The organism is Actinocorallia sp. API 0066, from assembly GCF_020991275.1.
In the GTDB taxonomy this organism is placed as follows: Bacteria; Actinomycetota; Actinomycetes; order Streptosporangiales; family Streptosporangiaceae; genus Actinocorallia.
The window spans coordinates 227941-443948 of the sequence record NZ_JAJLQY010000007.1; the positions used below are offsets into that span (position 1 = coordinate 227941).

The 216008-nt window shown below is 72.1% G+C and carries 195 protein-coding genes, 2 tRNA genes and 1 pseudogene; 104 read left to right on the top strand and 94 right to left on the bottom strand.

Translation table 11 applies throughout. The features are described 5' to 3' along the window. Positions 1-74 precede the first annotated feature (74 nt). Positions 75-461, top strand: a complete 387-nt coding sequence (locus LO762_RS19420) for an SCO5389 family protein (protein ID WP_230617049.1) — start codon at positions 75-77, stop codon at positions 459-461. On the opposite strand, the gene LO762_RS19425 is transcribed toward LO762_RS19420, so the two are convergent. Next, positions 430-1455: an LLM class flavin-dependent oxidoreductase gene (locus LO762_RS19425; protein WP_230617051.1), complete on the bottom strand. Its 1026-nt coding sequence runs from the start codon at positions 1453-1455 to the stop codon at positions 430-432. The genes LO762_RS19420 and LO762_RS19425 overlap by 32 nt on opposite strands. 71 nt (positions 1456-1526) lie before the next feature. On the opposite strand from LO762_RS19425, the gene LO762_RS19430 reads away from it, so the two are divergent. The 4 genes from LO762_RS19430 to LO762_RS19445 all read left to right on the top strand — a co-directional run bounded on the left by LO762_RS19430 (position 1527) and on the right by LO762_RS19445 (position 4509). Continuing rightward, positions 1527-2585, top strand: coding sequence for a 3-hydroxyacyl-CoA dehydrogenase (locus tag LO762_RS19430; RefSeq protein ID WP_230617053.1), 1059 nt, complete (start codon positions 1527-1529; stop codon positions 2583-2585). Between the two features lie 24 nt (positions 2586-2609). After that, positions 2610-2888: an ATP/GTP-binding protein gene (locus LO762_RS19435; protein ID WP_230617055.1), complete on the top strand. Its 279-nt coding sequence runs from the start codon at positions 2610-2612 to the stop codon at positions 2886-2888. Between the two features lies 1 nt (position 2889). Next, a complete protein-coding gene (locus LO762_RS19440) occupies positions 2890-3600 on the top strand; it encodes an alpha/beta hydrolase (RefSeq protein WP_230617056.1) in 711 nt (236 codons plus the stop codon). Between the two features lie 117 nt (positions 3601-3717). Next, positions 3718-4509 (top strand): alpha/beta fold hydrolase, encoded by a 792-nt coding sequence (locus LO762_RS19445; protein ID WP_230617059.1) that lies wholly within the window; start codon positions 3718-3720, stop codon positions 4507-4509. 41 nt (positions 4510-4550) lie between these two features. On the opposite strand, the gene LO762_RS19450 is transcribed toward LO762_RS19445, so the two are convergent. The 3 genes from LO762_RS19450 to mce all read right to left on the bottom strand — a co-directional run bounded on the left by LO762_RS19450 (position 4551) and on the right by mce (position 8048). Further along, positions 4551-5828, bottom strand: coding sequence for an AI-2E family transporter (locus tag LO762_RS19450; protein ID WP_230617061.1), 1278 nt, complete (start codon positions 5826-5828; stop codon positions 4551-4553). Positions 5829-5955: 127 nt separating this feature from the next. After that, on the bottom strand, positions 5956-7242 hold the full coding sequence (locus LO762_RS19455) for a DivIVA domain-containing protein (RefSeq protein WP_230617063.1): 1287 nt from the start codon (positions 7240-7242) through the stop codon (positions 5956-5958). A gap of 344 nt (positions 7243-7586) precedes the next feature. Beyond that, positions 7587-8048 (bottom strand): methylmalonyl-CoA epimerase, encoded by a 462-nt coding sequence (gene mce, locus LO762_RS19460; protein ID WP_230617065.1) that lies wholly within the window; start codon positions 8046-8048, stop codon positions 7587-7589. Between the two features lie 85 nt (positions 8049-8133). Here mce and LO762_RS19465 point away from each other — a divergent pair, with 85 nt between their 5' ends. Then, entirely contained in the window at positions 8134-9309 is a 1176-nt protein-coding gene (locus LO762_RS19465) for an acetyl-CoA C-acetyltransferase (protein WP_230617067.1), read from the top strand. Positions 9310-9391: 82 nt separating this feature from the next. Here the strand turns inward: LO762_RS19465 and LO762_RS19470 are convergent, their stop codons facing one another. The 5 genes from LO762_RS19470 to LO762_RS19490 are packed head-to-tail and all read right to left on the bottom strand — an operon-like array spanning position 9392 to position 15979. After that, positions 9392-10501, bottom strand: a complete 1110-nt coding sequence (locus LO762_RS19470; protein ID WP_230617070.1) for a hypothetical protein — start codon at positions 10499-10501, stop codon at positions 9392-9394. A gap of 15 nt (positions 10502-10516) precedes the next feature. Further along, a complete protein-coding gene (gene fxlM / locus LO762_RS19475) occupies positions 10517-12565 on the bottom strand; it encodes a methyltransferase, FxLD system (protein WP_230617072.1) in 2049 nt (682 codons plus the stop codon). A gap of 39 nt (positions 12566-12604) precedes the next feature. Continuing rightward, a complete protein-coding gene (locus tag LO762_RS19480) occupies positions 12605-13672 on the bottom strand; it encodes a lanthionine synthetase C family protein (protein ID WP_230617074.1) in 1068 nt (355 codons plus the stop codon). Next, a complete protein-coding gene (locus LO762_RS19485; protein WP_230617077.1) occupies positions 13669-15732 on the bottom strand; it encodes a lantibiotic dehydratase family protein in 2064 nt (687 codons plus the stop codon). Before LO762_RS19485 ends, LO762_RS19480 begins: the two co-directional genes overlap by 4 nt. A gap of 58 nt (positions 15733-15790) precedes the next feature. Next, a complete protein-coding gene (locus tag LO762_RS19490; protein WP_230617079.1) occupies positions 15791-15979 on the bottom strand; it encodes an FxLD family lanthipeptide in 189 nt (62 codons plus the stop codon). A gap of 239 nt (positions 15980-16218) precedes the next feature. Between LO762_RS19490 and LO762_RS19495 the strand changes: the two genes are divergently transcribed. Both LO762_RS19495 and LO762_RS19500 read left to right on the top strand, forming a co-directional pair. After that, positions 16219-17499 (top strand): tetratricopeptide repeat protein, encoded by a 1281-nt coding sequence (locus LO762_RS19495; protein WP_230617082.1) that lies wholly within the window; start codon positions 16219-16221, stop codon positions 17497-17499. A gap of 13 nt (positions 17500-17512) precedes the next feature. Then, positions 17513-17989 (top strand): NUDIX domain-containing protein, encoded by a 477-nt coding sequence (locus LO762_RS19500; protein WP_230617085.1) that lies wholly within the window; start codon positions 17513-17515, stop codon positions 17987-17989. 27 nt (positions 17990-18016) lie between these two features. On the opposite strand, the gene LO762_RS19505 is transcribed toward LO762_RS19500, so the two are convergent. Next, complete coding sequence (locus LO762_RS19505; protein ID WP_230617089.1) at positions 18017-18667, bottom strand: DUF4230 domain-containing protein; 651 nt, start codon at positions 18665-18667, stop codon at positions 18017-18019. 82 nt (positions 18668-18749) lie between these two features. On the opposite strand from LO762_RS19505, the gene LO762_RS19510 reads away from it, so the two are divergent. Beyond that, positions 18750-19052, top strand: a complete 303-nt coding sequence (locus tag LO762_RS19510; RefSeq protein ID WP_230617091.1) for a DUF3817 domain-containing protein — start codon at positions 18750-18752, stop codon at positions 19050-19052. A gap of 14 nt (positions 19053-19066) precedes the next feature. Here LO762_RS19510 and LO762_RS19515 read toward each other — a convergent pair whose 3' ends face one another. Both LO762_RS19515 and LO762_RS19520 read right to left on the bottom strand, forming a co-directional pair. Further along, entirely contained in the window at positions 19067-20314 is a 1248-nt protein-coding gene (locus LO762_RS19515; RefSeq protein ID WP_230617093.1) for a hypothetical protein, read from the bottom strand. A 6-nt stretch (positions 20315-20320) separates the two neighbouring features. Further along, positions 20321-21070 (bottom strand): ATP-binding cassette domain-containing protein, encoded by a 750-nt coding sequence (locus LO762_RS19520; protein ID WP_230617095.1) that lies wholly within the window; start codon positions 21068-21070, stop codon positions 20321-20323. Positions 21071-21299: 229 nt separating this feature from the next. Here LO762_RS19520 and LO762_RS19525 point away from each other — a divergent pair, with 229 nt between their 5' ends. Further along, on the top strand, positions 21300-22193 hold the full coding sequence (locus tag LO762_RS19525; RefSeq protein WP_230617097.1) for a tetratricopeptide repeat protein: 894 nt from the start codon (positions 21300-21302) through the stop codon (positions 22191-22193). A gap of 122 nt (positions 22194-22315) precedes the next feature. Further along, positions 22316-23728, top strand: coding sequence for an NAD-dependent malic enzyme (locus tag LO762_RS19530; protein ID WP_230617099.1), 1413 nt, complete (start codon positions 22316-22318; stop codon positions 23726-23728). A gap of 10 nt (positions 23729-23738) precedes the next feature. Here LO762_RS19530 and LO762_RS19535 read toward each other — a convergent pair whose 3' ends face one another. From LO762_RS19535 to LO762_RS19550, 4 genes are all read right to left on the bottom strand, one after another. Next, on the bottom strand, positions 23739-24695 hold the full coding sequence (locus tag LO762_RS19535; RefSeq protein ID WP_230617101.1) for a zinc metalloprotease: 957 nt from the start codon (positions 24693-24695) through the stop codon (positions 23739-23741). Positions 24696-24765: 70 nt separating this feature from the next. Then, positions 24766-25002: a DUF3039 domain-containing protein gene (locus LO762_RS19540; RefSeq protein ID WP_374201580.1), complete on the bottom strand. Its 237-nt coding sequence runs from the start codon at positions 25000-25002 to the stop codon at positions 24766-24768. Between the two features lie 49 nt (positions 25003-25051). Then, positions 25052-25627: a YqgE/AlgH family protein gene (locus LO762_RS19545; protein WP_230617105.1), complete on the bottom strand. Its 576-nt coding sequence runs from the start codon at positions 25625-25627 to the stop codon at positions 25052-25054. A gap of 113 nt (positions 25628-25740) precedes the next feature. After that, entirely contained in the window at positions 25741-26169 is a 429-nt protein-coding gene (locus LO762_RS19550) for a hypothetical protein (protein WP_230617107.1), read from the bottom strand. Here LO762_RS19550 and LO762_RS19555 point away from each other — a divergent pair. The 3 genes from LO762_RS19555 to LO762_RS19565 all read left to right on the top strand — a co-directional run bounded on the left by LO762_RS19555 (position 26138) and on the right by LO762_RS19565 (position 29143). Then, complete coding sequence (locus tag LO762_RS19555; protein WP_230617109.1) at positions 26138-26563, top strand: hypothetical protein; 426 nt, start codon at positions 26138-26140, stop codon at positions 26561-26563. The two genes, LO762_RS19550 and LO762_RS19555, sit on opposite strands and share 32 nt — an antisense overlap. 43 nt (positions 26564-26606) lie before the next feature. Continuing rightward, the gene (locus tag LO762_RS19560) at positions 26607-27287 is read left to right on the top strand and encodes a hypothetical protein (RefSeq protein WP_230617111.1); all 681 of its coding nucleotides are present in this window, start codon (positions 26607-26609) and stop codon (positions 27285-27287) included. 128 nt (positions 27288-27415) lie between these two features. Then, on the top strand, positions 27416-29143 hold the full coding sequence (locus LO762_RS19565) for a DEAD/DEAH box helicase (protein ID WP_230617402.1): 1728 nt from the start codon (positions 27416-27418) through the stop codon (positions 29141-29143). A 19-nt stretch (positions 29144-29162) separates the two neighbouring features. On the opposite strand, the gene LO762_RS19570 is transcribed toward LO762_RS19565, so the two are convergent. Next, positions 29163-29738: an isochorismatase family protein gene (locus tag LO762_RS19570; RefSeq protein ID WP_230617113.1), complete on the bottom strand. Its 576-nt coding sequence runs from the start codon at positions 29736-29738 to the stop codon at positions 29163-29165. Positions 29739-29746: 8 nt separating this feature from the next. Continuing rightward, on the bottom strand, positions 29747-31042 hold the full coding sequence (locus tag LO762_RS19575; protein ID WP_308104199.1) for a nicotinate phosphoribosyltransferase: 1296 nt from the start codon (positions 31040-31042) through the stop codon (positions 29747-29749). 72 nt (positions 31043-31114) lie between these two features. On the opposite strand from LO762_RS19575, the gene clpS reads away from it, so the two are divergent. From clpS to LO762_RS19600, 5 genes are all read left to right on the top strand, one after another. Continuing rightward, complete coding sequence (gene clpS / locus LO762_RS19580; RefSeq protein ID WP_230617115.1) at positions 31115-31405, top strand: ATP-dependent Clp protease adapter ClpS; 291 nt, start codon at positions 31115-31117, stop codon at positions 31403-31405. Beyond that, a complete protein-coding gene (locus LO762_RS19585; RefSeq protein WP_230617117.1) occupies positions 31406-31942 on the top strand; it encodes a DUF2017 domain-containing protein in 537 nt (178 codons plus the stop codon). A gap of 28 nt (positions 31943-31970) precedes the next feature. Beyond that, complete coding sequence (locus LO762_RS19590) at positions 31971-32393, top strand: Mov34/MPN/PAD-1 family protein (protein WP_230617118.1); 423 nt, start codon at positions 31971-31973, stop codon at positions 32391-32393. 126 nt (positions 32394-32519) lie between these two features. Next, positions 32520-32792 carry a MoaD/ThiS family protein gene (locus tag LO762_RS19595; protein ID WP_230617406.1) on the top strand — a complete coding sequence of 91 codons (273 nt, stop codon included), beginning with the start codon at positions 32520-32522 and terminating at the stop codon, positions 32790-32792. A gap of 3 nt (positions 32793-32795) precedes the next feature. Continuing rightward, on the top strand, positions 32796-33743 hold the full coding sequence (locus tag LO762_RS19600; protein WP_230617120.1) for a PLP-dependent cysteine synthase family protein: 948 nt from the start codon (positions 32796-32798) through the stop codon (positions 33741-33743). Between the two features lie 58 nt (positions 33744-33801). On the opposite strand, the gene LO762_RS33110 is transcribed toward LO762_RS19600, so the two are convergent. Then, the gene (locus tag LO762_RS33110; protein WP_308104201.1) at positions 33802-36063 is read right to left on the bottom strand and encodes a DUF3825 domain-containing protein; all 2262 of its coding nucleotides are present in this window, start codon (positions 36061-36063) and stop codon (positions 33802-33804) included. Between the two features lie 61 nt (positions 36064-36124). Between LO762_RS33110 and LO762_RS19610 the strand changes: the two genes are divergently transcribed. From LO762_RS19610 to rdgB, 5 genes are all read left to right on the top strand, one after another. Beyond that, on the top strand, positions 36125-36910 hold the full coding sequence (locus tag LO762_RS19610; RefSeq protein ID WP_230617122.1) for a thioesterase family protein: 786 nt from the start codon (positions 36125-36127) through the stop codon (positions 36908-36910). 72 nt (positions 36911-36982) lie between these two features. Continuing rightward, complete coding sequence (gene murI / locus LO762_RS19615; protein WP_230617124.1) at positions 36983-37807, top strand: glutamate racemase; 825 nt, start codon at positions 36983-36985, stop codon at positions 37805-37807. A gap of 25 nt (positions 37808-37832) precedes the next feature. Then, positions 37833-38576, top strand: coding sequence for an MBL fold metallo-hydrolase (locus LO762_RS19620; protein ID WP_230617126.1), 744 nt, complete (start codon positions 37833-37835; stop codon positions 38574-38576). A 22-nt stretch (positions 38577-38598) separates the two neighbouring features. Further along, positions 38599-39318 (top strand): ribonuclease PH, encoded by a 720-nt coding sequence (rph, locus tag LO762_RS19625; protein ID WP_230617128.1) that lies wholly within the window; start codon positions 38599-38601, stop codon positions 39316-39318. Beyond that, a complete protein-coding gene (gene rdgB, locus LO762_RS19630; protein WP_230617130.1) occupies positions 39315-39911 on the top strand; it encodes an RdgB/HAM1 family non-canonical purine NTP pyrophosphatase in 597 nt (198 codons plus the stop codon). The genes rph and rdgB overlap by 4 nt, the downstream gene beginning before the upstream one ends. A gap of 29 nt (positions 39912-39940) precedes the next feature. On the opposite strand, the gene LO762_RS19635 is transcribed toward rdgB, so the two are convergent. The 6 genes from LO762_RS19635 to bcp all read right to left on the bottom strand — a co-directional run bounded on the left by LO762_RS19635 (position 39941) and on the right by bcp (position 44541). Next, entirely contained in the window at positions 39941-40879 is a 939-nt protein-coding gene (locus LO762_RS19635; protein ID WP_230617132.1) for a sensor histidine kinase, read from the bottom strand. Further along, on the bottom strand, positions 40876-41802 hold the full coding sequence (locus LO762_RS19640; RefSeq protein WP_230617134.1) for an MEDS domain-containing protein: 927 nt from the start codon (positions 41800-41802) through the stop codon (positions 40876-40878). The genes LO762_RS19635 and LO762_RS19640 overlap by 4 nt, the downstream gene beginning before the upstream one ends. A gap of 206 nt (positions 41803-42008) precedes the next feature. Next, positions 42009-42956, bottom strand: a complete 948-nt coding sequence (locus LO762_RS19645; RefSeq protein ID WP_230617135.1) for a sensor histidine kinase — start codon at positions 42954-42956, stop codon at positions 42009-42011. Beyond that, a complete protein-coding gene (locus tag LO762_RS19650; RefSeq protein ID WP_230617136.1) occupies positions 42956-43810 on the bottom strand; it encodes an MEDS domain-containing protein in 855 nt (284 codons plus the stop codon). The genes LO762_RS19645 and LO762_RS19650 overlap by 1 nt, the downstream gene beginning before the upstream one ends. Before the next feature lie 144 nt (positions 43811-43954). Next, a tRNA-Leu gene (locus LO762_RS19655) sits at positions 43955-44028 on the bottom strand. 45 nt (positions 44029-44073) lie between these two features. Further along, positions 44074-44541 carry a thioredoxin-dependent thiol peroxidase gene (gene bcp / locus LO762_RS19660; protein WP_230617138.1) on the bottom strand — a complete coding sequence of 156 codons (468 nt, stop codon included), beginning with the start codon at positions 44539-44541 and terminating at the stop codon, positions 44074-44076. A gap of 118 nt (positions 44542-44659) precedes the next feature. Here bcp and LO762_RS19665 point away from each other — a divergent pair, with 118 nt between their 5' ends. After that, on the top strand, positions 44660-44995 hold the full coding sequence (locus tag LO762_RS19665) for a DUF3618 domain-containing protein (RefSeq protein WP_230617140.1): 336 nt from the start codon (positions 44660-44662) through the stop codon (positions 44993-44995). A 42-nt stretch (positions 44996-45037) separates the two neighbouring features. On the opposite strand, the gene LO762_RS33565 is transcribed toward LO762_RS19665, so the two are convergent. From LO762_RS33565 to LO762_RS19685, 4 genes are all read right to left on the bottom strand, one after another. Continuing rightward, positions 45038-46300: a glycoside hydrolase family 4 gene (locus tag LO762_RS33565; protein ID WP_230617142.1), complete on the bottom strand. Its 1263-nt coding sequence runs from the start codon at positions 46298-46300 to the stop codon at positions 45038-45040. Further along, positions 46297-47349, bottom strand: a complete 1053-nt coding sequence (locus LO762_RS19675) for a carbohydrate kinase family protein (protein WP_230617143.1) — start codon at positions 47347-47349, stop codon at positions 46297-46299. The genes LO762_RS33565 and LO762_RS19675 overlap by 4 nt, the downstream gene beginning before the upstream one ends. Before the next feature lie 51 nt (positions 47350-47400). Further along, on the bottom strand, positions 47401-48588 hold the full coding sequence (locus tag LO762_RS19680) for an amino acid deaminase/aldolase (protein ID WP_230617144.1): 1188 nt from the start codon (positions 48586-48588) through the stop codon (positions 47401-47403). A 71-nt stretch (positions 48589-48659) separates the two neighbouring features. After that, positions 48660-49517 carry a PHB depolymerase family esterase gene (locus tag LO762_RS19685; protein WP_230617145.1) on the bottom strand — a complete coding sequence of 286 codons (858 nt, stop codon included), beginning with the start codon at positions 49515-49517 and terminating at the stop codon, positions 48660-48662. Positions 49518-49616: 99 nt separating this feature from the next. On the opposite strand from LO762_RS19685, the gene purU reads away from it, so the two are divergent. The 7 genes from purU (at position 49617) to glyA (ending at position 55532) form a co-directional block, all read left to right on the top strand. After that, positions 49617-50453, top strand: coding sequence for a formyltetrahydrofolate deformylase (purU, locus tag LO762_RS19690; protein WP_230617146.1), 837 nt, complete (start codon positions 49617-49619; stop codon positions 50451-50453). Between the two features lie 81 nt (positions 50454-50534). Continuing rightward, complete coding sequence (locus LO762_RS19695; protein WP_230617148.1) at positions 50535-51167, top strand: YdeI family protein; 633 nt, start codon at positions 50535-50537, stop codon at positions 51165-51167. A gap of 92 nt (positions 51168-51259) precedes the next feature. Next, positions 51260-51862 carry a DUF6286 domain-containing protein gene (locus LO762_RS19700; protein ID WP_230617150.1) on the top strand — a complete coding sequence of 201 codons (603 nt, stop codon included), beginning with the start codon at positions 51260-51262 and terminating at the stop codon, positions 51860-51862. After that, positions 51862-52383 (top strand): hypothetical protein, encoded by a 522-nt coding sequence (locus LO762_RS19705; protein ID WP_230617152.1) that lies wholly within the window; start codon positions 51862-51864, stop codon positions 52381-52383. The genes LO762_RS19700 and LO762_RS19705 overlap by 1 nt, the downstream gene beginning before the upstream one ends. 331 nt (positions 52384-52714) lie before the next feature. Beyond that, positions 52715-53893 (top strand): glycine cleavage system aminomethyltransferase GcvT, encoded by a 1179-nt coding sequence (gene gcvT, locus LO762_RS19710; RefSeq protein ID WP_230617154.1) that lies wholly within the window; start codon positions 52715-52717, stop codon positions 53891-53893. Then, positions 53890-54276, top strand: coding sequence for a glycine cleavage system protein GcvH (gene gcvH, locus LO762_RS19715; protein WP_230617156.1), 387 nt, complete (start codon positions 53890-53892; stop codon positions 54274-54276). Before gcvT ends, gcvH begins: the two co-directional genes overlap by 4 nt. After that, positions 54273-55532: a serine hydroxymethyltransferase gene (gene glyA, locus LO762_RS19720; RefSeq protein WP_230617158.1), complete on the top strand. Its 1260-nt coding sequence runs from the start codon at positions 54273-54275 to the stop codon at positions 55530-55532. The genes gcvH and glyA overlap by 4 nt, the downstream gene beginning before the upstream one ends. Before the next feature lie 472 nt (positions 55533-56004). Here the strand turns inward: glyA and LO762_RS19725 are convergent, their stop codons facing one another. Next, positions 56005-56829 (bottom strand): helix-turn-helix domain-containing protein, encoded by an 825-nt coding sequence (locus LO762_RS19725; protein ID WP_230617160.1) that lies wholly within the window; start codon positions 56827-56829, stop codon positions 56005-56007. Positions 56830-56894: 65 nt separating this feature from the next. Here LO762_RS19725 and LO762_RS19730 point away from each other — a divergent pair, with 65 nt between their 5' ends. Further along, positions 56895-57476, top strand: coding sequence for a TIGR03086 family metal-binding protein (locus LO762_RS19730; RefSeq protein WP_230617162.1), 582 nt, complete (start codon positions 56895-56897; stop codon positions 57474-57476). Between the two features lie 644 nt (positions 57477-58120). On the opposite strand, the gene LO762_RS19735 is transcribed toward LO762_RS19730, so the two are convergent. From LO762_RS19735 to LO762_RS19775, 8 genes are all read right to left on the bottom strand, one after another. Further along, a complete protein-coding gene (locus tag LO762_RS19735; protein ID WP_304523671.1) occupies positions 58121-59128 on the bottom strand; it encodes a polyprenyl synthetase family protein in 1008 nt (335 codons plus the stop codon). Positions 59129-59141: 13 nt separating this feature from the next. Beyond that, positions 59142-61631 carry a germacradienol/geosmin synthase gene (locus tag LO762_RS19745; protein WP_304523672.1) on the bottom strand — a complete coding sequence of 830 codons (2490 nt, stop codon included), beginning with the start codon at positions 61629-61631 and terminating at the stop codon, positions 59142-59144. Positions 61632-61727: 96 nt separating this feature from the next. Then, positions 61728-63116 carry a family 2B encapsulin nanocompartment shell protein gene (locus LO762_RS19750; RefSeq protein ID WP_230617164.1) on the bottom strand — a complete coding sequence of 463 codons (1389 nt, stop codon included), beginning with the start codon at positions 63114-63116 and terminating at the stop codon, positions 61728-61730. Positions 63117-63229: 113 nt separating this feature from the next. Beyond that, entirely contained in the window at positions 63230-64057 is an 828-nt protein-coding gene (locus LO762_RS19755) for a hypothetical protein (RefSeq protein WP_230617165.1), read from the bottom strand. Beyond that, positions 64054-64812 carry a DUF4239 domain-containing protein gene (locus LO762_RS19760; RefSeq protein ID WP_230617166.1) on the bottom strand — a complete coding sequence of 253 codons (759 nt, stop codon included), beginning with the start codon at positions 64810-64812 and terminating at the stop codon, positions 64054-64056. Before LO762_RS19760 ends, LO762_RS19755 begins: the two co-directional genes overlap by 4 nt. Before the next feature lie 118 nt (positions 64813-64930). Next, entirely contained in the window at positions 64931-66253 is a 1323-nt protein-coding gene (locus LO762_RS19765) for an RIP metalloprotease (RefSeq protein WP_230617168.1), read from the bottom strand. Between the two features lie 79 nt (positions 66254-66332). Continuing rightward, complete coding sequence (locus LO762_RS19770) at positions 66333-66905, bottom strand: hypothetical protein (protein WP_230617169.1); 573 nt, start codon at positions 66903-66905, stop codon at positions 66333-66335. Further along, positions 66893-67660 carry a DUF4239 domain-containing protein gene (locus LO762_RS19775; protein WP_230617171.1) on the bottom strand — a complete coding sequence of 256 codons (768 nt, stop codon included), beginning with the start codon at positions 67658-67660 and terminating at the stop codon, positions 66893-66895. The genes LO762_RS19770 and LO762_RS19775 overlap by 13 nt, the downstream gene beginning before the upstream one ends. Positions 67661-67836: 176 nt before the next feature. Here LO762_RS19775 and LO762_RS19780 point away from each other — a divergent pair, with 176 nt between their 5' ends. Together LO762_RS19780 and LO762_RS19785 are read left to right on the top strand one after the other, a co-directional pair. Beyond that, positions 67837-68907, top strand: a complete 1071-nt coding sequence (locus tag LO762_RS19780; RefSeq protein WP_230617173.1) for a PLP-dependent cysteine synthase family protein — start codon at positions 67837-67839, stop codon at positions 68905-68907. Between the two features lie 160 nt (positions 68908-69067). Beyond that, the gene (locus tag LO762_RS19785) at positions 69068-70318 is read left to right on the top strand and encodes an RIP metalloprotease (RefSeq protein ID WP_230617410.1); all 1251 of its coding nucleotides are present in this window, start codon (positions 69068-69070) and stop codon (positions 70316-70318) included. Positions 70319-70336: 18 nt separating this feature from the next. On the opposite strand, the pseudogene LO762_RS19790 reads toward LO762_RS19785, so the two are convergent. Further along, a pseudogene (locus LO762_RS19790) lies at positions 70337-71803 on the bottom strand (ATP-dependent DNA ligase); the annotation flags it as partial. A gap of 110 nt (positions 71804-71913) precedes the next feature. On the opposite strand from LO762_RS19790, the gene LO762_RS19795 reads away from it, so the two are divergent. Next, positions 71914-72735 carry a hypothetical protein gene (locus LO762_RS19795; protein WP_230617175.1) on the top strand — a complete coding sequence of 274 codons (822 nt, stop codon included), beginning with the start codon at positions 71914-71916 and terminating at the stop codon, positions 72733-72735. A 341-nt stretch (positions 72736-73076) separates the two neighbouring features. On the opposite strand, the gene LO762_RS19800 is transcribed toward LO762_RS19795, so the two are convergent. Genes LO762_RS19800 through LO762_RS33115 form a run of 3 tightly spaced genes read right to left on the bottom strand, consistent with a single transcriptional unit; the run spans position 73077 to position 77603 of the window. Next, positions 73077-74258, bottom strand: a complete 1182-nt coding sequence (locus tag LO762_RS19800) for a sorbosone dehydrogenase family protein (RefSeq protein WP_230617177.1) — start codon at positions 74256-74258, stop codon at positions 73077-73079. Positions 74259-74277: 19 nt separating this feature from the next. After that, on the bottom strand, positions 74278-75705 hold the full coding sequence (locus tag LO762_RS19805; RefSeq protein ID WP_230617179.1) for a VCBS repeat-containing protein: 1428 nt from the start codon (positions 75703-75705) through the stop codon (positions 74278-74280). Further along, positions 75702-77603, bottom strand: coding sequence for a protein kinase (locus LO762_RS33115; RefSeq protein WP_308104212.1), 1902 nt, complete (start codon positions 77601-77603; stop codon positions 75702-75704). The genes LO762_RS19805 and LO762_RS33115 overlap by 4 nt, the downstream gene beginning before the upstream one ends. A 53-nt stretch (positions 77604-77656) precedes the next feature. Between LO762_RS33115 and LO762_RS19820 the strand changes: the two genes are divergently transcribed. Next, complete coding sequence (locus LO762_RS19820; protein ID WP_230617183.1) at positions 77657-78274, top strand: 4'-phosphopantetheinyl transferase superfamily protein; 618 nt, start codon at positions 77657-77659, stop codon at positions 78272-78274. Here the strand turns inward: LO762_RS19820 and LO762_RS19825 are convergent. Beyond that, positions 78264-78902 (bottom strand): TetR/AcrR family transcriptional regulator, encoded by a 639-nt coding sequence (locus tag LO762_RS19825; protein ID WP_230617185.1) that lies wholly within the window; start codon positions 78900-78902, stop codon positions 78264-78266. The two genes, LO762_RS19820 and LO762_RS19825, sit on opposite strands and share 11 nt — an antisense overlap. 81 nt (positions 78903-78983) lie before the next feature. Between LO762_RS19825 and LO762_RS19830 the strand changes: the two genes are divergently transcribed. From LO762_RS19830 to LO762_RS19840, 3 genes are all read left to right on the top strand, one after another. Further along, positions 78984-80417, top strand: coding sequence for an NAD(P)/FAD-dependent oxidoreductase (locus tag LO762_RS19830; RefSeq protein ID WP_230617187.1), 1434 nt, complete (start codon positions 78984-78986; stop codon positions 80415-80417). A 124-nt stretch (positions 80418-80541) separates the two neighbouring features. Then, entirely contained in the window at positions 80542-80904 is a 363-nt protein-coding gene (locus tag LO762_RS19835; protein WP_230617189.1) for a type II toxin-antitoxin system RelE/ParE family toxin, read from the top strand. Continuing rightward, positions 80904-81254 carry a helix-turn-helix domain-containing protein gene (locus LO762_RS19840; protein ID WP_230617191.1) on the top strand — a complete coding sequence of 117 codons (351 nt, stop codon included), beginning with the start codon at positions 80904-80906 and terminating at the stop codon, positions 81252-81254. Before LO762_RS19835 ends, LO762_RS19840 begins: the two co-directional genes overlap by 1 nt. A gap of 18 nt (positions 81255-81272) precedes the next feature. Here the strand turns inward: LO762_RS19840 and LO762_RS19845 are convergent, their stop codons facing one another. Then, positions 81273-81860, bottom strand: a complete 588-nt coding sequence (locus LO762_RS19845) for a TetR/AcrR family transcriptional regulator (protein WP_230617193.1) — start codon at positions 81858-81860, stop codon at positions 81273-81275. Positions 81861-82027: 167 nt separating this feature from the next. Here LO762_RS19845 and LO762_RS19850 point away from each other — a divergent pair, with 167 nt between their 5' ends. Then, positions 82028-82627, top strand: coding sequence for a TetR/AcrR family transcriptional regulator (locus LO762_RS19850; protein WP_230617195.1), 600 nt, complete (start codon positions 82028-82030; stop codon positions 82625-82627). A 12-nt stretch (positions 82628-82639) separates the two neighbouring features. On the opposite strand, the gene LO762_RS19855 is transcribed toward LO762_RS19850, so the two are convergent. Together LO762_RS19855 and LO762_RS19860 are read right to left on the bottom strand one after the other, a co-directional pair. Beyond that, positions 82640-82972: a hypothetical protein gene (locus LO762_RS19855; RefSeq protein WP_230617197.1), complete on the bottom strand. Its 333-nt coding sequence runs from the start codon at positions 82970-82972 to the stop codon at positions 82640-82642. Then, a complete protein-coding gene (locus tag LO762_RS19860; RefSeq protein ID WP_230617199.1) occupies positions 82969-83970 on the bottom strand; it encodes a nitroreductase family deazaflavin-dependent oxidoreductase in 1002 nt (333 codons plus the stop codon). The genes LO762_RS19855 and LO762_RS19860 overlap by 4 nt, the downstream gene beginning before the upstream one ends. Positions 83971-84047: 77 nt before the next feature. Here LO762_RS19860 and LO762_RS19865 point away from each other — a divergent pair, with 77 nt between their 5' ends. Then, the gene (locus LO762_RS19865) at positions 84048-84647 is read left to right on the top strand and encodes a TetR/AcrR family transcriptional regulator (protein ID WP_230617201.1); all 600 of its coding nucleotides are present in this window, start codon (positions 84048-84050) and stop codon (positions 84645-84647) included. On the opposite strand, the gene LO762_RS19870 is transcribed toward LO762_RS19865, so the two are convergent. Both LO762_RS19870 and LO762_RS19875 read right to left on the bottom strand, forming a co-directional pair. Continuing rightward, the gene (locus LO762_RS19870; protein ID WP_230617203.1) at positions 84644-85045 is read right to left on the bottom strand and encodes an SCP2 sterol-binding domain-containing protein; all 402 of its coding nucleotides are present in this window, start codon (positions 85043-85045) and stop codon (positions 84644-84646) included. The two genes, LO762_RS19865 and LO762_RS19870, sit on opposite strands and share 4 nt — an antisense overlap. A 15-nt stretch (positions 85046-85060) precedes the next feature. Next, positions 85061-86416 carry an AarF/UbiB family protein gene (locus LO762_RS19875; RefSeq protein ID WP_230617205.1) on the bottom strand — a complete coding sequence of 452 codons (1356 nt, stop codon included), beginning with the start codon at positions 86414-86416 and terminating at the stop codon, positions 85061-85063. A gap of 100 nt (positions 86417-86516) precedes the next feature. On the opposite strand from LO762_RS19875, the gene LO762_RS19880 reads away from it, so the two are divergent. Continuing rightward, positions 86517-87890: an AarF/ABC1/UbiB kinase family protein gene (locus tag LO762_RS19880; protein WP_230617207.1), complete on the top strand. Its 1374-nt coding sequence runs from the start codon at positions 86517-86519 to the stop codon at positions 87888-87890. A 19-nt stretch (positions 87891-87909) separates the two neighbouring features. On the opposite strand, the gene LO762_RS19885 is transcribed toward LO762_RS19880, so the two are convergent. Next, positions 87910-88560, bottom strand: a complete 651-nt coding sequence (locus LO762_RS19885; RefSeq protein WP_230617209.1) for a lytic transglycosylase domain-containing protein — start codon at positions 88558-88560, stop codon at positions 87910-87912. A gap of 56 nt (positions 88561-88616) precedes the next feature. Next, entirely contained in the window at positions 88617-89807 is a 1191-nt protein-coding gene (locus tag LO762_RS19890) for a M20 family metallopeptidase (protein ID WP_308104215.1), read from the bottom strand. A 216-nt stretch (positions 89808-90023) separates the two neighbouring features. On the opposite strand from LO762_RS19890, the gene LO762_RS19895 reads away from it, so the two are divergent. From LO762_RS19895 to LO762_RS19940, 10 genes are all read left to right on the top strand, one after another. Further along, on the top strand, positions 90024-90827 hold the full coding sequence (locus tag LO762_RS19895) for an ABC transporter permease (protein ID WP_230617211.1): 804 nt from the start codon (positions 90024-90026) through the stop codon (positions 90825-90827). A 12-nt stretch (positions 90828-90839) separates the two neighbouring features. Next, complete coding sequence (locus LO762_RS19900) at positions 90840-91694, top strand: ABC transporter permease (protein WP_230617213.1); 855 nt, start codon at positions 90840-90842, stop codon at positions 91692-91694. Further along, complete coding sequence (locus LO762_RS19905; RefSeq protein ID WP_230617215.1) at positions 91691-92728, top strand: MCE family protein; 1038 nt, start codon at positions 91691-91693, stop codon at positions 92726-92728. Before LO762_RS19900 ends, LO762_RS19905 begins: the two co-directional genes overlap by 4 nt. Next, on the top strand, positions 92725-93804 hold the full coding sequence (locus LO762_RS19910; RefSeq protein WP_230617217.1) for an MCE family protein: 1080 nt from the start codon (positions 92725-92727) through the stop codon (positions 93802-93804). The genes LO762_RS19905 and LO762_RS19910 overlap by 4 nt, the downstream gene beginning before the upstream one ends. Continuing rightward, a complete protein-coding gene (locus LO762_RS19915; RefSeq protein ID WP_230617219.1) occupies positions 93804-94880 on the top strand; it encodes an MlaD family protein in 1077 nt (358 codons plus the stop codon). The genes LO762_RS19910 and LO762_RS19915 overlap by 1 nt, the downstream gene beginning before the upstream one ends. Beyond that, on the top strand, positions 94877-95890 hold the full coding sequence (locus LO762_RS19920; RefSeq protein ID WP_230617221.1) for an MCE family protein: 1014 nt from the start codon (positions 94877-94879) through the stop codon (positions 95888-95890). Before LO762_RS19915 ends, LO762_RS19920 begins: the two co-directional genes overlap by 4 nt. Continuing rightward, positions 95887-96888, top strand: a complete 1002-nt coding sequence (locus LO762_RS19925) for an MCE family protein (RefSeq protein ID WP_230617223.1) — start codon at positions 95887-95889, stop codon at positions 96886-96888. The genes LO762_RS19920 and LO762_RS19925 overlap by 4 nt, the downstream gene beginning before the upstream one ends. Next, positions 96885-98183: an MlaD family protein gene (locus LO762_RS19930; RefSeq protein ID WP_230617225.1), complete on the top strand. Its 1299-nt coding sequence runs from the start codon at positions 96885-96887 to the stop codon at positions 98181-98183. The genes LO762_RS19925 and LO762_RS19930 overlap by 4 nt, the downstream gene beginning before the upstream one ends. A 16-nt stretch (positions 98184-98199) precedes the next feature. Then, the gene (locus LO762_RS19935; RefSeq protein WP_230617227.1) at positions 98200-99144 is read left to right on the top strand and encodes a hypothetical protein; all 945 of its coding nucleotides are present in this window, start codon (positions 98200-98202) and stop codon (positions 99142-99144) included. 83 nt (positions 99145-99227) lie between these two features. Further along, entirely contained in the window at positions 99228-99683 is a 456-nt protein-coding gene (locus LO762_RS19940; RefSeq protein ID WP_230617229.1) for a MarR family winged helix-turn-helix transcriptional regulator, read from the top strand. A 62-nt stretch (positions 99684-99745) separates the two neighbouring features. Here the strand turns inward: LO762_RS19940 and LO762_RS19945 are convergent, their stop codons facing one another. Both LO762_RS19945 and rpsD read right to left on the bottom strand, forming a co-directional pair. Then, complete coding sequence (locus LO762_RS19945) at positions 99746-100633, bottom strand: TauD/TfdA family dioxygenase (RefSeq protein WP_230617231.1); 888 nt, start codon at positions 100631-100633, stop codon at positions 99746-99748. A gap of 166 nt (positions 100634-100799) precedes the next feature. Further along, positions 100800-101411, bottom strand: coding sequence for a 30S ribosomal protein S4 (gene rpsD, locus LO762_RS19950; protein WP_230617414.1), 612 nt, complete (start codon positions 101409-101411; stop codon positions 100800-100802). A 58-nt stretch (positions 101412-101469) separates the two neighbouring features. On the opposite strand from rpsD, the gene LO762_RS19955 reads away from it, so the two are divergent. Further along, positions 101470-102246: a DUF2470 domain-containing protein gene (locus LO762_RS19955; protein WP_230617233.1), complete on the top strand. Its 777-nt coding sequence runs from the start codon at positions 101470-101472 to the stop codon at positions 102244-102246. A 103-nt stretch (positions 102247-102349) separates the two neighbouring features. Here the strand turns inward: LO762_RS19955 and LO762_RS19960 are convergent, their stop codons facing one another. From LO762_RS19960 to LO762_RS19985, 6 genes are all read right to left on the bottom strand, one after another. Beyond that, positions 102350-102934 carry a hypothetical protein gene (locus LO762_RS19960; protein WP_230617235.1) on the bottom strand — a complete coding sequence of 195 codons (585 nt, stop codon included), beginning with the start codon at positions 102932-102934 and terminating at the stop codon, positions 102350-102352. Positions 102935-103216: 282 nt separating this feature from the next. Then, positions 103217-103507, bottom strand: a complete 291-nt coding sequence (locus tag LO762_RS19965; protein WP_230617237.1) for a helix-turn-helix domain-containing protein — start codon at positions 103505-103507, stop codon at positions 103217-103219. Further along, positions 103500-103904, bottom strand: coding sequence for a DUF6247 family protein (locus LO762_RS19970; protein ID WP_230617239.1), 405 nt, complete (start codon positions 103902-103904; stop codon positions 103500-103502). The genes LO762_RS19965 and LO762_RS19970 overlap by 8 nt, the downstream gene beginning before the upstream one ends. Before the next feature lie 69 nt (positions 103905-103973). After that, the gene (locus LO762_RS19975) at positions 103974-105152 is read right to left on the bottom strand and encodes a PLP-dependent aspartate aminotransferase family protein (protein ID WP_230617241.1); all 1179 of its coding nucleotides are present in this window, start codon (positions 105150-105152) and stop codon (positions 103974-103976) included. Between the two features lie 58 nt (positions 105153-105210). Then, entirely contained in the window at positions 105211-105987 is a 777-nt protein-coding gene (locus tag LO762_RS19980; protein ID WP_230617243.1) for a 1-acyl-sn-glycerol-3-phosphate acyltransferase, read from the bottom strand. Positions 105988-106066: 79 nt separating this feature from the next. After that, positions 106067-107485 carry an NAD(P)/FAD-dependent oxidoreductase gene (locus LO762_RS19985; protein ID WP_230617245.1) on the bottom strand — a complete coding sequence of 473 codons (1419 nt, stop codon included), beginning with the start codon at positions 107483-107485 and terminating at the stop codon, positions 106067-106069. Between the two features lie 166 nt (positions 107486-107651). Here LO762_RS19985 and LO762_RS19990 point away from each other — a divergent pair, with 166 nt between their 5' ends. Both LO762_RS19990 and LO762_RS19995 read left to right on the top strand, forming a co-directional pair. Further along, positions 107652-108413 (top strand): TenA family transcriptional regulator, encoded by a 762-nt coding sequence (locus LO762_RS19990; RefSeq protein ID WP_230617247.1) that lies wholly within the window; start codon positions 107652-107654, stop codon positions 108411-108413. Positions 108414-108608: 195 nt separating this feature from the next. Continuing rightward, entirely contained in the window at positions 108609-110054 is a 1446-nt protein-coding gene (locus tag LO762_RS19995; protein WP_230617250.1) for a wax ester/triacylglycerol synthase family O-acyltransferase, read from the top strand. 12 nt (positions 110055-110066) lie between these two features. On the opposite strand, the gene LO762_RS20000 is transcribed toward LO762_RS19995, so the two are convergent. Both LO762_RS20000 and LO762_RS20005 read right to left on the bottom strand, forming a co-directional pair. After that, the gene (locus LO762_RS20000; RefSeq protein ID WP_230617252.1) at positions 110067-110741 is read right to left on the bottom strand and encodes a uracil-DNA glycosylase; all 675 of its coding nucleotides are present in this window, start codon (positions 110739-110741) and stop codon (positions 110067-110069) included. 47 nt (positions 110742-110788) lie between these two features. Continuing rightward, entirely contained in the window at positions 110789-112324 is a 1536-nt protein-coding gene (locus LO762_RS20005) for an amidohydrolase family protein (RefSeq protein WP_230617254.1), read from the bottom strand. 159 nt (positions 112325-112483) lie between these two features. On the opposite strand from LO762_RS20005, the gene LO762_RS20010 reads away from it, so the two are divergent. The 4 genes from LO762_RS20010 (at position 112484) to menC (ending at position 116868) form a co-directional block, all read left to right on the top strand. After that, complete coding sequence (locus tag LO762_RS20010) at positions 112484-113809, top strand: serine hydrolase (protein ID WP_230617256.1); 1326 nt, start codon at positions 112484-112486, stop codon at positions 113807-113809. Continuing rightward, complete coding sequence (locus tag LO762_RS20015; RefSeq protein ID WP_230617258.1) at positions 113799-114881, top strand: M20 family metallopeptidase; 1083 nt, start codon at positions 113799-113801, stop codon at positions 114879-114881. The genes LO762_RS20010 and LO762_RS20015 overlap by 11 nt, the downstream gene beginning before the upstream one ends. 113 nt (positions 114882-114994) lie before the next feature. Next, positions 114995-115750: a GNAT family N-acetyltransferase gene (locus LO762_RS20020; RefSeq protein ID WP_230617260.1), complete on the top strand. Its 756-nt coding sequence runs from the start codon at positions 114995-114997 to the stop codon at positions 115748-115750. Then, positions 115747-116868, top strand: coding sequence for an o-succinylbenzoate synthase (gene menC, locus LO762_RS20025; RefSeq protein WP_230617262.1), 1122 nt, complete (start codon positions 115747-115749; stop codon positions 116866-116868). The genes LO762_RS20020 and menC overlap by 4 nt, the downstream gene beginning before the upstream one ends. A gap of 55 nt (positions 116869-116923) precedes the next feature. Here the strand turns inward: menC and LO762_RS20030 are convergent, their stop codons facing one another. The 3 genes from LO762_RS20030 to LO762_RS20040 form a co-directional block, all read right to left on the bottom strand. Continuing rightward, positions 116924-117406, bottom strand: a complete 483-nt coding sequence (locus tag LO762_RS20030) for a hypothetical protein (protein ID WP_230617423.1) — start codon at positions 117404-117406, stop codon at positions 116924-116926. A 194-nt stretch (positions 117407-117600) separates the two neighbouring features. Next, positions 117601-118185 (bottom strand): GNAT family N-acetyltransferase, encoded by a 585-nt coding sequence (locus LO762_RS20035; protein WP_230617264.1) that lies wholly within the window; start codon positions 118183-118185, stop codon positions 117601-117603. Positions 118186-118196: 11 nt separating this feature from the next. Continuing rightward, positions 118197-119639 (bottom strand): helix-turn-helix domain-containing protein, encoded by a 1443-nt coding sequence (locus LO762_RS20040; protein WP_230617266.1) that lies wholly within the window; start codon positions 119637-119639, stop codon positions 118197-118199. A gap of 206 nt (positions 119640-119845) precedes the next feature. Between LO762_RS20040 and LO762_RS20045 the strand changes: the two genes are divergently transcribed. The 16 genes from LO762_RS20045 (at position 119846) to LO762_RS20125 (ending at position 137770) form a co-directional block, all read left to right on the top strand. Continuing rightward, on the top strand, positions 119846-120847 hold the full coding sequence (locus tag LO762_RS20045; protein WP_230617269.1) for a glycosyltransferase family 2 protein: 1002 nt from the start codon (positions 119846-119848) through the stop codon (positions 120845-120847). Then, positions 120844-122073: a methionine adenosyltransferase gene (locus LO762_RS20050; protein ID WP_230617270.1), complete on the top strand. Its 1230-nt coding sequence runs from the start codon at positions 120844-120846 to the stop codon at positions 122071-122073. The genes LO762_RS20045 and LO762_RS20050 overlap by 4 nt, the downstream gene beginning before the upstream one ends. Continuing rightward, positions 122070-122918 carry a sugar phosphate isomerase/epimerase gene (locus tag LO762_RS20055; RefSeq protein WP_230617272.1) on the top strand — a complete coding sequence of 283 codons (849 nt, stop codon included), beginning with the start codon at positions 122070-122072 and terminating at the stop codon, positions 122916-122918. Before LO762_RS20050 ends, LO762_RS20055 begins: the two co-directional genes overlap by 4 nt. Further along, entirely contained in the window at positions 122915-123871 is a 957-nt protein-coding gene (locus tag LO762_RS20060; protein WP_230617274.1) for a Gfo/Idh/MocA family protein, read from the top strand. Before LO762_RS20055 ends, LO762_RS20060 begins: the two co-directional genes overlap by 4 nt. Continuing rightward, a complete protein-coding gene (locus LO762_RS20065; RefSeq protein WP_230617276.1) occupies positions 123864-124706 on the top strand; it encodes an AAA family ATPase in 843 nt (280 codons plus the stop codon). The genes LO762_RS20060 and LO762_RS20065 overlap by 8 nt, the downstream gene beginning before the upstream one ends. After that, on the top strand, positions 124703-126307 hold the full coding sequence (locus tag LO762_RS20070) for a carbamoyltransferase C-terminal domain-containing protein (RefSeq protein WP_230617278.1): 1605 nt from the start codon (positions 124703-124705) through the stop codon (positions 126305-126307). Before LO762_RS20065 ends, LO762_RS20070 begins: the two co-directional genes overlap by 4 nt. 5 nt (positions 126308-126312) lie before the next feature. Continuing rightward, positions 126313-126774 (top strand): NUDIX hydrolase, encoded by a 462-nt coding sequence (locus LO762_RS20075; RefSeq protein ID WP_230617280.1) that lies wholly within the window; start codon positions 126313-126315, stop codon positions 126772-126774. A gap of 356 nt (positions 126775-127130) precedes the next feature. Continuing rightward, a complete protein-coding gene (locus tag LO762_RS20080; protein ID WP_230617282.1) occupies positions 127131-128459 on the top strand; it encodes a CdaR family transcriptional regulator in 1329 nt (442 codons plus the stop codon). A 55-nt stretch (positions 128460-128514) separates the two neighbouring features. After that, complete coding sequence (locus tag LO762_RS20085; protein ID WP_230617283.1) at positions 128515-130092, top strand: ABC transporter substrate-binding protein; 1578 nt, start codon at positions 128515-128517, stop codon at positions 130090-130092. Beyond that, a complete protein-coding gene (locus LO762_RS20090; RefSeq protein WP_230617285.1) occupies positions 130089-131024 on the top strand; it encodes an ABC transporter permease in 936 nt (311 codons plus the stop codon). The genes LO762_RS20085 and LO762_RS20090 overlap by 4 nt, the downstream gene beginning before the upstream one ends. Continuing rightward, on the top strand, positions 131021-132829 hold the full coding sequence (locus LO762_RS20095) for a dipeptide/oligopeptide/nickel ABC transporter permease/ATP-binding protein (RefSeq protein WP_230617287.1): 1809 nt from the start codon (positions 131021-131023) through the stop codon (positions 132827-132829). The genes LO762_RS20090 and LO762_RS20095 overlap by 4 nt, the downstream gene beginning before the upstream one ends. Then, the gene (locus tag LO762_RS20100) at positions 132826-133530 is read left to right on the top strand and encodes an ABC transporter ATP-binding protein (protein ID WP_230617289.1); all 705 of its coding nucleotides are present in this window, start codon (positions 132826-132828) and stop codon (positions 133528-133530) included. The genes LO762_RS20095 and LO762_RS20100 overlap by 4 nt, the downstream gene beginning before the upstream one ends. A gap of 26 nt (positions 133531-133556) precedes the next feature. After that, positions 133557-134051, top strand: a complete 495-nt coding sequence (locus LO762_RS20105) for a WYL domain-containing protein (protein ID WP_308104226.1) — start codon at positions 133557-133559, stop codon at positions 134049-134051. A 133-nt stretch (positions 134052-134184) separates the two neighbouring features. Continuing rightward, positions 134185-135909 (top strand): protein kinase, encoded by a 1725-nt coding sequence (locus LO762_RS33120; RefSeq protein ID WP_308104228.1) that lies wholly within the window; start codon positions 134185-134187, stop codon positions 135907-135909. 138 nt (positions 135910-136047) lie between these two features. Next, positions 136048-136728 (top strand): polyphenol oxidase family protein, encoded by a 681-nt coding sequence (locus LO762_RS20120; RefSeq protein WP_230617290.1) that lies wholly within the window; start codon positions 136048-136050, stop codon positions 136726-136728. Positions 136729-136921: 193 nt separating this feature from the next. After that, a complete protein-coding gene (locus LO762_RS20125; RefSeq protein WP_230617292.1) occupies positions 136922-137770 on the top strand; it encodes a spermidine synthase in 849 nt (282 codons plus the stop codon). A gap of 75 nt (positions 137771-137845) precedes the next feature. Here the strand turns inward: LO762_RS20125 and LO762_RS20130 are convergent, their stop codons facing one another. Continuing rightward, positions 137846-139747, bottom strand: coding sequence for a PhoX family phosphatase (locus LO762_RS20130; protein WP_230617294.1), 1902 nt, complete (start codon positions 139745-139747; stop codon positions 137846-137848). Between the two features lie 168 nt (positions 139748-139915). Between LO762_RS20130 and LO762_RS20135 the strand changes: the two genes are divergently transcribed. From LO762_RS20135 to glnII, 12 genes are all read left to right on the top strand, one after another. Further along, a complete protein-coding gene (locus LO762_RS20135; protein ID WP_230617295.1) occupies positions 139916-141130 on the top strand; it encodes a serpin family protein in 1215 nt (404 codons plus the stop codon). Positions 141131-141177: 47 nt separating this feature from the next. Beyond that, the gene (locus LO762_RS20140) at positions 141178-141711 is read left to right on the top strand and encodes a DUF4184 family protein (RefSeq protein ID WP_304523677.1); all 534 of its coding nucleotides are present in this window, start codon (positions 141178-141180) and stop codon (positions 141709-141711) included. Beyond that, a complete protein-coding gene (locus LO762_RS20145) occupies positions 141683-142357 on the top strand; it encodes a cyclase family protein (protein WP_230617296.1) in 675 nt (224 codons plus the stop codon). Before LO762_RS20140 ends, LO762_RS20145 begins: the two co-directional genes overlap by 29 nt. Positions 142358-142397: 40 nt before the next feature. Then, entirely contained in the window at positions 142398-143135 is a 738-nt protein-coding gene (locus LO762_RS20150; protein ID WP_230617297.1) for a hypothetical protein, read from the top strand. A 287-nt stretch (positions 143136-143422) separates the two neighbouring features. Then, on the top strand, positions 143423-143923 hold the full coding sequence (locus tag LO762_RS20155; protein ID WP_230617300.1) for a hypothetical protein: 501 nt from the start codon (positions 143423-143425) through the stop codon (positions 143921-143923). Positions 143924-144111: 188 nt separating this feature from the next. Beyond that, positions 144112-145383, top strand: a complete 1272-nt coding sequence (locus tag LO762_RS20160; RefSeq protein WP_230617302.1) for a citrate synthase — start codon at positions 144112-144114, stop codon at positions 145381-145383. A gap of 426 nt (positions 145384-145809) precedes the next feature. Further along, positions 145810-146820: an ABC transporter substrate-binding protein gene (locus LO762_RS20165; protein WP_230617304.1), complete on the top strand. Its 1011-nt coding sequence runs from the start codon at positions 145810-145812 to the stop codon at positions 146818-146820. Next, positions 146817-147641: an ABC transporter ATP-binding protein gene (locus LO762_RS20170; RefSeq protein WP_230617306.1), complete on the top strand. Its 825-nt coding sequence runs from the start codon at positions 146817-146819 to the stop codon at positions 147639-147641. The genes LO762_RS20165 and LO762_RS20170 overlap by 4 nt, the downstream gene beginning before the upstream one ends. A gap of 1 nt (position 147642) precedes the next feature. Then, a complete protein-coding gene (locus LO762_RS20175; protein ID WP_230617420.1) occupies positions 147643-148527 on the top strand; it encodes an ABC transporter permease in 885 nt (294 codons plus the stop codon). Continuing rightward, on the top strand, positions 148524-149876 hold the full coding sequence (locus LO762_RS20180; protein WP_230617308.1) for an LLM class flavin-dependent oxidoreductase: 1353 nt from the start codon (positions 148524-148526) through the stop codon (positions 149874-149876). Before LO762_RS20175 ends, LO762_RS20180 begins: the two co-directional genes overlap by 4 nt. Then, entirely contained in the window at positions 149873-150388 is a 516-nt protein-coding gene (locus LO762_RS20185; RefSeq protein ID WP_230617310.1) for a flavin reductase family protein, read from the top strand. The genes LO762_RS20180 and LO762_RS20185 overlap by 4 nt, the downstream gene beginning before the upstream one ends. Before the next feature lie 219 nt (positions 150389-150607). Next, the gene (gene glnII / locus LO762_RS20190) at positions 150608-151642 is read left to right on the top strand and encodes a glutamine synthetase GlnII (protein ID WP_230617312.1); all 1035 of its coding nucleotides are present in this window, start codon (positions 150608-150610) and stop codon (positions 151640-151642) included. Between the two features lie 113 nt (positions 151643-151755). Here the strand turns inward: glnII and LO762_RS20195 are convergent, their stop codons facing one another. Next, positions 151756-152439: a hypothetical protein gene (locus LO762_RS20195; RefSeq protein WP_230617314.1), complete on the bottom strand. Its 684-nt coding sequence runs from the start codon at positions 152437-152439 to the stop codon at positions 151756-151758. 149 nt (positions 152440-152588) lie between these two features. After that, complete coding sequence (locus tag LO762_RS33125; RefSeq protein ID WP_304523673.1) at positions 152589-154256, bottom strand: serine/threonine-protein kinase; 1668 nt, start codon at positions 154254-154256, stop codon at positions 152589-152591. A 79-nt stretch (positions 154257-154335) separates the two neighbouring features. Here LO762_RS33125 and LO762_RS20205 point away from each other — a divergent pair, with 79 nt between their 5' ends. After that, positions 154336-154959, top strand: coding sequence for a pyridoxamine 5'-phosphate oxidase family protein (locus tag LO762_RS20205; protein WP_230617316.1), 624 nt, complete (start codon positions 154336-154338; stop codon positions 154957-154959). A gap of 29 nt (positions 154960-154988) precedes the next feature. Here LO762_RS20205 and LO762_RS20210 read toward each other — a convergent pair whose 3' ends face one another. Beyond that, positions 154989-155636, bottom strand: a complete 648-nt coding sequence (locus tag LO762_RS20210; protein ID WP_230617318.1) for a GNAT family N-acetyltransferase — start codon at positions 155634-155636, stop codon at positions 154989-154991. A 22-nt stretch (positions 155637-155658) separates the two neighbouring features. Continuing rightward, positions 155659-156720: a hypothetical protein gene (locus LO762_RS20215; protein ID WP_230617321.1), complete on the bottom strand. Its 1062-nt coding sequence runs from the start codon at positions 156718-156720 to the stop codon at positions 155659-155661. Positions 156721-156877: 157 nt separating this feature from the next. On the opposite strand from LO762_RS20215, the gene LO762_RS20220 reads away from it, so the two are divergent. Then, positions 156878-157522 (top strand): SDR family oxidoreductase, encoded by a 645-nt coding sequence (locus tag LO762_RS20220; RefSeq protein ID WP_230617323.1) that lies wholly within the window; start codon positions 156878-156880, stop codon positions 157520-157522. Positions 157523-157587: 65 nt separating this feature from the next. On the opposite strand, the gene LO762_RS20225 is transcribed toward LO762_RS20220, so the two are convergent. The 12 genes from LO762_RS20225 to uraD all read right to left on the bottom strand — a co-directional run bounded on the left by LO762_RS20225 (position 157588) and on the right by uraD (position 169374). Beyond that, positions 157588-158721 (bottom strand): XdhC/CoxI family protein, encoded by a 1134-nt coding sequence (locus LO762_RS20225; RefSeq protein ID WP_230617325.1) that lies wholly within the window; start codon positions 158719-158721, stop codon positions 157588-157590. Next, on the bottom strand, positions 158714-159262 hold the full coding sequence (locus LO762_RS20230) for an NTP transferase domain-containing protein (protein WP_230617327.1): 549 nt from the start codon (positions 159260-159262) through the stop codon (positions 158714-158716). Before LO762_RS20230 ends, LO762_RS20225 begins: the two co-directional genes overlap by 8 nt. A 12-nt stretch (positions 159263-159274) precedes the next feature. Continuing rightward, the gene (alc, locus tag LO762_RS20235) at positions 159275-160252 is read right to left on the bottom strand and encodes an allantoicase (protein WP_230617329.1); all 978 of its coding nucleotides are present in this window, start codon (positions 160250-160252) and stop codon (positions 159275-159277) included. After that, positions 160242-161558: an allantoinase AllB gene (gene allB / locus LO762_RS20240; protein ID WP_230617330.1), complete on the bottom strand. Its 1317-nt coding sequence runs from the start codon at positions 161556-161558 to the stop codon at positions 160242-160244. The genes alc and allB overlap by 11 nt, the downstream gene beginning before the upstream one ends. Next, positions 161555-162691, bottom strand: coding sequence for an aldolase (locus LO762_RS20245; protein WP_230617332.1), 1137 nt, complete (start codon positions 162689-162691; stop codon positions 161555-161557). The genes allB and LO762_RS20245 overlap by 4 nt, the downstream gene beginning before the upstream one ends. After that, positions 162688-164946, bottom strand: coding sequence for a xanthine dehydrogenase subunit D (pucD, locus tag LO762_RS20250; protein ID WP_230617334.1), 2259 nt, complete (start codon positions 164944-164946; stop codon positions 162688-162690). The genes LO762_RS20245 and pucD overlap by 4 nt, the downstream gene beginning before the upstream one ends. A gap of 127 nt (positions 164947-165073) precedes the next feature. After that, positions 165074-166423, bottom strand: a complete 1350-nt coding sequence (locus LO762_RS20255; RefSeq protein ID WP_230617336.1) for an 8-oxoguanine deaminase — start codon at positions 166421-166423, stop codon at positions 165074-165076. Next, positions 166420-166896 (bottom strand): (2Fe-2S)-binding protein, encoded by a 477-nt coding sequence (locus LO762_RS20260; protein WP_230617338.1) that lies wholly within the window; start codon positions 166894-166896, stop codon positions 166420-166422. The genes LO762_RS20255 and LO762_RS20260 overlap by 4 nt, the downstream gene beginning before the upstream one ends. After that, positions 166887-167735, bottom strand: a complete 849-nt coding sequence (locus tag LO762_RS20265; RefSeq protein WP_230617340.1) for a xanthine dehydrogenase family protein subunit M — start codon at positions 167733-167735, stop codon at positions 166887-166889. The genes LO762_RS20260 and LO762_RS20265 overlap by 10 nt, the downstream gene beginning before the upstream one ends. Continuing rightward, positions 167723-168583, bottom strand: coding sequence for a factor-independent urate hydroxylase (gene pucL, locus LO762_RS20270; RefSeq protein ID WP_230617343.1), 861 nt, complete (start codon positions 168581-168583; stop codon positions 167723-167725). Before pucL ends, LO762_RS20265 begins: the two co-directional genes overlap by 13 nt. Then, positions 168584-168880, bottom strand: a complete 297-nt coding sequence (uraH, locus tag LO762_RS20275) for a hydroxyisourate hydrolase (protein ID WP_230617344.1) — start codon at positions 168878-168880, stop codon at positions 168584-168586. After that, the gene (gene uraD / locus LO762_RS20280; protein ID WP_230617347.1) at positions 168877-169374 is read right to left on the bottom strand and encodes a 2-oxo-4-hydroxy-4-carboxy-5-ureidoimidazoline decarboxylase; all 498 of its coding nucleotides are present in this window, start codon (positions 169372-169374) and stop codon (positions 168877-168879) included. Before uraD ends, uraH begins: the two co-directional genes overlap by 4 nt. A gap of 104 nt (positions 169375-169478) precedes the next feature. Here uraD and LO762_RS20285 point away from each other — a divergent pair, with 104 nt between their 5' ends. Next, on the top strand, positions 169479-170906 hold the full coding sequence (locus tag LO762_RS20285; protein ID WP_230617349.1) for a PucR family transcriptional regulator: 1428 nt from the start codon (positions 169479-169481) through the stop codon (positions 170904-170906). Positions 170907-171022: 116 nt separating this feature from the next. On the opposite strand, the gene LO762_RS20290 is transcribed toward LO762_RS20285, so the two are convergent. The 7 genes from LO762_RS20290 to LO762_RS20320 all read right to left on the bottom strand — a co-directional run bounded on the left by LO762_RS20290 (position 171023) and on the right by LO762_RS20320 (position 179472). Next, complete coding sequence (locus LO762_RS20290; RefSeq protein ID WP_230617351.1) at positions 171023-171685, bottom strand: GrpB family protein; 663 nt, start codon at positions 171683-171685, stop codon at positions 171023-171025. Positions 171686-171717: 32 nt separating this feature from the next. Further along, positions 171718-172500 carry an ABC transporter permease gene (locus LO762_RS20295; RefSeq protein ID WP_230617353.1) on the bottom strand — a complete coding sequence of 261 codons (783 nt, stop codon included), beginning with the start codon at positions 172498-172500 and terminating at the stop codon, positions 171718-171720. Then, the gene (locus LO762_RS20300) at positions 172497-173267 is read right to left on the bottom strand and encodes an ABC transporter permease (protein WP_230617355.1); all 771 of its coding nucleotides are present in this window, start codon (positions 173265-173267) and stop codon (positions 172497-172499) included. Before LO762_RS20300 ends, LO762_RS20295 begins: the two co-directional genes overlap by 4 nt. Next, entirely contained in the window at positions 173264-174034 is a 771-nt protein-coding gene (locus LO762_RS20305) for an ABC transporter ATP-binding protein (protein WP_230617357.1), read from the bottom strand. The genes LO762_RS20300 and LO762_RS20305 overlap by 4 nt, the downstream gene beginning before the upstream one ends. Then, on the bottom strand, positions 174027-175088 hold the full coding sequence (locus LO762_RS20310; protein WP_230617359.1) for an ABC transporter substrate-binding protein: 1062 nt from the start codon (positions 175086-175088) through the stop codon (positions 174027-174029). Before LO762_RS20310 ends, LO762_RS20305 begins: the two co-directional genes overlap by 8 nt. 250 nt (positions 175089-175338) lie before the next feature. Then, positions 175339-176502, bottom strand: coding sequence for an esterase-like activity of phytase family protein (locus tag LO762_RS20315; RefSeq protein ID WP_230617361.1), 1164 nt, complete (start codon positions 176500-176502; stop codon positions 175339-175341). Between the two features lie 594 nt (positions 176503-177096). Continuing rightward, the gene (locus LO762_RS20320) at positions 177097-179472 is read right to left on the bottom strand and encodes a serine/threonine-protein kinase (protein WP_230617363.1); all 2376 of its coding nucleotides are present in this window, start codon (positions 179470-179472) and stop codon (positions 177097-177099) included. Between the two features lie 367 nt (positions 179473-179839). On the opposite strand from LO762_RS20320, the gene LO762_RS20325 reads away from it, so the two are divergent. Further along, positions 179840-180454, top strand: coding sequence for a hypothetical protein (locus tag LO762_RS20325; RefSeq protein ID WP_230617365.1), 615 nt, complete (start codon positions 179840-179842; stop codon positions 180452-180454). Here the strand turns inward: LO762_RS20325 and LO762_RS20330 are convergent. Both LO762_RS20330 and LO762_RS20335 read right to left on the bottom strand, forming a co-directional pair. Beyond that, positions 180393-181334 (bottom strand): exonuclease domain-containing protein, encoded by a 942-nt coding sequence (locus tag LO762_RS20330; protein WP_230617367.1) that lies wholly within the window; start codon positions 181332-181334, stop codon positions 180393-180395. The two genes, LO762_RS20325 and LO762_RS20330, sit on opposite strands and share 62 nt — an antisense overlap. Positions 181335-181595: 261 nt before the next feature. Continuing rightward, positions 181596-182834, bottom strand: coding sequence for a benzoate/H(+) symporter BenE family transporter (locus tag LO762_RS20335; protein ID WP_230617368.1), 1239 nt, complete (start codon positions 182832-182834; stop codon positions 181596-181598). A 79-nt stretch (positions 182835-182913) separates the two neighbouring features. Here LO762_RS20335 and LO762_RS20340 point away from each other — a divergent pair, with 79 nt between their 5' ends. The 8 genes from LO762_RS20340 (at position 182914) to LO762_RS20375 (ending at position 197942) form a co-directional block, all read left to right on the top strand. Continuing rightward, positions 182914-183474, top strand: coding sequence for a helix-turn-helix domain-containing protein (locus LO762_RS20340; protein WP_230617370.1), 561 nt, complete (start codon positions 182914-182916; stop codon positions 183472-183474). A gap of 150 nt (positions 183475-183624) precedes the next feature. Next, the gene (locus LO762_RS20345) at positions 183625-184398 is read left to right on the top strand and encodes a class I SAM-dependent methyltransferase (protein ID WP_230617372.1); all 774 of its coding nucleotides are present in this window, start codon (positions 183625-183627) and stop codon (positions 184396-184398) included. A gap of 14 nt (positions 184399-184412) precedes the next feature. Next, positions 184413-185315, top strand: coding sequence for a DUF5996 family protein (locus LO762_RS20350; protein ID WP_230617374.1), 903 nt, complete (start codon positions 184413-184415; stop codon positions 185313-185315). Positions 185316-185559: 244 nt separating this feature from the next. After that, positions 185560-186420, top strand: coding sequence for a DUF4132 domain-containing protein (locus LO762_RS20355; protein WP_230617376.1), 861 nt, complete (start codon positions 185560-185562; stop codon positions 186418-186420). Beyond that, on the top strand, positions 186417-191246 hold the full coding sequence (locus tag LO762_RS20360; RefSeq protein ID WP_230617377.1) for a DNA-binding protein: 4830 nt from the start codon (positions 186417-186419) through the stop codon (positions 191244-191246). The genes LO762_RS20355 and LO762_RS20360 overlap by 4 nt, the downstream gene beginning before the upstream one ends. A 44-nt stretch (positions 191247-191290) precedes the next feature. Next, the gene (locus LO762_RS20365; RefSeq protein WP_230617379.1) at positions 191291-192436 is read left to right on the top strand and encodes an AAA family ATPase; all 1146 of its coding nucleotides are present in this window, start codon (positions 191291-191293) and stop codon (positions 192434-192436) included. Then, the gene (locus LO762_RS20370; RefSeq protein ID WP_230617381.1) at positions 192433-195906 is read left to right on the top strand and encodes a DUF5682 family protein; all 3474 of its coding nucleotides are present in this window, start codon (positions 192433-192435) and stop codon (positions 195904-195906) included. Before LO762_RS20365 ends, LO762_RS20370 begins: the two co-directional genes overlap by 4 nt. Further along, positions 195903-197942: a hypothetical protein gene (locus LO762_RS20375; RefSeq protein WP_230617382.1), complete on the top strand. Its 2040-nt coding sequence runs from the start codon at positions 195903-195905 to the stop codon at positions 197940-197942. The genes LO762_RS20370 and LO762_RS20375 overlap by 4 nt, the downstream gene beginning before the upstream one ends. Positions 197943-199308: 1366 nt before the next feature. Here LO762_RS20375 and LO762_RS20380 read toward each other — a convergent pair. Continuing rightward, positions 199309-200340 (bottom strand): YafY family protein, encoded by a 1032-nt coding sequence (locus tag LO762_RS20380; RefSeq protein ID WP_230617383.1) that lies wholly within the window; start codon positions 200338-200340, stop codon positions 199309-199311. Between the two features lie 75 nt (positions 200341-200415). Here LO762_RS20380 and LO762_RS20385 point away from each other — a divergent pair, with 75 nt between their 5' ends. Both LO762_RS20385 and LO762_RS20390 read left to right on the top strand, forming a co-directional pair. After that, a complete protein-coding gene (locus LO762_RS20385; protein WP_230617422.1) occupies positions 200416-201405 on the top strand; it encodes an ABC transporter ATP-binding protein in 990 nt (329 codons plus the stop codon). Positions 201406-201483: 78 nt separating this feature from the next. Continuing rightward, positions 201484-202287, top strand: coding sequence for an ABC transporter permease (locus LO762_RS20390; RefSeq protein ID WP_230617384.1), 804 nt, complete (start codon positions 201484-201486; stop codon positions 202285-202287). Between the two features lie 48 nt (positions 202288-202335). On the opposite strand, the gene LO762_RS20395 is transcribed toward LO762_RS20390, so the two are convergent. Next, positions 202336-203349, bottom strand: coding sequence for an LLM class flavin-dependent oxidoreductase (locus LO762_RS20395; protein ID WP_230617385.1), 1014 nt, complete (start codon positions 203347-203349; stop codon positions 202336-202338). 334 nt (positions 203350-203683) lie between these two features. On the opposite strand from LO762_RS20395, the gene LO762_RS20400 reads away from it, so the two are divergent. Both LO762_RS20400 and LO762_RS20405 read left to right on the top strand, forming a co-directional pair. Next, on the top strand, positions 203684-205432 hold the full coding sequence (locus LO762_RS20400) for a tannase/feruloyl esterase family alpha/beta hydrolase (protein ID WP_230617387.1): 1749 nt from the start codon (positions 203684-203686) through the stop codon (positions 205430-205432). Between the two features lie 313 nt (positions 205433-205745). Further along, positions 205746-206840, top strand: coding sequence for an acyltransferase family protein (locus LO762_RS20405; RefSeq protein WP_230617388.1), 1095 nt, complete (start codon positions 205746-205748; stop codon positions 206838-206840). 126 nt (positions 206841-206966) lie between these two features. Here the strand turns inward: LO762_RS20405 and LO762_RS20410 are convergent. From LO762_RS20410 to LO762_RS20420, 3 genes are all read right to left on the bottom strand, one after another. Beyond that, positions 206967-207043 (bottom strand) — tRNA-Lys (locus LO762_RS20410). A 94-nt stretch (positions 207044-207137) separates the two neighbouring features. After that, a complete protein-coding gene (locus LO762_RS20415) occupies positions 207138-207941 on the bottom strand; it encodes an enoyl-CoA hydratase (RefSeq protein WP_230617390.1) in 804 nt (267 codons plus the stop codon). A 22-nt stretch (positions 207942-207963) separates the two neighbouring features. Next, the gene (locus LO762_RS20420) at positions 207964-215877 is read right to left on the bottom strand and encodes a non-ribosomal peptide synthetase (RefSeq protein WP_230617391.1); all 7914 of its coding nucleotides are present in this window, start codon (positions 215875-215877) and stop codon (positions 207964-207966) included. Between the last annotated feature and the right edge of the window lie 131 nt (positions 215878-216008).

Here is a 216008-nt window from a genome sequence, read left to right on the forward strand (position 1 = left end):
CCGGCGCACTGGACGTCTCCCAAAAAGGTGATTAGCGTCACCTGTGGACACTCCGGCGGAAGGAAGCCACACGCATGTCCCTTGACGTCTCCCCCCAGTTGCTCGAAAGGGCACAGCAAGGTGAGATCGACGACGCAACGTTCGTCGAGTGCATCAGGACCTCCCTCCCGTACGCGTGGGATCTGATCAGCGGGCTGGTCGCCGACCTCGAGGTCGCCGGAGGCGACTTCGCCGACAACCAGACCCCGCCACCGGACGAGCAGGCGCGCGGGCAGCTCCTGCGAGTCCTGGCGAGCGACGCCATGCGCGGCAGCATCGAGCGCTACTTCGGCGTGAAGCTCGCCTTCCAGAACTGCCACCGGGTGGCGGTCTTCCCCAAGGGGGAGGGCACCGCCTACCGGCAGTTCGTCACCGCACGGGAGCAGATCCTCAACCAGCAGCCGCACCTGCGCGACTGCTGACCGTTTCGCGGAGCCTCGGCAGCACTTCCCCGCCGAGGCTCCGCACCGTTTCGGCGACCCGCCCGGCGTCCGCCGAGCACTCCACGAGCAGCACCACCCGTCCCACGTCGGGCAGGGCGCAGGCCCGCGCCAACGCCTCCGCGCAGTCCTCCGCCGTGCCGACGGCGTGCATCCCGGCGAGCTCCGCCGCGTACTCGGCGGCGTCCCTGACGTGCCGGGGCCGCCCGTCCACCGGCACGTAGCCCGCGAGGCCGGGCCCCATCCAGCGCGGCAACTCCTCGGTGACGGTCCGCCGCGCCTCCTCCCGCGTCCGGCCCACCCACGCGACGCCCGTCGTGACGTGCCCGGCGCGCGGCGGCCCGCCGAACTCCCGGTACCTGCCGACGGCAGCCGCCTTCTCCGCGTCGCCGACGTGCATGCCGAGCAGCATCGGCAGGCCACGTTCGGCCGCGAGCCGCTCGGACGCCGGGCTCGTCGCGGCGAGGAACACCGGGGGCGGCGTCTCGGGCCGTGGCAGCAACGGCACCTCGCGGAACCGGAAGAACGCCCCGTCGGCCGCCACAGAGCCCCCGCCGTCCAGGGAGGCGAGCAGGAGGTCCAGGGACTCCGGAAAACCCGTCTCGTAGCGGCTCAGGCCCGTCCCGAGCACCTCCAGCTCGCGCCACGGCCCGCCCCTGCCCACCCCGAGCAGGAACCGGCCGGGCGCCAGCGACGCCAGGAGCCGCGCCTCCTCGGCCAGCGCGACCGGATGCCGCGACGGCAGCACCGCGACGGCGGTGCCCACCGCGATCCGTGACGTCGCCGCCAGCAGGTGCCCGGCCAGCACCGTCGCGGACGGGCACACGCCGTAGGTCATGAAGTGGTGCTCGGCGAGCCACACCTCGTCAAAACCGGCGTCCTCGGCGGCGCGGGCGAGCGCGACGGTGCGGGCGAGGGCGGTGGTGGAGGACTGGCCGGGCCACTGCCCGGCGGGGAGGAAGAGTCCGAAGCGCATGGTCCCTTGCCTTCCCCGGGAAGGGCGTCTGGGAGACTTTCTCCCAGGCGCTGTCGAGAAGAGGAACGGTTATGGCTTTCGGCAAGGTGGGCGTGGTAGGGCTCGGCACCATGGGCGCGGGCATCGCCGAGGTGCTGGCGCGCGGCGGGATCGACACCGTCGGCATCGAGGTGAACGAGGCGGCGCTGGAACGCGGCCGGACCACCGTGGAGAACTCGACGGCGCGCGCGGTGACCCGGGGCAGGCTCACCGAGGAGGCGCGTGAGCAGATCCTCGGCCGGTTGACGTTCAGCACCGACTTCACCGACCTGGGCGACCGCGACCTGGTGATCGAGGCGGTGCCGGAGCTGATCGACCTCAAGGCGAAGGTCTTCGCCCAGTTGGACAAGGTGTGCCGTCCCGACGCGGTGCTGGCGACCAACACCTCGTCCCTCTCGGTGACGGAGATCGCGGGCGCCACGACCCGGCCCGAGTCCCTCGTGGGTGTGCACTTCTTCAACCCGGCCGTGGTGATGAAGCTTGTGGAGATCATCTACAGCGAGCGGTCGCGGCCCGAGCACGTCGAGGCCGTGACGTCGTTCGTGCGCGACCTCGGCAAGGTGCCCGTGACGATCGGCGACCGGGCCGGGTTCGTCGCGAACCGGCTGCTGTTCGGGCTGCTCGGCCCGGCCGCCCAGCTCGCCGAGACGGGCGTCGCCAAGGAGGACATCGACGCCTCCCTCAAGGAACTCGGCCTGCCCATGGGCCCGCTCACGCTGATGGACCTCATCGGCCTGGACACCTGCCTTGAGGTGTTGGAGTCCATCCACGCCGACTCCGGGTCGCCCCGCCACGAGCCCGCCGGGCTGCTGCGCAAGCTGGTGAGCGAGGGGTCGCTCGGCCGCAAGTCCGGTGGCGGCTTCTACACCTACGACCGGGCGGGCTCCGGCACCGTCGTCGCGCCCGTCGAGGGCACCGCGTCGGCGGAGGTCGCCGAGCAGCTCTACGGCCCGTACCTCCAGGACGCCGCCGAGATGGTGAAGAGCGGCTACTGCACCGCCGACGACGCCGACGCCGCGATGACGCTCGGCTGCGGCTTCCCCGTCGGCCCGATCGCCGCCCTGCGCGAACGCGGCACGTGGCAGGACTGACGACCGACGCTTAGGCTCGAACCCATGGCCCGCAAGAACAGGCGGGACGACGGCGGCGCCCGTCCCCTGTCGTCCTTCGGCGTGCAGGAGACCCGGAGCGAACCGGACGGCGAGTGGCACGTGCGCACCGTCTCGGCGGCTGCGGCGGTCAAGAGCTACCGGTGTCCCGGGTGTGAGCAGCTCATCCCGCCCGGGACCCCGCACCTCGTCACCTGGCCCGCCGACCGTGGCGGCCCCGACGACCGCCGCCACTGGCACCGGCCCTGCTGGGCGTCCCGCCTGCACAGAAGACCCAGAAGGTGACATGACCACGGAGATCAGGGCGGCCACGGTGTTGGCGGCGCGGCGGCAGGACGTCGTGCTGCACACGTCGGACGGGCTGGAGTTGGTGGGGGAACTGGCGCTCCCGGCGGACCGGGAGCCGGTGGCCACGCTCGTCTGCCTGCATCCGCTGCCCACGCACGGCGGGATGATGGACAGCCACGTGCTGCGCAAGGCGTCCTACCGGCTGCCCGCGCTGGCGGGGCTCGCCGTGCTGCGGTTCAACACACGCGGCACGACGTCGGAGCGCGGGACGTCACAGGGCGCGTTCGAGGAGGGCGAGGGGGAGCGGTTCGACGTCGCGGCGGCGCTGGAGTTCGCCGAGTACCACGACCTGCCCCGGGTGTGGCTCGTCGGCTGGTCGTTCGGCACCGAACTCGCGCTCAAGTGGGGGCTCGACCCCTCGGTGGAGGGCGCGATCCTGCTGTCGCCGCCGCTGCACCGCGCCACCGACACCGACCTGGACGCCTGGGCCGCCGACGGCCGCCCGCTCGTCGCCCTCGTGCCGGAGCTGGACGACTACCTGCGCCCGGCCGAGGCCGTCCAACGGTTCGCGCGGGTGCCGCGAGCCGAGGTCGTCGGGGTGCCGGGGGCCAAGCACCTGTGGGTGGGCGAGCCGTCCGTGCGGATCGTGCTCAACGAGATCGTCCAGCGGGTCGTGCCGGAGGCGTGGCCGCTGCCCGTCTCCGTCTGACGGCTCCGCTTCCGGGCGTCCCCGGTGACCGTAGACGGCCACGCCGTGGTGGGTGTGTGGTCTTGAGGGTACGGAAGGGGGGATTGAACCGTTTCAAGGAGACCTAAGGGGAAACTGATGCAGTTGTACGCACGGGACGTCGGCCGCGGCACTCCGCTCGTACTGCTGCACGCGTTCCCGCTGTCGTCGTCGATGTGGCTGCCGCAGCGCGAGGCGCTCGCCGGCCGGTTCCGGGTGATCACCCCCGATCTGCGCGGGTTCGGCGGCTCGGTGCTGGGCGACGTCGAACCGTCCGTGGAGACGATGGCGGACGACGTCGCGGCGCTGCTGAAGTCCAAGAACATCCCGCGCGCCGTCATCGGCGGGCTCTCGATGGGCGGGTATGTCGCGATGGCGCTGTGCCGCCGCCACCCCGACCGGGTGCGCGGCCTCGTCCTCGCCGACACCAAGATGACCGCCGACACCGACGCCGCCCGCGCCAACCGGCTGCGGATGGCCGACCGGCTCGGCCGCGACCGCGACGTCCGCCCGCTGCTCACCGACGTGCTGCCGCACCTCGTCGGGCCGACGACGATGCGCCAGCGGGCCCTCGTCTACGGCAGGATCCGGGGCCTCGTCCAGGCCACGCCGCCCGCCGCCGCCGCGTGGGCGCAACGCGCGATGGCGGCCCGGCCCGACAGCACCGACACGCTGAAGGCGGTGAAGGCGCCGACCCTCGTCATCGTCGGCGACGAGGACGGCGTCACGACCGAAGCCGACGCCCGCGCCATGACCGAGGTGCTACCGAACGCCGAACTACACGTCATCCCGCGCGCGGGCCACCTCACGTCGATCGAGCAGCCCGACCTGTTCAACCAGTCCGTCGCGGACTTCGTGTCGGCCGTCGCGCGGGCCACCCCCGCCGCCTGAACCCCCGGCGGCCCGCCGGCGCGCGGCGGGCCGCCGGGCCCCTAACGGGCGTCCTGCCGTGGGTGCACGACCTCGCGGATGATGAGCGAGATGGCCGCGGCCACCGGGATGGCCAGCAGCGCGCCCGTGATGCCCATGAGGCTGCCGCCGATGAGCGCGGCGATGACCGTGACGACGGGCTGCACGTTCACCGACCGCTGCATGATCCGCGGGTAGATGAAGTAGTTCTCCACCTGCTGGTACAGCACAAAGAAGATGCCGCAGGCGATGCCCTCGGGCACCCCGGTGAGGAACCCGACGAGCGTGACGATGGTGCCGCCGATCGTCGCGCCGACCATCGGGATCAGGCCGGTCAGCCCCACGATGAGCGCGAGCACCGCCGCGTAGGGCACCCCGACGATGCTGAGGAAGATGTAGGTGGTGACGCTGGCGATGAGCGTGATGGTCGCCGCGCCGGAGACGTAGCCGCCGATCTGGTCGAGGATCTCGTCGCCGAGCAGGGCGACGCGGGCGCGGCGGGTGCGCGGCGTGAACCGGTAGAAGAAGTTCTTCATCTGCGGCAGCGCGGCCAGGAAGTACAGGGTGAGGATCAGCACCGTGAAGGTGTTGAAGATCGCCGACAGCGCGCCCTTGCCGAGGTTCAGCGCCCAGTCCGCGACGCTGGCCTGGAAGTTGGACTCCAGCAGCTTCTGCCGCGCCGTCTCCAGCAGGTTGTAGCGCTGGTCGAACTCGGCGATCCGCTGGTTCTGCTGGAGTTGGACGATGTACTCGGGCACGTGCTCGGCGAACTTGCTGATCTCGTTGACGACGGGCGGCACGACGGCCCAACCGACCCCGGTGAAGAACAGCACGACCGCCAGGAACACCACGGTGACCGCTTTGCCGCGCGACAGCCCGACCTGCACGAGCCGCTCGACGGCCGGGTTCAGCCCGACCGCGAGGAACAGCGAGACCGTCAGCAGGATCAGCACCTGCACGACGTCGAGGACCGCCTGGACGAGCAGCCACGCGCAGATGCCGCCGAGCACCGCGGTGAACCCGAAGACGAACGGGGAGCGGGTCAGCGGACGGCCTGGCGTGCCGAACGGGAGCAGGTCGGTGACGCCCGCCTCGCGGTGCCGCTGGCTCAGGTCGGTGAGCGGGTCGGGGGAGATCCGCGGCGTGGGGTCGGCGCCGCGCGGCAGCGGCACCGGGTGCGCCGCCTCCGGTTCCGGGCCTACGACGGACGCGGGCGGGTCCACCACGGTGCCCTTGTCGCCGATGTCACCCGGGTCCGGCGCCGCACCTTCGGGCGGGGGGGTCGGGGTCGAGTCCTGCATGCCCACTCCTCACAGCCTGACGACGAACTGACGTCCCATAGATAGACGACGAAGGACCCGAGGTCGTTTGCCGACCCCGGGCCCTGTGTCAGACCACTCAGCCTCCGGCCCCCTCAACGGGAGCGGGTTACTCCTGCCACCAGTCGTCGTCGTCGCCGGACTGGGCGGCCGGCTTCTTGGCGGCGGCGGACTTGGCGGCCGGGGCCGCCTTGGGCTCGGGCGCGGAGACGGCGGGCGCGGGCTCGGGAGCCGCGACCTCCGGCGCCGACATCACCGGGGCGACACCGCCGATGAGCTGGCGGAGCTGGTTCAGGTGGCTGGTGATGGAGTCGCGCTGGCGCGTGAGCTCGTCCACCTGGCGCTGCGCCGCAGTGCGGATGCGCTCGGCCTCGGCCTTGGTCTCGGCGAGCAACTGCTCGGCCTGCGACTTGGCCTCGGCGATGACGTTGTCGGAGTTCTTGCGCGCGTTGGCCATCAGCTGCTTGGCGTGCGAGTCCGCCTCGCGGCGGGTCTGCTCGGCCTGCTGGGTGGCCTTGGCGGCGCGCTGCTCGGCGGAGGCGGCGCGCTGCTCGGCCTCGGCGACGAGCTTCTGGGTGGCGGCCTGGGCGGCGGCGTGCCGCTCGGCGTCCTGCCGGTCGGCCTCCTCGCGGCGGGCCGCGAGCTGGATCTCGAACTCGGCCTCGGCCTGGGCGCGCTGCGCCTCGGACTCCTCAAGGATGCGCTGGGCCTGCGCCCGCATCTCGTCGGCCTGGCGCTTGGCCGTGGTGAGGATCTCGTCGCGCTCACGCTTGGTGGAGGCGCGCAGCTGGGCGACCTCACGCTCCGTGGTGGTGCGCAGCTTGGCGATCTCACGCTCGGCGCTGGCGCGCTTCTCGGCGACCTCGTGGTCGGCGGTGGCGCGCAGCTTGGCGACCTCCCGCTCGGTGGTGGAGGTCAGCTCGTCGGCCTCGCGGCGGGCGCTGGTGCGCACCTCCTCGGCCTCACGCTCGGCGGTGTTGCGCATGTCGTCGCCCTCGCGCTGCGCGGTGGCGCGCAGCTCGGAGGCGTCGTTCTCGGCGGTGGCGCGCAGTTCGGCGGCGTCGACCTTGGCGGCGGCCTTGATCTCGTTGGCCTCGGACCGTGCGGCACCGACGAGTTCGGTCGCCTGCTCCTCGGCGAGGCGCAGCAGCTGCTCGATGCGGGCGCCGAGACCGGAGTAGGTCGGGCGCTCCTGCTCCTGCAGCTGGCGGTGGGCGTCGGACAGCTCCCGCTGAAGCGCGCCCGCCTGTTCGCTGGACTTGCGCACCTCGTTGTCGAGCTGCTTGATGTGCTCGTCAACCTGGTGTCGGTCGTAGCCGCGGAGGACTACGTCGAACTCCTTGGCGGGGGTGTCTTCGAAGAAGTTGCTGAGCTGGGCGTCGATGTCGGACTGCATGGAGGCTCAATCCTGGTGTGACGAGTGGGCCGGGGTCATCTGTGATCTCACAACCGGTTGATGGCCTGGCGGTGCGCAGAGCTTCTTCCGGCGAGAGCAGCGTACTCCCGCCGCTGCCGTGTTGGGGGCTCATCTGAACGCACTGCGTAGATTGTCGGATTTGTTACCTTTTCTGAATGTGGTCGACCCGCCTCTCCGCGACGGAGAGTGACCTGGTGAATCGGACATGAAGGCCGAGACGCCAACGGAAAACCCGCTGCGTGACCAGGTGGTTTCGATCACGTCACGAAACAGGCAACGCCGGACGACAACCATCGAGACGGTGACTTTCCGGCCTTCCCGACTCATTCGGAGGTGCCGGACTCCTCAGACGCTGTCGCGGGCGCCTTCTGGACGAGTTCCGTCAGCACGCCGTGGCAGTCCTTCGGGTGCAGGAACGTGATCCGCGACCCCAGCGAACCCCGGCGCGGCTGCTCGTAGAGCACCCGGACGCCCTTCGCCGCGATCCCGTCCGCCTCCTCCTGGACGTCCGAGCCGTCCGTGCCGAACGCGATGTGGTGGACGCCCTCCCCGTTCTTCTCCAGCCACTTGCCGACGGGCGAGTCCGACCGGGTCGGGGTGATCAACTGGATGTAGGACGCCGCCCCGTCACCGGTGTCGTTGATCTTGAGCATGCACTCGCGCACACCCTGCTCCTCGTTCACCTCGAAGTGCGCGTCGGTGAAGCCGTACGTCGCCCTGTAGAACTCGACGGTCGCGTCCAGGTCGAAGCACGCGATACCGATGTGGTCGATGCGGGAAAGCATGGGGCGAACCCTCCAGTAACTCGGGATGGCGCTGCTGGGTATCGTGGCAAACGTCGTGAGCCGCGGTTTGGGAGGCCCCCTAGTTATGTCTTCAGTGATCGTCGCGGGTGCCAGGACGCCCATCGGGCGCCTCCAGGGCTCCCTGAAGGACTTTAGCGCCACCGACCTGGGCGGACTGGCGATCAAGGCGGCCCTGGAGCGGGCCGGAGTGGCGCCCGACGCCGTCCAGTACGTGATCATGGGGCAGGTGCTCCAGGCGGGCACCGGGCAGATCCCGGCGCGGCAGGCCGCCGTCAAGGCGGGCGTGCCGATGACCGTCCCGGCGCTGACCGTCAACAAGGTGTGCCTGTCCGGCCTGGACGCGATCGCGCTCGCCGACCAGCTCATCCGCGCGGGCGAGTTCGACATCGTCGTCGCGGGCGGCATGGAGTCGATGACGAACGCGCCGCACCTGCTGCCGAAGTCGCGCGCGGGCTACAAGTACGGCTCCGTCGAGGTCCTCGACCACATGGCCCACGACGGCCTCACCGACGCGTTCGACGCGATCCCGATGGGCGAGTCCACCGAGCGCGTCAACGCCCGGCTGGGGCTCACCCGGGAGGCGCAGGACGAGTTCTCGGCGCGCTCCCACCAGCGCGCGGCCGCCGCGATCAAGAACGGGCTGCTCGCGGACGAGATCGTGCCCGTCGAGATCCCCGTCCGCCGGGGCGAGCCCGTCGTCTTCAGGGACGACGAGGGCGTGCGCGCCGACACCACCGCCGAGTCGCTGGCCCGGCTGCGCCCCGCGTTCGCCAAGGACGGCACGATCACCGCCGGTTCGTCCTCGCAGATCTCCGACGGGGCAGCGGCGGTCGTCGTCATGTCCAGGGCCAAGGCGGAGGAGCTGGGGCTGACCTGGCTCGCCGAGATCGTCGCGCACGGGAACGTCGCGGGGCCGGACAACTCGCTGCACTCCCAGCCGTCCCGGGCGATCGAGCACGCGCTCGGCAAGGCGGGCCTTTCGGTCGGCGACCTCGACCTCGTCGAGATCAACGAGGCGTTCGCCGCGGTCGGCGTCCAGTCCTCGGCCGACCTCGGGCTCGACGGCGACATCGTCAACGTCAACGGCGGCGCCATCGCGCTCGGCCACCCGATCGGCATGTCCGGCGCCCGGATCGTGCTCGCCCTCGCGCACGAGCTGAAGCGGCGCGGCGGCGGCACCGGCGCGGCCGCCCTGTGCGGCGGCGGCGGCCAGGGCGACGCCCTGATCGTCAAGGTCTGAGGACGGCAGGAGGGCGCGGCCCGTCAGCGGGCCGCGCCCTCGCGCGTCGTCTGGCGGCGCTAGCCGGCTGACATCGTCTACCTCACGCTCGTGATGGCTTTCGTCCGAACAGCACGCGAAGCCGATGTTCTGCCGTGCGGACAGACGCGTCGAGGGTGTCCCTGTGGCTGGCTGGCAGGGTCTTTACGCCGAGGAATGCGGTGGCAACCACTGCGGCGAGGTGTTCTTCCTGCCAGATCCTCATCTGGCTGCGCAGATGGGGTTGGTCCAAGACGTCGCGGGCGGCGTAGGCGTCGGTGGCGGCCACGTCGAAGAGGGCGTCACGCAGGTTCATGGTGTGGCCTGTGCTGGATGGCAGGTCGAGCGCGGTCTGGGCCAAGCGGACCCGGAACACTGCGGTCATCGGGTCGGGCTGCTTCACCAGCGTGAGGGTCTCCTGCATTGTGCGGTCCACAGCCTTCTGTGAGGAGGAGGCTTCTGGCCGAATCGTCTGGAGGAGGAGCGCAGCGACGGTGCTCTCCCAAGGCTCGGTGGGGATGGTGGACTCGATGGTCGCAATGGCCTCGTCGGTCTGGCTCTTTTCCAGGAGGGACATGATCTTGATTTGGCGGCCGTCGAGGAGCCGGTTGCCGATGCCGCGGTGTGCCGCCATCGCTTGGGCGGCTTCGGTCCAGCGGCCTTGCCGGGTGAGGGCTCGGGCGCCGTCGATGAGCAGGGTGATCCACAGTTCGGTGCAGATCTTCTTGTGGTGGTCGGTGGTTGGTGTCCAGGGGGCGAGGTCAACGGTGTGGCCGCGGATGCTGGTAGTGCCGCGTGCTTGGGCGGCGCGATAGAGCCTTTGGAGGACGTCGTAGGCGGCGTCGCCATCGCCTTCGCGGATGAGGAGTCGTGCGATGTTCACGATCGGCATGAGCCCCATGACGGCGATGTCAGGCTCCAGGTGTTCGGCTTCGGCGAAGATGGCGTGTTGTCTCCAGCAGAGGTCGGTGGCCAGGTCGGGCAGGCCGGTGTCGGAGGCGATGAGGGCGGCGAAGTTGAGGGTTCCGCAGGCGCGGGCCACCTGGTCGTGGTGGCTCGCGCCCGGGATTTGAGTGGTGAGCGCGGTGAGGTCGGCGATGCGGGTGCCGAGTGGAGTCCCGGGCGGTTTGGTGCGGCAGACCAGCGGGATGCGGGCTGCGATCGCGGGGTCCATCGCGCTCACCGTCTTCTACCGCCAGTCGATGACGAGGCGGCTGAGGGGCTTGTCGATGATGAACCGCGGGTCGGTGGCGGTGAGCAGGTCGCGGTGGGCGGCTGTGGCCATCCGGAAGCCGGGTTCGGGGGCGTCGTTGCCGTAGTCGCGGTCCCATTCGCTGATCGCTGCGCTGACCTGGTCGGCGAGGACAGCGGCGCCGGGGCCGTGGCCGATGATGCCGATCTCCCAGTACCGGCCGTCGTGGTCTTCGCCTTCGCGGATGGTCAGGTAGGCCAGGCTGTCGCCGTCCAGGGCGGCTATGGAGCCCCAGCCGAAATGCGGGGTGAATCCGGGCCGCCGGCCCGGCATCCGGGACAGGCCGTTGGGCAGGACGCACGCGAGCCACAGGTAGACCCACTGCCAGGGGGAGCCCTGACGGAACTTCACGCCGGTGTAGACCTTGTGGGAGGGCTGGTCGAGGATGGTGCGCATCGCCTCGCGGTCCACCTGCTGCTCAGTGAAGGTCTCCAGGCGGACGTCGCCTTCACCGTCGTGGTGGATGAGGGTGGAGACGTCGTCGCAGATGCCCTTGCGCAGTGGCACGAACGATGCCATCTCGCAGGAGACGACCTTCCACGTCTGGCCGTCGGCGCGTTCGAAGGCGAAGCTGCGGGAGATGCTGCCGCGGATGCGCATCGGGATGACCAGCCGCCCTCCCGGGGCGAGTTGCTCCAAGACGGCGGGCGGGATGTCCGCGGCGCTCACGGTGAACTGGATGCGGTCGTAGGGCCCGTGCTCGGGGAGTCCGGTCGCGCCGTCGGCCAGCAGTACGGAGATGTTGCCGGCGCCGGAGGCCGCCACGCGGGCGGCGGCGTGGCCGACGAGGTCGTCGTCGACGTCGACCGTCCACACGTGTCCGCCGGGAGCGACCACGCGGCCGAGGAGCGCGGCGTTGTAGCCGGTGGCGGCACCGGCCTCCAGGACGTTGTGGCCGGGCCTGGCGCCGAGCTGCTCCAGCTGGGTGGCCACGATGGACGGGGCGGAGATGCAGGAGATCATCTCGCCGTGGTCGTCGTGCTTGATCGGGACCGCGTCATCGGCGTAGGCGGCCTCGATGCCGGCGTCGGGGATGAACGTGTGCCGCTCGACGGTGCGGAACGCTTCGATGATCTCGGGCGTGCGCAGGTGACCCGAGGAGGTCAGCGTGGTCGCCAGAGCGTCGCGGAGCTCGGCGGGGTCGGTGGTCGAGGTGATGGTGGACTCCATGTGGTCGAGGTTATGGGCGGGGGGTGTGGCGGGGCCGGTGAACACGGCGGTGCCTGGCTCGTCGTCGAAAGACGCATGGCGGCCGAGCCACGCGAGTGCCGCCTGCTCGTTCGGCGGGACGCCTGCCCGGTTCAGCGCGAAGATCGCATGGTGGGTGAGAACCGCACGCGACCCCCGCGTCAGGACGCCGCTCGCAGCGAGCCGGGCCACGTCGCGCCCGGTCGTGTGGAACGCTTCGACGCGCTCAGCCCAGCCGGGCTCTGCGTTCTCGCGCTGGGCGGCATCGGCGTGCATCAGGCGCCGCATCCCGGCGATGGCCGCGGCGCGGGACGCCGGGTCGTGGGGCGCGTCGATCCGAGGGCGGAGCGCGGCCAGGCGCGCCCACACATCGCCGATCTCGAAGGGGTCGAGGCCGGCGGCCCGGTGCATGGTCGACAGCAGCAGGACAGTCCGCTCCCGCGCTCGGGGGTCGCCGGTCTCGGCTAGGGCGGCCGGGCTGTCGGCGCAGAACAGGTCGTGTGCCAGCGCCATGCCGTCCGGGCCGCCGAAGGCGTCGGTCTCGGGTTCGTACACTCCGCTGACCCAGTGGGCGGCGAGCCCGGTGGTGACGAGGTCGTCGAGGATCTCGCCTACGGGATGTTCGGTGCGCAGCCGGACCTTTCCCTCCTTGCGCAGGAAGTGCCAGCGCTGCCCTTCCAGCTTCTCCCTCAGCACGGTCGCGGTCTTCGCCTCCACTCCCTGGTCGCCGAAGGAGATGGTGGCCTGGTTCCACTGCGGGGTTTCGGAGGCCGGAAGGTTCTCGTCGTTCCAGTCCATCGTGTCGGGTCGCTCCTGCTCGGCTCGGAGGTGAACGGGTCAGGTGATCAGCAGGGCGCGGGTCCAGCCGGTGACGTCGGTCCCCTCCAGCGCCAACCGTGCGCCCGCGCGGCCTTCGAGGAAGCCCGGTCTAGGGAGGCTGTCGATCCCCGCGCCGACATGCTCGGCGAGCTGGTCCAGGTGGCCGGTGTAGCGGTCGCCGTCTGCGCTGTCGGCGGCGATGGCCCGGGTGAGGGCCAGGAGTCCGGCCCACCCGTGGCACAGCGACGCATCGGTGATCAAACCCATTCGGGTCTGGTCGTCCAGTACGGCTGCCGCGGCATCCTCAGCCGATCGGGCGCGTGCTGGATCATCGGTAGCGAGCGCTGCCAGTTGCAGGGTGCGGGCGATCCCGAGGTCTCCGTAGCACCACGACGGGCGCCTCGCCGGGTTCGGCCACGCAGTGGTGGAGCCGAGTTGCTCTCGGGTGGTCCAGTAGCCGCCGCGGCACTCCAGCCAATCGGCGAACGTACCGATCGCGTCCCGTTGGCCGGGAACCTCGATGTCGTGGCGTGTAGCCAGAGCGAGCAGGGCGAGCGGTCCGGCGATGCCGTGCGCCATCCCGTTATTGGCGTGCCCACCGGGCATCTCTTCATGCCCCGGGCCTGCTGGGCACCACCATCCCGGCACGGAAGGATCTGTGGCCGGCGGGGCGGCCAGGTGCGTCAGCTCGGTCAGCACGCCGTGGAGCTGAGGGGCGCCGGGGCGGGACAGGAGCACCGTCCCCAGGCCGGTCAGCCCTTGGATGAGGTCGAACTCCGCCAGGTGCGGTAGCCGTCCCTGTTCTCTGCGGCGGGCGGCAGCCGCGATGCGGGCGGCCACGATCCGGTCAACGGCGGCGGTGACCGCTCGCCCTGCGCGGCTCCTGCGGCCGAGGACGAACTCTAGCGCGGGGGCTCCGTGGAACAGGCCCGCGTTCGCGCCGGCGCTGACGCCACCTGCGACCGCCTCAGCCAGCAGAGGCCGAGCTGCGGCGAGGTCGCCGCGTTCCAGGTGCAGCAGCGCCACGCCGAGACCCTGCTCAGCCAGCGCCTGCGTCTTCGGTGGCTTCGTTGACGTGGTGGTCATGGCAGGGCCTCCACCGCTTGGACGATGCTGTGCGCCCGTCCGCCGATCCAGCCGTTCGCGTCCGGCGGCGGCGCCTCGTGGAGCACAGCGACGGGATACCTTCCCAGGTGGGTGCGAAGCAGGTCCATGCCCAGGTCTTGGGAGAGGTCGAGGAGAAGGTGCTGGTCGTCCAGCGCGAGGAGGACGCGCTCAGGCACCCTGGCCCTTCTCCGCCAGGCGTGCAGATGCGCAGCCCACTCCGACAGCGGTGTCCGCCGACCGATCCGGCTGCTTGAACTCGCCAGGGTTCGCTCACGCAGCTGCCAGCGGGCGGCGACCAGGACAGATCGCCGGTAGCGCACCGCCGGGGTGAACGGCAGCGTCCACGCTGCTCCCCAGTCGAACCACGTCATCTGCGGCACCGAGGCACGGCTGAGCTCGGCGAGGAACCGGACCAGCGGCGGCGTGAAGTTGTTCCACACGAAGTTGATCGCCGTCGGGACCAGGAGTTCCAGCCGGACGCCCGTCTCGGCCACCACGAGGTACAGGTGGCCGTTCTCCATGCCGACGGCGAGATCGGCGGGACGCAGCACCTTCTCGTCGCTTCCTCGGAACTCACCCACGCTCACCACATCACCCAGCACCTGCGGCGCGCGGGTGAGCAGATCGGCCGCCAGCCGACTGGAGTGGAACGACAGCTGTGCCGGCCTAGCCCCGGCGGTCACAGTGGGCAAGCTGGTGTGCCCGTCGGCGGCACCGGGGAACAGGTGCCAGAACCGGCCCGTCATCGTCCCGGCGGCCCGAGAGACCGTGTGCACGCGCAGCCGGAAATCACCACGATCCAAGGCGGGAATCGACGGCGCATCGACCTGCGCGCACACTTCGAAATGCGGCGCCCGAGCAGTCGGCGGGCCACCCGCAGCCGCCTCCAGCTCCTCGATCACCGCCTCGGACAGCACCACCTCCCGACGGCCCTCCAACGCCGCGCCTCCCGCCAGATCCAGCAGCAACCGGTCGCGGCGTGACATCGGCCGAGGCGGCTCAGACGCCGCGCCGAAGCCGTCCGGCATCCCCAAGCCCGTGTCCGGATCGGTCAACTGAAGCAAGGAGACCTCGACGCCCTCACCGAACCGGTCCGCGAACGCCTCCAGATAACGGCGCCACGGCCCCGTTCCCTGCGGGCACGTCGACAGCCGGGCCAGCACCGTTGCGGCCGTCTCCACCTCGACAGCCACCGATTCAGGCAACCGCACCAGGGCGTCCAGCCGCACGTCCGTGAACCTCCGGTCCGCACCGCCCAGCACGTCGGCATCCGCCACCACAGCGGCTGGCAGAACGGATGCCGGGTCAACGACCGTCGCCGGGGCGCGCAGACCCGAACGCAGCAAACCGACACGCAGCAGCTCAGCCACCAGACCGGCCCTGTCCGCTTCGCTGGTAGTGGGGAAATCGGCGGCGAGCTTTCCCAGCAAGGCTGGGTAAGAGATCGGCGAGGAAGCTACCTCCACGACCAACCCAACAGCGGCCGTCAGCGGCATCGAGAACTCCGCGGTTCCCTCAGCCGGAATGCGCACCCGGCCACCGTCGATCCGCGCCAGGGTGTTCACGCACACCTCGACGTCGGCCAGCACCGCCGGGTCCGCCTCACCTGCTCTGACCAGGGAGTCCAACCACGCCGGGTCATGTCGATCGACGATCTCGTGCGCCTGCCCGAAACGCACCTTTGCCCGTTCTCCGAACTCGGCGAGTGCGACGCCGGCGAACAGCCCGAAAGGGGTGGAACGGTGGGCGTAGCGGATGGCGTACCGGGCGACGGCAAGCGCCGCCCGGCGCGCCCGACGGGTTTCCATCTGCCGACCGGACAGGATCGCATCGACTTGGCGCGCCAGGTCAGGGCTCGCGGAAGAGATCGTCCGCTGGAACTCCTCATCCCCCCAGACCGGACCCAGCCAGAGGCGCCACTGGTCCGTCGTGGCACCTGGAGCAGGCCAAGCCGGGACTTCGAGGCCGCGGCAATTCACCGTGGCCCGCAGCATCGGTGGACCGGTGCGCCGGTACTGTCTGCGCCGCGAGCGGGTCATCTGGCACTCCGATCCATGAGGCGGGCCTGGGACGATCAGCGGTATGCCGCAGCGCCGTCTAGGACGTCGTGCAGGCGCTCGGGCAGGAGCTTCCGCACGTGTCGTTCGTGCTGCACATCAGGATCGTGTCGGCGGCCGGGGTGTCCTCGATGAAGGTGATGTCGAGGCCGAACGGGTCGAAGTCCACCGCGGCGCCGTCCGCAGCGGTGTCGGCGGCGGACTGCTGGTCGATCGTCGGGGTGCTCATAGTGCTCTGCTCCTTCGCTGAGCCCTGCGCGGGGCTAGTGCTCCGCACACGTGTCGTTACGGTCCGGGTCAGCACAAGTGAACGACGGCTCAGTCTCCGGCCGCTATGGTCGGAGGCGTCCCGAAGGGTTTATTCGGTTTAAACCGGGTGGGAATCTGATGCCACGGGCACCTGGCGAGCGCGTCCCCAATCTTCGACTCCGCGAAGCGATAGCAGAGGCCGGCCTGAGCTACGACGGTGTGGCACGCGCCGTGGTCCGCGTCGCGGCCGAACACGGCGAGGTACTCCGAACCAACAAATCGACCATCGCGCACTGGGTCTCGGGCACCGCCCCCGTCGAACGCACAGCCCACTACCTGGCCGAAGCCCTGTCACGCCGAACCCGGCGTCCGATCACCCTCGCGCAGCTCGGCCTCACCACAGACAGCAGCCCGCAGCGGACCGGAACGCACCCCGTCGAAACGGCCACCCTCCTCGGCCGCGCCGACGTCGAGCACCGCGGGTATCTGGCCGCGGCGGTCTACACCGCCTCCGACGTCGCTATGCCGCTGGACTACGACCCCGAGCCGGTCTCACGACTCCTGCGGGCCCGCACCGGGAGTTCACGCGTCGGCCCCGAGGAGATCACCGTTGTCCGCCACATCACCCGAGCGTTCGGCGCCGCCGACGAACTCCTCGGCGGTGGGCACGGCCTGTCCACCGTCGCGACCTATCTCGCAGACACCGCAGCACCACTTCTGACCGGCCGGTTCGCCAATGGCGACACCCGCAGCGACGCCTACGCCGCCGTATCCGAACTGGCGTGGCTACTGGGCTGGAAACACCACGATCTCGGCCAAGAAGGCGCAGCCCAGAAGTACTACCTGCTCGGGTACCAACTCGCGGTCGAAGCCGACCCGAACGCACACGCCGCCTGGATGATGCGCGCCATCGCGCACCAAGCCCTCAGCCTGAAAGAGCACGGGCACAGCCGTGACCTCATCCAAGCCGCGCTCAAACGGGCGAAAGGCCACGCCGACGGCGCCACCGAAGCGCTCCTCCACATCACCCACGCCCGAGCCCACGCCGCACTCGGCAACCGGTCCTCCGCCGCAGAGGCGCTTTTGGACGCCGAAGACGCCCTCACCCGCGACGACGAACCGCAACCGAGTTACTCCCTGCTGATGGGGCCGGCCGCCGGAACCGTCGACTCCCACACCGCCCGGACCCTCACCGAACTCGGTGACCACCTCGGCACAGAGCAGCGGCACCGGGCTGCCTTCTCCTCCTGGGACCTGGAGGCGTTCCCGCGAGTCCATCTCCTCACCCACATGGATCTCGGCGACTGCCTGGCCGCCCAGGCCCGCGCCGACGAAGCCATCGCAGCGTGGAGCAGCGCCCTGGACCTGGCCGAAGGCATGGCCTCAGCCCGCACCCGGTCGGCATTCACCTCCATCCGCCACACCCTCGCCCTCTACCAGCGCCGCAAGGTCCCAGGTGCCGCGCTTCTCGCGCAGCGAATCCGGCAAACCGCCTTCTGATTAGGATCGAGCCGTGAACGACAACGCTCTACCACCGGCGCTGGACTCCCACACGCTCCTCGTCGCCGCCGTCATCGTCCACGACAAGACAACCGACCAAGTCCTGCTCCTCCAAAGAGCGCCCGGGGCCAAGTTCGCGGCGGGGCACTGGGACCTGCCCGTCGGCAAAGCCGACAGAGGCGAACTCATCACCGCAACCGCGGCCCGGGAGCTGAAAGAGGAAACCGGCCTGATCGTCGAGCCGGCCGACCTCACCATCGCGGGCATCATCCACGGCGCCTGGGGTGTCGAAGCCCCCAACGGGTTCCTCACCGTCGTCTTCGCCACCCACGCCTGGACCGGCGAAGCAACCAACAACGAACCCCACAAGCATTCTCGCGTCGCCTGGACCGCGACAGACCACATCCCAACCGAGTTCGTGTCCACGACCCACACCGCTCTGACCCACTACCTCAGGAACGGACCGATGGTCTTCAGCGACGGCTTCTGAGCCCCACCTGAGGAGTCCGAGGTTAGTCTAGGTTGCCGGGCCGTTGATGGTGACTTCGGTGAAGCCGAGTGCCTTCATCAGGTTCTCCAGCATCTGGCGGGTGTTGGCGTCCGCCCGTTCCTTCAGGCCGCTGGCCTCGGCGGCGTCCTCGATCTTGGTCTCGGCGAGCTGGTAGAGCTGCTGCTGGTCGTTCGGGTTGCTGGAGAAGAAGTCGCCGATCCGGTCGAACAGGCCGCGCTCGGTGGCGAACACGTAGGACTTGTCGTTGTCCAGCGCGGCGTCCTCAAGGGCGGCGGGCGGGAGGGTGATCGTCACCTTCGTGCGGTCCTCGCTGACCTCGAGCTGGTCGATCTTGGAGAAGTCGACGTAGGCGTCCACCGAGCCGATCGCGACGAACAGCGTCCGCTGGCCCCGGATCGCGCCCGGCAGGAACTTGGCGTCCTTCTCCAGGTCGACGACGATCTGGAACTGGCCGGTCGCCGCCTCGTAGCGCGACAGGTCCTTGATCGACTTCAGCACGGCGGGGCCGGACCGGTCCCGGTCGGTCGTGCCGAAGGGGTTGGCCCAGTCGGGCAGCCAGTTCATGCCCGAGGCGATGCCGTAGAGCACGGCGAGCACCAGAACGACGGCCCCCGTCTGGAGGAGTCGACCGGATCGCCCCGATTCTTTGGTGTTCATAGCGGAAAGACTTCCCCACCGGAGCCCGCTCATGCAGGGGGTCGGATGACCTTCTTGTGATCATGGCCTTACCTTGGATGACGTGATCCGAGCCTTCCGTTACGTCTCGCTCGCCGAGGCCACGTCGTTCCTGCTGCTTCTGCTCGTGGCGATGCCGCTCAAGTACCTCGCCGACCAGCCGCTCGCGGTGTCGGTCGTCGGCGCCGCGCACGGCGGGCTGTTCCTCGCCTACGTCGCGCTCGTCGCGCTGACCTTCCGCGACCTGGGCTGGAGCCTCGGCCGCGCGTTCCTCGCGCTGGTCGCCGCGGTGCTGCCCGTCGCGCCCTTCTTCGTCGAGAAGCACTGGATCAAGGAGCCCGCCGCACCGGCCGCCGCGCAGGGCTGAGCCCGCGCTCCCGCTCACATGAAGTGGGCGCGGCTCAGCTCGCACGCCCGGAAGAACCGGTAGTTCCGGGCGAACCACTCGCGGCGCTGGCTTTCGGCCCAGTGTGCGAACGGGGTGATGGGACGGGCCGGCATCGGCTCGTCCAGCAGCCAGGACACGACCTGCTCCTGGTAGCCCGTGCTCGCGCCCGCCGCGCAGCCGCCCAGCGCCGCGCCGATCTCCCGGACGGCCCGCCGCTCGTACCCCGGCGTCAGGTCGGCCAGGTGGAACCCGACGACGCCCCGGCCGACCCGCATCGGCTCCCGGCCCGGGATCTGCTCGATCCGGCGGATCGCGCCCGGCGTCCCGGCCAGCCGGGTGGCCAGCGGCGCGACCGCCGCGCCGAGCGTCGGCAGCGCGTCGCGCAGCGCCGGATGGACGCACACGCTCACCGGCCACTCACGGCACACGTACTCCGGCGTGGACGGCGCCGTCACCGTGCCGCCCGCCGCCTCCAGCCACGCCGTGCAGCCCAGCACGCCGCCCAGCGCCAGGCCCACCGGCACGAGCAGCCGGGGCCGCCGGGTGATCCACGCGGTGTAGCCCAGGACCAGCGCGACCGCCAGGCCCGCCGCCCAGCCCGCCTGCGCGGCGGGCACCCCCGGCAGCAGGTCCTCGAACGGGTCGACGGGCGCGAGCCGGGCGGGCGGCAGCAGCGCCCACGCGTCCGACGGGCGGAACGCGCCCCACGCCCACGCGGCCGCCGCCGCGGCCGCCACAACCAGGGTGTGCGGCCAGATCCGACCCGCCAGATACCCGGCCACCACCACCAGCGCCGTCGCGGTCGACCCGGCCGCGACGCCCGCCGCCTGCGCCGCGCCGAAGCCGCCCTCGCGCAGCACCGGCCCGGCCAGCAGCGCCCAACCCGCCAGATGGGCGAGCAGCGCCACCGCGACGAGCAGGGCGAGATCGTGCAGCGGCGCGGCGGCAGGAGAGCGGGCGGCCAGCGCGCGCAGGTAGTCCAGGCGCCTACCGCGCACGCCCGTCCACGCGGCCAGCGCGGCGGCGGCGGGCCCCGCCCACCGGACCGACGCCTCGGCCGCGCGCACCGTGCCGTCCCAGTCGTGGAAGCCGACCGGCAGCGCCCGCCAGCCCGCGACCGCGCCGAGCCCCGCGAGCACCGGCAGCGCCACCAACAGCGACCAGCGCCGCGCGTCCACCCGCATGACCCGGGCGACGCGCGCTATCCGTGCGGGCCGTACCGCCCGCGCCAGGTCACTCACGCCGCGTCAGCCGCAGGGGAGCGGGGTCTGGCCGCGCGCGGCCCCGGACGGGACGGCGCGGCGCTCGGCCGCGAGCGCCGCGGGCCCCGGCGGCGGGCACGGCACCGGAGCCCGGTCGGCGGGGGTCAGGCTGCAGTGGTGCAGCACGAGCACGCTGTCGCACCACGAGGTCAGCGGGCCCGTCTCGGCCGAGGTGACGACGACCGTCGGCGCGGCCGCCGCGATCAGGGCGCCGAGTTCGGCGGCCGCCGTGTCCGACAGGCCGGTGAGCGGATGGTCGAGGAAGGCGATGTCCGGTTCGTGCACACACGCGGCGGCGAGCCCGGCGCGCACCCGCAGATCGGGCGGCAGGCTGCTGAGCGGCCAGCCCGCGACGTCGTCGAGGTCGAGCATGCCGAGCACCCGCGCGACGGACGTGGGCGGACGGCGCTGGTAGTAGGCGGCGTAGGAGACGAAGTCGCGCACCGAGGAACTCGCCGCCCAGGGCGAGGAGGCGGGCAGGAACCCGATGCGGGAGCGCAGCAGCCGCAGCCCGGCGCGGGCCCCGGCGTCGTGGCCCAGCACCTCTAGCCGGCCGGTGTGCGGCCTGCGCAGTGTCGCGAGCGTGGCGAGCAGGTCCGACGTGCCGGAGCCGGCCGGGCCCACGATCCCGACCGCGCCCTGTGGCAGGCCGAACGAGACCGGCCGCAGCACCCACCGTCCCCCACGGCGGACGCCCAGTCCCTTCGCCACGATCGCGGATGTCTCCACGATCACTTTGTGTATCCCCCTGAGTCGTCGGCGACACGTGTGCCTTCAGGCCCATTCCGGCGCTCTCCCCAGGCGGCCGGGCCTTTTGCCGTGGCATCACGCATCGACAGCGGAACTATAACGGCCCTTTGGTATCGCTGTCAGCAGTCTTTTGGTCACTCGCCGCGATGTCCACTGTGCGCCGTGCCCGCGCCGCCGCGTTCGGTATCCCCCGCGGATGAGGCAGGATGGACCCATGCAGAAGCGTGATTTCTCCCTGCACGGCGCCGTCGATCTGGGTGCCCGCGCGGCCGCGGCCAAGAGGCAGCAGGAGCGCGCCGAGCGGCCCGCGGGAGCGGGCGGCCAGTACGTGTTCGACGTGACGGACGCGACGTTCGGCTCCGACGTCGTCGAGCGTTCCATGCGCGTCCCGGTGATGGTCGCCTTCATCGTGGACAAGGAACCCTCGTGCGACGCGCTGGTGGGCGACCTGGAGAAGCTGGTGGCCGAGGGCGCCGGCAGTTGGCTGCTGGCCCGGGTGGACATCGAGGTCAACCAGCAGCTCCAGGGCTACCTCCAGCAGATGCGGGTGCAGCGGCTCCCGTTCGTCGGCGTCGTCGTCCAGGGCCAGATGATGCCCTTCCTGAACAGCGTGCCGCCCGAGGCCGAGCTGCGCGCCGCCGTCGGCGAGCTGTTCGCCGCGCTCAAGGAGCAGGGCCTGATGGGCGACCTGCCGCCGGAGGAGGCCGAGGGCGGGCAGCCTCCGCTGGACCCGGCGCACGCCGCCGCCGAGGAGGCGCTCGGGCGCGGCGACTTCGAGATCGCCGCCGAGGCGTTCCGCGAGGTGCTCGCCGCCGACCCGCGCGACGAGGTGGCCAAGCGACGGCTCGCTCTTACCGAGTTGACGATCCGAGTCAAGGGCTACGACCAGGAGCGGGTGGGCACCGATCCGCTCGCGGCCGCCGACGTCCAACTGCTCCAGGGCGACGTGGAGGGCGCGTTCGACAGGCTGATCGCCCAGGTGCGCGCGACCTCGGGCGACGACCGCAACGCGGTACGGCTGCACCTGCTCCTGCTCTTCGAGACGCTCCCCGCGGACGACCCGCGCGTAGCAAAGGCGCGCAGGGCGCTGCAAGCGGCACTGTTCTGAAATTTTCGCAATTTTTGCGAGCGCTGACATCGCTTGGCTCGGACGGCGTATCCTCAGATGAGCCCTGATGTGTCAGAAGGCGTGTCAGGGCACGTTCTTTTCTCTGGCATGAGGAGTTCCAAGTGGGCGCGCCCAGCGTGTCGTATTCGATCACGGTCCGGTTGGAGGTCCCCGCGGGCGGCAGGGCCGTCAGCGGGATCACCCACCACGTGGAGCACGCGGGCGGCGTCGTCACCGCGCTCGACGTGAACACCGCGGCCACCGACATGCTCGGCATCGACGTGACCATCGCCACCCGGGACACCGAACACGCCGAGGCGATCGTCGGGGTGATCGAGAGCATCGAGGGCGTCCGGGTGCACAAGGTCTCCGACCGCACCTTCCTCATGCACCTCGGCGGCAAGATCGAGATGAAGTCCAAGGTGCCGCTGCGCAACCGCGAGGAACTCTCGATGGCGTACACGCCGGGCGTGGCGCGGGTCTCGCTGGCGATCGCCCGCAACAAGGAGGACGCCCGCCGCCTGACGATCAAGCGCAACAGCGTCGCCGTCGTCACCGACGGGTCGGCGGTGCTCGGCCTCGGCAACCTCGGTCCCGAGGCCGCGATGCCCGTCATGGAGGGCAAGGCGGCGCTGTTCAAGCGGTTCGCCGGGATCGACGCCTGGCCGATCTGCCTGGACACCCAGGACCCGGACGAGATCGTCAGGATCGTCCAGTGCATCGCGCCCGGCTTCGGCGGCATCAACCTCGAGGACATCTCCGCGCCGCGCTGCTTCGAGATCGAGGCGCGGCTGCGTGAGCTGCTCGACATCCCCGTCTTCCACGACGACCAGCACGGCACCGCGATCTGCGTGCTCGCGGCCCTCACCAACGCGCTGCGGGTCGTGCGCAAGGACCTCGGACAGGTCCGGATCGCGATGGCGGGCGCGGGCGCCGCGGGCAGCGCGATCCTCAAGCTGCTGATGCACGCGGGCGCGCGCGACGTCATCGTCTGCGACATGCACGGAGCGGTCCACCGGGGCCGTGCCGACCTCGACGAGTCGCTGCGCTGGATCGCCGAGCACACCAACGAGGACGGCTACGACGGCGACCTCAGGGGCGCGGTGAAGGGCGCCGACGTGTTCGTCGGCGTGTCGGCCCCCGGCATCCTCACCGGCGACGACATCGCCGCGATGGCCTCGGACGCCATCGTGTTCGCGCTCGCCAACCCCGAGCCCGAGGTCAGCCCGGACGCGGCGCGCGAGCACGCCGCCGTCGTCGCCACCGGCCGCAGCGACTACCCGAACCAGATCAACAACGTGCTGGCCTTCCCCGGCGTGTTCCGCGGCCTGCTGGACGCGGGCGCCACCGGCGTCACCCCGGACATGCTGGTGGCCGCCGCCCGCGCGCTGGCCACCGTCGTCACCGACGCGGAACTCGGCCCGAACTACATCGTGCCGAGCGTGTTCCACCCGGACGTGACGACGGCCGTCGCCGCCGCCGTGCGGGACGCGGCGGGCGGGCACCTCCACCCCGTCGAGGAACCCCTGGGTTAGCGGGCCGAGGCTAGCGGGCCGAGGCGGCGCCGCCACCGGCGCGGTAGGCCGTCCAGGAGCGGCGGACGCGGTCGGCCTGGCCACGCGTGAACTCCGTCATGCACGAGTCGTGGCTGTAGTCCATGTAGTTGTGGATCGCGTCCACGCCCGGCGTGACGCAGGTGTCCTTGCCCGTCGGGCAGCCGTCCGAGGGCGTCGCCTGGTCGGGGGTGTCGGCGACGCCGTCGCCCGGCGCGGTGCAGCCGTTCTCGAACGTGTGGAACAGGCCGAGCCAGTGCCCGACCTCGTGCACCGCGGTGAACCCGAGGTCGTAGTTGGTGTAGGTGCCGTGCGGCATGCTGCGGTGGTCGATCACCACACCGTCGAGCTGCGGCCTGTCCTTCACGTGCTGCGGGAACGTGGCGTAGCCGAGGACGGCCTGGCCGACGTCCGCGCTGTACAGGTTGAGGGTGCCGGGGCCGCCGTCGCGCAACTGCGGCTTGTAGGAGTTCTCGTGGCCGATCGGGTCGCGGAACCACGCGGCGTTCACCGTCGTGTCGACCGACGCGAGGCGGAACCGGAACCCGGTGTCGGCGCCGCCGCGCACCCCGCCGTAGGCGTCGTTCAGGACCCGGATCTGCGCGTTGATCATGGCGGTGCTGGGGCGGCCCGTCCCGGTGCCGTCGGGGGCCAGGACGTGGAACGCCACGGGCACCGTCACCCGTGTGGCGTTCGGCCGGTTCGGCCGCGCGAAGGGCGTGCGGAACAGCAGGTCCGTCAGCATCGCGCGGACCTGCTCGGGCGCGTGGTCGTGGAGGTCGCGGGCCCGGCGCGTGCCGGACGGCCCCCCGGCGGGCGCGGGCGCGGCGCGCACGCAGTCTTCGGGCGACGCGGCGGGGGGAGCCCCGCCGACCGCATGGGCGGCCGTGGGGCCCGCGCCCCCGGCCAGCGCCGTCACCGTGAGCATGGCCGCAAAGCGCCGCCGCATCCGTCCCCCGCACGTGTCTCGACTTGGCCGTCCAGACTATCGGGATCGGTGACGCGGCGTGAAACTCCCGCTACTCTTCGGGCTTGCCCGGCGACATGCCCTCGTAGATCTCCTTGCATTCCGGACAGACCGGGAACTTCTTCGGGTCGCGGTTGGGCACCCAGACCTTGCCGCACAGCGCGATGACCGGGGTGCCGGTCAACGCGCTCTCGGTGATCTTGGCCTTCTTCACGTAGTGCGCGAAGCGCTCGTGGTCGCCGTCACCGTGGGACAGGTCGGGCCGGACGTCGGCATCCGGCTTGATCATGGTCCCGGTGCCGCCCTGGCCCGGAGTGAAAGTCGGCTCGCTCATGGCCTCAGTTTAGGGTCGGATCGTCGGGGAAGGTCGCGAGGAAGGCGAGCTCGCCGCCCTGTCGCCGCAGCACCGCGCGCCACAGGTCCTCCGGCGCCGTGGAGAAGACGTCGCCCGGCTCGGCCGAGACGACGAACCAGGAGTCCTCGTCGATCTCCGACCGCAACTGGCCGCGCCCCCACCCCGCGTACCCCGCGAACACCCGGAACTGGGCGGCGCTGGCCTCCAGCAGCGCGGGCGGGCTGTCCAGATCGACGAGGCCGACCCGGGCGACGGCCGGGATGCCGTCCAGCGGGCGCCAGCCGAGCGGCTCGCCGGTGCCCGGCACGTGCGCGAGGGCGAGCGCGCTGTCGAGCGCGACCGGCCCGCCCTGGAACACCACGCCCGGACCGCTGGCCAGGTTCGCCCAGGGCGGCAGGATCCGCCCCACCTCCACCTCGGTCGGCCGGTTGAGGACGACGCCGAGCGTGCCCTCCTCCTGACCGTGGTCGACCACCAGGACCACGCTGCGGCGGAAGTTCGGGTCCTCCAGCATCGGGGTGGCCACCAGCAGCCGTCCTGGCCGGATGTCGTCGTGCATGGCCGCCATCATCTCGTGTCCCACAAGTCCGGGACACGCCGGTCCAACAGTGGGCGTGCCAAGGGGCACTCCTATTCCGGGCGTAAGCCTCACAATGGGGGGTAAACAAACGATCAAGTGATGCCTACGGGAGGCGCGGGGATGCAGCCGGTCAGGGTGATCATTGCGGCGATCTTCTTTGTGATCGGGGTCCTGATCGTCATCCCGGCTTTCACCGGCGACAACAGTTCCTCGAACGCGTCGGGCACGCCGGCGCCGACGGCCACCGAGGAGGCACCGACGGACGCGCCCACCGGTGACCCGACGGGGGAGCCCACCAAGACGGCCACGCCGACGCCCACCAAGTCCTCGGCTTCGCCGCCGCCGGAGTCGCCGAGCGCCACGGCGACGCCCACGGCCACCGAGACGCCGACGAAGAACCCGCCGCCTCCGCCGCCCGCGACGCCCACGCCCACGGCCACTCCCACGCCGACGAAGACGACGGCGCCGCCGCCTCCGGCGGGGCTCACCGTGGCGTTCGGCAGGACGGACTGCCCGGCCAAGGACGTCACGGTCAAGGTGACCAACGAGGGCGCGGCCAGCCAGGGGTACTCGATCACCCGCAACGGCGAACTCGTGCTGGCCGACCGGCTCGGCGCCAACGCGTCGCGGACGAGCGAGGTCACCCTCGCCGAGGACAAGACGGTCATCGTGCGGGTCACCCAGGACGGCGAGACCGTCAAGAGCCGCAGCTACAAGCTCAACTGCGTGAAGGGCGCGGCGACGCCCACCGCCAGGCCCGAGCGGCTGCCCGAGACCGGCTCGGACACCGGCACCCTCATCGCCCGTCTCGCGACCGGCGCCGCCTCGATCGTCACCGGCGCGATCATCCTGTGGTGGGGCGGGCTGTGGCCGCGCCGCCGGGAGGGGATGTTCGGTTCCGCCGATCGCGGGTAGGCGACCCCTTGTGATCGGATGATCACGATCTGGGGGAGGCCGGGTGCTCGGGGAACTACTGGCCGCCGTGGTCATGGATGGCCCGGCCGGCTCGCTGCATGCCGAATTCGGCGAGGTGCGCTGCCCTGGCCGGGTCGTCGACGTCACCGTCACCAACACCGGCGGGGCCGACGCGTTCTACGAGCTGCGCGCCGACGACAGGGTGTTGCGCACCGAGTTCATCAGCGTCGGCATGCGGCTGGACAACCGTGTTGTGCTGACCGCCGACGGGGTGCCGGTGCGCGTCTCCGTCCGCGACGCGCAGGGCGCCGAGGTCGCCGCCGCCACCAGGACCGCCGACTGCGCCTCCGCCGCGCAGAGCCCCGAACAGAGCCCCGCCGAGGGCGCGGGGCCGCAACGGCCCGCCGAGGGCGCCACGCCCGACGAGAGCCCCGGCGCGCCTGGCAAGGAAGGCGGCCCAGGCACTCCGGGCAAGGAAGCGGGTCCGTCCGACTCGGGCGCGCCCAAGGGCGGGGCTGAGGACGCGCCGGGGAAGGGCGGGCCGTCCAAGGCGGACGGTGCGGGGCCGCTGAGCGAGCTGCCGCGCACCGGGGCCGAGACGGGCGCGCTGGGGCGTACCGGGGCCGCCGCCCTCCTCACCGGCGGCCTCCTCCTCTGGTACGGCCGCCTCTGGCCGCGCCGCCTGCCCCGGCCCTGCGCGCCCGCCTCCCCCCGCCGCTCCTGACGGCCCGGGACGTCCGTTCGCGGGGGTGCGGGTGGGTGGGGTGAGATCCGGCACTCCCGAAGTCGGCGCGGTTTGTCGGTGGGGGTCGGTAGCCTCTCTGGATCGTGAGTACCTTTGCCGCCTCGAACATGCCGCCCGCCTACCCCGAACGGGCCGCGTGGGGTACCGCGGGGTCGCTGCGCGCCTGGCAGCAGCAGGCGCTGGAGCTCTACTTCCAGGACGGCCCGCGCGACTTCCTCGCCGTCGCGACACCCGGCGCGGGCAAGACGACGTTCGCGCTGCGCCTCGCCCGCGAACTCCTCGACCGCCGGGTCATCCAGGGCATCACCGTGGTCTGCCCGACCGAGCACCTGAAGCGCCAGTGGGCCGAGTCGGCGGCCCGCGTCGGCATCAAGATCGACCCCGAGTTCACCAACGCGCAGGGCAAGACCGCCAAGGACTTCCAGGGCGTCGCCGTCACCTACGCGACGGTCGCGGCCCGGCCCGCGCTGCACCGCAACCGCACCGAGGCGCGCAAGACCCTCATCGTCATGGACGAGGTGCACCACGCGGGCGACGGCCTGTCGTGGGGCGACGCGGTGCGCGAGGCGTTCGAGCCCGCCACCCGCAGGCTCGCGCTTTCGGGCACCCCGTTCCGCACCGACATCAACCCGATCCCGTTCGTCGAGTACGAGGAGGGGCCTGACGGCGTCCGGCGCAGCCGCGCCGACTACACCTACGGGTACGGGCCCGCGCTCGCCGACGGCGTCGTCAGGCCCGTCATCTTCATGGCGTACGCGGGCGAGATGCGCTGGCGCACCCGGGCGGGCGACGAGATCGCCGCGTCGCTCGGCCAGCCGATGACGCAGGACCAGACGTCGCAGGCGTGGCGGGCCGCGCTCGACCCGAAGGGCGACTGGATCCGGCAGGTCATCGCGGCCGCCGACAAGCGGCTCACCGAGATCCGCAAGGTCATGCCGGACGCGGGCGCGATGGTCATCGCCTCCGACCACGAGGCCGCGCGCGCCTACGCGAAGATGATCCGGGGCATCACCGGGCAGGGCGCGACCATCGTGCTGTCGGACGACCCGAACGCGAGCAAGAAGATCAAGCAGTTCGCCGATTCGGAGGACCGGTGGCTGTGCGCGGTCCGGATGGTCTCCGAGGGTGTGGACATTCCGCGTCTCGCGGTCGGGGTCTACGCGACGTCCACGGCGACGCCGCTGTTCTTCGCCCAGGCGGTCGGGCGTTTTGTCCGGGCGCGCAAGCGCGGCGAGACGGCGTCGGTGTTCCTGCCGAGCGTGCCGACCCTGATGGGGCACGCCGCCGAGATGGAGACCGAGCGCGACCACGTCCTGGACCGTAGGACGCGCGAGCAGGACGGGCTGGACGACGAGGCGCTGGAGCGGGCGAACCGCAAGAACGACGGCGCCGACCTGTCGGAGGAGATCCCGTTCGAGACGATGGAGGCGAGCGCCACCTTTGACCGTGTGTTGTTCGACGGCGGCGAGTTCGGCCTCGGCGCGGAGATCGGCTCCGAGGAGGAACAGGACTTCCTGGGCATTCCCGGCCTTCTGGAGCCCGAGCAGGTGACGGCACTGCTCCGGCAACGCCAGAACGAGCAGCTCGCCGCGCAGCGCAAACGGGGCGAACCGGCCGTCCCGAAGCAGACCACGGCGGCGGAGGACCTGCACGCGCTGCGCACCGAGCTGAACAGCCTCGTCGGCGCCTGGAGCCACCGCACCGGCAAACCGCACGGCGTCGTGCACACCGAACTCCGCCAGTCCTGCGGCGGCCCCGCCATCCCCCAGGCCACCGCCGCCGAAGTCAAGGCCCGCATCAACAAGATCCGAGAATGGGCCTCCCGCCGCCCCTGACGGGCGGCCCGGGCGGCGGTTAGCGGACGACGGGGGTGCCGGTGAGGGTGATGCCCTCGGTGCGCATGAGGGTGAGGGCGCGGTCGGTGGTGTCGGGGGCGACGCCTGCGGTGAGGTTGAGGAGGACGGTGGTGGCGAGGCCCGCGTGGGCGGCGTCGACGGCGGTGGCACGGACGCAGTGGTCGGTGGCGATGCCTACGACGTCCACCGAGGTGACGCCGCGTGCGGTCAGCCACGGGCCCAGCGGGGTGCCGTCGTCGGTGGCGCCCTCGAAGCCGCTGTAGGCGGCCGACGTGCGGCCCTTGGAGAAGACCGCCTCGACGGGGCCGAGGGCGAGCGCCGGGTGGAAGTCGGCGCCGGCGGTGCCGATGACGCAGTGCGGCGGCCACGTCGCGGCGTAGTCGGGCTCCTCGGCGAAGTGGTCGCCGGGGTCGAGGTGGAAGTCGCGGGTCGCCACGATGTGCGCGTAGTCGCCCGCGTGACCGGCGACGTGCGCGGAGATCGCGGCGGCGACCCCCGCCCCGCCGTCCACCGCGAGGGACCCGCCCTCGCAGAAGTCGTTCTGGACGTCGACGATGATCAGCGCGCGGGACATGGTGCCTCCTAGCCGAAGAGCGTGGGCAGGGCGGGATCGCCCTTGGACAGGTGCAGGGCGTGCGGCGGCAGCTCCGCCAGCGCCTCGCGGTGGCGCTCGCGCGCCGTGGTGAGCGGTTCCCGGCCGACGATCTCGCCGCCGCGCACGAGCGGCACCTGGAGCGGCCGGTCGGCGGGCCCGAGCCCCTCGGCCGAGAGGGTGACGAGCTCGGCCGTCGCCACACCGCCCTCAACGCGTCTGTGCGCCTGTTTGCGGCCGCCCCTGCTGGGTTTGCCCGGGGACGCCTTCGCGACCGGCTGGAGCGTTCCTGAGGCGTCCTCGCGGGCCACCAGCTTGTAGACCATGGACGCGGTCGGCGCGCCCGAGCCCGTCACGAGGGACGTGCCGACGCCGTACCCGTCGACGGGCGCGGCGGCCAGGGCGGCGATCGCGTACTCGTCGAGGTCGCCGGTGACGACGATCCGGGTGCCCGTCGCGCCCAGTTCGTCCAGTTGGGCGCGCGCGGCCTCCGCGACCACCCGGAGGTCGCCGCTGTCGATCCGGATCGCGCCGAGTTCCGGCCCGGCCAGCTCCACCGCGAGGCGGACGGCGCCAGGCACGTCGTAGGTGTCCACGAGCAGCGTGGTGCCCTTCCCGGCGGCGGCGAGCTGGGAGGCGAACGCCGCCCTCTCGTCGTCGTGGACCAGGGTGAAGGCGTGCGCCGCCGTCCCGGCCGTGGGGACGCCGTAGGTACGCCCCGCCTCCAGGTTGGACGTCGTAGCGAACCCGCACAGGTAGGCGGCCCGCGCGGCGGCGACAGCGGCGGCCTCGTGGGTGCGCCGGGAACCCATCTCGATCAAGGGCCGATCGCCCGCCGCCCGCGCCATCCGGGACGCGGCCGCCGCGATCGCGCAGTCGTGGTTGTAGATCGACAGGGCGAGAGTCTCCAGCACGACCGCCTCACCGAAGGACCCCTCCACCCGCAGGATCGGCGAGTCGGGGAAGTAGCAGTCGCCCTCGGCGTAGCCCCAGACGTCGCCGGAGAACCGGAAGTCGGCGAGCCAGGCGGCGGTGTCCTCCCCGACCACCCCCGAGGACGTGAGGAACTCCAGCTCGGCGGGGCCGAAGGCGAACCGCTCCACCGCGTCGAGGAAGCGCCCGACGCCCGCGACGACGCCGTAGCGCCGCCCCCGGGGCAGCCTGCGCGCGAACACCTCAAACACCGACCGCCGCGCCGCCGTGCCGTCGCGCAGCGCGGCCTGCAGCATGGTCAGTTCATAATGATCGGTGAGCAGCGCCGTGCCCACGCCCGGTCCGACGTTCACACCGGCAGCGTAACGGGCGGGGACGCGCCGACCTCGCGCCCGGTAGGTTCGTAGGAGGGGAGGGGATATCCGATGAGCACCGCGCCCGCCGCACTCGACAGATCCGACGCGGACGAGGACGTCCGGCCCGATCTGCCCTGGCTGACGATTGTCTGGAATGATCCGATCAATCTGATGTCCTATGTGACCTATGTCTTCCAGACGGTCTTCGGGTACGCCCGGGAGAAGGCCGAGAAGCTGATGATGGACGTTCACCACAAGGGCCGGGCCGTCGTGGACTCCGGTACCCGTGAGGAGATGGAGCGCAACGTGGAGGTGCTGCACTCCTACGGGCTGTGGGCGACAGTGCGGCGGGACGACTAGATGGCCGGCGGATTCGGGCGGCGGCCCGGCGGCGGCGTCTCCCTGCGGCTGGAGCAGGTCGAGGCACAGGTGATCGAGAACCTGCTGGGCCAGCTCTCCCAGCTGTTCGACGAGCTGCCCAAGGGTGATCCCGGCCTCGCCGAACTGGGGATCTCCGAAAGCACGACGCCCCCCAGCGACCCCGTCCTGGCCCGGCTGTTCCCCGACGGCTACAGCGAGGACGACAAGGCGTCCGGGGAGTTCCGCAGGTACACCGAGGCGTCCCTGCGCGACGGCAAGGAGAAGGACGCGGCCACCGTGCTGAAGTCCCTCACCCAGGCCCCCGACATCAGGCTCGACCAGGAACAGGCGCACTCCTGGCTGCGCGCCCTCAACGACCTGCGGCTCGCGCTCGGCACCCGGCTGGAGATCACCGAGGACGGCCACGACAGGTTCGCCGGACTCGACTGGGACGACCCCGCCTACGCGATGTACGTCACCTACGACTGGCTCACCCAACTCCAGGACAGCCTCGTGCACACCCTCTTCGGCGACTGATGGAGCACCCCCGGATACGATGCCGGTCATGCTGACCGTTTCCCGCGAGATCGTCGACCAGATCGTCGCGCACGCGCGCGCCGACCACCCCGACGAGGCGTGCGGTGTGGTGGCGGGCCCGATCGGCTCTGATCGCCCCGCGCGGTTCGTGGCCATGGAGAACGCCGAACGGTCGCCGACGTTCTACCGGTTCGACTCGATCGAGCAGCTCAAGGTGTGGCGGGAGATGGACGACAGGGACGAGGAGCCCGTCGTGATCTACCACTCGCACACCGCGACCGAGGCGTACCCGTCCAGGACCGACATCTCGTACGCGTCCGAGCCGAACGCCCACTACGTCCTGGTGTCCACCCGGGAAGAAGACGACACGGAGTTCCGTTCCTACCGGATCGTGGACGGCGTCGTCACCGAGGAGGAGGTCAGGATCGTTGATGTTTATGAAGCTGGGTAAACTCGGCGTCATGGTGCAGACCTTCCTGTTCTCCCACTCGCGTGCCGAGGTCGTGTACGACTGTCGGTGAGCCCGCCCCCGACGGAACAACGACTTTTGTGTGAAATGTGAATGGAGATCACAGAGATGGCGATCGAGGTCCGGATCCCGACGATCCTGCGGAACCTCACCGGCGGCGCCAAGGCCGTCGAAGGCAAGGGCTCCACGCTGGACGAGCTCTTCACCGACCTGGACGGCGCGCACCCCGGTCTGCGCGCCCGGCTGGTCGACGAGAAGGGTCTGCGCCGATTCGTCAACGTCTACCTGAACGACGAGGACGTGCGCTTCCTGGGTGGCCTGGGCACCGAGGTGTCCGACGGCGACACGGTCACCGTGCTGCCCGCCGTCGCCGGTGGCTGACCCGTGCGTTACGACTCGCTGATCGACGCGCTGGGCCACACCCCGCTCGTCGGCCTGCCCCGGCTCTCGCCCTCGGCCGACGTCCGGCTGTGGGCGAAGCTGGAGGACCGCAACCCGACCGGCTCCATCAAGGACCGGCCGGCGCTGTGGATGGTCCAGCAGGCCGAGAAGGACGGGCTGCTCACCCCCGGTTGCACGATCCTTGAGCCGACCTCGGGCAACACCGGCATCGCGCTCGCGATGGCGGCGAAACTCAAGGGTTACAAGATCATCTGTGTGATGCCGGAGAACACCTCCGAGGAGCGCCGCCAGCTCCTGCGCATGTGGGGCGCGGAGATCATCTCCTCGTCGGCGGCGGGCGGCTCCAACGAGGCGGTCCGGGTCGCGAAGGGCCTCGCCGTCGAGCACCCCGACTGGGTCATGCTCTACCAGTACGGCAACGAGGCCAACGCCCGCGCCCACTACGAGTCGACAGGCCCCGAGCTGCTCGCGGACCTCCCGACGATCACGCACTTCGTCGCGGGCCTGGGCACCACCGGCACCCTCATGGGCGTCGGCAGGTACCTGCGCGAACAGGTACCGGACGTCAGGATCGTCGCCGCCGAGCCCCGGTACGGCGAGTTGGTCTACGGGCTGCGCAACGTGGACGAGGGTTTTGTCCCGGAACTGTATGACCCGACCGTCCTCACCACCCGGTTCTCCGTCGGTTCGCACGACGCGCTGCGCCGCACCCGCGAACTGCTGGAGACCGAGGGGATCTTCGCCGGGATCTCCACCGGCGCCGTCGTGCACGCGGCGCTCGGCATGGCGGCCAAGGCCGTCAAGGCGGGCGAGCGCGCCGACATCGCGTTTGTCGTGGCCGACGGCGGGTGGAAGTACCTCTCGACGGGCGCTTACGAGGGCACCCTCGAAGAGGCGGAAGCACGTATCGACGGGCAGCTCTGGGCCTGACCCTTGTGCCGCTCGTGAAGGCCCGTCGCCCTGGGGCGGCGGGCCTTTGTGCTCGTCGTCAGGCGGTGATCCAGGCGGACAGGCCGGAGACGACCCTTGCCCGCGCCCGCGCGACGTCCAGGGCGAGGATGCCCACGCCCCGATAGGCGGAGTCCTCCCGGGCGACGACAAGGGCGACGTCCACGGATTCGGGAGAGCTGAGCGACAGGGGCAGCAGCAGCCGCACCCGTTCGGCCGCCGGATCCCAGGCCGGGACGGCGGCACGCGGGTCGCGCCGGACCCGCGCCTCGGCCCTGCGCACCGCGCCCTCCATGACGAGGCCCGCCAGGTACGGGTTGGCGCGCAGTTCCGCCGGGAGGGCGGCGGCCGACTCCGGGCTCTCCAGCAGGGCACGCGGATTGACGGCGAGGGGATGCCGCCAGTCGTAGACGAGATCGGCCGGGTCGGCGGTGTAGACGGCGCGTCCCGGGGGCGCGGCGAACCGGTCGGCCAGCCGCGCGTCGCCCTCGGCGATCCAGCCCTGGAGCGCCCACGGCGGCCCGTCCGCGTCACCGGCCGGAAGGCACAGCCCGTAGACGGCGGCGTCCTCCGCCGTGGTCAGCCCGGTGTCGAACAGGCACCGCGACCCGTCCGCCGCGACCGCCACAAACCGCAGCGCGTGCAGCCGCTCGAACGTCAGCTCGACATACTCCCGCAAAAGCCACGTCTCATCCCTGCCCGGCACCCCCCAAACCTCAGGCGCGACGACCCGAGCCAACCTGTCAAAGCAGTCCTCCCCACCACCGTCCCGCCACCGCAGCGGCCCCACCTCAACCTGCTCATAGAACACCCGCCCAACCCGCCCCCGCCTTTCCCCAACCCCCAGAAGCCCTTCCAACCCCTGGGCCCCCGCCACTTCACCCGGTTCCGCCGCCCCACCGTCCGACGCCGCCGCCCCGACCCCCCGCCCAGCCCGCTCCACCGCCTCAAAGAACCCGGCCGACAACACCCCAGCCCCAGCCGCCTCACCATCCCCTGCCCGCCCAACACCCTCGTGATACTCACCCAGAGGTGACAACCCAGTACCCCCCTCCTGCCGCACCGCCCCATCCGCAACGACGCCGGAGTCCGCCTGCCCCGCGCCCTCAACGCCCCCGGCATCCGCCTGCCCAGCGGCCCCGTAGTACTCGGACGGCAACGAGAACGCCCCGGCCCCTCGCGGGGACTCCGCCCCGACCCCCTCGGCGACGCCGGGATCCGCCTGCCCAACGCCCTCGTAATACTCGGGCGGCAGCGAGACCCCAGCGCCCCCCGGCTGCTGCGCCGCCACCTCACTACCCGTGGCGACGCCGGAGTCCGGCTGCCCCGCGCTCTCGCCGTTCCTGGGGTCGGCCTGCCCGGTCGCGTCGTAGTACTCCGGCGGAAGCGGGGTCGCGCCCTGCCCGTGCCGCGCTGCGGGACCGTGCTGCCCGGCCGTGTCGGTGGTCTCGTAGTAGTCCAGTGGCAGCGAGAACCCGGGACCCGTCTGGGCCGCGCCCTCGCCGTTCCTGGGGTCGGCCTGCCCGGTGGCGTCGTAGTACTCGGGCGGAAGCGGGGTCGCGCCCTGGCTGTGTCGCGCCGTGGGGCCGGGCTGCCCGGTGGGGTCGGTGGTGTCGTAGTAGTCCAGCGGCAGCGAGAATCCGGGACCCGTCTGGGCCGCGCCCTCGGTGTTCCTGGGGTCGGCTTGGCCGGTGGCGTCGTAGTACTCCGGCGGAAGCGGGGTCGCGCCCTGGCTGTGTCGTGCTGTGGGGCTGGGCTGCGCGGTGGGGTCGTAGTAGTCCAGTGGCAGCGCGAATGCGGTGGGGCCTTGTTGGGGTGTGGTGTCGGGGACTGGCTGGGTTGGGGTCTCGGTGGGTCGAGGGGCGGGCTCGTAGTACTCGGGGGGGAGTGTGGGCGGGCTTGGGGGAGGGGATGGGGTGGTGGTGGGGTGGGCGGTGGGGTCGGTGGTCTCGTAGTAGTCCGGGGGTAGGGAGAACGTGCGGCGTTGTTGGGGGTCCGCTGAGGGGGGCTGGGTGTGGCGGGGGTCGGGTTGGCCGGTGGCCTCGTAGTAGGCGGGGGGGAGCGGGGCGCCCGGCTGGTACTGGGGTGGGGTGGGGGCGGGGTCGGTGGTCTCGTAGTACTCGGGGGGAAGGGGGAAGGTTCGGGGAGGTTGGGGGGAGGACTGGGGGAGGGTGGCGGTGGGGTCGCCGGCGGGGGGAAAGTCCTGGAAGCCGGGGAAAGGGAAAGGAGCGGGCTCCGGGGTGGCGTCGGCGGGGCCCGGGAAGACGGGGTACGACGAGGGCTTCGACTCGTGCAGCGTCACCGGGCCAGGCTAACGGATCTCGCTTCTGCCCGGGATTCGGCGGGTATGTAGGCTTGCCGCCATGACGACTTACGGCGCCGCCACCGCGGTCACCCCCCTCGCCGCGGGTCGGTACGGCGTGCGGCTGGCCGAGGAGTACAGCTTCGGTGAGGCCGTCAACGGCGGCTACCTCCTGGGGGTGCTGCTGCGCGCCGCCGTCGCCGAGTCGTCGCACGCGCACCCGCTGACGACGGCCGCGAGCTTCCTGCGCCCCGCCCAGCCGGGCCCGGCCGAGGTGCTCGTCGAGCAGCGCAAGACGGGGCGGACGGCGGCCACCGCGCGTGTCTCGCTCGTCCAGGACGGCCGCCCGGTCGTGGACGCGATGGTCACCACCGGCACGCTCGACCCCGACCGTGAGCCCGCCTACCAGGGCGAACCCCCGGCGATGCCGCCCCTCGAGGTGTGCCGCCCGTCCGGCGCGGACCAGAGCGGGTTCGTCGCCCAGGTGGACATGCGCTTCGACCCCGCCGTCATGGGCTGGCTGGACGGCGAGCCGAGCGGCAAGCCCGAGATGCGGGCCTATTTCCGGTTGGCGAGCGGTGAGGACCCCGACCCGTTTGTGCTGGCGCTCGCGCTCGACGCGCTGATCCCCGTCGTCGCCAACACCGGGAACGTCGGCTGGTCGCCGACCGTGGACCTCACCTGGCACCTGCGCGCGCTGCCCGCGCCCGGCTGGCTCACCGTGGTGGGCGCGGGACGCCTGCTGCGGGACGGCTGGCATGATGAGGACGTCGAGGTGTGGGACAGCGCGGGAAACCTCGTCGCGCAGAGCCGACAACTGGCCCGAACCGCACGTACCCGCAAGTAACAAGCAGATGTCGGGCTCATGTATTGAGCGTCACACAATGTGCTCCGGCCTCTTCGCATAGCCTAAGGCGTCATGTCAGACGCGCCGATCGGGATCTTCGACAGCGGCTTCGGCGGGCTCACCGTCGCGCGGGCCGTCATTGACCAGTTGCCGGGGGAGCCGATCCTCTATCTCGGCGACTCGGCGCGTCAGCCCTACGGCCCCCGACCCATCGCCGAGGTCCGCGAGTACGCCCTGGAGATGCTCGACAAGCTCGTCGCCGAGGGCGTCAAGATGCTGGTGATCGCGTGCAACAGCGCGAGCTCGGCGATGCTGCGGGACGCCCGCGAGCGGTACGGCTCGATCCCGGTCGTCGAGGTGATCTTCCCGGCGGCCCGGCGCGCCGTCGCGGCCACCCGCAACGGCAGGGTCGGGCTCATCGCCACGCACGCGACGGTGACGAGCCGCGCGTACGACGACGCGTTCGCCATCGCGCCGCACATCGACCTCACCAGTGTCGCCTGCCCCCGCTTTGTGGAGTTCGTCGAGCGCGGGGTGACGATGAGCCCCGAACTGCTCGACGTCGCCCACGCTTATCTGGCTCCCATCATCGAGGCGGGGTGTGACACTCTGATTCTGGGATGCACCCACTACCCGCTGCTGACCGGCGTGATCTCCTACGTGGTCGGCGACGGCGTGACCCTCGTCTCCAGCGCCGACGAGACAGCCAAAGACGTCTACCGACTGCTGCACGATCAGGGCATGGCCCGCGCGGAGGCCGCCGCCCCACCCGTCCACCGGTTCCGCGCGACCGGGGATCCCGAGGTGTTCGCCGCGATCGGACGCCGCTTCCTCGGGCCCGTGATCGGCTACGTGGAGTCACCGTCCGACACGAGCGTCTTCCGTCTCACCCCATGACCCACAGCCAGTAGAGGAGCTCCCCGTGCGGGTGACCGTGATCGGCTGCTCTGGCAGCTTCCCGGGGCCGGACAGCCCCGCCTCCTGTTATCTCTTCGAGGACGAGGGCTTCTCGCTGCTCCTCGACTTCGGCAACGGCGCGCTGGGCGCGTTGCAGCGGCACCACGACCTGTACGGGGTCGACGCGATCGCGATCTCGCACCTGCACGCGGACCACTGCATGGACCTGTGCGGCTACTACGTGGCCCGCAAGTACTGCCCGTCCGGCACCAAGCCGAAGATCCCGGTGTACGGCCCGCCGAACTCGGCGATGCGGATGGCCGAAGCCTACGATCTCGAACTCGATCCCGGGATGACCGACACGTTCGACTTCGTACCGCTCGCCCCGACGATCACCGCCGGACCGTTCGAGATCAGCGTGCGGCCCGTGAACCACGTGATCGAGTCCTACGGCTTCCGGGTGACGTCCCGTGGCAAGACCGTCGCCTACTCGGGCGACACCGGCCGCACCGACGTGCTCGTCGACCTGGCCCGCGACGCCGACCTGTTCCTGTGCGAGGCGTCCTTCCTCGACGGCGACAACCCGCCCGACCTGCACCTGAGCGCCCGTGAGGCGGCCGAGTACGCCGACCGCGCCGGTGTCGGAAGGCTCGTCCTCACCCATCTGGTGCCGTGGAACGACGCGGAGCGGTCGATGGTCGAGGCCAAGGACGGCAAGTACTCGGGGCCGATCGACCTCGCCCGCAGCGGAGCCGTCTACCGCCTCTGATCGCGGCGGTAGGCTGGGCGGTATGCCTCGCCCTGACGGTCGTGTGAACGACCAGCTCCGACATGTCCGTATCCAGCGCGGCTGGCTCGACCACGCCGAGGGGTCGGTGCTCGTCGAGTTCGGCGGCACCAGGGTCCTGTGCGCCGCCTCGGTCCAGGACTCGGTGCCGCGCTGGCGGCGGGACAGCGGCCTGGGCTGGGTGACCGCCGAGTACGCGATGCTGCCGCGCGCGACGAACACCCGCAACGACCGCGAGTCGGTCAAGGGCCGGCTCGGTGGCCGCACCCAGGAGATCTCCCGGCTGATCGGCCGTTCCCTGCGCGCCTGCGTCGACTTCAAGGCGCTCGGCCAGAACACGGTGACGATCGACTGCGACGTCCTGCAGGCCGACGGCGGCACCCGCACCGCGGCGATCACCGGCGCCTACGTGGCGCTCGCCGACGCCGTCACCTGGATGCGCGACCGCAAGCTGACCAAGGGCGACCCGCTGCTGACGTCGGTGTGCGCGGTGAGCGTCGGCGTGGTGGAGGGCGAGTCGCGGCTCGACCTCTGCTACGAGGAGGACGTGCGCGCCGACACCGACATGAACGTGGTGTGCACCGGCGACAGCCGCCTCATCGAGGTGCAGGGCACCGCCGAGGGCGTCCCGTTCTCGCGGGAGCAGCTGAACGAGCTGCTCGACCTCGCGCAGCTCGGCTGCACCGACCTCACCATGATGCAGAAGGAAGCGCTGGCCCGATGACGACGCTGGTGCTGGCCACCCGCAACCAGGGCAAGATCGCCGAACTGCGCGATCTGCTCACCGCGTTCGACGTGGTCGGCCTCGCGGAGTTCCCCGACGCGCCCGAGGTTCCCGAGACGGAGCTGTCGTTCGCCGGGAACGCGCTGCTCAAGGCGCGCGCGATCGCCGCGCACACCGGCCTCACCGCCGTCTCCGACGACTCGGGCCTGTGTGTGGACGCCCTCAACGGCATGCCGGGCGTGCTGTCGGCCCGCTGGTCGGGCCGGTTCGGCGAGGCGGCCGCGCGGGGCAGGGACACGGCCAACCTGGAACTCGTCCTCGACCAGCTCGCCGACGTCGCCGACTTCGAGCGCGGCGCGCACTTCGTGTGCGCCGCCGCCGTGGTGCGCCCCGACGGCCGCGAGGAGGTCTTCGAGGGGCGGATGGAAGGCCGGATCATCCGGGAGCCGCGCGGCGAGGGCGGCTTCGGCTACGACCCGATCTTCGAGGTGGCCAAGGACGGCCGTACCGTCGCCGAACTCGCCCCGTACGAGAAGGCGGCGATCAGCCACCGCGGGCACGCCTTCCGGGCGTTGGCCGCCGCGCTCGGCTGAACCGTAAGCCCGTCGGCGTAGGGCCTGGCTCAGTCTTCCTTGCGGGCCAGCAGCCGTACCCGGGTGCCGTGGTAGCCCGCCCGGATCTCGATCAGGTCGACGAGCATCCGGGCGCTCCACAGCCCGAACGACGGCGAGTTGGCGTTCTCCGGCGGCAGGTACCCGGCCAGCTCGTCCGGATGCCACAGGCCGATGTCGGCGACCTCGCAGAGCACGTCGTCGGCGCCCGCCCACAGCGCCACCTCGACCGGCGGCGTGCCGTGCCGCACCGCGTTCGTCGCGACCTCGTTGACCGCGGTGACGAACCGCGCGATCACCGCCGCGCTCATGCCGCGCCGCGTCGCGTGGTCCTTGACGAACGCGCGCAGCCCCGCGAGGTCGAGCGAGCCGACGCTCATCCGGACCGCCTCGGCCGGCACCGGCGGCAGCGGCGTCTTGTCGCACCGCGCGTTGTACAGCTCGGTGTGCTCGAACGCGTTGTTGTAGGCCGGGAACATCCCGCCCTCCAACAGCTCCGGGTGGGTGCGCCGGGCGTGGTCCACGACCTCGTCGCCGACGACGCGCCGGTCGTAGGAGCAGATCACGCTGACGCCCCGGTTCTCGAACACCGTGTTCACCAGCGACTCGTAGCGGCCCCACTCGCGCGTCTGCCAGCTCGCGCCGCCCCACTGCACCTCGGCCAGCGCCCGCACCGGACGGCCCTCGGCCTGCGCGCCCCGCACGATGTCGAGGTACTGGGCGATGGTCCGCACCGGGTGCCGGTAGAAGTCCTCGGCGGGCGCGTACATGTCCATGACGTCGCCCATCACGTCGCGCACGGCGGTGTAGCAGCGGTTCGGGATCGCCGCGATGATCATCGCGTCGGCGGCGAGCCCCTCGCGCAGATAGGGGACGGCGGTGGCCAGGTACTCCTCGTCCTTGCCGTACAGCAGCGCCTGGTGCAGGAGGTCCTGCGTCTGCCCGGTCACATCGACCTCCAGCCCTCGCCACGGGTGATGCCGGGGAACAGATGGAAGCCGACCATCCGGATCACGCCCTCCAGATCGGGGGTCGGGTTGTCCAGGACAAGGCCGTTGCCCCGGGTGAGCTCCATCGCGTGCGCGCCCAGCATCTTCAGCGCGCCGAGGTCGATGAACTTCAGGTTGCCCAGCTCCAGGTGCACCTCGGCGCGCGGCCTGCTCACCGTCGTGAGCGCGTCCGTCAGCACCGGGTGGCGGGCACCGTCGATCTCGCCTTCGAGACGCAGGCCGTGCGGCGCGTACGTCCGGGTCATCCGGAGGACGCCGTCGTCATACTCGGGATTCACTTCGACGAGCACCTCGTGGTGGTTCCGCAACGCGTTGAGCGCGTCGGCCGAGCGGACCGCGCGCAGGTCGACCTGGCAGAGGGCGATGGCCCGGGTGCTCGGCCCGATGAGGCGCTCCATCGCGCCGTCACAGGCCAGCATGAACTCGACGCCGCCGGGCACGTCCGCCGCCCAGGTCATGTCGGCGAGGATCCGCGCCGCCCTGAACCGCTCGCTGAAGGCGCGGTCGAGCTCGCGCTCCAGCGTCCGGCCGAGCTGTTCGGGGTCGGCCCTGCCCTGCCGGCCGCAGGCGAGCCGCCACGGGATGACCCGGAGGTGGTCGGCTTCGGTGAACGGCCTTACGTCGATGTGGTGCCGCGCGTACATGCCGGGGAGGCGATGCGGCTCGACGTCGGTCAGGCACACGACGCGCTGCGCGGTGTTCAGCCCGTCGAAGACGAAGTCGCCGACGACGCGCTCCTTCTCCTCCGGGTGGTGGGAGGCCAGCCAGGCGTGATCACCCGGCCGCAGCTCGCCGACCGGGCGCACCGTGCTCCAGCCGTGCGCGCCGAACTCCCCGATCGTCCCGTGCTCAGTTGCGTCCATGCTGCTCCGCGGGTGTCCGCGCTGGGGTGGATGGGCCGTGCGAGTGCGCCCCGACCGTCCTGGACGGCGGCCGGTGGCTCCCTGTGGTGACGTCAACACTACGCCTGTGTGACGGGTTCGGTGGGCTGAGTGGCCGGTTCGGTGGAATTGTTCCTCCCGGTATCTGGAAACGCCCCCCGACGGTGCAGGATCCTTCGCGCGCCGCGTCAGGTCGGCGACGCGGCGATCGCGCGCGGCACCGGCGTGTGGATGCGCACCCGGGTGCCGTGCGGACCCGTCCGCACCTGCACCGGCCCCGAAAGCATCCGCACCGCCCACAGGCCGAGCCGGATCTCGTGCGCGCGCGGCGGAACGTTCCCTGTCTCCGCCGGGCCCGGCGGAGACCAGTCGCCCTCGTCGGCGACCTCGCACACGAGCCTGTCCGGCTCGGGCCACAGCCGCAGCGTCACCGGCGGCGTGCCGTGGTGCAGCGCGTTCGTCGCGACCTCGGTGACCGCGACGAGTAGCTGGTGCAGCAGCGGCCCGCCCAGCCCGTGCCGGCGCGCGTGCACCGCGACGAGCGCGCGCAGGTCCCGCAGGTCGGGGGAGTGCACCGGGACGAGCGCGGAGTCGGCGGGGGCGGGGTCGAGCGGCCGCCCGTCGGTGGTGGACAGGTAGTCGCGCGGATCCTGGTAGGCGGGGTTCGGCATCCGCGTCGCGCCCTGCGCCATCTGCGGATGGGTGAGAGCGGCGGCGCGTAGGACGTCCGGTGGAAGCCCGAGGTCGTAAGCGCACAGGATGTGCGCGCCGGTGCCGGCGAACACCACGTTCACCAGCGCCTCGACCCGCTGCCACTCCTGCGTCTCCAGCGGGTCGCGCTCGCGCCAGCACTGCTCGCCGAGCAGCCGGACCGCGCCGCCCGTCGCCGCCTCGCGTTCCGCCAGCGCCAGCACCCGCGCGACGATCCGCGCCGGATGCAGGTAGAAGTCCGCGGAGTCCACGTAGGTGATGGCGCCGTCATAGGCGGCGAGCTCGCGGCGCAGCAGCTCCGTCTTCCCCGCGGTGACGGCGAGGACGGGGTCACCGCGCTCGGCGCCCTCCCGCAGGAACGGCACAGCGGTTTCCAGGAACGCGTCATGGTCCTCGTAGGACAGTGCCGCGTGTGTCAGGGGCATCAGCCGTCACCCAGTTCGATTCCCGGCAGCCTGTGCAGGCCGACGACGTCGATGATGGACCGCACGGCGGGATCCACGTGGCGGAGCAGAACCCTGCACCGTGGGCCGCGCTTGCGGGTGAAGTCGGTGATGACGCCGAAGGCGTCGAGACTGACGAACGTCACCTCGGCGAGGTCGAGGCAGACGGTCTCAGTGGTGGGTGGGAGCGAGCCCAGCGCCTCGGCGAACCGGAGGCGGCGGGTCACGTCGATCTCGCCGCGCAGGTGCAGCCCGAGCGGCTGGTACGTGCGCGTGATGGTGAGTTGCGGGTCGTCGAAGTCGGGGTTGGGGAGCACCCTGACCTCGTGGTGGGAGTCCAGCAGGGAGAACCGGCCGCCTCCGCAGCGCCGGACGTCGGTCTGGCAGATCGCGGTGACCGAGACGCTGGGCGCGACGGCCGCGTCGAGGCGCTGTTCGCAGAAGTCGACGCGGGAGTCGCCGAAGGGCTGGTCGAAGATCCAGGAGTTCTCCGCGGTGAGCCGGATGCCGCGGAACTCCTGCTCCTGTGCCTTGGCTATCTCGTCGTTGAGGGTGGCGAGGTACTTCTGCGGGTCGAACATGCCCTGGGTGAGGCACGCCTCGCCGAGCGGGATCAGCGACAGCAGCCCCTGCCGGACGGCGAACCCCAGGTCACGCCCGTACAGGCCGGGCAGCTCCCACGGTTCGGCGTCCGTGATGTAGATGACCTTGTCGCGGATCTCCAGCCCGTGCTCGATCCACGGCCCGATGACGTGCCCCTGCTCCTCCTCGGACGCGAACGGGAACCACGCATGGTCGCCGGGCAGAAGGTCCCTGACCGGTCTGCAGACCTGCATGGTGTACCGCGTCCTCCCGCACCGGGCATCGGCTTCGCTCATCCAGCGTACGCCGCACACCCCCACCAAGGAGGACTCTTTTTTCACATATCGACGCCACGCCACTCCAGGGAGTGGACAAGGGGGGCGAGGGAAGACAACTCGTGGGGCCGGTGGGACTCGAACCCACAACACGACGGACCTAAACCGCCGGCCTCTGCCAATTGGGCTACGGCCCCGTTTTCCGGGGGTCCCGACGATATCAGCGGGAGCCCCGGTGGCGCTCAGAGCGCGAGTTCCCGGCGGACGCGGGCGACGTGTCCGGTGGCCTTCACGTTGTAGTACGCCTTCTCGATCCTGCCTGCGGCGTCGATGACGAAGGTGGAGCGGATGACGCCGACGGTCACCTTGCCGTACAGCTTCTTCTCGCCGTAGGCGCCGTACGCCTGGAGGGTCTGCCTGTCGGGGTCGGACAGGAGCGGGAACGTGAGCCCGTCGCGCTCCTTGAACTTGGCGAGTTTGGCCGGGGCGTCGGGGGAGACGCCGACGACGGCGACGCCGGATTCCGCGAGGTCGGGGAGTGCCCCTTCGAAGTCGACGGACTCCTTGGTGCAGCCGGGGGTCATGGCGGCGGGGTAGAAGTAGAGGATCACCCGCTGTCCGCGCAGTGACGACAACGTGAAGGGCTTGCCGTCGGCGTCGTCGAGGGTGAAATCGGGGGCCTCATCGCCTGGTTCGAGACGATTTGTCACCTTTGGTCCTTTCGCCATGAGTGCCTCGCGCCCAACTTACCGGGCCTCGCGGCGCGAGCCGGTGACACGACCTGCGAGACTGATCGCCAGCATCGACACTACGCCGGAGGAACCGCCGATGGCCGACAGGGATCCGGATCGGATCAAGCAGGAGATCGAAGGGGAACTGGAGGACCTCGCGCGCAACATCGACGCGCTCGCCCAGAAGGTCAACCCGTCGACGATCGTGCACCGCACGGGCGAACGCGCGCGGGCGGAGATCACCCAGGTCGCCCATGTGCTCGGCTCCGTCGTCGCGCCCCGGGACGCCGCGTCGTCACCGCTGTCGGAGCAGCAGCGCAGGCGCCTGCTCATCGCGGGCGGCGTCGCGCTGGCCGGCGTCGCGGCGCTCGTCGTCCTCGGCGCCCGCCGCTCCGCCAACAAGACACGCCTGCAACTCACCCTCGGCGCCTGACCCCCGGCGACGGCACAGGCCGGGCCGCGCAGGACGGGCGGGCTAGCCGAACTGCGGGAGGTGCGCCCGGTGGGCGGCGAGGCCCTCGGTGAGGATCGCGTCGGCTCTGGCCTTGCCGAGAGCGAACGGGTGCGCCATGAGGGCTCGCAGGGCGAGGGCCCGGTCTCCCGTGGTGGCCGCCTGGGAAGCCAGACGTTCGTAGCAGGCCGCCGCTTGGGTGAGGCCGCGCACCGGGAGCGGAAGGTCGCCGACCGGTAGCGGGCGGGCGCCTTGCGCGTCCACCAGGCAGGGCGCCTCCACGATCGTGTCCTCCGGCAGTGAGGGGATCGCCCGGCCCGCGTTCGGCACGTTGAGGACCATCCGGCGGCCCTCGTCCCGCGCGATCGCGCAGATGACGTCCACCGCGAACTCCCCGTGCTCGCCGCCTCCGCGCTCCCGCGACGGGTCGGGGTCGGCCTTGTAGGACTCCTCGGCCACCTGCGCGTAGAACCTTGGCAGCGTCGCGATGATGTCCTGGGCGCGGGTCGTGCCTTTCGCGCGCAGCTCGGCGACCACCTCGTCGTGGAAGAAGTAGTACTTGGCGTAGGAGTTGGGCAGGAAGCCCAGGGCGCGGCCGAGATCCGCCATCCGCGACGGGTCGCGCCACGGCGTCGCGCCGCCGTCCGGAGGCGCCAGGGCCGCCAGCAGGGGCGGCAGGTCGAGTGGGACGCCGCGCCGCCTTACGGTGTCGGCCCAGGTGAGGTGGTTGAGGCCGATCCAGTCGGCCTCCAGGCCGTCGAGGCCGAGCAGGTCCTCCCACATCTCGGTGTCGCCGACGTGCTGGTCGCACAGGCCGAGGAAACGGCGGCCGGGGAAGCGCTGGAGGACGGCGTCCGTGACGACGCTCGTCGGGTTCGTGTAGTTCACGATCCAGGCGTCCTCGGGAGCCTTCTCCACAAGGTCCAGCAGAACGGGCACCGAGCGGCAGGCCATGAGGAAGCCGCCGGGCCCCGCCGTCTCCTGGCCGACGACGCCGTGTCCGAGCGGGATCGCCTCGTCCAGGTGCCTGGCCTCCATGCCGCCCGGCCGGAACGTCGTGAAGACGAAGTCAGCGCCGTCCAGCGCCGTCTTCAGGTCGGGGTGGACGGTGACGTCGCACAGGCCCTTGAGCATGCCGCGCGCGAGCCTGGCCATCAGCTCCATCGCGGGCACGTCGGGGTCGTGGAAGGCGAGTTCGGCGCCGCGCAGGTCGTCCGCGCGGTGCAGCACGCCGCGCACGACCCCCGGCAGGTAGCCGCTGCCCGCACCCACGATCGCGATCCTCACTGGCGCCCCCTCAGCGTCGGCTGGGCCCGCGCGACGGCGTCGGCGCCCCTGTCGAGTTCGGTCTCCGGGATGTGCTCGACGACAAAGGCGTACCGCGCCAGGACGTCGCCCGGCACCTCGCCCGTCTCGCCGAACGAGGCGATCTCGCTCCAGCAGGGCGCGCCGAGCGAGCCGCTGTAGTGCCGCACGGACAGCCCGGCGCACAGGTTGGCGAACCTGAGCCGCTGCGGCAGGCCCCAGCCCGCGAGCGTGCCGTACACGAACGCGGCGGCGAACACGTCGCCCGCGCCGGTCGGGTCGAGCGCCTCGACCGGCAGCGCGGGTTCGGCGGCCCGCTCGGCGCCGCGCGCGGCGAGCGCCCCGGCCGCGCCGCACTTGACCACGACCGTCGGCACGAGTTCCGCGAGCCGTTCCAGGGCGGCCTCCGCGCTTGAGGTGCGCGTGTAGGCCATCGCCTCGACGGCGTTGGGGAGGAACACGTCGACGTGCCTGAGCCGCTCCAGGACGTCCATGGACCACGTCTCGGTGGGGTCCCATCCGAGGTCGGCGACCACGATCGCGCCCTGCGCGCGCAGTTCCAGCGCCCAGGACGGCACCGGTTGGGCGATGTCGACCACGCACGTCCTGGCCGGGGGCGGGGAGGAGACGGGAGCGGGCGGCGGTAGCGGGTTGACGTAGGTGACCATGCTCCGGTCAGCGTCGTAGGCGAGCGACACGGTGACGGGGCTCGACCAGCCGGGCATCCGACGCGACCACGTCAGGTCGACGCTCTCCTGGTCGGCCAGCGTGTCCCAGAGGTAGGTGCCGAAGAGGTCGTCACCGAAGGCGGCGGCAAGGCCGACCCGCAGGCCCAGCCTGCTCATCGCGACCGCCATGTTGGCGACGCCGCCCGGCGCCGAGCCGAGGCCGTCGGTGATCACCTCGCCGCCGGGCGGGGGCGGCCCGGGCAGCCCGGTGAAGATCATGTCCATGTAGACCTGGCCGGACAGGAACACGTCGAGCCCTGGGGAGGCGGGCTCGGGGCGCCCGGAGCACGGATCGGCGCTCATGGCCCACCTCCTGGGACTACAGGACGTGACTGATGGGCCGCGGCGCGAAGGCTAGAGGAAGGTGCGCCCCTCGCCGCGGTAGGTGGGGACGGTGCGCAGGACGCGGTCACCCGAGACCAAATGTACGGCCTCGAAGCGCTCGCACAGTTCGCCGGCCTTGGTGTGCCGGAACCACACGCGGTCGCCGATCTCCAGCCAGGCGGCGGCCTCCCCGGTCAGCGGAGACTGCACCTCTCCGGCGCCCTCCAAGGAGGTGAACTTCAGGCCGGGCGGTAGGAACGGCTGCGGTAGGCGGAGCGTGTCAGCGGGGCCGGAGGCCAGGTAGCCGCCGCCCAGGCACGTCGCGACGTGCGGTCCGGGCCGCCGCACGACGGGCAGCGCGAACAGCGCGGCGGGGGTGCCGCGGAAGGACGTGTAGTGGTCGAACAGGTGCGGCTGGAAGAGCCCGGAGCCCGCCGCCACCTCGGTGATGGCGCGTTCGGCGACCGTCCACTCGACGCTGCCCGTTCCGCCGCCGTTCACGAACTCGATGTCCGCGATCTCCCGGACCGTCTTCACGATCGAGCCTCGGCGGGCCGCCAGTTCCAGCCGGGAGCGCTGCTGCATGGCGCGGATCAGCCGTGCGCGCGCGGGTTGCCCGGCGGGGGCGTCGCCGACCCCTGCGATCTGCGACTCGTAGCCCATGATCCCGACGAGCCGCAGGTTCGGGCGCTTGACGATCTCCTCGGCGAGCGCGCGGGCCTGGCCGGGCGTGACGATCGGGGAGCGCTGCGCGCCGACCTTGATCCGGCCGCCGAGCACCCGGTACCCGGCGTCGATGTCCATGCAGACCCGGATCGGGTTGCCGTCGGACGGAAGCAGCTCCAGGTGCTCCACGCAGTCGACCATGACGGTGACCACGGACGCGGCGTGTTCGTCGTCGGCGAGACGGCGCAGGGCGGCGCGGTCGGCCGTCGGGTAGGCGACGAGGATGTCGTCGGACGTCCGGTGCCCGGCCAGCCACAGCGCCTCGGGGAGGGTGAAGGCCATGACCCCGGCGAAGCCCTCGGTCTTGAGCGCCTCCTCGATGAGGGCGCGCACCCTGACGGACTTGCTGGCGACCCGCACGGGCTTGCCTCCGGCGCGGCGCGCGAGGTCTGCCGCGTTGGCACGGAAGGCGTCCATGTCCACGATCGCGAAGGGGGGGTCGAACGCCGCGGTGGCCGTGTCGTAACGCGCCTTCAGCTGGGAGGGGTCCATGCCTCCCAAGAGTGTCATAGAAGGTTAAACATGAAAAGAGTTCACGTCTAATCGCCTTGGATCAGTCCGCTCTAGAGCGCCGCGAAGAAGCCCCACAGGCGCGCCGCCATGCCGTCGGGCCACACGTGGCCGCCCCCGTGCGGACAGAAGCGCACGACCGTGCCGTCGTTCTCGCCCTGACGGCAAACGCCGTCCCGCACGAGTTCGGGGATGCCCGCCTCACGACGGAAGAAGGAGACCGCCTCAGACACCGGGGTGAAGGGACGCGGATCGTTGAAGTCGCGCCTACCGCCGCCCGCGAACGGGACGGACGTGTCCGCCCTGCCGTGCACGATCATCGCCGAGACCGGGCGGTCCGGCTCGCAGTCGATGATCAGCGACGCGGAGACGACACCGATGCCCTTGACGCGGCCCGGACCCTCGCAGGCCAAGCGGTACGCCATTCCACCGCCGTTGGAGAACCCGGCGACGAAGACCCTCTGACGATCAGCCACTCCGGCATCGACCAGGGTGTCGACCAACTGACGGAGAAAGCCCGCGTCGTCAGTCTTCGCGGCCTTCGCGGGGCCGCAGCAGCCGCCCGCGTTCCAGCTCAGGAGGAAGCCGTCCGGGTAGGCGACGAGGATCTTCTCCCTGTCGGCCACCTCGTTCCAGCCGGACTGGCCGACGAACCTCTCGGCGTTGGAGGCACCGCCATGGACGGCGAGGACAAGCGGGGCGGGCTCCTTGAAACCTTTCGGGACGCGCAATAGGTACTCGCGCATGCCGGGGCCGTCCACGTCGATCGTGAGCCGGTGCGTTCCGGGCGTCACGGGGATGCCGGCGCGGGCCGTCGGGGTGCCTGAGGGCGGCGCGGGGCCGTCCCCGCCGTCCGCCGTACAGGCGCCGACGGCGGCAAGAAGCAGGACGAGAACCAGCAGACGCCGCATACCGGCGAATCTAGCCGCTTCCGGGCGGCGCCCGTCCGCCGCCGCCCTGGTCGGCGCATAGACTCGTGTCCTCCGAGCGCGCGCTGTGAGGGTGAAGGCTTGAGTTACGTCCTGTCGCTGTCCTGCCCCGACCGTCCGGGCATCGTGTTCGCCGTCTCAGGGCTCCTCGCCTCGCGCGAGTGCAACATCCTGGAGAGCCAGCAGTACGGCGACCCGTCCACCGGGCGGTTCTTCCTGCGCGTCCAGTTCACCTCGGACCTGCCGCTGGAGGAGCTCCAGACGCTCTTCGCGCCGATAGCCACCGACTTCGCCTTCGACTGGCACCTGAGCGACGCCGCCACCCGGATGAAGGTCCTCATGATGGTGTCCCGCGAGGGGCACTGCCTGAACGACCTGCTCTTCCGGGTCCGCTCCGGGCTGCTGGACATCGACGTCGTCGCCGTCGTCTCCAACCACCCCGACATGCGGCCCCTCACCCAGTCCTACGGGATCGACTACCACCACCTGCCCATGTCGATGGGCAAGGCCGCGCAGGAGGCGGAGGTCGTCACCCTGGTCCAGCACTACCGGGCCGACCTCGTGGTCCTCGCCCGCTACATGCAGATCCTCAGCGACGACCTGTGCGCCAAGCTCCAGGGCCGGGTGATCAACATCCACCACTCGTTCCTGCCGTCGTTCAAGGGCGCCAAGCCCTACCACCAGGCGCACGCGCGCGGCGTCAAGCTCATCGGCGCGACCGCCCACTACGTCACACCCGACCTGGACGAGGGGCCGATCATCGAGCAGGAGGTCGCGCGGGTGGACCACACCCACTCGCCCGAGGACCTGCGCCGGGTCGGCCGCGACATGGAGTGCCTGGCGCTCGCGCGGGCCGTCCGCTGGCACGCCGAGCACCGTGTGGTGCTCAACGGGGACAAGACCGTCGTCTTCCGCTGATACCCGGAGGGTTCCGGATGCTCCGGGCGTGCATCCGGCGCGCGGCGGAGAATGTCAGACCCGGCGGTTAGCGTCGGGGGCATGGGTACTTCGGGAGTGCGGAGCGGGGCGGTGGTCACGGTGGACGAGCGGGCGGAGACGGGTCCGGACGGGCTGCCGGTGCTGGCGTTCGCCTCGGCGGCGGAGTTCGAGGCATGGCTGGAGGCCGAGCACGCCACGTCGCCGGGGCTGTGGCTCAAGATCGCCAAGAAGGCGTCCGGCATCCCCACCGTCACCTACGTCGAGGCGCTGGACCACGCGCTGTGCTTCGGCTGGATCGACGGGCAGAAGCGCGGCCACGGCGAGGCGTACTTCCTCCAGCGGTTCACCCCGCGCCGACCACGCAGCCGCTGGTCGCGGGTGAACACCGGGAAGGTCGCCGCGCTGATCGAGCAGGGGCGGATCCGTCCGGCGGGCCAGGCCCAGATCGACGCCGCCAAGGCCGACGGCCGGTGGGACGTGGCCTACGCCTCCCCGGCCAACGCCGTCGTCCCGGCCGATCTCCGGGCCGCGCTGGACGCCGCGCCCGAGGCGGCCGCCCTGTTCGCCACGCTGACGTCGCGGAACCGGTTCGCGATCCTCTTCCAGGTCGAGGAGGCCAAGCGCGCCACCACCCGTGCTGCCCGGATCGAGAAGTTCGTCCAGATGCTGAAGGAGGGCAGGACGCTCTATTGAAGGAAGGAGCCCGAGGTTCCGGGCTCGGCTTTTCTTGATCATGGAGCTGTCGGGCAGGGCTCTGTACGGCAACACCGTTACTGTTCGTGTTCATGGGTGAGACGCTGGTCACAGAGCTGTTCGGGGACACCGCCCTGCGCAGGCAGACCCGGCTGCGGTCGGAGGAGGAGTTCCAGCCGCGGCGCACCGTCGCCGCGCTCGTCGCCGCCGCCGTCGTCACCGCGCTGTGCGGGGCCGCCGCCGTCGAGATCGTCGCCAGACGGCACGGGCTGCACGCGGTCCCGCCCGAACTCACCGAGGCGCTCACCGCACGGCTGCGCGCCACCCCGTGGACCGACCCGTCGGTCGCGCTCACCGGGTGGGGGCTGCTGCTCGCCGGGGTCGCCCTGCTCGCGCACGCCGCGTGGCCCGCCCGCGTCCCGCTGGAGCCCATGCGCGGCGCCGACCCCGCGGTCTCGGTGGCGCTGACCCGCGGCGCGCTGGCCCGGTCGGTCGAGAACGCGGCGTACGCGGTGCCCGGCGTCACCGGCGCCCGCGCCCGGATCGGCCGCCGGATCGACCTCACCGTCACCACCGGCTACCGCAACCCCGGCAACCTCGCCGACCTCGTGCGCAGGTCCGTCGCGCACCGGCTGGCCGAGATCGACCCGGTGCGCGAGCGCCAGGTCGACGTCACCGTGGGCTGGCGGCGCTGATGGCGCGCCCCGGGCTGCTGCTCACCGGCTTCGCGCTCTGCGCCGCCGGCGGGTTCGTGCTGCACCTGCGCGCCGGACGTGACGAGGGCGTGCCCGTGCTCGACGACGACCTCACCGCGTTCGCCACCGCGCACGCCTGGTTCTGGCCGCTCATCACCGCGGTGCTCGCGGTCGGCGCGGGCGCCGGCCTGTACTGGCTGACGTCCGAGGGCAGGGCCGCCGCGCTGCGCCGCCTTCCGCTGATGCGCGGCAAGGTCCGCACCCGCGCCGCCCTCGCCGAGCTGACCTGCGCGCTGGAGGACCTGCCCGGCGTCAAGGAGGTCCAGCTCCGGCTGAGCGGCTCGCGGGCGCGCTCCCGGCTGGTCCTGCACGTCTCCTGTGAGGAGAGCGCCGATCTCGGCCTGCTGCTCGGCCTCATCAGGGAGGCGCCGCTCACCCGCTTCCGCGAGGCGGTCGGCCTCGCCGGGCTGCACTCGGTGATCAGGTTCCGGCTCGTCTACCAGGAGACCCGCATCGCCTGACCGGCCCGCCCGGTTAAAGAGTGCTCTACCGCCATTTGCCCGGCTCTCTGGTGTCCGCAGGGGTTGTGCTCCGTATCGTCGGTAGCAGGTCGCTCCCAGAGCGGAGCGCCTCCACGGAAACCGTCCACGAGAGGGGACAACGATCACCCGAGACGAACTGGCTGGACCTTCTGCTTGAGACCGGCGCCGCGGAACCGTCCGCGCCGCCGGTCTCGTCTCGGCCGGTCCCGTCCCGGACGATAGAGTGCAGGGGCAGGTCACAGGCCCCGTACCCGTGGATGGGACGATGGGTTCTCAAACGCACTCCCGGCCACCAAGGAGCCAGCCCGCCGTGTCCGCCCAGACCGCCCCGTCCGACGGTTCCCCGCAGCCCGCGGCCAGGACCACCCCGCTCGTCGAGGTCCACCGGGAACTGGGCGGCACCCTCGTCGACTTCGCGGGCTACCTGATGCCGCTGCGCTACGGCTCGGAGACGGCCGAACACCACGCCGTCCGCGCCTCCGCCGGGATCTTCGACATCTCCCACATGGGTGAGATCTTCGTCACCGGGAGCCAGGCCCCGCAGGCGCTCGACCACGCGCTCGTCGGCCTGCCGTCCGGGCTCGACCCCGGCCGCGCCCGGTACACCATGATCGTCACGCCGGACGGCGGTGTCATCGACGACCTCATCGTCTACCGGCTCAGCGGGCACGGGTTCCTGGTCGTCGCCAACGCCGCGAACGCCGCCGTGGTCGCCGCGGAGCTCACCGAGCGGGCCGCCGGTTTTGACGCCGTCGTGTCCGACGAGTCCGACAAGTACGCGCTGATCGCCGTGCAGGGGCCGAAGGCGCAGGAGATCGTCCAGCGGCTCACCCAAACCGATTTGCCCGCTCTCAAGTACTACGCCCTGGTCAGCGGCGTCGTCGCCGGACACCAGGCGTTCATCGGCCGCACCGGTTACACCGGCGAGGACGGCTTTGAACTGTTCGTCGCCGCCGAGGACGCCGAACCCGTCTGGCGGGCGCTCACCGAGGCCGGCGGCGCCGACCTCACCCCGTGCGGGCTGTCCGCCCGCGACACGCTCCGGCTCGAAGCCGGCATGCCGCTCTACGGCCACGAACTCACCCGCGACACCACACCGTACGACGCCGGACTCGGCAGGGTCGTCCGGCTGGAGAAGCCCGACTTCGTCGGCCGCGAGGCGCTCGCCGCGATCGCCGAGGCGGGCCCCGCCCACCGGCTCGTCGGCCTCGTCGCGCGCGGACGGCGGGTGCCGCGCGCCGGATACACGGTGATCGGCGACGACGGCGAGCCCTGCGGCACCGTCACCAGCGGCGCGCCCTCGCCGACCCTCGGCAGGCCCGTCGCGATGGCGTCGGTCCGGGTGGACGCCCGGCCCGCCGCCGTGGACATCCGTGGCAAGCACGAGGAGGTCGACGTCGTCGACCTGCCGTTTTACCACCGTGAACACCGCCCTGCCGGGGGTGCGGATCAGGTATCCGCCCATCAGAACAAGAGGACGAACAAGTGAGTGTTCCTGAGCAGCTCCGTTACACCGAGGAGCACGAGTGGGTCTCGGGCCTGGACGGTGAGGACGGCGTCGTGACCGTCGGAATCACCGACTACGCCGCCGACGCCCTCGGCGACATCGTGTACGTCTCGCTGCCCGAGGAAGGCGCGGAGGTCACCGCGGGCGAGCCCTGCGGCGAAGCCGAGTCGACCAAGTCCGTCTCCGACATCTACGCGCCGCTGTCCGGCGAGGTCGTCGCGGTCAACCAGGCGGTCGCCGAGGACCCCGGCACGATCAACGCCGACCCGTACGGCGAGGGCTGGCTGTTCCGCGTCCGGATCGGCGACGATAACCCCGACCTGCTCGACGCCGAGTCCTACAACAAGATCATCGAGGAAGCATGAGCACCCTTTTCGGTCATCTGTCCGATGTTGATCCCGAGGTTCACGCGGCGGTCCGCCAGGAGTTGGGGCGGCAGCAGAACACCCTGGAGATGATCGCGTCGGAGAACTTCGCGCCCGTCTCCGTCCTTGAGGCCCAGGGCTCGGTCCTCACCAACAAGTACGCCGAGGGCTACCCCGGCCGCCGCTACTACGGCGGCTGCGAGTACGTCGACGTCACCGAGCAGCTCGCCATCGACCGGGCCAAGGCCCTGTTCGGCGCCGAGCACGCCAACGTGCAGCCGCACTCCGGCGCGCAGGCCAACACCGCCGTCTACTTCGCGCTGCTCGACCACGGCGACACCATCCTCGGCCTCGACCTCGCGCACGGCGGGCACCTCACGCACGGCATGCGCATCAACTACTCGGGCAAGTACCTGAACGTGGTGCCCTACCACGTCAGCCCGTCCGACGGCCGGGTGGACATGGACGAGGTCGCGGCGCTCGCGGCCGAGCACCGGCCCAAGATGATCGTCGCGGGCTGGTCGGCCTACCCGCGCCAGCTCGACTTCGCCCGGTTCCGGGAGATCGCGGACTCGGTCGGCGCGCTGCTGTTCGTCGACATGGCGCACTTCGCCGGGCTTGTCGCGGCCGGGCTGCACCCGTCGCCGGTGCCGTTCGCGGACGTCGTCACCACGACCACGCACAAGACGCTGGGCGGGCCGCGCGGCGGGCTCATCCTCGCGCGTGCGGAGCTCGGCAAGAAGATCAACTCGGCGGTGTTCCCCGGTCTGCAGGGCGGGCCGCTGGAGCACGTGATCGCGGCCAAGGCCGTCGCGCTGAAGATCGCCGCGTCCGAGGAGTTCAAGGAGCGGCAGGAGCGGACGATCGAGGGCGCCCGTATCCTCGCCGACCGCCTCCTCCAGGAGGACGCCGCCAAGGCGGGCGTGAAGGTCCTGACCGGCGGCACCGACGTGCACCTGGTCCTGGTCGACCTGGTGAACTCGGAGCTGACCGGCCGTGACGCCGAGGACCGTCTGCACGAGGTCGGCATCACCGTCAACCGGAACGCCGTCCCGAACGACCCGCGCCCCCCGATGACCACGTCGGGCCTGCGCATCGGCACCCCGGCCCTGGCCACCCGAGGCTTCACCGCCGAGGACTTCACCGAGGTCGCCGACATCATCGCCCTCACCCTCCAACCCACCTACGACGCGGAGTCCCTCACGGCCCGCGTCAAGGCCCTGGCCGACAAACACCCCCTCTACCCGGCCCTCTGACCGGCGCCCCCGGCAGGCCCCACCCGGGGCCTGCCCCACCCGCCGGGGCCAGGTTCCCGCCCCGGCGCGTGCCCGGATCCCGCTCTGACGCCTGCCGCACCGGCCACCGCCGGGTACCCGCCCCGGTACCCGGCCGGATGCCCCTCTGGGGCCTGCCGCACCGGCCAGGGCGAGGTTCCCGCCCCGGTGCCTGCCGCACCGGCCGGTGTTAGTTCCCGCCCCTGGTGTGTGCCCGGATGCTGTCCTGGGCCTGCCGCACCGGCCGGTGTTGGTTCCCGCCCCGGCGCGTGCCCGGATCCCGCTCTGACGCCTGCCGCACTGGCCACTGCCGGGTACCCGCCCCGGTACCCGGCCGGATGCCCCTCTGGGGCCTGCCGCACAGGCCGGTGTCGGGTTCCCGCCCCGGCGCGCGGCTGGATCCCGCCCGGGGGCCCGGGCACCCGCCGAGGCGCGTGGCGGGATCTCGCTCTGGTCAGGGGTGGGAGGTGGCGGAGCGGGCGTAGCGGGCCGGGCTTTCGCCGACCGCCGCGGTGAAGTCGCGGATGAGGTGGGCCTGGTCGGTGTAGCCGAGGTCGGCGGCGAGGGCCGGCCAGTTGACGGGGGCGGTGTCGGCGGCGCGATGGGCGACCTCGTGGAGGCGGGCGCGGCGCAGCACCCACTTGGGCGAGACGCCCACGTACTCGGCGAACAGGCGTTGCAGGGCGCGGACGGACAGGCCGGAGGCGGCGGCCGCCTCGTCCACGCGGAAGAGAGCCGGTTCGACGGTGAACAGGGCGACCAGCTCGGCGGCACGGACGGCGGCCGGGTCGGGCCTGGCGGGGAGGAGCGGGGTGAGGAACTCCTCGGCGGCGCGGGCCATCGCGACCGGGTCCGTTGTCGCCTGCACGGCACGGTTCACGTCGGTGATGCCGGGGCCGAAGACGCGGGTGGCGTCCACGCGGCGGTCGGCGAGCTCGGCGACGGGGCCGTTGTGGAGCGCGCGGAACGCGCCGGGGAGGAAGCGCACGCCCAGCACGTGGCCCGTCCCGGTGAGCCGCCGCACGAACAGCCCGCGATCGACGCCGTAGACCAGCGGCCCGTCCGGCTCGAACACCAGATGCACGTTCGGATGTGACAGCACCTTCGCCTCATAGACCTCCTGCACCGACCAACTCACCGACCAGTAGTACTCAACGAACGCCGCTATCCCCGCCCCGCCGTCGGGCCCGGACGAACACAGCCCGGCGGCCACCCGATCCAGCACGACGTACCTGGCCAGCTCACCAGGGCTGACGATCCCACGCGCCGACTCCGCCATGGCGCCCAGGCTAGCGTCGCGTTTCTCCAAGACCCTCCTACCCACGCCGCACTAGCCTCGAACACATGAACGAAGATCTCTTCAGGGCGCTCGCCGAGACGGCGGCCGAGGCGGCCCGGGTCGCCGCGCTCATCCCGCAGGACAGGCTGACCGCCGCCACACCCTGCCCGGACTACGACCTGCGCGCGCTCACGAACCACTGGATCGTCTGGACGTCGCACGCGCTGGAGCACTACGCCCTGCGCACCACTCTGCCCGAGGAGTTGAAGACCGCCGACTTCACCGCCGAGGCGTCCTGGCGGGAGGACTACGCGGCGGCCCTCGACCGCGCGGTGACCGCCTGGTCCCGCCCGCGGGCGTGGGAGGGCGAGGTCGTCTCCGGCATGGGCCCCACTCCGGCCGCCGACACCGTCGCGATGCTCCTGGTCGAGCTGGCCCTGCACACCTGGGACGCGGCCCGCCCGCTCAACACCCACCTCCACCTCTCCGACCCCACGGCCGAAATCCTCCACGCCGAAGTCACAAAACTGGCCCCGATGTTCCGCCAGTACAACGGCTTCGCCGACCCCGTCCCCATCCCCGAGTCCGCCTCGGTCTTGGACAGCGCGCTCGCCGCCGCAGGCCGCGACCCCCACTGGACCCCCTGACCGGCACCCCGGTCCCCGGCCGTCCGCCCGGCCGTGGCCCGGCCTCCGTGCCACAGGAGCGCCGCTGAACGCTGTGGACGCCACGGCCGCCACCTCGCCAGAACGGCCCCGCCGCGCCGATCCTCCATCCGACGGCCCGAGGACGCTGACCGACGTGCCCGCCGCCACCCCCATCGCCCCGCTTCGCCCAATACGTGCCTGACGGGCCCGCCGTCACCCGGCCGGTCCGGTCGGCCCGCCGCGTGATCGGCGGGTCCGCTGTCGCTCCGATCACCCCGCGTGTGGCTGGCGGGCCCGCCGTCGGGACGGTCTGGTTCGCCTCATGTGCGGCTGACGGGCCCGCCGTCGGGACGGTCCGGTTTGTCTCATGTGTGAATGGCGGGCCCGCCGTTGGGGCGGTCTGGTTCGCCTCATGCGTGGCTGGCGGGCGCGCCGTCACCCTGGCCGGTCCGGTCGGCCCGCCGCGTGATCGGCGGGTCCGCTGTCGCTCCGATCACTCCGCGTGTGGCTGGCGGGCCCGCTGTTGGGGCGGTCTGGTTTGTCTCATGTGTGGTTGGCGGGCTCGGCGTTGGCTTGGTGGGTGGCCAGCGGGTTCGGCGTCGCTCTGAGCGGTCCGGTTGGTTTGGTTTGGTTTGGTGTGGGGGTTAGTGGGTTCGGTTGGTGGCTAGGTGGGTTAGGGCTATGAGGGCTTGGGTGGGTTCGGGGGTGGTGGTGAGGGCGGTGAGGGCGGCGGTTGCCTGGTTGCGGAGTTGGGTCAGGCGGTCGAGGGTCCAGGTGCGGCCGCCGGCGGCCTCGATCAGGGAGGCGAGGTGGGCGGGGTCCTGGTCGGTGGGGGAGAAGTAGGCGGCGGCGAGGGCTTCGGCTTCGGGGGTGCCGGCGGTGAGGGCTGCCACGACGGGGAGTGACTTCTTGCGGTTGAGCATGTCGGAGTGGGCGGGTTTGCCTGTGACGGCTGGATCGCCCCAGATGCCCAGGAGGTCGTCCATGTACTGGAAGGCGAGGCCCAGGTGTTCGCCGAAGAGGCCGAAGGAGGCGACCTGCTCGGGGGTGCCGCCGCCCGCCGTCGCGCCGAGCGCGCAGGCGCAGCGGACCAGCGCGCCCGTCTTGTTCACCGCCATCTTCACGCACTCCGACAGGGTGACGTCGGTGCGCGTCTCGAACGTCATGTCGGAGTTCTGGCCGTCGAGCAGGTCGAGCACCGCGGAGGTGAGCATCCGGGCGGGCAGCCCCGACGACGCCAGCAGCTCGATCGCCAGCGCCAGCAGGACGTCGCCGGTGAGGATGGCGGGACCGTTCCCGTACAGGTGCCACGCCGTCGGCCGGTGCCGGCGCAGCGCGTCGCCGTCCATCACGTCGTCGTGCAGCAGCGAGAAGTTGTGCACCAGCTCGATCGCGACGGCGGCGGGCACCGCCGCCTCGGCGCTGCCGCCGACCGCCTCCGCGCACAGCACGGCGAGGGTCGGGCGCAGCGCCTTGCCGCCCGCCTCGGTCGGCCGCCCGTCGCGGTCCCACCAGCCCATGTGGTAGCCGGTGATGCCACGGACGGGCTCGGGCAGGGTGGCCACGGCCTCGCGCAGCGCGGGCTCGACCAGGGCGCGGCCGCGCGCCAGCACCTCGGCCGCGGGGTCCGACACCTCGTGTACGGCTGTCATGGGTCCTGCCTCTCTAGCTTCGCGGACGGGGAAGGTGGGCGGCGGCCGTGCCCAGGCCGCGCGGATACAGCGGCACGGACGGCGGCCGGTGCTCGTGCCCGGCCAGCGCCGTGGCCCCTGCGGCGCCCTTAGCCCCGGCCCCTGCGGCCGCCTCGACCGGCGCGGCGGGCGCGTGCGGCACGGCCGGGCCGACGGGCACCGGCATGCCGGGCACCGGTGGGCCGGACGGCACCCGGGGCGCCGGGTGGCCGGTGCCCGATGGTCCCGCACCCGGCGCGGCCACGGGCACAGGCGCGCCGGGGACGTCGCCGGGCGGCGCGACCGGGACGGGACGGGGCAGGCCGCCGGTCGGGCGGAGGGCCGAGGTGCCGGTGACGCTCCGAGGGTCGCTCAGATGGGCCAGCGGGTCGAGCTCGGATTCCACGTAGCGGCTGGTGTGCCGGTGCCAGTGGAGGATCGCGACCATCCAGTCGCGCAGTTCGTCCAGGTAGGAGTCGAGCGCGGCGCGGGCGGCGGCGTCCAGGGTGAGGCGGTCGGCCAGCACGGGCAGTTCGACGGCGACGAGGTGTTCGAACTGCTGACGTCGGTCGGCCATGAGCCGTCCGACGGTGTCGACCGCCTCGTCCCTGCCGATGTTGAGGAAATTCTGGAGGATCAGCACCAGGTTGTGCAGCTCATCCTCAAATTCGACTTCCTTCTGATAGGAGAAAAGATCATTTGTGAACATTCCATAGTCGGACACCGCGTTGTTGATGGACTGGAGCGTCCGGCTTTCAAAGACTTCGTCCGGAATGTCCTTCTCGTGTGCGAGGCGGCACAGGAACATGGTGAGCTGCGACCCGAACGTGGCACGCCGCATCTCCACATAGTCGACGGGGTCGGGGACCCGGTGCTGGACGAGGTTGCCGACCTCCCAGGCCATCGCGTCGATCATCACGGCTATCGCGTTGTGGAATCCGGCGCGCTGCCGCTGCGACATCGGCTCGGCGGTGCGCCGCCACAGGTCGGCGAGGCCCGCCTCGACGGGGTTGAGCGGCGGCGGCGTCGGCCCGAGATCCAGCGGCATGAACTGCTGGAGCCGCAGCGCGAACGCCCGCGCGCCCAGCGGATCGCGCCCGTTCGCGTAGACGCGCGGGAACCAGTCGTCGATGTAGGTGCCCCACGTCAGCCAGTGCGACGACAGGGCGAGTTCCTCAGGGGTCGCGTCCGGATCGAGGCCCGCCGAGCACAGCGGGAAGTCGAAGCCCTTGAGCTGCCGCTCCGTCCACAGCGAGCCCGGCACACCCATGCCGAGCCCCTGCGACCACGCGTTGTTCTCCCGCCGGGCGTGGTCCAGATGCGGGCTGAGCGCCAGCGCGTAGGGGATCTCGAACTCCGGCAGCGGGGTCGGGCCGACCTTCTGGAACGGCACGTGCAGGTAGTTGCGGAACCTGCCGAACCCGAGGTTCTGCGGTGACGGGAACAGCCGGGCCGCCGCCGTCCCCAGGCCCGTCGGCGAGTAGCGCAGCCCGGCCTGGGAGTTCATGTACCGGCTCGACCGCATGTGCCACTCGTGGCCGCCGGACTGCCAGTCCTGGAGGCCCTTGATCCAGGCGGCGACCCGCGCCGCGCCGTCCGCGCCGATCCCGTGCTCGGCGAGCAGCACCGGCACCTCGGTGACGGCCGTGTGGTCGAACTGGTAGAGCCGCGAGCTCAGCAGCTCGTTGGTGAGCTCGGCAGCGGTCTGCGTGTCGTGGCCGAAGAACTCCTCGAACACCAGGACGGCGTTGGACAGCTCGCCCTCGTCGCCGACCTCGCGCTCGTAGGAGAACAGGTCGTTGCGCAGGTGCACGCCGTCGGCGAAGGTGTCGCGCAGCACGTTGGCGGGGCGGGCGCGGGCGATCTCGGGCGGCAGCTCGGCGTCCGCCGCGTACTCCACGAGGTCCGACGACCAGGGCGCGCCGCCCACCCGGCGCCGCATCTCCACGTACTCGATCGGGTTCGCGACCCGCCCGGCGTTGATGTTCACCAGCTCCCACAGCGACTCCTCGAGCAGCGCCGCGGTGTTCTCGGCGAACCGCTCGCGCCACTGCCGGGACATCGCCGGGACGGTCCTGGCCCACAGGTCCGCGAGGCCCTTCTCGACGGGGTTGGTGGCCTCGGGGTAGCCGTCCTCCAGATCGACGGGCATGAACAGCCGCAGCCGGTCCAGGTACTCCTGCGCGCCCGTCAGGTCGCCGGTGCGCTTGAAGAGTTCGAGGAAGTGGTCGTCGAAGTAGAACACCCACACGTACCAGTCGGTGACCGTGTCCAGCACGGGGGCTGGTGAATCCGGGTGGGTGTAGGCGCACAGGAGGGCGTAGTCGTGCGCGTCGTACTCCTCCTCGGTCCAGACCGGCGAGCCGAGGATGCCCATCTCCCACGCCCACTCCTTGGAGTGGGCGCGCGCGGACTCCACATGCTCGTTCAACCGCGCCGGATAGGGGAGATAGAACTCGGGAAGGTCGAAGGGCTGCTTGGACATCCGGGCTCCTCGTCGTTGTGCCGTGCTTCCTGGCGGTGGGCGCGAAGCCCTGCGGTGTCCCGGCCGCGGCGGCGCGCGCCGCGGCCGGGACCCGGCTCAGGTGTGCGCGATCTCGACGTTCTCCAGCACGCCGAGGGCGTCCGGCACCAGGACGGCGCAGGAGTAGTAGGCGCTCACGAGGTACTGGATGACGGCCTGCTCGTTGATGCCCATGAACCGGACGGACAGGGACGGCTGGTACTCGTCCGGGATGCCCGTCTGGTGCAGGCCGACGACGCCCTGGTCGTCCTCGCCGGTGCGCATGACCAGGATCGAGCTGGTCTGCTGCGCGGTGATCGGGATCTTGTTGCACGGGAAGATCGGGACCCCGCGCCAGGCCGGGATCTGGTGGCCGCCGACGTCCACCGTGGTCGGGTACAGGCCGCGCTTGTTGCACTCGCGGCCGAAGGCGGCGATCGCCCTGGGGTGGGCGAGGAACAGCTTGGAGCCGCGGCGGCGCGACAGCAGCTCGTCGAGGTCGTCGGGGGTGGGCGGGCCGCTGTGCGTCTGGATGCGCTGGCGCAGGTCGGCGTTGTGCAGCAGGCCGAACTCCGGGTTGTTGATCATCTCGTGCTCCTGCTTCTCACGCAGGGCCTCGATGGTCAGCCTGAGCTGCTGCTCGACCTGGTTCATCGGCTCGTTGAAGAGGTCGGCGACGCGGGTGTGCACCTGGAGCACGGTCTGCGCGACCGACAGGTCGTACTCGCGCGGCGTCAGCTCGTAGTCCACGTACGTGCCGGGCAGGACGGGCTCGCCGTCGTGGCCGGCCGCCACATCGATGGCCTTCTCCCCGTAGTGGTTCTGCTCCGGCACCGGGCTGGCCAGATAGGCGGCCACCTGCGCCTGCAACGCGGGCGAGGCGTCCCGGATCTGCCGGAAGTCCGACCTGGTGAGCGTCAGCACGGTGGCGGGCGTCTGCGCGCGCAGCGTGAACTCCCACTCGTGCTCGCCGACCAGCGCGTCCTGCCCGATGAACGCGCCGTCGGCCAGGGTGCCCAGCCGCGCCTCCTCGCCGTACTTGGAGGTGCCGATCTTCTGCAGCTTGCCGTGCGCGAGCAGCACGACGTGATCGGCCGGGGCGCCCGCCTCGGCCAGCACGTCGCCCGGGGCCAGCTCGCGCTGCACGCACCGCTCGGCCAGCGCCTGCAGCGCCTCGGTGTCCTCGAAACCGCGCAGCACCGGCAGCTCGGCCAGCTCGGCGGGGATCACCTGGACCCGCGATCCGGTGGAGACGAACTCGATACGCCCATCGCCCAGCGTGTAGGTCAGGCGGCGGTTCACCCGGTAGGTGCCGCCGGAGACCTGCACCCAGGGAAGGGTCTTCAGCAGCCAGCGGGAGGTGATCTCCTGCATCTGCGGCGGGGTCTTGGTGGTGGAGGCCAGGTTCTTGGCCGCCGCCGTGCCGAGGCTGAGCTGCTGCTGGGTGCGGTCCACTGTCTCGGTCATGCGTTACCGCTTTCGCTCGGGGAGCTTTGCCAGTTGGAAAGTTACTAACGGTAATTTGAGATGCGCAAGTGGTAATCGACTATCCGTACGGTGACAGTGCTGCGACCTCAGCGTCACCTGATGCGGAAGACGGCTCCGGTGCCCGCCGAGATGACAGCGGCCATGACGCCGACCGCGAGGACCGTGCGGAACGGGTCGCGGTCCTCTTCGAGCGGGGTGAACCTGGCGGCCTTCACCTGCTGGCGGACGATCTCCGGCGGCGGGGACGTCGCGGGGCGCGTCACGACGGGGGACGGCTCCGGCGGCTCAGGCGGCTCAGGAGGCGGCTCCGGCTCCGGCTCGGGGGGCGGCGCCGCGAGGGACACCGGCGGCGTCTCGACCGGATCCAGCGGATCAGGGGCCGCCTGCGGCTGCTCCGGCGCGGGCGCGGGCTGCTGCGGCGCGGGCTGCGGCGCGGCGGGCTGCTCGGGCTCCGGCGCGGGCGGGGGCGCGGGCGCCGGTGCGGCGGGCGCGGGAGGTGGCGGCGCTGGCGGTGCTGGAGCCGGGGCGGGCGGCGCGGGCGCGGGCGCAGGAGGCGCAGGCGGTGGCGCAGGCGCAGGCGGTGGCGGTGGTGGCGGGGCTGGTGGCGGCGGAGGCGGCGAGGGCAGTGGAGGGGGAGGAGACGGCAGCGGAGGCGGTGGTGAGGGCAGAGGCGGAGGCGGCGAGGGCAGGGGTGGAGGCGGTGGAGGTGGGGGTGGGGGTGGGGTGGCGCACTGGCCGGGGCCGATGATGATGACGATGTCGAGCTGGATCAGGACGAGGTCGGCGCCCAGGCACAGCACGATCCCCTGGCCGGGGGCGGCGGCGGGGGGCGGGGCGGCCTGGGCGGAGGCGGCCGGGAGGGTGAGGAAGGCGGCGGCCAGGAGGGGGAGGGCGGCGAGGGCGCGGGGGGAGCGGGTCATGGGACGCGGGCGAATTCCTGCTGGGCGGTGCGGAAGGCCGAGTTGTCGACGCCGAGCGGGCCGGTGAACGTGTGGTTGATGGCGAAGACCAGGTAGACGCTGACGCCCAGGGAGAGGGCCATGAGCAGGTACGTCACCTTGACCTTGCCGCGCGGACGGGCCCCCGCCAGCAGCGGGAAGGCAAGGACGAGCCCGGCGGTGACGACGTTCAGGGCGAGCACCCCGGCCGGGAGCGACGTGGCGGCGTCCACGGCGCGCTGCCTGCGGGCGGCGAAGATCTCGGTGAGCTGGTCCTCGACGTCGTCGCGCGCGGTGATCTGCTCCCGGTCGGACAGGTCGAGGTCGTCGAGGGCCTGGCGGAGCGCGTCGAGCCGGGCCCAGCCCGCCGAGTCGAGCCTGCCCTCGGCCATCGGCTTCCACTCGGCGTCGGCGACGAACGCGGTGTAGTCGCGCAGCGCGTCGCGGACCATCACCGTGTCCGTCTCGGGCAGCCCGCCCGCCGCCCAGAACGCCTCGGTGAGCGCCTGCGCCTCGGCGTAGGTGTTCTGCCGGGCCGAGTCCGCGACGGTCCACGGCACGATCACGGCGATGGCGAAGACCACGAGGAACAGCGCGGAGAGCATGGCGCCCGCGTGCCCGGCGGTGGGGCCGTCGGCCGCGTCGTCCACGGCGCCGCCGTGCCTGCCGCCCTCACCGGACTTGGGGCCGTCGTCGTCGTCGAAGTCGTCCTTGCGGCGGGAGGGGATCTTGAACATACCGACTCCGGGGGCGCGGTGCTGACTTTGGGTAGTCAAACGCTAACCCGTGCGCCGGGTCGATGGCACGTAAAGTGATCGAACAGTTTCGATCAGGTGAGAATGCCGGGAGCGGCGGTCACATGAGCCTGACGGGGTTGATGAGGTCGGCGTACACCAGCAGCGCGCCCATGACGAGCAGCACGAGGCTCATCGCGTAGGTGAGCGGGAGCAGCTTGGCCACGTCCACGTAGCCGGGGTCGGGCCTGCGCAGCAGCCGCGCCCCGCCCCGCTTGACGCCCTCCCACAGGGCGCCCGCGATGTGCCCGCCGTCCAACGGCAGCAGCGGGATCAGGTTGAACATGCCGACGGCGAAGTTCAGCGACGCGAGCAGCCCGACGAACCAGGTGATCTTCTCCAGGCCGGGGTTCTCGGACGCGAGGATCTCGCCGCCGAGCCGGGACGCGCCGACGACGCCGATCGGCCCCTCGGGGTCGCGCTCGTCGCCGCTGAAGGCCGCGTGCCAGACGCCGACCATCTTCTGCGGCAGGTTGACGAACGCCTCAAGGGTGCGCGCGGTCATGTCGCCCATCTGGGAGAGGACGTCGCCGGGGCCGCCCTGCACCCGGTCGGTGAGGGGGGTGATCCCGATGAACCCGACGGTGACGGTGCGTTCGGGGTCGTCGAGGTCGGGGAGCCGGTTGGCGGTGACGTCGAGGCCGGTCGTGACGCGCTGCCCGTCCCGCTCGACGACGACGGGCACCGTGGTGTTCGCGGAGTCCCGGATGAGCTCCTGGAGCTGCGGGTAGTCCTCGATCCGGTGTCCGCCGAAGGAGATGAACCTGTCTCCGGGCTTGAGCCCGGCCAGCGCGGCGGGCGTGGAGCGGGCGGCCTCCTCCTCGGTGCACTCGCGCGGCGTGCCGTCGGGGAGGTATGCCTCGGCCGCGGGGATCGTGCACTTGGCGACGGACGAGATCACCGGGGTGGCCTGCATGGTGCCGAAGCCCATGATGAGGATCGCGAAGAAGACGACGGCCAGAAGCAGGTTCGCGGCGGGACCGGCGAACATGATCAGGAGCTTCTGCCACCACTTCTTGGAGTAGAAGACACGGTCCCTGTCTCCGGGGCCGACCTCCTCCAGGGCGCCTTCGCGCGCGGAGTCGATGAGCATCTGGAACCGCCCGGTGGACGCGTTGCGGAGCATCCCCTCGGGGTCGTCCTTGCGCGGCGGGAGCATCCCGATCATGCGGATGTAGCCGCCGAGCGGGATCCACTTGATCCCGTACTCGGTCTCGCCGCGCCGCCACGACTTGATCGTCGGGCCGAAGCCGACCATGTACTGGGGCGTGCGGACCTTGAAGAGCTTCGCGAAGGACAGGTGGCCGAGTTCGTGGAACGCGATGGAGGCCATGAGCAGCACCAGGAACAGCAGGGCGCCACCCAGCACGATCAGCGTTTCCATCCAGCTACCCCACTCCGCCCCCAAGGGGGCAACATCCCCAGGATTCCCAGACAAACGTACCGGCCGTCGTGGATGGTTCCTAGCGGAGCGCTCCGAACAGCGCTCCGACGAGGGCGGTGACGACGGTCGTCACCACGACCATGACGACAACGGCTGTCAGGGGGGAAGGCCGGGTCTTCAGGGGTTGGAACCCGGAGACGTTGATGTTCTTCGGCGGCCTCGCGCGCCGCGCGGGCACGGGCACGGGCTCCGGGGCGCGCACGGCGTGTGTGGGCGCCGTGGAGGCGGAGCCGGTGGGCGTCGCCGTAGGGGAGGCGGCGGGGGCGGAGGGCACCGACACGGGCGGCGCCTGATGGGGTCCGGGCGCGCTTTGTGGGCTCGGCTCCGTCGGGGCGCCTACGGGCCGGGGCGGCGGCGGTGCCTCAGGACGCACCGGGCGCGGCGGAGGCGGAGGCGCCTTCGACGGCTTGGGCACGACCGGAGCGGGCGGCTCAGGAGGGTCCGGTGCTTCGGGGCGGGACGGGAAGAGATCGATTTGCAGCCAGTAGCTCTCCTCCGGCACAGGCGCGTCCTCAGGAGGCTCCGGCCGGAAGAAGCCCGTCGCGCAGACAGCCGTGAGCAGCGCGAGGAGGGCGGCGCTCAGCCTTGCCACGGGATCCTGTCGAACTCGGCGACGGCGGTCTCGAACGCCGTCGGATCGACCCCGAGCGAGCCGGCGAAGACGTGGTCGATGTCGAACACCAGGAACATCCCGACGCCGAGCATCGCCGCCATCAGCGCCAGCGGAAGCAGCGCCCTGCCGCGCGGGGCGGCCCCGACGAGGAACGGCAGCACGATCATCGCCAGGCCGGTCAGCACGGTGAAGACCAGGACGCCCGCCGGGAGGGTCGACTCGACGTCGGCGGCCCGTTGTCTGCGCGCCGCGTAGACGTCCTGCATCTGGTCGCGGACCTCCTCCAGGGCCGCCTGGTGTGTCGCGTCGGGGGCGATGAGCGTGTTGACGCGGGCGCGGAACTCGTCCAGGCGGGTCCAGCCCTCCTCGGCGAGGCGCGACTCGGCGCGCATCACCGGCCACTCGTCCTTGATCACAAAGCCGGTGTAGGCGCGCACGCCCTGCCGGACCTGGGCCCTGGCCTCGGGCGACAGCTCCCCGGCCGCCCAGTACGCCTCGACGAGCGCCTGGGCCTCGGCCTGGGTGTTCTGCCGGGCGGCGTCGGCGGCCGTCCACGGGACGATCACGGCGATCGCGAAGACGAGCAGGAACAGGGCCGACATCATCGAGCCGGCGTGCCCGGCCGTCGGCCCGTCCGTGGCGTCGTCGCGCTCGCCGCGCCGGGCGAGGAGCCGGGCCGCCGCCAGCACAAGACCCACCGCGAGCACCGCGCAGACGACCGACCCGATGACCATGCGACCATCCAATATCCCTACCCGTGCGTAGCGGACCGGACACGCTAGGTCTCCTCATCTCTTTGCGCACCCCGCGCGGTGTCTGCTTTCTCCCGTCCCCGGTGGGGTCGTTCGGGGGTTTTGGCCAGGCGAGTGCCTTCGTGCGTAGTCTTGGGGCGATCGTAGGGAGGCACGCCTTGGATTCCACCGACCGCTGTGAGCCGTCCCGCCGCGCCTGGATCGCCGAGGCGATCAGGACGGTCGAGGCCGACGCCAACCGCAGCGCCGACACGCACCTGCACGTGTTCCCGCTGCCCCGGGCGTGGGGGATCGACCTCTACCTCAAGGACGAGTCGGTGCACCCGACCGGGTCGCTCAAGCACCGGCTGGCGCGCTCCCTGTTCCTCTACGCGCTCTCCAACGGGTGGATCCGCGAGGGCACCCCGGTGATCGAGGCGTCCAGCGGCTCCACCGCCGTCAGCGAGGCGTACTTCGCGCGGCTGCTCGGGCTGCCGTTCGTCGCCGTCATGCCGCGCACCACAAGCCCGGAGAAATGCGCGCTCATCGAGTTCCAGGGCGGGCGCTGCCACTTCGTCGACGACCCCGCGACGATCTACGCCGAGGCCGCGCGCCTGGCCGCCGAGACGGGCGGCCACTACATGGACCAGTTCACCTACGCCGAGCGCGCCACCGACTGGCGGGCCAACAACAACATCGCCGCGTCGATCTTCGAGCAGCTCGCGCTGGAACCGCACCCCGAGCCCGCCTGGATCGTGGTGTCCGCCGGGACGGGCGGCACCGCCGCGACGATAGGCCGCTACGTCCGCTACCGCCGCTTCCAGACCCGGCTCGCGGTGGTCGACCCTGAGGGCTCGGCCTTCTACGACTCGTGGGTGAAGGACGACCCCACGCTGACGGCCCGTGGCTCCCGGATCGAGGGCATCGGCCGTCCCAGGGTCGAGCCGTCCTTCCTGCCCACCGTGATCGACCGCATGTACCGGGTGCCGGACGCCGCCTCGATCGCCTGTATGCGCTGGACGTCGGAGGTCACCGGACGCAGCGTGGGCGGATCGACCGGGACGAACGTGTGGGGGGCGCTCCAGATCATCGGGGAGATGCGGGCGCGCGGGGAGCGCGGCAGCGTCGTCACCCTCATCTGCGACGGCGGCGACCGCTACACCCACACCTACCTCTCCGACGCCTGGCTGGAAGCCCAGAACATCAACATCACCCCCCACCTGGAAACCCTCCGCGCCCTCCTCCCCTGACGGCCCGTCCGCAGCCCGGCTCGAAGGCCGCCGGCGTTCGGTGGTCCGGGTCGGGGATGGGCGGGGTCAAGATCGTTCCCGGCGGGTGGGGGCGCGGGCGTCCGGGGGGTACGGGGCGGGTGTGACGGTGCTGGGGATTGTTGTGTTCTTTGTGCTGCTCATGGTGTCGATCGCGGTCCATGAGCTGGGGCACCTCGTGTTCGCCAAGCGGTTCGGAGTGCGCTGTCCGCAGTACATGGTCGGGTTCGGGCCGACGCTGAAGGCGTGGCGGCGCGGCGAGACCGAGTACGGGATCAAGTGGATCCCCTTCGGGGGCTATGTCCGGATGATCGGGATGCTTCCGCCGCGCGTCGGCGACCCCGAGGGACGGCTGCGCCGGTCGTCAACGGGCAGGTTCGCGCAGCTCGTGGACGCGGCGCGGGAGAGCGCCCTGGAGGAGGTCGGGCCGGACGACGAGGGCCGCGTCTACTACGCCAAGCCGTGGTGGCAGAAGGCGCTGATCTCGTTCGCCGGGCCGCTCATGAACTTCGCGCTCGCCCTCCTCTTCCTCGGGATCGCGCTCATGGGCATCGGCGTGCGCGAGCCGTCCACCACGATCGGGACGGTCGCGCGGTGCGTCGTCCCGGCCGTCGAGACGGGCCGGCAGTGCCGCCCGGCCGACCCGCCGACCCCGGCCGCCGCGGCGGGCCTGCGCCCCGGCGACCGGGTCGACGCGTTCGACGGCGCGCCCGTCACGTCCTACCGGCAGTTCCAGGGGCTCGTCCGGGAGGCCGCGGGCCGTCCGGTGACGCTCACCGTGACCCGCGACGGCACGCCGCGCGCCCTCACCGCGACGCCGATCCCCGGCGAGGTGGCCGACCTCGCCGACCCGTCGAAGACCATCACCGCCGGGTTCCTCGGCATCACCCCGGTGCGGGTGTTCGTCCGCCAGGACGCCGGGTACGTGCTCGCCCAGTTCGGCAGGATGACCACGCTCACGCTCAGCGCGTTCGCCCACCTGCCGGAGAAGATGGTCGGCGTCTGGAAGGCCGCCTTCAACGACGCGAAGCGCGAGCCGGACAGCCCCGTCGGGATCGTCGGGGCGAGCCGGATCGGCGGCGAGGTGCTGGCCTCGCACGACGCGGCGCTCGGCAAGCTCGCCCTGTTCCTGGTGGTGCTCGGCTCGATCAACTTCGGCATCGCCGCGTTCAACATGATTCCGCTGCTGCCGCTGGACGGCGGCAACATCGCGGGCGCCCTGTGGGAGGGCGTAAAAAGGGGCTTCGCGGCGCTCACCGGGCGGCCCGCGCCCGCGCCCGTGGACGTGGCCAAGGCGCTGCCGCTCACCTATGTCGTCGGCGCCGTCATCCTCCTCATGGGTCTGCTGCTCGTCTACGCCGACCTGGTGAACCCGATCCGCCTCGGCGGCTAAGACACCCGCGAGCGCCCGGACGGTCTGGAAGGTGTCGGCCTCCGCCGCGCTCTTGTCGGCCCGGTAACGCAGCACCCGGGCGAACCGCAGGGCGAGCCCGCCCGGATACCGGGTACTGCGCTGCAGGCCGTCGAACGCCACCTCGACGACCTGGACGGGCTCGACCCGCACCACGTACCCGTCGTCGGCGACCTTGAGCGCGAGGAACCGCTCGGTCTGCCACTCCAGCAGGGCGTCCGTGAGCCCCTTGAACGTCTTGCCGAGCATGACGAACTCGCCGGACTCGGCGTCCCGCGCGCCCAAATGCAGGTTCGACAGCTTGCCCGTGCGTCTGCCGTGCCCCCACTCCACGGCCAGCACCACGAGATCCAGGGTGTGCCGCGGCTTCACCTTCACCCAGCCCGCGCCGCGCCGCCCCGCCGCGTAGGGCGCGGTGAGCGACTTGAGCACCACACCCTCGTGGCCGCGCCCGACGGCCTCGGCGAAGAACGCGTTCGCCTCGTCGGCCGACGCGGTGACGAGGCGCGGCATCCGCTCCGCCTCCGGTACCGCCGCCGCCAGGGCCTCGTGCCGGACCGAGGCGGGCTCGTCCAGCAGATCCGCGCCGTCCAGGTGCAGCACGTCGAAGAAGAACGGCCGGAGCGCCCCGGCCGCGGTGTTCGACGCCGTCACCTGGAAGGACTCGGGGCTGCCGTCCGGGCGCAGCGCGATCACCTCCGAATCCAGCACCGCCGCGCCGAGCCCGAGCCCCCGGACCGCCTCGACGACCTCCGGGACGCGCGCCGTGACGTCGTCCAGGGTGCGGGTGAAGACCCTCACGTCCTCCCCGGCGACGTGGACCTGGGCGCGGATGCCGTCCATCTTCCATTCGACGCCCATCTCGCCGCTCAGCCCCTCGGCGACGTCGGGCGCGGAGGCGGCCAGCATCGGACGGACCGGGCGGCCCACCTCCAGGGTGAAGCCGGACAGCGCGGCCACACCCCCCTCCAGCGCGGCGGTGGCGACCGGGCCGAGCGCGCCGCGCAGCATCACCGCGCGCCGCACCGCCGCCACCGGCACCTCGGCGGCCTTCGCCACCGCGTCCACCATCACCCCGCCCAGCGCGCCCTGCCGCAGCTCACCGGCCAGCAGGTGGACGAGGAAGCGCTGTTCCTCACCCGTCGCCCTGCCGAACACCCCGTTCAGCAGCTCGCGCCGGGCCGCCTGTGAGCCCGGCCCGGTGGCGTCCCTGATCGCGGTGAACGCGGCGTCCACCTCGCCGACCGTCAGCGACGGCTCGGCGGCGGGCGGCGGTGTCTCGCGCAGCGCCGCGTAGCCCACGCCGATCTGCCGCTGCGGCAGCTCGCCGGCCAGCCAGTGCACCACGACGGGCGCCCGCGCGGGCCCGGCCCGGCGCAGCGCCCGCGCGATCAGCGCGGTCTTCTCGCCGCGCGCCGACGTCTCGGCCACCGCGCGCCAGGTGACCGCCAGTTCACTCAACAGCACACCGACATCATTCCCCGTGCCACCGACAGAATCCGGAACCGGCGACCCGGCAGGGGGTGATATCTGCCCCGGATACTGACAGACGCCCGCGAGGTCCGTACTTTCGGAACGTGCGCGCAGATTTCGACAGGGTCTACTCCCCGCCCGAACCGCCCTCGTCCCGGCGGATCCCGGGCCCCCGCGGCTGGCGCCTCGTCCTCGGCGTCCTGATCGTCACCGCCGCCGCCCTCTTCTTCGTCCTCCCGCTCGTGTGGGACGAGCCGGACCGCGAGCTCGCGGGCCCGGCGACCACCACGGTCTCGCCGTCCGGCGAGCCGTCGGCGCAGGCCCCGGTCCCGTCGGCGCCGCCCTCCGGGCCGGCGGACCCGCCGACGCGGACCGATCCGCCCTCGCCCGCCCCGACGCAGGGGCCGCCCGCGTCGTCGGGAGGCGGGATCATCGAGGCGCTGCCGAAGAAGGTCTGCGAGAGCGTGCCCAAGGCCGTGTTCCTCAAGTACGTCCCCGAGGGCGGCCAGGACGCGCACGGCGGCACGACCGCCGGGTCGTGCGGCTACACCGGGCCGGACAAGAAGGCGTTCCGCTACCTGCGGCTGGAGACGCGGCTGGGCAACATCGCGGGCGACGCGGACCCGCTCGGCGTCACCAAGTGGGCCTTCGGCGAGGACTACAAGCGGGAGAGCGAGGACAAGATCACCAGGACGCTGGTGCTGGAGCGGGTGCCGAACCTCGGCGAGGAGGCGTTCCAGCGGGTCTTCACGGACAAGGGCAGCGCCGCGAAGACGACGACGGCACGGGTGGAGGTGCGGGTACAGAACGTGATCATCACCGTCACCTACAGCCGGGCGTACCGGGCCAAGGCGGAGGATGAGCAGGGGGCTTGCCTGGAGGGGGCGCTGGCGGTGGCGCGGGAGGCGTTGAAACTGTACGGCTGAGGGGAATTTGACTCCTTGCGGGGATGACTACTTCCGGGTACGAGATTATTTGTCGCACGTCACGGATTCTGTACGCCGTCCCGGCTTTCCGCTTCTACTGTTATGCCTGGTATTACGGGCCAGGGGGCTTTGGCCACGTTATGCACTGGTTTAGCTACACAAGTTGCTGGTTAGTACGTGATGACCAGCTGTAAGAGGAGGCGAAGGACATGGCCGCCAATGGCGCCGGAGTGTCCTGGGCATAGGCCAGGTACGCGCGAGAAGACGGCCGGTTCCCCCCGGGGAGCCGGCCGCATCCTTCTAACGCGAGAATTCTCTCGATAACCGACCGGCTTCGGCCGTCACGCCGGAACGAGTTTCTGCAAGGTTCCGTTCAGGCTGAGGACATAAAGCTCACCGGCCCCGTCGACACCCAGCGCCGACACACTGTTGACATTCCGCAGCAGCGTGACCGGAGCACCGCCGCCACGCGTGAACGCCTTGATCCAGCCCGCGCAGAAATCGGCGAACACGTACCTGCCCGCCAGGCCCGGCACCGCCGAACCCCGGTAGACGTGGCCGCCGATGACCGAACACTGGCCGTTCTCGCGGAGCGGGTACTCGTGCACCGGGTTCACCCCGACCGGCTTGTCCGAGCGGAACGGGTGCGACCCTTCGCGCGCGCTCCAACCGTAGTTCTCGCCGCCCCGGGAATCACCGGGCTGGAAATTGACCTCCTCCCATTTGTCCTGGCCGACGTCGCCGATCCACAGGTCGCCGGTCTCGGCGTCGAAGGAGAATCGCCAGGGATTGCGCAGGCCGTACGCCCAGATCTCCGGCTTGGCGCCCGCCTCGCCGACGAACGGGTTGTCCTTCGGGACGGTGTAGGGCTTCCCGCCCGACGCCTTCGGGTCGATGCGCAGGATCTTGCCGAGCCACGTCCCGAGGTCCTGGCCCGCCCGGTCCGGGTCGCCCGCGCCGCCGCCGTCACCGAGGCCCAGGTAGAGGTGGCCGTCGGGGCCGAAGGCGAGCTGGCCGCCGTTGTGGTTGCTCCGCGGATGCGCCTGACGCAGCACCTCACGGCGTCCGGAGGCGTCGACCGAGCCTTCGGCGGTGACGGGGTACTCGGCCAGGATGATCGTGCCGTCCTTGGCCGTGTGGTACAGGTACAGGCGCTTCCCGTCGGGGGAGAAGGCGATGCCCAGGAGGCCGCGCTCTCCCCCCGATCCGGTCAGGGCGGTGACGTCCAGGACGTCATCGGTCTGCCCGCCCTTCACGGACTTGACCTTGCCCTCCTGCTCGATGACGTACAGGGCGTCGTCACCCTTGCGGACCGCCATCCCGACCGGCTGGGCCAGCTCGGCGACGTCCGCCAGCTTCACCTTGCCGAGCCTGGCCGCGGGCTTGGAGCCGGACGGGGAGGGCTCTGCCGACGGGGCCGGGGCCGCAGGGGTCGGGTCGGCGGCCGAGGGGGAGGTGTCCGCCGCGCATCCGGCGGCGAACACGACGGTCAGGGCGGAGGAGAACCAGATCCGAACACGCATGCCCCCATCGTCCCTCCCGTCACGGGGTGGCCGCCAGCCCGGCGCCGAAGTCGCCCTGGTCGGCGGCGCCCTCGGGGAGGATCTCGATCGGCGTGCTCCCGTCCAGCGGCTTGAGGATGACCGATCCGCCCGGATTCTCCTGGTCGTCGGGCACGCCGATCACCAGCGCGCCGGGGACGAACCCGACGGACCACCCGAACCTGTCGTACGGTCCGGCGTCGCCCGGCATGTCCGAGTTGAGGGCGTCGACGAGGATCGCGTCGTTCCGGTCGGCGACCGACACGAGGTGGACCCACCCGTTGTCCGGCCGGGACTGCTCCGCCTCGTCGAACGGCACACCGACCGCCACCTTGACGCCGTCCTCCGCGGTCAGCGCGACCGACCAGCCGTACTGGTCCTCGGCCTCCTCGTAGGGGACGCCGTCCGTGCGCTGCCGTACCGGGTCGAGCGGGGTGAGGCCGTCTCCCGTCGATCGAAGCAGGGCGACGATCCCCGCGCGGCGCTTGGATCCGGCGTCCTGGCCGGGGACTCCTGCGGCGACGTAAGAGGAGTCGCCGTCCTCCACGTAAGCCAGGCTCCAGCCGATACGGCCGCCCTCGGTGGCGGAGCCGATCCCGAGGTTGCCGTAGTGCCAGTGCTGGCCCTTGCCGTCGCCCGGCGCCGTCACGTCCTCGACCACGCTGAACGACCCGGCGTCCACGGCCTGGCCCGCGACGTCCTCGCCCGGCTCGCTGACGAGGAGGTCCGGCGCGTCCCGGTCGCCCATGACCGCGCCCAGCGCGACCGCCCAGCCGAACAGGTCGCCCGCCTCCGCGACGCCCTCGGCCTGCGGATCGTCCTGGGTGAGCAGCCGGTGCCGGGGCGCGGCGTCCTCGTCCTCACAGAAGTACAGGTGGACGGCGCCCGCCGACTTCAGCCCCTTGACCGTCTCGTGCGGCGTGCCGACGGCGATCGTGGCCGGGTGCGCGCCGTGCGCCGCCCTGGCCGCGACCGAGAAGCCGAACGTGCGGGGCGCGTCGCCCTCGGGCGTGAGGACGCGCTGGCGCTTGAGGCCCTCGGGCGAGCCGAGGAAGATCTCCGCGCTGCCCCTGCCGCCCGCCGCCCACGGCGCGCCGACCACGAGGTCGAGGCAGGCGTCGCCGTTGACGTCGGCGACCGCGACCGAGTAGCCGAAACCCGCGCCCGCCTCCGGGTCCTCCGCAGTGAGATGGACCCGCTTACGTTCCTTCAGGTCGCCGTCGCCGAAGATGACCGTGACCTGGCCCGCGCCCACCTTGTCACCGAGGTTCGCGCCGGGGTCGCCGAGCACGAGGTCGGGGTTGCCGTCGCCGTCGAAGTCGGCCCGCGCGGTGCTGTCGCACCCGGCCGCCTGCGCGCCCACACGCGGCAGCGTGAACGCCGTCGCGACGAGGGCCGCGCCGGTGACGGCAGCGATGATCCGCTTCACAGCGGCACCTCCACACCTTGGGAGTCGTTGGCTCCGTACACGCGGACGGACTTCAAGGCGGCGTCCTCAGGGACGTCGAACAGGAGCATCCCGGAGATGAGCCCACCCGCCGGTACTCTGGGCGCGTTGTTCAGGAACCCGTTCGGATACTCGGTGACCTTGATCTCGGTGCCGTCGTCGGTGACCAGCACCTGCCGGTTCAGCGGGATGCGCGGGGACTCGGCGGTGAGCGACGGGTTGTACGCGGTGAGCGGGATGAGGCAGAAACGGTTGTTCGCCGTCTTCGTCTGGTATTCGGTGCCGCCGCAGCGCGGCAACCCGACCGCGAGCCGCACCCCCGCGTCGTCCCGGGCCTGGCCGACGCCCGTCTCGCCGGACAGTTGCACCCGCTTGTACCCCTGCGCTTCCAGGGGGTTCGCCGCCGCCGACCCGCCGCTCGCGCTGTCCTTGCTCCGGTCGCTCAGCCCGTACCAGACGCCGCCCGCCAGGAGCACCGTCGCGGCGACGGTGCCCGCCGTGAGCAGCGTCGGGTTCCGCCGCCACCGCCCGGCGGCGCCCGGCCCGGACGGCGCCGTGGCCGGTCCCGGCCCCGGCGGCGGCGTCACCGGCCCGTGCCCCTGCCCGTGCACCGCGTCCCACGTGTCGTGCCCGCCGCCGCCCGGCCAGGCCGCGTGCGCGCCGACGTGCCCCGCGCCGCCCGCCGGAACCGTGCCCGCCTCCGGCCCCGCGTAGGGCTGCCCGTAACCGCCCTGCCCCGGACCTCCGGCCGCGTCGGGACGCGCGTAACCACCCTGCGCGTGCGCCGCCCCCGGCTGCCCGGAGCCCGGGCCCGCGTAGGGCCCCTGCGCGCCCTGGGCGTACCCGGCCCCCGGTCCGGTGCCCGCTTCCGGGCCCGCGTAAGGCGGCTGCGCGTGCGCCGCCCCCGGTTGTCCGGAGACGCCCTGTGCCGCGCCGGGGCCCGCGTAAGGCGGCTGTGCGCCCTGCTGGCCGTAGCCGGGGGCGGGGCCCGCGTGCCAGGTCTCCTCGACGAGGCGGGTCGCCTGGGCGGGGAGGTTGGGGGAGGCGTCGGTGGCGCCGATGAGGGAGAGGAGGAGTTGTTGGGCGGTGGGGCGGGCGACCGGGTCCTTGGCCATGGCGGCGTGGACGAGGCCGAGCAGGGTGTCCGGGACGCCGTCCAGGTCGGGTTCGCCGTGCAGGATGCGCGAGGCGAGCGCGATGGGCGCGCCGGTGCCGTACGGGTGCCGGGCGAGCGCGGCGAACGCGACGAGGCAGCCCCACGTGTAGATGTCGACGGCGGTCGTGGCGCGGTCGGCGAGCAACTGCTCGGGGGCGATCCATCCGGGGCTGCCGATGAGCTGGCCCGTCCGGGTGACGCCCGTCGTCGCGTCGAGCGCGCGCGCGATGCCGAAGTCGATGACGCGCGGCCCCGACACCGAGAGGATCACGTTCGACGGCTTCAGGTCGCGGTGCACGAGGCCCGCCCCGTGGATCGCGGTGAGCGCCGCCGCGACGCCGACGGCGAAGCCCTGGAGGGTGCCCTCGGTCAGCGCCCCGTGCCGGAGCACGTGCGCCTGGAGCGTCGGCCCTTCGATGAACTCGGTGACGAGGTAGGGGTGCCCTTCGTCCACGCCGTGGTCGAGCATCGCCGCGGTGCAGAAGGAGGCGACCCGCTGCCCTGCGGCGACCTCCTGCGCGAACCGGGTGCGGAAGCCGGGGTCGGCGGACAGGTCGTCGCGGATCACCTTGATGGCGACCAGGCCGCGCGGACCCCTGCCGAGGTACACGGCGCCCATTCCGCCCTGGCCGAGTTTGCCGAGCACGGTGTGCGCCCCGATGGCTCGGGGGTCGTGCGGGCCGAGCGGTGTCGCGCCGCCCGGTAGTGCCTGATCTGTGGCCACAGCCCCAACCTAGTGATACCGGATAACCGTTCGATGTCGTAAGTTTGATGGCCGTGCCCCACTCTGAGTTCGCCAGCCGCGTCGTCTGGGCGCGCACCTCCGACGCGGAAGCCGACGACCTGTCTTTGCTCGACGCGGTGGAGCGCGAGAGGCGCGCGCGCTACCTGCGGGAGGACGACAAGCGCAGGTTCACCCTCGGCGTGATCCTCACCAAGCGGGAGCTGTCGGCCCGTACCGGACGGCCCCCCGCGGAGATCTCCCTGGACCGGACGTGTCCCGGCTGCGGCGCCCAGCACGGACGCCCGCTGTTCCCCGGCTGGCACCTGTCGGTGAGCCACTCGGGCGGCCTCGTCGGCCTGGCCGTCGCGGACGTGCCGGTCGGCCTGGACGTCGAGGAGCGCGGCCGCTCGCTGGACGAGATCGCCGACTCGGTGCTCGCGGGCGAGCCGCCGGGCGACCTGCACGTCTACTGGACGCGCAAGGAGGCGCTGCTGAAGGCCACCGGAGACGGCCTGCGCGTCCCGATGACGGCCGTGCGCGTCTCGGCGGCGTCCGCCCCGGCGGCCCTGCTGGCGTGGCGGGGACGCGCCGACCTGCCCGCCAGGACGGTCCTGCGGGATCTGGATCCGGCGCCGGGCTACGCGGGCGCGCTGGCGTTCATCAGGCCGTGACGTTGCCGCGTTCGTAGAGCGCCTGGAGCCCGCCCCAGCAGAAGTCGATGGTGTAGCGGGCGGCGTCCTCGGGGGTGACGTCCCGGACGGTGCACCACAGCGAGACCCGCTCGCACGCGCCGATGATGATCTCGGTGTACGCCTCGATCTCGATGTCGCCGATGCCGGGCGCCCACTGGGCGAGGATCGGGGCGATGAGATTGTGCTGTTGGCGGCGTGCCTCCTCGACGGCTTCGGCGGCCGCGTAGGGCAGCCCTGCCGCTTCGTTCTTGAGTAGCTCGAACGACCTGCGATGGCTGTCGGTGAAGCTGTAGTAGGCGATGAGGCCGCGGGTGAGGGTGTCCATCGGATCGGTTCCCTCGGCCATGGCGGCGGCCGTCACGTCGTGGAGTTCGGCGCGGGCGCGGGTCAGGCAGGCCAGGAGCAGGCCGTCCTTGGAACCGAAGTACTCGTACAGCATCGGCTTGGAGACGCCGCAGCGTTCGGCGATCTCCTCCATCGAGGCGGCCCGGTAGCCGTGGTCGGCGAAGACCTCCTCGGCGACGGCGAGCATCTGGCGTTCGCGCGCCTCGCGGGACATCCGCTTGCGGCGGGCGGGCCGTTCCTGCGGGCTGGTGGTCTGCGTCACAGTGCTATACCCTACCATCGGTAACTTACCCGAGGTAACTTACTGGCAGTACTAGACGGTTCGACTAATAAGGCAGGTTCGATGAGCCAGATCGTGATCATCGGCGCGGGCTTCGCCGGGCTCGGCATGGGGATCAAGCTCAAGGAGGCGGGGTACCACGACTTCGTCATCCTGGAGAAGGCCAAGGACCTCGGGGGCACGTGGTGGGAGAACACCTACCCGGGCTGCGCCTGCGACGTCCCCTCACCGATGTACTCGTTCTCGTTCGAGCTGAACAAGAACTGGTCGCAGCTCTTCGCGCCGCAGCCGGAGATCCAGCGCTACCTGGCCCACTGCGCCGAGAAGTACAACATCCGCAAGCACATCCGCTTCGGCGAGTCCGTCGACGCCATCGAGTACGACGACGCGGCCCAGCGCTGGAACATCGCCCTCGTGGGCGGCGAGGTCCTCACGCCGCGGGCCGTCATCTCCGGCGTGGGCGCCCTGCACGTCCCCAGCTTCCCCGAGATCCCCGGCCTGGAGACGTTCGAGGGCAAGGCGTTCCACTCCGCCGAGTGGGACCACTCCTACGACCTCAGGGGCAAGCGCGTCGCCGTCATCGGGACGGGCGCGTCGGCCATCCAGTTCGTGCCCGAGGTCGCCGAGGTCGCCGCGCACACGACCGTCTTCCAGCGGACGCCCGCCTGGATCCAGTCGAAGCCGAACATCAAGCTCCCCGCCGCCTTCAAGCTGCCCGGTGTGCCGCGCGCCGTCCGGAACATCATCTACTGGGTGCTGGAGGCGCGCGCCGTCAGCTTCGCGCTCGACCCGCGCCTGGCCGGGCCGATGAAGTGGATGGCGACCCGGCACCTGAAGAAGCAGGTCAAGGACCCCGAGCTGCGCCGCAAGCTCACCCCGGACTACACCATCGGCTGCAAGCGGGTGCTGCTGTCCAACAACTACTACCCGTCCCTGACGCGCGACGACGTGGACCTCGTCACGGAGGGCGTCGCGGAGGTCCGGCCGAACTCCGTCATCACCAAGGACGGCCGCGAGATCGAGGTCGACGCCATCATCTTCGGCACCGGCTTCAAGGTCGTCGACGCGATGGAGCACTGGGTCATCACCGGACGGAACGGGCAGAAGATCCAGCAGGCGTGGGAGAACGGCGTCGAGGCCCACCACGGCACCACCGTGCCGGGCTTCCCGAACTTCTTTGTGCTGCTCGGCCCGAACACCGGCCTCGGCCACAACTCGGTCGTCTTTATGATCGAGGTGCAGGTCCAGCACATCCTGAGCCTGCTGAAGCTGCTCTCCGACACCGGCGCGACGACCGTCGAGCCCAAGCCGGAGGCCGTCCGCGCCTACAACGACAAGCTGCACAAGCGGCTGCGCAAGGCCGTCTGGAACGAGGGAGGCTGCATGTCCTGGTACCTCGACCAGGACGGCATCAACCGCACCACCTGGCCCGGCTTCACCTTCGAGTTCTGGGCGGACTCCCGCAAGGCCCGCCGCGAGGACTACATCCTCCGGTGACCCGACCCCCGGTGGCGGACGACCGCGCAACGCCCGCCACCGGGCCCCACCTTTCGCAGGAAACCCCATTCGCGCTCTGGCTTGCGAGGCTAGGTTAAGGCTACCCTTAACTTAGGAGGTCGCATTGGCCTGGGTCATCAGAGTGACCGATGAGTACGCTGCATGGTACGAGGATCTGATCAAGGAGGATATGTCCTCGGCGAGGCAGGTCGCCGGAGCGGTCGCCACCTTGCGCGACCAAGGCCCGACGCTGGGAAGACCGCTCGTGGACCGGATCAAAGGAAGCGCGCTTCACCACCTGAAGGAACTGAGGCCCGGGTCCCGAGGGAGGTCAGAGATCAGGATCATCTTCGCTTTCGATCCGACCCGATCGGCGCTCCTGCTCCTCGGTGGCGACAAGGCGGGAAACTGGGAACGCTGGTATCGCGAGAACATTCCGCTGGCCGAGCGGCTCTACTCCGAATACACGGTGGAAGGAGAACGGTGATGGGTAAGCGGGTCGCGCAGGACTGGGAAGTCCTTGAGCAGAAGCTCTACGACGCCGGGGTGACACGCGAGGAGGTCGAGGCCGCCGCGCGTCAACTGCTGGCCGAGGCGCGTGGGTGGCAGCTCGCGGAGGCGCGCAGGCACGCGGGGCTCACGCAGAAGGCGCTCGCCGCGATCATCGGGATCAGCGTGGCGCGTGTCTCGCAGATCGAGCACGGTGAGGTCACCTCCATCGAGGTCATCGCCCGCTACGTCGAGGCCCTCGGCGGGCACCTCGACCTGGTGGCCGACTTCGGGGACCGAACCATGCGGCTGCCGGTCAGCAACCGCCCGGACGGAGCCGCGGCCTGAGCGCACTGAATCTCACCGTCAGCGGGCCAGGCGGCGGAGGATTTCGGTGGTCTGGGTGATGAGGGAGTGGGCGTCCTCGGGGGAGTCGGCGATGGAGACCTCGCGGCCGGCCTCGCCGATGGCGGTGGTGAGGATGAGGGGGAGCATCTGGTTGTGGTCGGACAGGAGGCGGGTGTTCTGGGCGAGCCACTGGCGCATGCGGGAGCGGCGCATCAGGCCGAAACCCGTGGGGCCCTCGCCGGAGACGAACAGGCGGCTCGTGCGGCGGTGGTCCCAGCAGAACTCCAGGAACGCCGCGGTGCCCGTGATGAACAGGGTGATCGAGTCCTTCTCGCCGCCCGCGCGGGCCGCCTTGACGGCCCGGGTCGCCATCCGCTCCTGCTCGGCCGTGTGCTCCTCCCACAGCGCCAGGAACAGCCCGGACTTGCCGCCGTAGTGGTGGTACAGGCTGCCCACCGAGACGCCGGAGCGCTCGACGATCTCGGCGATGCCCGCCGCCTCGTAACCCCGGTCGGAGAAGACCTCGCGGGCCGCGTCGAGCAACGCCCTGCGGGTGGCGTCAGCCCGTGCCCACTGGGTTCCGTTGCGCGCGCGGCTCTCAGTCATGGCCAGACTCTAGACCGTCGCTGTGTTCGCTGGGCCGGGGAGCGCTTTGGCGGGCCCGACTTCGTCGGGAGCGCTCCCTGGCCGGGTGCGGGCGGATCCGCGCATTAGGATTGGGGTCAATGCCTACCTCAACGTGGTTCCGCCTGAATCCCGCAAAACGTGAGCGTGTGCTCGAAGCCGCGCAGCGGGAGTTCGGCGCGCACGGCTACTCCACCGGAAGCCTCAACACGATCGCGCGTGAGGCCGACATCGCCAAGGGCTCGCTGTTCCAGTACTTCAGCGACAAGCTGGAGTTCTTCACCTATGTGGCGGAGGAGACGGCGCGTCGCATCCGGGAGGAGATGGAGCTGGGCATCGCCGCGCTCGACCCGGACCAGTCGTTCACGCACTGGCTCGGCGACGTCGGCTGCCTGTGGGCCGACTACTTCGCCGCGCACCCGTTGGAGCGTGCCGTCACCGCGGCGATGAACCTGGAGATCGACAACACGGTCCGGACGCTGGTGCGCGGCCCGTCGAACCAGCACTACCGCGAGTCGATCAGCCCGCTGCTGGCCCGCTGGCGCGAGCGCGGCGAGATCCGCGCCGACCTGGACGACGACACCGCCCTGGCCCTCCTCATGATCGTCCTCCCGCACCTGGCCCTGGCCCCCTACTACGACGGCCTCGACCCGATCCTGGGCCTGCGCGGCAAGTCCCCGGAGGAGCAGTACCCGATCATCCGCACCTTCGTCGCCACCCTGGGCCCCATCTTCGAACCGAAGCACTGAGCCGACGGGCCGTCAGGGGAAGCCGAGGGTGCGGCGGAGCATGGCGGTGGTGGCTCGGTCGCCTACGGCGAGGCAGAGGGAGGTGAGTTGCTCGGGGGTGTAGTGGGGGAGGAGGGCGTCCCAGGTGGTGGGGTGGATCATGCGGTCGGTGCAGAGTTGGTCGACGGCCTGGAGGAGGAGGCGGTGGCGGTCGGTGAGGGGGGAGGGTGAGGTGAAGGGGGTGCCTTCGATGGTGTGGGCGGCGCGGCGGACGGCGAGGTCGAGGTCGGTCGGTGGGAGGGCGCGGCGGAGTGCCGCGTCGAAGCGGTGCCAGGGGCGGCGGATGCGGCGGGGCAGCACGGTCACGGCTCTACCTCCACAACGAGGATCTTCGTCAGGCGTAGGAACGGGCGGTAGCGGGCGGGCACGAGGTCGCCAGCGGTCGGCACGTCGGTGACGCGCGCCCCGCTGATCCGGCGGAGGCGGCCGAGCCGTTCGACGCCGCCGCGTCCGGCGGCGAGCAGGTTGCGGACCCAGTCGACGCGGTCGCCGTAGGGCAGCGCGACGATCAGGTGACGGCCGTGGCGGAACGCCATGACGGGCGTCCGGTACACCCGGCCCGACTTGCGGCCCCGGTGCACGATGATCGCCCAGGGCGGCAGGAACGGGGCCCAGCGGGACTGGATCCTGTTGACGTACCGGCGGTTGAGGTCGGGCAGCGACGCCGGGGCGAGCCGGTCGGAGTCGTCGGGGCGGCGCAGCCAGGACAGCGGCCCGCGCTCCCAGGCGCCCGCCTCGGGGACGGCCCCGGCGGACTTGAGGAACATCGCGAGCATCTCGTAGTGCCCGACGAGCAGGCACAGTTCGGCGACGCGGCGTTCGTCCAGGAACGTCCGCAGTTCGGCCAGCGTCGCGGGGGAGATCGCGCGCGCCTCGTGCAGCTCGTCCACCGCCCGCAGCAGGACCCGCTGCGCCGGGCTCAGGCCGGGTGTGTCGGGCCCGGCGGCGATCCGCTCGACGGTCTCGATGGACAGCCCGCCGAGACGGGACAGGAAGACGTGGTGCCGGAACTCGTACCAGGCGCCGGTGTTCCACGCCGTCCGCAGCGTCACCAGCTCGGTGACGGCCCGGCCGAGGCCCGAGGTGATCACGGCGCGGCCGAACGGGAGGTAGGCGTGGAAGACGGCGCGGTCGCGGCCGGTCAGGTCGGCGAGCCGGATGCCTCGGGTGCCGAACAGCGGGGCGAGCGCGTGCATGGCGAGCCAGGTGCGCGGCCCCAGGTGGCGCAGCCCGCCGGGGCGGATCCGGGGCGGGTCGGCGTGCGCCCAGTGGGGTGCGGCGGCGAGCCTGGTGACGGCGTTCAATGGGCGCCTCCCGTCCGGTCACAGGTCCTTACACCGTACTACGGTCGGTTCTGCGACAAACCAGTAGCATTGTTGCGGTGAAGGCGGAACAGCAGCAGCGGGCGGGCGCGCTACCGCCCGCGCCCGACCCCGCCCTCGACCCGTACCTCGACGCCGCCGCGCGGTGTTTCACCCGGTTCGGGGTGGGCCGCACCTCGGTGCAGGACATCGCCCGCGAGCTGGGCGTCAACCGCACCACGGTCTACCGGCAGGTGGGGAATGTCCGGTCGGCGGCGCTGCTGCTCGTCTCCCGCGAGGTGGACCGGATCCTGGCGACGCTGCCGGGGCGGATCGCCGGCCTGGACGGGCCCGAGGCCGTCGTCGAGCTGCTCGCGACCGTCATCGAGGAGAGCCTCGCGCATCCGGTGCTGCAGAAGATGCTGACGGACGAGCGGGACATGATCGGCTCGCTGCTCGCCGGGGAGATCCCACGGCTGTTCACCGAGATCACCGACCGGATCGCCCCGCTGCTGCGGCTGCTGGCCGGGGGCGGTGCGATCGCCGACCGCGACCCGGTGGTCGTCGCCGAGTGGCTGACGCGGATCGCGGTCACCGTCATGGTGGCCGAGCCGCGCGGGCCGCTGCGCCGGTTCCTCGCCGAGCTGCTGGTGCCCGCGCTGCGGCCGTACGAGCGTTAGGCCGTCAGGTCCTGGATCGTGCGCTGGAAGGCGAGCTGTTCAGGGGTCGGCTCGCCCTGGACCGACACCAGCGCCATCACCTGGGCGGAGTCGCCTTCGATGGTCAGCTCACCCGACATGATCGACGTGATCACCAGCGACGGGTCGTTCTCCACGTAGAGGCGCTGGGCGACCTCGTAGGGCACCGTGACGGTCGTGGTGGCCGAGTCGTCCAGGCCGCGCGCGACGACGCCGGAGTTGGTGTGCACCTGCACGTCGCCGTCCGGGCCGCCCTTGACGACGAGGTTGATGAGCAGCCCGTCGAGTTCGGCGGGCGGGGCGGGCCATGCGGGGCGGAGCGCCTCCACCGCGTCGAGCCAGGCGTTGGACAGGAAGACGTGCTTGGCTTTCCGTGCCATCGGATCTCCTCGGTTCTAGCCGGCTTCTTCGGCGGTCAGCCGTCGGTTGATCTCGCCGAGACGGGGCAGCAGGGGCAGCAGCGTCTGGACGAACGGGGTGTCCGGGACAACATGCCGAGTGAGCGCGCGGTAGGTCAAGAGGGCGCGCGCCCAGCCGACCAGCCGGGCCGGGACGCGCAGCCCGTGCCTGGCGGCGAGGCCGGTGAGGACGGGCCCGGCGGCGTCCCCGGCGCGCAGCAGGCGCAGCGGCGCGAGTTCGGGCGCGGCCCGTAGGTCGGCTTCGAAGGCTGCCCGGTCAGTGGATTCCGGGACGGCTCCGAGCCGTCCGAGGGCGTCCACCTGGCCCGCGAAGTCGCCGCCGAACAGCGCTGTGACGTAGTCGAGGAAGGCGCGGCGCAGTTGGGGCGCGAGGCGTCCGGTGGCGGTGCATCCGGCGAGCAGGAACGTCCCGTCAGGCAGCACGAACAGGTGCTCGGGCCGGAGGTCGGCGTGGAAGACCCCGTCCGCGAGCGCCGCCTCGACCACGAGGGTGAGGAGCGCGGGCAGGACGTCCTTGACGGCCGCGTCAGGCGCTTCGGAGAGGGGTACCGCACCCGGAGGCAGCGTGAACGCGACGGCTTCCCGCGCGCTCAGCACGGGTGTGGCGAGCCGCAGCCCGCGCATCCGCTCGCCGAGCAGGTCGGCGAGTTCGGTGGAGTTGTGCGCGTCGTGCCGCAGGTCGGTCTGTTCGGCGGCCTGCCGGGCGGTCGCGCGCAGCAGCGCCATCGGCCGCACCGAGCGGGCCTGGGGGAGCAGCGCGACGGGCGCGAGGAGGTTGGCGGCGAGCCTGAGGTCGTCCCGCACCCCCGCCCGCGCGCCCGGCCGCAGCACCCGCAGCAGCACCGGATCGCCGTCCTGGAGCGTGCCCCGGTGCAGTTGGTGCAGGGGGGAGACGGCCAGGGGCACCGGGTCGAGCGAGGCGACCGCGCCGGTGAAGGCGCGGCTGAGCGCCCGGTGGACCTCGCGGGCCGGGATCGGCGCGACCGGCGCGGGGGAGTCCCGCAGGAGGTCGGCGAGCACGCCGGGCGTGAGGCCCTCGGCGTCCCGCAGGAGCAGCGCGAGTTCGCCGCCGGACGGCCCCAGCGCCGTCAGATGCTCGTGGAGCCATCCCGCCGACGCGGCCCGCACCGCGTCCCGGGGATCGCCCGCGAGGCCGTCCAGGGCGGCTCCAGGGAGGCGGCCGAGGGCCCAGCGGAGCTGGCCGGCGGGCAGGGCGACGGCGTGCCGGGCGAGCCTGCCGAGCGAGGGCGGCCCCGGCGACGCCCAGGCGCGGGCGCGGGCGGCGAGCCGTTCCTCCCGGAGGTGTCCGTCGGACGGGAAGTCGGGGTCCATGCAGCCGAACCTAAGCCCTCTCCGGAGTGACTTGCAACATATCGACGCTTTTGTCGCAGTGAGCTAGCTTGGGCGGTACTTCCCACCCCCGGAGGCATCCATGACGTTCTGTGGCCCGTACACCGACGGTCCCACACCCGCGGATCTGGAGATCACGGCGCCACGGCTCGACAGACTGGAGTGGAAGGACCCCGCACGGCTCGCCGTCGTCGTCACCGTGCTGTGGTGGAACACGCTGCGCCAGGTCGCGCGCTGGGGGGCGCGGCGCGGCGAGAAGGACCTCCGGGACGCCGCCGCGCGCGGCGTCATCGACGCGTTCGAGCGGCTCGGCCCGATGTACGTGAAGCTCGGCCAGGTCATCGCCTCCTCGCCCGGCCTGTTCCCCAGGCCGCTCGCGGACGCGGCGCTGCGCTGCCTGGACGAGGTCCGGCCGATCGACGGCGCGAGCGTCCGCCGGATCATCGCCGAGGGCCTGGGCGCCCGCCCCGAGGAGATCTTCGCCGCGTTCGACGACACGCCCCTGTCGGCGGCGTCCGTCGGCCAGGTCCACGCGTGCCGCCTCCCCGACGGCCGTGACGCCGTGGTCAAGGTGCAGCGGCCCGGCATCACCGAGCTGATGGCGACGGACGTGCGCGTCGCCTACTTCTTCTCCCGGATCCTGGAGCGGGTCTCCAAGGTGATGCGCTCGGCCAAGCCGACCGCTGTCATCGAGGACCTGCACGCGGTCACCTTCCAGGAGCTGAACAGCGCGCTGGAGGCCAGGCGTCAGCACGACTTCAGGGAGCGCATGTACGCGTTCGGCGACAACGAGGGCGTCACCGCGCCCGAGGTCTACTGGGACTACTGCGGCCCCCGGGTCATCTGCATGGAGCGCATGTACGGGCGGCCCCTGGACGAGCTGGACGCCTCCGGCATCGAGGGCGTCGACGGCCCCGAACTGCTGCGCCGGGGCGTCAAGGTGTGGGTGGAGGCCGCGCTCGTGCACGGCGCCTTCCACGGCGACGTCCACGCGGGCAACCTCTGGCTGCTGGACGACGGCCGCATGTGCTACCTGGACTTCGGGATCATGGGCGAGCTGCACGGCCCGTGGCAGGAGTTGATGCGCGACATGTTCTACACCGGCATGTTCGACGCCGATTTCCACCGGCTCGTCCCGCACTACCGCGACCTGGGGATCATCCCCGAGGGCATCGGCACCGACGCGGAGATCGCGATGCGCCTGGAACTCGTCTTCGGCCCCATCCTGAGGTCCGGGATGGCCGGGATCAGCGTGGGCCGGACCATCACGATGCTCCTGGACATGGCCAAGCAGTACAACGCGGAATCCCCGCGAGAGCTGATCCTTATCAGCAAGCAGCTTCTCTACTTCGAGCGCTACTCCACCGCCCTGGCTCCCGACTGGATCCTGTTCGCCGACCGCTCCATCGCGAAGAACGTCTTCCCGGAGGCGGTCGCGGCGGCCGACCCGGCCTGAGCGCGGCGGGCGCGGGCCGTCAGTACCAGTGGTTGCGCTGCCAGAAGCCCCACGCCTTGCACGGGTCGCCGTAGCGGGCGCCGATGTAGGACAGGCCCCAGACGATCTGGGTCGTCGCGTTGGTCTCCCAGTTGGGGCCCGCGCTGGCCATCTTGGAGCCCGGCAGCGCCTGCGGGATGCCGTAGGCGTCGCTCCAGGGGTTGTCGGCCCGCTCGTTCCAGTTGGACTCCTTGGTCCACAGGATCTTCAGGGCGGGCCAGCACGCCTGCCAGCCCTTGGCCGCGTTGAGCTTCTCGCCCGCGTCCAGGTTCTGCTCGGCCGTCGGGTTGGGGAGCTTCGCGAGCTTCTCGGCGGCGATCTTCGCGTCGATCTTCGCCTTGTTCTTCTTGTACCACTCGGCCTTCTTGCGGGCCGCCTCCTTGGCGCGCTTCTCGGCCAGGTAGGCGCGCTTCTTGGCGGCGGCGACGGCGTCCGCGACGAGCGGCTCCATGTCGTTGGCCTGGACCAGGCTGAGCGCCTCGGCCGCCGACAGGGTGCCGTCCCCGGCGATGGCGGGCGGGTCGGACTCGCCGAACTCCAGCTCGACGAGGGCGTAGCCGAGCACGCCCATCGCGGCGAGCGCGATGACGGCGTTGCTGGTGAGGATCCGGCGCGCGACGGAGGGGCTCATGGACAAGAAGGATGCACGCTCCGGGCCGGTGCCGGAACCAGGAGCGGCGGAAAACTCTAGGCGGAGGCCAGCCGACCCAGCGCGAGGGCGGCGTACAGGGCGCTGCCCCTGGCCAGGACGGAGTCGTCGAACTCGGCGTCCGCGCTGTGGTTTCCGGGCGCGGTGGCCGGGTCGCGGCCGGGCGGGGTGGCGCCCAGCATGGCGAGGGCGCCGGGCACGTCGGCCAGCACGAACGAGAAGTCCTCGGACGCCAGGATGGGCTGGGGCGCGTCGAAGTAGCTGTGCTCGCCCAGCAGGGCGCGGGTGGTGGCGGCGAGCCGTCCGGCCTCGGCGTGGTCGTTGCTGGTGACGGGGTAGTCGATCCGGTAGTCCACGTCCACCTCGACGCCGTGGGCTGCGGCGAGCCCTGCGAAGACCCGGTGCAGGCCCGTACGCACCCGCTCCTGTGACGCCGTGGAGAACGACCGTACCGTCGCGCTGAAGACGGCGTCGTCGGGGATGACGTTGGGGGCGGCGCCCGCGTGGATGCTGCCGACCGTCACCACGACGGGGTCGAGCACGTCGAACTCGCGGGTGACGAACGTCTGGATGGCGCCGACCATCGCGCAGGCGGCCGGGATCGGGTCGCGGGCCCGGTGCGGCATGGACGAGTGCCCGCCCTGCCCCCGGACGGTCACCGTCACGGTGTCGGCCGCCGCCATGATCGGCCCGCCCCGGCACACCACGAACCCGGACGGCAGGATCGACGACGACACGTGCAGCGCGTACGCGGCGACCGGCTTCTGCCAGGTGGCTTCCAGCACGCCCTCGTCGATCATGAGCCGGGCCCCGTGGTAGCCCTCCTCGCCCGGCTGGAACATGAGGATGACGCTCCCGGCGAAGTCCTCGGCGGCCAGGAGCCGGGCCGCGCCGACGAGCATCGCGGTGTGCAGGTCGTGCCCGCACGCGTGCATGACGCCGCGCGTCCGGGAGCGGAACTCCAGGTCGGTGTGCTCGTCCAGGGGCAGCGCGTCCATGTCGGCGCGCAGCAGGACGGTCGGCCCCGGACGGGAGCCGTGCAGGACGGCCGTGACGGAGGTGAGCGCCCGTCCCGTGGTGATCTCCAAGGGGAGGCCGCGCAGCGCGTCGAGCACCTTGTCGCGGGTGGCGGGCAGGTCCAGGCCGGTCTCGGGCTCGGTGTGGATGGCCCGCCGCAGGTCGGCGAGGTCGTCCTGGAGGGCCGCGGCGTCGGCGAGCGTCACTGTCACAGACCGATCCAACCCTCTGCCCGGACGTAAGGCAACGCCCGGTAGCCCCCGCACGACAGGCCGCGCGGGCCGGAATTCGGGTTCCCCGGCCTATCTGACAACACCTATTCCCAAGTTGGACCGAATGCCAGTAGAGTGCCGCGAGTCCGGCGAATGTGACGCACGTCGCTTCCTGGAACGAGCCGTCCACCCGTGGTGCCAAGGGGGTACGAACGCATGGCCGTGCTGCTCCAGCGTGGTCCGGGCCTCCTCGCCAGACGGGCGCTCGGCCTCCTCGACGAGGCGGGCGAACTGTTCGTCACCCTCCTGGAGGGGCTGCGCCGCACCTGGGACGTCAGGACCTGGTTCGGCGAGTTCGTCGAGCAGGCGTGGTTCATCGTCCGGGTCACCAGCGTGCCGCTCCTGCTCATCGCGATCCCGCTCGGCGCGACCATCTCGCTCCAGGTCGGCGACATCGCCCGGCAGATCGGCGCGCAGTCCAGCACCGGGGCGCTCGTCGTCGCCGGGATGGTCCGGCAGATCGCGCCGCTCGCCGCCGCGCTGCTCATCTCCGGCGCGGGAGGCAGCGCCATCACCTCCGACATGGGCGCCCGCCGCATCCGCGACGAGCTGTCCGCGCTCCAGGTGATGGGCATCAACCCCACCCACCGGCTCGTCACCCCGCGCCTGTGGGCGGCCGCTGTCGTCAGCGTGCTTCTGTGCTCGCTGGTGATCCTCTCCGGGACCGCCGGAGGGTTCTACTTCAACGTCATCCAGCAGGGCGTCACCGCCGGCGCCTACTTCGACGGGGCGGCCTCGCTCCTCCAGCCGACCGACCTGCTCATCACCCTGTTCAAGGCGTTCGTCTTCGGGCTCGTCGCCGCCGCCGTCGCCTGCCACATGGGCATGACGTGCGACTACGGGCCCGCCGGGGTCGGCCGGGCCGTCACCCGGGCGACGGTCGCCACGTCGCTGCTCGTGTTCTTCCTCAACTACGTGCTCGAAACGCTCTACCTCGTCCTCGTCCCACCCAAGATCTAGCGAGGAACCCTCTTGGCCGCCATCCTCCCCGGGCGCAAACTGGGCCAGGCCGTCCAGGATCGGGTGAGCCGGTTGCCCCAGCTCGCCGCGATGCCGATCTTCCTCGGCCGCGTCTGCCACCACCTCGTCGTCGACCTCGTCGCCCGGCGCAAGTACGGCAGGACCGTCGTGCGCCACATGAGCGACATGACGATCGGGGTGAACGCCGTCTTCGTCGGCGGCGGCATGGTGTTCGTCATCTTCGCCATGTCGTTCTTCACCGGCGCGATCGTCGGCGTGCAGGGCTACCCGTCGCTGGAGCGGATCGGTGTCGAGTCCTTCACCGGCCTCATCTCCAGCTTCACCAACATCCGCGAACTCGGCCCCGTGATCACCGGGATCGCCCTCATCTCCCAGGTCGGCTCCGCCTGCACCGCCGAGATCGGCGCGATGCGCATCAGCGAGGAGATCGACGCCCTCGAAGTCATGGGCATCAACTCGGTCGCCTATCTGGTGTGCACCAGGATCGCCGCCACCGTCGTCGCGCTGGTGCCGCTCTACCTGCTCGCGCTGTTCGCGTCGTTCTTCGCCACCCGGTTCATCACCGTGCACTTCTTCGGGATGTCGGCGGGCGTCTACGACTACTACTTCCACCTCTACCTGCCGCCGCAGGACGTGTTCTACAGCGTCGTCAAGGTCGTCGTCTTCGCCTTCATCATCATGTTCATCCACTGCTACCGGGGCTACTACGCGGTCGGCGGGCCGGTCGGGGTGGGCATCGCGGCGGGCCGCGCCATCCGCGAGTCCAGCGTCGCGATCATCCTCGCGAACCTGCTGCTCTCGTACATCTTCTGGGGACACGGAGGGACGGTGAGCATCACCGGATGAGCAGCTCTGACCTCTCACTCTCCCGCGCCTCCCGGCTCAGGTTCGCCGCGATCGGCGGCGGCGTCATGGCCGCCGCCGTGCTGGCCGCGGTGACGGCGGCGACCCCCGCCGACCCGCCGTCCCGCGAGTACGTCGCCGTCTTCGACCGCGCCGGGCAGGGCCTGGACGACAAGTCGAAGGTCAAGGTGCGCGGCATGCCCGTCGGCGCCGTCCTCGGCGTCTCGCTCGACCCCCGGGGCCGGGCCGTCGTCCGGTTCCGCGTCGAGAAGTCGGTGCGGCTGCCCGCGTCGGTCTCCGCGTCGGTCGAACCGCTCTCCGTGTTCGGCCCGAAGGACCTCGCCCTCGACCTCGGGCAGGGCGAGGGCGTCGGGCCCTACCTGCCGGACGGCGCGGCCGTCGCCAGAACGACCGCGCCCGCCGACCTCGCGGACTCCAGCGAGAAGATCACCGCGCTGACCGAGGCGATCGACCCCGAGGACCTCGCGACACTCCTGCACACCTTCGCCGCCGCGCTGCGCGGCAACGGAACCAGGCTCAGGGCGACCACCGAGGGCTTCGCGAAGATCGTGGACACCCTGCACGACGACAGGTCGACCATCGCGCGGACGCTCAGGGACACCGCCGTCGTCACCGACGTCCTCGGCCGGAACGCCGACGCGCTCGGCCAGATCATCGAGGGCGCCGACGCGCTCGGCGAGGCCCTCACCGCCGACCCCGACGCCTTCGCGACGACCCTCGCGAACACCCGCACCGTCGCGGCCGTCCTCACCGGCGTCCTCGACAGGCACGGCGGCGACCTCGGCGACCTCGTCGACGCGCTCAGCCGGATCACCCACACCCTCTACCCGAACCAGGACGAACTCGGCGAGACCGTCGAGGGCCTCAACGAGTTCTTCCGCGGGCTGACGGACATCCTCTACCTGCCAGGACCCAAGGGGACCCGCATGGGCGCGGTCAACATGTACCTCGGCGGGGGCCCGTGCGAGATCTTCGAAGGCTCCTGCCCGCCCGGCGCGAACGGAGGCCGCCGATGACGCGCGGACCCCGGCGCGGCCCGGCACCCGGCGTGCTGCTGCGGTTCACCGCCTTCGTCGTCGTCGCGGCGCTGCTCACCGGATTCATCTGGGCCCAGATCGCGGGATCGGGGTTCGGCGACCGGTACGAGATCAAGGCGTCCTTCGCGGACGTCGGCGGACTCGTCCGTGGCGACCTGGTGAAAGTCGCGGGCGCGCCCGTCGGCAGGGTCAAGACGGTCGAGGTCGTCGCGGGCCGCGCCCTCGTCACGATGGAGGTCGAACGCGACCTGCGGCTGCCCGCCGACTCCACCGCCGAAGTGCGGTGGCGCAACCTCGTCGGGCAGCGCCTCGTCTACCTCGTGCCCGGAAACGGCGACGGCCACCTGAAGGACGGCGACACCCTCACCGCCACCAAGGCCGTCGTGGACCTCGGCGAGATCGTCAACTCGCTCGGCCCGCTCACCGGCGCGCTCGACCCCGACCAGCTCAACAAGATCCTCCAGGCGACCGCGGCGATGCTCGAAGGCAACGGCGAGAACATCAGCCTCATGACGACCGGCCTCCAACAGGTCGTCAGCACCCTCGCGCAGCGCAAGGACGCGCTCACGTCCATCCTCGACACCTACTCGACGCTGACCGCCACCGCCGTCCGGCGCGACGAGCAGATCGCCGGGCTCATCGACGACCTCGTCGCGCTCACCGAGGCGTTCGCCGGCAACAAGGACGTCCTCGCGGCCGCCGCCGTCGAGCTGGCCCAGGTCAGCGCGGTGCTCGACCAGGTGATCAGCGGAAACCAGCGCGAACTCGACAGGGCCATCGGCAACATCGACACCGTCGTCAGGACGGCGGTCGGCGACATCGACGCGCTGGAACAGATCCTGCGCGGCCTGCCGGGCGCGTTGCGCACCCTGTTCAGCGCGGTGAGCGGCGGCCACTACCTGCGCATCAACCTCGTGTGCCTCGGCCTCAGCCACGGCGAGTGCCCGACGCCGATGCGGCTGCCGGGACCCGGTGGCGGCGGCGGCTCGAAGGAGCTGCTCGAAGGGCAGCAACGGCTCGTCGATCTTATGGCCCAGCTGACGGGAGGCCGCTGATGTCCGCACGCGCCAGGATCACCACGGCCGCCACGCGGTTCACGGCGTCCACGCGCCGGCTGCGGCCGCCGTCGCTGCGCGACGTGAACCGGCGGCTCGTCGCCCTCGTCTCCGTCGGGACGTTCGGCGCGTTCATCGCGTTCGCGTTCCTGTACGGGCAGCTCGGGCTGTTCCAGGGCGGCTACCACGTCACCGCCGTCTTCGCCGAGACGGGCGGCGTCAAGAAGGGCGACGACGTGCGGCTGGCCGGGGTGCGGGTCGGCGCGGTCACCGCCGTCACCCCGGACTTCGAGCACGGCTTCGTGCGGATCACCTTCCGGGTGGACTCCGGCATCGACCTCGGCCCGCGGACCCGCGCCGACGTCCAACTCGCCAACCTCCTCGGCGGCCGGTTCGTCAAGCTCACCGGGCCCGTCCAGGAGCCCTACCTCGCCGACCTGGCCGAGCCACACCGGGAGATCCCGCGCGAGCGCACCGGGACACCGTTCACCGTCGTGGACGCGCTCAACACGACGACGGGCGGCCTGAGCAGGCTCGACACCGAGTCGATCGGCAGGATCCTCAAGGAGACCGAGAAGATCAAGACGCCGTCCAAGGAGAACCTGAACAAGCTCCTCACCAACATCACCACACTGAACGCCGCGCTCAACGCGAAGAGCCCCGAGTTCCGGCAACTCCTCGCCGACTCCGAGAAGCTCACCGGCACGCTCGCCCGCAAGAACGGCGACCTCGTCCGGCTGCTCGAAGCGTCGCGGACCCTCATGAAGACGCTCCACGACCACCGGGACGAGCTGGCGTCCACGCTCGGCGACAACGCCGACACCGTCCGGGCCCTCGGCGACGTCGTGGAGAAACGCGGCAAGGAACTGGACGACCTCCTGCGCCACCTGCACACCCTCACCCAACGGTTGGAGCCCGGCATGGCCGACCTCAACAGCAACCTCGCGCTCCTCGGCCCGACCTTCGAGGGACTGGCCAACGCGGGGAGCACGGGCAAGGGCCTCGCCGTCATGGCGACCGGGCTCGGCGTCCTCCAGGGCGGCAAGCCGATCCTGCCGCCCGAGGCACGGCCGTGAGGGCCCGGAACGCGGCGCTGGCCGCCGTCCTCCCCCTGCTGCTCACCGCCGGTTGCGCGGCGACGGGCGGCGCGGACACCCGCCTCACCGTCTACTTCGACCGGGCGACGAGCTTCTACGAGGGGTCGAAGGTCCTCGTCATGGGCGTGGACGTCGGCACCGTCAAAACCGTGCGGATCGAGGGCGACCGGGTGCGCGTCGAGGCCGTCGTGGACGGTGACGTGCCGCTGCCCGCCGACGTCAGGGCGTCCATCATGCCGATCAACATCGTGGGCGAGCGCAACCTCGTGCTGTACCCGCCGTACACGCCCGGCAAACCGAAGGCGAAGAACACGCACGTCATCCAGAAGGAGAACACCACGCTCCCGGTCGAGACGGACGACGCGCTCGTCGCGTTCTCCGACCTGCTGGAGGCCGTCGACCCCGTGCAGGCCCGCAAGTCCACCGAGCAGACGGCTGCCGCGTTCGAAGGCAACGGCGCGGCTTTCAACGCCGCGCTCCAGCAGACCGGCGAACTCACCGAGACGCTCGGCGGCCAGACCGACGCGCTGATCGGGCTCGCCGAGAACCTGTCCCAGCTCGCGGACGTCGTCGAAGGCAAGGAGGACGTGCTCGGCACCATGATCCAGCAGCTCTCGACCGCCACCGAGGCGCTCGCGCGGGAACGCCACGCGATCCGCGACCTGGTCCGGGGCCTGGTGAAGCTCGTGCGCAGCGGCGACGTCCTGCTGGAGAAGTACGAGGGCACCCTCGCCGACGACATCAGGGTCATCACCCAGGTGTCGCTCGTGCTCAAGGGCAACAGCGCGGCGCTCGCCCAGCTCGTCGAGTCGCTGCCGGTCGTCGCCCAGGGCCTCCTGACGTCATGGGACCCGAAGAAGCACGTCGCGAAACTCCAGCTCGCGATCGACCCCTCGCTCCGCCACCTCATGACCCAGCTCGGGCTGCCGGACCGGTGCCTGCTGCCCTCGCCCACCTACGCGAACTGCCCGTGGGAGGAAGGACGATGAGACTCCTCGGCCTTCTCGTCGGCGCCGCCCTCGCCGCCGGATGCGCGCCCGGCACGCTCGGCGCGCCGACCGGCGACGTCACGCTCGTCGCCGCCTTCGCCGACGTGCAGAACCTCGTCGCCGGGCACAGCGTGCAGCTCAGCGACATCACGATCGGCAGCGTCGAGCGCGTCCGCAGGGTCGGCTACCAGGCGGAGGTGCGGTTCTCGATCGAGAACGACTACCGGCTGCCCGCCGGAACCGGCGCCGAGATCGCGCAGACCTCGCTGCTCGGCGAGAACTACGTGAAACTCCTCCTGCCCGAAGGGTCCGACATGGCGACCGGACCGTTCCTCAAGGACGGCGACCGGATCACCCGCACCAGCGTCGCCCCCCAGTTCGAACAGGTCGCGGGCAACGCGGGCCGCCTCCTCACCGCGATCAGCGGCGACGACCTCGCCACCGTCGTCAACGAGGCGGCCACCGCGCTCGACGGCCAGGGGCCGACCCTGAACCGGCTGATCTCCCAGTCGGCGGACCTCGTCGCCGTCTTCGCCGAGCAGCGCGCGGACCTCGGCAAGGCCATCGACCGGCTCGCCGAACTGGGCGAGACCCTCGCCAAGCACAACAACACCCTCGCGTCCGGCGACATCGCCAGGGCCACCGCGCTCCTGGCACAGAACAAGGGCGAACTCCTCGACACGGTCGAGGCGCTCACCGAGACCGCGCGGCGCCTCAACGACAAGGTGTTCGTCGGCAGGGCCGAACGGCTGCGGCTGCTCATCAAGCGGCTCGACCCGACCCTCGCCACGCTCGGCGAGGGACACCGCGACCTGTCGGCCCTCGTCAAGAGCCTCGCCGGATTCCAGGAGACGTTCCCCAAGTCCATCTGGGACGGGCAGTTGATCACGTTCGGCGCGATCAGACTCGGCGTCGGCAAGGACGCCGGGGGCGACCACCGGGACGCGCACGAGACGCTGCCGCTGCTCGACCAGATCCTCCCGGGAGGCGGGCGATGAACGGACGGCGCGTCCAGCTGAACGTCGCGGTCTTCGCGACACTGACCGTGGCGCTCACGGCCTGGGCGCTGACGAACGTCGTCAGGTTCGACTTCGTCGAGCGCCCCTACACGATCACTGCGGAGTTCAGCGCCTCACCCGGGCTCAACGAAGGCTTCGAGGTCGCCTACCTCGGCGTCCGCGTCGGCAAGATCAGGTCGCTGCGGCTCGACGCGCCGCGGCACCGGGTCGTCACCGAACTGGCCATCGACCGGGGCGTGCGGATCCCGTCCGCGCTGACCGCCGCCGCGGGCCGCAAGTCCGCGGTCGGCGAGCCGTACGTGAGCCTCGCGCCCCGCCCCGGCGCCGACCTCGACGACCACATCCGTCCCGGCGGCGTCATCCCGCAGGAGCACACCTCCGTCCCCATCGCCTACGGCGACCTGTTCGCGCGGCTGGTGGAGGGACTGGAGGAGACGGACCCCGCGTCCACCAGGATCCTGCTCCGCGAGATGGCCGAGGGCTTCGAGGGCCGCGCCGACTCCATCCGCCAGATCATCGACGGCGCGGACTCGATCAGCACCGCGTTCGCCGGACGGACCGAACTGATCGACGGGCTCGTCGCCGACCTGTCCGTGCTCAGCGGCACGCTCGCCCGCAACTCCGGCGCGCTCGGCGACGGCATCGGCCACAGCGCGGCCCTGCTCGGCCCGCTCGCCGACCTGCGCGCCGAACTCGCCGAACTGCTGGAACGCTCGCCCGGGTTCAGCACCCGGCTCGCCGGACTCACCGTCAGGACCCAGCCCTACGTCGGCTGCGGGTTCGAGGGGCTCGCGGCGGGCTTCGGCGCGATCGCCACCCCGGAGTCGCTCGCCGGAATCCGGGGGACCCTCACCCGGGCGGCGCCGCTCATCGCCGCGCTCAAGGACATCATCCAGGTGTCGCCGGAGGGGTCGAGCATCAACATGAAGGCGGCGATATCGGTGACGGGCACGGCGCCGCTACAGTACAAGACGCCGCGTCCGATCCCCTCCGTCCCGGACATCCCCTCCTGTTCCGACGGAGCCGACCCGTTCAAGTCCCAGCCGACCGCGACGAAGCCCGACCGGAACGGCCAGGGCGCCCCGGCGCCGTCCGCGTCCGCCGCGCCGCCGTCCCCCGGCGTGACGACGACGGCGGTGGCCCGTCCCGCCGCCGGGAACACGGCGGGCGGACCTCCCGGCTGGCTCGTCTGGCTGCCGCCGGTGCTGGCCTTGGCCGTCCTCGCCCGGGTCGCCGCCCGCTCCCTCCCCGTCGTCCTCCGCCGTCGCCGCTGACCCCGCAGGAGCCCCCATGACCACCCCGAAGAAGCCCGTCCGCCGCGTCCGCGTCATCGAGATCGTCGACGAGGACGGCACCGACCTGGACGAGGCGACCCTCAACTCCCTCATCGCCGCCGCCGACGCTTCCGCCGACGTCGCGGACGGGTCCGAGGACGGCGACGCCGCGGACGAGAGGGCTTCCGGCAAGGCGGCCGAGTCCACGGCCCCGGCCGAGGACGCCGCCGATGACGGAGACACTGACACCGTCAAGGGCGGCGCCCGCGAGGCGTCCGACGAGACGGCCGGGACCGGAGACGACACGTCGGACGAGAAGACGGACCGGGCGGCGCGCGAGCTTGCCAAGGGCGGTTCCACGGGCGGCCGCGCCGGGTCGGCGGTCCGGGCGGCGGGACGGCTCGTGCCGGGGCTCGTCGCCGCCGTGGTGGTGCTGGCCGTGCTCGCCGTCGTCGGGCTGGTCCAGTGGCGGTCGGCGGCGGGGGAGGAGGCCGAGCGGCGCGATCTGGTCGCGCGGGTGTCGGCGTTCGGCGACGTCATGGCGACGTTCTCCTACCGGGACGTCGAGTCGGCGCACGAGAAGACCCTCGCGTTCCTCACCGGCGACGCCAGGGCCGAACGGGAGAAACTCGACCTGAAGGCGTTCGGCGACCGGCTCGCCGAGCAGAAGGCCGACCTGAGGTCCAAGTCCTACGCGGTGTACGTCGGCCGGGTAGACGGGAACCTCGCCAGCGCCGTCCTGGTGTTCGACCTGTCCATCGAGGCGCCCGCGCTCAGCCAGTCCCAGACGATCGGCAAGAGCCACCTCACCCTCGGCCTCATCAAGGTGGACGGCACCTGGATGATCTCGTCCATGACGCCCGCGGGCAGCGAGGACAGCGCCGCCTCGTCCGTCCCCGGCGTCGGCACCCCCGCCCCCGCCGACACCCCGACCGCGAAGCCGACCGACAAGAAGGAGTGACGGGGCGTTCGGGCCCGCCCGGAGGGCCGATATCGGTCGTCCGGGCACTGTCAACCGGGAGTGGCGTGCACGACAATGGGCGGATGGACAGCGGGGACGACGCGCTGATCCGGGAGTTCGGGCTGCTGCTCAGCGCCGCCTCCCGGCTGGAGCGGATCGCGGGCCGGGCGTTCGAGCGCCGCGTGGGGATCTCGCACGTCATGTTCGAGGTGCTGCTACGGCTCGACGAGGGCTGCGTCTCGATGAGCCACATGGCCAAGGACATGATCCTCACCAGCGGCGGCATGACCCGCCTCATCGACCGGATGGAACGCGCGGGCCTCCTCACCCGCCACACCTCCGAAACCGACCGCCGCGTCCAGAAAGCCTCACTCACCGCCAAGGGCCGCGAAACCCTGACCCTGGCCCGCGCCGTCCACACCGAGACGCTCCGCGAGTTCTTCGCCGCCCCCCTCACCCCCACCGACCGCGCCACCCTCCAGGCCCTCCTGGAACGCCTCGAATCCCGAGGCCGCCAGGAACTCCCCTCCCTCGGCTGAACGGTGACGGGCAGGGCGGCCGGGGTGGGGCGCCCTGCCCGTCGAACATCAATTCACCACCGTCACAGGTAGCGGGCCGCGTTGGGTTCGGCGGGGGCGTCCGCGCCGGTGACGCCGTTGGGGCCCTTCGGGACGCCGTCGTCGATGGACTCGGGGGCGTTGATGGTGACCCGGTGCATTTTGCGGCGCTCGGTGTAGTCCGCCACGGCGTAGTGCTGGGTGGGCCGGTTGTCCCAGAACGCGAGGGTGCCGACGCGCCAGTTCAGCCGTACCTGGAACTGCGGGTCGCGCACGGCGTCGAACAGCAGCGGCAGGATCGCCTCGTTCTCGCGGCGCGACAGCCCGATGAGCCGCGTGACGGAGCTGCGGTTGACGTACAGGGCCTTGCGTCCCGTCTCCGGGTGCACCCGCACCACCGGGTGGACGACCGGCGGGTTCTTCTCCTGGAGTTCGCGCAGGTCCATCCGGTGGCCCTTGTCGATGGCCTTCGTGACGGACATCGTCAGGTCGTGCTCGGCGTACAGTTCGTCGCACAGCCGCCGCAGCCACGGCGCGAGCGACTCGTACACGAGGTACATGTTGGCCCACTGTGTGTCGCCGCCGACCTCGGGCAGGATCACCGCGCGCAGCAGCGACCCCATCGGCGGCGTCCGCATGAACGTGTTGTCGCTGTGCCACTGGTCGCCGCCCTCGCCCTTGGGGTCGGTCTGGTCGAGCACGTGCACGGGCGACCCGCTGGTGTCCATCGGAGGCAGGTTCGCCGTCCCGAACTGCCGCGCGAACGCCACATGCTGCTCGTCGGTGATGTGCTGGTCCCGGAAGAACAGCACCCCGTGGTCCAGCAGCCCGGTCCTGATCACCTGAATCCGCTCGGCGTCCAACGCCTCCCGCAGATCAACCCCCGTCACCTCCGCCCCGATGTTCCGCGTCACCTTCCGAAATTCGATCATGTCCCTCAACCACCCTCCTAGCGAAACAAGCAACCGCTAGGTTAAATGTACTCCACACACATTCCCCCAACCACCCCCAAATCCGCACACGGCGACGGCCAGGTCCCGGGGTCCGGGCCTGGCCGTCGCTTGTGTGGCTTTCGCGGCTCGCGCGATCGGGTTTTGGTTATCGGCTGTAGAACTCCACCACCTGCTGTTCGTCGCACACCACGGGGATCTCGCGGCGTTCGGGGAGGCGCTCCAGCCGGGCGACGAGGGCGTCGGTCCGGACGTCCAGGTACGGGGCCGGGACGGCGGGCGTGAACCCGCCCTGGGCCGCCGTCTGGAACGGGAGCATGGACTTGCTGCGCTCGGAGACGCTGATCCAGTCGCCGGGGCGCAGCCGGTAGGACGGACGGTCGACCCGCTTGCCGTTCACCAGGATGTGCCGGTGCACGACGAACTGGCGGGCCTGGTAGATCGTCCGCGCGAACCCGGCGCGCAGCACCATCGCGTCGAGACGGCGCTCCAGGTCGACGACCAGCGCCTCGCCGGTCTTGCCCTCGACCTTGCGGGCGCGCTCGAAGGCGAGCTTGAGCTGCGCCTCACGGATGTTGTACTGCGCCCGCAGCCGCTGCTTCTCCAACAGCTGGTCCTTGTAGGGCGAATCCTTCTTGCGGCTGCGTCCATGCACACCAGGCGGGTAGGGACGGGCTTCGAAGTACTTGACGCACTTCGGCGTGAGCGGAACGCCCAGAGCCCGGGAGAGCTTCGCCTTGGGGCGGGGGTTGTTCAAAATCCCTCCTTCGTGATTAGGTTGCCCTAACTAAGGCTAGCCTAACCTAATGGAGTACGTCTTGAGCAGCAAGGGTCCCAGCGCGGCGGAACGGGCGCGCACCATCGCCTACGGCGTGGCCGGGGCCACGCTCGCGGTCCTCGGCCTCGACGAGGAACTGACCGTCGCCGCGCACGTTACCGGAGAGGACGGCGTTCCGCTCCTGCTCATGCCGACCGCGTCCGATCTGGTACGCGCGCTCCGCCGGGAACCCGACCTGCCCGCCACCCTCCGCGCCACCGACCTCACCCCCGTCCCGCTCGCCGACCGCGTCCGCGGCACCGTCTGGCTGCACGGCTGGGTCAGCGAGGTCCCGCTGGACCGCCGCCGCGAGGCAGCCATCCGCATCTCCCGCCTCCACCCGCGCTCCGACCTCCTCGACATCGGCGCCCGCATCCCCGCCGAACAGGAATGGACGGTGCTCTGCCTCGACGTCGCCGAAGCCGACGTGGACGACGTGTGGGGCGACGAGACCATCGAAGCCGAGGACTACGCGGCCGCCCGGCCCGACCCGTTCGTCGCCGTCGAGCCCGGCATGGTCGCGCACCTGGACTCCCACCACCGGCCCGAACTCGTCGGGCTGTTCCGCGCCCGGTTCGGCCAGGTCTCGCCGCAGCCGATCGTCAGGGCCGTCGGCCTCGACAGGTTCGGCCTGCGGGTGCGGTGCACGCCGCCGCCGTCCGGCGGGCCCGCCCCGTTCGACGTCAGGTTCGACTTCCCCGAGCCCGTCACCGACCTGCCCGGCATGCGCTGCGCCTACCGCACCATGTTCTCCTACGTCCGCGGCACCGCCGCCTGACGCCCCCCGCCCGCACGGGCCCCTGGACGCGGCGAAGCCGCCCTCCGGCGCGGTGAGGGCGGCTTCGTCGTCTCGTGCGGCGCGCTACAGGTGGTGCTGCGGGTCAGCGGCGCCCGTCGTGGTTTTCGATCCGGAACGACATGACGCGGCCGTCGATCTCCCTGATGCCCTGGTAGCAGGCGCTGCCACGGACGATGACGTTCTCGCTCGCGAGGATCGTGGCGTTGACCCTGTCGCCCTTGTACCGGCCGCTGACGATCTTGGCGTCCTTGAGCCGGAGGTTCGCGAGGGTGCCCTCGAACCTGCCGTGCTTGATCCGGGAGACGCCCCTGCCGTCGTCCCAGCGGATGAAGCCCTCGGCGTGGCCCGCGCGCACGATGCCGCTCGCGGTGGTCCGCGAGTCGCACGACGCCTTCGCCTTGGCCCTCAGGTGCAGCGTCCCGCTGGTGACGGACGGGCGCACGTGCGTGATGCAGGTACCGAGGTCGAGTTCGCCGCGGAGGTGCACCTGGCGGGCCTGCCCGTCGCGCACGCCCGGATAGGCGCGCAGCTCGGCACCGCCGCCTCCGCACGCCACCTTGGTCCCCTCGACGCCCGCCGCGGCCTCCCCGGCCGAGGCGACACCCCCGATCCCCACCGCCAGCGCCAACCCGCTCCCCGCCAGCATCGCCTTCACCCGAGAATCCATCGAGTCCCCCTTCATCCGACTCCGAGACCGCCCCCCGCGACCCCAACCCACCACTACCCTCCAAGATCAGCCCGCCCCCTCCCCCCACCCCAATTCCTCCCCAACAACTCCCCACCAACAGAACCAGTCCCGCCCACACGGGCCCGGTGAGGCCGAAAACCGAGCGCCCGCCAAGAACCCGCTGACCCTCGCCGGACACCAACCGACGTACCGCCGCGCGCGCCCGCCCTTGGATCGCAACCCCTCGGCGGGCGCGAGCCGACGCCCGGCCTTCGGCGAACGCTAGGCGACGTGTGCCTCCAACGTGACGACGAGTTCCGCGTCCAGCGCGCGGGCGACCCGTTCCAGCACCCCGATCGTCGGCACCCCTGCCCCGCCCGCCTCCAGCCGCGACAGCGCCGACCGCGTCATCCCCGCCCGCGCCGCCACCTCCGCCTGCGAGAGCCCAAGCCCGTCACGCCGCTCCCGCACCGCACGTCCCAGCTCATGGGCGCGCCGCGCCACCGCGTACCCCTCGGCCACTGCCGCGCCGTCCCGATCGCCGCCCCGCCGCCACCCGTAGTGCTCACTCACCGCCACCCAGCTCCCTTTCCGTCGCCTTCGTCATGTCGTCGTCCGCCGGTCGGAGCCGTGCGCGGGCCTCTCCGTGCGGGTGCTCCGGAGGCGGGGCCAGGAGGCGGCTGAGGACCGTACCGGCGTCGACGGTCGGCACCGCCTCGCCGCGGAGCAGCGCCTCGGACTGGCGGCGTGCGGTGCGGTGGGCTTCGGGGTTCAGGGAGAAGACGGCGATACGCCACCAGGTCTCGATGAAGTCGTGCGGCGGGGTCGCGCCCCGGGCGTCGGATGCCCGGTTCGTGACGCGCCGTAGTCCGGCGTCGAACTCCGCGAGATCCTCTGGAAGGAGGGCGGCGCGGATCGACGTGGCCTCCTTTGTTGGGGGCGCGGGGTCCGGGGGTGCGGCTGTGCTCATGGTGGTGACTCTAGGGGGTGGTGGCGTTACGCGGGGCCAGGTTGGGGGAGTTGGTCGGGCACTGGGGGGTTAGAGGGTGTTGAGGGTGGTTTGGAGGTCGGTCCAGAGGTCTTCGGGGTGTTCGATGCCTACGGCCAGGCGGATGGTGCCTTCGGTGAAGCCGGCGGCGGTGAGGGCGGCGGGGGAGTACATGCGGTGGGAGGTGCTGGCGGGGTGGATGGCGAGGGTTTTGGCTTCGCCAAGGGAGGCGGTGAGGGAGATGAGGCGGGTGGACTCGATGAAGCGTTGGCCGGCGGGGCGGGCGCCCTTGAGGTCGAAGGCGAGGACGCCGCCTGCGCCGCCGGTGAACTGGTGGTGGGCGAGCTTGTGGTCGGGGTGGGTGGGCAGGCCCGGGTAGGAGACGGACGCGACGGCCGGGTGGGAGGAGAGGCGTTCGGCCAGGTACTGGGCGTTGGCGCTGTGCCGCTCCACGCGCAGGCCCAGGGTCGTCAGGCCGCGCAGGAGGAGGAAGGCGGCGAAGGGGTCGAGGGTGGGGCCGGTCTCGATAACCTCCTCCCAGATGCGGCGCTCGTCCTCGGGCGAGGAGGTGACGATGACGCCCGCCAGCACGTCACCGTGCCCGCACAGGTACTTGGTCGCCGAGTGCACGACGATGTCAGCGCCGAACTCCAGGGGGCGGCACAGCAGCGGCGTCGCGAAGGTGTTGTCCACGACCTTCTTCACGGTGGCCGGGACGGCGGCGAACAGCGCGCCGAAGTCGGGGATCCGCGTCGTCGGGTTGGCGATGGTCTCCAGGTAGAGGATCTTCGTTGTCGGGCGGACGGCCGCGGCCACCTCCGCCGGGTCGTCGCCGGAGACGTACGTCACCTCGACGCCCCATTTGTCCTTGAGCGTCTCCAGGGTGCCGTAGGTGCCGCCGTACAGGCAGGTCTGCGCGACGACGTGGTCGCCGGAGCGCAGCAGGCCCTTCAGCACCGCGTTGATGGCGGCCATCCCGGACGCCGTCGCCAGGGCGCCCGTCCCGCCCTCCAGATCGGCGAGGGCGAGTTCGAAGGACCGGACCGTGGGGTTGCCGAGGCGGCTGTAGAACGGGGGCTGTCCGGGGCCGTCGAACGCCGCCGCCATGCCGTCCGCGCTGTCGAACGCGAACAGGTGGCTCTGGTAGATCGGCATGCCCAGCGGGGTGCTGCCGGTGGGGGTGACGATCGGCGTGTGGATGGCTCGGGTCTCGGGACGAAGCTCGCTCATGCCCTCAAGTCTGACCCCCGATGACCAGGGCAAACAGTGCCAATCCCGAAGAAGTGGCCTATTCCTCCACGCGCCGCGCCTCGCGGGCCGCCTTGCGCGCCGCGCGCTCGACCCGCTCGGCCGCGTCGAGCTCGGCGGCGCGCTCCGGGGTCGGCGCGGTGCCGCCGCGGTGCGCGGGCTGCCACCACTGGCCGGTGCCGTCCTCGGGGTAGGTGCTCTCGGCCTTGTCGACGAGCTCCTGCATCCGGGCGCGCAGCTCCTTGGTCACCTGGTCGTAGTCGTCGCCGCGCTTGGGGTGCATCGGCTCGCCCACGAGGATGGTGATGTGGGTGCCGCGCTGCCACAGCTTGCGCTTGCGGCCCTTGGTCCACAGCCGCTGGGTGCCCCACAGGGCGACCGGGACAAGCGGGACCTTCGCGGCGACGGCCATCCGCACCGCCCCGTTCTTGATCTCCTTGACGGTGAAGGACTGGCTGATCGTCGCCTCGGCGAAGACCCCGATGACCTCGCCCTCCTTGAGCGCCTTGAGCGCCGCGATGTAGGACGAGGCACCGTTGTCCCGGTCGACGGGGATGTGCTTCATGCCGCGCATGAGCGGACCCGCGACCTTGCTGTCGAAGACCTCCTTCTTCGCCATGAAGCGCACCAGCCGCTTGGCCGGGTGGGCGCCCAGCCCGGTGAAGATGAAGTCCAGGTAGGAGATGTGGTTGCTGGAGATCACCGCTCCGCCGGTCGCCGGGATGTTCTCGTGGCCCTCGACCCTGATCTTCAGGCCGAGCACCTTGAACATGACCTTCGCGGCGCCGATCACCGGCGGGTACACGATCTCACTCATGCTGAGCAACCTAACCTACGACGTCGTGGCCGCCGAAACGGCGGGGAGCACAAAAGCCGCTTCCGAGTTTTGCAGGGTGTCACCTTGCGTCGGCGTTGGCCCGGGCGGTCTCCTCTGACGGGACGGGCGCGGGGGCGTCGGGACGCGGCTCCAGCTCCGGCGGGTCGACGGGCAGCGGCCGGTTCCGCGCCGCCAGGACGCGCCGCGCCATCGCCGGACGGAACAGCGAGAACGGCTCGGCGCCCAGCCCCAGCACGTCGATGAGCTGCCCGGCGACGACGGGGTCGCTGTTGGCGGCGCGCACCGCGAGGTCCACGGCCCGGTTGAGCGCCTTGGTGTGCGGCCGGACGGGCGGGCCCTGCGTCTCGGCGTAGCGCCTGTCCTCGCCGGTGGAGATGAGCCAGGCGCCGCTTCCGGCCTTCTTGGCGCGCTGCTGGAACCAGCGGGTGGAGCGGCCCTCGCCGAGCATCCTGTCGAGCTGGAGGGCGCTGCGCGCGGCGACGGTCATGCCCTGGCCGTAGATCGGGTTGAACGCGCAGACGGAGTCGCCGGTCGCGACGAACCCGGCGGGCCAGTCCCGCATCCGCTCGTAGTGCCTGCGGTGCCCGGCGGTGCGCCGGTAGGAGTGGATGGGCGTGAGCGGCTCGGCGTTCTTGATCGCGTCGTACAGGACGGGGTGGCGGAGGCCGCGCGCGTAGTCGAGGAACCCGTCGTCGGTGGTGGGCGGGTAGTCGCGTCCGGCGCCGCTGAGGCTGCAGATCCAGGTGCCGTCCTCCTGGGGGAACAGCCCGCCCGTCCGCCGGTGGGTGGGGGCTCCGGCCTGGAGGTAGAGGGCCTTCCAGCCGGGGTCGAAGCCTTCGGGGACGGCGAAGCGCCGGGTGGCGTAGCCGAGGAGCGGGTCGATCCGGGTCTCGGCGGGGAAGGGGCGGCCGAGTTTGGCCAGCCATTCCGGCGCGCGGGAGGTGCGCCCGGTGGCGTCCACGACGAGGTCGGCTTCCAGGACTTCGCCCGTGCCTTGTGTGCCGCGTTCACGGAGCCGTACTCCGGTGACCGTCCTACGGTCGGACGTGGCGGTCAGTTCGGTGACCTCCACTCCGGTCCGCACGGTGAGCCGTTCTTCCGCGAACAGCCTTTCCCGGACGACGTGGTCGAGCATGCCGCGGCTGAAGGTGAGGAGCCTGCTTACGTCGTCGAACCTGCGTCGCCAGCCTTGCGGGGTGAGCCAGAGGAGGTCGCCGGGCAGCTTGAGGTCGGGCACGCCGCGCTCGACGAACTCCCGCTCCAGGCCGGGGAAGAGCCCGTCGAGGACGCCGAGCCCGTAGTTCCACAGGACGTGCAGATGTCTCCCCTGCGGCACTCCCGCCCGGTCTTGCGGGGAGTCAGGGTAGGTGTCGCGTTCCAGAAGGGTGACCCGGGGGAAGTGGGTGGTGAGGATCCGGGCGGCGAGCAGCCCCGCCATGCTCCCGCCGATCACGACCGCGTGTTCACGTGCCTGCATGGTGTGATTTTTGATGGTATCGCGCGGCGGCGCCACCCGAATCGCAGTCCAATTTGTCCATTCAGGATGATCCACAAATAAGGTGACAAAGATCTCTTATTTACAGATATATGGATCAAAGCGAATAGTGGCAGGGTCATGCACCCGGGCATGGAGGGGAGTCACCATGACCGTCACCGCGGAGACCGGGGCGCTTACGCGCCCGCCCTCGCGAACCCAGCACCACCGCACCGTCAAGCGCGAACTGTCCGAGACGCCGCACCCGGCGTGGGTCGAGGAGATGATCGCCGACCTGAAGCCGGACTGGGACGGCGTCCTCGCCTCGCCCGTCTTCGCCGGCACCGTCACCGGCGGGGTTTCGGACGAGACGTGGAAGGCCGTCGTCAAGGAGTTCTTCTGCGTCGTCGAGGCGTTCCCGAAGTACATGGGCGTCTACCTCGGCCGCACCACCTACGGCAAGCACCCCGGCGACCTGCTCGCCAGGGACTGGCTCATCGGCAACATCCGCACCGAGGCCCTGCACGCCCAGTGGTTCATCGACTGGGGCGTCTCGCTGGGCCTCACCGAGGACGAGATCATCGACCACCGGCCCGGCCCGGAGGTGGCGTCCCTGTACGAGTTCCTCTGGTCGGTCTCCTACCGGGGCTCGCTGGCGGAGGCGTTCGGGGCCGTCAACTACGCCATCGAGGGCACGACGGGCGACTGGACCGAGGCCGTCATGCCCGCCTTCAAGGAGCGCCTCGGCGAGGACAAGCGCGGGCTGATGTGGCTCGCCGAGCACGCCGAGTACGACGACGCGCACCCGCGCGAAGCCCTGGAGCTCATCAAGCTCACCGTCAGGGACGAGGACGACAGGGCGGCCGCCAAGGAGGCGACGCGCCGTTCGCTTGAGCTGTTCCGCCGAGCCTTCGACGCCTGCCTGCGCTGAAGAAGGCGACCCGTTCGGCCATGGCGGTGTTCCGGCCCGTCCGAATGTCAGCGTCATGGCCGAATGCGGTCGGTATGTCCGCACGACCGCAAGTTAAGTCCTGGTTATTAATCTGTGACCTCGGTTGACCGGCCTCCCCGGACGGCATAGCTGTAAGGAAAGCGCGCAGGGCGAACAGGACGGGGACGTGACGTGATGGGCCAGCTGACCGCGGTGGACGCCAGCTTCCTGAACATCGAAGGAGACCGCACCCAGGCCCACATCGGAGGTCTGGGCATCGTCGACACCACGCTCTGCCCCGGCGGCAGGCTCACCCGCGCCGACATGGTCGAGCTGGTCCGGGAGCGGGCGCACCTGGCCCGCCCGCTCCACCGGCGCCTCGCCCAGGTGCCCTTCGGCCTCGACCTCCCGTACTGGGAGGACGACCCCGACTTCGACCCCGAGCGCCACGTCCACGAGGTCGCGCTGCCCTACCCCGGCGACGACCGCCAGCTCGGCATCGAGGTCGCCCGCATCCACGAACGCCCCCTGGACCGCCGCCGCCCGCTGTGGGAGCTGTTCCTCATCCAGGGCCTCGAAGGCGGGCGCGCCGCCATCTACTGCAAGGTGCACCACGCCTGCGTCGACGGCGTGCTGGCCGCCGAGACCCTCGCCGCGCTCCTCGACCTCCAGCCCGAGGGCATGACCCCGCCGCCGTTCACCGGCGAGCCCCTCACCAGCCCCGGCCTGCTGCCGATGCTCACCAAGGGCGCCCGGAACGTCGCGCTGCACCCGGTCCGCTCCGCCGAGGCCATCGCCAGGACCGTCCCCTACCTCGACCAGTTCCCGCTGCTCGGCGCGGTGCCCGGCGTCCCCGAGGTCTCCCGGACGCTGCGCGGCCTGCTCGGCAGGGACAACCCGGCGCCGTCCGAGCTCGGCACCGCGCCCCGCACCCCGTTCAACGCGCCCATCTCCCAGCACCGGTCGTTCGCGTTCGGCTCGCTGCCGCTGGAGGACGTCAAGGAGGTGCGGCGGGCGCTCGGCGTCTCGGTCAACGACGTGGTGATGGCGATGTGCACCGGCGCGCTCCGCCAGTGGCTGATCGACCACGACGCGCTGCCCGACCAGCCGCTCGTCGCCGTCGTCCCGGTCTCGCTGCGGCGCAAGCACGGCCGCACCGACGGCAACGCGCTGTCGGCGATGTTCGCGCCGCTGCCCGTCCAGATCGACGACCCTGAAGACCGCTTCTACGCGGTGCGCGGCGCGATGCGCGGGGTCAAGCGCCGGTTCGCGGCCTCCTCCGGCACCTGGTTCGAGGGGCTGACGGGGCTGCTGCCGCCCGCCGTCGCCGGGATGGCCACCAAACTCGTCATGCAGGTCGCGCCGGCCCTCAACCCGGTCAACCTCCTGGTGTCGAACGTGCCGGGGCCGCAGCAGCCGCTGTACGCGCGCGGAGCGCGGGTCCTGGCGTACTACCCGGCGTCCGTCATCAGCGACGCGACGGGCGGCGTCAACATCACCGTCTTCTCCTACGACGGCAACCTCGACATCGGCATCGTCGCCTGCCCCGACCTCGTGCCGGACGCCTGGAACCTCGTCGACTACCTGCGGGACTCGCTGAACGAGCTGCTCAAGCTGACCCGCGCGACGGCCGACGTCTGAGGCGGCGGAGCGTCAGGGCAGGCGCCAGTCCACGGGCGCGCCGCCCTGCTGCTCCAGCGCCGCGTTGGCGCGGCTGAAGGGGCGGGAGCCGAAGAAGCCCCGGTCGGCCGACATCGGGCTCGGGTGGGCCGAGGCGATGCACGGGTAGCCGTCCAGCATCGGGCGGAGCGTCTGGGCGTCCCGGCCCCACAGGATCGCCACTAGCGGGGTGCGGCGCTCAACCAGCGCCCGGATCGCCTGCTCGGTGACCTTCTCCCAGCCCTTGCCCCGGTGCGCGGCCGGCTTGCGCGGCTGCACCGTGAGCGACCTGTTGAGTAGGAGGACGCCCTGCCTCGTCCACGGCGTGAGGTCGCCGTTGGCCGGGCCCGGTAGGCCGAGGTCCTGCATGTACTCGGTGTAGATGTTGATGAGGCTCGGCGGGAGCGGCCACACGTCGGGCGCGACGGCGAAGCTGAGGCCCACGGCGTGCCCCGGCGTCGGGTACGGGTCCTGCCCCACGATGAGCACCCTCACGTCCGCGAAGGGCTGCTGGAACGCGCGCAGCACGTTCTGCCCCGCCGGGAGGTAGGTGCGGCCCGCGGCGAGCTCGCCGCGCAGGAAGTCGCCCATGGCGGCGATGTCGGACTCGACGGGGGCGAGGGCCTTCGCCCAGCCCTCCTCGACGATCTCGGTCAGCGGACGTGCCATGGCACCGCAGCCTAACGAGCCCGGAGGCGCGGCGCGTCCGGTTCGTCTCAGCGCAGGACGCGGCCTCGGCGTTCGCCGGTGAACTTCCCGTCGTCGACGACGACGGCGCCCTCCAGGACGACATAGGGGATGCCCGTCGGCTGGACGTCGGGTTCGGTGTAGGTGCCGGGGTGGCCTACCGTCTCGGGGTCGAAGCACGTGATGTCGGCGTAGGCCCCCGGGAGGAGGACGCCGCGTCCGGTGAGGCCGAAGGGCAGGGCGTTCGCTGACGTCATCTTCCGGACGGCCTCCTCCCACGGCACCAGGGCGGCGTCCCTGACGTAGGCGCCCAGGAAGTGCGGGAAGCAGCCCCAGGTACGGGGGTGCTCCAGGCCGGTCGGCATGCCGTTGTCCGAGCCGATGCCCAGCAGCGGATCGGCCAGCAGCTTCCGGACGTCCGGCTCGGCCATCATGGTGATCACCATGGTGGCGGCCGGGTCGGCGGCGATGAGGGCGCAGGCCGTCGCGAACGGGTCGGCTTCTGCGGCGACGGCGGCGAGGGTGCGGCCGACGACGGACATGTCGGCATGGGTGGTGATGAGGACGCCCTCGGGTGTGGTGTCCCGCCAGAGGCCGGTGCCCTTCAGTGGGACGGGGTCCTCGGCGGCTCGTCTGAGGGGCTCGATGTCCCCGGCGAGCCTTGCGCGGAGGGCGTCGAGGCCGCCTTCCAGCGACGCCGGGGGCAGCAGGGCCGAGAGGGCGGTGCCCCCGGCCAGGTAGGGGTAGACGTCGCCGCGCACGTCGAGGCCCTCGGCACGGGCGGCGCGCAGCCTTTCCAGGAGCATCCCGGCGCGGCCGTGGTTGCGCGGCCCCGCCGTCTTGCAGTGCGACACCTGAAGGGCGACCCTTGCCCGGCGCGCTATCTCGATCGCCTCGTCCAGGGCGTCGGACAGGCCCGCGCCCTCGTCGCGCATGTGCGTCGTGTACGGCCTGCCGTACCGGTGGGCGACCTTCGCCAGGGCCACCAGTTCGTCCGTGCCGCCGAAGGAGCCCGGGGGGTAGATGAGGCCGCTGGACAGGCCGCGGGCGCCCGCCTCGAACGCCTCGGCGGCCAGCGCGCACATCTCCGCGACGGCGGCCTCGGAGACGTCCGGCTCCCACCCGGCGGCGGCCAGGCGCAGCGTGGAGTGGCCGACGAGCGTCGCCATGTGGTTGGTCGGACCCGCCGCCTCCATCGCCGCCAGGTACTCCGCGAACGTGCCCGGCGTGACGGGAGCGCCCGCGTAGCCCGACATCGTCTCCGCGTCGCGCGCCAGCACCGGCGCGAAGGAGAAGCCACAGTTCCCGTTGACCTCCGTCGTCACGCCCTGGAGCAGCTTGAAGGGCTGTGCCTCCGGGAGCGCGGGGACGAGGTCGGAGTGGCAGTGCGGGTCCACAAAACCGGGCGCGACGGCCAGGCCCGCGACGTCCAGGACCCGGCGCGCCGGGCCCACGTCGGCGCCGAGCGCGGCGACCCGGCCGCCGGAGACCGCGACGTCGGCGCGGACCGGCGGCGACCCCAGCCCGTCGTGGACGGCGCCGCCGCGCAGAACGAGATCGTGCATGAGCGATCACTGTAGAGATTCACAAGGCGGGACGCGCGGGAGGAGGTGACAAATCCTTTCGTAAGGATTGTGAACATTGCCGATGAGGCGGACGATCCGGGCGGGCTAAGGTGCGTCTCCCGCGCGGTAGCGGCCGCGTGACTGCAGGAAGGAGCCCGGGTGGACTGGGGTGGACGGCTCGCCGAACTCGCCGCGGCGCACGGGGTGCCCGGCGCGTCCCTGGCGATCCGGCGGGGCGGCGCGACCGAGGCGCACGCGACGGGGGTGCTCAGCACCGCGACCGGCGTCCCCGTGACGCCCGGCACGCTCTTCCAGATCGGATCCGTCACCAAGGTGTGGACGGCGACGCAGATCATGTTGCTCGCCGAACGGGACGAACTGGACATCGACGCGCCGGTGCGGGAGGCGCTGCCCGAGTTCGCCGTGGCCGATCCGGGGGTGTCCGCCACGGTGACACTTAGGCATCTGCTCAGCCATACGTCCGGGATAGATGGTGACCTCTTCCTGGACACGGGGCGGGGCGACGACTGCCTGGAACGGTACGTCGCCGCCTGTGCGGAGCTGGGGCAGTTGCACGCGCCGGGCGAGACGCAGTCCTACGTGAACGCCGCCTACAGCGTCATGGGGCGGATCATCGAGAAGCGCACCGGGCTCGTCTGGGACAGGGCGCTCAGGGAGATGCTCGTGGAGCCCCTCGGCCTCACGGACGTGTGCACACTGCCGGAAGAGGCGCTGCTCAGGCGGACGGCCGTAGGGCACCTCGGCAAGGGCGACGAACTGCACCCGACGCCGGTGTGGGGGCTGATGCGCTCGATCGGCCCGGCCGGGCTGATCTGCGCGACGGCCTCCGACACCGCCGCGTTCGGCGCGTCCCACCTGGCGGGCGGGCTGCTCAAGCCGGAGTCGCTCGCCGCGATGCGGACGCCGCAGGTCACGGTGCCCAACCCGCACGGGCTCGGCACCCACTGGGGCCTCGGCTGGATCCTCGACACCTGGGACGGCCACGACGTCCTGTGGCACGCGGGCAGCACCATTGGACAGAACGCGGCCCTGTGGGTGGTGCCTTCCGCTGACCTCGTCGTCGCGCTGCTGACGAACGGCGGCCATGACGGGGCCCTGGCGAACGACCTCTCGCGGGAGATCTTCGCCGAACTGGCGGGGATCGCCGTACGGCCGCCCCTGGAGCCGCCCGCCTCACCGCCGTCCCTCGATCTGTCGGCTTACGCGGGCCTGTATGAACGCAGGCACGTCCGCACGACACTGACGCTGGGGGAACGCGGCCTCCACGCCCGCGTCGAGGTGACGACACCGGAGCTGGCCGACCTCGGCGAACCGCTCGAACTCGATCTGGTCGCGGTCGACGACAGCACGTTCGTCGGCGTCGCGGAAGGGAATCCCGGCAAGGTGCCTTTTGTGTTCCACACCCTCCCCGACGGCTCTCGGCACCTCCACTACAGCGCCAGGACAAACCCCCGTGTCCACTGAACACTTCGACCGGGCCGCGATGACCGCGGACCTCGCGTCCCTGGTGGAGGCCGAGTCGCCCAGCGGCGACACCGCCGCCCTCGCCGCCTGCCGCGACCGCGTCGCCGACCTCGGCGCCCGGCTCCTCGCCACCGAACCCGCCGTGCTCGGCGAACACCTGCGCTGGGGGCCGGAACGGCCCAGGGTGCTGCTGCTCGGCCACTACGACACCGTCTGGCCGGTCGGGACACTCGCCCGCTGGCCGTTCACCGTCACCGGCCACCGCGCGACGGGCCCCGGCTGCTTCGACATGAAAGCCGGAATCGTCCAGCTCTTCCATGCTTTGTCCGTCCTGCCCTCTCTGGAGGGGATCGGGGTGCTCGTCACGTCCGACGAGGAGACCGGCTCGGAGACCTCCCGCGACCTCATCGAGGACACCGCTTCGGAGGCCGCCGCCGTCCTCGTGGCCGAACCGAGCGCTGACGGCGCGCTCAAGACGTCGCGCAAGGGCCTGGCCCGCTACGAGATGGCCATCGTCGGCAAGGCCGCCCACACCGGCCTGGACCCCGAACGCGGCGTCAACGCGGCGCTGGAGCTCGCCCACCAGATCCAGGCCGTCGCCGGGCTCGCCGCGCCCAGCCGGGGCACCACGGTGACGCCGTCGGTCTGCCGGGCGGGCACCACGGTCAACACGGTGCCCGCCGACGCGAGCCTCGCGGTGGACGTGCGCGCCTTCGACGCCGCCGAACTGGAACGGATCGACCGGTGGATGCGCTTCCGGCGTCCCGTCCTGCCCGGCGCCCGCCTTGAGGTGCGGGCCGGGCCCCGGCGTGGACCGCTCCCGCGCTCGGCGTCCTTCGGGCTGTTCCAGCGGGCCGCCGGGGCCGCCGCCGACCTCGGCATGCCCACCCTGCGCGAGGCGGCTGTGGGCGGCGGCTCTGACGGCAACCTCACGGCGTCGCTGGGTGTGCCCACCCTGGACGGGCTCGGAGCCGTCGGAGGAGGGGCGCACGCTGAGGGCGAATGGGTGGATCTGCGGACACTGCCGGAGCGGGCGGCTCTGCTTGCGGAGCTCCTCGCTCGCCTGCATTGACGGCGTCGGCGGCTCGGGTTGGCGGATCGGTTGGCGGATCGGACCAAAAGACGGGCTCGCGGTTGGCGGGCCCGACGATGAGTGCGGCGTCCCGGCGCGGGCAGGCTTGTTCCGTGAGCGACATCGAGGTGCGCGAACCGCACGACCCCCGCGAGCACCAGGCGGCAGCCGGGCTCATGACCGAGGTGTGGGGCCAGCCCCTGGCCGAACCGGGCCTGCTGACCGCCCTCGCGCACTCAGGCAACTACGTGGCCTGCGCCTACCGGGACGGCGCGCTGGTAGGCGTCGCGCTCGGCTTCCGGACCGCCGACAACGCGCTGCACTCGCACGCCACCGCCATCCGGTCCGACCTGCGCGGGCGCGGCGTCGGCAGGCTGCTGAAGTTCCACCAGCGGGACTGGGCGCTCTCCCGGGGCATCGAGGCGATCGTGTGGACGTACGACCCTCTCGTCCGGCGTAACGCGCACTTCAACCTGCACGTGCTGGGCGCCCGCGTCGAGGAGTACCTGCCGGACTTCTACGGGGCCATGCGGGACAGGCTCAACGGTGGGGCCCCTTCCGACCGGCTGCTTGTGCGGTGGGCCCTGGACGCGCCCATCCCGCCCGTCCCGGAGACCAGGACGGCGGAGGCATTGGGGGCGCGCGTCCTTCTGGAGCCCGGAGCGGAGCACCCTACCGACGAGCCTTACGAGGGGCGTCTCCTCGTCGCGGTCCCCGCCGACATCGAGGTGATGCGCGAGGCGTCACGCCGGGCCGCCCTGCGCGCGCGGTACGCGGTGCGCGCCGCCCTCGCGCCCGCGCTCGCCGCCGGGATGCGGATCACCGGCATCACCCGCGACGGCTACTACCTGCTGGAGGAGACCCGATGAAGCTCGAAGGCGTCGAACTGCGCTGGATCGAGATCCCCCTCGTCGCGCCCTTCCGCACCTCCTTCGGCACGGAGACACGCCGCTCGGTGCTGCTCGTCCGGGCCGTCACCGGGGACGGCGAGGGGTGGGGCGAGTGCGTGGCGATGAGCGAACCGGTGTACTCCGCCGAGTACGTGGACGGGGCGGCGCACGTCATCCGGTCGTTCCTCGTGCCGAAGCTGACCGCCGACACCGACCCGTGGCGGGCGGAACAGGCGTTCCGGCCGATCCACGGGCATCCGATGGCGAAGGCCGCCGTCGGGGCCGCGATCCTGGACGCGTGGCTGCGGGAGCGCTCCACCTCGTTCGGTGAGTTCCTGGGCGCCGTCCGGCCTTCCGTCGCCGCCGGGGTCTCCGTAGGGATCATGGATTCGATCCCGGCGCTCCTGGACGCCGTCGAGGGGTACCTGGAGGAGGGCTACCAGCGGATCAAGCTGAAGATCGAGCCGGGCTGGGATCTTGAGCCGGTGCGCGCCGTGCGTGAGCGACACCCGGACATTCTCCTCCAAACGGACGCCAACACCGCCTACACGCTGGCCGACGCCCGCCACCTGGCGAAGCTCGACGCCTTCGACCTGCTCCTCATCGAACAGCCGCTCCCCGAGGACGACATCGCGGGGCACGCCGCCCTGGCCCGTCTCGTGCGGACCCCGATCTGCCTGGACGAGTCCATCACCTCCGCCTCGGTGGCCGCCGACGCCATCACCCGAGGCGCCACCTCCATCATCAACATCAAGCCCGGCCGGGTGGGCGGCCTCCTCGAAGCCCGCCGGGTCCACGACGTCTGCGCCGCCCACGGCGTCCCCGTCTGGTGCGGGGGCATGCTCGAAACCGGCATCGGCCGAGCCGCCAACGTGGCCCTGGCCGCCCTCCCGAACTTCACCCTCCCGGGCGACACCTCCGCCTCCTCCCGCTACTACACCACCGACATCACCCCACCCTTCACCCTCCACAACGGCACACTCCCCGTCCCCACCGCCCCCGGCCTGGGCGTCACCCCCACCCCCACCACCCTCCAACCCCTCACCACCAGAACCGAATACCTCCCCATCCCCTCCCAAACCACCCGCCCCCTCTAACCCCTCACGCCCAGGCAAGCCCCCCTGTATCACCAGCGGTTTCACCGGCCTCCCGTCACTGATAGGCCGTGCTGAACCCCGCGACAAACGTGATGACACTCGTCACGACGCCGTAGCCAAGTGCCGCCCTAAGCGGAATGAGATCCCCCGCCGCAAGGGTCCCGTCCGGATCGGTACGCCGGTACACGACATAGATAAGCCACGGATACCCGAGCGCGAAAGCCCCCGTCCCCGCTATCAGCCCGACCGCCCGGTACCGCCCGTCCGCCTGCTCCTTGACCGCCTCCTCCACCTCCACCCTGATCCTCGCCGCCTGCGCCCCCATTTCCGCCGCCACCAGCGGTTCGTCCTCCCGCACCTCCCGAGCCCGAGCCTCCAACGCCAACGCATACCCCCGCTGCGCCCGCTGCAGATCCGCCACCCCCGCCGGCGCCCGCAACTCAAACAACGCATGCCGATCCAACGCGAACCCAATAATCAAAAAATAAACAACCGTCCCCCACCCCAACACCCTCAACACCACCTCACGCCGCCCCACCGCATCCATCCCCCACCCCCGTCCCCCTCACACCCAGCTCCCGGACCCACTCCCAACCCTCCACAAACAACCCCCCAAACACAACACCCAAACCCCCCAACCCCACCCCAACATCCACCAACGACCGACCCGTTCCCCTTGCCCGACCGGGTCCTGGCCGACTCCGAGCGGGTGCATGGGTGTCGACCATCCCGTCACTCGGACGCTGCGGGCGAATCCGGAGCGGACGAGGCGGGATGGGGGAGGGGGAGGACGAGGACGGTGAAGGTGGGGGCGTGGGGGAGGTCGGGTTTGAGGTGGGCTACCGGGTGCCAGCCCCAGCGGAGGTAGGTGGCGTAGGCGGGGTTGGTGGGGCGGGCTAGGAGGGTGGCGCGTTGTTCGGGGCGGGGGTGGAGGAGTTCGTTGTGGAGGGCGTGGGCGATGCCCTGGCCGGTCCAGGCGCGGCGGACCATGAGTTCGGAGAGGGCGAAGGTGCGGGTGCCGGTTTCGGTGGTGAAGCCGGGTTCGGGTTCGGTGACGAGGCCGTCCCACCAGGCGGTGTTCGGGGGGAGGGGCCAGCCCCAGGTCTGGCCGACGACTTCGGTGCCGTGGAGGGCGAAGACGAGGTCGAAGTCGGGCCTTTGGGTGTAGGCGTCGAAGCGGCGCATGAACGCGTCGCCGGCGCGGAACGGGTCGGTGAGGGTGTCGGCGTAGGCGTCGGCGTGGACGTCCCGGACGGTGTCTCGGCGCGCGCGGGCCTCGTCGGCGTTGAGGCGCTGGAACGTCAGGGCTGGCGTCATACGGCCCATTGTTACGCGGTCAACGCCGGGAAGGTTTGCACGGCGGCGTCGTAGCGCGCGGTAAACTCCTCGTCCTCGGTACTGGTGCGCAGCGGGGCGAGGGTGCGCAGGACGCGGGCCGAGCGGAGCGAGCCAGCGGGCGCGGACAGGACCTGGAGCCCCTGCTTGACGGCTCCGGTGACGTCGCCTGCGGAGCAGAGGGCACCGGCGAGGCAGGCTCGGTACACGGCGAGGTCACGAGGTGAGCGCCGGTCGTCTGCCAGGACGTCGAGGTAGAGGTTGACGGACCGGTCTGAGCCGCCGAGGGCTTCTGCGCCGAGGGCTTGGTAGCCGGTGACCTCAGAGTGGGTCACGAATCGCGTCCAGGGTGGGTGGTCGCCTTGTTCGCGGTCGAGTTCGCGGCGGGCGAGGCCGATGGCTTGGCCGAAGGCGATGCGATCGCCGAGGCGGGCGTGTGCGAGGGCTTGGCGGAGCGCGATGAGGGCGTGCAGGGAGGATGACGCCTCGTGGCGGGCGGCACGGGCGGCCCGGTCGGCGAACCGCAGTGCCGCACGGGCGTGCCCCCGCTGTCCGTCCACGGCGGCGAGGTGGGTGGACTGCTGAGCCAGGTTGACGGCGACATGGATCTGGATGGAGGGGACGTCCGAGGCGGCGGCGAGCTGGTCGGCCTGTTCGTAGAGGCCGCGGGCCAGCCCCTGGTTGTCAGCGTCGTAGGCGAGCCAGCCGCTGACAATAGCGAGGTCAGCGGTGACGGTGAGGAGTTCGCGGCCTGTCCGCTCGTTGTAGTCGCTCTCGTCGAGCATCGCGCGGGCGCGCCGGTAGATGGAGATCGACTCGCCGAGGACTCCCGCGCCTCCGGCGGAGGCGTCGGTGCCACGCAACCGGTCCAGGCAGGTGTGCAGGTAGCGCAGATGGCCGCGGTCCACACGCGGCGGCGGAGGCAGCACGGCGGCCACGGTGGTGCCGAGGGCGGCCTGGCCGAAGTGACGTCGCTTCACGTCTTCGTCCTCCCCTCCCCAGAACATCCGGGCGTCGTCTTCATCCTGCCCGCTTGGGGTGGCATCGGCACGTCCCAGGACCAGGGGGATGAGCGTTTCCCGGGGCATGCCCAGGGCGTCGGCGAGGTTCAGGATCTCGCTGATGTCGTAGGCGGTACGCCGCTCACCGCGCTCGACCTTGGTGACGACGGACTGGGACCAGCCGACGACCTCGCCGAACTCCAGTTGGGACATCGCGCACGCGCCCCGGACGATGGCGACCACGGCGGCCATGTCCGCGCGGGCGAGCGCTCCGCGCAGCGGAGCCGAGTCCCACAGCCAGGTCGGTGCCGGGCCTTGCCGGTGGGCGCGGGCGGCGGTGAGGCAGACGGCGCATAGCGGGTCCGGGTTGTAGCGCGACAGCTGCGTGTACCGGCAAGCCGGGCAGAGCCTCCGCCCCTTGACCGTGCCGCCCATCTGCCACCCTCCGCAAGCACGTTTCCCTTTGACGCACGGGTCCGGTCCAGAGGTCTGATGATCAGCCCCGAACCACACCGTAACCGCAATCCCACCTGGCGTTAGGCCAATGTGGCCTAACCGTTGGTTACCGCCCTATGACGGATCGGCGTTGGGTGTCGGGACGGGAACCGCGAACCTCCTGGAGGAGAAGGAGGTGAAGCGTGATGGCCGACGAACGATCGACGGTGCGGGCTGGCCGTCCGATGACGTCCGTGGTGGTCAGTGTCCGTGGGTGGAACCGCGAGCGGTTGCCGGAGCTGTTGGGGGCGCTTGGTGGACAGACGGTCGCGGCAGAGCGGATGGAAGTGGTGGTCGTGGACAACGACCCGCCTCCTGCCGGGCGCGTGGGCGCGATTGTCCACTCCCGGCCGTGGCCGTTCGCGGTGCGGGTGCTCCGGGAGCCGCGAGCCGGGTTGAGCGCGGGCAAGAACCGGGGGATCGCGGCGGCGCGCGGCGAGTACGTGGCGTTCGTCGATCCGGACGTTCTGCCCGATCCGGAATGGCTGGCGGCGCTGACCGACGCGATCGAGACGGAGGGCGTTTTCGCGGTCGGCGGCCGGACGACGGCCGTCTACCCGGAGGGCGTCCGGTTCCTGTCGCCGGTGCTGGCCGAGTGCCACGGTGCGGTCCGGTGGCCGTCGCACCGGGCCCCGGCGACGTGGCCGTTCTGGGTGACGGGCTGCAACCTGGTCTTCCATCGGGAGACGGCTCTGAAGATCGGCCTTCTGCGCACCGACCTGGGACGGCGCGGACGGTGGATGGGCGACTGCGAGGACCTGGAGTTCCTCGACCGGGCACGGCAGCGCGGGCACACCGTCCTCGTCGAGCCGTCCGCGCACGCCGTCCACCCGATCTACCGGGACGAGACCACGCTCGCCTACTACCTGCGGCAGGGCGTCGGCCACGGCGTCAGCCTGGCCCGGATGCACACCAGCGTCCACGTGGAGCCCGCCGCGATCCGGGCCGGGCGGCGGGACGTGGTGGACGCGCTCGGCCGACTGATCGGCGCGTGGGGCTTCACCAGCCCCACCGACGCCGTCGCCGGGCTGCGCGACCTCGTCCGCATCGCCGCCTACCGGGCTGAGAAGACACGGCTGCGCCTGACCGGTCGCCGCCTGCTGCCCACCCGACCGATGACCGACCCGACCGAGGAGAAGCACCCGTGATCGTCTCCGCTGTGAACGGATTCCCCCAGCCCGAGCTGGAGCTGGTCGAGCGGAAAGGTGCCGGCCATCCCGACACGCTCGCCGACGGTGTCGCCGAAGCGGTCTCCCGTGCCTACAGCGCTTACTGCCTCGACCACTTCGGCGCGATCCTGCACCACAACACCGACAAGACAGCGCTGCTAGGCGGCGCGGCGGAGGTCGCGTTCGGCGGAGGGCGGCTGACGGCCCCGATCCAGGTGCTGGTGAACGGTCGGCTCACCCCGGCCCTCGGCGACCACCGCATCCCCGTCGAGGAGCTCGTGGACGACGCCGTCCGGGAGTTCCTCGGCCACGCCCTGCCGCTGCTGGACGTCGGGCGGGACGTCGAGGTGCGACGGCGGATCAGCACCGCGTCCAGCCCCGGGGCCGTCCACGGCGAGACCGACAGGCAGCGGGCGGGCCGCCGGTTCTGGTTCGCGCCCCGCTCGATCGACGACCTGGCCGAGCGGCACCGGATGTTCGCCAACGACACCAGCGCCGGGGTCGGCTACGCGCCCCTCGGCGTGGCCGAACGGTTCGTGATCGGGGTCGAGCGGCGGCTGACGTCGCCGGGCTTCGTGGAGGCGCACCCGTACTTCGGGACTGACGTGAAGCTCATGGCCGCCCGCGTCGGCGACCGGGTCAGCCTGACCTGCTGCGTCCCGCAGATCGCCGCGCACACGCCCGACCTGGAGACGTACATCGAGCGCCGCGTCCTGGTGCGCCGCGCCGTCGCCGAGCTGGCGGCGGAGCTGGCCCCCGGCCACCGGGTGACGGTCGCCGTGAACACCCGCGACGACGAGGCGCGGCGCGAGCTGTACCTGACGGTGACGGGGTCGAGCATCGAGTCCGGGGACGAGGGCGTCGTGGGCCGCGGCAACCGAGCCAACGGGCTCATCTCGATGTTCCGGCCCTGGTCGGCGGAGGGCGTGTCGGGCAAGAACCCCGTCTACCACGTCGGGAAGCTCTACAACCTCGCGGCGCAGCGGGCCGCCGAGCACCTGCACCACCTCACCGGACGGTCCTGGGTGCTCGCGCTGGTCTCCCAGGCCGGGCGCGACCTTGAGGACCCCTGGCAGGTGCTCGCGCAGGCGTCGGGCACCGGCGCCGTGGACACCGCGCTGGTGCGCGAGGTCGTCTCCGGCGTCATGGGCGAGCTGGACGTGCTGCGTGCGGAGCTGCTCGCCGGGAAGCTGGCCACCGCATGAGCGCGTTCACGCCGTGCCTCAACCCGGCGACGCTCTCCGGCCTCGCTCTTCCCGACTTCCTGGAAGCGGCGGCGTCGGCTGGCTTCACCTCCGTGGAGGTGCCGGTGCAGCAGGTCGTCGCGCATGGCCCCGGCCGCGTCGCCGACCTGCTCGCGGGGCTGGGGCTGAGCGTGGCGGCGGCGTCGGGCCTCCTGCCCGCCGGGCCCGTGCTGCCGCATCCGGTCCTCGTCGAGGACTACGCGGACGCGCTGACGGGCTTGCCCGAACGGCTTGAGGCGATGCGGACGATCGGTTGCCCGGTCGCCACGATCGTCGTCAACCCGCGCTCCCTTTTGGCGCGGGACGCCGCGCTTTCGACCGCCGCGGCACGGTTGCGCGCCCTGGCCCGGGTCGCGGGGGAGTACGGCGTGACGGTGGCGGCCGAGGCGGTCGGCGTCCAACGCGGCCTGCCCGCCGAACTCGACGGGCCGCATCCGGTCGTCACGACGCTGCCCGAGCTCGCCGGGCTGCTGGAGCGCACGCCCGGTGTCGTCGCGTGCGTCGACTCCTTTCACTGGGCGGCCACCGGCGCTGATCCGGTCGCGGTCGCGGGGCTCACGATCGGGCACGTCCAGATCGCCGACACGCCGCCTGGGCCCCGGCACCTGTGGAGCGACGGGCAGCGGCTGTTCCCCGGTGACGGCGGTCTGCCCTGGATCGAGTTCGCGGGAGCGCTCGCCGTCGCGGGATATCGGGGTCCGCTTTCGGTCGAGCTGTTCAACCCCGCCTTGCGGGCGCTGTCCGAGGACGAGATCTGTCGGCGTGCCCTCCACGGCACCCGGACGTGCTGGAAGGAGACGTCATGAGGCCCCACAGGATCGCGGTGGCCGGTTGCGGGGCGGCGGCGTTCGGCCTGCACCTGCCCGTGCTCACCGCCTCGCCCGCCTGGACGGTGACGGCGGTCCTCGACCGGCACACCGCGCGCGCCCACGCGGCGGCCGGGCGGTTCGGCGTCCCGGCCGTCGCGCACACCCTGCCCGAGCTGCTGGACGGCGCGGACATGATCGCCGTGACGACGGGCGTCCACCACACCCTCATCGAGGAGGCCGTCAAAGCGGGCACGCACGTGTTCACCGAAAAGCCCGTCACCCTGGACCCCGCGTACTCCGCACGACTGCACGCGCAGGCCAGGGACGCGGGGGTACTGCTGGAGGTCGGGACGGTCCGCCTCTACGACCCGGCCGTGCGCGCGCTGCGAGACAGACTGCTTTCGCCGAACGGAGGCTGGCTCGTCAAGGCGGATGGTGTGGACGCCGCCGCCCGCGCTCACATCCTCCCTGACGGGTTCGCGACCTACACCTTCGCCGACGACCCTCCCCAACCCGTTCCCGACGGCCTGGAGCCGCACCAGGAGGAGGCGTTGAAGGTGCTTCTTTGGGAGGGATACCACCAGCTCACGGCGCTTCTCGCCGTCGTTGGGAGCGTCTACCCGGCCGCGTGCGCGATCGGTCCCGACCGGGCCGTCCACGCCACCGCGACCGACGACCACGGGCAGCCCTACACGATCGTCGTCGCCCGGCCCGGGGGCGGCGTGTTCGTTGAGTCGTTCCACCTGACCGGTGACGACTCCGCCGCCGACCTGTCCTGGCCCGCGCCGTACAGCGGACCGCCCGACCCCTTCGCCGCGATGTGGGGCGCGATCGCCGACGCGCTCGACAGCGGTGTTCCCACGGGCAGCGCCGCGTTCGCCCAGCGGGTCGAAGAACTCGCCCTCGGCCTCGCCCGCACCGCCACATCTCTCGGGAGCACTCATGGCTGACCCCGTCATCGCCGCCTTCGACGGGCCGCCGGGGGCGGGGAAGACGTCCCTGATCGCCCGTCTCGCCACCGCGCACGGGGACGCGGCGGTGTGGTTCGCCGAGCCCAACCACCTCCTGGCGACGCCGCGTACGGACGACGGCGTGTCCCGCTGGTTCCTCGACCACGAGGCCGCCAAGGCACGGAGCATCCGTGCGCTGGCCGACGACCCGGCTACCGGACTCATCATGGCGGACCGCAACCATCTCGGAGCCTTGGCCTACTGCTACGCCCACGACGGAGGAACCGTCCCGAGGGGCACCCTCCCCTTCACCGAGGCGCTGGCGTACTACATGCGTCACGTCCTCCGGCAGCAGCCCGAACGGCTCAGGACCGTCGTCCTCCTGGTCAGCCCGTCCGTCAGCCTCGCCCGACGTGGCGGAACCCCCGAACGCGCCCTGTGGCGACAATGGTACGACCCCGCCCTACTCGACCGCCTGCACGCCTTCTACCGCGACATCGCGCCTGGCCTGTGCCCCAACCGCCCGCTCGTCATCGACACCGACGCGCTCACCCTGGACCAGGTCCACGCGCACGTGGCGGCCCACCTCGCCGCCGCGGGACTGCCGGACCCCCGGGCGTGGCCGCCGCTCCCCGCCCGGCCGCTGCTCGGCGGCGTGTTCACCGACGCCTACGCGCGGCTGGGCGGCCTGGAGACACTCGGGCATCCCGTCACGGGGCCGCTGGCGTGGCGCGGCGGCCTCGTCCAGATCTGCCAGCTCGCCACCCTGCACCGGGGCCCAGACGGGCCCGCCGGGCTGTGGCGTCCGGACGCGCCCCTGGAGACGCTGCGATGACCGCCGTCGTCGGCATCAACCTCGGCCACGACGGCGGCGCGGCGCTCGTCACCTCGGACGGTGTCGTCGCGATCGGCGAGGAGCGGCTCAACCGGGCCCGGTACAGCCCCGGTTGGGAATCGGCCTTGCTGTACTGCCTACGTGCCGCCGGGCTCACCCTGGACGGCATCGACCTCGTCGCGGTCAGCGGCCTGGGCCACACGCTCCCCGATCCTGAGCGGGTCGGGCTGCATCACCTCGCACCGGTGCCCGTCCTTGCCGTGGACCACCACCTCGCCCACGCCTACACCGCGTACTGCCTTGGCCCGGCCGAGGAGGCGACCGTCCTGGTCGTCGACGGCGCGGCCAACGGGGGCGACACCGAGACGTACTATGCCGCGACGCCCGACGGCATTCACCGTCTCGGGGGCAACCCGCCGCACCGGCCACGTGCCGCCGGGATCGGCGCCACCTACGAGGCGTTCACCAACTGGCTCGGCTGGCACGAGCAGGAAGCCGGGAAAACGATGGCGCTCGCCGCCTACGGCGACCCGCACGCCTACCCCGAGCCGCTGTTCGAGGTCGCCGGGAGCGCCGTGCGGGGACGGTTGACCGCGACGCACGGCCGTGGCGTCGCCGAGTTGTCGCTGGCCACAGGGTGGGACTTCGGGCCTTTCGGCAGCCGGGGCGGTGATCCGCGCGGCATCGACGCCGCCGCCTATCTCCAGGCGCAGACCGAGGCGGCGCTGTGCTCGCTCGTCCTGGGCGTCGTCGCCGAGACGGGGCTGCCCGACCTGTGCTTCGCCGGGGGCGTCGCGCTGAACTGTGTGGCCGCCGACCGCGTCCGTCGGCTGCCGGGCGTCGCCTCCTACTTCGCACCGCCGCCCGCGAGCGACCGCGGCCAGGCGCTCGGCTGTGCCCTGTGGGCCTGGCACCGCCTCACCGGCGAGCTGCCCCGCCGTCCCCTGGCCGCCGACTCCTTCGGCCGTTCTTACCGCGACGCCGAGATCGAGGCGGCGTTGCGCCGCGATCCGCGTTCCGGCCTTGTCGAACGCCGCCATGCCCCGTTCGTGTGGCGGCGGGAAAGCTCCATCGCCGTCACGGCGGCCCAACTCGTCGCTGACGGGAGGCTCGTCGGCTGGCTCCAGGGCGGCAGCGAGCTCGGGCCGCGCGCGCTCGGGCGGCGCAGCATCCTCGCCGACCCGCGCGGTCGTGCCGCCGCCGACGCGCTCAACACCCGCGTCAAACACCGCGAACCCTTCCGGCCGTTCGCGCCCGCCGTCCTGGCCGACCACGCCGCCGACTGGTTCGACCTCGACGTCCCCTCACCCTTCATGCTCCTCGCCCCACCCGCCCTCCCCTACCTGTCCGCCGGCATCTCCGGCGTCCTGCACATCGACGGCACCGCCCGCGTCCAGACCGTCGAGCATGACCAGCCGCTTGCCGCCGTCCTCGCTGAGTTCCAGCGGCTCACCGGCGTCCCGCTCGTCCTCAACACCAGCTTCAACGACCGTGAACCCATCGTAGAAACGCCCGCCCACGCGCTGGCCACCTTTCAGGACACCGACCTGGACGCGTTGTGCCTGGGCCCCTACCTCGTGGAGAAGCCGCACCTACCATGAGTCCCATGATCACGCCGCCCACTCGGGAAGCCGCCCGCGCCATCCTCCTGGACCCCGACAACCGGGTCCTGCTGCTGCGCTACGAGGAGAACGGCGGCTTCTGGGCCACGCCCGGAGGCTCCCTGGAACCCGGCGAAACCCACAAGGCAGCCCTCCTCCGCGAACTCCGGGAGGAACTCGGCATCACCACGCTCGAACCGGGCCCCGAACTCGCCACCCGCACCACGACCCACCCCGTCGGTGGCCACCTCACCCGGCAGGTCGAACGCTACTTCGTCGCCCGCACCACCCCCGCCGACCTCCACCCGGAACACGCCACCCACCCCGACAACATCCAAACCCACCACTGGTGGACCATCCCCGAACTGGTCACCTCCACCGAGACCATCTACCCCGGCGAGCTCGCCGACCTCATCCACACGTACCTCCACACCGGCCCCCCAAGCCAGCCCGCGCCCCTCACCTGACGGACCCCGAGAACCGACGTCGCGGGGCTTCCGAACCCCACCTGGACGTGGGGGTGGTGGGGGGATCGTACGGTTGGGGGATGGTTACTGGGTTGGCGAGGGTGTTGGAGGGGCTTGGGGCGACGGTTGTGGGGTTTGCGGCTTTGCCGGGGGGTGGGGGGAGTGGGGTGTCTGGGGTGCATATTCATGATCCGTTGGAGCCGGTGGGGGATGTGGCGCCGGGGGCGTTGGTGTTGGGGGTGGGGGTTGAGGGGGGAGAGGGGGAGGTTGCTGGGCTGTTGGGGGAGCTGGGGCGGTGTGGGGCCGCTGGGTTGATGGTGAAGGTGGCGGGGGAGCCGGGGGAGTGGGTGCGGGGGGTGGTGGAACGGACGGGGGTGGCGTTGTTGGGGCTGACCCGGGCGGCGTCGTGGGCGCAGATCGCGGCGTTGGTGCGGTCGGTGTTGGGGGAGGGGGAGGCGGGTGGAGGTGAGGGGGAAGGGGATTTGTTCGCGGTGGCGAATGCGGTGTGCGCGTTGCTTGACGCGCCGGTGACGATCGAGGACAGGTCGTCGCGGGTGCTTGCCTATTCGGTTAGGCAGGAGGAGGCGGACGAGTTCAGGGTGGAGACGATCCTTGGACGGCGGGTGCCGGATCGGTTCGTGAGGCTCTATGAGGAGATCGGGTTCTTCAGGAGGCTGTATCAGAGCCGGGAACCCGTCTACCTGGACGTTCCGGGCATGCTGCCTCGGGTGGCCGTCGCCGTCCGGGCGGGGGACGAGATCCTCGGGTCGATGTGGGCGGCCGTCCGGGAGCCGTTGACGGAGCAGCGTGAGGCGGCGTTCGTCGACGCGGCGAAGATCGTGGCGTTGCACCTGTTGCGGCAGCGGGCCGGCGCGGACGTCCAGCGGCGGCTCAGGGCGGACCTGCTCGCCACCGTGCTGACGCGCGGTGAGCACGCCGCCGAGGCCGCCGCCCGGCTGGACCTCGCGACGAACCGGGTGTGCGTGCTCGCCGCGCAGCTCGGCGGCGCCGACGAGACCCGCACGGCCCGCGCCGAGAGCGATCGGCAGCGGTTCTGTGACGCGCTCGCCCTGCACGTCGGCGCGATCCACCCGAGGGCCGCCGCCGCGCAGGTGGGAAACGTCGCCTACGCGGTGCTGCCGCTCGTGGGCGCGCAGTCCCGGGCCGTCCAGGTCGCCGAGGACTTCCTCGCCCGGGTCGGCGACAGGCACGCGGCGAACATCGGCGTCGGGCGGCTCGCCAGGTCGCTCGGCGAGATCGCCCGCTCCCGCGCCGACGCCGACCGCGCGTTGCGGGTGCTGCGGGAACGCGGCGTGACGGGCCGCGCCGTGCACTTCCACGACGTGCACTTCGATTCGCTGTTGCTTCAGCTCGGTGACCTCGTGGCCGAACAGGACCAGCCGCCCACAGGCCCCTACCAGCGGCTGCTCAGACACGACCGGGAGAACGGCAGCGACCTCGTAGGCACCCTCGCCGCCTATCTGGACGCGTTCGGCAACGTCAACGACGCGGCGGCCGCCGTCCAGGTGCACCCGAACACCTTCCGCTACCGGCTGCGCCGCCTCTGCGAGATCTCGGGCCTCGACCTCGCCGACCCCGGCGCGCGGCTCGCCGCCATGCTCCAGCTACGGCTGTACGGATCGACAAGCGGGCCCGCGCGGCTCGTCAGATCCGACGATGACTGACCGGCCACCCGTTCGCGAACCTTGGTGATCTCCGCATACCCCCCAGGAGACCCCCATGAGAAAACCCCTGGCCGTCGCGTTGGCGCTGGCCCTCGCCGCCACCGGGTGCGGCGGCGACGAGGGCGCGGCGCCCGAGGTCGTCAACGGCGGCACGTTCACGTTCGCGCTGTCGGCCGATCCGGGCGCGCTCGAACCGGCTTCGGCGGCGCTCGGCGTCACGAACACCACGCTCGGCTTCGCCTACGACACGCTCGTCCACTCCGACGCGGACGGGCGGATCGTCTCCGGGCTCGCCGAACGCTGGGCGGCCACCGCGAACCAGGTCGTCTTCACGCTGCGTAAGGGCGTCACGTGTGCGGACGGCTCTGCTGTGACGGCCAAGACGGTGGCCGATTCGATGAACTACCTATCGGACCCGAAGAACAAGGCTGTTCTTCTCGGCGTCCTTATCCCGGCCGGGATGACCGCCACCCCGGACGACGCGGCCGGCACCGTCACGCTCACCACCAAGGAGCCGAACCCGTTTCTGGTGGAGTCGATGACGGCGGTGTCCGTCGTGTGCGGGAAGGGGCTCGCCGACAGGAGCGTCCTCCAGACGGGGACGTCAGGCTCCGGGCCCTACGAACTCACCGAGGCCGTCTCGGGGGACCACTACACGTTCAAGGTCCGGAAGGACTACGCCTGGGGGCCGGGTGGTGCGGGGATCGTCGACGGCATGCCGGAGACGGTCGTGCTGAAGATCGTCAAGGACGAGTCGACGGCGGCGAACCTCCTCACCACGGGTGGGTTGACGGCCGGGCAGTTCACCGGGCCGGACCGGGCGCGGGTCAAGGCGATTCCGGGCATCCGGGAGGGTTCGGCGCCCGACGGGATCGGCGAGTTCTTCTTCCACCAGGGCGCGGGCAAGCCGGGCGCGTCGCCTGAACTGCGCAAGGCGCTTGTGCAGGTGCTGAACCTGGACGAACTGCGCAAGATCGCGTCCGGCGGCAACGGCGTCCCGGCGACCCACCTGACGTCCCTCGCGCCCGACCCGTGCCGTGGCGACGCCGTCACCGGGAACCTGCCCGCGCACGACGCCCCAGCGGCCGCTGGGGCCCTCGACGCGGCGGGCTGGGCTCCGGGCCCGGACGGGATCCGCGCGAAGGACGGGAAGCGGCTCAAGCTCAGGATCGCCTACCAGACGTCGGCGGGCCCGTCGGTCCAGGCGGGCATGGAGTTCGTCGCGCAGAAGTGGAAGGACCTCGGCGTCGAGACCGAACTCGTCGGAGCCGCAGACGCCGCTTACGCCGACTCGCTCTTCAAGAACGGCGACTGGGACATGGCGTGGGTGCCGCTCGGCCTGAGCCTGCCGACGCAGCTCGTCGGGTACCTGTCGGGGCCCGGCGTGGACAAGGGCGGGTCGAACTTCGCGAGCCTCAACAACGCCGACTATGTGCGCCTTTCCGGCGAAGCGGCGCGGAGCGTCGGCGCGGCCGGGTGCGACACCTGGATCGCCGCGCAGGCGGCGCTGGTCAGGAACGCCGACGTCGTCCCGGTCGTGCTGCCCACCCAACTCGTGGCGGCCAGGGACGCGACGGTCGAGGTGATCGGCGGGGTCGTGCGGCCGACGTCGATCCGGATGCTCGCGCGGTGAGCCGGGGGCGGCGCGCGGGCCGGTTCGTGCTCTCTCTGGGCGGGGTGGTGGTGGCGTCCTTCGCCATGCTCCACCTCATTCCGGGCGATCCGGTCCGCGCCGCCCTCGGCCCCACCGCGCCGCGCGAGGCGGTCGAGCGGCGCCGGGCGGAACTGGGGCTCGACCGGCCCCTGCTCGACCAGTTCCTCGCGTACGTGGGCGGCGTGTTCAGGGGCGACCTCGGGGAGTCGTTCCTGTCACGCCGTCCCGCCGCCGAGATCGTGGCGGACCGGCTACCGGCGACGGTGCAGCTCGTTGTGGCGACGATGCTGCTGGCGTTGGCCGTGGCCGTCCCACTGGGGATGTGGGTGGCGGCGCGCACCGAGAACGGCCGTGGCCGCCGCACCGACCTGGCGTTCACGACGACGACAGGCGCCCTGTCGGTCATCCCGGAGTTCCTTCTGGCCGTCGGGATGGTCGCCGTACTGGGCGTCACCCTGGGGTGGTTGCCTGTCGCGGGCAAGGACGGGGCGGCCTCGTTCGTCATGCCCGTGCTCGCGTTGGCGGCCGGGCCCACCGCGCTGCTGGCACGGCTCGTACGGGTGGAGACGCTACGGGAACTCGGCTCCGACTACGTACGGCTCGCTCGTGCCAAACGGCTGCCTACACACCGCGTGTACTTCCGGCACCTCCTGCCCAACACGCTGACGGCCACCTTGACGACCGGAGGGCTGCTGCTCTGCTCACTGCTGGGCGGCTCCGTCGTCATCGAGTACGTCTTCCAGTGGCCGGGCCTGGGAGGCGCGACCGTGGACGCCATCGTCAACAAGGACTACGCGCTCGCGCAGGCGGCGGTGCTGGTTTACGGGACGGTCTCGCTGACCGTCCTGCTCGCGGTGGACGTCGCGCTCGGGCTGCTCGACCCGCGCTCGGCCCTGCGGAGCCGCGGATGAGGACGCTCTCGGCCCGCGTGGGTCTGGCGCTGGTAGCCGTCACCCTTGTGCTCGCCGTGGTGGGGCCGTGGGTGTGGGGCGAGGAGGCGGTGCGGTTCGATCCGCTGCACACCCTGGAGGGACACAGCTCCGCGCACTGGCTCGGGACCGACGACGGCGGGCGCGACATGCTCGCCAGGACGCTCGCCGCCACCCGGCTCAGCGTGTGGCTCGCCTTCCTGGCGACCCTCATCGGGGCCTGCCTTGGCGTGACTCTGGGCGCGTTGCCCTCCGTGCTCGGACCTCGGGGGGCTCGGGCCGTGACGGCTGTCATCAACGGGCTTGTGGCCATCCCGGTGCTGCTGTTGGCGATGTTCGCCGCACTGGTCGCGGGCACGGGCACGACGGGGGCCGTCGTGGGGATCGGCGTGGCCTCCGCACCCGGGCTCGCGCGTCTGACGCGGACTTTGGCGGCCGGGGTGGAGGGCGCCGACTACGTCCTGGCCGCCCGGATGCTCGGCACGGGACGGCTCCGGGTGCTGACCCGGCACGTCCTCCCGAACATCGCGGAACCGCTCATCCTGTCCGTCACCGCGTCGCTCGGCTACGCGCTGCTCGGGCTCGCGACCCTTTCGCTGCTCGGCCTGGGCGTGCGGCCTCCGGAGTACGACTGGGGACGGCTCCTGCACGACGCGCTCCCACGGGTGTACGTCGATCCCGAGGTGATCGCCGGGCCCGCGCTCGCCGTCGCGGTCGCGGGGATCGGGTTCACCCTTGTCGGGGAGTCCCTGGCCCGCGCCGCCGCGCGGGCCCCTGTGCCGCCCGGCGACGGGGAGGAGGCTGACGTTCCCCTTGGGCGGTCTCCCCGTCCCGGGCCTTCCGGCGCCCTCCTTGAGGTGCGGGATCTGACCGTCTCCTTCGGCGGGGTGACGCCCGTGCGAGGTGTGTCGTTCGGCGTCGCGCCGGGGGAGGTCGTCGGGATCGTCGGCGAGTCGGGGAGCGGGAAGAGCCTGACGGCGCTCGCCGTGGGCGGGCTCGTGCCTTACCCGGGACGGGTGCGGGGCTCCGTCCTGCTGGAGGGTCGGCCGCTGCTGTCGCTTTCGCGGTCGGAGCTGGGGACGCGGTTGGCGATGGTCTTCCAGGACCCGATGGCGGCGCTCAACCCGGCGCTCCGGGTCGGGCCGCAGCTCGCCGAGACCGGGACCGTCCACCTCGGCCTCACGCGGCGCTCAGCGCTCGCCAGAGCCGTCGCGCGGCTGGAGCGGACCGGGGTGCCGGGCGCGCGGGCCCGCGCCCACCCGCACGAGCTGAGCGGCGGCATGCGGCAGCGCGCCGTCATCGCGATGGGCCTCATGGGCGACCCGCGGCTCATCGTCGCCGACGAGCCCACGACGGCGCTGGACGCCACCGTGCAGCGCCGCGTCCTCGATCTGCTCGCCGAGATCAACGCCGCTTCCGGGACCGCCGCGCTGCTCATCTCGCACGACATCGCCGTCGTCTCCAGCAGGTGCTCGCGGGTGCTCGTGATGTACGCGGGGCGCATCGTGGAGGAACTGCCGTCCGACGCGCTGCGCTCGGCGCGTCATCCCTACACGCGTGCCCTGGTGGCGTCCGTCCCGACGCTCGACACGGACCGCGCGGAGCCGCTCGCGACCATCCCGGGCGCCCAGCCCGCGCCGTCGGACGTTCCTGCTGGCTGTGCCTTCGCCCCCCGCTGCGCTCGGGCGACCTCGCTTTGCACGACCGCCCTCCCCGCTTTCGAAAGCGGCGTCGCCTGCCACCATCCCCACGAGGAGCGGCCTCGCGCGGGGGAGGAGGAGTGGTGAAGGACGACGGCGGCCTGCGGGTGTCGGGGATGCGGGTGCGGTACGGGGACCTCACGGCCGTGGACGGCGTGTCGTTCACGATCGGGAAGGGGGAGATCCTCGGGCTCGTCGGGGAGTCCGGGTCGGGGAAGTCGAGCGTGGGGCGGGCGCTGGCCGGGCTCGTCCCTTACGAGGGCGACGTGACGGGGGCGGGGCCGACGCAGATGGTGTTCCAGGACCCGTACGGGTCGCTCAACCCCAGGCTGCGGATCGGGGACGCCGTCGCCGAAGGGCTCGGAAGGGGCGGCACGCGGGCGGTGCGCAAGGCGGAGGGGCTGAGATTGCTCGGGCTCGTCGGGCTGGACGAGGGGGTCGCCGGGCGGTACCCGCGTGAGCTGTCCGGCGGGCAGCGGCAGCGGGTCGCGCTCGCGCGCGCGCTCGGGGCGCGGCCCTCCCTGCTCATCGCCGACGAGATCACCTCCGCGCTCGACGTCTCCGTGCAGGGCGCCGTGCTCAACCTCGTCCGCGAACTGAGGGGACGGCTGGGGCTCTCGGTGCTGTTCGTCTCGCACGACCTGGCCGTCGTGAGGTACGTGTGCGACGCGGTCGCGGTGATGCGCGAGGGGCGGATCGTGGAGTCCGGGACCGTCGAACACGTCACCGAACATCCGGGGCACGAGTACACAAAAGCCCTGCTAGACGCGGTACCGCGACTGCGGTAGTCGAACATATGTGCTATGATTTTCGCATGGACACGATGACGCTCCCGGGGCTGGACGACACAGCTCTCGGGCACGTGGAACGCCTCACTCTGTCCGCCGATGAGATCTCCGCTCTCGCGCTTTCCCTGGCGCACCTCGGCGCGGGTCCCCAGGCCGCCACCGCGCGGCGCGCGCTCGCCCACCTGGCCGAGCGCGGCGGCCCCGACCTCGCCGTCCTGCTCACCCCGCTCGACCCCGACACGGCACGCCGCGCCCGCGTCCTCGCCCAGGCCATCACCGAGCGCCGCGTCGTGCGGCTGCACTACGCCGACGAACGGAACCGCGTCTCGCACCGCGAGGTCGAGCCCGTCACCACGCTCGTCCATCGCGACCACTGGTATCTCGTCGGCTGGTGCCGCCTCCGCCGGGGCGTCCGCGCCTTCCGCCTCGACCGCGTCCTCGCCGTCGAACCCACCGAACTCCCCGCCCACCCCCACCGCCCCGACCGCTACCTCCCCTTCCAGGGCAAACAAGCCGCCTGACCCGCCCACCCCAGAGCCGCCGGACGGCGTCGGCCGCACTCCCCCCGCGCCCGCCGTCCGGCGCCCCACCCGCCGCTGGCCTGTTGTGGCCAGGGGCCTGGGGTGATCTTGGGGGATGTGCATCATGGGGGCGGTGAAGCCTCTGGTGGCGGGGGACCCCCGGGCGGTCGGCAGGTACCGGCTCGTCGCGCGCCTCGGGGCGGGCGGCATGGGCGAGGTGTTCCTCGGGTACTCGCCCGGCGGCCGCGCCGTCGCGGTCAAGCTCATCCACGCCGCGCACGCCGCCGATCCGGAGTTCCGGCGCCGTTTCCGGCTGGAGGTCGAGGCGGCCCGCAAGGTCGGCGGGTTCCATACCGCGCCCGTCGTGGACGCCGACCCCGACCCGCCCGACGGCACCCCCTGGATGGTGACGTCCTACGTCCGTGGCCCGTCGCTCGCCGACGTGCTGCGCGACCACGGCCCCCTCCCCGCCCGCACCCTGCGTGTGCTCGGGGCGGGCCTCGCCGAGGCGCTGGAGGCGATCCACGCGGCCGGGCTCATCCACCGCGACCTGAAGCCGTCGAACATCCTCCTCGCCGACGACGGCCCCCGCGTCATCGACTTCGGCATCGCGAGAGCCGTGGACGCCTCAGGCGCGACGGTCAAGGCGGGCACCGCAGGGTTCATGTCCCCGGAACTCCTCGTAGGGGACCCGCTCACCCCCGCCAGCGACGTCTTCGCCCTCGGCCTGGTCCTGGCGCACGCGTCCGGCGTCAAGCCCTACGGCGAAGGCCCCGCCCAGGCCCTCAACTACCGGGTCGTCCACCAAGATCCGGACCTGACCGGCCTCGACCCCGAACTCGGCGGCCTCGTGCGCGCCTGCCTGTCCCGCGATCCCGCCCCGCGCCCGACCCCGACCCACCTCCTCGACCTTCTGGCAGGTCCCCTGCCAGAAGGCTGGCTCCCCCCTCCCGTCACCACGATGCTCGCCGCCTACACCCCACCCGCCGCCCCGACCTCGAACCACGCCCCGGACCCGGCAGCCAACCCGCCCCGGCCACAGCACCTCCCCGACACCCGGGGACCCGCCCCCGAACAGACCGCTCTGGCCGGGCCGCTGTCGCACCGGACAGCGGGACCGCGCAGCCTGACCCGAGAGCCGGGGGTCGGACGGCCGGACGAGGCGGCGGGAGCGCACGGGCGGGATCGGGGCCCGTGGGACGGGGCGGCGGGATCTCGGAACCGGGGGCCGGGCGCCGCGCTGCGGGACGAGGCGGCGGGCGGACAGGGCCGGGCCTGGGAGCAGGGGGCGGGAAGGCTGGACGGGACAGCGGGGTCACGGGGCCTGGGAGCGGCGGGGCGGCTTCCGGTTTATCGGGGGCGGATCCGGGTGGGGGCGTTGTTCACGAGTCGGTTCGACGTGTCGCATGGGGTGGCGGCCGTCAGCGGAGGGTTCGCCTTGCTCGCGTTCCAGGGGGAGGTGTTCCGGGCTCAGGCGATCTTCCTCTCGGTGTGCGTCGCGGCGACGATCTTCTCCGTGGTGCAGTTGCTGGCGTCGCTGGTGGAGCTGGCGATGCCGCGCCGGGTGGAGATCGGGCCCGAGGGCGTCTCGGTGCGGATGGGGATGCGGCACGCCGACTACACGGCGTCGGAGGTGGGCGCCCTGAAGGTGGCTCCTACCGGCCGTCGTGGGCGTCGCGCGCTGCTCCTGTGGCGCGAGACGGGCCCGTCCGCCGTGCCCGCGCCGCGCGCCCCGAACTACGGCACGGGTCCGCGCCGGCCGCCCTGGCGGGACCGCCGCACCGGATGGATCAGGCTGTGCTACCTCGACCAGCTCGTCACACCCCCACCCTTCGAACTCATGGAGGAACCCGCGTGAGCATCACCATCTTCGCGCTCTTCCCGGCCGTGCTCACCGTCGTCGTGCTGGCGGTGTACTACGCCGTCAGGCTCGCCGGGCGGAACCGTGACTGACCTCCGTCCGCGTGGGGCGTGACGGGTGCGGCAGGATGGGGGGATGGAGCTGCTGCGTGGGTCGCGGGTCGTCGTGACAGGGCGGACCGGAGGGTTCAGCACCGGGCCGTACGACAGCCGGAACCTCGGGGCGAACGTGGGCGACGTGCCGTTGGCGGTGGCGCGGAACCGGGCGCTGACGGTCACCGAGGCGGGCGCCGACGGGGCGGTCTTCATGCGGCAGGTGCACGGGGTGAACGTCGAGTACGTGAGCGGGCCGCACGACGGGGTGCCGGACACCGACGCCGTTTTCACCGACCGTCCGGGGCTCGCCCTGGCCGCGCTCGGGGCGGACTGCCCTGCGGTCGTCGTCTCCGGTCCCGGCTGGACGGGCGCGGCGCACGCGGGGCGGGCCGGAACCCTGAACGGGGTGGTACCGGCGCTCGTGAACGCGCTGCGCAAGGCGGGCGCCACAGAGCTGACCGCGTTCATCGGCCCCGGCATCTGTGGACGCTGCTACGAGGTGCCGGAGGCGATGCACGCGGACGCCCCCGAGGTCATGCGGGCGACCACCCGCTGGGGCACGCCGGGCCTCGACCTCCGCGCCGCCCTCACCGCCCAGCTCGTCGACCTGGGCGTCCCGCCGACCCACGACGACCGCTGCACCCTCGAAACCCCCGAGCTCTACTCCTACCGCCGCGCCCCCCGAACCGGCCGCCACGCCGTCCTCACCCACCTCCCCTGACCCACCCCACCCATGACGGCGCCGATGCTTCGGCGTCGCGCGTGACGCCGCGGGCCCGCACCCACCCACGCTGGCCGCCCGCTCTGCCCGTGATGGGCCGCTCCGGCGCGGCGCTGCGGGCGGCGCCTCCGGGCTGCGTGCGGGTGACGTCGCCGGGCCGGAGCGGGGCGGTGGGGGTCTTAGGGTTGGGGGGATGAGGGGTGGGGAGAGGCCGCGGGCCGGGCGGTTCACGATCGGGCAGGGGGAGGCCGAGGTCCTCAGGGACGCGGACCGGGACGGCGGGTGGGTGATCCTCGTGGACGGGGTGCCGCAGTCGTACCTCGACGTGGACGATCCGACGTATCTGGATTTTGAGTACATGCGGTTGTTGGGGGATGTCGTCGACCATCTCGGGGTGGGGGACGAGGCGCTGGACGTGGCGCACGTGGGCGGGGCGGGGTGCACGCTGGCGCGGTACGTCGCGGCGACCCGGCCGGGCTCGCGGCAGGTGGTCTTCGAGCTCGACGGGGCGCTGGTGCAGTTGGTAAGGGAGAACTTCCCGTTGCGCCAGGTGCGGGGGTTGAAGGTGCGGGTAGGAGACGGTCGAGCCGGGATCGCCGGGCTGCCCGCCGCCTCCGACGATCTTGTGGTGCTCGACGCGTTCGCCGGGGCCACGGTGCCGTTCCCGCTCGTCACCGCCGAGTTCACGCGGGACGTCGCCCGGGTGCTGCGCGACGACGGCGTGTACCTGGTGAACCTCGCCGACGCCGGGCGGCTCGCCTTCGCCCGGCGGTTCGCCGCGACGGTGCGGAGCGTGTTCCCGCACGCGCTCCTCATGGGCGAGCCCGGGGTGCTGCGCGGCCGCCGCTACGGCAACCTGATCGTCGCCGCGTCACGGGAGCCGCTGCCCGTCGCGTCGCTCACCCGGATCAGCGCGGGCAAGCCGATCCCCGCCCGCTGCCTCGACACCGACGAGGTGGACCGCTTCGCCTCCGGCCACCCGCCCCTGCACGACGGCGACGCCTTCACCCCGCCCACCCCACCCGACTCCGTCTTCACCTGACCAAGCCCCAAGAAAAGGGGGCGCCCCCTTCCCCGAGATCTCTGCGGGAGGGAAGGGGGCGCTTTTCCGAGGGGGTCAGGTGCCGATCTTGCCGCCGTCCTTCTTGGTGACGACGACGGTGGCGGAGCGGGGGCGGCCGGACGGGTCGAAGTCCGGCCAGTTGGAGACGACGCGGGGGTTGGCCGGGGTGGGGGCGCCCCAGGCGGCGGAGACCTCGCCCGGGTGCTGGACGTTGACGAACATCGAGCGGCCGTCGGCGGAGAAGGTGAGGCCGGTGACCTCGGCGCCGCGCGGCACGGTCAGGAACCGCTTGATCTCCTTCGTCTTCGGGTCGGCGGCCAGCATCGCGCAGTTGCCGATGTTGTCGTAGCCACGGGACGCGAGGGTCTGCGACGAGTTGGAGATGTCCGTCTGGATCCACAGGCGGCCGTCGTGGTCGAAGCCGATGCCGTCGGGGGAGCCGAAGATGGCGTCGGGGCCGAGCTTGACGGTCGGGTCGTAGGCCGGGTCGCCCGCGAGCACAAAGACGTCCCAGGTGAAGGCGAGCGCGGTGTTGTCGCCGTGCTTCTCCCGCCACCGCAGGATGTGCCCGTACGGGTTGGGGGTGCGCGGGTTGGCCTTGCCGCCGTTGCCGGCGCCGTTGGTGAGCGTCAGGTAGACGTCCTTGTTGCCGGGGTTGACCGCGACCCACTCGGGCCGGTCCAGCTTGGTCGCGCCAACGGCGTCGGCGGCGGACCGGGTGCGGATGAGGACGTCCGCCTGGTCCTTCCAGCCGTTCTGCTTGGTGAGCGGGCCCTTGCCGAACTTGAGGGGCAGCCACACGCCGGTGCCGTCGTCGTTGAACTTGGCGACGTACAGGGTGCCGTGGTCGAGGGGGCTCTGGCCGAGTGCCTTGCGCAGCCGCCACGGCTTGTCGCCGACGAACTTGTAGACGTACTCGCCGTCCTGGTCGTCGCCGGTGTAGAGGACAACACGGCCGTGCGACTCGGTGACGGCGGCGTTCTCGTGCTTGATGCGGCCGAGCGCCGTCCGCTTCACCGGGGTGGCCTTCGGGTTGAACGGGTCGATCTCGACGATCCACCCGAACCGGTTGACCTCGTGGGGGTTCTTGGCGACGTCCCAACGCGCGTCGGCGGTGTGCCACCGGTATCCGGACGCCGCGGCGACGCCGTAGCGCGCTTCTTCGGTGTTCGGCTTCCAGGACGTGTCTTCGGTGCCGAAGTACCCGTTGAAGTTCTCTTCGCAGGTGACGTACGTGCCCCACGGGGTGTAGCCGCTGGAGCAGTTGTTGATGGTGCCGAGCGCGGGGTTCTTGGCGCGCAGCAGCGGGTGGCTGCCCTTGACCGGCCCGGAGAAGGTGACGGGCGTGTCGGCCGTGATGCGGCGGTTGTACCGGGAGTCGACGAGCTCCCACTTGCCGTGCTTGCCCTGCTGGACCTTGACGACGCTGACGCCGTGGCCCGCGACGGCCTTGTCGACCTTCTCCTTGGTGATGACGGCGTCGCCGTCCTTGTAGTGGAGTGTCGTGTCGACGTACTCGTGGTTGACGGCGAGCAGGCCGGAGGTCTTCGACAGCGGGAACAGGTGCATGCCGTCGTGGTGGGCGCCGATCTGCTGGCGCTGCTCGGCGGCGGTGTTGGAGGCGTCCTTCTTGAACTTCGGGCCCTTGCTGCTGATGGGCGTGCCCCACGGGATGAGGACCTGGGCGGTGTAGCCCTCGGGGACGCGCACCCTGTCGTCGGTGCTGGGCGCGATCGCCTTGAAGCCGAGCAGCTTCTTGGCGTGGTGGCCGTGCTTGGTGCGCTCGGGCGCGGCGGCGGCGGCGCCGGCGAGGCCGGTGGTCATGAAGCCGGCGGCGGCGACGACGGTGCCGCCCTTGATGAGGCCGCGGCGCGACAGGACGTCACGGATGTGGCCGTTGTCCGACGGGTTGGACGGGACGTCGTCCGGGTCGACGTCGGCGTTGACGCGCGTCATTCGGATGTTCCTCGTGTTCTCGGTGGGACGGGGTGTTCGCGCTGCGAGCCTTTCCCGATGGAACGGCCAGAAGGGAAAAAGAGCATGAACAGGGACGGAATCGCCGCGCAAAACCGCCGTGTGGTCCGCGCTGCAACGCGGCACCGCCCTCCGGCCGTCTCCAGGGGCATGAGGATCTTCGGAACCGTCGCGGCGCTGGGCGCGCTCGCCCTGCTCGCCGCCACAGGAGGGTGTGCCGACGCGCACGCCGAGGAACAGCGGGGCACCGACCTCGGCGTGACGGCGGGCGACCCGGCGCCGCTGGTCAGGGGTGATCTGGAGTTCGGGCTGTCCCTCCTGGACGCCTGGTGCGCCGACGACCCCGCCGCGAACGTCGTGTTCTCGCCGTCGAGCCTGTCCAGCGGGCTCGGCATGGCGGCGCTGGGCGCGAAGGGCGCGACCCGCGCGGAGTTGGCGAAGGCGCTCGGCTGGCCCGCCGACCCGCTGGCCGCCCTCCGGGCGCGGACGAACCTGCTGCGCGGCCTGCCCGGCGTCAAGGTGAGCGACCGGATCTGGCGGGACGCGGCGGAGCCCACCGAACAGGACTATCTGGACCGTCTTGTCACCGCCTACCGGGCCGGGATCATGACGCTTCCGCTGCTCACCGAGCCGGAGGAGTCGCGCAGGACGATCAACGACACCATCGAGGACGAGACGAACGGCCTGGTCAAGGACCTCATCCCCGAGGGCGGGCTCAACCGGATCGGCTGGGTGCTGACCGACGCCGTCCACTTCAAGGCCGACTGGCGGTCCCCGTTCAAGCCGGAGAACACCGCGCCCGCCCCGTTCGCCGCGGCTTCCGGCGCGGAGGTGCGGGCCGAGTACCTGAACCAGGCGGGCTCCTTCGGGTACGGCACCGCGCAAGGCTGGACGGCGGTACGGCTTCCGTACACGGGCGGCACCCTTTCGATGGTCGCCCTCCTCCCGGACGGTGACGGCAAGGACTGCGCCCCGCCTACGGCGTCCGTCCTACGCGGCATCGAACTGCGTGAAGAGAGGGTCGAGGTGTCCCTCCCGAAGGTGGACCTTTCCACAAAGGCCGAACTGAGCGACATGCTCGCCGCGGCCGGTATGCCCGAGCCGTTCGCCGACCGCGCCGACTTCTCCGGAATCGGGCCCAGCGCCGGAAAGATCGGGTTCGTCCAGCACGCCGCGACCCTGCGGCTCGACGAGAAGGGCACCGAGGCCGCGGCCGCGACTGCGGTGGGCGTGGAGGCCACGTCGGCGGCCCCGGAAGAGGCGAAAAAGGTAGTCTTCGACCGCCCCTACCTCCTGCTGCTGCGCGACGAGGCCACCGGCCAGCCGCTCTTCCTCGCGCGGGTGGCCGACCCCACACGCCCCTGACCCCGCCGCGCGGGACGCGGGAGCGGCTCGGCGTCCCGGCGGGGGGCCTGGCGTGGCGGCACGCCTGGCTGATCCCGTTCTCGCTGCTGCTCGGCCAGGCCACCCACCTCGTCTGGGACGGCTTCACGCACTGGACGGGCCCGTTCGTCGAGCTGTGGCCGGTGCTGCGCGAGGACTTCGGCCCGCTCCGGTACTACCGCTGGGGCCAGTACGGCTCGGGCGTCCTGGGCGGCCTGGCCGTCGCGGTCTGGCTGGCGCGGTGGCTCCGCCGGGCCCCGCGCCGCCCGGAACCGGGCCTGCCCTGGCCCCTGATGTCCCTGGTCGTCCTCGTGACGACGGCCGCCGCGGCCCTCGGGGTGCGGCACGCCACCACGAGGGACATCCCGGACGCCTCCTACCACCTGTTCAGGTACGCCGTCACGGACGCGATGGTGGCGGCGTCAGCCTCCCTGCTCGCTTACGCGCTCCTGTACTGGGCGTTCGTGGGCGTCCGGAAGGCCGTGCCCGGGGGCCAGGTCATCACCCCGGTTCCTGAGACGACACAATCGGGGCATGACGAACCTCTCGCGCCGTCTCGTTGACCTCAGCCACCCGGTCGTCTCCGGCATGGTGACGGTGCCGGGCCTGGCCGGCCCCGAGATCAGCGACCACGTGACGCACGCGGAGTCCCGCGCGAGGTACGCGCCCGGCACGGAGTTCCACTTCGCCAGGGTGAGCCTGCTCGGCAACACCGGCACCTACCTGGACGCGCCCCTGCACCGCTTTGAGGGCGGCACCGATCTGGCGGGCCTGCCGCTGGCGTCCTTCGCCGACCTGGACGGCCTCCTGATCCGGGCCGAAGGGCGTCAGGAGATCGACGTGGACGCCTTCGCCTCCCATGACGTCGCGGGCAAGGCCGTCCTGGTGCACACGGGGTTCTCCCGGCACTGGGGCACGGACGCCTACCTTTCCGGCGAACACCCGTATCTCACCGCCGAGGCCGCCGCCCACCTCGTCCGGAACGGCGCCGCCCTGCTGGGCGTGGACTCCCAGAACGTCGACTCGATGAAGGGCGGCGAGCGCCCTGTGCACACCGCCCTGCTGGGCGCGGGCATCCCGATCGTCGAGCACATGACGGGCCTCGCCGCCCTGCCCGACGACGGCTTCCGCCTCCACGCGGCGCCGCCCGCCCTCGTCGGCGTCGGGACGTTCACCGTGCGGGCCTACGCGGTCGTGGAAGCCCGCTGAGCGCCCGGAACTGTCATTACCCCCAAGTAGCCTGGGGTGTGTGAGCACCGACGGGAACAATCTCTTCCGGGTGGTCCCCGGGCCGCCGAAGCTGGCGCTGCCCGGGTTGCTGCCCGTCTACGAGCTGTACGTGCGGGCGGGCGCCGAGCTGCTGGAGCAGCCGGGCCCGCTGGAGGCCGAGCTGTGGCTTTCGGCCCAGTTGGGCGAGCTGAGCCAGGCCGCGCCTGATCGAGAGGCGCTGGGCAAGGCGCAGAGCGATCTCATCAAGGTGCTGCGTAGGGCGGGCACACCGGGCGCGCGCGCCTTCCTCGCCGTGTTCGCCGCCGTCGGCCCGCACGAGCACCGGGCGGCCGCCGCCAAGGCCGTCGGCGAGCTGCGCGGCCCGCTGCTCCCCCCGCTGCCCTCCTGGGCCGACGACGCGGGCAAGGCCATCGCCGTGGACGCCTGCTCGATCCAGGATGGAACGCTCGACCGGCTGCAGTACGTGGTCGAGTACCGCTATCCGGACGGTTCCGGACACCACGGGCTTTCGGTGTCCCTGTCCGCCGGGCTGCCCGTCCAGATCGTCGTGATCGGCGACATGATGGGCATGCGCTCGGAGCTGCGCAAGGTGCTGGAGGAGGGCGAGGTCGTCGTCTCGGCGCTGCCGCTGCCCATCGCCGCGGGCATCCTGCGCCCCGCCTTCGGCGAGCTCGCCACGGTGCCGCACGCGGAGCTGACGGGGCCGTTCCACGCGAACCTCCTGTTCGCCGAGCACCGCCTGTCCCTGCTGTCCTGAGCGGCCCGGATGACGCCGCGGGCCCTCGCGAACGCGCCCGGTGATGGCCCGCGCGTTATTTCGGTAGATCTTCGCGGGCATTTTTCCGCGCCGCCCCCGGCTATTTCGGTAAAACCTCGGCCGATGCGGGCACGCCGCCGGGACGTGCCTGGTCAACGCGTCAAAGATCGGGAGCCGCGCATCCTTTACCCTGGTCATGGAATAGTCACCGAAGAGTCCGGGGTTGGACATTGTGCGGCCCGCGAATGGGTCGGTCTCCACCGGTCAGTGGTCCAGGAGGTCCTTTCATGGAAACCGCGATACAGATGGTCTGCCTCGAGTGCGACACCCCCCTCGACTTCAGCGAGGACTGGGCGAACGGAGAGCTCGCCGGCATCCGGTTCGAGCACCCGGCGCGCCCGGACGCCGTCTGGGATCACGACCCCCTGCCCGCGCTCGCCGACCTCAGCGAGCCGATGAGCCCGTCCTGTGACTGCTGCGGCATCGGGTCCCCCCGGCCCGAGGGTTTTGTCAACGTCTGGACGATCGCCCCCGACCGGCCCGTCACCCTGCGCGTCGGCGACCGCACCTACCACTACTCGACTCCCTGGCGGGTGTGCGCGGCGTGTTCGGCGGCGATCGCCGAGGACGACCTGAGGCTTTTGCTGGCGCGTAACGTCGAGCACAACTCGGCGCTGGAGAAGGTCACCCCCGCGCAGCGCGAGATGGGCCTCGCCCTCACCCGTGAGCTGCTGCTGTCGTTCCTCGCCGCGCGTCCCCGGCTGCGCAGCGCGGAACCGCAGATGTAAGAAGGACGTTACGTCCCTGTGAAGTAGGTCACCCGGCCCGCGTTGTGGTGCCGAGCGATGGTCGGTTTACGCTTCCGCAGGGAATCCCGTCCGGACCGGCCATCCACGGTCACGCGGCAGACTGGGAGTCCTCGCAGGACGGGTCCGACCAGACGGACACCGACGGATAACGGGAGAGCGGGAGAACAATGTCCGACTTCGGGCTTGATCACAAAGACGGGCGGCTGCCTCTTGAGGTGACCGAGGCGACCGAGGGCCCGGGCGGGCTCAAGATCGGCAAGCTTCTCGCGGAGACCGGTTACGTCACGCTGGACACAGGTTTTGTGAACACGGCGTCGTGCACGTCCAAGATCACCTACATCGACGGTGACGCCGGCATCCTGCGCTACCGCGGCTACCCGATCGAGGAGCTCGCGGAGAAGTCCTCCTTCCTGGAGGTCTCCTACCTGCTCATCCACGGCGAACTGCCCACCCCGGAGCAGCTCACCGCGTTCCAGGACCGGATCAGCAACCACACGCTGCTGCACGAGCGCTTCCGCTCGTTCTTCAACGGTTTCCCCAGCTCCGCCCACCCCATGGCGGTCGTCTCCTCGGCTGTCGGCGCGCTGTCCACCTACTACCCGGACAGCCTCGACCCGTTCGACCCCGAGCAGGTCGACCTCGCCTCGGTGCGGCTGCTCGCGAAGCTGCCGACGATCGCGGCCTACGCCTACAAGACGTCGGTCGGCCAGCCGCTGCTGTACCCGGACAACTCGCTCGGCTACGTCGAGAACTTCCTCCGGATGACCTTCGGCCTGCCGACCCAGCCCTACGAGGTCGACCCCGAGGTCGCCAAGGTGCTGGACATGCTGTTCATCCTGCACGCCGACCACGAGCAGAACTGCTCGACCTCGACGGTGCGGCTCGTCGGCTCCTCGCACGCCAACCTGTTCGTGTCGGTCTCGGCCGGGGTGAACGCGCTGTGGGGCCCGCTGCACGGTGGCGCCAACCAGGCCGTCCTGGAGATGCTCCAGCAGATCCACGAGAACGGCGGCGACGTCAAGGCGTTCGTGAACAAGGTCAAGAACAAGGAAGACGGGGTGAAGCTCATGGGCTTCGGACACCGCGTCTACCGCAACTACGACCCGCGCGCGGCCGTCGTCAAGAAGGCGACCCGCAAGGTGCTGGAGACCCTCGGCGTCAAGGACCCGCTGCTCGACCTCGCGATGCAGCTGGAGGAGGTCGCGCTGACGGACGACTACTTCGTGCAGCGCAAGCTCTACCCGAACGTCGACTTCTACACCGGCATCATCTACAAGGCGCTGGGCTTCCCGGAGAACGCCTTCACCGTGCTGTTCGCGTTGGGCCGCCTGCCCGGGTGGATCGCGCAGTGGCGCGAGATGATCAACGACCCGGCCACCAAGATCGGCCGTCCGCGCCAGGTGTACGTCGGCTCCCCGGAGCGGCACTACCCGGCCTGACGCCGCCCTCAGGACCCCCGAGGCCCGTCTCCCCACGTGGGGGGGCGGGCCTCGGCCAATGTCCGGGGTCCGCGCGTCTGGACGGCCTGTGGCGGGTGTCAGGCGGCGCCGGGGGGCCGCCGGGGTGATTTCGTGTGCCGGACGGGGTGTGTCTGGCCGGATGCGGCCGTCTGGGGCGTCTGGGACGGTGCGTGTCCCGTGGGGGCTCCGAGTGCCCGGATGTGACCCGCGTCCTAAATCCCCAGTAATCAAGTAGGAAATGTTGACTTGTCGGAACGCGGCTGCTTCAGTGGAACCCATGAGCGTAAGCCTGACCCGGCGTCTGCACGTGGACCTGGGGCGCGTTCTCAGCGCCCAGTGTCAGTGATCACAAGCGATCCGTCATTCCCCCACCCCCCGCCAGACCCCCTTTTCAAGGAAAGACCCATGTTCAAGCTCAGACACCTCGTGCCCGCCGTCGCCCTGCTCGCCACCACCGCACTGTCCGCCTGCGGCTCCTCCGACGCCGGCTCCGGCGCGGAGAACGGCGTCACCACGCTCAAGTACCAGGGCCAGGTCGGCTCGGTCACCCCCGCCGAACTCGCCGCGGAACTCGGCTACCTCCCGAACATCAAGCTGGAGTGGGTCGGCAACACCATCTCCGGCCCGCAGGACATCCAGTCCGTCGCCACCGGCCAGATCGACTTCGGCGGCGCCTTCAACGGCGCGATCGTCAAGCTCGTCGCCGCCAAGAGCCCCATCAAGGCCGTCGTCAGCTACTACGGAAGCGACAAGGACACCTTCGGCGGCTTCTTCGTCCTCGACGGCAGCCCCATCAAGGGCCCCCGCGACCTCATCGGCAAGAAGATCGGCGTCAACACGCTCGGCGCGCACTCCGAGGCCGTCATCAAGGAGTACCTCCAGCGCGGCGGCCTCACCAAGGCCGAGATCGACAAGGTCGAACTCATCGTGATCCCGCCGGTGAACACCGAGCAGTCGCTCCGGCAGAAGCAGATCGACGTCGGCGCCCTCGGCGGCATCCTGCGCGACAAGGCCCTGGAGCGCGGCGGCATCCGCCTCCTGTTCACCGACATCGAACTGCTCGGCGAGTTCAACGCGGGCTCCATCGTGCTCCGCGACGACTTCATCAAGAAGAACCCCGAAGCGGTCAGGACGTTCACCACCGGCGTCGGCAAGGCGCTCGACTGGGCCCGTGAGACGCCGCGCGACCAGGTCATCGCGAAGTTCGAGGAGATCGTCGCCAAGCGCGGCCGCAACGAGGACAACAGCGCGCTCAAGTACTTCAAGGGCTTCGGCATCTCCGCCCCCGGCGGCAAGATCGCCGACTCCGAGTTCCAGATCTGGATCGACTGGCTGGTCCGCGAGGGCGAGGTCAAGGAGGGCATCAAGCCCGCCGACGTCTTCACCAACGAGTTCAACGACGGCGGATCCAAGTGAGTCAGCCGAAGATCAGCATCCGCGGGGTCACCAAGACCTTCAGCGTCCGGGACGCCAACCTCGGCCGTCCCTCGCAGTTCACCGCGGTGTCCGACATCGACATCGACGTGCGGGCCGGGGAGTTCCTCACCCTGGTCGGCCCGTCGGGCTGCGGCAAGTCCACCCTCCTCGACCTCATCGCCGGGCTGACCAAGCCCGCCTCCGGCACCATCCTCCTGGACGGCGAACCCATCACCGGCCCCGGACTGGACCGAGGCATCGTCTTCCAGCAGTACGCGCTGTTCCCGTGGCGCACCGCGCGCGGCAACATCGAGTTCGGCCTGGAGGCCAAGGGCGTAGGCAGGAAGGAGCGCCGTGCGCGCGCGGCGGAGTTCCTCGACCTGGTCGGGCTGTCCGGCTTCGCCGACCGGTACCCGCACGAGCTGTCCGGCGGCATGCGGCAGCGCGTCGCGATCGCCAGGTCCCTCGCGTTCGACCCCGAGGTCCTCCTCATGGACGAGCCGTTCGCCGCGCTCGACGCGCAGACCCGCGAGTCACTGCAGGAGGAGCTGCTGTCGATCTGGCAGCGCACCGGCAAGACCGTCGTGTTCATCACGCACGGCATCGACGAGGCCGTCTACCTCGGCCAGCGGGTCGCGATCATGACGTCGCGGCCCGGCCGGATCAAGGAGATCGTCGACATCGACTTCGAGACCCGCGAGGGCGACCTGCGGGCCGACGCGAAGTTCGGCGAGTTCCGGCACCACATCTGGACGGCGCTGCGCGACGAGGTCGCCGCGGCGCAGGCACACGAGCGAGAGGCGGTGGGCTCCGTTGGCTGACGTGTCCCTCGACCGGCGGCCCGCCGGGGCGGCGGCCCCGGCCCCGGCCCCGGCTGACGATCCGGCGCCCGTCGCGGAGGCCGTCGTGACGGCCAAGGCACGGCCCGCGCTGAACCCGGCCCGCGTGCTGCGCGGGCTCGGGTCCGGCGTGAACCGGATCGCCGCGATCGTCCTGTTCCTCATCGCCTGGGAGGTGCTGCCCCGGCTCGAACTCGTGGACGCGGTGTTCCTGCCGCCGTTCTCCGAGGTCGTCGTCGCGTGGCAGGAACTCGCCGTCAGCGGCGTCCTGTGGAACCACACGCAGGCCAGCCTCATCCGGTCGCTCGCAGGGTTCGCCATCGCCATCGCGGTGACGATCCCGCTCGGCCTGATCCTCGGCTGGTACAAGCCCGTCGCGGACTTCCTCGACCCGCTGCTCGAACTGTTCCGCAACACCGCCGCGCTGGCGCTGCTGCCCGTGTTCGTGCTCATCCTGGGCATCGGCGAGACGTCGAAGATCTCGATCGTCGTCTACGCCTGCGCCTGGCCGATCCTGCTCAACACGATCGCCGGGGTGAAGGGCGTCGACCCGCTCCTCATCAAGTCCGCGCGTTCCCTCGGGCTGCCGCCCTACCGGCTGTTCCAGAAGGTCATCCTTCCGGCGGCCGTCCCGACCGTCTTCACGGGCATCCGCCTTGCGGGCGCCTACTCGATCCTCGTCCTTGTGGCGGCGGAGATGGTCGGCGCCAAGGCCGGTCTCGGCTTCCTGATCAACGACGCGCAGTTCAATTTCCGTATTCCCGATATGTATTCTGGGATTATCACGATCTCGGTCATCGGGCTGGTGTTCAACGCCCTGCTGCTCCGGCTGGAGCGCCGCTTCTCGACCTGGAGGACCACCCAGTGAGCACCCGACGGCTGCACCTCAACGCCTTCATCATGGGGGTCGGGCACCACGAGGCCGCCTGGCGCCACCCCAGGACCGACCCGTCCAACACCATCAGCCTGCGGCACTACCAGCAGCTCGCGCAGAAGGCCGAAGAAGGCAAGCTCGACTCCATCTTCTTCGCCGACGGCGTCGCCCTCTTCGGCAACGTCAAGTACAACGCGCTCGAACACTTCGAGCCGCTGACGCTGCTGTCCGCGATCGCCGCCGTCACCGAGCACATCGGCCTCATCGCGACCGCCTCGACCACCTACAACGAGCCGTTCAACCTCGCCCGCAAGTTCGCCTCACTGGACCACATCAGCGGCGGCCGGGCGGGCTGGAACATCGTCACGTCGGCGTCCGAGGCCGAGGCCGCCAACTTCGGCATCGACCGTCCCGACCACTCCGACCGCTACGCCCGCGCCGACGACTTCGTCGAGGCCGCGCTCAAGCTGTGGGACAGCTGGGAGGACGACGCGGTCCTGCGCGACGTCAAGGGCGGGGTCTTCGCTGACACCACGAAGGTGCACGCGATCGACCACGAAGGCCCGTACTACAAGGTGAAGGGCCCGCTGAACATCTCGCGCGGGCCGCAGGGGCGCCCCCTCCTCGTCCAGGCCGGGTCCTCCGACACGGGCAAGGAGTTCGCCGCGCGTTGGGCGGAGGCCGTGTTCACCGCCCAGCAGACGCTCGCCGAAGGCAAGGCGTTCTACGCCGACCTCAAGGGACGCCTCGCGAGGTACGGACGCCGCTCCGAGGACCTCCTCGTCCTCCCCGGCATCTCGCCCTTCATCGGCTCCACCGAGGCCGAAGCCAAGCGGCTGGAGGAGGAGTTCCAGGAACTCATCAACCCCGAGTACGGCCTGGCGCAGCTCTCCTACATGACCGGCCTCGACCTGTCGGGCTACCCGCTCGACGGGCCGCTCCCCGACGACCTGCCCGAGACGACCGAAGGCAACCGGTCCCGCTTCGAGCTCGTCATCGGACTCGCCCGCCGCGACGGCCTCACCATCCGGCAGCTCATCGCGCGGCTCGCCGGCGGACGCGGGCACCGGGTCTTCGCCGGATCGCCCGAGCAGGTCGCCGACGAGATCCAGGAGTGGTTCGAGAACGGCGCCGCCGACGGCTTCAACGTCATGCCGCCGCACTACCCGGGCGGCCTGAACGACTTCGTCGAGCACGTCGTCCCGATCCTCCAGGCACGCGGCCTGTTCCGCACCGAGTACGAGGGCGCGACGCTGCGGGAGAACTACGGGCTCGCCCGTCCCGTCAGCCGGTACGCCGAGGACTCGGGCGCGGCCCCGGCCGAGGCGGGGGCGCTCTCGTGAGCGAGGCCGTCACCGACCTGAACGCGCGCCGGGGCGTCGACCCCGACCTGTATCGGGAGGCGCTGGGCGGGCACGCCGCCGGCGTCGTCGTGGTGACGGGCCATACCGAGGACGGCCCTGTGGGCCTGACGGCGACGTCGTTCTCCGCGGTCAGCCTTTCACCGCCGCTGGTGTCCTACTACGCGGCGCACTCCTCGCGGACGTTTCCCGCGCTCGCGAAACTGCCGTACTTCGCCGTCAACGTCCTCGCCGAGGACCAGCGCGACGTCGCGGCGCGGTTCGCGAGCCGGGAGGGCGACAGGTTCGCCGGGACGTCGTGGCGGACCGGCCCGCAGGGGGTGCCGCTGCTCGACGGGGCGGCCGTCCAGCTCGTCTGCCGCACCTACGATCGGCTCGACCTGGGCGACCACACGCTGGAGGTCGGCTACGTGTTGTCGGCCAACGTGACGGGCAGCACACCGTTGCTGTACCTTCGTGGCCTGTTCGGCGGTTTCAGCCCAGATATCCGCTGAAATCCGGTCGTTCCTGACGGTTCCGCACCTCGCGAGGGGGGTGCGGAACCGTCACTGGTCTAAACCAATGCGTAACCGCCCTGCTCAGGCGGTTTGGAACGGTACCGAGTTAACTTTGGGTTTACACAAGGGCAATCGACGCGAAATCGCGGATCTACAGACTCTGCCGTAGGCAAAACCCCGGAGACACCAACCCTCGCACACCAGGCAAGGATATTCATGAGCAGCAAGGTCAAGGCTGAGTACATCTGGATCGACGGCACCGAGCCCACCGCCCAGCTGCGGTCGAAGACTCGCATCCTTGACAGTGCCGAGAAGGCCAAGCTGGAGAACCTGCCGATCTGGGGCTTCGACGGTTCCAGCACCAACCAGGCCGAGGGCACCTCCTCGGACTGTCAGCTCAAGCCGGTCGCGGTGTTCCCGGACCCGGTCCGCGGCGGCGAGCACGTCCTGGTCCTCGCCGAGGTCCTGAACGTCGACGGAACCCCGCACTCGACCAACACCCGCGCGCTGCTCACGCCGATCGCCGAGAAGTACGCCGGTCAGGACCCGTGGTTCGGCATCGAGCAGGAGTACACCCTGTTCAAGGACGGCCGCCCGCTCGGCTTCCCCGAGCACGGCTACCCCGGCCCGCAGGGCCCGTACTACTGCGGCATCGGCGCCGACAAGGCGTTCGGCCGCGACATCGTGGAAGAGCACCTGGACGCCTGCATCGCCGCCGGCCTGACCGTCTCCGGCATCAACGCCGAGGTCATGCCCGGCCAGTGGGAGTTCCAGATCGGCGCCGCCGGCCCGGTCGAGGTCTCCGACCACATCTGGATCGCCCGCTACCTCGCCGCCCTGATCGCCGAGAAGCACGGCGTCGTCTTCTCCATCGACCCCAAGCCGGTCAAGGGCGACTGGAACGGCGCGGGCGCGCACACCAACTTCTCCACGCAGGCGATGCGCGAGGGCTACGACCCCATCATCACCGCGTGCGAGGCGCTCGGCGAGAAGTTCCTGGAGCACGTCAAGGCGTACGGCGCCGGTGTCGAGGACCGCCTCACCGGCGCCCACGAGACCGCCCCCTGGAGCGAGTTCTCCTACGGCGTGTCCAACCGCGCCGCCTCCATCCGCCTGCCCTGGCAGGTCGAGATCGAGCGCAAGGGCTACCTCGAGGACCGTCGCCCCAACGCGAACATGGACCCGTACGTGGTCACCCGCCTGATCACCGACACCTGCTGCACCGCCCTGGAGAAGGCCGGCCAGGTCTGACCCCCGGCCCACACCAGCCTCTTCCGACGGCCCCCGCTCTCCCCCTTGAGCGGGGGCCGTCCCCTTTCTCCCGTGGTAGCCGAGGGTAAGGGGAAAGTGGCGCTGCGGAGCGGTCAGCCGCAGTTGGACCAGGGGGTGGTGGCGGAGCCACGGGGGGTGCCGCCGGAGACCCGGACGCAGACGCCTGCGGCGGCCAGGTAGACGGGGCCCGCGTAGTAGGAGAAGGCGCCCCGGTCGGTGACGGATTTGCCGTCGGACTGGCGGGCGAGGGTGGCCCAGACGGTGGTCTTGGCGCCGACGGACGCGGTCTTGAGGGCGACGGCGCAGTTGAGTTGGGTGGCGGCGCTGTACAGCTGGTAGACGGTGCCGCCCGGGAAGGCGGCCTTACGCTGCACCTTGTAGCCGGTGCCCTGGCCGCCGGAGTCACACACCTGCTCCGGCGTGTGCGGGTTGGCGGCGCTTCCGGGGGCGGTGGGCGGCTGCGGCTGCCCGGAGGACGGCGACGGCTTGGGCGCCTCCGCCGACGTCGAGGGCTTCGGGGGCTTCGACGGCTTCGGCCGAGGCCCGCTCTCGCCGGCATCGCCCGTCTTGTCGGGCTCCTCCGTCGGCGCGCCACCGTGCGGAGACCCGGACGGCACCCCGGGCGGCTCCAGCGCCCCGCTCGGCGCCCCGGACGGCGCGACCGTCACCCGGTCCGCCCCGGCCCCGTCGCCGCCGCTGCCGAGCCCGCAGCCCGCCGCCCCGGCGACGAGCAACCCTCCGACCACCGCGACCCGCAGCCGCCGCGCCTCGCCCATCCCCACTCCCCGCCTCCCGAGAAACTCCGGCCCCGACCCTAGCGCCCCTCCCCAAACACCCCGATAACCCCCGGCGGTGCACGCGTCGGGCGTGTTCGGGCTTCGTCGGGGTCGTGAGCGGGTCGCTCGGCAGGGGGACGCTCGGGGGGTCAGGGGCAGTTGTTCCAGCCGGCGGTGGCGGAGCCGTTGGGGCCGCCGCCGGAGGCCCGGACGCAGGCTTGGGGGGCGCGGACGTAGACGGGGCCCGCGTAGTACTCGTAGGCGCCCCGATCGGTGGCGCCCGCGCGGTCGGACTTGCGGGTGACGCCGGCGAAGACGGTGGTGGGCTCACCGAGCTGGGCCGTCTTCAGGGTGACGACGCAGTGGGTGCGGGTCACGGCGTTGAAGAGATGGACAACGCGGCCGCCCGTGAACGTCCGGGCGCGCAGCACCTGGAAGCCGGTGCCACGGCCGCCGGACTCGCACACCTGGACGGCGCCGTAGGGGTTCACCGTGGGCGTCGGGGTGGGCGTGGGGGTCGGCGTCGGCGTGGGGGTCGGCTCCGGCGGGTCCGGCCTTGTCGGAGTCGCCGACGGCTTGGGCGTCACCGTGACGGTCGTGGTCTGCCCCGACGGGTTGACGGTGACGGTCGTGGCGGGCACGGGCTTGGGCGGCTGCGGCTTCTGCCCGCTGGGGCCCGTCGGCGTCGGGGTGGCGCCGTCCGGCGGGACGGGGACGTCCTGGCCGCCCGCCGCGCCGGGGCCGCCGCCCGAGCCGGGCCCGGCCGTGGCCATGCCCTCGACCTTGGGCGGCGTGTCGTCGCGGGTGAGCGCCCAGCCGGTGACCCCGGCGGCCAGCATCAGCGCGATCACCACCATGATCACGATCGCGGGCCTGCGGCCGGACAGGGCGTCGCTCTCGCCGGGCGCGGGGCCGATCTCGAAGGGGTAGGGCGCCCGGTCCGGCTGGGCGGGGGCGGGCGGCGGAGGCGGGGGCGCGGCGACGGGCGCGGCCAGGACGGGCGGCGGGGCGGACACGTCGGGAACGGTCCCGCCCACGAGCGACGCCTGTGCCTCGGCCGCTGTCGGGCGCTGCGCGGGGTCCTTGGCGAGGCACGCGGCAACGACGTCGCGCAGCGGCGCCGGGAGGGCCCCGATCCGGGGCTCCTCGTGCATGATCCGATAGAGGACGGCGCCGATCTCGTCGGTGCCGAAGGGCGGCTCCCCGGTCGCCGCGAAGACGATCGAGGACGCCCAGGAGAACAGGTCGGACGCCGCCGTGAGCTGGTGGCCCGCGAGCTGCTCGGGCGACATGTAGGCGGGCGTGCCGATGTTGTGGCTGTGGGAGGTGACGTTCAGCGCGCGCGCGATGCCGAAGTCGATCACCCGGGGCCCGTCGGGGCCGAGGAGCACGTTCTGGGGCTTGAAGTCGCGGTGGATGATCCCGGCGCCGTGGATCGCGGTGAGGGCCGTCAGGGTGCTTACGGCGAGCCGCTCCAGGGCCGCGCCGCCGCGTGGGCCCTCGCTTTCCACGAGGTCCTGGAGGGAGACGCCCTCGACGTACTCGCTGACGATGTAGGGCCTGTCGCCGTCCACGTCGGCGTCCAGGACCTGGGCGGTGCAGAACCGGGCGACCCGCTTGGCCACCTCGAGTTCCCGGACGAACCGGGCGCGGGCCTCGCCGTCGGCGGCGAACCGCGCGTGCATGAGCTTGACGGCGACGTCGACGCCGTCGCGCCGCCCCAGGTAGACGGTGCCCTGGCCGCCCTCTCCGAGGACGCCCACCAGGGCGTACGGTCCGATGGCGGCAGGGTCACCCGCTCTCAGGGCGTCCACCATGCTTCACTCCCGTCGCGCTGTTGAATCCGGCTCACTTTAATGGAGTGACCACGTTCATCCGATCTGTTTGGATGGTCCGATGAGCGAGATCACCTCAGCGGCCGAGCTGCGGGAGCTGCTCGGCGAGCCGCTTCCCCGCGCCGTGGCCAAGGAACGGGTCGCACTGCACGACCGCGATCTCGACTGGATCGCCGCGTCGCCGTTCCTGATCATGGCGACGGGTGACGAAGAAGGCAACCTGGACGCGTCCCCCAAAGGTGATCCTGCGGGATCTTTCGCCCACGTGATCGATCGGCGGACCCTCGCGATCCCCGAGCGCCCCGGCAACCGCCGCGCCGACGGCTACCTCAACATCCTCCGGAATCCACACGTCGGCCTGCTGTTCCTCATCCCGGGACGCGGTGAGTCCCTGCGCGTCAACGGGCGGGCCCGGCTGGTGCGGGACGCACCCTACTTCGACCTGATGACGGTCAAGGGCCACCGGCCGATCCTGGCCGTCGAGGTGGCGGTGGAGCAGATCTTCTTCCACTGCGCGAAGGCGCTGATGCGCTCGCACCTGTGGCAGCCGGAGACGTGGCAGCCGGACGTGCTGCCTTCGCACGCGCGGATCACCAAGGACGTCATGCGGACACCGGAGAGCCTCGCTGAGCTGGAGTCCTACTACGCGCCGGAAGCCTACGCCAGGAAGCTCTACCAGGACTGACCCGCTCACAGACGGCCTAGACGGACAGTTCAGGGCTCGGCGTCCAGGCCGAACATCTCCAGGCAGGGGCCGAGCCCTTCGACCTCCGCCTCGACCGTCCGGTGCGCCGCCCAGGACTCACGGTCCAGGAGGAGCCTGATCTCCTCCACCCTGCGGCCCCGCACCTCCGAGTAGCCCGACCCGTTGTGCCGGTACCCGAGCCTGCGGGACACCCCGAGCGAGGCCGGGTTGTCAGTGTGCGCGCAGCTCCCCGCCGTCAGGGCGCCCAGGCCCGCGAAGGCGAGGTGCAGCACGGCGGCGCGCATCTCGGTGCCGTAGCCACGGCCCTGGTGCGCCATGCCGAGCCACGAGCCCGTCTCGACGTGCCGGACGACGCCGAAGGAGTCGCCGGAGACGTGCTGGGTGCCGATGGGCCGTCCCTCGATGAAGACGGCCAACGGGAGCCGCCACGCCTCGGGAGTCCAGTCGGCGAGCGCGCGCCAGTGGTACTGGAGGGTGCTCCTGGCGATCTTCTCGGGCGCGCCGTCCGTCCACGGGGAGCTGAACGGCATCACCTGCGGCGGGTGGATGCCGCCGAGGACGACCTCGACGAGCGCGTCGAGCTCCGCGTCGGTCGGCAGGCGGAGTTCCAGGCGGGGGGTGGTGACGCGCAGTCCGTGGAGGGGCCAGTGCTTCATGAACCCATCCTGGGACGGGCGGTCACGCCCTGTCATCTCGTTTTCCGGCGCCCCACAGGTGGCGCGTCCAGCCGCGCGCGGGGCGCTCGCCGACGGGCAGGGCGCGCAGTCTGGCGAGGACGGCCGGGTCCTGGGCCTCCAGCCACTCCACGAGCTGCCGGAAGGAGACGAAGCGGACGTCGGGCCTTGCGGCGTTGCGGGCGAGGAAGCCTTCGACGGCGTTCAGGCGGCCGCCCTTCCCGTGCGTGAACCGGCCGCTGATGACCAGGGGCGCCCGGTCGCCTCGATAGGCGCGGTCGAAGGCCCGCTGGTAGACGGCGGCGGGCTTGCCGCGCCGGAGCGACTTCGAGGGGAGCCGCCACAGGCCGTCGCGGCGGCGCGGCCACACCTGGGGGCCGGTGCCGTTGGGGTCGTACTTCCAGCCGAGGTCGTGGGCGGCCTTACGCAGCGCCCGCGTGCCCTCGCGGCAGGGGACGCGCCCTCCGACGACCTGCTTGCGGTAGTCGAAGGGGAGCGCGGGCAGGTCGGTGAAGCCGGTCGCCGTCCGCCAGGTCGTGACGAGGCCGATCGAACGCCTGATCTCGGACTTCCAGTCGGCGGCCGTCCAGGCGCGGACCCCCGACCTGCCGCAGCGCGGGCCGTCCAGGCGGGCGGCGACCTCGTGGCCCTCGCGCCAGCCGAGGGTGAGGTTGAGCACCGTGTCGCGGATCTGCCGGTCGGTGGGCTGGGCCGCCACGCGGCCTCCCCGCGCCCGGTGGTCCCGCGCCGGTAGGAGGCTGCGGCCGGAGAGGAAGAAGGTCATGGACGCGCCGTGCGCGCGCGCCGAACGCCGGAGGCGGGCGAACGCGCCGTCGGCGGTCTCCGCGCCGTCCCAGGCGAGCACGACGAACTGGGGAGGGCGTTCGCCAGGGACGAGCCTGGTAGCGGGCCACCGCCGGGGCTGCGGCCCGGTCACGGAGGTCGAGCCGTCGCCCAGGGGGGTGGCCGCCGGGGTCACCGCCGGGGCGGGATGGGCGGTCCGGGTGGGGGCGGGCACACAACCGGCCGCCAGCGCGCACCCCAGCAACCACGCCGTTCCCCGCACGCCGCGCACACATCCCCCGTCCGTCTGCGGATTCCCGAGGCGAGGATCCCGGACGTCCCAGCGCGCGCGCTCACCCTTGCGGTTTCCCCGTCCAAGATTTGCCCTCCCCTTACCCGGCGGGCCGCTGGGTGGTCCGGGTGGGGAGAGGATGGTCGGTATGCGCATCGTCATCGCGGGCGGTCACGGCAAGATCGCCCTGCATCTGCTCCGTCAGTGGCCCGACGGCACCGCGACGGGCCTGGTCCGCGACCCCGGCCAGATCCCCGACCTTGAGGCGGCGGGCCAGTCCGGCGTCGTCTGCGATCTGGAGAACGTCTCGGTGGCGGAGCTGACCGAGGTGATCTCCGGGTACGACGCCCTGGTGTTCGCCGCAGGGGCCGGGCCCGGAAGCGGCGTGCCCCGGAAGAAGACGGTGGACGAGGGGGCGGCGATCCTGTGCGCCGACGCGGCCGAGCGGGCCGGGGTGCGCCGCCTCGTCCAGATCTCCTCGATGGGCGCCGACCAGACGCCCGACCCGTCCCGCGACGAGGTCTGGGCCGCCTACCTCGCCGCCAAGGGCAACGCCGAGGCCGACCTGCGCGGCCGCGACCTCGACTGGACGATCCTGCGGCCCGGCCTGCTCACCGACGACCCGGCGACGGGCCTGGTCACGCTGGCGCCGGCCACGGGGCGCGGCCCGGTGCCGCGCGCGGACGTCGCCGCCGTCATCGCCGCCCTGCTCACCTCGGGCGCCGCCGTCCATCAGACCCTCGAACTCATCGGGGGCGAGACCCCGGTCCCGGACGCCGTCGAGGACCTCTGACCGCCGCTGAGGCCGCCGCCCGGTCCCGGTGACCCGGGCGGCGGCCCGTGGCGTCTGCGGCCCGCTCAGCGCCGTGCGGGGCCGGGGTGGAGCGGGCCGGTGGTCCGGGTCAGCGGCGCGGCGCTGGCGGCGCAGCGGGCGGCGATGATCTCGGCGGTGATGCTGATGGCGGTCTCCTCAGGGGTGCGGGCGCCGAGGTCGAGGCCGATGGGGGAGTGCAGGCGGGCGAGGGCGGACGCCGGGAGCGTGGTGTCCCGGAGGCGGGCGAGGCGGTCCTCGTGGGTGCGGCGGGAGCCCATGGCGCCCACGTACGCGACGTCCAGGCGTAGGGCGACGTCGAGAAGCGGGACGTCGAACTTGGGGTCGTGGGTGAGGACGCACAGGACGGTCCGGTCGTCCACGCGGCCTTCGGCGGCCTCCGCGGCGAGGTACCGGTGCGGCCAGGCGGTGACGACCTCGTCGGCGGAAGGGAAGCGGCGGCGGGTGGCGAACACGGGGCGGGCGTCGCAGACGGTCACCCGGAAGCCGACGAAGGAGCCCGCGGTGGCCAGCGCCGCCGCGAAGTCCACCGCGCCGAAGACGATCATCCGGGGCCGCGGCGCGTAGGACTGAACGGCAAGGGTGAGCTCGGCCGCCAGCCGGGTGCCGTCCTCGCCGTACCGCAGGACGCCCGTCGTGCCGGAGGCGAGCATCCCCCTGACGTCGTCGGTGGCCGCCGCGTCCAGACGGGCCGAGCCGAACGATCCGGAGGAAGTGGAAGGCCGCACCACCATCCGGCGGCCGAAGGCGTCCGAGGTGGGCGGGCCCACGCAGGTGACGACGGCGACGGGCCGCCCCTCCCTGACGTCCTCCGCCACCGAGGCCAGGTCGGGGAAGGACGCGGGGGTGATCCGCTCGACGTACACGTGGAGGGTCCCGCCGCAGGTCAGGCCGACCGCCAGGGCGTCGTCGTCGGTCACCCCGTAGCGCTCAAGGACCGGCGTGAAAGCGGGGTCCTCCGCTGCCGCGTGCGCGAGGTCGTAGACGGCGCCCTCCACGCAGCCGCCCGACACACTGCCGAGCGCCTCGCCGGAGGCCGTCACCAGCATGGCCGCGCCGGCGGGACGCGGGGCCGACCGCCAGGTCTCGACCACGGTCGCGAGCCCCGTAGGCCGTCCGTCCGCCCACTGCTCAAGCAGGTCGGCCAGAACCTCACGCACGGGGCACGTCCAGATCGGTGCCGTCGGCCACGTCGTCGCAGGGCACGGGTTCGGGGGCGTGCCGCTTCAGGTACGGCCTGGCGCCCACGTCGCCCACGGCGAGTTCGCTGACGCCCTCCCAGTGGTCGCGGCCAAGGACGACGGGATGCCCCCACGCGCCCCCGTACGTCGCCACCCGGAGCGTTCCGCGCCCGGCGCCTTCGGCGACCCTGCTGACGGCCTCGGGAGTGATCCCAGGGGTGTCCACGAGGAGCACCACCACGGCGTCGGCTTCCAGCGCCGCCAGCCCGGCCCGTAGGGACGAGCCCATCCCTGAGGCCCAGTCGGCGTTCACCACCACGATCACCCCCGGCAGCGGCGGCACCCGGCGCGCCTGCGCGCCGAGCACCGCCACGACCGGGGCGCACCCGGCCTTGCGCAGGGTCCGTACGCCGTGCTCCACGAGCAGGACCCCGGGCTCGTCCGGAGTCGGCGCGAGCGCCTTCGGCATGCCGTAGCGCCGTCCCGCGCCCGCCGCGAGCAGGAGACCGGGAACCGCCATGCGCCCCTCCCGTCAGCCCTCTTGCAGGGCCGTCCAGCGCGCGGCGAGGTCCGCGCGGGTCTGCGGGGGGAGCGTGCCGTACAGCCGGAAGCGGGCCATGCCGCCGTCCGGGTGGATGTCCAGGCGCACCGCGTCCACGGGTCGCTCGGCGGTGACGCGGAAGCGGTGCCGGGTGTCGGGCTGCAGCCTGACGGGCCCGAGGAGCACCGGCCCGTCCAGCGCGCTTACCTTCGCGGTGGCCGGGCAGTTGCCCTTGAAGTGCGACGTGTCCAGCTCGATCAGCTGCGGCAGGCCGGGCGCGGCGAGCTTGACCTCGACCCAGTCGTTGCCGTCGTCGCGCCGCCGTTTGGTCTCCCAGCCCTCGCCCATGGTCGAGGCCAGCCCGGGGAGCAGGAGCTGGCTGGGAGAGCCGTAGAAACGGTCTGAGCAGTCCGTGACGGTGGCTCCGTACTCGGCGGCCGCCAGGTCGAACACGTCGGGGACGAGCGCGGGGTCCACGACGGGCGTGCCGTGCACCCGCAGCCGGGCGACGCCGCCGTCGGGGTAGATGTTCAGCCGGACGTGTGTGACGAGCCGCCCGGACGGCACCGGGAAGGAGTTCTCGGTGTCGCCTTCGAGCTCCGAGCGCGGGATGAGAGGGAACCAGACGGCCTTCTCCAGTTCCTCGGGCGCCGGGTAGTCGGGCAGGAAGCAGCCGTCCACCGACGCCTCGGTCGGGTAGTTCCCGGTGAAGAAGGCGGTGTCGATGATGATGTTGCGCAGCACGCCGGGCACGCCGAGGCGCACGATCGCGTGGTCGTGGCCCGGCTCGCGGCGGCGCCTGGTCTCCCAGCCGTCGTAGATCTGCCCCTTGTGTCCGAACGAGGCCAGGGTGAAGGTCGGGCGGTGTGGGTTGATGAGGTTCTCGCGGTCGGCGAAGAACTCGTCGTTGGCGGACACCACGGTGCCGCCCATGGCCCGTGACGCCAGGTCCAGGAGTTCAGTGAACAACGCTCTCCTCTCGGTGCAGGAACCTCCCGGCGGGAGCCCCGCCGGTAGGCACGCCGCGCAGCCACGTCGTGTGGACGACGCCGCGTAGGGTCCTGCCGTGGTACGGCGTGACGGGATTGCGGTGGAAGAGCGTCCCCGCGTCCACGGTGAACTCCTCCTCGGGCGCGAACGCGACGAGATCCGCGTCCGCCCCCACGGCGATCCTTCCCTTCGCGGACAGTCCCACAAGATCGGCGGGCGCCCGGCTCATCCATTCAACGAGATTGTTGAGTGAAATGCCGCGTTTGCTGGCTTCTGTCCATATGGCGGACAGGCCGAGCTGGACCGAGGCGATCCCGCCCCACGCCGTCGCGAAGTCGCCCTCCTTGAGGTCGGGCGTACAGGGCGAGTGATCCGAGACGACGCAGGTGATGACCCCTGTCAGCAGGGCCTCCCAGAGCGCGTCCTGGTGCGCGCCCTCCCGGATCGGAGGGCAGCACTTGTACTCCGTCGCCAGGGCGGGCACGTCCTCCGCCCGCAAGGTCAGATAGTGCGGGCAGGTCTCCGCTGTGATTCTTATCCCTTCGGCCTGCGCCTGCCGGAGCAGAGGCAGGGCGTCGGCCGCCGCCAGATGCAGGATGTGGGCGCGTGCCCCCGTCCTACGGGCGGCTTCGATGACCGTCGCCACGGCCCGCGCCTCCGCCTCCGGAGGCCGCGACGCGACAAAGCCGGGGAACTCCGGCTCGGCCTCGCTGACCAGGGCCGGGTCCTCGGCGTGCACGATGAACAGGGCGTCCACCCTCCGCATCGCCGCCTCCAGGCCCGCCGGGTCCAGCGGAGGGAACTCCGGGACACCCGAGTCGATGAGGAAGCTCTTGAAGCCGAACACGCCCGCCGCGTGCAGGGCGGGGAGGCCGCCTGCGTTGCCCGGGATCGCGCCGCCCCAGAACCCGACGTCGACGTGGCACTGCCCTTCGGCCGCCTTCTTCTTGACGGCCAGGGCCGCGGCGTCCACGGTCGGCGGAAGCGAGTTCAGGGGCATGTCGACAATGGTCGTCACGCCGCCCGCCGCCGCCGCGCGGGTCGCGGTGGCGAAGCCCTCCCACTGGGTGCGGCCCGGCTCATTGACGTGCACGTGCGTGTCCACAAGGCCGGGCAGGAGGACGAGATCGTCCGCGAGGTCCGTGACGCCCTCGGGCGCGTCGTCGTAAGGCAGGATCGCCGCCACCCGGCCGTCCGAGACGACGACGGTGGCGGGCCGCTCGCCGTCCGGGAGGTACACGCGACGGGCGCGCACCGCCCGCAGCGGCTCGGCGGGGGATGTCACAGCGCCTCCAGGGTGCTCGCGGCGAAGGGCAGGTCCGTCTCGGTGAGGGCGCCGCAGTGCAGGCCGCGCCGCAGGTAGGCGGCGAGGGCGCGGGCGGTGGCGGGCTCGTCCAGGTGGGTGCTCTCGGTCCGGTTCAGATAGGCCGTCAGACGGGCGATGGCCGAGGACGCGCCCTCCCGGTAGAAGGCGAAGTTCGCGGCGAACCGCGTGGGCAACTGCGCTGGATGCAGATCCCAGCCCTGGTAGAAGCCGCGCTCCAGGGAGCGCCGGACGAGCCGGGAGTGCAGCGCCCACGCCTCCCGGGTGCCCTCCCCGACCGGGAGGACGTTCGTCGAGCCGTCGCTCAGCCTTACGCCCGTCCCGGCGGCCGCCGCCTGCATGACGGCCTTGGCATGGTCGGCCACGGGGTGGTCCATCGCCTGGTAGGCGGCGGCGATCCCGCAGGACGCCGAGTAGTCGTAGGTGCCGTAGTGCAGGCCGGTGCAGCGGCCGTCGGCCGCGTGGATCATCGGCGCGACGAGCGCCGTGCCGTCCGGGCCCAGGATCGACTGCGGCGTCTCGATCTGGATCTCGAACCGCAGCGCGCCCGGCGCGGGCTCCAGCGCCGCGCACACCGCCGCCATCGCCTCCACCTGCGCCACGGACGTGACCTTGGGCAGGGTGACCACAAACCCCTCGGGAACCGCGCCGAGGCCGTCCAGGACGATCTGGAGCGTCCGCACGGCCCTGCGCCGGACGTCGGCCTCCAGGCACTTGATCCGGATGCCCGAGAACGGCGTCGGGCGGGCGGCGAGGAACCGGGCGGCGGCCCGCGCGTGCGCGTCCTCCTGGGCGTCGTCGCGGCGGCCGTAGCCGTCCTCGAAGTCCAGCCGCAGGTCCTCGATCGGCTCGGCCGCGAGCTTGGCCCTGACTGGTGCGTCGAGCTCCTCCGGGTACGGGAGGCCGTGCTCGTCCAGCGCCGCCAGGGCCGCCGCGCCCCAGACGACGGGCAGGTCGTCGGTGACGCGGTCGGCCGGGACGTAGACGGTGTGGACGGGCTGCCGTCCGGGGCGCTCGCCCGGATAGCGCGCGGCGAGTTCGGCGTCGGCCTTGGCCAGCCGCGCGTCCAGTTCGTCGTGGATCGTGTGTGTCATGCGGTTCCCGTGATGTGCTCAGGACGGACCGGCACCCGGGTGAGCGCCGCCCCCGTCGCCGCCCGGATGGCGGCGACCACCGCCGGGGTCGAGGAGATCGTGGGCGGCTCGCCCACCCCGCGCAGCCCGTAGGGGGCGTCGGGATCGGCCAGCTCCAGGATGTCCAGCGCCATCGGCGGCATGTCCATGATCGTGGGAAGCAGGTAGTCCGTGAACGAGGGGTTGCGCACCCGCCCGTCCACGACCTGGATCTCCTCCAGCAGCGCGAGGCCCAACCCCTGCGCGGTGCCGCCCTGGATCTGGCCTTCCACCGCGCGCGGGTTGACCGCCTTGCCGACGTCCTGGGCGGTGGCGATCTCCACGACCCGGACCAGGCCGAGTTCCACGTCCACGTCGACGGTGGCGCGGTGCGCGGCGAACGCGTACTGGACGTGCGCGTCGCCCTGGCCCGTCACGGGGTCCAGCGGGTGGGTCGGCTTGTGCCGCCACTCGACGGTCTCCTCGACGGCCTCGCCGCCGAGCACGTCCGCGATCGACGCGACCGGCCGCCCGTCGTCGTCCACCACCTGCTCGTCTTCCAGCCGCAGCCCCGGCCTGCCGAGACGGGCCAGCAGCCTCTCCCGGACGGCCTCACAGGCCGCCTTGGTGGCGCCGCCCGTCACGTACGTCTGCCGGGACGCCGAGGACGACCCGGCCGAGCCGACGGAGGTGTCGGCGGGCGCGATCGTCACCTGCGCCACCGCCAACTCGGTGCGGGCGATCTGCGCGAGCACGGTGACGAGCCCCTGCCCTACCTCTGCCGCCGCTGTGTGCACGAGCACGGCCGGACGTCCGCCTACCAGCTCCAGCCTTACGCGCGCGGTGGAGTAGTCGTCGAAGCCCTCGGAGAACCCGACGTTCTTGATGCCGATCCCGTAGCCGACCCCGCGCACGACGCCCTCGCCGCGCGTGGTGTTGGCCGTCCCGCCGGGCAGGAGGTCGGCAGGCCCCGGCGCCGGACGCCGCTGGACGAGCCGTAGCAACTGCTCCACGGGTGCCGCGCCCTCCACGACCTGCCCTGTGGGCATCAGATCGCCGACCTTCAACGCGTTGCGGACACGGACCTCCACCGGGTCCAGCCCGACGGCCTCCGCGAGCCTGTCCATCTGCGACTCGTAGGCGAAGCACGCCTGTACCGCCCCGAACCCGCGCATGGCGCCGCACGGAGGGTTGTTGGAGTAGACGACCTCCGCGTCCATCGTCACGTTGGGCACGTCGTAGGGGCCGATGCCCAGGGTGGCCGCGTTGGCGGCGACGGCGGGAGACGACGAGGCGTAGGCGCCGCCGTCGAGCAGGATGCGCGCCTTCACGTAGACGAGGCGGCCGTCCTCGTCCGCGCCGTGCTCGTACCAGAGCCGGGCCGGATGCCTGTGCACGTGCCCGAAGAACGACTCCTCGCGGCCGTAGACCATCTTCACCGGACGGCCCGTGCGCAGCGCCAGGAGGCACGCGTGGATCTGCATGGAGAGGTCCTCGCGCCCGCCGAACGCGCCGCCGACCCCGGCCAGCGTGAACCGCACCTTCTCGGGCGGCAGGCCGAGGCTCTCGGCCACCTGGTCGCGGTCCACGTGCAGCCACTGCGTCGCGACGTACAGGTCGACGCCGCCGTCGTCGGCGGGCACCGCGAGCCCCGACTCGGGCCCCAGGAACGCCTGGTCCTGCATCCCCACGTCGTACACGCCGGAGACGACGACGGGCGCGGAGACGTCCGGCGCGCCACGGCGGATCGGGACGTGCCGCAGGAGGTTGGGCCGCTCCGCGTGCACCCGAGGAGAGTCCGCCAGGACGGCAGCCTCAGGGTCGGTGACGGGATCCAGCACCTCGTAGACGACCTCGATCGCCTCCGCCGCGCGCGCCGCCGTCTCAGGATGGTCGGCCGCCACGATCGCGATGGCCTCGCCCTGATAGCGGACCTCGTCGAAGGCGAGCACAGGCTGATCCGCGTGCTCCAGGCCGTAACGCTTGCGGCCAGGCACGTCCTCGTGGGTGAGCACCGCCCTTACCCCGGCGATGGCGAGCGCGGGGCCGAGGTTCACCGAGACGATCCGGGCCCGTGGATGCGGGCTGCGCAGCGTCGCGCCCCAGACCATCTGCTCGGCCCACAGGTCGGACGAGAACGCGAACTCGCCCGTCACCTTCAGCCGCCCGTCCGGCCGCTGCGGACTCGCGCCCACCCCCGCGCCGACCCCGGCCGCCAACCCCAGATGCGCCTTCACCCCTGCCTCCTTCACATCCCGCCCCGCACGTCGTCGGCTTGCGCCGGCCCGGGTTCACGACCCGGACCGCCGCGACGGGCTCCGCGCGGCCCGGAGGATTCCCGGCGGCCCGGCACGGTCGACGGCGTCATGGTGCGCCGCCGTTCAGGCGGGCGGACTCGCGGGTGAGGGCGCGGGCCAGAGCCGCCTCGTCGGCGCCGCAGAGGGCGCCGTCGCGGACCACGGGTGTGCCGCCGACCAGGAGGGCCGCCAGGGGCGGCTCGGCGCCCAGCACGAGGGCGGCGACCGGGTCGGCGATGCCCGCGTGGGCGAGGGTGTCCAGGCGCCAGAGGGCGACGTCGCCGAGCTTGCCGGGCTCCAGGGAGCCGATCTCGGCCTCCCGGCCCAGGCAGCGGGCGCCGCCCATCGTGCCGAGGCGGAGCGCCTCGCGGGCCGTCAGAGCGGCCGGGCCGCCTTCCAGACGCGCGTAGTAGAGCGCCTGACGCAGCTCGGGAGCAAGGCGGCCCGCCTCCTGCGAGGCCGCGCCGTCGACGCCGACGCCGACCGGGGCGCCCGCGTCCAGCAGCGCCCGGACGGGCGCGATGCCCGCGCCGAGCCTCCCGTTGGAGCTCGGGCAGTGCGCGACGCCGGTGCCGGTCTCGCCCAGCGTCGCGACGGACTTGGCGTCCAGGTGGACGGTGTGCGCGAGCCACACGTCGGGCCCGGTCCAGCCGAGCCGCTCGGCGTACTCCACCGGCGTGCAGCCGAACCGCTCCCGGCAGAACGCCTCCTCCTCGACCGTCTCGGCGAGGTGCGTGTGCAGCCGCACCCCCTTGGCGCGGGCGAGGACGGCGGCCTCCCGCATGAGGTCCTCGGTGACGGAGAAGGGCGAACAGGGCGCTACGGCGACCCGGAGCAGGGACGCCGGGGACGGATCGTGGTAGGCGTCGATCGCGTCGGCCGTGGCGGCGAGGGCCGCTTCGGTCGTCTCCACGACGTTGTCAGGCGGAAGCCCGCCCTGGGAGACGCCGAGGTCCATCGAACCGCGACAAGGGTGGAAGCGGAGGCCGATCCGCCGGGCCGCCTCCACCTGCGCGGCGAACACGTCGCCGCCGTCGCGCGGGTAGACGTAGTGGTGGTCGGTGCTCGTGGTGCAGCCGGACAGGGCGAGTGTCGCGAGGCCAGCGGCCGAGGCGGCGTGCACCACCTCCGCGTCCAGCCTTCCCCACGTCGGGTAGAGGGCCTTCAGCCAGTCGAAGAGGATCGCGTCCTGGGCGAGCCCGCGCGTCGCCCACTGGTACAGGTGGTGGTGGGTGTTCACGAGGCCCGGCGTGGCGAGGCAGCCCCGCCCGTCCAGCACAAGGCCGGGCCTCCTGGGCGACGGCCCCGCTCCCACCGACGTGATGACGCCGTCCTCGATGAGGACGTGCCCGTTCGTGTACTCGGTGCCGGAGGGATCGACGGTTGCTATCGCCGCGCCTTCGATGAGGACGTTCACGGCGTCTCCTCCCGCGCCCGCGCGGCGGCGAGCCGTACCGCGTCGAGGATCTTCTCGTAGCCCGTGCAGCGGCACAGGTTGCCCGCCAGGGCCTCGCGGATCTCCGGGTCGCTCGGGGCCGCCTCCCGCTCCAGCAGGTCGTGCACGGCCACCACGAGGCCCGGCGTGCAGAACCCGCACTGCACCGCCCCCGCGTCCAGGAAGGCCCGCTGGACGGGGTGCAGCTCCTCGCCGTCCGCCAGGCCCTCCACGGTGACGACGTCGCGCCCCGCCGCCTGCCCGGCCGCGACGAGGCACGCGCACACCGCGACCCCGTCCAGGTAGACCGTGCAGGAGCCGCACTCGCCCTGCTCGCAGGCGTTCTTGCTGCCGGGCAGCCCCATCCGCTCGCGCAGCACGTACAGGAGGCTCTCGCCCTCCCACACGTCGTCGGCGCTGCGCTCGACTCCGTTGACCGTGCAGATCACGCGCATAGCTCGCTCCAGGCCCAGGTGAGGGTGCGTCGCGCCAGGACGCCCAAGGTACGCCGCCGGTAGGCGGCGGTGCCGCGCACGTCGTCGATAGGGGAGGCGGCCGCCGCGACCAGCTCTCCGAACCGCTCGGCGACGGCCGGATCGAGCCGCCCCCGCGACGCCCAGGGCAGCTCCGCCGCCGCGAACGCCTCCGCCTCCGGGGCGCGCAGCGGGGTGGGCCCGGCAGAGCCGATCCCCGTACCTACGGAGCCCTCCGGCCGCAGTTCGAGCGCGAAGGAGGCCACCGCGATCACCATCGCGTTCCGGGTGCCGATCTTGGCGAACTGCTGCGGGCCCGGCGCGGGCGGCACCAGGACGGCGGCGATGAGTTCGTCGTCGCTCAGGACGCTCTGCTTCGGCCCGGTGAAGAACTCGGCCACAGGGACGCGGCGCACGCCCCGCGTCGAGGCGAGCTCCACCAGGGCGCCCGTGGCGAGGAGCGGAGGGTGGCCGTCGCCTGCGGGGGAGGCCGAGCCGAGGTTGCCGCCCAGCGTGCCCCGGTTGCGGATCTGCGGCGAGCCGACCGTCCGCGCGGCGCGGGCCAGGCCGGGCAGCCGCCCGCCCAGCTCGGCCATGATCCGGGCGTAGCTGACGCCCGCGCCGATCCGCAGGAGCCCGTCCTCCTCGCGCCACGCCCGCAGCTCGGGCACGCGGGTGAGGTCGAGGAGCGCGGCGGGCGCCCGGCGCCGGAAGTTCAGCTCGACCATGACGTCGGTGCCCCCGGCCAGGGGCACCGCGTCCGGCCGGGCGGCCTTGGCGGCGAGGGCGTCCGCCCACGTCGGCGGGCTCAGGAACTCCACGCCCAGCCCTCCGCAGGCGCGTCGTCGCGGAGCACGGTGCCCTCGATCAGCCCGTACGGGCGGTCCGCCGCGAAGTACACCTCGTCGGGGTTGTCCATCCCGAACGGGGTGAGATCAACGAGGAAGTGGTGTTTGTTCGGCAGCGCGAGCCGCACCTCGGCCACCTCGGGCACCTTCTCCAGCACCCGCGCGCCCATCGCGTAGAGCGTCTGCTGGAGGGACAGGCTGTAGGTCTCCACGAACGCCGAGATCAGCGACTCGCGGATGGCCGCGTAGGCGGGGCCCCAGTCCACGTCGAGCGTGCCGAAGCGCCACCGGGCGGCGACGTCGGTGGCGAGGATCCTCTCGGACGTCTCCCGCAGCGTGGTGAAGCGGTCGCGGGGGAAGCCGTGGAACTCCGAGTCCGTGGTGTTCATCAGGGTGAGGCCGCGCAGGCCGCCCGTGATCCACGCCCCGTCCTCCGTGACGGTGGCTACGGCCGTCCGCACCTCGCCGCTGGTCTTGGCGAACGAGTGGTCGCCCACGCGGTCCCAGGAGTAGGCGTCGATCGTCACGCGGGCCCGGTGGATCTGCTCGTTCTCGCCCACGAAGTGGCTGGCGAGCGCGATGCCGAACGTCTCGATCGCGCCGATGCCGAACTCGCGGGCGAACGCGTAGACGGTGTTCTTCTGCGAGTCCGTGGGCAGCACCCCGGAGTTGTCGCCCGTCAGGTGCGTGGCCGCCAGGTCGCCCGAAAGGCGGGTGCTCACGTTGAGGTCGGTGAGCACGTGCCGCGCGGAATCCCGCTCGACCCGCACAAGCCGGCACTCGGCCTTGCCGTAACCGTTGGAACCCAGAGTGAACTTCATTCAGGAACCCCTGTACGTGGTGTAGCCGTAGGTGCTGAGGAGCAGGGGGATGTGCAGGTGGTTCTCGCCGTCGGCGTCGAAGACGACGGTGACCTCGGGGAAGAACGACCGGGGGACCTCGAAGACGAGGCGGTGCCGGCCCTCGTCGGCGTGCCAGCCCTTGATCCGGCCGTCGGCGTCCGTCACCCCCTCGGCGACGCGGGCCCAGCCGTCGGGGCCGAGGCGGTCGAGCGCCACCGGGACGCCCTGCGCGGGACGTCCCAGCGTGGTGTCCAGGACGTGTGTCGAAAGGCTCATGGGGCCACCAGCTTCTCCAGGCGGAGCCGCACGATGGCGGCGAGTTCGCGGCGCACGGCGCGGCGTTCGGCGTCCGGCGGGTTGGCCAGGCGCGCGCGGGCGGCCTTGAGGATCTCCTCGGCCGAGCGGCCCGTCGCGCAGATCAGGAAGACGTGGCCGAACCGCTCCTCGTAAGCGACGTTCGCCGCCACCAGGGCCCGCTTGACGTCCTCCTCCGGGTCGGCCGCGGCGGACTGCTCCTGCCGCGACCATGCGGCCTCCGTGGACGCCCCCGCCGCGCGCTCCCCGATCCGGGGATGGGCATCCAGGGCTTCCAGGACCTCCTCCCAGGACAGGGCGTCGAGGAGGCCGATCGCCCCCTCCTGGAGGGCCGAGACGTCCGGATACGGCCGTCCGGCCGTCACCTCGCGGGCCCAGCGCGGCACGGCGCAGCAGGCCAGAAGCGCCGCTTCGGCCTCGGAGGCCGGCAACCCGTGGAACGCCGCCATCGTCATGACTTGAGTCAATCTCCCCGGGTAGCACCCGCGAAACGTGCGAAGCACCGAAGATGAAACACGGGGCGGCTAGCTTCTTTGGAGACCGCTACAAGGAGGGCCCCGTGCAGCTGAAGGACGTGCTCGACCAGCCGGGACGCCGCCTCCCCGTCCTCATCGGCGAGCGTGAACTCGACAGGCCCCTGCGGTCCAGCTTCACCACCGACCTGCTGGACCCCGGGCGCTACCTCGTCGGCGGCGAGATGGTCCTGACGGGCCTCATGTGGCGCCGTGAGCCCGCCGACTCCGAGGTCTTCGTGGAGAACCTCGCGCGGGCCGGGATCGCCGCCCTGGGGGCCGGTGAGGGCCTGCTGGGCACCATCCCCGACGACCTCGTCGAGGCGTGCCGCAGACACGCGCTGCCGCTGTTCGCGGTGCCCGCCGACGTGTCGTTCCGGGAGATCACCGAGCGGATGGCCACCGTGCTGTGGGCCGAGCGGGAGGCCGCCGCGCTCGCCGCGCGCAGCCGCCACCGCGGCCTCATCGCGGCGCTCACCTCCGGCGCGCGGCTCAGCGAGGTGTGGCCCGCGGTCGGGGGATGGACGATCGGCTCGTCCGGCCGGATCCTGGCGGGCGGACGGCTTCCGGAGGCGCCGCGTCTCGCGTCGGCGTTCCTGACAGCGGAGAGCCTGCCTGCGGCCGCTTCGATCGACGGAAGGCTGTACCGGATCGAGGGCCTCGCCGGAGTGCCGCGAGTAGGGGGCAGGTTCGTCGCCAGCCTTTCGCCCGAGGGCATGGACGAGCTGGTCTCGCTCGCCGCCCTCGACCTCGCCCGGGTGGAGAGCGCCCGGCAGGTCGAACGGCGCCTCGCCGCCCAGCTCGTCGGCTCGCTCGACGCCGAGGAGCCCTGCGCGGCCGCGCTGCGGGCGTGCGGCCTCGACCCGGACGCCCCGCACGTCGTGCTCGTCGCCTCGCTCGCCGCCGGCCCGGCCGGGGCGCTGCTGGAGGAGGTGACGGACGGCGCCGTCGCCGAACTCGAGGACACGGCCGTCGCGGTGGTGCCCGACCGTCCTGGGCTGCTCGCCGCCTTGCGCGAGGACGCCCACCGGATGTCGGCGGCCACCAGGATCACCGTGGGGGTGAGCCGTACCGCGCCGACCCCGCGCGCGCTGGCGGGCGCCCTGACGGAGGCGCGGCACGCGCACGCCTACGCGCTCGACCGTCCGGGGCGCTCCCGGGTGGTGGCCTGCGACGAGCTCGCGTCACACGACCTCCTGCTCGCCGGGGTGCCCGCTGTGACACGTCGTGCTTTCGCCGACCGGCTTCTGGAGCCCCTGGTCGCCTATGACTCGCGCAACGGCTCCGAGCTCGTCCGGACCCTTGAGGCGTTTCTCGCCTGCGACGGCTCCTGGACCCGCTGCGCGAGCGTCATGCACGTCCATGTGAACACGTTGCGGTACCGCATCCGGCGGATCTCCGACCTGACCGGCCGCGACCTCGACCAGTTCGCCGACCGTGTCGACTTCCACCTGGCGCTGCGTCTCCGGCGCTGACCCTGCGCGGGGTGGCCGCCTCCGATCCGGCCGTGGCACCGGTCCGTTCGCCCTTCGGGAGCGACCCCTGGGTGGTCGCTCTTGCTGGAGCTTGGGGCACGGGTCGTCAAAGTCGTTCAGGGTTTGGCGGCGGGTTCGGTCACCGAACCGCTGACCTCGCGCTCGGCCCGCTCGGCGGCGGTGGTGAGGAGACGGATGATGAAGTCGGACTTGGCTTCGGTGTAGCCCGGCCGGTCGTTGCGGTAGCGGACGGCCAGGACGCGCTTCAGGGCGGCGTACTTGTCGCGGGCGGAGGGGTCGGCGCGCAGCAGGTCGCGTAGGGTGAGGTAGCGGTCCCACTGCGGGTCGCCCGCGTTGATGCCGTGCAGGTGGGCGACGGCGTGGTCGGGCAGCGCGGCGTCCTCCAGCACGTACAGGAGGCCGCCCTTGTCGCCCGTGTCGCCCTGGAAGGCGTACCCGAGCGGCCCTACGGCGGCGTGCAGGAGCCGCGCGTCGGCGCCCGGCGCGAGCAGCACCGCGATGTCGATGATCGGCTTGGCGGGCAGCCCCGGCACCGACGTAGAGCCGACGTGCTCGACGGCCGTGGCCAGCCCGCCCAGCGCGGGCGCGAGATCGGCGGCCAGCCGCGCGTAGGCGAGCGGCCAGCGCGGGTCGCTGGGCACGACCTGGACGGTGCCGTGCCGCAGCCCGGTCGGCCCGCCCGCCGCACCGGGCGGGCCGGGCGCGGCGGCCGGGGGCGAGGGGGCGGGGGACGGCTGCGCGGGAGGGGTGCCGGTCATGGCACCAGTGTGACGCGCCGCACCCCGCGGGGTCAGGCGGTCCTGCCGAAACGGGCGAGCACGATGTTCTCGACCACGCTGATCAGCGAGTAGATCACCAGCGACGCGAGCGTGATGACCACGACGCACGTCCACAGGTTGTCGGATTCGAACGTGCTCACGTCCTGCAGCATCCGGTACCCGATGCCCTTGCCGGTGGCGAGCCACTCCGCCAGCATCGCCCCGATGATGGCGCCCGGCGCGGAGATCCTCGCGGACGTGAAGAACGCGGGTAGGGCCGAGGGGATGAGCACCTTGCGCAGGGCGGTCCACGTGGAGCCGCCGTAAGCGGCGACGAGGTCCACGGCCTGCGGCGACGCCGAGCGCAGCCCGAGCACGATGTTCACTAGGGCCGGGAAGAACACGACGATCCCGACGATGATGGTCGTCGCGAGCAGCTCCCTGCCGAAGACGAGGGTGAGCACCGGCGTCATCGCGACGAGCGGCACCGAGCGCATGATCATCGCGACCGGCATAAAAGCCTGCTCGGCCGCGGTCGAGAGCACGAACGCCATGGCGATGACGGCGGCCGCGACGAGCCCCGCCACGAGCCCGAACCCCGCGTCGACGAGGGTGATCGTCAGGTCGCCCCACACGAGCGCCCGGTTGTCAGCGGCGGTCTCCGCTGTGAACAGGTACGCCCACACGTCAGACGGCCCGCGTACCACCATCGGGTTCATGTCGAAGTACTCGATGAACGCCAGCCAGGCGACCACCACGAGCACGAGGGAGACGCCGATGGACAGCAGCGTCCCCGCTGTTCTCTTCACGATCACGACGCACGCTCCCAGGGCATGGCGAACCGGGCGACGAGCGCGACGACCGCGTAACCGAAGCCCGCCAGGGCCCCCGCGACGATCGCGACGCCCCAGGTCCGCTCGGTGGCGAGCTGGGTCTGCGCGACGACCATGGCCAGCCCGAGGCCGGTGTCGACGCGGCCGAGGAACTCGCCGATGATGGCGCCGAGCACCGCGGACGGCGCCGCGATCTTCAGCGCGGCGAAGCTGGAGGGCAGCGCGGCGATGAGCCGTACCTTGACGAGCTGCTTCCACCGGCCGCCGCCGTAGGCGCGCACGAGGTCGAGGCTCGCGGGGTCGGCGGCGCGCAGCCCGGCCAGGACCCCGATGAGCGTGGTGAACAGCACCTGGAGCGCCGCCATCGCGACCATCGGCGAGTCGCCTTCCAGCACGATCGTGAGGATCGGCCCTACGGCGATGATGGGCAGGCAGTAGGAGGCGACGCCGATCTGGGTGATGACGCGCTCGGTCTGAGGCACGAGGATCACCAGCAGCGCCAGGCCGAAGGCGATGAGGTTGCCCCACACGAAGCCGCGCAGGGCCTCCCACCCGGTGCCCTCCAGATGCGGCCAGTAGAAGCCCCATCCGTCCTCGATCAGGGTACGGAACGTCGCCAGCGGCGTGGGGACGGCGTCTCCGGGGACGAGCAGGGAAGCGGCCTGCCACGCCAGCAGGAGGCCCGCGAGGCCGCCCAGGCCCGCCACCCACTTGGGCACGGCGAAGCGCCGCCCGTCGACGGCGCTCACTCCTGCGTCCCGGGGCCGAACAGCAGCTCCGAAAGCTTGTCCTGGTAGGCGTGGAACTCAGGGGTCCGCATCACGTCGGGCGTGCGGGGCCGCGGCAGCTCGATCGGCACCTCCGCGACGACGGTGCCGGGCCGCGGGCTCATCACGGCGACGACGTCGCTGAGGAACACCGCCTCGGAGATGCTGTGCGTGACCAGCAGCGTCGTGACGGCCCGCTCGCTCCAGATCCGCTGGAGCTCCATGTTGAGCCGCTGCCTCGTCATGTCGTCGAGCGCGCCGAAGGGCTCGTCCAGAAGCAGCACCTTCGGCTCGACGACTAGCGCGCGCGCTATGGCGACGCGCTGGCGCATACCGCCCGACAGCTGCGCCGGCCGCGCCTTCTCGAAGCCCTCCAGGCCGACGAGCTTGATGAGGTCGCTCACCTGGTTCTTGCCCGGCCTGATCCCGGCGACCTCCAGGGGCAGTCGGATGTTGGCCGTCACCGAGCGCCACGGCAGCAGCGCCGAGTCCTGGAAGGCGATGCCCAGGTGGTGGCTGCTACGCGCGACCGAAGGGGCCTCGCCGTGGAGGAGGGCCTCCCCGGCCGTCGGCTTCTCCAGCCCCGCGAGGATGCGCAGGACCGTCGACTTGCCGCAGCCGGAGGGGCCGAGGAGAGACAGGAAGGAGCCCTGCGGGGTCCGCAGGTCCACGCCGGTGAGGGCGGTGACGGACCTGCGGCCCAGCTTGAACTCCTTCACGAGGCCGTTGAGGCTGATGCCGTCAGACAAGAGAGGGGTCTTCCTTGTAGACCTCTTCGACGATGGACAGGTCGAAGAGCCGCTCGGCGGTGATCTCCAGCCCGGCGAACTTCAGCGTCTCGATGTTCTGCTGGATCAGCTCCGGCGTGACCGTGAACAGGCCGTTCTTCTCGGTGTCGGGGGTGAGGATCAGCTTGTTCCCGTCCTTGGACTCGAGGATCTGCTCCTCCAGCTCCAGGCCGAGGTCCTTGCCGTACTTCTCGACGGCGAGCTTCGCGCCGATCTCGGGGTTCTTCAGGTTCTCCTTCCACCCCTTGGCCTGCGCGCGGATGAACGCCTTGAGGGTGGCGCGCCGCTTCTCGATCGTCTCGGTCTTGACGACGTAGACCTCGCTGACGAGCGGGTAGTTGTTGTCGGCGAACATCATCGTCTCGACCTCGAAGCCCTTGAGGCGCAGCGCGTTGGGCTCGTTGGTGATGAACGACATCCAGCCGTCGACGGTGCCGGTGGTGAGCGGCATCGGGTCGAACTGGACGGGCACCTTCTCCAGGCTGGCCGGGTCGATGTTGTTGGCCTTGAGGAACGCCGCCCAGATCGCCTCGTTCGTCGCCTGGACGCCGATCTTCTTGCCCTTGAGGTCCGCGACCGTCTTGATCGGGTTGTCGGCCATCGACAGGATGCAGAACGGGTTCTTCTGGAACTCGGCGCCGATCACCTTGATCGGGGCGCCCTTGAGGATCGCCGCGGCTGCGGTGTCGGGGGCGCTGATGCCGATGAGCGCCTTGCCGGTGACGACGTCGGTCTCGGCCGGGGTCGCGGTCGGTCCGCCGCCGATGAGCTCGAAGCTGGTGAAGCCCTCCTCCTTGTAGTAGCCGTTGGTGTCGGCGATGTAGGCGCCGGCGAACTCCACGTTCTTCACCCAGGACAGGCGCAGGCTGCCGGCGCCGATCGCGCCGGCCGCGCCGGTGGCCTCGGTCGACGGCTCGTCGTCGCCGCAGGCGGCGAGCAGCGGCGCGGCAGCGAGGAGGCCGGTGGCGAACAGGCCGCCGCGCAGCAGCGTCCGGCGGTCGAGGTCGTACGTCACAGGAGTGGCTCCGATCAGGGGGTTGGGCTACTTCGAGGCGACGTTAAGGAGGCGCTGTTGCGCCAGAGGTCACACCGTGATTCACGCTTGTTACGCGGACTTCACCGCTTGTCGGGAGATCCAAGGATATGACCCTATATAGGCTCTTGTTCGTGTGATTCGCCGAGAACCCGGGGTTTATCGCCGGTCGAACACGACAAAACGCCCGGCGGCAGTGGTGCCGCCGGGCGTCGTGGAGGGGACGCGCTTTCTAATCGAGCCTGCGGGGGCAGCCCTTCACCGCCAACGCCTGGAAGACCGACCTTTCGGGCGCGTAGAAGTTGTCATCGGAGGCCGCGACAAGGCTGCACTCGCCCGTCGCCAGCTTCGGCCCCCACGCGAGCGCCTCGAAGTTCTCCACGGTGCCCGTGAACTCGTGCACGAGCCGCTTGCGGACCGGACGGTACGGCGCGGTGAGCGTGTCCCGGCTCAGCACGTTCGTCGCGCGGGTGATGTCGAACTCGTAGATCCGCGCCCGGTAGCCGACCCCCTCAAGCCACGTCCGCTCCAGCGCGAGGAACCGGGTCGCCGACACCGCGAGCAGCTCCGAGATCCCCGTGTCGGACAGGCCGTCCGCCGGGTTCGGCGCCTGCGGCAGCCGGTCCAGCGGGTAGACGAACTGGGCGGCCGGACGGCCCGTCCTGCGGCCGAACACGGTGATCCGGACCGGCGCGCCGTGCTCGACGGTCGGCGGCTCGCCGTCCTCGTACCGCGGGCCCTCCAGCGCGGCGACGACGTGCTTCTTCGTCGTCGTCACACCCTCGATGCCGAAGTTGCGGCGCGGGCCCGACTCGGTGTTCGTCATCCTGAGCGTCCTGGGCAGCGGGATCTTCCCGACCTCGGTGCCCTGGGTGTCCGCCCAGCGCAGCGCGACCGGCGAGACCGGAATGCCGGGATTGGCCTTGTCTGGACGGTCGCCCTCGCTCGCCCACAGCAGGCGACGCGACCACGGGTCGAACCGGATCGATTCGGGATCGACCGACCAGGGCCGTCCGTACTCGGGGTACGCCGAGCCGTCCGGCCGGTGGAACGTGCGCGCCGACGTCAGCGTGACGCCCCTGAACGCGCCGCTGCGGGGATCGAACGACAGCCGGGCGGTGTAGAACCGGGCGGAGCCGTAGCGGCCCCTGTCGTCCGAGATGAGGTACCAGCGGCCCGTCACCGGGTCGCGGTCGATCCCCGAGATGCCGCCGACGACGGTGCCGCCGAACTCCAGCCGGTGCGGGATGACGAACTCGCCGAGCTCCCGGACGATCTCCACCCGCTTCGGCGCCGCCGCCAGCCGCGGCTCCGCCGCCACCGCCCCCGCCTGCGGCACGGCGACGCCCCCCAGCGCCGCCGCCACCGCCACAACAGCCCTGACTCCCCGTTTCATACAACCCCCGTGCTCTGGTAACCGACCCCACGCATGATGGCCGCGCCCCACCCACCCGACCCCAAAGACACACCGCCACCCCCCGAACACCCCCCGCGCCCACCCCCACACCACGCCCCAAACCCCCGCACGTCCCCGAACCGCCCTCCCCTCCGGCCCCGCCGCGCCGTTCCCGAGCGCACCCGAGTTCCGTCTCCGCCCTACGGCACCACCACGCGCGGCCGCAAGACGTCCGCACGCCCGCACCGAGCTCATGTGCGCGTCGCGACGTGTTCCGGTCGAGCCATCTTCGCGACGCGTCCGAACTCCAGCTTCTCTCTGCGAATCGCACTGTGCGTTCGCAGGACGTTCTTGCGCTCGCGCCGAGTTCCTGTGTGCGCTCGTTTTGGAATGTGCGTTCTGCCGGGCGATCCCGGCGACGCGTCCAAACCTCGTCTTCGCGCCGCCGACCTCACGACGCGCATTCGCGGGAGGTCTTCACGTTTCGCGCCGTGGCTTCGTGAAGCGCGCATATTGCTCTGTTTTATCGCCGTGCTGTGGCTTGGTGAGGTGTGTCCGTGGGGTGGGCGGCTTTGTGCTCGGATTGGTTCGGTTCTATGCGGGGATGGTTTGGTTGAGTTCGGGCGGGGAGAGGGGTTCGGCGGTGGGTTTGGTCGGGGTGGTCACGGTGGCGGTGAGGGTGATGCGGACGGTGGTGAGGCGGCCGGTGTCGTCGGGGATGACGAGGGTGGCGGTGTGCGGGCCCAGGGGGGTGTCGGGGGTGGCGGTGAAGGTGACGTGGATGACGCAGGTCGGGGTGGGGGCGGTGGTCGGGCAGGGGCCCAGGGCGGCGGTGAAGGCGGGGTCGCCTTCGATGGTGAGGGCGGATTCGTCGTCGCAGGGGAGCCACGGGTAGGCGACGGCGACGGTGTGGGGGCCGCTTCCGCGCGCGTGCTCGCCGATGTTGACGGAGCGGGTGTAGGGGGCGCAGGTGAAGGCCGCCTCGCCGGAGAGGGCGAGGGTGAGGGCGTCCTCGCCGTCTTCGGAGGCCACCACGAGGGTCGCGGTGTGCTTGGTGAGGCTCTTCGGCGCGAACCTCACGAGCACGGCGCAGGTGGTCTCGGTGCAGGTGGCCCCGGTCAGGGTGAACGCCGGGGAGGCGTCCCGCAGCGTGATGGCGGGGGCCGTCCGGGTGCCTCCGTAGCAGTCGCGCCAGGGGAACGTGACGGTGTGCGTCGCCGCCTCGCCGACCTCCACGGCGTCGAACGCGTACGCCGGGAGCTTCTCCACCGCGCAGGCCACCGGCTCCGCGTCCGGGTCGCCGGGGCCCTCCCCGCCCGGCCCCGGATCCACGGGCGGGTCTTCCGGACCGGGGTCGACCGGCGGGTCTCCGGCGCCGGGCTCCACCGGTGGGTCTCCCGGTCCGGGGTCCACGGGCGGATCCGCTGGGCCGGGGTCGACCGGGGGAACTCCGGGACCCGGGTCCACGGGAGGGCCGCCCGCGTCGGGCCCAGGAGCGCCCGGTCCGCCGCCGGGCGGAACGCCGGGGCCCGGACCCGGACCAGGGCCCGCATCCGGGCCAGGGGGCGCGGGAGGGCCGGGGAGCGCGGGCGGTGCTCCGGGGCCGCCCGGCTCGCCGGGGGCCGCGGGACCGCCCGGACCGGCGGGATCTCCTGGAGCCGCAGGGGCGCCCGGATCCTCCGGATTCGCGGGGCCGCCGGGGTTCGCCGGGCCTGCGGGGCCGCCTGGAGCGGGGGATGCGGGGTTGTCTGGGGTGTTGGGACTTGTCGGGTTGTCCGGGGTCTTCGGGTTCTCTGGGTTAGTTGGGGCGGTGGGGGCTCCCGGGGCGGCGGGGAGGACGGTGACCGTGTCGTCCGGGGCCTGGGCGGCGGGGGCGGGGGAGGTGCCCTGGGTGAGGACGATGACGGCGGTGGTCGCAGCGGCGACGGCGACGAAGCTGACGCCCGCGACCGCCTTGGCGCCGCCGCCGATGAGGGCCTTGACGGCGCCGCGCGCGCCGGTGCCGAGCGCGCTGACGGCGCTCGTACCTACGGCGGTGCCGCCGCCTCCGCCGGAGAACAGGGCGGTCGTGGCGGCGCCGCCCGCGAGGCCGGTGACGGCGAGCGGGAACAGTCCGGCGAGGGTGGCGGCGGCCCCGCCGAGGAGGAGGGCGCCGCGCCGCCGCCAGTCCTCGCCGTACGCGCCGAGCGCGGCGGCCTCAAGTTCGGCGAGGAACGCGGCGGCGCTCGGCGGGCGTTCCCCGGCCGTCTTGGCGAGGCCGCGCGCCACGAGGGGCCGTAGCGGTTCGGGCAGTTCGTGCAGGGGCGGGGGCGCGGTGAGGTGCTGTGCGCTCAGCGCGAGCCGGTGCGCGGCGCGGAAGGGCCGCACGCCCGTCACGCATTCGAAGAACGTGATGGTGGCGGCGTACACGTCCGTCGCGGGGAGGGCCGCCTCACCCGTCCACTGTTCGGGTGCCATGTAAGCGGGGGTGCCCGCCATCGACTGTCTTCCGGCCGGTGCGGCGATGCCGAAGTCGATGAGTTTGCTGACGCCGTCTTCCCTGACGAGGACGTTCGCCGGCTTGTAGTCCCGGTGGACGACCCCGGCCGCGTGGGCGGCCTCCAGACCCAGCAGGGAGCCGCGCAGGACGACGAGAGCGGCTTCGGGCGCGAGGGCGCCGTACTCGGAGAGGATCACCTTGAGGGCGACGCCGTCCACGGCCTCCATGACCAGCGCGACGCCCTGGGGGTCCTCGACGACGTCGTAGAGCTGCGCGACGTGGTCGTCGCGGACCGACACGAGCATGCGGGCCTCGTGCAGCAGGAGGGTGCGTTCCTCCGAGTCCTCGGGGAGTTCGGCCCCGGCTTCCATGTACTTGATGGCGACGAGGTCGCCTGACGTCGCGCGCCGGGCGAGGACGACGCGGCCCTGCTGTCCCGAGCCGAGTTCGCCCTGTTCGTCGTATCCGTCGAGGCGCCACCCAGCGCTCATGTCGGACTCCCGTTTTTCCCCGGTACCCGCAGCCGCGCGGGTTTCGGGCGACATTCGACAGGCGGGTCCGGCCCCGGGTCAAGCCGTTCCCGGTCCGAGATACGGAAACGGAATGCGCACGCGCGTCAGGACCGTCCGATAAGGCGGACGGCGCCTCATGATCCGGCGGCCCGCCGTTTTCATGATCCAGCAATTCCCGGAACGCTCTTCTCCCGGCGGGTCGGCGGAACCGCCATTCCGACCGCCGTCGGTCGGCGCCGGTAAACGCAAAAGTTCTCGCGTCAAGCGGTTCCCGAATGCCGGGGCGCCATTTCCGGCCGGGTCCGCGTCTTGACCCCGGCACGGTGCCCTGGTGTCTGATGGACGTATGGGGACTCAAGACGTGCTGCGCAAGGCGCGGCGGCTGCTTGCCATCGACGTGCGCGGCACCGTGAGCCTCGGGCTGTGGGCGGTGCGCAGAAAGCACGGCGTTCCGGCGGGCTCGGTGGCGGTGCCCTACGCGTCGGCCGGGAACTCCCTCCTCCTCGTCTTCGGCTTCTCCATGGTCGTGGAGACCATCGCCCTGGAGGCGATGTTCCGGGGGATGGAGGCCCCGCCCGTCCTCGGCGCGGTCTCCCTCGGCCTGCACGTGTGGGCGCTCGTCGCGATCGTTTCCATGGCGGCCGCCTACGCGACGCGCCCGCACGTCGTCACGCGCGAGCACGTGCGGATCCGCCACGGCGCCGTGTTCGACCTCGCCGTCGCGCGCGCACGGATCGCCGACGTACGCCTCGCCCGCTCCTACGACGAGCCTTACGGCGTCACGTTCGCCGACGACGTCCTCGTGTTGGGCGTCTCGGCGGAGACGAACGTGGTGCTCGCGTTCACCGAGCCCGTCGAGGTGACGCGGCCGCTGGGCGGCACGGCGCGGGTCTCGACGGTCAGGTTCTACGCGGACGAGCCGCGGGTGGCGGTGGCGGCGCTGCGGCCCGGCGCTCCCTGAGCCGGCCGGGGCGGATGCCGGGCAGCAGCGCGAGGAACGTGCGCTCGTCGACGAACGGGACGCTCTCCGCGCGGGCCCGCAGCGCCTTGGTCGAGGTCGAGCGGGCGTCGTTGGCGACGACGAGGCTCGTGTACCGGCTGACGTTGCCCATCACGTCGAGGCCCGCGGCGACGGACCGCGCGGTGAGGTCGATCCGCGACGTCTCGGTCTCGCCGGTGAAGGCGATCTTCATGCCCTGCACGAGCGGCTGCCCGCTGCGCCAGCGTCCGGGGCTCTCGTAGGCGCAGCGCGGCTTGGGGACGCTCGGCGGGAACGACCCACGCCACAGGCTGGCTCCGTCGGCTATCGGCAGTTCCAGCGCGCGCGCTTTCGCCGCCGCCAGGGAGCCGCGCAGGATCCCGGCCAGGACGCGCGCGTCGTCGAGGGCGTCGTGCGCGCGCTGTTGCGGGACGCCGTAGTGCGCGGCGAGGGTGCCGAGCTTGAAGTCCGGCGTAGGGGGACGCAGCTTCCGGTTCAGTTGGAGCGTGCACAGGGTGCGCCGCGCAGGCATCGACATGCCCAACGCGGCGAACTCGCGGGTGAGGAAGCCGTGGTCGAACTGGGCGTTGTGCGCGACCATCACCCTGCCGTCCAGCAGCTCCGCCGTCCGCTCGGCGATGTCGGCGAAGCGCGGCGCGCCCGCGAGCCGCTCCCTGGTGAGCCCGTGGACGTGCACAGGCCCCGGGTCGCAGCCGGGGTTCAGCAGCGTCGTGTACTCCTCGACCGGCCATCCGTCGGCGTCGAGCACGAGGACCGCGAGCGACAGGACCCGGTGCCGGTTCCTGTCGATCCCTGACGTCTCGACGTCCACCGCCGCCCATTCACCGCTGTGTCCGCTCATAGATCGACAACTCTAGATCGACGGACCGCGCAAAGCCGGGCGGAGGGCGATAGGTCCCCTGTGTCGGAAAAACCAAGCCTGTCGGGCTTTGCGGGGTATCGCCGGTGGCCTGGGCTACGGCGGGCAGCCTACGGGTCCCGTCGGCAGGGCACTCTTCTGGGCATCGTCAAGGTCCGTGCCCGCGCCGCCTACGGCCACAGCGGCATCGACCTCAAGGTCTGGCAGGGCCGCGCCGACCAGTAACCCGACGGCGTAGGCCGCTCAGTTAGAGGCGGTCGTGCGGCTTTTACGTTCGGCGAGGGGCCGATCCGGCACCGGGGTCGTGGGCTCCTTGTCGCCTTCGACGGCGGGGGAGGGGCGTCGTGTGAGGGCCGCGTAGGCGAGACCCGACAGCAGGCCCCAGAAGGCCGCGCCGACGCCGAGAAGGCTGATCCCGGAGGCGGTGACGGCGAAGGTGATGACCGCCGCGTCACGCGAAGACACCTCCTGGACGGCGGCGGACAGGGCGGAGCCCAACGAGGCGAGGAGGGCGAGGCCCGCGACCGTCTCGATGAGGAGGGACGGCGACGTCGAGATAAGGGAGACCACCGCCCCGGAGCCCAAGGCGATGAACAGATAGAAGACACCTCCCGAGACCGACGCGATCCAGCGGCGCGAAGGGTCGGGGTGGGCGTCGGGGCCCGCCGCGAGCTGGGCGGTGATCGCCGCGAGGTTGACCGCGTGCCCGCCGAAGGGCGCGCCCGCCGTCGTCGCGGCCCCGGTGGCGACGAGGATGGGCCGCAGGTCGGGCCGGTACCCGTTGGCCGCGAGCACGCCCATGCCGGGCACGTTCTGGGACGCCATCGTCACGACGAACAGGGGCAGCGCCACCCCGACGAGAGCCTGTACGGACAGGGACGGCGTCTCCCAGGTCAGCACAGGCAGGTAGCTCGTGGCGGCGGCGCCCGGTTCGCGCAGAAGCAGCACCGCGACGACGCTGACGGAGAGCGCCGCAGGCACGGCCCACCGTTTCGTCGCCGTGAACCTGCCGAGCACGAGCCAGGTCAGCACGATCGGGATCGCGGCGCGCGGCAGTTCGGCGACGGCGCGCACGGGCGCGAGGCAGAGCGGCAGCAGGACCCCCGCGAGCATCGCGGCGGCGAGCGGCACGGGGATGGCCGCGACGAGCCGTCCCAGGGCTTTGGAGAGGCCCGCCAGGACGATCAGGAGGCCCGTCACGGCGAACGCGCCGAGCGCCTCGCGGTAGGTGACGCCGTCGCCCGAGGTGGCCAGCAGGGCCGCGCCGGGGGTGGACCACGCGATGCTGATGGGCGTCCGGTAGCGCAGGCCGAGGAGGATCGCGGTGAGGCCCATCGCGACGGACAGGGCGAGCAGCCCTGAGGCGGCCTGCCTGTCGTCGGCGCCGACGGCGTGCAGCCCGGCGAGCACGACCGCGAACGAGCTGGCGAAGCCCACGACGGCCATGACGGCACCGGCCAGGACCGGCTGGAGGATCCGCATCCCGCCCCCTTTGTTCCGTTTACGGAACGCCCAGTGTAGGCCGGGTGTTCCGTAAACGGAACAGTGGCATCCTTGTCCCGTGACCGACGGACCCGCTTTCGCCGCCGAGATCGGCCGCCGCCTCCGCGCGCTGCGCCAGGCCCGCGGCCTGTCCCTCTCCGAGCTGGCGCACCGCGCCCGCGTCGGCAAGGCCACCCTGTCGGCGCTGGAGGCCGGAACGCGCAACCCGACCGTCGAGACCCTCTACGCGATCACCGCGCAGCTCGACGTCCCTTTCGCGGCCCTGCTGACCGACCCGGCCCCCGCGCCGCCCGCTCCCGTCCTCCCCGTGCACGGCAAGGCCGTCACCGCCCTCCTGCTGGAGACGTTCGAGGACGCCTCCCACACCACCGAGCTGTACCGCCTCCACATCCGTCCCGGCCGCCGCCAGATCTCCCCGGCCCACCCCGAGGGCGTCACCGAGTACCTCACCGTCTTCCAGGGCACCGCCCTCGTCGGCCCCCCGGACGCCCCCCTCACGCTCCCTCCGGGTTCGCACGCCTCCTGGGTCTCCGACACCCCGCACCTCTACGCCACCGCCACCCCCGAGGAGGTTCACGCCTCCCTCCTCATCCGCCACCCGCGACGGCCCCGGCGGTGAGGCGGTGACATAGCGGGGGGAACGGGCCGACACGGCTGAGTGGGGTGTCGGGGACGAAGCCGCCAGCGGCACGGAAGGCCGCGTTCCTGCTGGTAGAAACCCTGAGGCCGGGAGAGCAGCCGGTATACCTCGGGTGCCTGAAGGGGCTTCATGGAGTTCAAGAATCGGGCGTCGTTCGCGCACAAGGTCGGCTACGCCGTGCGCCACCCCCACCGGATCTCCTCCTACGCGCAGCGGTGGGCGCGTGACTCGTGGTTCCGGATGACCACGGGAGACCACGTCAGCTACTACCGGGCGGTGATGCGCTCCGACACGGCGCGCAACCCCGAGCAGGCCGTGGGGAGCGCCTCCCACGACCGCTGGCTGGCCCTGGGGAAGATGCAGTACGACTACCTGCTCTCCCACGGGCTCAAGCCCGAGCACCGCCTACTGGAGATCGGCTGCGGGAACCTCCGGGCGGGTTGGAGGTTCATCGAGTACCTCGACACCGGCAACTACTACGGCATCGACATCTCGCCCGACATCCTGTTCGCCGCCCAGGACGTGCTCCGCAGGCACGGCCTCCAGCACAAGATCCCGCACCTGACGCCCGTCCGGGGCCTGGACTTCTCCTTCCTGCCACGGGGACACTTCGACGTGGTGCACGCGCACAGCGTCTTCTCGCACTCCCCGCTGCAGGTCATCGAGGAGTGCCTCGCGAACGTCGGCGCGGTGCTGGCGCCCGGCGGCTTCTTCGACTTCACCTTCGACCGGACGACCGGCCCCGAGCACCAGGTGCTCCGTGAGGACTTCTACTACCGGACCGAGACGCTCACCGCGCTCGCCCGGCGCTACGGCCTGGAGGCGGTCTTCATGGACGACTGGGAAGCACTCCCGCACAGGCAGTCGAAGCTGCGTGTGTCCCTGCCCCACCGGACCGTCTGAAGGAGAGCCCGCGCATGTCACCGGTCTGGCCGCCGCTGCCCATGAAGGACTTCGAGGCCACCAAGAACGCACTGATCCTGTGGACGCAGGTGGTGGGCAAGGTGCGCATCGCCCGTACGCCGCTCATCAATCAATGGTGGAACGCCCCGCTCTACCTGACGTCCAAGGGGCTCACCACGTCGCTCATCCCGGGCGATCCGGGGCGGAGCTTCGCCATCGACTTCGACTTCATGGCGAACAGCCTGGACATCAACGTCACGGACGGCACAGGCAGGCGCCTGGCCCTGGGCGAGCAGCACACCGTCGAGCAGTTCCACGCCCGGCTCATGGAGATGCTCGACGAGCTCGGCCTGCACACCGACATCTGGCCGGTGCCCGTGGAGCTGGAGGTCGCCGTCCCGTTCCCGGACGACGACGCGCCGCGCGCCTACGATCCCGAGCAGGCGCTGCGGTTCTGGCGGCTGCTGGTGGAGGCGCACAGGGTGCTCCTCGACTTCAGGTCGCGGTTCGTCGGCAAGGCGAGCCCCGTCCACCTGTTCTGGGGAGCGCTCGACCTCGCCACGACCCGCTTCTCCGGGCGTGAGGCGCCGCCGTGGAAGGGCGAGGTGCCCAACTGCGGGCCGCACGTGATGCTGGAGGCGTACTCGCAGGAGGTGAGCAGCGCGGGCTACTGGCCGGGCGGCGACGGCGAAGGCTTCTTCTACGCCTACGCCTACCCGGAGCCGGAGGGCTTCCGGGACATGCCCTCCGGCCCGTCCGAGGCGCGCTACGACACCTCGCTCGGCGAGTTCGTGCTCCCCTACGAGGCGGTCCGGACGGCCGCCGACCCGGACGCCAAGCTGCTGGAGTTCCTGCAGAAGACCTACGAGGCGGCGGCGATCCGCGCCGACTGGCCCCGCGCGTCCCTGGAGCGCTGACCCGACGCGTCTCGTGCGACGATCGGCCCCTGCCGTCACGGTGGGGGCCGTTTGTCATCTGATCTTGGTTTTTCGTGATCTTAACGCCTGCTTGTCCGATCATGTCGGTAAGCGTTCTTTTGACGGACACGACGGACTTCGCCGATCGCGCAGCTTTGTCAGTGGGGCCCGCTAGGTTCTGATCATTCGTCGGGCGGGATGCCGGAGTGCTCCCGCCGTCGTGTGAATCGGGAGGTGGGCCCGCGTGGGCTGGGTACAGGCGGGGGACGGCTACGAGATAGCCCTCGTGGACGGAAAGGTCGCGGCGCGCTCGACGTCGGGGCGCTCGGCCGGAAGGCAGCTCAAGACGCTGCCCAAGGCGGTGCGCGACCACGCCGAGGTGGCGCGGCTGCGGCGGTTCGCCGTGTGGCTCGACCGGCACGCCGCCGAGTGCGCGGCCCGCGTCGACGCCTGGATGGTCTCGTCGCTGCCGGTGCCCGCCGCGCTGCTGGCGCGGGTCTGGCCCGACGAGGCGTGGCGGTCGGCGCTGCGCGACCTCGCCGTCGTCGGCGACGACCCGGACGAGGCGGGCTTCCTGCGGGACGTCACCGGCACGGGCGAACTGCGCGCGGTGAACCTCGACGGCGAGACCGTCCGGATCGTCGCGGAGTCCGTCACGCTGCCGCACCCCGTGCTGCTGCCCGACCTGGAGGAGCTGCGGGAGTTCGCCGCCGAACTCGGCGTCACCCAGCGGGTCGAGCAGATCTACCGGGCGACGTTCGCCAAGCCCGCCGACCTCGACCCCGCCGCCACCAGCAGCAACCGGTTCGCGGGCGGCAAGTACGGGTCGCGGTTCCGGCTCGCGGCGCGCGCCACGTCGCTCGGCTACCGGGTCTCCGGCGGCTACGCCACGTGCCGCGTGCGCGACGCCGAGGGCGCCCTGGAGGCGTCGGTCTGGATCGGCGAGCCCTACTGGGACGGCGACACCGAGACGGGCGCGCTGGCGTGGCACGACACCGAGGGCCGCGCGGTGAAGCTCGCGCAGGTCGGCCCGGTGGCGTGGTCGGAGGGAATGCGGATGGCTTCGGCCCTGTACGCGGGCCGTGTCGTGGAGGAGAACGCGTGAGCGAGGAGAGCACGGCGGCACGGCTGCTGGCGGCGGGCGGGTTCCTGCCCACGGGCACCACGGACGCGGGCGAGGAGGCGGTGCCGTTCACCGCGCGCGCCTACCGGCACCCCGCCCTGGCCGACCGGGTGGTGGTCAGGCTGACGGCCGCCGACACCGGGGAGGCGGAGGACGCCGCCGCGGCCTTCCTCGGCCTGGAGCCGGACGCCGCCCCCGAGATCGTCGGCCTGGGCAGGCGCACCTCCCTCGGGTTCCCCGAGTGGGTCCTCGTGCACCACCCCGAGGACGGCCACCACGCGCTCGCGGTGGTCCCCGAGATGGAGCGGGCCGCCCGCCTCGCGGCGAACAAGCCGAAGGCCGCCCTTGAGGCGTACGTGGACCTGGGCGGACGCCTCGCCGTCTCCGTCCCGCACCTTCTGCCGACGTTCTACGAGCGGGCCGGGCGCGACTTCCTCGCCGTCGAGAACCCCACGTACGCGGCCCAGCTGTTCACCCGCGCGCGCAAGTCCGAGACCGAGCACGGCATCCCCCTGGACGAGGACCGCCTGGACGAGGTGTTCCTGGAGTTCGCCCTGGCCGGGGCCGTCCCGGTGAAGACCCTCTCCGCCTACGCCAAGGAGCTCTCGGCGCGGCTGCCTGCGGACGAGGCCCTGCACCGCTTTGTCAGGCTGTGCGTGCGCCGCACCTCCGGCGGGCTGCCTCCGTCCGCGCAGATGGGCACCGACCTGAGGCGGCTGGCACGCGCGGCCGGAGGCGACGCGGCGGACGCCGAGCGCGAGTACGTCGCGCGGATGCTGGAGCTGCCCGCGACGTCGGCGGCGGGCATGGGCTGGTGGAAGGCGCACCGGGCCGCCATCGTCGAGCTCGCCGCCGCCCGCCCCGAGATCCGCGCCCAGCTCCTTGACATGGCGCCGTCCGCGCAGGACGGCGGCATGCCCGAGCTGTGGCTTGAGGTGCTGGAGGAGAGCGGCGCCACCGCCCTCCTGTGCGACCCGGCGCAGGAGGCGCCCAAGGACGGCGCCGTGGGCTGGCTCCGCCGCTTCGTCAACGCCCCCTCAAGCCGGTGGCGGCGCGCCAACCGCCTGCCCGCGCTGGAGGAGCTCGTCACGCGGATGAGCGGCCGCCTGCGCGCCGAACTCGCCGCCAAGGGCGCCGCCCTTGAGGTGCCGGAGAACGCCGACCTCCTCGACGTCCTCCTCGCCCTCGGCCTGCCCGTCGAGGATCCGGCGCCGCGCCGCAGGCTCGCCCTGTCGGCCTGGGGCCGCGCCGCCGAGCGGCGCGACCTCGCGGCCGTCGGCGCCGACCCGCGCTTCCGCCAGGCGTTCCTCGGCGGGTTCGACAACGTCAACGGCAACGACGAGGAGGTCTTCCGCGCCCTCGCCGCCTCGCCCGGCGCGCGCCCCCTGCTCGGCGAGTGGGTGCGCGGCCTCGCCGCGCGCGCCCGTGGCACCGGCCTGCCGCACCTGCACGGCGCCCTGGACCAGATCGCCAGGCTCCCCGGCGAGACGCTCGCCCTCGCTGCGGACGCCGTAGGCGACGCCTCCATGGTGGACCTCGCCGAAGTCCTCGCGACGACACTGCGGGGCGGGCTCCTGGACGAGCTGCACTGGCCCGCGTTCGAGGCCGCCGTGAACGAGCTGTCCAGGCCGGACCAGGCCCACGACCTCACCATCGTCGAGGAATGGCCCTACCTCGTCGTCGCCGACTCCGCGCGCGCCCTCGTGCTGGACGGCGACGGCGTCGTCCTCGACCACGCCTTGCGGGTGCCCGCCGCCGACACGGGCGACGTCGGCTTCCGCTACGTGGACGGCGTCCTGCTCGTCCACTGGGAGACGCGCGGCAACCGGGGCACACACGGCTACTGGCACACCGAGCCCGACCGCGTGTTCTCGCTGACGGGCGCCGACGTCCAGGCGACCACCCTGAACTGGCACAGGGGCGACGAACCGGTCAGCCTCCCGGTGCCGGGCGGCGGCCGCACCACCGGCGCCGGGATCCTCCACGTCGGGGACACCGCGCTGCCCGAGAACCGCGACGTCATCGGCGACGGCACGTCGTTCTGGGTGCGCCGCTCCACCGACGAGGACGGGGAGGCGTGGCACGAGTACGACCCGCGCAGCGGCGCCCTGGGCCGTCGGCAGCCGCCCGCGTTCCTCACACCCCGCCTGGCGGACGGCGAGATCGTCTCCGAAGGCTGGCTCATGCCCTTCCCGGCCGAGGGCACCACCGCGATAGGCGAACTCGTCGGAGGGGTGCTCGGCAAGCGCGTCATCAGGTCCGCCGACGGCTCCCAGTGGCGCGCCGAGGACCTCGCCGGGAACGTCTCGGCGGGGGTCCACCACGGCGTCCCCGGGCTGCTGTTCCTGCCGGGCGACCCCAGGCCGCGCACCATCGCCCGGCAACCCTGGTCGGTCGAGCTGTTCGACCCCGAGGGCAGGGCCGTCGCCACCGCCAAGACCGACCACCTGCCCGGCGTCTTCGGCCGCGGCACTGTGATCCTGCCGCCGTGGCGCTACTGGGCCCACCTGCGGCCCCGCGACAACCGTGGCTCGGCCGCGCTGCGCCGGATCGACCGCGAGACCGCCGCCGCGCTCCTCAAGGCCGCCCACACGGCCCCTGACGGCCTCGCCGACGCCGTCCGGGCGCTGCTGCCCTCGGTGACCCACGACGCGCTCGTCACCGGCCTCACGGGCGTGATCACGCACGCGGCGGGCCAGCAGAACATCATCAACGCCACGGTCGAGCGGCTGACGAACGCGCTGTCCGGCGGCCCGGAGGACGCCTTCGAGGGGCCCGCCGACCAGCTCGTGCACACCGCGCTCAGCGGGATCGACGGGCAGCGCTGGTGGGGCGTGGAGAACACCCCCGGCCTCGCCCAGACCGTCGACCTGATCTCCCGGCTCGTCGCGGGAGAGCAGGAGCCCGCCCCGCGCGGCACCCTGCACCTGGCCGGGGTGGCCGCGCCCTACACCCGGCTGTCTTTCACCGCCCTGCTCGGCGCGAGGGCGGGCGCGCTGCTACGGGCCGTCTCCTGGAGTTCCGACCCCGCGCACCGCGACGTGCTGGGCGCCCTGCTCGCCGAGCTCGACCGCGCGAGGCTGCTCGCCGAGGGGCTCGACCGGTGGCGGCGCGTCTACCTCCGGCTCGACGGCCCGGCCGTCCGGCTCGCGGACGGCACGAACCGGCCCGGCAACCGGGAGGCGCTGCTCGCCCTGGACGGAGGCGCCGTCCTCGTCGTCCTGAACAGCAACTACGACCCGGACGGAGCCGATTTTGAGGGCTTCTACCACGACCCGTCCGGCGCGTTCGAGATCCCCGCGCCCTACCGGGTGCGGCGGATCGAGGAGGCCACGGTCCCCTGGAGCGCCGGGCCTCCCGTCGCCTACCTCGCCGAGTACGTGGCGCGCGGGCCAGCCCCCTGGTTCCCGGAGGCCGCCGCCGAGTTCGCCCGGCGCACCGGCGTCACGCCGACCCTCGCGGCCCTCGTCGTCGCGGGCATGCCGGGGCTGGCCGCGCGGGAGCGCGGCTTCCTGTCCGCCGAGGTGCGCAAGGCGCTCGGTGTCAAGGTCGCCGACGCGGACCTCGCCCGCGACCAGCTCACCAAGCTCGACCTCCAGGTCCGGCAGGAGCTGCTGGCCGCGCTGCTGCCCGCCGACCCCGCCGACCTGTGGCTGAAGGGCCCCGACGCGGTGGCCGCCGCCGCCGTGTGGAACCGCGCGGTCGGCGCCCGGATCGCGGTGTCCGAGGCGCTGCTCGGCGAGGCGGGCAAGGCGGTGCGGCTCGGCTGGGAGGCCACCGCCGCGCTGCGCGGCGTGCTGGAGCCCGCCACCGAACCCCGCCTCACCCGCGACCTGGAGTGGAAGGTCGAACGCGACAACTTCGTCCCCGTCGGCGACGGCGACGGCTTCACCGCGCAGGTGTTCACCACCTCCGTCGCGATGACCGCGTGGCTCGCCCACCGGCTCCCCGCGGGCGACCCCCTGCGGGCCCGCCTGCCCGAGGCGCTCAGGACCGTACGGGAGCGGCTCGCCCACCCCGGCCTGATGCTCAGGTTCGACAGGTACTTCGACGTCACCGCCTTCCGCAAGGCGGCCGGCGCGCCCACCGAGGAGGGTGAGGGCTGGGTCCGGTACGGCGCCATCGTGCTGGCCACCTACGACACGATGCCCTACCCGGCCATCAAGGCCGCCCTCCTGGACGCCGCAGGGGAGGACCCGTACCTACCGGCGCTCCGCTCGTCGGCGGGCACGCCCTTCCCCGTCGAGATCGCCCTACGCGCGGTGAAGGACCCGCGCTTCGACGCGCTGCTGGCCGACCCGGGCGATCCCGTCGCCGGGGAACGCGGCCCCGACGGCACCTGGTGGCCGCAGGACCCGACGCGGTCGGTGCCGGAGCTCGTCACCGCCGTCGTCGAACGGCACGGCCTGGGCGCGGACGCCGCCGCCGTCTACCTGATGCTGCTCGCGATGCCCGACCCCACCGACCGCAACACGGCACGCTGGACGGGCTGGAAGCCCGCCCGGCTCAAGGCGGCCCGCGCCGAGCTCGCCGAGAGCGGGCTCGTCCTGGAGGCCCGTAGGACGAGGGCGGGGCGGAGCCTGTTCCTCCCCGGCGCGTGGGCCGAGGCCCGCATGCCGCGCATCCCGATGGAGCAGTGGAAACACGCCCTGTACGACCTGTCCTCCGACGGCAGCTCGCCGCTCACCCTCACCGTCCCCTCCGAGCCCGTCGCCGACGTGTACCGGCGCGCCTGGAAGCGGATCACCGAGGGCGACGAGCCGCGCTTCGCCGACCTCGAGGTGCGGCGCACCGGCAGGCGCCGGTGACCCCGCCCCCAGCCCCCCGGAAGCACGAGGAGAAGGAACGACCCATGACGTCCGTCGCCAGCCAGGCCCGGCAGGTGCTGCCGGCCGAGGAGAGGCACGCCGAGGAACTCGCCTTCCTCGCCGCCTACGACAGCGGGCCCCGCCCGCCCGGATGGGCGCTCACCCCGCGCGCCGTCGTGGACTTCGTGTGCGGGGCGGCCGAGCCCTACGCGCTGCCCGCGCCCGTGCCCGGCCTGCCGGACAAACTGGAGATCACGGCGAAGTTCGTCGGCGAGCGGGCCCTGGTCGAGCGGTGCGTCGTCACCCTGGCCGGGGAGCGCGGGCTGCTGCTCGTAGGCGAGCCCGGCACCGCCAAATCGATGCTGTCGGAGCTGCTGGCGGCGGCCGTCAGCGGCACCAGCGCGCTCACCGTGCAGGGCACCGCGGGCACCACCGAGGACGCCTTCCGCTACGGCTGGAACTACGCCCTCCTCCTCGCCCAGGGCCCCAGTAGGCAGGCCCTCGTGGACTCGCCCGTCCTCACCGCGATGCGGACGGGCCGCGTCGCCCGCGTAGAGGAGGTCACCCGCTGCCTGCCGGAGGTACAGGACGCGCTTGTGTCGATCCTGTCCGACCGGCGGGTCAGCGTCCCCGAACTCGCGGGCACCGACGAGGGGCAGGTCGCCGCCGCGCCCGGCTTCACCGTCATCGGCACCGCGAACCTGCGCGACCGGGGCGTGTCGGAGATGTCGGCGGCGCTCAAGCGCCGGTTCAACTTCGAGACCGTCGAGCCGATCGGCGACCCGGACGCCGAGACGGCGCTCGTCCGCCGCCAGGCCACCGCCGCCGTCGAGCGCGCGGGCGCCGGCTTCGGCGTGGACGCCTCCGTCCTGGACGCCCTCGTCACCGTGTTCCGCGACCTGCGCGCGGGCCGCTCGGCCGAAGGCTGGGACGTGGAGCGGCCCGGCACGGTCATGTCCACCGCCGAGGCCGTCCAGGTGGCCGCGTCCCTGGCCATCGCCACCGCCTACCTGCCCGGCGGCGACGTGCTCGACCTGCTGCCCGGACACCTGCTGGGCGTCGTCCGCAAGGACGACCCCGCCGACCACGACAGGCTGCTCGGCTACTGGGACGGCCCGATACGCCGCCGCGCCGAAGAAGGCTCGGCCCTGTGGCGGCGGCTCTGGGATCTGCGGGAGACGCTCCGGTGACGCTCGTCCAGGAGGCGGCCGACCCCCGGGAGGCGGTGGCCGCGCTCACGGGCGCCGCCCCGTTCCTCGTGGGGGTCCGGCACCACAGCCCGGCCCTCGCCGCCGTCGTCCCCGCGCTGCTGGACGCGGCGCGGCCCGACGCCGTCTGCGTGGAGCTGCCCGCCGAGTTCCAGCGCTGGCTCCCGCACCTGGGCGATCCGGGCGCGGTGGCACCGCTCGCCCTCGCCGGGACGGACGCGGACGGACGGCTCGGTTTCTACCCGTTCGCGGACTTCTCGCCGGAACTCGCCGCGATCCGGTGGGCGCGGGCCCATGACGTGCCCGTCCTGTGCTGCGACCTGCCGCTCGCCGACCCCGGCTGGGCGGCGGGCGGCGAACCGGGCGCGGGCGGCCCCCAGCGCTACGCGGCGGGCCTGCGCGCGGCGGGCGCGGGCCGGGACGGCGACGACCTGTGGGACCGCTCCGTCGAGGTCCTGGCGCCCGGCTGCGCCCCCGAGGAGGTGCGGCGGGCCGCGCTCGCCGTCGGCTGGGCGCTGCGCGCCGACGCGGCGGCCGCCGGGATCTCCGGCGTCGACCTCGCGCGGGAGGCGCACATGCGCGCCGTGCTGCGCGGCGCCGTCGCCGGGGGACTGCGGACGGCCGTCGTCGTCGGGGCGTTCCACGCGCCCGCCCTCGTCGACCTCGACGGGGAGGGCCTGTACGACCCGCGCGAGGCCGCCTCCGACGTCCCCGTGACGTCCCTCGTGCCCTACGCGTTCGACCTCCTCGACGCCCGCTCGGGCTACCCGGCGGGGATCAGGGATCCGCGCTGGCAGCAGGCGGTCCTGGAGGCCGGAGGGGAACCCGCGCCGCTGCGGGAGGCGGCGGCCCGCGCCATCACCGACGTGTGCCGTGCCCTGCGCGCCGCAGGGCACACCGCCGGTACGGGCGAGGCCGCCGAGGCGCTCCGGGTCGCGTGCGACCTCGCCGCCCTACGCGGCCTTCCCGCACCCGGTAGGGGCGAGCTGGTAGAGGCCGTCACCACGGTGCTCGGCCAGGGCGAGACCCTCGGTCGTGGCAGGGCCGTCGCCAAGGCCCTGGAGACGGTCATGGTGGGCAACGCGCGCGGCAGGACGGCCCCCGGCACGCCGCGCTCCGGGCTCGGCCCGTCCGTCGAGGCCGAACTCGCGGCGCTGCGCCTGCCGGGGCCGCACGACCCCGGCTCGCGCGAGATCAGGCTCGAACCACTGCGCTCCGACCTCGACCGGCGCCGCGAGATCCTGCTCCAGCGGCTCACCGTGTGCGGCGTCGGCTACGGCAAACCCCTGGAGGTGGCGGGCACCGGCGACGCCGCCGCGCTGGGAGCCAAGTGGCGGCTTACCTGGAACCCGTCCGTGCCCGCCCGCCTCGACCTCGCCGGGGTCAGGGGCGTCACCGCGGCCCAGGCCGCCGCCGGAACCCTCGCCGAGGAACACCGGCGCGCGTCGGCCGAAGGCGGCGCGACCTGCGCGGCGATCCTCACCGGGCTGGAGGCCGCCGCCCGCTGCGACCTGCCCGAACTCGTCGCCGTCCGGCTGCGCGAGGCAGCCGACACGCTGCCCGCCTCCGCGACGCTGCCTGAACTCGTCTCAGGGCTCGACCTGGCTGAGGCGCTCCGGCGTGATCATTTGGCGGGCACCACCCCTGAACTGCGCGAAAGCGCCGGGGAGCTGACCGAGATCCTTCTGGACGCCGCCGTGCGCGCGCTACCCGGACTCGCAGGCGGCGACAAGGCAGAAGACGCGGGTGCCGTGGTGGATCTGGCCGTGCGGGCCGCCGACCGCCGACTGGGACTCCGCATGGAGGGGGCGCTCAACCACCTCTCCCTTGACGGGTCGCCGCTCATGCAGGGGGCCTCGCTTGCCGTCAAGGTGCTGCTCGGGCTTGACTCGGCGGCGGAGCTCGGCGCGCGCGTCGCGGGCTGGGTGGACGGCGCCGCCGACCCCGACGGCCGCACCCGGCTCGCCCGGCGGCTGCGCGGGCTGCTCGCCGCCGCCGCGCCCCTGCTGCAGAGCGCGCCCGCCGCGCTCGACCCCCTCGCCGACCGGGTCGAGACCCTGCCCGACCGGGCCTTCCTGGACCGGCTGCCCGCGCTGCGCGGCGGCTTCGACGCGCTCAGCCCCGCCGCGCGCGGCAGGCTGCTCGCCACCGTCGCCGAACGCCTCGGCGACACCGTGGACACCACCCTCGCCGCGTCCCCTGAACTGCTCGCCCAGTGGACGTCGGCCGACGCCGCCGCCACCGCCGCGTTGGAGGCGCTCGGCTTCACCATCCCCGGGGTGAGCCCGTCTTCCGACGCCGCCTCTGCCGCTGCTCCTACGGTCGCGGCTTCCGGGCAGCGGCTGTCGCCCGCCGATCGGTGGCGGCTCCTGCTCGGCCGGGAGAACGAACGCCTGTCGGGCGAAGCCCGCCGCTACGCCCGCGCCCTGGACGAGCTGTACGGGGCGGGGCAAGGCGAAGGCTCAGGAGACTTCGGATCCGCTGACGGCGGAGGCAACAGCGCCTCCTTCCCCTCCGCCCGCGACTGGGCGAGCGAACTCGAAGCCCTGTTCGGCGCCGACCTCCGCGAAGAGGTGCTCGCCGGAGCCGCCGACGCCGGACGCACCGACGTGCTCACCCAGCTCGACCCGGCCTCGGTGCGCCCGTCCGTCGCGCTCCTCACCACCGTGCTGTCGCTCGCCGGAGGCATGCCGGAACAGAAACTCGCCGCGCTCCGGCCGCTCGTGCGCAGGCTCGTCGAGGAACTCGCCAAGGAACTGGCCACCCAGGTGCGGCCCGCCCTGACCGGCCTCGCCACACCCCGCCCCACCCGGCGTCCCGGCGGCAAGCTCGACCTGCCGCGCACGCTGCGCGCCAACCTCGCGCACACCCGCCGCCGGGAGGACGGCACGGCGCTCGTCGTCCCTGAACGGCCCGTCTTCGCCACCCGCTCCCGCAAGGAGTCGGAGTGGCGGCTCATCCTCGTGGTGGACGTCTCGGGCTCGATGGAGGCGTCCGTCATCTGGTCGGCGCTCACCGCCGCCGTACTCGGCGGGGTGCCTACGCTGTCCACCCACTTCCTCGCCTTCTCCACCGAGGTCATCGACCTCACCGGGCAGGTGCGGGACCCATTGGGGCTGCTCCTCGAAGTGCGCGTAGGCGGCGGCACCCACATCGCCGCGGGGCTCGCGCACGCCAGGTCCCTCATGACGGTGCCGAGCCGGACCCTCATCGCCGTCGTCAGCGACTTCGAGGAGGGGCCGCCGCTCGGCGGCCTCCTGAGCGAGGTCCGCGCCTTGGCGTCGTCCGGGGCGCACCTCCTCGGCTGCGCCGCCCTCGACGACACAGGCAGACCCCGCTACAGCCTGCCCGTAGCCCGCCAGGTCGCCGCCGCGGGAATGCCGGTGGCCGCCCTCAGCCCCCTCGCCCTGGCCCGCTGGGTCGGCGACCGCCTCCGCGGAGAACCCCGATGACCGTGCCGCTCCCGCCCGCCGCCCCCGACGTCGTCGCCGAGGCCGTCGAGAGCCTCACCACACGGCTGCGCAAGAAGCTCGACGCCGCCCTCGCCCAGTACGAGGCGCACCCCCGCGCTGAGCAGCCCGACGGCTCCGTGACCATCGCCTGCGGCGAGGACACCACCGTCACCCTCACCCCCGACCCCACCACCGGCGTTCTCACCACCCCGGCCGCCGTGGCCTGCACCTGCCTCCTCTCCCCGCGCTGCCTCCACCGCGCCGCCCTCCTCACCCTCTGCCCCCTCCCCGACCCGTCCCTCAACGGGCTCGGCGAAGGCGACGAGGCCGAGCCGGACGCCGCGTCGCCCGCCGGTCCTTCCGGCACGTCGCCGGGCGGCACAGCCCTCCAGGACGGCCCAGAAGGCCACACGACGGCACCGGGCGGCACAAGCGACCAGGACGGCGTCTCGGGGCGGGTGACGTCCGGCTCGGGCGCGGCAGGGGCGTCCAGCGCCTCGGGAGGCGCTCCGGGGGCCGCTGTGACGGCGCCGGGCGGTGCCGCTCTCTCGGTCGGGGGGTTCGGCGGCGCGGCCGCCCAGGGCGTCCAGGAGGCCGGGGCGGTGCGGTTGACGGCGCGGCAGGAGAAGGCGGCGCGGGGGCTGTTCGAGGTCGCGGCGGCGGTGCTGGCGGCGGGCGTGCCCGCGGCGGGCGCGGTGCCGCAGGCCGAACTGCTGCGGGCCGCGCACACCGCGCGCGTCGCCGGGCTGCACCGGGCCGAGGCGGCGGCGCTGCGGGTCGTGCGGGGGCTGCGCTCGGCGCGGGCCAGGCACGCCTCGCACCGGCTCGCCGACCTCGTCGGCGCGCTGCGCGAACTGCTGCTCACCACGCACCTGCTCGGCGCGGGTAACGCCGACGCGGCGCTCGTCGGCACCGCCCGCCGCGCCTACAAGCCGGGCGGCAGCCTCCGCCTGCACGGTGTGTTCCGTGAGCCCGTCATCAGCGCCACCGGCTACGGCGGCGTCGTCACCCACCTGCTCGGCGAGGACGGCCGCTGGTACGACCTCGGTGACGTCCGGCCGGGCGGTCCGGCCAGGGCGCGCGGCGCGGGCACCGCGGCTATCGCGCTCGGCGGCGGTGTCCTCGACCACGCCCGGCTCGCCAGGACGGGCCTGCTCGTGACGGGCACCACCGTCTCCCCCGAAGGGCGGCTCGGCGCGGGCAGGGGAGTGCGCGCCACCGAGATCCCCGGCTCCGGATGGAACACGCCGGGCCTGTTCGGCAGACCCCTCGCCGAGGCCGTCGCCGAGCGTCTCACGACGGCTCCGGGCGCCGACCCCGAGGAGGCGGAGCACCGGGCCCGCACGCCGCTGGGCTGCGACCTCGTCATCATCGGCCCCGACGGTGACGGCGTCCGCGCCCGCGAGGTCCGCCCCGACGGCACCGAGGGTGCCGTCGTGCGCCTCCTCCCGGCCCTGGCGCACCCCGATCTCGGCCACCTGGAGAACCTGCGCGCCCTGTCCCGCCGCCCCGGCCTGCACCTGCGCGCCATAGTCCGCGTGGACCCGGACCGCCCCGCCACCCTCATCCCCCTGGCCGTAGCCCCAGCCCCTTACGACGCCCCCACCCTCACCCTCCCGCCCCAGTGGGACGGCCACGCCGACCTCGGTTACGACCGCCTCCAGGGCGCCCACTTCCCCGCCCACCTCCCACCGCCCCCGGAAGCCCCACCCACCCCCGACCCCCTAACGGGCTCACCCCTCTGGCGCTCCCGCCGCCTCATCGAACTCACCGTCTCCGGCGGCCGCCGCGCCGCCGCCCGCTCCCTCCGCGGCGACGCCGACCCGTCCCACCTCCGAGCCACCGGCTTCCCCACCGCCGCCTCCCTGGCCCTCACTCTCACCGCCGAAGCCGACCGCCGCCCCCGAGACCCCTTCGGCCGCCTCACCGACCCCACCCCCACCCCTTTCGCCCAAGCCTGGCTCACCGCCGCCCTCCACCTCCACACCACCGAACACACCCTCATCTCCACCACCTGGCTCCCCACCCCACCCTGACCCCACCGACAAGACACCACCCCCCAGAAAGCCACACCAGCCCCCTACACACGGCCACCCCCCACGGCCACCAGCCCGATCACCGACCAGCCCACCCAACACACGCAGACAACCATCTACATCCATCAGACCCCCCACACAGCCCCCTGCCCTCAACCGCCCAAGGACCTGCGCCAGCCCGCCTCAGAAACTCCCAAAGGCCCGACGCACCGACGCACGGCGGCCGCATCGCGCCAGACGAATCCCGTAGCCATCGGGTCCCATATCAGCGGCCCCGGCCTACTCACCAACCGTCCGCGCGCCGCCGCCCTGACGTCTACGGCGCACGACCTGCGTCCATCAGACGCTCCGAGCAGCGCCCTGTCCTCAAAGCCCACGAGCCCGTGCGAGCCCGCCTGAGACGCTCCCACGGCCCGACGCGGCGACGCGCGGCGGCCGCGTCGTGCCAGGGGAATCCCGTGGCCGTCGGGTCGCATGTCAGCGGCCCCGGCCTACTCACCAACCGTCCGCGCGCCGCCCCACGCCCGTCGCCACCCTGACGCCTGCGGCGCGGCGCACGGCCCGCGTCCATCAGACGCTCCGAGCAGCGCCCTGTCCTCAAAGCCCACGAGCCCGTGCGAGCCCGCCTCGGACGCTTGCACGGCCCGACGCGGCGACGCGCGGCGGCCGCGTCGTGCCAGGGGAATCCCGTGGTCATCGGGTCGCATGTCAGCGGCCCCGGCCTACTCACCAACCGTCCGCGCGTCGCCGCCCCGACGTCTGCGGCGCACGGCCTGCGTCCATCAGACGGTCCGAGCAGCGCCCTGTGCTCAACCGCCCACGGGCCTGTGTGAACCTGCCTCAGACGCTCCCACGGCCCGGTGCCAGCGACGCACGGTGGGGTGCATCACGCCAGGCTGATCTCGGGCCATCGGGTCCCGTATCAGTGGCCCCGACCTGCTCATCAACCGTCCGCCCAAGGGCTTGCGCGAGCCGCCTCAGACACTCCCACGGGCCCGACGTCAGCGGTATGCGTGCCGGGCTGGTGTCGGGCCATTGGGTTGCGCGCGGGCGGCCCGAGCCTGCTCACCGGCCGTCGGGACGGCCTTCCGTGCTCTTCGGTGCGCGTAAGACCGCGCGCGTCGGTGAGAGGACAGGGGCTGTGGCGCCGCGCCGGGGTGCGGCGGTGGGTGCCACCGGCTTGGGCCGATCGTCGGGTGGTGGGACGGTGTTGAGGCTCCATGGTGCGAGGGCTGTCGCATCACTGCCTGCGGCCGACGTTAGTGGTGTGTGGTGGGAGCGGCGGGTGAGGCTGATGCCGGGCTGTCGGGTCGTGCTCGGTGGGCCGAGGGTGGTGCGACCGGCTGGTGGTTTGGGGTGGGGTGGGTTAGCAGGTGGTGGGCGGGGGGTTGGGGGTTTTGGGGGTGGGCGGCGTGGGTGGGGAGGGGTGGTGGGAGAGGGAGGTGGTGGCGGCGGCGAGGAGGCGGGTGGCGTATTCGTGGAGGAACTCCAGGTAGTCGCGGGGGGCTTGGATGGTGAAGGGGACGCCTTCGGGGATCCAGACGAGGGGGTAGGTCATCGAGGGGTGGTCGTCGCCGCCGAAGGGCCAGGCTGTGTGGTCGGCGTCCACGGCGCGGGCGTCCTGGGCCCAGGGGCCGAAGTGGGCGCGCGCGGCGTCCAGCGGCATGGCGATGATGGCGTGGGCGGTGTGGCGGGGGGTGCGGTCGGGCGTGGCGAAGGTGAGTTCGGCGACCTCCTCGGCGGAGAGGGAGCGGGGTTCCGCGCGCACGCCGGTGCCCAGCACGTCGCCGATCCTGTCGACGCGGAACGTGCGCCAGGCCGCGCGTTCGAGGTCCCAGGCGACGAGGAACCACTTGCGCTGCGCCGACACCAGCGAGTGCGGCTCCACGTGCCGCCGGGTCTCCTCGCCGCCCGCCGCCGTGTAGGGGAACCGGATCCGCTCGTTGTCGCGGCAGGCGAGCGCCAGCGCGCCGAGCAGCGCCGAGGCGATCGGCCCGCCGCGCGGCCCCTGCGGCCGGATCGAGCCGCCCAGCGCGTTCACCCGCTCCCGGACGGCGGGCGGCAGCACCTGCTCGAACTTCGCGAGCGCGCTCAGCGCCGTGCTCTCGCCGTCCACGATGCCGGTGGTCGCGGCGATGCGCAGGCCGACCGCGACGCTCACCGCCTCGTCGTCGGTGAGCAGCAGCGGCGGCATCCGGTTGCCGGCGCCGAGCCGGTATCCGCCCCCGATGCCGGGCGTGGACTCGATCTCGTAGCCGAGTTCGCGCAGCGCGTCGATCCGTCGCCGCAGCGACCGGGTGGTGACGCCGAGCCGTTCGGCGAGCTCCTCGCCCGGCCACCAGCGGTGGGACTGCAGCAGCGTGAGCAGACTGAGCGTGCGTGCCGTGGTTTCTCCCATGGATCTCAGGTTATGGGTAATTGAGGACGGGAACCGTCCGCGTCTCTTTCTAGCGTGTACGCCATGGACACACCGATCATCTCGGCACGGGGCCTGACGAAGACCTTCACCGTGGCGCGGCGCCCCGTGACCGCCGTCGCCGGGCTCGACCTCGACGTCACCGAAGGCGAGCTGCTCGCCTTCCTCGGCCCGAACGGGGCAGGGAAATCCACGAGCATCCGCATGCTGACCACGCTGCTGCCGCCCACGTCGGGGACGGCGCGGGTCGCCGGGCACGACGTGCGCACCGAGCGGGCCCGGGTGCGGCGGGCCATCGGCTACGTCGGGCAGGGCAACAGCGCGGGCCACAACCAGCGCGTCCGCGACGAGCTGCTCAGCCAGGGCGCGTTCTACGGGATGGCGCGGCGGGCCGCGACACAGCGCGCCGACGAGCTGATCGAGTCGCTCGACCTCGCGCAGCTCGCGGACCGCACGGTGATGAACCTGAGCGGCGGCCAGAAGCGCAGGCTGGACATCGCGCTCGGCCTCATGCACCGGCCGCGCGTGCTGTTCCTCGACGAGCCGTCCACCGGCCTCGACCCGCAGAGCCGCGCCAACCTGTGGGAGCACATCCTCGACCTGCGCCGCACCTCCGGCACGACGGTCTTCCTCACGACGCACTACCTGGAGGAGGCCGACAACTTCGCCGAGCGCGTCCTGGTCATGGACCACGGCGCCGTGATCGCCGACGACACCGCGGACCGGCTGAAGTCGGAACTGGCCGGTGACGTCGTGACGCTCGGCTTCACGAGCCCCGAGGACGCGGCGACCGCCGTTCCCGTCGTCGGGAAGCGCACCGGACGAACCGTCGAGCGCCTCGACGCCACCACGCTCCGCGTCACCGTGGACGGCGGGCCGGCCCTCGTGCCGGTGCTGACGCGTGAGCTCGACGCCGCCGCGGCCCCGCCCGTCCGGCTGGCGCTGCGCGAGCCGACCCTCGACGACGTGTTCCTCTCGCTGACCGGACGCAGCCTGCGCGAGGCCGGTGCGGCGACCCCCGAGCACGCCGAGCCCGCCCCCGTCTGATCCGCCTCCGGACGGCGGCCACGGGAGCCGCCGCCGTCCCGCCCCCCGCTTCGACTTCGACGACACCTTGGAGTGCCGATGTCCGTTGGTTCCGTGCCCGCCGTGGGCGCCCCCGCCACCCGCTCCGGCGAGCGCCCGGTGCGCGACACCTGGAACGTGTTCGTAAGGGAGATCAGGCCGCTGCTGCGCGACCCGTTCTCCGTCGTGTTCAGCCTCGTCCAGCCGCTGGTGTTCCTCGGCCTGTTCGGGCCGCTGCTCGTCGGCCAGGCGGGCGGCCCCGCCGCGGACACGCTCGTCTGGTTCGTGCCCGGCATCATGGTGATGACCGTGCTGTTCGGCTCCGGCGCGACCGGGTCGAACCTGTTGTTCGAGGCGCAGACCGGATCGCACGAGCGCACCCTCGTCGCGCCGGTCTCGCGCGGCGCGCTGCTCGCGGGCCGCGCGCTCAAGGAGGTCGTGCCGATCATGGCGCAGGCGGTGCTGATCGTGCTCGCGGCCCTGCCGTTCGGCTACCGCGCGAGCGTACCCGGCCTGATCCTCACGCTGGTGCTCCTCGCCGTCTTCGGGATCGGCCTGGGCAGCCTGAGCTACACGCTCGCGATGGCCAGCCGCAAGAAGGACTGGATGTTCTGGCTCGTGCAGCAGACGCTGCTGTTCCCGCTGATGATCCTCTCCGGGATGCTGCTGCCGCTGGAGGAAGGCCCGTCCTGGATGCGCGCCGTCGCCTCCGTCAACCCGATCAGCCACATCGTCGACGCGGCGCGCGCCCTGCTCGCGGGGGACGTCGCCGAGAACGTCGTCGCCTACGGCTTTGTCGCCGCGGTGGTGCTGGCGGCCCTCGGCCTCGCGGTGGGCATCACCACCATGCGCCGCCAGACCTGACACCGGTGCCGTCCCGGCCGGGACACCGCGCGCTCGGAGGGCGGCCCTTCAGGGTTCGGGCCGCCAGCCGAGCGCGGGGCCGAGCCGGGTGGCCATGTCGGTGAGGATCTGGACGTAGTCCTCGTGCTCGAAGGTGAACGGGAGGGCGAAGGCGACCTCGTCCACCTCCTGGAAGGCGGGGTCGGCCCGCAGGCGTTCGGCGATCTGCTCGGACGTGCCCACCACGTCACGCGCGAACATGAGGCGGGCCGGGCCCTGCGGCTCGGCCGTCCGGGGCGTCCGGGCCTCGGCGTAGGCGGCGTACTTCGCCCGCTGCTCGGGGGTGGCGGTGTCGGTGGGGATGACGACGAGGCCCTGGGAGACGCGCGCCTTCTCCCCGTCGGGGTGGGCGGCGCGGAACGCCCGGATGTGGGAGTGCTGGACCTCGGCGAAGTCCGCGGACTCCTCGGCCTTGACGACGTTGCTCGTGAGCAGGTTCAACCCGTTCTCGCCCGCCCACCGGGCCGAACGCAGGCTGCCGCCCCCGTACCACATGCGCGAGGCGAGGCCGGGGGAGTGCGGCTGCACCCGGTCGGAGAACACCTCGAACCCCTCGACGCCGCTGAAATCCGTGGCCGGCTCCCCGCGGACGAGATCGAGCAGCCGTTTGACGCGGGTGTACCCGAAGTCCTCAAGATCGGCGGTGTCCGGGTAAAGCGCGCCCTTCACCGTGTCGTAGCGCATCGGCGGGCCGACGCTGACGCCCGGGTTGAGCCGCCCGCCCGACAGCACGTCGACCGTCGCGAGATCCTCGGCGAGGCGCAGCGGGTTCTCCCAGCCCAGCGGGATCACCGCGGTGCCCAGCTGGATCCTGCTGGTCCGCTGGGACGCGGCGGCGAGCACCGCGACGGGCGAGGAGATGCCGTACTGCAGGTGCCGGTGCCGTACCCAAGCGCGGTCGAACCCCAGTTGTTCGCCCAGTTCGATGATCTCGAGCGTGCTCTCGTGGCCGCGCCGTGGGTCGCTTCCGTCGAACAGCCCGATCGTGAGGAATCCCAGCCTCGTCAGCCCCCGCGTGCCCATCGTCCCGGCTCCTTCCGCCCGCGGCGCGTCCCGTGGCGCCGCCCGCGCCGATTCTTACACCGTTCGCGCGGTGGCGCGGATCACGCCTGTGGATAACCCAGGGGATGGAAAAACCGGACGTGACGCCCGTCTTGGGACGTGCTTGGACGCCTGCTCTGAACTCCGCCTTGTCTCCCTATAGTGTTCTGTTTCTGACGCCGCCCACCTGCGGCATCATCTGGAGTTGAGTCGCGAGACCGTCCGAGGAAAGCATCTGTTCATGCGTGGGTTCCGTCATCCCGGTAGAGGGTCGTTGCCGGATGTCGCCAGGCGACTGCGCGGCCGGGCCCGGTCTGTGACCAGAGCCTTCGTCGCGGCGCTCCTGGTTGTTGTCCTCGTCCCGGCCTGGGGTTTCGACGGGGTGTTCCAGGAGCGCGCTCCCGGCCGTCCCGTCACGCCGGAGGGACTCGCGGCGCTGCCGGCCCTCCTCCCGGTGATGGAGTGCGCGGCGCTGGCGGGCCTCACCCTCGACGACGTCACCGACGCGCCGGTCGCGCTCTGGACCGCCACCCTGACGAACGACGGCGAGACGGCGCCGTACTGCGAGGTCCGCGGGAACATCGAGCCCGCGAACACCCTCCTGATGCGCCTGCCCGTCGACGGCTGGACGCAGCGCTACGTCCAGACCGGCTGCGGCGCCCGGTGCGGCTACGCCTCGATCAACTTCCCCCAGGGCGGGGACTGCGCGCCGGTCCGGGCGGGCACCGTCGCCAGCGCGACCTCCGACATGGGCCACCAGGGCGAGCGCGACGGGTCCTGGGCCGCCTACGAGCCGCAGGCCCAGATCGACTTCGCCTACCGCGCCATGCACGTGACGGCCGAGGCCGCCAAGGCCATCATCACCCGGTTCTACGGCAAGGCGCCCGCCTACTCCTACTTCATCGGATGCTCCGACGGCGGCCGTGAGGGGCTCATGGAGGCCCAGCGCTTCCCGGACGACTTCGACGGCATCGTGGCGGGCGCACCGGCCAACAACGTCGTCGTGCAGAACTTCTTCCACCACGGTTGGGGCGTGCGGGCCAACCGCGACAGCCGTGGCAGGTACATCCTCCTCGCCGGAAAGCTGCCCCTGATCCACCGGGCGGTCGTGGCGGCCTGTGACGAACTCGACGGTGTCGCCGACGGCGTCCTCGACGATCCGCGGCTCTGCGACTTCGACCCCGGGGTGCTGCGCTGCGAGCCCGGCCAGAAACGCTCCCGGTGCCTGACGGCGGCCGAGGTCGGCGCCGTCCGGCGGCTGCACGACGGCGCGGTGGACGAGCACGGCAACCGGTTCGAGGTCCCCGTCGCGCGCGAGTGGGGCTCCGAGCTCGGGTGGCGCGTGTTCGTCCCGGATCGGCAGGGCCAGTCGTCCTACAGCGAGCGGTCCGCGCTCGCCTACGGCCGGTACCTGGGCCGCACGAACGTGGTCGACCCCGACTGGCGGCTCTCCGAGCTCGAGTTCACCACGGAGTCCTTCTGGGACCTGGTGGGCTCCTCCGCCTACCTCGCCGCCAACAACCCCGACCTGAGCGACTTCCGGCGCTCCGGGGGCAAGCTCCTGCTCTGGCACGGCTGGGAGGACCAGTTCATCGCGCCCCGCAGCACGCTCGCCTACTACGAGGCCATGCGCGCGGCCATGGGCGGAGCCGCCGTGGACAAGTTCGCCAAGCTCTACATGTTCCCCGGCGTCGCGCACTGCACGGGTGGGAACGGGCTCGCCACGTTCGACGTCCTCACCCCCCTGATGGCCTGGACGGAGAGCGGCAGGGAGCCGGGGAAGATCACCGTGTCCGGCGGCGACGACGACGTCACCAGCACCCGTCCCGTCTACCCCTACCCCGCGGTCGCCCGCCACGACGGCGCCGGGGACCCCGACGACGCGGCGAGCTTCGTTCCCGTCACGCCGACGCCCCGGCCCCGCTCGGACTACCAGTGGCTCGGGGAGCGCCTCTACTCAGGCGACTACCAGAGGTGGTGTGAGGCGGCCGACACGAGGCTCGTGTGCGCTCCCGCACAGACCTGGCTCACGCGCCGCGAGTTGCGGCTTTCCTCCGGGTCGTGACGGGCGGATGATTTCCGAGTGTTGCGCTGTCTTGCGGGCTCGTGAATTCTTCGGGTCCTACCGGTGTCGGGTGCCGCCCGATCCCGGTGCGCCGGGGCGTCCGGCATGACCTGCGCGCCAGCGGGAACACGTCCTCGCCCGGTGATTTTCCAGACTCGCCCGGCATGATCCCGGGTGGTGCGGCCCACCCGCCTCGGGCTCATGCTCGATTCTGAGCGATCGGCAGTATTTCTTCCCTTATATCCTAAGCTCGCTTTGCACGCGGAGGCCCACTACTCTCGCCCTGCGCATTTTCTCGTTCACGGAGTGTGTCTTGTCTCGTCCGGCTAGCCGTGAGGCGTATTTCGACAACGTCAAGTTCATCATCGGGTTCCTCGTCTTCGCTGGGCACGTCTTCACCCAGCTCAAGTGGACCCGTGAGTTCTCGGCGCTGGAGGCGGTGTTCTCCTCCTTCCGGATGCCCGTCTTCACGTTCCTCGTCGGATACTTCAGCCAGGGTTTCCTCCGCTCCAAGGGGCGCGCGCGCAGGCTGATCGCCAAGGTGGCGATCGTCTATCTGATCTTCGACCTGCTCTACCAGATCCTCGACGCGTTCCTCGGCCTCAAGGGCTTCACCTTCACGCCGCTGTCCCCGTACATCCACCTCTGGTTCCTCACCGCGATGTTCCTGTGGCGGGCCAGCGCGCCCCTGTGGCTGCAGATGCGCTACCCCTTCGCGGTGTCGGTGTTCGTCTCCCTGGTGGCGGGACTCTCCGAACTCGGCATCTTCACGCGGCCGCTGTCGATGCTGCCCTTCTTCGTGCTCGGGCTGATGGTGCGGCGTGAGCACTTCGAGACGCTGCGGCGCACCCCCGTCAGGGTCGCGGCCCTCGGGATCCTGGCCTTCCAGCTCGTCGTCTTCTACCTGGCGATCCCGAAGGTCTTCACGGGCAGGACGATCTTCCGGGCGATCTGGAACCGTTCGTACGAGCGCGCGGACTTCCCCGTGCTGTTCGGGATGAGCCTCCGCCTGTTCGCGATCTTCGGCACGATCGTCGTGGGCGCCGCCGTCCTCTCGCTGGTGTCCGACCGCGAGGGGTGGATCTCCCGGCTCGGCAGCCGCTCCCTTTACATGTACGTCCTGCACTACGCCTTCATCCGGGTGGGCATCGCCTTCGGCCTGTTCGCGCTCTTCCCCGAGGGCAACCTGGGCCTGACCCTCGCCATGGTCGTCTGCTTCCTCCTCGGCATCGTGCTGTGCAGCAAGCCCGTCTACCTGGTCTTCCACAAGCTGATGGAACCCCCCACCGATTGGCTCTTCCATCCCCGCAGCAAGGCGAAGCCCAAGCCGAAGCCGAAACCACCCGCCGTCCCCCCGCCGGCCGCGCCACCCCAGTCCGAGCAGATCCACAGCCCCCTGCACCGCTGACCTGCCGCCACGCCGCGCCTCGGCGGAGGGCCCCCGCCCTCCGCCGAGGCGCGGCGCGCCCGTCGCCGTGATCGGGGCGGGAAACACCTCAGCCCGCCCCAGCAGACTGGGACGGGCTGAAAGGTGTGGTGCGCCGCCAGGGACTCGAACCCCGGACCCGCTGATTAAGAGTCAGCTGCTCTAACCAACTGAGCTAGCGGCGCGGATCGTCTGAGCGGTTCCCCGCTCGACGTGGAGAACATTACCAGGGCGCGCGGTGCGGCGCGAATCAGTTATTCGGGGCGGGGCCTGCGGGTTTCAGTCCGCGAAGAGCGGGGGACGGGACTCGCGGCGAGCCCTGATCGCCTCCTCGAAGTTGCGGGTGGTGAGCCGGACGAGGAGCTGCGCGTGCGCCTCGTACTCCATGTGCCCCTGGAGGCTTGACGCGTCGAGCGAGGACCACAGCAGGCGCTTGGTCAGCTCGGTGCCGACACGGCTGAAACCGGCGATCCGCTCGGCGAGGTCCTCGGCGGCGTCCAGCAGATCGGCCTCCGCGACGGTTCGGGAGACGAGCCCTATCCGTTCGGCCTCCGCGGCGTCCACGTCACGTCCGGAGAGCATGATCTCGAAGGCCCGTGAGGAGCCGACGGCCCTCGGCAGCAGGTAGGACAGGCCCAGCTCCGCGGCGGTGAGCCCGTTGGTGATCCCCGCCGCCCTGAACACGGCGCCCTCGGCGGCGATCCGCACGTCGGCGGCCATCGCCAGGCAGAAGCCGCCGCCGATGGCGGGTCCGTTGACGGCGGCGATGACGGGCTGGTGCGCCTGCCGCAGCGCCAGGATCACCCGGTCGAGGATCTCCATGGACCTCCGCGCGATCGACGGGATCGTCAGCCCGTCGATGCCGGGCGGCGGCCCCGGGTTCTCCAGGTCGGCGCCGGAGCAGAAGCCCCGGCCTGCGCCCGTCAGCACGATCGCCCTGACGTCGTTGTCGGCCGAGACCCGCTCGACGGCCTCGCGCAGCGGCACCATGACGGGGAACGCCATGGCGTTCATCCGCTCGGGACGGTTCAGGGTGATCCGGGCGACGCCCTTGCGCGGCGTGTCCACCAGTACGTAGGTCACCCTCCAGAATCTAGAACACGTTCTACCTGTTGCGCCAGGCCGTCTGGAGGGCGTCGATCTCCCGCTGGTCCAGATCCACCAGAAGGTCCGACGCGGTGAAGCCGCCCCCGTCGCCCGCCCGGACGTGCGCGACCAGGCCGGTCAGCGCCGTCACCAGGTCGTCGGCGAGCGCCCTGACGTCCGCCTCGGCCAGGACCCCCTCCGGCCACGTCAGCGTGACGCGCAGGACCGGGCCGTCCGGCCGGTCCTCGGTGACGGCGTTGATCTCCAACACGTGCGCGACGGCCATCCGCGGGTCCTCGCCCGGCGGCAGCTCCTCGGGCGCCGGGCTCCAGTCGCCGTCCGACGACGCGACCCTGCCCAGGTAGTTGAAGACGATCTGGGCGCGTGGCAGATCACGCAGCTCCTCGGCCGTCTCCTCGTTGAGGTAGCGGAGGAGGCCGTACCCGATGCCGTTGTCGGGGACGCGGCGGAGCTGCTCCTTGACGGCCTTGAGCGCCCGTCCCGTCGCGGCGCCGCCCGTCGCCACCTCCTGCCAGTCGGCGAGGCCGGGGTCGAGCCTCACCGGGTACAGGGTGGTGAACCATCCGACGGTCCGAGACAGGTCGACGCCTTGCACGACCTCCTCCCGGCCGTGACCCTCCAGGTCGAGGAGCACGCCGGTCCCCCTTCCGCCGCGCGCCTTGCGCCAATGGGCGACGGCGAGGGACAGACCGGTGAGCAGGACGTCGTCCGGGCCCGCGTGGAAGGCCGACGTCACCTCGCCGAGCAGGGGGGCCGTCGTCTCGGCCGGGAGCTCGACGGTGTGGCGGCGGGCCGTCGCGGCGGTGTCCCGCGCCGGGTCGAGCGCGCGGGCGCCGATCCGTGGGTTCGGGCCCTCGACCAGGTCGAGCCACGTGTCGAGCTCGGCCGTCCGGGACGGCGCGGACGCCTCCGCGGCGAGCTTGCCCGCCCAGCGCCGGAACGACGTCGGGACGGGCGCGAGCGGGGTGTCCGAGACCAGCGCGGTCACCAGGTCGGGCAGCAGGACACGCCACGAGACCCCGTCGACGACCAGGTGGTGCAGCATCACGAGAAGTCGGCCCTGAGCCGTCCCACGGTCGAACCAGACGATCTGGGCGAGCACGCCCGCCGCCGGATCGAGCCGCTCGGCCGCGGCCCGCGCCTCCTGGTCCAGACGATCGAGCCCGGCGACCCGGCGGACCAGCGGCGCGGGGTCGACGGACCCGCGCTGACCTGCGACAAGACGGTTATCCACAAGCCGGGATCGCAGAATGTCGTGGTGATCGGTTACCGTGCGGAGTGCGTCGGCCACCCGGTCGACGTCCAGTCCGGGAGGCACCCGGAGCAGCACCGACTGCTGGAAGGCGGTGAAGTCGCCGCCACGCTCCAGCAGCCACGCCGCGATCGGCGTGAGTGGGATCGCGCCCTCGCCGGCGCCCTCCTCCTCGCGTTCGACGGCGTCGTCCGCGGTAGCCGGGCGCGCCGCCGCGGCGAGTGCGGACACCGTTCGGAGTTGGAACACCTCACGGGGAGAGACGACCATGCCCGCCTGCCGCGCCCGCGCCACCAGTTGGATCGCCACGATCGAATCGCCGCCGAGCTCGAAGAAGCCGTCGTCGGCGCCCACCTCCGCGACACCGAGGACCTCGGCGAAGAGCGCCGCGAAAAGCTGCTCGGCCTCCGTCGCCGGGCGCCGCCCGGCGCCGCCCTCGGGGGCGGAAGGCTCGGGCAGCGCACGCCGGTCGAGCTTGCCGTTCGCGGTGAGCGGCAGCCGGTCCAGGGTCTGGAACAGCTGCGGCACCAGGTGCGCGGGCAGCTTCGCCGCGAGGGCGGCGCGCAACGCCGCAGGCTCGGGCGAAGAGCCGTCCCCACCGGGCACCACGTAGGCGACGAGCCGGTTGTCGCGCGCGACGACGGCGGTGTCGGCGACGTCGGGCAGCTCCGCGAGCGCCGCCTCGATCTCACCGAGCTCGATGCGGAAGCCCCGGATCTTCACCTGGTGGTCGGCCCTGCCCAGGTAGTCGAGCGTGCCGTCCGGCAGGTGCCGGGCCAGGTCGCCCGAGCGGTACATCCGGGTGCCCGGCGGGCCGTAGGGGTCGGCGACGAACCGTTCCGCGGTGAGCGCCGCCCGGTTCAGGTAGCCGCGCGCCAGGCCCGCGCCCGCGACGTACAGCTCGCCGACGACGCCGGGCGGCACCGGCTGCAGCCGGGCGTCCAGCACGTAGGTGCGCAGGTCCGGAATACCGGTGCCGATCACCGAGCCCGGCGCCGTCGCGCACGTCACCGGATCGAGCGCCGCGTACGAGACGTGCACCGTCGTCTCGGTGATCCCGTACATGTTGACCAGGAGGGTGTCCCGCCCATGCGCGTACCAGTCCGCGAGGCGTTTGAGTTCCAGCGCCTCCCCGCCGAAAACCACATACCGCAGGGCCAGCGGCCGTCCGTCGTCCACCGCCATGAGCTGGTGGAACGCCGACGGCGTCTGGTTGAGCACGGTGACGCGCTCGCGCGCCAGCAGGTCGAGGAACTCCTCGGGGCTGCGCGAGACGGCATAGGGCACGACCACGAGGCGGCCGCCGTACAGCAGCGCGCCCCACAGCTCCCACACGGAGAAGTCGAACGCCGCCGAGTGGAACAGCGTCCACACGTCGCCGGGGCCGAAGGCGAACCAGTGCTCGGTGGCGGCCATGAGCCGCAGCACGTTGTGGTGCGGCACGACGACGCCCTTGGGCAGCCCCGTGGAGCCGGACGTGTAGATCACGTAGGCGGGCGAGCCGGGGTCGATGGAGACGCCGAGATCGGTGTCGGCGTAGGCGGCGGCCTCCGCGAGCACGTCGCCGTCCACGGTGAGCACCGGCGCGCTGTCCGCCACCGTGTAGGCGATGCGCTCCTCCGGATAGTCCGGGTCTATCGGCACATACGCCGCCCCGGCCTTCAGCACGCCGAGCACGGCCACCACCAGCCCCGCCGACCGAGGCACCTTGACCGCCACGAACCGCTCCGGCCCCGCCCCCCGCGCCACGAGCAACCGCGCCAGCCGGTTCGCCCGCCCGTTCAACTCCCGATACGTCACCTCCTCCCCCTCGAACGAAACCGCGACCGCCTCCGGCGCCCTCCTCACCCACCCCTCAAAAACCTCCACCACAGACCCCGCCCCGAAGCCCTCACCCCCACCCCACAACCCCTCAACAACCCCAACCCCGAACCCACTCCCCACCTCCCGCGCGACCCCAGACGGCACCGCACCCAGCGCCCACGCCCCGTCAGCCGCCCGCGCGGCCGAAACCCCCGACCCTTCGCGCCCGCTGTCGGACGCCCCCGCCGACCTGCCATCGTGGTCGGCCTGGCCGCCCGCCGGATCGCGCAGCGCGTCCGAGGACGAATCGGTCGGCAGCAGGACGCGTCCGTCATCGGCGGCCGCCGTCTCGTGCGGGACGCCAAGCGGTGCCGCGGTCAGTGGCTGCGCTTCGTCAGTCGCCCGCGCGGCCGGAATCTCCGGCCCTTCGGGTTCGTCGCCGGAGGCTCCGGCCGACCTGCTGTCGTGGACGGTTTGGTCGCCTGGCGGATCGTGCGGCGCGGTTGGGGACAGGCCGTCCGGTGGCGGGAGTCGGCGGTCGTGGGTGGCGGTCGGCTTACGGGTGTCGTCGGTCTGACCGCGTGCCGGGTCGTGGGGCGAAGCCGGAGACGGGGTATGAGGCGCGGTGGGGCGGTCGTCGGGAGCGGGTGCGGGGTGGTTGTGGGGTGGGGTGTGGAGGGAGTCGGGGGACGGGGTGGGGAGGGGGGTGGGGTGGCCGGTGGACCAGGGACCGAGGATGGTGGCTCGTTCGGGGGCGGTGAGGAGGGAGTGGGTGGTGTAGGGGGTGTTGGGGGAGGTGAGGAGGGAGTCCAGGAGGAGGGTGAAGCGGGTGGCGAAGGCGCGGGCGGTGGCCGGGTCGTAGAGGTCGAGGGCGTATTCGAGGTCGGCGAGCAGGCCGGCCGGGGCGCCGTCGGGGGTGAAGGTCTCGGTGAGGGCGAGCAGGAGGTCGAAGCGGGAGGCGGCGCCGTGCAGGGGCTCGACGCTGACGGAGAAGCCGTCGAGGTCGAGCCGGGCCTCCGGGTTGTTCTGGAACGTCAGGCCGTGCTGGAACAGCGGATGCCTGCCCAGGTGCCGTGGCGGGTTCAGCGCCTCCACCACACGCTCGAACGGGAGGTCCTGGTGCGCGTAGGCGGCCAGGTCCGTCTCCCGGACACGCGCGACGAGCTCCCGGAACGTCGGCTCCCCGGACGTGTCGGTCCGCAGCACCAGCATGTTGACGAACATGCCGACCAGGTCGTCGAGCGCGGCGTCGGTACGGCCCGCCACGGGCGATCCGACGGGAATGTCGGTCGCGCCGCTGAGCCGCGACAGCAGCGCCGTGAAGGCGGCCCGCACGACCATGAACTCCGAGGCCCGCGCCTCCCTGGCGAACGCGGCGATCCGGGCGTGCAGCCCGGCGGGCAGCGTGAACCTGAGGGTGCCGCCCCGGTACGTCGCCTCCTCCGGGCGTGGACGGTCGGCCGGGAGGGCGAGCTCCTCCGGCAGGCCCGCGAGCGTCTCCGTCCAGTACGCGAGCTGGCGCGCGACCAGGCTCGCCGGGTCGTCCTCCGCGCCGAACAGCTCCTGCTGCCACAGCGTGTAGTCGGCGTACTGGACGGGCAGCGGACGCCATCCCGGCGCCGCCCCCGCCACCCGGGCGCCGTAGGCGGTGATCACGTCGCGGGCGAGCGGCGCGAGCGACCAGCCGTCCCCGGCGATGTGGTGCATCACCAGCAGCACCACGTGCTCGCGCTCCCCGAGCCGCAGCAGGTGCGCCCGCAGCGGCGGCTCGGCCGACAGGTCGAACCCGCGTCCCGCGGCCTGGGCGAGCAGGACGGGCAGCGTCGCCGCGGTCGCCTCGGCGAACGCGACGGCGGGCACCGCCTCCTCGGGCGCCAGGATGTGCTGGCGCGGCACGCCGCCGTCCTCGGGGAAGACGGTCCGCAGGGACTCGTGCCTGGCCACGACGTCGGCGAGCGCGCGCCGGAGCGCGTCCGGCGCCAACTCGCCGGTGACGCGCAGCGCGATCGGCATGTTGTAGGTCGCCGACGGCCCCTCGAAGCGGTTGATGAACCACAGGCGGAGCTGCGCGTACGACAGCGGGATCGTCGAGGGCCGCCGCGCGGGCAGCAGCGCGGGCCGCGCGGGCGAGGCGTCCGCGAGCAGCCCGGACAGCCCGGCGACGGTCGGGGTCTCGAACAGCGCGCGCACGGGCAGCTCGACGGCCAGCGCGGTCCTGGCCCGCGCGGTCACCCGCATCGCGAGCAGCGAGTTGCCGCCGAGCGCGAAGAAGTCGTCGTCCACGCCGACGCGCGGCACGCCGAGCAGCTCGGCGAAGATCTCCGTGAGGATCCGCTCCCGCTCGTCGCGCGGCGCCCGGTAGACGGCGGTCGTCAGCGCCGCCGGATCGGGCTTCGGCAGGCCCTTGACGTCGACCTTGCCGTTCGGGGTGAGCGGCAGCGCGTCGAGCACGGTGAGCACCGACGGCACCATCGACTCCGGAAGCTGCTCGCGGACATAGGCGAGCAGTTCGGCGGGGTCGATCTCCGCGCCCGGCGCGGGCACCACGTAGGCGACGAGCCGCGGGTCGGCGCGCCGGACGGCCCGGCCGCGCACGGTGTCGCGGACGGCGGCGGCGCCGGACAGGTCGAGGTCCTCGATCCGGAGAGACGGGTCGGCGGCGACGGCGGCGAGCACGTCCCGGAGCCATCCGGCGAGCCGCTCGGCCGTCTCGGGGGCGAACAGGTCGGTCGCGTAGTCGATCGAGCCGAGCAGGACGCCGTCGGGGCCGGGCTCGAACTGGAACTCCAGGTCGAACTTGGCGGCCCCGGCCTCGACCGGTTCGACGGCGACGCTGAGCCCGTCGAGGTCGATCCGGGCGGGCGGGTTGTTCTGCAGGGTCAGCATCACCTGGAACAGCGGGTGCCTGGCCAGCGACCGGGCGGGCGCCAGCAGCTCGACCAGCCGCTCGAACGGCAGGTCCTGGTGCGCGTAGGCGGCCAGGTCGGTCTCCCGGACGCGGCCGAGCAGCTCGGTGAACGCGGGGTCGCCGGAGGTGTCGGCGCGCAGCACGAGCGTGTTGACGAACACGCCGACGACGTCGTCCAGGGCGGCGTCGGCGCGGCCCGCGACGGGCGAGCCGAGCGGGATGTCGGTGCCCGCGCCCAGCCGGGTGAGCAGGGCCGCGAGGGCGGCCTGGAGCACCATGAACAGGCTCGCCTGCCCGGATCGCGCGACGTCGGTGAGCGCGGTGTGCAGGTCGGCGTCCAGCACGAACCGGTGGGTGGCCCCGGCGTAGGACGCGACGGGCGGCCGCTCGTGGTCGAGCGGCAGAGGCAGCGTGTCGGGCAGCCCGGAGAGCACGCCTTTCCAGTACGCGCCCTGACGGGCGAGCAGGCTGTCCGGATCGTCCTCGGCGCCGAAGACCTCGCGCTCCCACACCGCGTAGTCGCGGTACCTGACGGCGGGCTCCGCCCACTCCGGCTCCCGCCCCTCGGCGCGCGCCGTGTAGGCGGTGATGACGTCGCGGGCCAGCGGCGCCATGGACCACCCGTCGCCCGCGATGTGGTGCAGGACGAGCAGCAGCACATGCTCGTCCGGCGCGACCCGGAACACCGAGGCCCGCAGCGGCACGACCCGCTCCAACGCGAACCCGCGCGACGCCTCCTCCCGCAGCACCTCCCCAAGCTCCCGCCCACCAAGCTCAACCACCCGAAACACCTCACCAAACGCATCACCACCCCCAGGCCGGGAATGGATGCCGCCGATGGAGCCGGGAGTCGCGGAGCGCTCGCCTCCGGGCCCATCGAGCACGGTGTGGGGGTGGGTGTCGCTGACGGAGTCGGGGGGTGTGGAGCGTCCGTCTTCGGGCCCATCGAGCACGGTGTGGGGGTGGGTGTCGCTGACGGAGTCGGGGGTTGCCGGGTGTCCGTCTTCGGGCCTGTCGGACATGGCGCCGGGGTGGGTGTCGCTGACGGAGTCGGGGGTTGCCGGGTGTCCGTCTTCGGGCCTGTCGGACATGGCCCCGGGGTGGGTGCCGCTGACGGAGTCGGGGGGTGTGGAGGGTCCGTCTTCGGGTCTATCGGGCGCGGTGTGGGGGTGGGGTGCTGCCGACGAGGTCGGGGGTTGCCAGGGGGACTGGCCTTGGGCCTGAACGAACGCGGTTGTGCCTTGGCCGTCGTGGGGGGTGCGCGGGTGGGTTGTGTGGGGTGGGGTGGGGGTGGGGTGGACGTGTTGGTGGGGGGTGCCGTCGGTTTCGGGGAAGGTGGTGCGGAGGGTTTCGTGGCGGGCGAGGACGTCGTGCAGGGCGGTGTGCAGGGCGGTGAGGTCGAGGGGGCCGGTGAGGCGGAGGGGGATCGGCATGTTGTAGGCGCCGGAGTCGCCCTCCAGGCGGTTGAGGAACCACAGGCGGGTCTGCGCGTAGGAGAGCGGCGAGAGGGCGGGGTGGTCGATGCGGCGAAGGGGCGGGCGTTCGGCTGCCGTCCTGCGGGAGGCGGCTTCGGCGAACGCGGCGACCGTCGGGTGCTCGAACAGGTCGCGGACGGTGAGTTCGACGCCCAGCGCGGCGCGGGCGCGCGCGACCAGCCGTGCCGCGATCAGGGAGTCACCCCCGAGCGCGAAGAAGTCGTCGTCGACACCGACCGAGGGCAGGGCGAGCAGTGTCGCGAAGATCCCGACGAGGATCTCCTCCTGCGCGGTGCGCGGCGCCCGCGAGACGGACGCGCTGAAGACGGGCGCGGGCAGCGCCGCCCGGTCGAGCTTCCCACTCGGCGTCAACGGCAACGCGTCCAACACAACGAACGCGGCGGGCACCATGTGCTCCGGCAACCCCGCCGCCAGGAACGCCCGCACCTCCCCCAGATCAACCCCGACACCCACCTCCGCCCCGACATCCGAACCGGTCCGGGCCCCGGCCCCGGTTCGGGCACTGACCCCAGCCCCGGCCCCGATGCGGCCCTCGGCCTCGGTTCGAACACCGGTTTTGGCCTCGGCACCCGCGTCGGTTTGGG

Coding starts and splice junctions, on each gene's coding strand:
- LO762_RS19935 (WP_230617227.1), top strand. CDS start 98,200: ATGACCACCCCGAAGAAGCCCGTCCGCCGCGTCCGCGTCATCGAGATC.
- LO762_RS19735 (WP_304523671.1), bottom strand. CDS start 59,128: ATGACAGCCGTACACGAGGTGTCGGACCCCGCGGCCGAGGTGCTGGCG.
- LO762_RS20335 (WP_230617368.1), bottom strand. CDS start 182,834: ATGCGGATCCTCCAGCCGGTCCTGGCCGGTGCCGTCATGGCCGTCGTG.
- LO762_RS20135 (WP_230617295.1), top strand. CDS start 139,916: ATGAGGATCTTCGGAACCGTCGCGGCGCTGGGCGCGCTCGCCCTGCTC.
- LO762_RS20245 (WP_230617332.1), bottom strand. CDS start 162,691: ATGACACACACGATCCACGACGAACTGGACGCGCGGCTGGCCAAGGCC.
- LO762_RS19430 (WP_230617053.1), top strand. CDS start 1,527: ATGGCTTTCGGCAAGGTGGGCGTGGTAGGGCTCGGCACCATGGGCGCG.
- LO762_RS19665 (WP_230617140.1), top strand. CDS start 44,660: ATGGCCGACAGGGATCCGGATCGGATCAAGCAGGAGATCGAAGGGGAA.
- LO762_RS20120 (WP_230617290.1), top strand. CDS start 136,048: ATGGAGCTGCTGCGTGGGTCGCGGGTCGTCGTGACAGGGCGGACCGGA.
- LO762_RS20320 (WP_230617363.1), bottom strand. CDS start 179,472: ATGAGCGCTGGGTGGCGCCTCGACGGATACGACGAACAGGGCGAACTC.
- LO762_RS19905 (WP_230617215.1), top strand. CDS start 91,691: ATGAGCAGCTCTGACCTCTCACTCTCCCGCGCCTCCCGGCTCAGGTTC.
- LO762_RS20165 (WP_230617304.1), top strand. CDS start 145,810: ATGTTCAAGCTCAGACACCTCGTGCCCGCCGTCGCCCTGCTCGCCACC.
- LO762_RS19440 (WP_230617056.1), top strand. CDS start 2,890: ATGACCACGGAGATCAGGGCGGCCACGGTGTTGGCGGCGCGGCGGCAG.
- LO762_RS19675 (WP_230617143.1), bottom strand. CDS start 47,349: ATGAGCGCCGATCCGTGCTCCGGGCGCCCCGAGCCCGCCTCCCCAGGG.
- LO762_RS19960 (WP_230617235.1), bottom strand. CDS start 102,934: ATGGATTCTCGGGTGAAGGCGATGCTGGCGGGGAGCGGGTTGGCGCTG.
- LO762_RS20395 (WP_230617385.1), bottom strand. CDS start 203,349: ATGGGCACGCGGGGGCTGACGAGGCTGGGATTCCTCACGATCGGGCTG.
- mce (WP_230617065.1), bottom strand. CDS start 8,048: ATGCTTTCCCGCATCGACCACATCGGTATCGCGTGCTTCGACCTGGAC.
- LO762_RS19650 (WP_230617136.1), bottom strand. CDS start 43,810: ATGCAGGTCTGCAGACCGGTCAGGGACCTTCTGCCCGGCGACCATGCG.
- LO762_RS19915 (WP_230617219.1), top strand. CDS start 93,804: ATGTCCGCACGCGCCAGGATCACCACGGCCGCCACGCGGTTCACGGCG.
- LO762_RS19970 (WP_230617239.1), bottom strand. CDS start 103,904: ATGAGCACAGCCGCACCCCCGGACCCCGCGCCCCCAACAAAGGAGGCC.
- LO762_RS20205 (WP_230617316.1), top strand. CDS start 154,336: ATGAGCGAGATCACCTCAGCGGCCGAGCTGCGGGAGCTGCTCGGCGAG.
- LO762_RS19570 (WP_230617113.1), bottom strand. CDS start 29,738: ATGTCCCGCGCGCTGATCATCGTCGACGTCCAGAACGACTTCTGCGAG.
- LO762_RS19785 (WP_230617410.1), top strand. CDS start 69,068: ATGGTGTCGATCGCGGTCCATGAGCTGGGGCACCTCGTGTTCGCCAAG.
- LO762_RS20070 (WP_230617278.1), top strand. CDS start 124,703: ATGACCGCCGTCGTCGGCATCAACCTCGGCCACGACGGCGGCGCGGCG.
- LO762_RS19760 (WP_230617166.1), bottom strand. CDS start 64,812: ATGTTCAAGATCCCCTCCCGCCGCAAGGACGACTTCGACGACGACGAC.
- LO762_RS19980 (WP_230617243.1), bottom strand. CDS start 105,987: ATGAGTGAGATCGTGTACCCGCCGGTGATCGGCGCCGCGAAGGTCATG.
- LO762_RS20065 (WP_230617276.1), top strand. CDS start 123,864: ATGGCTGACCCCGTCATCGCCGCCTTCGACGGGCCGCCGGGGGCGGGG.
- LO762_RS20040 (WP_230617266.1), bottom strand. CDS start 119,639: ATGGGCGGCACGGTCAAGGGGCGGAGGCTCTGCCCGGCTTGCCGGTAC.
- LO762_RS19765 (WP_230617168.1), bottom strand. CDS start 66,253: ATGGAAACGCTGATCGTGCTGGGTGGCGCCCTGCTGTTCCTGGTGCTG.
- LO762_RS19700 (WP_230617150.1), top strand. CDS start 51,260: ATGGGTGAGACGCTGGTCACAGAGCTGTTCGGGGACACCGCCCTGCGC.
- LO762_RS19525 (WP_230617097.1), top strand. CDS start 21,300: ATGCAGAAGCGTGATTTCTCCCTGCACGGCGCCGTCGATCTGGGTGCC.
- murI (WP_230617124.1), top strand. CDS start 36,983: ATGTCAGACGCGCCGATCGGGATCTTCGACAGCGGCTTCGGCGGGCTC.
- LO762_RS19875 (WP_230617205.1), bottom strand. CDS start 86,416: ATGGACCCCGACTTCCCGTCCGACGGACACCTCCGGGAGGAACGGCTC.
- LO762_RS19925 (WP_230617223.1), top strand. CDS start 95,887: ATGAGACTCCTCGGCCTTCTCGTCGGCGCCGCCCTCGCCGCCGGATGC.
- rdgB (WP_230617130.1), top strand. CDS start 39,315: ATGACGACGCTGGTGCTGGCCACCCGCAACCAGGGCAAGATCGCCGAA.
- LO762_RS20315 (WP_230617361.1), bottom strand. CDS start 176,502: ATGAAACGGGGAGTCAGGGCTGTTGTGGCGGTGGCGGCGGCGCTGGGG.
- LO762_RS20325 (WP_230617365.1), top strand. CDS start 179,840: ATGGGGACTCAAGACGTGCTGCGCAAGGCGCGGCGGCTGCTTGCCATC.
- LO762_RS19880 (WP_230617207.1), top strand. CDS start 86,517: ATGACGTTCTGTGGCCCGTACACCGACGGTCCCACACCCGCGGATCTG.
- LO762_RS19745 (WP_304523672.1), bottom strand. CDS start 61,631: ATGTCCAAGCAGCCCTTCGACCTTCCCGAGTTCTATCTCCCCTATCCG.
- LO762_RS19595 (WP_230617406.1), top strand. CDS start 32,520: ATGGCGATCGAGGTCCGGATCCCGACGATCCTGCGGAACCTCACCGGC.
- LO762_RS19485 (WP_230617077.1), bottom strand. CDS start 15,732: ATGACCCGCTCGCGGCGCAGACAGTACCGGCGCACCGGTCCACCGATG.
- LO762_RS20210 (WP_230617318.1), bottom strand. CDS start 155,636: ATGAAGCACTGGCCCCTCCACGGACTGCGCGTCACCACCCCCCGCCTG.
- LO762_RS20145 (WP_230617296.1), top strand. CDS start 141,683: ATGACGAACCTCTCGCGCCGTCTCGTTGACCTCAGCCACCCGGTCGTC.
- uraD (WP_230617347.1), bottom strand. CDS start 169,374: ATGACGATGGCGGCGTTCCACGGGTTGCCGGCCTCCGAGGCCGAAGCG.
- LO762_RS19830 (WP_230617187.1), top strand. CDS start 78,984: ATGAGCCAGATCGTGATCATCGGCGCGGGCTTCGCCGGGCTCGGCATG.
- LO762_RS19540 (WP_374201580.1), bottom strand. CDS start 25,002: ATGATCAAGCCGGATGCCGACGTCCGGCCCGACCTGTCCCACGGTGAC.
- LO762_RS20045 (WP_230617269.1), top strand. CDS start 119,846: ATGGCCGACGAACGATCGACGGTGCGGGCTGGCCGTCCGATGACGTCC.
- LO762_RS20375 (WP_230617382.1), top strand. CDS start 195,903: ATGACCGTGCCGCTCCCGCCCGCCGCCCCCGACGTCGTCGCCGAGGCC.
- LO762_RS20095 (WP_230617287.1), top strand. CDS start 131,021: ATGAGGACGCTCTCGGCCCGCGTGGGTCTGGCGCTGGTAGCCGTCACC.
- LO762_RS19755 (WP_230617165.1), bottom strand. CDS start 64,057: ATGACCCGCTCCCCCCGCGCCCTCGCCGCCCTCCCCCTCCTGGCCGCC.
- LO762_RS20075 (WP_230617280.1), top strand. CDS start 126,313: ATGATCACGCCGCCCACTCGGGAAGCCGCCCGCGCCATCCTCCTGGAC.
- LO762_RS19840 (WP_230617191.1), top strand. CDS start 80,904: ATGGGTAAGCGGGTCGCGCAGGACTGGGAAGTCCTTGAGCAGAAGCTC.
- LO762_RS19505 (WP_230617089.1), bottom strand. CDS start 18,667: ATGAACACCAAAGAATCGGGGCGATCCGGTCGACTCCTCCAGACGGGG.
- LO762_RS19705 (WP_230617152.1), top strand. CDS start 51,862: ATGGCGCGCCCCGGGCTGCTGCTCACCGGCTTCGCGCTCTGCGCCGCC.
- LO762_RS19480 (WP_230617074.1), bottom strand. CDS start 13,672: ATGACCACCACGTCAACGAAGCCACCGAAGACGCAGGCGCTGGCTGAG.
- LO762_RS19680 (WP_230617144.1), bottom strand. CDS start 48,588: ATGGACCCCTCCCAGCTGAAGGCGCGTTACGACACGGCCACCGCGGCG.
- pucL (WP_230617343.1), bottom strand. CDS start 168,583: ATGAAGTTCACTCTGGGTTCCAACGGTTACGGCAAGGCCGAGTGCCGG.
- LO762_RS19725 (WP_230617160.1), bottom strand. CDS start 56,829: ATGGCGGAGTCGGCGCGTGGGATCGTCAGCCCTGGTGAGCTGGCCAGG.
- LO762_RS20085 (WP_230617283.1), top strand. CDS start 128,515: ATGAGAAAACCCCTGGCCGTCGCGTTGGCGCTGGCCCTCGCCGCCACC.
- clpS (WP_230617115.1), top strand. CDS start 31,115: ATGAGCACCGCGCCCGCCGCACTCGACAGATCCGACGCGGACGAGGAC.
- LO762_RS19990 (WP_230617247.1), top strand. CDS start 107,652: ATGACCGTCACCGCGGAGACCGGGGCGCTTACGCGCCCGCCCTCGCGA.
- LO762_RS19490 (WP_230617079.1), bottom strand. CDS start 15,979: ATGAGCACCCCGACGATCGACCAGCAGTCCGCCGCCGACACCGCTGCG.
- fxlM (WP_230617072.1), bottom strand. CDS start 12,565: ATGGACTGGAACGACGAGAACCTTCCGGCCTCCGAAACCCCGCAGTGG.
- LO762_RS19445 (WP_230617059.1), top strand. CDS start 3,718: ATGCAGTTGTACGCACGGGACGTCGGCCGCGGCACTCCGCTCGTACTG.
- LO762_RS20130 (WP_230617294.1), bottom strand. CDS start 139,747: ATGACGCGCGTCAACGCCGACGTCGACCCGGACGACGTCCCGTCCAAC.
- LO762_RS20060 (WP_230617274.1), top strand. CDS start 122,915: ATGAGGCCCCACAGGATCGCGGTGGCCGGTTGCGGGGCGGCGGCGTTC.
- LO762_RS20160 (WP_230617302.1), top strand. CDS start 144,112: ATGTCCGACTTCGGGCTTGATCACAAAGACGGGCGGCTGCCTCTTGAG.
- LO762_RS19870 (WP_230617203.1), bottom strand. CDS start 85,045: ATGGCACGGAAAGCCAAGCACGTCTTCCTGTCCAACGCCTGGCTCGAC.
- LO762_RS20005 (WP_230617254.1), bottom strand. CDS start 112,324: ATGCACGATCTCGTTCTGCGCGGCGGCGCCGTCCACGACGGGCTGGGG.
- LO762_RS19610 (WP_230617122.1), top strand. CDS start 36,125: ATGACGACTTACGGCGCCGCCACCGCGGTCACCCCCCTCGCCGCGGGT.
- LO762_RS19465 (WP_230617067.1), top strand. CDS start 8,134: ATGTCTTCAGTGATCGTCGCGGGTGCCAGGACGCCCATCGGGCGCCTC.
- glnII (WP_230617312.1), top strand. CDS start 150,608: ATGAGCAGCAAGGTCAAGGCTGAGTACATCTGGATCGACGGCACCGAG.
- LO762_RS33125 (WP_304523673.1), bottom strand. CDS start 154,256: ATGGTGGACGCCCTGAGAGCGGGTGACCCTGCCGCCATCGGACCGTAC.
- LO762_RS19945 (WP_230617231.1), bottom strand. CDS start 100,633: ATGATCGAATTTCGGAAGGTGACGCGGAACATCGGGGCGGAGGTGACG.
- LO762_RS19585 (WP_230617117.1), top strand. CDS start 31,406: ATGGCCGGCGGATTCGGGCGGCGGCCCGGCGGCGGCGTCTCCCTGCGG.
- LO762_RS20055 (WP_230617272.1), top strand. CDS start 122,070: ATGAGCGCGTTCACGCCGTGCCTCAACCCGGCGACGCTCTCCGGCCTC.
- rph (WP_230617128.1), top strand. CDS start 38,599: ATGCCTCGCCCTGACGGTCGTGTGAACGACCAGCTCCGACATGTCCGT.
- LO762_RS19995 (WP_230617250.1), top strand. CDS start 108,609: ATGGGCCAGCTGACCGCGGTGGACGCCAGCTTCCTGAACATCGAAGGA.
- LO762_RS19455 (WP_230617063.1), bottom strand. CDS start 7,242: ATGCAGTCCGACATCGACGCCCAGCTCAGCAACTTCTTCGAAGACACC.
- LO762_RS19975 (WP_230617241.1), bottom strand. CDS start 105,152: ATGAGCGAGCTTCGTCCCGAGACCCGAGCCATCCACACGCCGATCGTC.
- LO762_RS20230 (WP_230617327.1), bottom strand. CDS start 159,262: ATGGCGGTTCCCGGTCTCCTGCTCGCGGCGGGCGCGGGACGGCGCTAC.
- LO762_RS19800 (WP_230617177.1), bottom strand. CDS start 74,258: ATGCGTGTTCGGATCTGGTTCTCCTCCGCCCTGACCGTCGTGTTCGCC.
- LO762_RS20035 (WP_230617264.1), bottom strand. CDS start 118,185: ATGACGCCAGCCCTGACGTTCCAGCGCCTCAACGCCGACGAGGCCCGC.
- LO762_RS20290 (WP_230617351.1), bottom strand. CDS start 171,685: ATGACCGGCACCCCTCCCGCGCAGCCGTCCCCCGCCCCCTCGCCCCCG.
- LO762_RS20155 (WP_230617300.1), top strand. CDS start 143,423: ATGGAAACCGCGATACAGATGGTCTGCCTCGAGTGCGACACCCCCCTC.
- LO762_RS19435 (WP_230617055.1), top strand. CDS start 2,610: ATGGCCCGCAAGAACAGGCGGGACGACGGCGGCGCCCGTCCCCTGTCG.
- LO762_RS19535 (WP_230617101.1), bottom strand. CDS start 24,695: ATGCGGCGGCGCTTTGCGGCCATGCTCACGGTGACGGCGCTGGCCGGG.
- uraH (WP_230617344.1), bottom strand. CDS start 168,880: ATGAGCCTTTCGACACACGTCCTGGACACCACGCTGGGACGTCCCGCG.
- LO762_RS20330 (WP_230617367.1), bottom strand. CDS start 181,334: ATGAGCGGACACAGCGGTGAATGGGCGGCGGTGGACGTCGAGACGTCA.
- LO762_RS19420 (WP_230617049.1), top strand. CDS start 75: ATGTCCCTTGACGTCTCCCCCCAGTTGCTCGAAAGGGCACAGCAAGGT.
- LO762_RS20000 (WP_230617252.1), bottom strand. CDS start 110,741: ATGGCACGTCCGCTGACCGAGATCGTCGAGGAGGGCTGGGCGAAGGCC.
- LO762_RS19895 (WP_230617211.1), top strand. CDS start 90,024: ATGGCCGTGCTGCTCCAGCGTGGTCCGGGCCTCCTCGCCAGACGGGCG.
- LO762_RS19565 (WP_230617402.1), top strand. CDS start 27,416: ATGCCGCCCGCCTACCCCGAACGGGCCGCGTGGGGTACCGCGGGGTCG.
- LO762_RS19640 (WP_230617134.1), bottom strand. CDS start 41,802: ATGGACGCAACTGAGCACGGGACGATCGGGGAGTTCGGCGCGCACGGC.
- LO762_RS20350 (WP_230617374.1), top strand. CDS start 184,413: ATGTCACCGGTCTGGCCGCCGCTGCCCATGAAGGACTTCGAGGCCACC.
- LO762_RS19910 (WP_230617217.1), top strand. CDS start 92,725: ATGACGCGCGGACCCCGGCGCGGCCCGGCACCCGGCGTGCTGCTGCGG.
- LO762_RS20220 (WP_230617323.1), top strand. CDS start 156,878: ATGCGCATCGTCATCGCGGGCGGTCACGGCAAGATCGCCCTGCATCTG.
- LO762_RS19450 (WP_230617061.1), bottom strand. CDS start 5,828: ATGCAGGACTCGACCCCGACCCCCCCGCCCGAAGGTGCGGCGCCGGAC.
- LO762_RS19775 (WP_230617171.1), bottom strand. CDS start 67,660: ATGGTCATCGGGTCGGTCGTCTGCGCGGTGCTCGCGGTGGGTCTTGTG.
- LO762_RS20260 (WP_230617338.1), bottom strand. CDS start 166,896: ATGCGCGTGATCTGCACGGTCAACGGAGTCGAGCGCAGCGCCGACGAC.
- LO762_RS20125 (WP_230617292.1), top strand. CDS start 136,922: ATGAGGGGTGGGGAGAGGCCGCGGGCCGGGCGGTTCACGATCGGGCAG.
- LO762_RS19885 (WP_230617209.1), bottom strand. CDS start 88,560: ATGAGCCCCTCCGTCGCGCGCCGGATCCTCACCAGCAACGCCGTCATC.
- LO762_RS20105 (WP_308104226.1), top strand. CDS start 133,557: ATGGACACGATGACGCTCCCGGGGCTGGACGACACAGCTCTCGGGCAC.
- LO762_RS19940 (WP_230617229.1), top strand. CDS start 99,228: ATGGACAGCGGGGACGACGCGCTGATCCGGGAGTTCGGGCTGCTGCTC.
- LO762_RS19985 (WP_230617245.1), bottom strand. CDS start 107,485: ATGCAGGCACGTGAACACGCGGTCGTGATCGGCGGGAGCATGGCGGGG.
- menC (WP_230617262.1), top strand. CDS start 115,747: ATGAAGCTCGAAGGCGTCGAACTGCGCTGGATCGAGATCCCCCTCGTC.
- LO762_RS19425 (WP_230617051.1), bottom strand. CDS start 1,455: ATGCGCTTCGGACTCTTCCTCCCCGCCGGGCAGTGGCCCGGCCAGTCC.
- LO762_RS19545 (WP_230617105.1), bottom strand. CDS start 25,627: ATGCACGACGACATCCGGCCAGGACGGCTGCTGGTGGCCACCCCGATG.
- LO762_RS19695 (WP_230617148.1), top strand. CDS start 50,535: ATGGGTACTTCGGGAGTGCGGAGCGGGGCGGTGGTCACGGTGGACGAG.
- glyA (WP_230617158.1), top strand. CDS start 54,273: ATGAGCACCCTTTTCGGTCATCTGTCCGATGTTGATCCCGAGGTTCAC.
- LO762_RS19750 (WP_230617164.1), bottom strand. CDS start 63,116: ATGACCGAGACAGTGGACCGCACCCAGCAGCAGCTCAGCCTCGGCACG.
- LO762_RS20345 (WP_230617372.1), top strand. CDS start 183,625: ATGGAGTTCAAGAATCGGGCGTCGTTCGCGCACAAGGTCGGCTACGCC.
- LO762_RS19930 (WP_230617225.1), top strand. CDS start 96,885: ATGAACGGACGGCGCGTCCAGCTGAACGTCGCGGTCTTCGCGACACTG.
- LO762_RS19730 (WP_230617162.1), top strand. CDS start 56,895: ATGAACGAAGATCTCTTCAGGGCGCTCGCCGAGACGGCGGCCGAGGCG.
- LO762_RS20380 (WP_230617383.1), bottom strand. CDS start 200,340: ATGGGAGAAACCACGGCACGCACGCTCAGTCTGCTCACGCTGCTGCAG.
- LO762_RS19645 (WP_230617135.1), bottom strand. CDS start 42,956: ATGCCCCTGACACACGCGGCACTGTCCTACGAGGACCATGACGCGTTC.
- LO762_RS19845 (WP_230617193.1), bottom strand. CDS start 81,860: ATGACTGAGAGCCGCGCGCGCAACGGAACCCAGTGGGCACGGGCTGAC.
- LO762_RS20195 (WP_230617314.1), bottom strand. CDS start 152,439: ATGGGCGAGGCGCGGCGGCTGCGGGTCGCGGTGGTCGGAGGGTTGCTC.
- LO762_RS20390 (WP_230617384.1), top strand. CDS start 201,484: ATGTCCGTTGGTTCCGTGCCCGCCGTGGGCGCCCCCGCCACCCGCTCC.
- LO762_RS19590 (WP_230617118.1), top strand. CDS start 31,971: ATGCTGACCGTTTCCCGCGAGATCGTCGACCAGATCGTCGCGCACGCG.
- LO762_RS20365 (WP_230617379.1), top strand. CDS start 191,291: ATGACGTCCGTCGCCAGCCAGGCCCGGCAGGTGCTGCCGGCCGAGGAG.
- LO762_RS19685 (WP_230617145.1), bottom strand. CDS start 49,517: ATGCGGCGTCTGCTGGTTCTCGTCCTGCTTCTTGCCGCCGTCGGCGCC.
- LO762_RS19470 (WP_230617070.1), bottom strand. CDS start 10,501: ATGGACCCCGCGATCGCAGCCCGCATCCCGCTGGTCTGCCGCACCAAA.